This is a genomic window from Roseovarius sp. SCSIO 43702 (assembly GCF_019599045.1).
Lineage (GTDB): Bacteria > Pseudomonadota > Alphaproteobacteria > Rhodobacterales > Rhodobacteraceae > Roseovarius.
The window spans coordinates 1,095,680-1,317,682 of the sequence record NZ_CP080623.1; the positions used below are offsets into that span (position 1 = coordinate 1,095,680).

Genomic DNA, 222,003 nt, shown 5'->3' on the forward strand with positions numbered 1-222,003 from the left:
ACAAGCGCGAGGGCCTCGTTGGGCCCGGCGATCAGGCTGCGGTTGCCGATGGGTGGCCAGCTTCCGAGCGCGTAGACGCGATCCTCGATGATGGGCACGACCGCGAAATCGCGGACCTCTCCGACGCGGTTTTCCGACCGGAAGGCGGTGCGTCCGCGGCTGGCGAGCGTTTCGGGTTGCACGTCGGCGGGCAGGACGCTGCGGCGGTCGTCGTCGAAGCGCTCGGTGGCGAGCACCTTGCCGTTCACGTCGAATATGGCGAGGTCGGCCTTGGTGCGCGCATCGCGCAGCGTGTCGCTGGCCACCTGGAGCGGCACCGCGATCCAGATCGTGCCGATGCGGCGCCCGTCGGAGAAGACCGGCTGCATCACGCTGAGGTTCGAGAAGCTTCCGAAGAAGGTCTGGCCCAACACGGTGAGCGTGCGTGTGTCCGAGCCCAGTTCGGATGCGATCATGCCCTCCTGCGACAGGTCGCGGCGCTCGCCGGTGGAGGAGCAGGCGACTTGCAGGTCGGCGTCGACGAAGCCCGCGAAGGCGAAGCGCGGTTCGTTCTCGACGATCTGGGCGAAGACATCGTCGCAGGCGCCGCCCGCCGTGTCGAAGACCATGGCCGACGCGGTGAGCGTATCGGCGGTGCTGACGGCGGCGCCCACGAGTTCGCGGATCGGCGCCGCGGCAAGCTGCGTGCGTTCGAGCAGGGCGGCCTCGGACACGGCGCGCCGTTCGGCCATGACCGAGGACGTCTGGTAGACCGAGATGAGACCGAGGGGGAGGATCGCCACCGACAGGATCAATACGAGCTTGAGAGCGAGGCCCATGCGCGGAATCCGCGGGGCGGGCGGAACCCTGGGGGTCATGCCGCCGGGATGTTGGAGATCACTGCCATCGTTGCCGAATCCGTCATTTCCAGCTCTTCGTCGTCATCGAGTTGCATAAGCTGTGCGAGGCGCTTGCGGGCCCGGTTGGTACGGCTCTTGATGGTGCCCACGGCGCAGCCGCACATCTCGGCGGCGTCTTCATAGGAAAATCCCTCGGCGCCCACAAGGATGAGCACCTCGCGTTGCTCGTCGTTGAGCTGTGCGAAAGCCCTGCGGAACTCGCCCATCGCGAGATGGCCGTCATGGGCGGGTTTTTCCGACATCGAGCCGGCCATGATGCCTTCGGGGTCTTCGACCTCGCGCCGGCGCTTGCGGTATTGCGAATAATAGGTGTTGCGCAGGATGGTGAAGAGCCATGCGCGCATGTTGGTGCCCACCTGGAACTTGTCGAGGTTGTCCCATGCCTTGACGACGGTGTCCTGCACCAGGTCGTCGGCCGCGGCGGTGTTGCGCGAAAGCGACATGGCGAACGCGCGCAGGGCCTGAAGATGCTCTACGAGCTCTTCCTTCGGGTCGCGATGTTGGGTGGTCACTTCCGGTCCTCCGCGAGGGATTCGCCGGAACTTTCGCCTGCTTCCTTGTCGCGCAACTGGCGCAACAGATCCGTGAACCTGTCCGGAACAGGTTCTTCCGCCATCTCCGAATATACTCTCCGGAGATTTTCATCTATCTGCTTGTTCAACACGGTTTGCTGCCTGCGCTTTTGCGTCATTCCATTTGCCCACGCTCAACGGTTTGCTATTTTCCCCATCAAGCGGGAACCTAACATAAGCGATGGCGTTTGGTTCCAGCGAAACGAAAAAAAATCGAGGATGTCCGAAATGGATGCACCCAATCAAGGCGGCGATGTGACGAGCAAGGTGGCGCAGGAGCTTCCCTACCTGAGACGGTATGCAAGGGCGCTTACCGGCAGCCAGCAAAGCGGGGATCACTATGCCGCCGCGACGCTCGAGGCGATCTTGCAGGACATGAGCGCGGTCAAGGGAGCCTCGGGGGTCCGCGTGGGGCTTTTCAAGGCCTTCCACCAGATCTGGGTCACGTCCGGCGCGCCGATCGACGAGGCCGATGTCGGTGCCGCCACCGAGGCGCAGACGCAGAGGCGCCTTGCCTCGCTGACGCAGAACACGCGGGAAGCGCTGTTGCTGCACAGCATCGAGGGGTTCACCGCCGCCGAGGTGGGCGAGATCGTCGGCGTCGACGAATCCGAGGCCAACGACCTGATCGGCATCGCCCGCAACGAGATGGCGCAGGCGATGAAGGGCCGCATCATGATCATCGAGGACGAGGCGATCATCGCCATGGACATATCGGGGATCGTCGAGGGGATGGGCCATGACGTCACCGGCATCGCGCGCACGCGCGACCAAGCGGTGGAGCTTGCGCGGAAGGCGCCGCCGGAACTGATCCTCGCGGACATCCAGCTTGCCGACAAGTCGTCGGGCATCGACGCGGTGACGCATATCCTCGAAGAGATGGGCGAGGTGCCCGTGGTGTTCATCACCGCCTTCCCCGAGCGTCTTCTGACCGGCGAGAGGCCCGAACCCGCCTTCCTGATCACGAAGCCCTACACCGAGGACCAGGTGCAGTCGGCGGTGAGCCAGGCGATGTTCTTCGCCTCGACGGAGACGCTCAAGGCCGGGTGATCGGTCTTGTGAGCGCGACAGGAAAGACCCCGGAGCGGTGGACGCCCCGGGGTCTTTTCATGTTTGGTGTCGGTCGGGTGTTCCCGGTGCCTGTCAAGTCAGGGTGCGCGACCGCGCACGACCCGCATGATGACGGCCACGATGAACAGCACGAGGAAGATGAAGAAAAGAATCTGTGCGATCCCGGCCGAGGCCGATGCGATGCCGCCAAAGCCGAAGATACCCGCGACGATGGCGACGATGAGGAACAGAATTGCCCAATAAAGCATACTGATGTCTCCCGTTTGTCGGTTGCGTTTCCGATGTCGTCTGCGAAGGGCAACGCCGACCGGCACGGCGAAGTTCCCGACGCGCCTGCCGGTTGGGCGGGCGGATGCCGGCGGACCGGATGCGCGACAATTCGCGCGCGGGTGGTGATATTTTAACTTATTGGCGCCCGGGCCGGGAACCTGCATGGTTGCGGCACGTTGACCGGCAGGGAAATACGCAACCGAAAAGATGGAGAAATATCATGGCGCAAGCCAAAACCGCAGATCCCAGGAAGGACTTCGAAGAGCTTTCGGCGCAGATCGAGGTGCTGAGGAACGATTTGGGTGCGATCACCGAGACGCTGAAGAATGCCGGCGTGCATTCGGGTGAGGCCGCGCTGGCGCATGCGCGCCGGACCGCGTCGGAGCTTCAGGCGCGGGGCCAGGAGGGCCTGAAATACGCGCAGTCGAGCGCCGAGGAGATGGGCGCGCAGGCGGCGCAGGCGGTTCGCAACCAGCCCGCTGCCGCGGTCGGCCTGGCCGTCGGGGTGGGTTTCCTGCTCGGTTTCATGTCGGGCCGGAAGTAACGGATGTTCGGCATCATCGAAGACGCGAAGGACCGCGCGCGCCGGGCGGCGCGCGCGGCCGTCGTCGCGACCGTGGGCGGATTGCTGTGCCTCGTGGGGCTGGGGTTCCTGACGGCCGCGCTCTGGATCATCATCGAGATGGAGTATGGACCCCTCATGTCGGCACTGGTGATCGGCGGGCTCTACCTGGTGCTGGGCGGTGCGATGCTGGCTTTCGGGCGCAACTCGCAGAGCGAGGCATCGCCGGAGCCGCTCCACGAGGCGCAGGTGCCGCCACCCCCGCCGCCGCCGAGGGACCCGTTCTTCCAGATGGCCGAGGGATTCGCGATGGGGCTTCAGGCCGGACGTGAGGCGCGCAGGGGCCGGTGAGGAGCCGCGCGGCTCGGGCCTGCCATCAGTGCTCGGACAGGACGTCGAAGATCATCGCGTCGGTGAACGGACGGGTGAGCATGTGCCACCCGTTCGAGCGCGCGCGCTGCAACTCTCCCTCACCGACGGTAAAGACGGTGCGGCCGACCAGACGGTCGAGCGCCGCCCGGATCGGGTGTGCCTCGTAATCGCTGGGGCGCAGTTCCAGAAACGCGGTGTCGATATGGTCCACACCGACGAGCAGCTCCGAACATTGTGCCGAGGTCGAGGCGTGCAGCACGCGCGCGTCGAAACGCGAGGTGAGCGCCTCGGCCAGATCGGTCGCGATGAGCGGATCCGATTCAAGCACAAGGAACACGCGATGGATGTCGCTATGGGCAGCCATTGGATTCCTTGATTCAAAGGTGTGTTCATGTCTCATCAAGGTTTCATCATGGAACATAAGGAAAGATGGCGCATTTAAATATGACATAGTGGGAGGGTTGAGTGATGAGTACCAAATGCGCGAATTGCCCCCTGCGGAACCTGTCGATCTTCGTGCCCATGTCGCCCGACGAGGTGAAGTTCATGGAGAGTTTCAAGTCGGGCGAGATGCGCGTCGAGGCGGGCACCACGCTCATGCTCGAGGGGTCGAACAGTCCGCAGCTATATACCGCGCTCGACGGGATGGGCCTGAGATACAAGAGCCTCGAGAGCGGGGACCGGCAGGTGATCAACTTCGTCCTTCCCGGAGATTTCATCGGCCTGCAGGCGGGGGTGATGCGCAGCATGCAGCATTCGGTCGAGGCGAGCACGCCGATGACGCTTTGCGTCTTCGATCGCCGGTCGCTCTGGTCGCTGTTTCGGGATCACCCCGAACGGGCCTATGACCTGACCTGGGTCGCGGCCGTGGAAGAGCATATCCTGGGCGAGAGCCTCGCCATGGTGGGGCATCTCAACGGCATCGAGCGGATTTCGCGCGCCTTCGTGCGGTTGCATGACCGCGCGGCGGCCACCGGCATGATCGAGGAGGGTTCGATGCCGCTGCCCTACAAGCAGCAGGACCTCGCGGATGCGCTGGGGCTTTCGCTCGTTCACACCAACAAGACGCTGGCGAAGCTGCGGACCGAGGGGATCGTGACATGGAGCGGGGGGCGTCTCACGATCCACGATTACAACCGCATTTGCGACATAGCAGGGCTCGATCCGGGCGAGACTCCGGTCAGGAGACCGCTTATCTGATAGGCCAGGCTCGGGGACGCAGGGAAGGACCGACAGGATGCATCGTCATTTCGAAGACCCGGCAATCAGGGTTTCGCTTCTCCTGATCGCCACGGTCCTGACCCTTGGTGCGTTGAAGATCAGCGCCGATATCTTCGCGCCGGTGGTTCTGGCGGTGGTGACGGGCATTTTCCTGGCGCCGGTCACGGATTTTTTCGAGAAGATGGGAATACCCGCGCGGTTCGCGGCGGTGATCGTGTTGGTGATGGGCCTTGCGCTGTTGGGGTTCATCATGTTCCTGATCGAGCCGATGATCTGGACGATCGCGGAGGCGCTGCCGCAAATCAGGCTCGAGATCCGAGCGTGGATCTACGAGCTGAGGGGGCTGATCCGCGGCCTCGACGAGGTCAATCGCGAGGTCGAGGAGGCGCTGGGAGGCAATGGCACCAGCGCGGCGAACGGCGAGGAAGGCGCGAGCCCCATGCCCGACATGTCGACCGCGCTTTTCCTCGCGCCCGTGATCCTCATGCAGGCGCTGATCTTCGTGGGCACGCTCTTCTTCTTTCTCATGACGCGCAAGAACATCTATCGCTGGCTGTCCAGGTATATCGGAACCGAGGCGGATACCGAGATCATCCTGGGACGGTTCACCGCGGTCGAGCGGCTGGTGTCGCATTACTTCGTGACCATCTCGTCGATCAACGCGGGGCTTGGCGTGTCGCTGGGCGCGCTGCTGATGGCGATCGGGATGCCGGGTGCGCTCATCTGGGGCGTTGCGGCGTTCCTGCTGAACTTCATCCTCTATCTCGGGCCGGTGATCCTTGTCGGTGCGCTTCTCGTCTCGGGAATCGTGGTCTTTGACGGGATCATGAGCGTCGTGCCGGCCGCGATCTTCCTGTGCCTCAACATGATCGAGGGGCAGTTCCTGACCCCCGCGCTTGTCGGGCGCTTCATCTCGGTCAACCCGCTGCTGATCTTCGTTTCGCTCGTCTTCTGGCTGTGGCTCTGGGGGCCGATCGGCGGGATCATCGCGATCCCGCTTCTGGTGTTCATCCTCGTCATGCTCGACATATTCGACCCCGAGGAGGATCTTGCCGAGGTCGAGACGGAAACCTGAGCGCTCAGACCGATTCCTCGGGGATGCCGGGCAGGGGGGCGGCCATTTCGCGCGCCGCGTCGGAATCGTATCTCACGAGGAAGCCATGCCGATTTTCGGGCGGGGCGGCGCTGTTGTCGTTCACGAGGCGCAGCCATTTCTCGAAACCGCGTGTCACGTCGAGATACTCCTCGCGGTCCGGCACGTCTTTGGGCAGCCAGTTGAAGAGGATGCGGCGGCGGAAATGATCCACCTGATCGGGCCGCGTGAGCAGGAGCCCGGCCTCGGTGTCCCACCTCATGCTCCGGCCGTTGAGATTGGCCGACGAGACGATCGCGCTCGTGTCGTCGAAGATCGACACCTTGGAGTGAACGTAGATGAGCGGGGCGTCGCGCAGGGTGGCGCGGCCTTCATGCCTGTCCTCGTCGCGGCGCGGCTGCACGGGGGAGGCGACGAGAAGCCGGTCGCGCCCGAAGGCGCGACGCAGGATCTCGAGCGAGCGGACCTGAAGGTGCTCTCCGTAGCGTGCATCAAGGCCGTAATTGCCCGAGAAGGCGACCGTCTCGGGCGCGGCGGGCAGGACGATGAAGAGGCGCAGGTCGGGGCAATCCCGCGCGCGGCGCGCGAGGGCACGCGCGATGGGTAGATGGCGCAGGAACTGGGTTTCGAGGTAGATGAGCCGCTCGGCGCGTCCGATCTCGTCGAGATGTTGCTGGCGAAGCTCCTCGACCACGGTCTTGGGCGCGACCCACCAGAGATTGCGCAGGCGCACGCGCGAGATCGTGCGCAGGAAACCCTCGGCAGGCGGGGCCGCCGGCGCCTCTTTCGCGACGGTATCGAGGAAGGTCTCGATATGGCGGGCGGCGCTCTCGGCGATGGGGCCGCGGACGAAGACCTGGACATCCTGCCAGGTCCTTTCCGCCGACCGCTCGTGATCCTTGGTGTCGTAGCGGCGTTCGTTGAGGTCGAGCCCGCCGATGCTGAGATAGTTGCGGTCGAAAACGGCGATCTTCTGGTGATGGGTCGCGGGGATGAGCGTGACACGGGCCGGATGGGTTTCGAGCTGCCCGTCGCGCGTCGGCAGGATGATGTCGCGCAGGCGCGGCGTTTCCCGGCGGAAGCGGTCGCGCTGCGGGTCGGTCATGTCCTTCCACAACATGCGCAACTCGCGCAGTTTCTGGCGCACCAGCGGCCCGAAAAGGACGCGCGGGAAGGGACCGACGGCGGCGTCATGCAGGGCGGGGATGAAGACCAGCCCCGGTGCGTCGTCCCGCGACAGTTCGCGCACCGCCGCCACCTGCCGGCAGGTCCGCCAGGTGTTCTGGTGCATCTCGGGCGCCGCCACGGGATCGAAATCGCTGACCACGAGGCGGATCGAGACGCCGCGATCGAGCGTGTGAATCACGAGGTCGAACCATGTTTCGCCGATTTCGCGCGCCTCGTCGCTGCGCAGTTTCGTGCAGAAATCGAAGACCCGGAAGCTGCAGAGAATCTCGTCCTGTGCATTCAGGAAGGCGCGTTCGAGCTGCGGATAGGCTTCCTCGGCGGTGATGCAGACCTCGAGGTCGCGGATCGGGCCGGTTTCGCCCTCGGAAGGGGCGGGTGCCTTCGGGGTCTCGCCCGTCTCGTGTGAGTCGCTGTCGCGCGCGTTACGCATGGGGGCCTTTCCCTGTTGTGCCTGCGTTTGCCCGGTGCCGTCCCCGCCGGGTCGGGTTTGCGACGAGACAAAGGTGCCCCCGCCATGGGAGTGACGGGGGCAGGCATCCGAGGGACAGTCGGATGAAAGCGTGTGCGGTTGAATGGGATGGGACGCCGCACACACCGGGGAAGACGCAAATTCGAGACGTCTCATTTTCCGAACACCCGCCGGGGCGGTTGGTTCCCGTATGGGTCGCAAAAAATTTCATCCCGCCATCTCCGGGTTGGTGTTCGGGCGGGCCGGTCGCTCGTCGGGCGTTGCACCTGACTTATCATCATCCTCTTTCGCGGACGGCTGGGCGTCGAGGACATCCGTGGGATCGGCGAGTCGGACTTCGCCCGAGTCGTCGAGGATGTTGTCGGCCACATAGGCGCGGCGCTGCCCCGGTGGGCGCTGGGCGCCGACGGTCGTGTCCTCGGCGGTCTGGAGCTCGAGCTCGGCGTTGATCTGGGCGCCGATGAGCACGACGAAGGCGCTGATATAAAGCCAGAAGAGCAGCGCCACGAGGGCGCCGAGCGAGCCGTAGACCTCGTTGAAGGAGCCGAAATTGCGCAGATACATCGAGAAGGCCACCGACCCCGCGAGCCACGTCAGCAGCGCGAAGACCGCCCCCGGCGTGAGCCACGACACGACCGCGCCGCGACGGTTGGGACCGAACCGGTAGAGCAGGCCGATGCAGAAGAACATGACCGCCAACAGCACGATCCACTTGAGCCCGGTGACGAGAAGTTCGACCTTGAAGGGCAGGTTGAGAAGCGCCATCGCCACGGGCAGCGCGATGACGAGCCCCACGGCCACGATCGCCGCGAAGAGCATCAGCAGCGTCAGGCCGATCGAAGCCACGTAGCGCATCACCGTGTTCCGGCGATTGGTCTCGCGGTAGACCGAGTTGAGGCCCCGGATCATCGCCGCCGTCGCGTTCTTGGCCGACCAGACCGAGACCGCGATGGAGAGGATCGACGCCCATTGCAGCGTCGTGTTGTCCGCGATGATGAGTTGGTTCACCTGATCCTGGATCAGGAGAAGGGCCTCCTCGGGCAGGAACTGCCGGACCATGTCGAACTGTGCCAGAAGCACGTCGGGGTCGCCCGCGAAGCCCCAGATCGCCACGAGGGCGGCGATGGCGGGGAAGAGGGACAGGAGCGCATAGAAGGCCACCCCGGCCGCGATGAGGCCGAGGTTGCGATTGTCGATTTCGACCACGACCCGGACAAGGACGCGCCACCAGACGCGCGGTCCGAATTCGGTCGGGGTCACGACATACTTGCGGTCCATGCCTATGCTTTGGCTGACCTTGGTCCGGCGATGAGCCAGATGATGAAGCCCAGGAGCGGCAGCAGCACCACGAGAAGCACCCAGAGCACCTTCTTGCCGGTCGAGGCGCTCGAGCCGACGATGGACACGATGGCCCAGATGTCGAGCACGAGGAGGATGAAGCCGCCAATTCCGCTCACTTCGGTCATTTGATCTTCCTTTCCGTTTCTGCCGCGCGTGTCGCTGCGCGTTATGTCAAATGACGAACGTCGCGGCGGGCGATACGGTTCCGGCGCGCGGCGGCGGATTTCATGGCGCGGCCGCCACCGTGTCGGCCCAATGGGCCATGATCTCGGTTGCGCCGCTGTTGCGGCCCTCGTGACGCCCGACGACCGAGGGGCAGGCGAAGTGGAACGGGTAGGCCGCGCGCGGCGCCGGGGTGAGCGACGGCACCGCCCGAGCGAGTTCGGTGCGCAGCGTCTCGGGCAGCGCGGCGTCGGCGATGGTGGTGTCGGCGAGGCTCATGTCGATGCGGGGCGTATGCATGGCGTCATTCACGTCCATCCCGAAATCGAGCAGCCAGGCGGCGATCTGCGCCACGGCCGGCATGATCTTGCGCCCGCCCGCCGCGCCGAGCGCGAAGCGCGCGCCGTCGGCACGTTCGAGCAGCGTGGGGCACATGTTGGCGAGGCAGCGCTTGCCCGGGCCGATGGAGTTGGGCCGCCCCGGTTCGGGGTCGAACCACATGATCCCGTTGTTCATGAGCATCCCGGTGCCGGGAAGCGTCAGGCGCGAGCCGAAGATCGACAGGAGCGTCTGGGTGACGGCGACCATCGTGCCCTCGGCATCCACGACGTTGAAATGCGTGGTGCAGGTCATGCCGGTGCCGCCGTCGCGGTCGCCCATGGTCTCGAGCCGCTCGCCATTGGCGATCCGCACGGCGCGGTCGAGCGCGGCGTAGTCCGGTGCGGCGGGGGTGGGGCCGCCGGGGGACCACTCGGCGAGCATCTGGAACACGCGTTCGAGCGTGGGTCCCGCCGTCATCTCGGGTGTCCCGAGGATGCGATGACCGCGATAGGCCATGTCGGAGGCGGGCACGATGCGGGCGGTGTAATCGGCGAAATCGGCAGGCGTGTGACGGCCCCCGGCGTCCTGCAGGTCCGACACGATGCGTTCGGCCAGGGCGCCGGTATAGAAGGCGTCCGCGCCTTCATCGGCAAGCGTCGAGAGCGTATTTGCCAAGCCGTTCAGGTCGCAGCGCGTCTCGTCGAGGGCAGTCCAGGCGGAGGCCTTGGGAAAGCCCGCGTCGTCGAGGAAGATCGCGCGCGAGGTGGGAAAGCCCGCCAGCGCCCGCGCGGATCCCGCGATGATGAGCTGCGCATACCAGTCCACCAGAAGCCCGGCCCGCGCCTCGGCGATGGCGGGGGCAAGAAGATCGGCCCAGTCGAGCGAGCCGAAGGCGCGGTGCGCGGCGCCCATGCCCGCGACGAGGCCCGGAATGGCGACCGAGCGGGCGCCCATGAGGTTCGCGTCGTCCTTGACCTGCGGCCAGGCGAAGAGGTCGCCCGCCTTGCCGCCCACGACCGGGTAGTCCTCGATCCTGAGACCCGAGGGCGCGCGCATGCCGAAATCGACCACCTGCGCGCCGGCGTCGCCCGCGCGGCGGACGATCATGTAGCCGCCGCCGCCCGGTCCGCTCATCCACGGCTCGACCACGCCGAGCGCGAACGAGGTGGCGATGGCCGCGTCGACCGCGTTGCCGCCGCGCGTGAGGATGTCGGCGCCGATCTGCGCCGCGATGCGGTTCTGCGCCGTGACGAGGCCGCGCTCGGAGGTGACGGCGGGCTTGGTGATGGTCTGGGTCTGGCTGGCGGCGCGGGACATGGGGGCACCCTCTGCAACGGCATGATGGCCGGCAGAGTGTGGAGCCTTGGCGCGAAAGTCAATCGAACGCGGCGCCGGGCCTCAGGTGCTTCCCTGAAGCGGCAGGACGCCGAGATCGCCCTCGAGCCGTGCCTTCATCGCCTGCGCCGCGGCGTGGGAGCCGGCGGCGGTGGTGAAATAGGGCAACTTGTCATAAAGCGCGACCGAGCGGATCTCGCGGCTGTCCTCGACCGCCTGCGCGCCCTCGGTCGTGTTCATGACGAGCGCGATCTGTTCGTTCTTGAGCATGTCGACGATGTTGGGGCGGCCTTCATAGACCTTCTGGACCGTCTCGCAGGTGAGGCCGTTTTCCTCGAGGAAGGCCGCGGTGCCGCGCGTCGCGACGAGGGAGAACCCGAGGTCGACGAGGGTTTGCGCCGTTTCGATCATCTGCGGCGTCTTGTCGGCATCCTTGATCGAGACGAAGACGCGGCCCTCGGTGGGCAGGTTCACGCCGGCGCCGAGCTGTGCCTTGAGAAAGGCGCGGGCGAAGGAGACGTCCCAGCCCATGACCTCGCCGGTGGAGCGCATTTCCGGCCCCAGGATCGTGTCGACGCCGGGGAAGCGGGCGAAGGGCAGCACCGCCTCCTTGACCGAGAACCACGGCATCGCGGGATCGGCGAGCGTCAGCGGATCGGCCATCGGCAGAGTGCCGGGTTTCGCGTCCTCGGGATAGGAGCCGCGATGGGGGAAGTTCGAGAGCGGCTCACCGGCCATGAGGCGGGCGGCGATGGAGGCGATGGCGGAATCGGTGGCCTTGGCCACGAAGGGCACGGTGCGCGAGGCGCGGGGGTTGACCTCGATGAGGTAGATGTCGCCGTTCTTGACCGCGAATTGCACGTTCATGAGACCGACGACGCCCAGCTCGAGCGCGAGCGCGCGGGTCTGGCGCTCGATCTCCTCGATGGTCTCGCGCGAGAGCGTGTAGGGCGGGAGCGAACAGGCGCTGTCGCCGGAATGCACGCCCGCCTCCTCGATATGTTGCATGATGCCCGCGACATGCACGTCGGTCCCGTCGCAAAGCGCGTCCACGTCGCATTCGATGGCGCCCGAGAGATAGCCGTCGAGCAGGACCGGGCTCTTGCCCGAGACCACGACCGCCTCGGCGATGTAGCGCTCGAGATGGGCCATGTCGCGCACGATCTCCATCGCGCGGCCACCCAGGACGTAGGAGGGGCGGATCACCAGCGGGAAGCCGATCTCCTCGGCGATCGCCAGCGCCTGCGCGTCGGTCGAGGCGATGCCGTTCCGGGGCTGTTTCAGACCGAGCTTGTTGACGAGCGCCTGGAACCGCTCGCGGTCCTCGGCGAGGTCGATCGCGTCGGGCGAGGTGCCGAGGATCGGGATGCCCTCGGCCTCGAGCGCGTTGGCGAGCTTCAGCGGCGTCTGGCCGCCGAACTGGACGATGACGCCGTGCAAGGTGCCGTTCTCCTGCTCGACGCGCAGGATTTCCATGACGTGTTCGAAGGTGAGCGGCTCGAAATAGAGCCGGTCGGACGTGTCGTAATCGGTCGAGACGGTCTCGGGGTTGCAGTTGACCATGATCGTCTCGTAGCCCGCGTCCGAGAGCGCGAAACAGGCGTGACAGCAGCAATAGTCGAACTCGATCCCCTGGCCGATGCGGTTGGGGCCGCCGCCGAGGATCACGACCTTCTTCGCGTCCGACGGGCGCGCTTCGCATTCCACGTCGCCCATGACGGGGGTTTCGTAGGTGGAATACATGTAGGGTGTCTGGGCCTCGAACTCGGCGGCGCAGGTGTCGATGCGCTTGAAGACGGCGGTGACGCCCCGCGCGTGGCGCGCGGCGCGGACCTGTGCCTCGGTCATGCCGGTCAGCGTGGCGAGGCGGGCGTCGGTGAAGCCCATCATCTTGAGCCGCCTGAGCGCGGGCTCGTCTTCGGGCAGACCGTCCGCGCGCACGGCTTCCTCGGCCTCGACGATCTCGCGGATGCGGGCGAGGAACCACGGATCGAAGGAGGTGGCGTGGTGGATGTCGTCGTCCGACAGACCGTGGCGCATGGCCTGCGCGATGGTGCGGATGCGGTCCGGCGTCTGGGCGCTGAGCGCGCGGATGATGGCGGCGTGGTCGGGGGCGCCCTCGATCTCGATCTCGTCGAAACCCGAAAGCCCCGTCTCCATCGAGGCGAGCGCCTTTTGCAGCGATTCGTGGATCGTGCGGCCGATGGCCATGGCCTCGCCCACGGATTTCATCGCGGTGGTGAGGGTGGGCTTGCTGCCGGGGAACTTCTCGAAGGCGAAGCGCGGGATCTTGGTCACGACATAGTCGATCGTGGGCTCGAAGCTGGCCGGCGTGACCTTGGTGATGTCGTTGTCGAGCTCATCGAGCGTGTAGCCCACGGCGAGTTTCGCGGCGATCTTGGCGATGGGGAAGCCCGTGGCCTTGGACGCCAGCGCCGAGGAGCGCGACACGCGCGGGTTCATCTCGATCACCACCATCCGCCCGTCATCGGGATTGACGGCCCATTGCACGTTCGAGCCACCCGTCTCGACGCCGATCTCGCGCAGGACGGCGATGGAGTGGTTGCGCATCACCTGGTATTCCTTGTCGGTGAGCGTGAGCGCGGGGGCCACGGTGATCGAATCGCCGGTGTGGACGCCCATGGGATCGACGTTCTCGATGGCGCAGACGATGATGGCGTTGTCGGCGCGGTCGCGCACGACCTCCATCTCGTATTCCTTCCACCCCAGCAGCGACTCGTCGATGAGGATCTGGCTGACGGGCGAGGCGTCGAGGCCGGATTTGCAGTAGTATTCGTAATCGTCACGGTTATAGGCCACGCCGCCGCCGGTGCCGCCCAAGGTGAAGGCGGGGCGGATGATCGCGGGAAGGCCCACGTGGTCGATGGCGGCCATGGCCTCGTCGAGCGAGTTGGCGATGGTGGCCTTGGGGTTCTCGATCCCGAGCCGGTCCATCGCCTCGCGGAAGAGCTTGCGGTCCTCGGCCATCTCGATGGCCTCGCGGTTGGCGCCGATGAGCTCGACACCGAATTTCTCGAGCACGCCCATGTCGGCCGCGGCAAGCGCGGTGTTGAGGCCGGTCTGTCCGCCCATCGTGGGCAGAAGCGCGTCGGGGCGTTCCTTCTCGATGATCCTGGCGACGATCTCGGGGGTGATCGGCTCGATATAGGTGGCGTCGGCGAGCTCGGGGTCGGTCATGATGGTGGCGGGGTTCGAGTTCACCAGGATGACGCGATACCCTTCCTCGCGCAGCGCCTTGCAGGCCTGGGCGCCCGAATAGTCGAATTCGCAGGCCTGTCCGATGATGATGGGACCCGCGCCGATGATCATGATGGACTTGATATCGTCTCGTCTCGGCATGGCGGCCCCCGGTGATGCGCAAATTGCTGGGGTTATATCCATCGCGCGCGAGGGCGCAAGGGGCCGAGGCGCCTGCAAGGGCGTGCGCGGTGCGATTCCGGCGCGCGCGACACCGGAGCACGAACGAAAACGGCGCGAGGGCCCAAACCGTCGCGCCGCGCTCGCGGTCCGCAAGGAGCGCGATGTCAGAATCGCAGGGCGTAGCCGATGCGAATCTCGTTCGCCTCGAAATCATCCAGAGTGAGCGGGACGATCGTAGGAAACGTGTTCGGTCCGGTCGAGGTGGAGCCGTAATTGGTGTGGCGGAACTCCACTCTCATCATCGAGCGGTCGCTCCTGGATATGTCGAGTCCCAGCGCAGCCGTGTAGCCGTGCATGAACTTGTTTCTCGTCGGGTTGCCGCCCACGCCGGCGAACTGGGTCTGGACCAGGCCGGAGGCAAGCCCGACCGCGACATAGGGCAGGTATTGGCCCATGCCGTAGCCCAACCGCGCCCGCAGCGCGGCCCCGGCTTCGAGTTGCTGGTCGACGCTCTGCGTGGGCGCGGTGTTGACGGGGCCGGGATCATCGAGGCCCGCGGCGAAGACTTCGCCCTCGACCCCGCCGATCAGGTTCGAGGAAAGTTGCCAGTTATAGCCGACGAAAGCACCGCCCAGCAATCCTTCGGGAGACGAGTCGAAGCGGACGGCGGGGTTCGAGGTGACGAAACCGCCGGCATCGCCCGAGCCGTAGCCGAGTTGGACACCAGCATACATGCCGCTCCAGTCCTGTGCCTGCGTCGGTGCCGCGCCCACAGCCAGGACACCCCCGGCGACGAGAGTAAGCAAACGTTTCATGATGAATTCCCCAATGTATCGTAATGTCGCCGAATGGCTGCAATGGCCGAAACCATACGCGCACGCGCGATCGCATGCCTATATGTTTACGTTTGGGGACTCGGGTTGAGTTGCGAAATTGTCACGGCGCGCCGGATGGCGGCGGTCATGTGTTCCGCACGCCGCGCGCAGGGGAATTTTGGGGGTGTCGGAGCCTCTTGCGCACAGTAAACAGCGGCGCAGGAAAGCGACGGGGGCGATGACCAGGTGCGGATACGTTTCGATCATGGACCGGAGGGTCGTGCGGCGATCTTCGACGGTGCCGCCGGGCTGATCGTGGCGCATGGTCCGGGCGACGTGCCGGCCGCACTGGCCGCGCTCGATGCGGCGCGGGAGGCGGGGCTGTGGCTGGCCGGGTTCGCGAGCTACGAATTGGGGCTGGTCCTCGAGCCCAAGCTCGCGCCGCTGCTGCCCGGGGGACGACGCCTGCCGCTCCTGCAATTCGGCACCTACGAGCGCCCCGAGGACGCCGCGCCGCTGGTCGCGGGGGAGGTGGCGCTGGGCGGGTTCGCGCCGCGCTGGAGCGCCGGGGATCATGCGGCGGCTTTCGACAGGGTGCAGGCCTATATCGGGGCGGGCGATATCTATCAGGTGAACCTCACCTTTCCCATCGACCTCGAGGCGCGGGGACGGGCGGAGGCGATCTATGCCGCGCTCGACGCCGTGCAGCCGGTGCGCCACGGCGCGCTGATCGAGGCGGAGGGCCTGCCCGCCATCCTGTCCCGCTCGCCCGAGCTTTTCTTCCGCACCGACGGGCAGGGCGGGATCGAGACGCGGCCGATGAAGGGCACGCAGCCGCGCAGCGCGGATGCGGCGGAGGACGCGCGGCGGCGCTATTTCCTCCAATCGGACGAGAAGAACCGCGCCGAGAACCTGATGATCGTGGATCTTTTGCGCAACGATCTGAGTCGGGTCTGCGCGCCGGGCAGCGTGCGGGTGCCCGAGCTTTTCTCGGTCGAGAGCTACGAGACGGTGCACCAGATGACCTCGCTCGTCACGGGGCGGATGGTGCCGGAAACCGGGCTTGCCGACATTTTCGCGGCGTTGTTTCCCTGCGGGTCGATCACCGGGGCGCCGAAGGTGCGCGCGATGGAGATCATCGGCGAGCTGGAGCCGTGGCCGCGCGATGTCTATTGCGGCGCGATCGGCTGGGCCGCGCCCGACGGGCGGGCGGAGTTCAACGTGGCGATCCGCACCCTCCTGGTCGAGGCGGACGGGCGCGCGCGGCTCAACGTGGGCGGCGGCGTCGTCCATGACAGCACCGGCGCGGGGGAATACGAGGAGGCGCTCTGGAAGGCGCGGTTCGTCGATCGGCTGATCGGATGAGGCCGCGCGGATCGTCCACGGTCGGGGTTCGTCCGGCATGTCCCCGGCCGGTTACTCCGCCGCCTTGCGCGCCTGGGAGTGGCCGCCTTCGTAGATGTAGTCGCGGGTGAGCGGGACCGTGTGACGGTCGCGCGCGAGCTGGAACTGGAACACCACCTGTTCGGCGTGCCGGAAGGTCATCTCGCAAGCCACGAGGTAGAAGCGCCACATCCGGCAGAAGCGTTCGTCGTAAAGCGCGCGGGCCTTGTCCTCGTTCGCGACGAAGCGGTCGTGCCAGTGCTTGAGCGTCTCGGCGTAATGCAGGCGCCAGATTTCCACGTCGGTGGCAAAGATGCCCTGGTTTTCGATCGCGCGCATGGTTTCGGACATGGCGGGCACGTAGCCGCCGGGGAAGATGTACTTGGTGAGCCACGGGCTTGTCGTGCCGGGCGGGTCGGCGCGGCCGATCGTGTGGATGAGCGCCACACCCTCGGGGGTGAGCAGATCGCGGACCGTGCGGAAATACGTGTTGTAATGCGGCACGCCCACATGCTCGAACATGCCGACCGAGACGATGCGGTCGAAGCGCCCCTCGACCTCGCGGTAGTCCATCAGCTTGAAGCGCACGCGATCGGAGAGACCGGCGGCGCGGGCGCGGGAGTTGGCCATGGCGTGCTGTTCGGTCGAGAGGGTCACGCCCGTGACATCGGCACCGTAGTCGCCCGCGAGCGTCAGGCCCATCCCGCCCCAGCCGCACCCGATGTCGAGCACGCGCATGCCGGGTTCGATCATGAGCTTGCGGGCGATGTGATGTTTCTTGGCGGCCTGCGCCTCCTCGAGCGTCATGTCGGGGCGGGCGAAATAGGCACAGGAATACTGCCGGTCCTCGTCGAGAAAGAGATCGTAGAGCTCGCCCGAGAGGTCGTAGTGATGGGCCACGTTGGCGCGTGAGCGGCCGGCCGGGTTGAACTGTTGCAGGAAGCGGCCGGCCTGGCGGGCCCAGATCAGCGGCGTGCGGAACCACGGCTGCCCAGTCCGCGACATGTTGGACATGGCGAGCGCGAGGAAGCCGCGGAGGTCGTCGCCCTCGATGGTGAGGCGTTCGTCCATGTAGGCTTCGCCCACGGCGAGGTCGGGCTGGAACACGATCTTGCGCGGCAGGCTCTCGTCATGGAAGGCGATGGCGACCGAGGGCCCGAGCGAAGCATCGCCGTAGCGGCGCGTTTCGCCGTCGGGCAGGGTCACGATGAGTTCACCCCGCTTGATGAGCTGCGACAGAAAGGCATCGAGAACACGTGTCCACATGATTGCAACCCTCCGGCCGCTCCGGTGATCCTTTCATCGCGCGACGGCACCGGATCGCGGCTTTATTCAACCTACGGGCATATTTACCCAAAGCTCGAAGCGTGTAAACGCCGTTGAACGCGGGGCGCCTTGCGGTGGCGGAAAGGGGCGTGGGGCGCGCGGCCTTGACTTTGACCGCGAGGCGCGGTGTATCGGCGCGACCCTGCCAACCCGAACCGCGCGACGAGGATCACACCATGCATGCATATCGCAGCCACACCTGCGCCCAACTCGACAAGAGCAACGTGGGCGAGACCGTGCGTCTCTCGGGGTGGGTCCACCGGATCCGCGATCACGGTGGCGTGCTGTTCGTCGATCTGCGCGATCATTACGGCGTGACGCAGGTCTTGTGCGATTCCGACAGCCCCGTCTTCGCCGAGGTGGAGAAGCTCAGGAGCGAGTGGTGCATCCGCATCGACGGCGAGGTGAAGGCGCGCGACGAGAGCCTCGTGAACCCCAAGCTGCCGACGGGCGAGATCGAGGTCTACATCCGCGACATGGAGGTGCTGGGCGCGGCGAAGGAGCTTCCGCTGCTGGTCTTCGGCGACCAGGAATACCCCGAGGAGACGCGGCTGCGCTATCGCTATCTCGACCTGCGGCGCGAGGCGATGCAGCGCAACATGGCGTTGCGCTCGGACGTGATCGCGTCGATGCGCCAGCGGATGTGGAACAAGGGGTTCCGCGAATACCAGACGCCGATCATCACCGCGTCCTCGCCCGAAGGCGCGCGCGACTTCCTCGTGCCGTCGCGGCTTCACCCTGGCAAGTTCTATGCGCTGCCGCAGGCGCCGCAGCTTTTCAAGCAGCTCATCATGGTGTCGGGCTTCGACCGCTATTTCCAGATCGCGCCCTGTTTCCGCGACGAGGATCCGCGCGCCGACCGCTCGCCCACGGATTTCTACCAGCTCGACATGGAGATGAGTTTCGTCGAGCAGCAGGACGTGTTCGACACGATCCAGCCGGTGATCCAGGGCATTTTCGAGGAGTTCGGCGGCGGCCGGAAGGTCGACGAGGTCTGGCCGCAGATTTCCTATGCGGACGCGGCGCTCTGGTACGGCACCGACAAGCCCGACCTGCGCAACCCGATCAGGATGGAGCGCGTGTCCGAGCATTTCCGCGGCTCGGGCTTTGCCATCTTCGCCAAGATCCTCGAGCAGGAGGGCACCGAGATCCGCGCCATCCCCGCGCCGGGGGGCGGCTCGCGCAAGTTCTGCGACCGGATGAACGCGTTTGCGCAGAAAGAGGGACTGCCGGGGATGGGGTACATCTTCTGGCGGGAGGGCGAGAACGGCATGGAGGCCGCAGGTCCGCTGGCCAAGAATATCGGCCCCGAGCGCACCGAGGCCATTCGCCAGCAGCTTGGTCTCGGGCAGGGCGACGCGGCGTTCTTCCTCGGCGGCAAGCCCAAGACCTTCGAGGCCGTGGCGGGACGGGCGCGCACGGTGATCGGCGAGGAACTGGGCCTGACCGAGACCGACCGTTTCGCCTTTGCCTGGATCGTCGATTTCCCGATCTACGAGCGTGACGAGGAAACCGGCGAGATCGATTTCGAGCACAACCCGTTCTCGATGCCGCAAGGCGGAATGGAGGCGCTCGAGGGTGATCCCCTGAAGGTGAAGGGATACCAGTACGACCTTGCCTGCAACGGTTACGAGCTTGTCTCGGGGGCCATTCGGAACCACAGGCCCGAGGTCATGCTCAAGGCGTTCGAGATCGCGGGCTATGGCGAGGACGAGGTGAAGAAGCGCTTCGCGGGGCTCTATGGCGCGTTCCAGTACGGCGCGCCGCCGCACGGGGGCTGTGCCGCGGGGATCGACCGGATCGTCATGCTGCTGGCCGACACGGCTAATATCCGCGAGGTCATCATGTTCCCGATGAACCAGCGTGCCGAGGACCTGATGATGAACGCACCCTCGGAGCCCACGAGCGAACAGTTGATGGAACTGGGGCTCAGGGTGCTGCCGCGGGAGGAGTGAGCGCGGCGGGCGTTGCCACAGGAAAGGCCGGGTTTCGACCTGGCCTTTTCGTCAGATGTGGCGCGGCTCAATCCTCGAGGCTGTCCTCGCGCTTTTCGTCGATGAGGCCGAGTTCCTCTTCCTTGCGCTTGCGGAAGCGGTCGCCATAGCCCTTGATCTCGCTTTCGGGGATGACCTCGCGGGCGCGGGCGAAGACCTCGTCCTCCTCCTCGTCGATGTGATGGTGGTAGTCGTGGCTGAGCTTCTTGAACTTCTGGAGCCAGGCGCCCTCGGCCATGTCCATCCCGTTCAGCTCCTCGAGCAGATCGTCGATCTGCTGGTGTTCGTGGACCGAATGGCGCGCGCTGTCCTGGCCCCAAGTCTTGGAGATGAGCTTGGAATAGAAGGTCTCCTCCTCGGCGGCGCCGTGGGCCTTCACGTCCTCGTAGAACTCCTTCCACGCCTTGCGCCGGGTGTCGCTGTCGCCCGAGGTGTCCTCGATCGTGGCGATCAGGTCGCGGTGGCGGTCGTGGTCGGATTTGATGGCTGTGTAGATGTCTGACATGGCTGATCTCCGGTTTTCGTTCCACGGGGGAACGCCGCGTCGCGGCGCGAGGTTCCCCGGCGCGGGGGGATCAGAGGGCCGGGTCGTCGGCGGCGCGCACGAGGCGGGTGAGATCGGATAATGCCTCGCGCTGGTGGCTGGTATCGTCGAAATTCGAGGGATCGAGCCAGAGGCGGAACGCCTCGGAGAGGGCGGGCCATTCGCGGTCGATGACCGAGAACCAGGCGGTATCGCGGTTGCGGCCCTTGACGATCCGGTCCTGACGGAAGGTGCCTTCGTAGCTGAAGCCGAACCGCTGGGCGGCGCGGCGCGAGGGGATGTTGAGCGCATCGCATTTCCACTCGTACCGGCGATAACCCGCCTCGAACGCCCATTTCATCATGAGAAACATCGCCTCGGTCGCCGCGCGGGTGCGTTGCAGGCGGGGCGCCATGGCGATGAAGCCCACCTCGACCGTGCCCATGTCGGGGGTGATACGCAGGAAGGAGGCAAAGCCGCCCCACGCGTCGGCATCCTTGTCGTGGATGGCGAAGAAGACGGGGTCGCCGGCGCTCGTGGCATCCTTGACCCAGCGGTGAAACTGCGCGGAGGAGGCGAAGGGGCCGACCGGCAGGTAATCCCACACCCAGTCGTGCCCGTCGAAGGCCTGGTGGAGAAGCGCCGCGTGCGCGTCCGCGTCGAGCGCCTCGAGCCGGGCGTGCCGGCCCTCGAAGACGAGGTCGCGGGACGGTGACGGGGGCGGCTGCCAGTTCTCGACCACGGGGCCGACGGGGCGGTCCTGGCTCATGGGGGGTCCTCCGTCGGCGGTGTCGCGGTGACGGGAAGACTATGGGGCGGCGCCCGCGAGGAAAAGGGCAAACTGCCGGCGGGCTGCGGTCTCCGGCCCGCCCCGGCATGTCACATGGCAGCGCGACCCGCGATCCGCTCTTGCAGGAGACCCGCGATACGGGCCACGGGGCCGGTCGCCGCGTCGCCCCTGGCGCGAAGCTGCGCGAGGTTCTCGGCCGCGCGGACGAGCTGGCGGTCGCCCGCGGCACGCGCCACGCCCGACAGGAACTGTGCCACGTAATCGAGCATCGGCCCGTCCGCATCTTCGTCGAGAAGGCTTGCCACATGGCTCATGTCGTCGCGATAGGCGATCGGGTCGGCATGGATGATGTCGGTGCGCAACCGGCGCGGGCCGGTCGGTTGCCGCTCGGGCGGGAGGAGGGCGAGGATCGTCTCCTGGAAGCGGCCGAGATGGGTCACGGGCTTGGCAAGGAACGCGTCGGCACCCGCTGCCATGGCCAGGTCCTCGGCCCCGTCATCACCGCTTGTCCCGAGGATGACCGCGACGCGCGGCACGGCCTCGTGCAATTCGGTGATGAGGTCGGCACCGGACCCGTCGGGCAGCCCCAGGTCGACGATGACCGCCGAGGGGCGGTAGACCTGAAGGTGCCGGCGGGCCGAACGCAGGCAATCGGCACGGCGGATGCGCGCGCCGGAATGCAGGCACATGAGCCGCATCGCGTCGCAGGCGAAGAGGCTGTCCTCGACCACGAGGATCGTCATGCCGAGAAGCGGGCGGCCCGAGGTGGGCGTGTAGGGGGGGTGAAAGGTGCGGGCGTCGTCCATGCAGGGTCTCCTCCGGGTGGGCTGCGATTCGACGCTACCGCAAAGATGGTGAACGAGGGGTTAATCGCAGGGAACGCTCGCCGCGCAATCGCTCGACCCTGTCGTGCGGCGCTTCGTCCCTTGTCGCGGGGCGCGATGATCCCCATAACGGGACCACCGACCCGGCGCAGCAATGGAGGTCCCGCATGATCGGCCGTCTCAATCACGTCGCAATCGCGGTGCCCGACCTCGAGGCCGCCGCCGCGCAGTATCGCGACGCCCTCGGGGCCGATTTGGGTGCGCCGCAGGACGAGCCCGACCACGGCGTGACCGTCATCTTCATCGAGTTGCCGAACACCAAGATCGAGCTTCTGCATCCCCTGGGCGAGGACAGCCCGATCAAGGGCTTTCTCGAGAAGAACCCGGCGGGGGGCATTCATCACATCTGCTACGAGGTCGAGGACATCATCGCCGCGCGCGACCGGCTGACCGAGAGCGGCGCGCGTGTCCTCGGGACCGGGGAGCCCAAGATCGGCGCACATGGCAAGCCGGTTCTTTTCCTGCATCCCAAGGATTTCAACGGCTGTCTCGTCGAACTGGAGGAAGTCTGATGGGTCCGGTATCGGCCTTCGTGCTGTTCCTGGTGGTCTGGTTCATGACCTTCTTTGTCATCCTGCCCCTGCGCATCCAGACGCAGGGCGAGGCGGGCAAGATCGTGGAGGGCACGCATTCGGGCTCTCCCCATGTCCATCACCTGCGCAAGAAGATCCTCATCACCACCGGCATCGCGGTGGTGATCTGGGCGATCCTCGCCTTCGTGATCGTGAGCGGGATGCTCACGGTGCGCGATATCGACTGGTTCAACCGGATGGGCTGAGCCCCGCGTCGCGCGCGACCGCGTGGAAGATATGCGTGAAGGTCGCCGCGCCGAGGATCGGGATCACGAGGTTCAGAAGCGGCACGGAAAGCGGGATCGCCATGAGCGTGCCCGCCACCCAGATCGTGCCGAGATTGGCGCGTCGGAGTTCCTTTGCCCGTTTGCGGCCCACCCGGCGCATCGCGGCGAGCTGGAAATATTCGCGGCCCAGCAGGAACCCGTTCACCGCCCAGAAGATGAAGATCGCTGCCGGGGCGAAGAGCAGGTAGAGGACGATCGCCAAGAGGTTCACCACGATGAGCACGCCCAGAAACGCGAGCGTGTCGGTGACCGCGTCGGTCCATGACATGCGCGGCACCGGCGGCAGATGCGGGTGGTGCCGGTCCTCGACCGCCTGCGCCACGTCGTCGAGAAACATCGACGTGATGGCCGACGCCACCGGCACCATGAGGAAGACCGACAGGATCAGCATCAGCACCAGGCTGCCCCAGCTCAGCAGGTCGTCGAGCCACGTCACCTCGCCGATGAGCGGAAGTTCGGCCCCCTCGCCAAGCGCCCATTGCATCCACACCAGGAAAAGCGCGTAGACCGCCACCAGAAGCGCGAAGGCGAGGCCGATGCCGAGATAGAGCACACGGCGGAAGCGCGGGTCGCTCACCTGTGCGATGGCCTTGAAGAAGCTCGAGAAGATCATTCGGCGACCCAGGTCGTGATGGCGTCGATATCCGGTCGCGGCCGGTCGGGCGGGGTCTTCGTGCTCGTGCCGATGTGGATCACGCCCGCGACACGCTCGTGCGGGGCAAGGCCCAGCCCCTCTTCGACGAAGGTGCGGTCGGATACGGGCCAGCCGGTCAGCCAGTTCGCACCCCAACCGCTTGCCAGCGCGGCGTTGAGCAGCGACAGGCAAACGGCGCCGGTGGAGTAGGTCTGTTCGATTTGCGGGATCTTCTCGGAGGGTTTGGGCGATTCGACCACCACCACGGCGAGCGGGCTGTCGTCATAGGCCGAGCGCGCCTTGGCGATGTCCTCCTCGGGGCGGTCAAGCGCCGCGCCGCGCTCGGCCACCAGATCGCCCAGCCGGCGGCAGGCCGCGCGTTCGAGCACGATGAAGCGCCACGGCTCGAGCTTGCCGTGATCGGGGCTGCGGGCCGCCGCGGTGAGAATGGGCCGCAACGCCGTGCGATCCGGTGCGGGCGGCCCCAGCAGCTTGGCGGGGCGCGAGCGGCGGGAGAGCAGGAATTCCATGGCGGGGGTGATGTCGGACATGTCTGCGCGTGCTCCTCTTGGCGACCTTGGCAGCTATGTCGGACCTGGCGGAGGCGGGGTCAAGCCCTGCGCCCATGCCGCGCCTATTCGTTGCGGCCGCGCGCGCGCTGATACACGCCCTCCGGCAGATCGAGCGCCGCGGCCAGATCGTGAAGCTGCGTGAGCGAGAGCGTGATCGTCTGTGTGCGGTCGGTGCGCGGATCGTGCTGGGTGAGCGTGACGCATTCCTCGAACGCGTTGATGATCACGTCTTCCCCAAGCGGCGCGGGCCCCTCGTCGACGAGGGTGATGACCGTGGAATCGAATTCGTGCTCGATCGAGAACATGGCGCGAGCGTGACCCCGGCGGCGGAGGATTGCAAGGGGGCGCGGTGGGGGCTGGCGCTTGGAAAACCGCGTGATAGATTGGATCGGACGTCAGCCATTCAGAGAGTTCCATGCGTATCCTGTCCAGTTTCGTCCTGCTCGTTTTCCTGGCCGCGTGCGGCGCCCCCCCGCCGTCGCAGCCAACGTCGCAACCGACCGGTCAGACCCAGACCCGACCGCAGGCGCAACGCCCCACCACGCCGAGCGCGGCGCAGGTGGCGCGGTTCCGCAACGTGGTCGCCCGTGTCGAGCCGGTGGCCGAACGCCAGTGCCGCGCGCAGTCGCAGGGTCTGAACTGCGATTTCAAGGTGGTGATCGACGATCGCCCGCAAAAATCGCCCAATGCCTTCCAGACCGTCGACCGGAGCGGCCGGCCGATCATCGCGTTCAACCTGCCGCTGATCGCGGCGGTGCGGAACGAGGACGAGTTGGCCTTCGTCATGGGCCACGAGGCCGCGCATCACATCGAGCGCCATCTGGACCAGCAGCGCAACAACGCCATGGCCGGGGCGATCATCCTCGGCGGGCTGGCCGCGCTCACGGGTGCAAGCTCGACCGGGGTGGATGCCGCCGCCGACCTGGGCGCGAACGTAGGCGCGCGCAGCTATTCCAAGGCGCATGAGCTCGAGGCCGATGCGCTGGGCACGGTGATCACGCGGCGCGCGGGCTACAACCCGGTCCGGGGGGCGGAGTTCTTCACGCAGATCGCGGATCCCGGCGACCGTTTCCTCGGGACGCATCCGCCCAACAAGGACCGGATCGCGACGGTCAAGCGGGTCGACGCCTCGATCCGGTAATGAACCAGTTGATGAACGTGGTCAGCGACCGGGGCTCGAAATACGCCGTTTCGGGGGGCCCGGTCCGCAACCGCGACGAGGTGGACGCGTTTCTCAAGGAGTTGAAGCGCAACAAGAAATTCGCCAAGGCCACGCATAACAGCTGGGCGCTGCTCTTGCCGGACGGCACGCCGCTCAAGGGAGATGACGGAGAGGCCGGGGCGGGCGCCGTGATCCTGCGAATGCAGGAGCGCGAGGGGCTGGAGGCGCATCTGATCGTGGTGACGAGGTGGTATGGCGGCAAGCACCTGGGCGGCGACAGGTTCAGGCATGTCCAGGATTGCGTGCGCGCCTATCTCGACGCCTTCACCTGACGACCCGATCCGCGCTTGATCGAGATCAAGGCGGCGATTCGCTGAGGTTGCTACCCTGCCTCCCTGCAAAGACGGGGAGAATGACATGACCATGATCACCACGCGATACAAGGAGGCGGCCGACCTTGTCGATCGGATGGGCGCGCAACATGCGCTCGACCTCGAGACATTGGTTCAGAGTGGCCAGCTGGCGATGGACACGCTCGGCGATGCGGTCGTGCGCTGTGCCGGATGCACCGATCCCGCGGGGTGCGGCGCATGGCTCGACGCGCAGGCGGAGCCGGTCACGCAAGGGCCGACGATGTGCCGCAACCAGCCGCTTTTCGACCTGTTGCGCGAGGGCAAGTCCGCCTGATCGCCTCAGTGCGGAGCCGCGCCCAGCGCCGAGGCGATGCCGGTGAAGACACAGCCCGAGGCGAGCAGGATGAAGCCGTGCCAGATCGCCATCGAGAAGCGCAGGTTTTCCCAAACGTAGAACACTACGCCCGCCGTGTAGAGCAGCCCGCCGATGACGAGCGACCAGAAGCTCACCGGTGGCAGCACCTCCATGAGTGGAACGATAAGCGCCACAGCCACCCAGCCCAGGGCGACATAGGGTAGCCAGCCGGTGCTCATGCGCCCGCGTTTCGCGCGGAGCTTGGCCCACATCCCCGTCACGGCAAGAACCCAGACAAGCGCCAGAACCCCGTAGCCATATGCCGTGCCGAGCAGCACGGCGAGCGGCGTGAGGGTGCCGGCGATCTTCATGTAGATGGCCGCGTGATCGAGCCGCCGCAGATAGGGACGCGCGGCGGTATAGGCGGCGAGGTGATAGGCGGCCGACGCCCCCAACATGCACAGAAGCCCGCCCGCGTAGATGATCGCCGCCGTGAGCGTGCCGCCGGACAGATGCGCGCCGGTGAGCAGGAAGAGCGCCGTGACCGCGCAGACCGCGATGCCGACGCCGGCGACATGGATGGTGCCGTCCGCGATACGTTCGGCTCGGGAAAAATCGGGATAGGACATGTTCGGCGTCTCCTTCCGACGTGGGCAAGGCGCGTGGGGCCATGCAACCGACGTGCGGCAATGGTGTTTGGTTCCGCCCAGCGTGAGAAGTTCCCTCACACTCGGCCATTCGGAGAGGATTGCAAACCCGTCAGGCGACAGGATCCGGGAAAAAGGTGAGGATTGTGTTCATTCCGCACGCGGGATCTTCACGCAATTTTAAGGAAATGCGCTACAACCGGCCCCAGAGATCATACTCTCCGGCCTCGTCCACCGTGACGCTGACGATGTCCCCGACATGCAGGTTTTCCGTGCCTGCGTCGATGAAGAGACACCCGTCGATCTCGGGTGCGTCGGCCTTCGTCCGGCAGGTCGCGATGCCGTCCGCGTCGATATCGTCGACGATCACCTCTTGTCTTTTTCCGACCTTATCCTGCAACTTCTCCACGGAAATAGCCCTTGCTTTTTCCATGAAGCGACGCCAGCGCTCTTCCTTCACCGGTTCGGGCACATGGTTGGGAAGATCGTTCGAACGGGCGCCGGCGACGTTCTCGTACTTGAAGCAGCCGACCCGGTCGAGCCGTGCTTCGTCCAGCCAGTCGAGGAGGGTCTGGAATTCCGCCTCGGTCTCTCCGGGGTAGCCGACGATGAAGGTGGAGCGCAGAGTGATCTCGGGGCAGATCGCGCGCCATGCAGAGATTTCGTCGAGAGTGCGGGCCGCGGCGGCGGGACGGGCCATGCGCTTCAACGTGTCCGGGTGGGCGTGCTGAAACGGGATGTCGAGATAAGGCAGGATCAGCCCCTCGGCCATGAGCGGAATGAGTTGCCGCACATGGGGGTAGGGATAGACATAATGCAACCGGACCCATGCGCCGAGCCCGCCCAGATCACGGGCGAGATCGGTGATATGGGCGCGGTGACCACGCTCCTCGGCGTGGCGGATGTCGACGCCGTAGGCGGAGGTGTCCTGCGAGATCACGAGAAGTTCGCGCACGCCGCTGTCGACGAGCTTCTCGGCCTCGCGCACGACCGCGTGTGCCGGCCGCGAGGCGAGGCGCCCGCGCATGTCAGGGATGATACAGAACTTGCACTTGTGATTGCAGCCCTCTGATATCTTTAGATAACTGTAATGCCGCGGCGTAAGTCGAACGCTCGAAGCCGGCAGCAGGTCGACGAAGGGATCGGGCGAGGGCGGCACGGCCGCGTGCACCGCGTCGAGCACCTGTTCGTACTGGTGCGGGCCGGTCACGGCGAGAACGCGCGGATGCGCGCCGGTGATGTAGTCCGGCTCGGCGCCGAGACAGCCGGTGACGATCACGCGCCCGTTCTCGGCCAGCGCCTCTCCGATCGCCTCGAGGCTTTCGGCCTTGGCGCTGTCGAGAAAGCCGCAGGTGTTCACGATCACCGCGTCCGCACCGGTATAGTCGGGCGAGATGCCATAGCCCTCGGCCCGGAGCCGTGTGAGAATGCGTTCACTGTCGACAAGCGCCTTGGGACAGCCGAGCGAGACCATCCCGATACTGGGCTGGCCCGCCCGGCGTTCCCCGGTCAGGCGGGCGCGGGCGAGGTCGGGGCGGAGATCGGGTGGGTTCGTGGTCATGATCGGTGCCATATAGGGCGGCGGGCCCGTCGCGAAAAGCCTCAATTCGCTTGGCACCTTTCCCGACGGGGCCTAGACTCGGCGCAAAGCATTGATCTGAGCAGTCTGGAGGCGCCGATGCGCTGGATTATCCGCCTGGTGGTTCTCGTGGTCCTGGTGGCGGTCGTTGCGATCGTCTCGTTTCTGATGCTGCCGGGGGATCGCATCGCCAAGATCGCCGCCGATCAACTGGCCAAGGCCACGGGGCGGACGGTGAAGATGGAAGGCGATACCACGGTCAGCTTCTACCCCATCCTCGGCATCAGCACGGGCCGCACGACGGTTGCCAACGCGCCCTGGTCCGACAAGGGGCCGATGTTCGTGGCCGACAGTTTCAAGGTGGGCGTCGATCCGGTCGCGCTGATCCAGGGGTCGATCAAGATCACGGGGCTGGAGGCGGTCAATCCGAAGATCCTGCTCGAACGTGCCAAGGACGGGCGCGTGAACTGGGAAATCAACGTCGAAGGCGTGGCGCCGTCGGGGCAGGGCGACAGTGAGAAGAGCGCGTCTTCGAACAGGCTGGCGCTGACGCTCGACCGCGCGCTCATCTCGGGCGCTTCGCTGCGGTTCATCGACGCGAGGGCCGGATCGACCACGACGATAGAGGATATCGACCTCGACGCGCGCTGGCCGTCCTATACGGGCGAGGCGAGTTTCGACGTTTCGCTTCGTCCCGCCGATGAGCGTCTGAAGATATCGGGCACCATCGCGCGGCTCGATCGACTGATCGAGGGCGAGGTGTCGGAGATCGCCGTCAAGGCCGAGACGAAGGGCGGATCTGCCACGTTCGACGGGCGCGCCGGCACGGGGCCGAGCCTTGCTGGGGCGTTCCGCGCCGACCTGGGCGACACGCGGCAGTTCCTCGGCTCGCTGGGGCTGGCACAGGCCGAGATACCCCAGGGGCTGGGGCGGAAGGTCTCGGTCTCGGGGCAACTCACGCTTACCGATGGGCCGCGGATTTCGCTGAGGGAGATGACCGCGAAACTCGATCAGAACAGGCTCGTGGGAGGCGTTGACGTGACGCTCGGGGGGGCACGGCCCTTCGTGTCGGCCAATCTCGATGCCGGGGCACTCGACCTCACCGCGCTCGATCCCAAGAGCGAAGGGGAGAGCGGACAGGCGGATGTGGGCACCGCGGTCGAGACCGGATGGTCGACCGCGCCCATAGACGCGAGCGCGCTTGGCCTGGCGGACGCGAAGATACTGGTTTCCGCCGAAAGCCTCGACCTCGGCACGTTCGAGTTCGGACAGGCGGACGTTCTGATGACGGTGGATCGCGCGCGGGCGGTGTTCCAGCTTCATCGCCTCGAAGGCTACGGCGGCTCGGTCACGGGGCAATTCGTGGCGAACAATCGCAACGGCCTGTCGGTAGGCGGCGACATGAGGGCCAGCGATATCGACATGGAGGCGCTTCTGACCGATGCCGCCGGAATCACGCGGTTCGCCACCGATGGGACCGTGACGCTCGATTTCCTTGGGGTCGGGCAATCCGTCGATGCGATCATGAAGAGCCTCAGGGGCAACGTGGCGCTCTCGACGGGACGTGGCGTGATCTCGGGGATCGACCTCGATCGGCTGATGCGGTCGGGCGACGTGAGCGGCGGCACGACGGTATTCGACGAGATGTCGGCGAGTTTCGTCATCGCGGATGGCGACATGCAGGGCGACGATCTCAAGATGTCGATGCCGCTGGCCAGGGCCACGGGCAAAGGGCGGATCGGGCTGGGTGCGCGCGATCTGAACTACACGTTCACGCCCAGCTTGCTGGAAGGCGAAAGCCGCAAGGGCCTTGCCATTCCGGTCCGGATCAAGGGACCCTGGGCCGATCCCAAGATCTATCCCGATCTGGAGGCGGCCATCGACCTCAATTTCAAGGAAGAAAAGAAAGAGCTCGAGAAGAAGGCCCGCGAGGAGGTCGAGCGCGAGGTCGAGAAACTCGTCGAGAAGGAACTGGGCGTGACCGTGGAGGAGGGGCAATCGGTCGAGGATGCGATCATCAAGGAAGCCGAGGACGCCCTCGCCAAGGAGCTCTTCAAGCTCTTCGACTGAGGACGCGGTCGCGGGCTCTCACCTTGGGGGAGGGCCGTCGCTCACTCGGTCCCCGCGTCCTTGGTCACGCAGGTGGTGATGGCGCCCGGCTCGGTCAGGTCCGACAGCATCGCGCTTTCGGCCTTGGTCCACCACTCGTAGACACCCGCGACATAGCGCGCGCCAGAGGCCGAGAGCACGTTCACGAGCAGCCGGTCCTCGCCGTCGATGGGCACGATCGCGATCGACGAGGTCTCGCCGTTGAGATAGCGCGCCTTGATCGGTCCGCCTTCTCCGCAATCGTAGCGCATGGTCGTCGTCTCGACCTCGCCGCCCAGGAGATCCCCCAGAGCCGGCATGTCCTCGGCCAGGGCCGGTGTAGCCACGAGGGCGGCGACGAAGGTTGCGGATGTGTGGATACCGCGCATGGCTGTTACCTCCGACGGTCGCGGCGCGAGCTCATTGGCTGGAACGCCACGCCGACATGCGCTTCGCAATAAGGTTTGCCCGCCTGGGCGGGTAGACCACAGAACCAGAAATCCTCGGTCGCGGGGTCGCCCACGGGCCACTTGCAGGTGCGCGAGGTGAGCTCCATGAGCGAGATCTTCTTGGCCTTCTTCTCGATCTCCGACACCTTGGCGAGCGCCTTGGGGTCGATCTCGTTCGCCGATGGTTGCGGCGGCAACGGCTGGCCGGCCGGGATGATCGGCTTGATCCGGGTGGCAGGGGCGGGCGCGCTCGCGGCCTCTTCCTTGGCTTCGGGCGCGGGTTGCGCCGGCTTCTTGGGCTTGGCCGCGGGTTTCGCCGCGGGCTTGGCCGGCTTCGACTTGGCCTCGGCCGCTGGGGCCGCCGCCGCGCCGGACCCGCCGCCGCCATTGCGGTTGGACAGGCCGAGACGATGCACCTTGCCTATGACGGCGTTGCGCGTCACGCCGCCCAGTTCCTTGGCGATCTGGCTTGCGGACTGGCCTTCGCCCCACATCTTCTTGAGAATTTCGACGCGTTCATCGTTCCAGGACATATGCTTCCGCTCCTGTTGGGCCGCAGGGGTTGACCCTGCCGCCCAGTGTGAAAATCGTGTAGGGGCCTATTCTAATCACTGAAGCCCGAGTTACAAGGCGGGGCGGACGGATTCGGGCGGGAGGAGTGCGATGCCGATTCAGGAGATGGGAGAACGGCGGTTCGGACGTATCAACTGGCTTGGTCTTGCCACGCTGGCCGAGCGCGAGGTGATGCGTTTTCTCGCGGTGTGGACGCAGACGGTGCTTGCGCCGCTGGCCACCTCGGCCCTGTTCCTCGTGATCTTCACCATCGCCATCGGGCCGCGCCGGGGGGAGGTGATGGGCGTCGATTTCACGACCTTCATCGCGCCCGGCATCCTGATGATGACGGTCATCCAGAACGCCTTTGCCAACACCTCGTCCTCGATCGTGATCTCGAAGGTGCAGGGCAATATCGTCGACACGCTCATGCCCCCGCTCAGTGCCGCGGAACTGGTCCTGGGCTATCTCGCCGGCGCGATCGCGCGGGGCGTGATCGTCGCGGTGGCGATCGCGGCGGGGCTCTGGGCGGTGCTGGGCATCGTGCCCGCGCATCCGGCCTGGCTTCTGACTTTCGTGGTGCTGGGCGCGATTTTCGTGGGGGGCCTCGGGATCGTCGCGGGGATCTTCGCCAACAAGTTCGACCAGATGGCGGCGATCACCAATTTCATCGTGACCCCGCTGGCGTTCCTCTCGGGCACCTTCTACTCGGTCGACGCGCTGCCGCCACTGCTGAACGACATTACCCATGCGAACCCGATCTTCTACGTGATCGACGGGGCGCGGTTCGGGATGATCGGCGTGTCGGATGCCGATCCGTGGCTCGGCCTTGCCGTGGCGGTGGTGGCGTCGCTGGCGGTGATGGCGCTTGCCTGGCAGATGTTCCGGCGCGGCTACAGGCTGAAGTCCTGAGGATCGCCCGACCACCGGCGAGGCTTCGGGCGGCGTGCATTTTTCGCTTCCCCCAACGTCAGGGGCGAAGTAAACACGGGGCCATGACATTGCGACGCCGCCATACCACCGCCCGACGCCTGCGCGCCTGACGTCCCGTCGCCCTCCGCGCCCGTCCGCGGTTTTTCCCCTTCCCAGCTTCGCACGGCACATGCCTGACAGAAAAGGATTTTCCCGATGATCCCGTCCATTCTGCCCACCTATAACCGCGCGCCGCTCAGCTTCGTCAGGGGCGAGGGATCGTGGCTTGTCGAGGCGGATGGGCGGCGGTTTCTCGACCTTGGCGCGGGGATCGCGGTCAACGCGCTGGGCCATGCCCATCCGGCCCTCGTGAAGGCGCTCATCACGCAGGCGCAGGCGCTTTGGCATACGTCGAACCTCTATCATATCCCGGCGCAGGAGGCGCTTGCCGACGCGTTGGTCAAGACCACCTTCGCCGATACCGTCTTCTTCACGAACTCGGGCACCGAGGCGTGTGAGCTGGCGGTCAAGATGGCGCGCAAATACTGGCACGATACGGGCGACGCGGACCGCACCGAGATCGTGACCTTCGAGGGGGCCTTCCACGGCCGTTCGAGCGCGGGGATCGCCGCCGCGGGATCCGAGAAGATGACGAAAGGGTTCGGCCCGCTCCTGCCGGGTTTCCGGCATCTGCCGTGGGGCGATCACGACGCGCTGCGGAGCGCGGTAACGGACCGGACCGCGGCGATCCTGGTCGAGCCGGTGCAGGGCGAGGGCGGCATCCGGCCATTGCCCGAGCAATGTCTCAAGGGGCTTCGCGATCTCTGCGACGAGACCGGCGCGCTGCTCATACTGGACGAGGTGCAATGCGGGATGGGCCGCACGGGCCGGCTTTTCGCGCATGAGTGGGCCGGGGTCGCGCCCGATATCATGATGGTTGCCAAGGGCATCGGCGGCGGCTTCCCGCTGGGTGCGGTGCTGGCCAACGAACGCGCGGCCGGGGCCATGGGGCCGGGCACGCATGGCTCGACCTATGGCGGCAACCCGCTGGGCTGCGCGGTGGGGTCGGCGGTCATGGCCGAGATGATGGCGCCGGGGTTCATGGAGGAGGTGCGGCGCAAGTCGGACCTTCTGCGCCGGAAGCTCGACGGGCTGGTGGCCTCGCACCCGGAGGTGTTCGCGGAGGTGCGCGGGCTGGGCCTGATGCTGGGGCTGAAATGCGGGCCGGCGAGTGGCGACGTGGTTGCGGCGGGTTACGATGCGCTTCTCTGCCTCGTTCCGGCGGCAGACAACGTCGTGCGTCTCCTGCCGCCGCTCACGATCACCGACGAGGAGATCGAGGAGGCCGTCGCGCGCCTCGACAAGGTTGCGACGCGGGTCAAATCCTAGAGCTGATTCAATCCCTTAGAGATATATTCCATAACCCGAACGGTCAGACACAGGGGGCGCCGACATGGCACATTTTCTCGACATTCACAAAACCGCCCCGGAAGACCTCCGGTCGATCATCGACAGCGCGCAGGAGATGAAATCGGCGCGGGGCGGGGCCACGCGCGGCACGCCGGATGCGGAGCAGCCGCTTGCCAACCACATGGTCGCGCTCATCTTCGAGAAGCCCTCGACCCGCACGCGGGTGAGCTTCGACGTGGGCGTGCGCCAGATGGGCGGGCAGACCATGACGCTTTCGGGCGCCGAGCTGCAACTGGGGCATGGCGAGACCATCGCCGACACCGCGCGCGTCCTGAGCCGTTATGTCGATCTGATCATGATCCGCACCTTCGACGAGTCGGTTCTGCTTGAGTTGGCCGAGTATGCCGACGTGCCCGTTATCAACGGTTTGACCGACCGTACGCACCCCTGCCAGATCATGGCGGACGTCATGACCTTCGAAGAACATCGCGGGCCGATCAAGGGTCGGAAGGTGGTGTGGTCGGGTGACGGCAACAATGTCTGCGCGTCGTTCATCCACGCGGCCGGGCAGTTCGGTTTCGACTTCACCTTCACCGGGCCGCAGCAATTCGACCCCGAGGAGGAATTCGTGGGGATCGCGCGCCGCGCCGGATCGAAAGTGGTGATCGAGCGCGATGCCGCCACCGCCGTGAAGGACGCCGACCTCGTGGTGACGGACACCTGGGTCAGCATGCATGACAGCCAGTCCACCAAGGAGCGGCGGCACAACACGCTGCGTCCCTACCAGGTGAACGAGGCGCTGATGGCACAGGCCAAGCCCGACGCGCTTTTCATGCATTGCCTGCCCGCGCATCGCGAGGACGAGGTGACGAGCGCCGTGATGGATGGCCCGAACTCGGTCATCTGGGACGAGGCGGAGAACAGGCTGCACGCACAGAAAGCGATCATGCGGTGGTGCCTCGGCGTGTGATGCGCGCGGGCTATTCCGCGATCATGTAGATCTTGCGCAGCCTCTCGGTGATCTCCCACGTGAGCGGCGTGCCCTTGGCGATGAAGAACGTGTCGCCGGGGCCGAAGCTTTCCTTGCGGCCGTCGGCGTGGGTGAGGGTGAGCGCGCCCGACACCACGGTCATCATCTCGTGAACCGGGTAGCCATCGGGAAACTCCTCGCGGCAGGGCGCGCATTCCCAGGTGCCAGTGCTGATCTTGTCACCGTCGCTCGAGAAATGGGTGTGGTTGAGCTCGGTCGTGTCGTCGGTGGTGAAGGCGCTCTTGTCGGTCATGTCCGAGGGGGCGAGGCCCTGCGCGGGATCGGGTGAGATCAGGAAGGTCTGCTGTGCCATGGGGTGTCCTCGGGTGAGTGGATGATCGGCGGGCAGCAAAGCACACTCGGCGCCACTTGCAAATCCCGCAGCAGCGCATAGCCTGAACCGACCGGCGAACGGGGAGGTCGTATGGGCAAGGCGCAGATCGGTGTTTACGGGCTTGGCACGATGGGCAGCGCGCTGGCGCTCAACCTCGCCGAGAACGGCATCCGGGTCGCGGTGACCAATCGCGAGGCCGACTGGATCGCGGATTTCCTCCACGAGGCCGGGGAGTTGGCGGACAATCTTCAGGGTGTCGAGCCGCTCGGGGATTTCGTGGCGGCGCTGAGCACACCACGGGTGATCCTGTTCATGATCCCGTCGGGCGCGCCCATGGACGCGATGATCGAGGCGGTGGCGCCGCTTCTGGAGCCCGGCGACACGATCATCGACGGGGGCAACGCCGATTTCCATGCGACCCGGCGCCGGGCGGAGGCGCTGGCCGCGCGGGACCTGCACTTCGTCGGCATGGGCGTGTCGGGCGGCGAGGAGGGCGCGCGGTACGGGCCGTCGATGATGGTCGGTGGCAGCGCGCATAGCTGGGCGCAGTTGAAGCCGATGCTCGAGGCCATCGCCGCGCGATACGAGGGCGCGCCCTGCGTGGCGCGCCTGGGGCCGGACGGGGCGGGGCATTTCGTCAAGACCGTGCACAACGGGATCGAGTATGCCGACATGCAGATCATCGCCGAGATCTATGGCCTCATGCGCAACGGCAAGGCCTGCGCCCCGGCCGCGATCGGCGCGGTATTCGAGCACTGGAACGAAGGGCCGCTCAGGTCCTATCTCGTTGAGATCACGGGCAAAGCGCTGGCCTATGACGACCCGGTGACGGGGCATCCGATGGTCGATGTCATCAAGGATGCCGCGGGCCAGAAAGGCACCGGGCGCTGGACCGTGGTCGAGGCGGTCAGGATGGGACAGGCGGCAAGCACGATCGAGGCGGCGGTGGGCGCGCGGGCGTGGTCATCGGAGAAGGCGACGCGCATGGAGGCGGAGCGCATCCTGGGCGGAGCGCGGGGCGCCATCGCCTGCGACGAGACCACGCTGGAGGAGGCGTTCATCGCGGCGCGGATCCTCGGCCACGCGCAGGGGTTCCGGATACTTTCGGCGGCGTCGGGGGAGTATGACTGGTCGCTGGACCTGGCGCTGATCGCGCGTATCTGGCGGGCGGGCTGCATCATCCGCTCGGCGCTTCTGGACGATATTTCCGAAGCATTCCAAGGGGGTGCGCCCCGTGGCCAACTGATCCTCGCGCCGGGGATCGCCGCGATGCTGGCCCGCACGGTTCCCGCCTTGCGGCAGGTGGTGGCCGAGGCGGTGCATGGCGGGCACGCGGTTCCGGCGATGGCCGCCGCGCTGAGTTTCTACGACTCGATGCGACAGGGATACGGGACCGCGAACATCATCCAGGCGCAGCGGGATTTCTTCGGGCATCACGGGTTCGAGCGGCTGGGCGAGGAGGGGCGCCATCACGGCCCCTGGTGAGCGCCCGGCGAAAGGTTAACGGTCCGAACCCCACGTCGGTATTCACGTCGGTATCCATGTCGGTATCGCGTCGGTGAAAGGTGAGTCGCACCGATCGTGAACGCAGCGCGCGGTGGGCCGGGCCGCGCGGAGCCGGGTCGGGAAGGTGACGGGCACGCGCCGACCGGGGATCTCGATCGCGGCGCGTTGCGATCAGGCGGTGAGCGTGTCGAGCAGGTAGAAGATCACCGCCGACATCAGCGCCGCGGCGGGCACGGTGATGACCCAGGCCGCGACGATCGTCATGAAGTGGCTGCGCCGCACGAGCTTGCGCCGGGCGCGTTCCTCGGGGGGCATGCGGTCGACCTTGCCCTGGGCGGCGAGACCGTTGCGCAACCGCCGCTCCATGTACCATTCGCGGAAGAAGCCCACGCCGAAGACACCGCCCACCGCGATATGCGTGGACGACACCGGAAGGCCCAGCCAGCTTGCCACGATGACGGTGATCGCGGCCGAGAGCGCGACGCAGTAGGCGCGCATCGGGTCGAGCTTGGTGATCTGCGAGCCGACCATGCGGATGAGTTTCGGGCCGAAGAGGAACAGCCCGAAGGAAATGCCGAAGGCGCCGATCACCATGACCCAGGGCGGGATCGCCACCTCGCCCGCTGCCGCGTGGGTTTCGGAGGCATGGACGATGGCGGCGAGGGGGCCGACGGCGTTGGCCACGTCATTGGCGCCATGCGCGAAGCTCAGCAGCGCCGCCGAGAGGATGAGGGGCAGGCCGAAGAGCGTCTTGAGCGAGCGGTTGCGGTTTTCCATCCCCTCGGATTTGCGCCGGATGAGCGGCATCGTCAGGAGCCACGTTCCCAGCCCGAGGACCAGCCCGATCACGAGGGCGTGGGCCATGTCGATCTCGATCACGCGCTTGAGCCCCTTGAGCGAGAGATAGGCCGCGAAGGCGCCCGCCATGATGCCCACGAGGATCGGCACCCAGACGCGGGCCGCCGAGATCTTGTCGTCGCGGTAGATGATGCGCGTGTTGATGAGCGCGAGGAAGGCCGCCGCGATGGCCCCGCCCAGAACGGGCGAGATCACCCAGGAGGCCGCGATGGTGCCCATGGTGGGCCAGTTCACGGCGCCGAAGCCCGCCGCCGCGATGCCCGCGCCCATGACGCCGCCGACGACCGAATGGGTGGTCGAGACGGGTGCGCCGATGCGGGTGGCGAGGTTGACCCAGAGCGCCGCGGACAGCAGCGCCGCCATCATGGCCCAGATGAACGCGCTTTCGGTCGCCACGGAGGTGGGGTCGATGATGCCCTTGGAGATGGTCGAGACCACGTCGCCGCCCGCCAGAAGCGCGCCCGCGCTTTCGCAGATGGCCGCGATCACGATGGCGCCGCCCATCGAGAGCGCGTTGGCCCCCACGGCCGGCCCCATGTTGTTGGCGACGTCGTTGGCACCGATGTTGAGCGCCATGTAGGCGCCGAAGACCGCCGCCGCGATCACCACCGTGTTGTTGGGGAAGGAGCCGAAGAAGACCCCTGCCGCGAGCCCGGTGAGCACGATGAAGACGAGCGCGATGCCCATCCCGACGAGCGGGCGGGACACGAAGGCCGTGGCGTATTCGATCTGGGAAATGCGACCGAGATCGGTATCGAGCGTTTTCCACTGGTTCGTGTCGGGCGTCTCGCTCACGTGGGCCTCGCGTCCGGGTTCGCGTTGGCCGCAGCGCTAGAGGCTTTTGGGGCGCAGATCAACATCGGAGTCGGCAGGAGGTGGCAGTTTTCCGAGATGCGGGCGCGGCGGACGCCGCGTCAGAGCGCGCGCAGGATCGCGGCAAGCTCGGGCTCGTCCACGCGCTGCGCCGCCTTTTCGGGCGAAAGCCAGAGGCGGGCGCGCTCGCGTGCCTCGGGGTAGCTGTCGGCCAGTTCGGTGACGTCGATGCGGAAAAGCTCGACCCGGACGGGCACGGTGTAGCCCCCGTCGAGTCCCTTGTCGTAGTGGTAGTGGCCGATATGGACAGGCGCCTCGGCGGGCGGTTCGACCCCGGCCTCTTCCCAGGCTTCCTGGAGCGCGGATTGGGGCGCGTCCTTGTCCTCGACCAGCCAGCCCTTGGGCAGGATCCAGCGCCCGGTGTCGCGGCTGGTGATCATCAGCACCTCCTTGCCGCCATCGGCGCCGTCGCGCAGGCAGAGCGCGGCCACCTGCAATTCCGGCGGGCGGCGCAGGAGGGGGGCGACCATCTCGGTCAGGGCGCGTTTCAATCCATTGGGCATGGTTTATGTCTCAAATCTGCTCGGGAAATCGTGGTATCGCACCAATCTATTGGATTTCACACCGGATTTCAACGAATTGGCGCGAGTTTCGGAGGCGCCCCTCGCTCACGAGCGGGGTTTCGCGCGCAACGTGGGGTCGGCGCGGGTCGGGTCCTCCGGCCAGGGATGCCTGGGATAGCGGCCGCGCATGTCGCGGCGCACGTCGGCATAGGAGGAGGCCCAGAAGCCGGGAATGTCCATGGTGGTCTGAACCGGGCGGCCGGCGGGCGACAGGAGCGTGACGCGCAGCGGCGTGCCGCCCACGGTGGGGTGGGTCGTCTGGCCGAACATCTCCTGCAGGCGGAGCGAGATCTCGGGGGCCTCGCCCGAGTAGTCGATGGGGATCGCGCGCCCGAGCGGCGTCGTGAAGGAGGCGGGCACCGCGCGGTCGAGCGCCTGCATCGCGGGCCAGTCGAGCATGGCGCGGAGCGGTGGCAGAAGGTCGAAGCGTTTCCATTCCGCGGCGCTGCGGATGCCGGAGAGATGCGGCAGGAGCCAATCCTCGAGCCTGTCCATGAGCGCGGCCTCGTCCATGTCGGGCAGATCGGCCCCGTCCGCCCGCGCGAGCGCCACGCGGGCGGCGAAGCGGCGGGCGGCGTCGGACCAGGGCAGGCCAAGTTCGCGCACGCCCTCGAGCATGGCGCGGGCCACGGCGTCGGGGGGCGCATCCTTCCAGATGCGGTCGTCGAGGACGAGCGCGCCAAGCCGTTCCTGCCGGCGGGCCGTGACGCGGCGGGTGCGGCTGTCCCACGTGCAGAGGTCGTGCCACGCGATGCGATCGGCGTAGATCTCGCGCAGCTCGGCCTCGGAGATGGCGGTGGCCGCGCGGATGCGCGCCTCGCGCCGGTCGCCGTCGAGGTCGGTGGCGACGATGAGGCGGGTCGCGGCGAGCGGATCTTCCTCGGGCAGTGCCGCGCCCTTGCCGCCCGAGAGCACGTAGCGGGGCGCGTCGCCCGGCCGGCGCAGGCCGATGCGGTCGGGATAGGCGAGGGCGGCCATCTGCGCCGCGGTGTGGCCCGTGCTTGGCGACCTGGTGGCCTTGGCGAGGCGCCGTGCCTCGGTGCGGATGCGCGCGAGGGCCGCGCGGTTGGGCGCGTAGGGGTGGCGCGCGGCGAAGGTCCTGGGGTCGGTGAGCGCGGCGAGACGCAGCGTGAGATCGACGGGCGCGGCGCGGGGCAGCGGGTCGCGATCGGCCATGAGCGCGGCGAGCGGGGCGGCGTCGGGGCCGGCGGTCTCGAGCATGTGGGCGAGGCGCGGGTGGAGCGGCAGCGCGGCGAGGCGGCGGCCATGGTCGGTGATGAGGCCGCGCGCGTCGAGCGCGCCGAGATCCGTGAGCAGCGCGCGCGCCTCGGTGTGGCTGCGGGCGTTGGGCGGTGTGAGGAAGGGCAGGTCCTCTGGCGCGGCCCCCCAGAGCGCGAGGTCGAGCGCGAGGCCCGCGAGGTCGGCCACCTCGATCTCGGGCGGGGGGAAGGGGGCGAGCGCGCCTTCCTCGCCTCGGGTCCAGAGGCGGTAGGCGACGCCCGGCGCGACGCGCCCCGCGCGGCCGGCGCGCTGCGTCGCCTCGGCGCGGGTCACGCGCTCGGTGACAAGGCGGGACATGCCCGAGCCGGGCTCGAACCGCGCGCGGCGGGCGCGGCCCGCATCGACCACCACGCGGATGTCCTCGATGGTGAGCGATGTTTCGGCGATGGCGGTGGCGAGGACGATCTTGCGTCCGGACGGTTCGGGCGCGATGGCGGCGCGCTGCTCGGGGAAGGGCATGGCGCCGTAGAGCGGGCGGAGGTGGCACGCCTCGGGGAGGCGGTCCGAAAGGAGGGCGGCGGTGCGGCGGATCTCGCCCTCGCCGGGGAGGAAGACGAGCACGCCGCCCGTGGTGTCGGACAGCGCGGTGAGGACGAGATCGGCGGTCGCCTCGGGGAGGCGGGCGCGGGCAGGCAGGGGCCGGTCGAGCCATCGGGTCTCGACCGGGAAACTGCGCCCGGGGGACGTGATGACCGGCGCGTTGCCCATGAGCGCGGCCACCGGGGCGGCGTCGAGCGTGGCGGACATCGGCAGCAGGATCAGGTCGTCGCGCAGCGCGTCGGCGATCTCGAGGCAGAGGGCGAGGCCCAGATCGGCGTTGAGCGAGCGTTCGTGGAATTCGTCGAAGATCACCGCGCCCACGCCGGAAAGCCCGGGGTCGGACTGGATCATGCGGGTGAGGATACCCTCGGTCACGACCTCGATCCGGGTGGCGGGCGAGGTGACGCTTTCGCCGCGGATGCGGTAGCCGACGGTTCGGCCCGGTTCCTCGCCCAGCGTGTCCGCCATGCGCTCGGCCGCCGCGCGGGCGGCGAGGCGGCGGGGTTCGAGCATGAGGATGCGACCCTCGGTCAGTCCCGCGTCGAGAAGCGCGAGGGGCACCACGGTCGTCTTGCCCGCGCCGGGGGGCGCCTGGAGCACCGCGCGGCCACGGGTGCGCAGCGCGGTCACGAGGTCGGGCAAGCAGTCGTGGATGGGCAGGCGGGTCATGGCCGCGCTTATCGCCGGGTGAGCGTCACTTTGCCATAGCTCGAGCGCATTTCCATCGCGACGGCCTGCATCAGTTCGCCCGCTGGCGCATAGGTGACGGTGAAGGGAAAGACCGTCTGGCGCCTCATCGCGCTGGCCGAGAAGCCCGCGATGCGCCGATACTGTCCCGAGCAGGTGACGCGGCCCGCGGGGTCCATGGCCTTGCCCGTCATCGCGAAGCCCGAGCGGCGCGCGCCGTCGAAAATCACCATGCGGAGCGTGCAGAGACCCGCGCGGGGCTGCGTGCGCAGCGCCGCGAAGAGCGCGGTGAGCGGATCGACGGTGCCGCGCTGGGTCGTGGGGTCGAGCCGGTCCTCCTCGGCCGCGAGGGTGCCGCCGGTGACGCGGGGGGTGCCGCCTGCATAGGCGAGGCGGGCCGAGGACTGGCGGCGCCCGGTGTCGATGTCCTCGGCGTAGCGGCGTGGCGAGAGCCGGCCCTCGCGTGCCGTGCCGGAGACTTCCGCCGAGAAGCGCGCCCGCGCGAGCGCCCCCACCGCGCCGGTCGAGCGGTAGGAGGAGGCGGCCGCGTAGCTGCCCCCGCCGACGCGTCCGGCGATGCGCATCTCGCCCAGCTTGATCCCGAGAAGCCGCAGGTCGTAGGTGGCCCGCGTCTCCTGCGCCTGCGCGGCGAGAGGGAGGAGGCAGAGGAGGAGGGCGAGGCGAAGGCGGATCGGCATGGGCGTGTCCCTTTCGGCGAAGTCTGGACATCGGCGCGCGCGCCGGGGCATGGTCCGCCCCGAGTCACGGACGGGGCGCGGGGACCATGGACATTGCACAACTGAGCGAGCGGATTGTCAAAGGGGATCGGCGCGCGCTGGCCCGTGCGATCACCCTTGTCGAGAGCCGCCGCGACGATCACCGCGAGGCGGCGGTGGAGCTGATGGACCGGCTGAAGGACACCGGCCGGCAGGCGATGCGCGTGGGACTGTCGGGCACGCCCGGTGTCGGCAAGTCGACTTTCATCGAGGGATTCGGGATGTTCCTGACCGCGCAGGAAAAGAAGGTCGCGGTGCTGGCCGTCGATCCGTCGAGCGCGCGGTCGGGCGGGTCGATCCTGGGCGACAAGACGCGGATGGAGCGGCTGAGCCGCGATCCGCGCGCCTTCATCCGCCCCTCGCCCAGCCAGAGCCAGCTTGGCGGCGTGGCGCGGCGCACGCGCGAGGCGGTCAGCCTGTGCGAGGCGGCGGGCTTCGACGTGGTGCTGATCGAGACGGTTGGCGTGGGCCAGTCCGAGACGATGGTGGCCGAGATGGCCGATCTCTTCGTGCTGCTGATGGCGCCCGCGGGGGGTGACGAGTTGCAGGGGGTGAAGCGCGGGATCATGGAGATCGCCGACATGATCGTCGTCAACAAGGCCGATGGCGACCTGAAGGCGGCGGCGCAGCGGACGCGCACCGATTACGCGGGCGCGCTGCGCCTGTTGCGCAAGCGGCCGCAGGACCCGGAGGGGTTTCCCAAGGCGATGACGGTCTCGGCGCTCGAGGAGGAAGGGTTCGCCGAGGTCTGGGCGGAGATGGAGGCGCTTGTCGACTGGCGGCGGGAGAAGGGGTTTTTCGACGCGCGCCGCGCCGAACAGGCGCGCCACTGGTTCCGCGAGGAGGTGCGCCACGCGCTTCTGGCGCAGCTCGAGACCGGAGACGCGAAGGCGCGGATGGAGCGGCTGGCGGACGCGGTGGCGCGGGGCGACATGGCCATCGCCGCCGCCGCGCGCGAGATGGTGGCGGGGCTTGGGGACGCCTGAGCGCGATGCACCCGCGTGCCGGGGGTGACAGGACGGGCCTTTCGCGCTAAGCGTTGGAGGATACGCCGAAGGGGGATGCGTCATGTATAGAGGGATCTGGAACGGCTCAGGCTGACAGGCCGTCACGGTCCGGCCCCGCGAATGTCGAACGCGGGAAGGATCGGTTTCCCGTTTTCTCTCCTGCAAGGCGCTTTCCATGTCTCCGATCTATCGTTTCTTCGAACAGCTTATCGACCCGTTCGCGCGGTTCCGCGAGGCCACGCCGCCCGGCGAGCTATGGGCCTATCTGCGCACGCAATACGGGCCGTTCCGCAAGTGGATGGTGGCGCTGGCCGCCTCGGGCGTCTTCGTGGCGCTGGTCGAAACCGGGCTTATCTTCTACTCGGGTCGGGTCATCGACCTGATCGGGGAGACCGGGCCCGAGACCTTCTGGAGCCGGCACGGGCTGGAGCTTCTGCTGGCCGCGCTGTTCATCCTGTTGCTGCGGCCGCTCTTCATCGTGGTCAACCACCTGCTGCTCGAGCAGATGCTGGCCTCGAACATGCAGGAGCAGGTGCGCTGGCGGGCGCACAAGCACCTTCTGGGGCAGTCCTCGGGGTTCTTCCAGAACGAGTTCGCCGGCAGGCTCACCAACCGGGTGATGCAGGTGGGCGAGGCGGTGGAGGACGGCACCTACATGGCCTTCGAGGGGATCTGGTACGCGCTGACCTACGTGCTGAGCGCGGCGGTGATCCTGGGCGGGGTGGACCCGATCCTGGCGCTGCCGCTGCTGGCCTGGGTGGTCCTCTACTCGGGCTACGTGCGCTATATCGCGCGGCGAGTGGGGATCGCGTCGGAAAAGTGGTCCGACGCGCGGTCGATGGTCACGGCGCGGATCGTGGATGCCTATGCCAATATCGAGACGATCAAGCTTTTCGCCCGCGACGGGGCCGAGGAGCGGTACGTGCTGTCGGCGATGCGGCGGCTGCGGCTTCGGTTCCAGCGGTTCCTGCGGCTCATGACCGAGCTGACGCTGGGGCTGAACCTGATCAACGGCGTGCTGATCCTCGGCGTTCTGGGTCCGGCGCTCTGGCTCTGGTCGCGGGGGCAGGTCACGGTGGGCGAGGTGTCGGCGGCGGCGGCGCTCACGATCCGGCTCAACGGGATGAGCGGGTGGATCATGTGGGTCGTCATCCGGCTCTTCGAGCATTCGGGGGTCATCCGCGAGGCGCTGCGCTCGATCTCGGTGCCGCATGCGGTGACGGATGCCGACGGGGCGCGGCCGCTCGAGGTGAGCCGGGCGGCGATCGCCTTCGAGGGCGTGACGCATCATTACGGCAAGGGACATGGCGGGCTTGACGACGTGACGCTTCGGATCGCGCCGGGCGAGAAGGTGGGCCTTGTCGGGCGGTCGGGCGCGGGCAAGTCGAGCCTCGTCAACCTGCTGCTGCGGTTCCGCGACGCCGAGGAGGGGCGGATCGAGATCGACGGGCAGGAGGTGCGCGAGGTCACGCAGGCCTCGCTCAGGCAGGCGATCGGGATGGTGAGCCAGGACAGCTCGCTGCTGCATCGCTCGATCCGGGCGAATATCCTGATCGGGCGGCCCGATGCCACCGAGGAGCAGATGATCGCGGCGGCGCGGCGGGCGGAGGCGCATGAGTTCATCATGGGGCTGAGCGACGCGCAGGGCCGAACCGGCTATGGCGCGCATGTGGGCGAACGGGGCGTGAAGCTCTCGGGCGGACAGCGCCAGCGGATCGCGATCGCGCGGGTGATCCTGAAGGATGCGCCGATCCTGGTGCTGGACGAGGCGACGAGCGCGCTTGACAGCGAGGTGGAGGCGGCGATTCAGGACACGCTTTTCGGGCTGATGGAGGGCAAGACGGTGATCGCCATCGCGCATCGCCTCAGCACCATCGCGCAGATGGACCGGATCGTGGTGCTCGACCGCGGCCGGATCGTCGAGGAAGGCACGCATGATGCGCTCTTGGCGCGCGAGGGGCTCTATGCGGGGCTCTGGTCGCGGCAGTCGGGGGGCTTTCTCGGCTCGGAGGCGGAGTGAGCACGCGGGCGCCGGGTTGCGGGTCGCGAAAAGCCTCGGGCCGGGTCTTGACGCCTCGGGCGATTCCGCCTAATGACCGGCAACGGATTTCGGGGTGCTGCCTTTGGCGGTGCCCGTTTCATTTACCGGCAGGCCATGGCCTGCATGGACCAGATACGAGGATGACCCCATGTCGCGCCGCTGCGAACTGACCGGAAAAGGCCCGATGGTTGGCAACAATTCCAGCCACGCCAACAACAAGACGAAGCGCCGGTACCTGCCGAACCTGAACGACGTGACGCTTCAGTCCGAAACGCTGAAGCGCGGGATCAAGCTGCGGATTTCGGCGCATGCGCTGCGCTCGGTCGATCACCGTGGCGGTCTGGACGGCTACCTCGCCAAGGCGAAGGACACGGAGCTGTCGGCGAACGCGCTGAAGGTGAAGAAAGAGATCGCGAAGGCGCAGGCCGCCGAGGCGTAAGCCCCTTTCGCCTGCACGAGTTTCGAGGCCTCGCCCCATCGGGCGGGGCCTTTCGCATTGGACGGGTGAGATGATCGGCGGCAACGTCAAAGAATGGTCACATTGCCTTGGTTGGTTTGAGCGATTCAACCACTGGGGGTATCGTGATACGATTCGGAAAACTCCGCGCCATCTGCGCGGCGGCACTTGTCCTTGGCCTTCCGGTCGCGGACGCGTCGGCATCGCCGGACGGGTTGCGAGACCAGCCTGGGGACCAAGGTGCAGGGCATGATCGTGGATGATCGGAACCGGGCGCGCGGCCTTCGAGGGCAAGAACAGGGCGCCGGGGGCCGATTGGGCCCTGCGCAAGGAGGGGTTCGTCGGCGAGGGGGAGGACGGGCGCAAGATCCTCCACAAGCTGCCCCCCGAGGCACCCGAGGTGAGCTGGCCCATGGGCGCGGCGCATGATCCCGAGGGCGGGATGCTCTGGGGCATCACGCTGGGCGGAGAGGGGTATCTCTACCGATACGACATCGCGAAGAACGAATGGTCGGCGCGAAGCATGCAGGGCTACGATGCGGGCGGGCTGATCTTCGATGCAGGCAGCGGGGTCTTGATCGCCACACCGGGGCCGCATCGCAGCAACAGCTATCTGAGGCTTGACAGTTCCGGGCAGGTTCTCTCCCGGCTGGACGTCAATACGGCGGCGTATGCCGGTCTTCACACCGTATACGATCCGGGCAATGGCCCGAAACCTCGGGTCGTCCCGATCATGGTCGAGGGCGATCTGCTGCTGGTAGAACTGGAGCCGTGGCCGAAGTTCAACCTCGATACGCGCGCCCGGTGGATCTACCGCGTCGATCTGCAGTCGGGGAAGGTGCGGCTCGTGCGGTAGGATCTCGGTTGCCGGCGCGTCACGCAGGCCGCGCCGTTTGGTAGGGGTGGCGGACAGATGGCCGAGCCTAAGCGCCGAGCACGCGATCCACCCAGGCGGGCACCACTTCGCTGGCCGGACCGTAGTGATGTTCGGCGAAATCGCGGGCGCCGCGGGAGGGTTCGAGGTTCAGTTCGACCGTGTGCGCCCCGAGGCGGCGGCAGTGCTGGGCATAGGCGGCGGCCGGGTAGACCTCGCCCGAGGTGCCGATGGAGGCGAAGATGTCGGCGCCGGCCAGCGCCTCGTCGATGCGTGCGCCCCAGTGGGGGATTTCGCCGAACCAGACCACGTCGGGCCGCGTCGCCGCGGCGCCGCAGGCGGGACAGGTGTCGGAGGCATGCATCTCGGGCGGTGCGGTCCAACGGTGATCGCAGGCCGCGCAGAGCGCCTGCCGGAGCGAGCCGTGCATGTGGAGGACATGATGGCTCCCCGCGCGTTCGTGCAGGTCATCGACATTCTGGGTGATGATGAGGACGTGCCCCAGATGCCATGTCTCGAGCCGGGCCAGCGCCTCGTGCGCGGCGTTGGGGCGTGCCGCGGCGGCCTGGATGCGGCGGGTGTTGTAGAAGCGATGGACGAGGTCGGGGTCGCGCGCGAACCCCTCGGGCGTGGCCACGTCCTCGAGCGCGTGATTGGCCCAGAGACCGTCTTCGTCGCGGAAGGTGCCGAGACCGCTTTCGGCGGAGATGCCCGCCCCGGTGAGAATGACGATATTGCGTGCCATGGGCCGAGCGTAGCCGATCGCGCGGGGGGCGCAACCGGGGACCTGCGGGCGCAAGCTGTTCTTCCGAATTTTCCGGGTGCCGACGCGGGGCAGTCGCGGGCGGAACCGGCGGAATGAGGGACTGAAGAGGTGCGCGTTCGGTCGCCGGGCCGGGAAACGCGTGACAGCGGGCGCGCGGCCCGGCAATAGGGAAGGGGGCGCCGGAGCGCGCCCGATGCCGAAACCGACCCTGAGGAGCAACCGCGATGAACCTTGCCCGTTTTCCCCGTGTCCGCCTGGCCCATCTGCCCACCCCGCTCGAGCCGCTGCCGCGCCTGTCGGAGGCGCTGGGCGGGCCCGAGATATGGATCAAGCGCGACGATTGCACCGGCCTTTCCACCGGGGGCAACAAGACACGGAAGCTCGAGTTCCTGATGGCCGAGGCGCAGGCGCAGGGCGCCGACATGGTGATCACGCAGGGCGCGACCCAGTCGAACCACGCGCGCCAGACCGCTGCCGCCGCCGCGAAGCTGGGTATGAAGTGCCATCTGCTGCTGGAGGATCGGACCGGGTTCAACCACGAGAATTACAAGCACAATGGCAACGTGCTGCTCGATCATCTCCACGGCGCCACGATGGAGCATCGCGGCCCCGACCTCGACATGAATGCCGAGATGGAGGCCGTGGCCGAGACGAAGCGCGCCGACGGGGCGAATGTCTATACCATCCCCGGTGGCGGGTCGAACGCCACGGGGGCGCTGGGCTATGTCAATTGCGCGTTCGAGATGCTGCACCAGTTCGTCGAGATGGGTCTCGACGTGGATCACATCGTCCATGCGACCGGAAGTGCCGGGACGCAGGCGGGGCTGATCACGGGCCTCAAGGCGATGAACGCGCAGATCCCGCTCCTGGGGATCGGGGTGCGCGCGCCGCAAGAGAAGCAGGAGGCCAACGTCTTCGCCCTGGCCCGGAAGACCGCCGAGAAGCTCGGCTGCCCCGATGTGGTGGCGCGCGAGGACGTGGTTGCCAACACCGACTACGTCGGGCCGGGATATGGCATTCCCGCCGAGGACACGCTCGAGGCGATCGACATCTTTGCCCGGACCGAGGCGATCCTGCTCGACCCGGTCTATTCGGGCAAGGGCGCCGCGGGGCTGATCGACCTGGTCCGCAAGGGGCGGTTCACGAAAGGCGAGCGGGTCGTCTTTCTGCATACCGGGGGCGCGATCGGGCTCACGGGGTACACGCATTGCTTCGACGTGCCGAAATGAGGCCGGTGGGCATCCTCGGGGGGATGGGGCCCGAGGCCACGATCCTGCTCATGCAGAAGGTGCTGCGCGCCGTGGAGGCGCGCGACGACGCCGATCACCTGCCGCTGATCGTGCACCAGAACCCGCAGGTGCCGAGCCGGATCGCCGCGCTGATCGACGGCAGCGGCGCGGATCCGGCGCCGGTGCTGGCCGGGATGGCGCGCGACCTGGCGCGGGCGGGGGCCGAGGCGCTCGCCATGCCGTGCAACACCGCGCATCACTACGCGGGCGCGGTGCGGGAGGCGAGCGACCTGCCGTTCCTCGACATGCTGGCGCTGACCACGGCGGCGCTGAGTGCGAAGGGGGTGCAGAGGGTGGGGATGCTCGCCTCGCCGGCGCTGCGGAAGGTGGGCGTCTGCGCGCCCTATTTCGAGAGCGCGGGGCTCCTGCCGATATGGGGCCGGGACGAGGACGAGATGCTGGCCATCATCCGCGCGGTGAAGGCGGGTGTGGAGCCGGGGGCGCTGGAGGCGCGGTTGAATGTGCTGGCGGCCGACGTGAAGCGGGACGGGGCGGATCACCTGCTGGTCGCGTGCACCGAGTTGTCGCTGCTGACCGGGGGGCTGGGACCGCGCGAGGGGTGGACCGACAGCCTCGATTGCTTGGTGACGGGGATCGTGGTGTTCGCGCGGGGTGGGGAGGAGTCTCCGACCTGATCGGGCGAGGGACGGGCCGGAAAGGGCCGAAAGCGGGCCTCGGGCCATGGCCTTGCGCGGCGACCTTCGAACGGCGGCTTTGTCTCGCAAAACAGATCTGCTCACACATGCTGCCCGCCGTTCACCTCGATCTCGGTGCCGGACACGTAGGAGCTCGCATCGGAGCAGAGGAAGTAGATCACGTCGGCCACCTCGGAGGGTTGGCCCAGGCGGCGGAGGGGCAGGCCCTCGACGATCTTGTCGGTGCCTTCGGAGAGGATCGAGGTCTCGACCTCGCCCGGGGCGATGGCGTTGACGCGCACGCCCAGGGGGCCGAAATCATGCGCCATCTCGCGGGTGAGGGCGGCGAGCGCGGCCTTGGACGTGGCGTAGGCCGCGCCCGCAAAGGGATGCACGCGGGCGCCCGCGATCGAGGTCACGTTGACCACCGCGCCGCGCGCCGCCGCCAATTCGTCCTTCAGTCCCCGCGCGAGCACCACGGAGGCGAAGAAGTTGACGTGAAAGACATGACCCCAGGTCGAAAGATCGGTGTCGAGCGTGTTGAGGCGCCCGCCATCCGGGCCCTTGGGCGAGATGCCCGCATTGTTGACAAGCGCGTGAAGCGGCGTGCCGCCGAGCCGCGCGCGGATGTCGTCCACCGCGTCGATGGTCGCCTGCGGATCGCTCAGGTCGAGCTGGATGTGGTTCTCCTCACCGCCGGGCCACGGACATTCGGGCGAGAAGGGCTGCCGCGAGCAGGTGAGCACGCGCCAGCCTTCGGCGGCGAACCTGCGCACCGTGGCATGGCCGATGCCCCGGCTTGCCCCGGTGAGGAGCAGGGTCTTGCGCGCTGTGGGGTCGGTCATCGCCGGCCTCAGCGGGTCGGGACGGGTTCGTCGCCGCGATAGTCGTAGAAGCCGCGCCCCGACTTGCGCCCGAGCCAGCCGGCCTCGACATATTTCGTCAGAAGCGGGCAGGGGCGATACTTGGTGTCGGCGAGCCCGTCATGCAGGACGTTCATGATGGCGAGGCAGGTGTCGAGGCCGATGAAATCGGCCAGCTCCAGCGGACCCATCGGATGATTGGTGCCAAGCTTCATCGCCTTGTCGATCGATGCCACGTTGCCCACGCCCTCGTAGAGCGTGTAGACGGCCTCGTTGATCATCGGCATGAGGATGCGGTTGACGATGAAGCCGGGAAAATCCTCGGCCGAGGCCGCGGTCTTGCCCAGCTTGCGCACCACTTCGTGACAGGCCTCGAAGGTTTCCTTGTCGGTGGCGATGCCGCGGATGAGTTCCACGAGGCTCATGACCGGAACCGGGTTCATGAAGTGGAACCCCATGAATTTCTCGGGCCGGTCCGTGCGGCTGGCAAGCCGGGTGATCGAGATGGAGGAGGTGTTCGAGGTGAGCACCGTGTGCGGTTCGAGATGGGGCACGAGATCCTCGAAGATCGCCTGCTTGAGCGTTTCCTTCTCGGTCGCGGCCTCGATCACCAGATCGGTCTTGCCCAGGTCGGCGAGGGTGAGCGTGGTCGAGATCCGCGAGATGGCCGCGTCACGGTCCTCGTCGCTGACCTTTCCGCGGCTGACCTGGCGGTCCATGTTGCCGCGGATCGTCTCCATCGCGCGGTCGAGCGCCTCTTGGCTGATATCGGTCATGAGCACGTCATAGCCCGCAAGCGCCATGACGTGGGCGATGCCGTTGCCCATCTGGCCCGCGCCGACCACGCCGATTTTCCGGATCTCCATACTGCCGCGCTCCGTCCGTTGAGGTTCGGGTGCAGGATAGGCGCGTGGGGGGAGGGGCCGCAAGGGGCGGCGTTCGCGAAATATCGAGACGAATTCGCACATTAGCTTTTTCTCAAGGGAATCGCCCGATTCTCGGTGCCGGGTGAAAAAATGGTGGGTGATATGGCCTATGAACGCATTGGGGATGCGTCCCTTGATTACGTGCCGTGCCGTTATGGCGCGTCGAAACTCCTGTTCAGGGGCCCGCGCCGGTCGCTGAGCGGGGCCTATGCCGTCTTCCTGGGCGGGACCGAGACCTATGGCAAGTTCATCGCGCGGCCCTACCCGGCCCTGGTCGAGGCGCGCACGGGGTTGAAATGCGTGAATTTCGGCTGGCCCAATGCCGGCGTGGACGTGTTTCTCAACGATGCGGACGTGCTGGCGGCCGCAAGCGGCAGCGCGGTCACGGTGCTCCAGGTGCCGCCCGCACCGAACATGTCGAACCGGTTCTACCGCGTGCATCCGCGCCGCAACGACCGATTCCTCGAGGCGTCGGCCATGTTGCGCGCGATCTACGGCGAGGTCGATTTCACCGAGTTCCATTTCACGCGGCACATGCTGGGCCGCCTCCACGATCTCTCGCCCGAGCGTTTCGCGCTGGTCCGCGAGGAGTTGCAGGCGGCGTGGCGGGCGCGGATGCGGCTTCTGGTCGATCACATCGCCGCGCCGGTCGTCCTTCTGTGGATGTCGCGGCACCCGATGCGGGGTGCGGCGGACGTGCCCGACATCGCCGAGGATCCCGCGCTCGTCACGCGCGAGATGGTCGGGGAGATCGCGCCGCTGGTCCACGCGACCATCGACGCGACCACGAGCGCGGCGGCGCGGGAGGCCGGAACGGCGGGGATGGTGTTCTCGGAGTTCGAGGCGCCGGCTGCGGCGGAATTGCCAAACCCCGCTGCCCACGTGGAGGTGGCTGACAAGCTTGTCGCGCCGTTGACCGGGATCGTGGCGCCGGAATAAGCGGGGTGAGGCGGCGTCCGTCTCTTACGGGGCGAAACGCGGGTCGTTCATGCCCTGCACGCCGGGTTGCGGCATTCCGTGTTTCCTGTCCTTCTCGAAACGCGTTACCCGTGGGTCATGGCGCCCGTGCCGATGCGGCGATGGGGAGTCGGGCGAGGAGGGTATCATGGACGAATTTCAGACCTTCTTCATGCCGTATTGGGTCACGCTTTTGCGCGAGGACTGTGCCGGGGAGGGGGCGGAGACCGCCTGGCCGCCGCCGGCCGTCGAGGGTGTGCCCGCGTTCTTGGAAATGGAGACGATCCGGGCTGTCCGGTCGGTCAGCGCCGGGCTGGCCCTCGTCGCTCTCCTGCTGTGGCTGTGGAAGGTTCGCCCGCTGTTTTTCGCGCTCGCGCTCGGGATGCAGACGGTTCTCCTTGTCGGTGTTCTGGTCTGGGCCGTGTCGGTTTTCGCGGTCGATGGCGGTGTCGGATTCGCGGAGGGCATGACACCGGCCCTGCTCCTGTGGCTCATCGACTACGGCGCCTTCTTCGTCGGCGGCATCTTGTGCGCGCTCTTTTCGGGAGTGATCGCCCTTGCGAGCGACGAGCGGCGCCTGCACGGGTGGGCGTTGTCGTTCAACGCGGCGGTGAGCGCCGTGTTGACCGGGGGGTGGTGGGCGCTGGGCCACGCGATGGAACATTGCGCGTGGTAGGCAGAGCGCGCCGGTGAGGCGGCCTGAAAACATGAAAAAGCCCCGCGCGGAGGCGGGGCTTTCCAGAAGTGTTTCGGTGTCGACCGGTGTTCAGAGTTTCTCGGTCAGTTCCGGCACGGCGTCGAAGAGGTCGGCCACGAGGCCGTAATCGGCCACCTGGAAGATCGGTGCCTCCTCGTCCTTGTTGATCGCGACGATGACTTTCGAATCCTTCATCCCCGCGAGGTGCTGGATCGCGCCCGAGATGCCGACGGCGATGTAGAGGTCGGGTGCGACGACCTTGCCGGTCTGGCCCACCTGCCAGTCGTTCGGGGCGTAGCCCGAGTCGACCGCCGCACGCGAGGCACCCACGGCGGCGCCGAGCTTGTCCGCGAGCTTCTCGATCAGCTCGAAATTCTCCTCGGAGCCGACACCGCGCCCGCCTGAGACCACGACGCCCGCCGAGGTGAGGTCGGGGCGGTCGGATTCGGCGACCTTGTCCTCGACCCATTCGGAAAGGCCGGGGTTCTCGGCGGCCGAGATGGTCTCGACCGAGGCCGAACCGCCTTCGCCCGCCGCGTCGAAGGTCGACGTGCGGATCGAGACGACCTTCTTGGCGTCCGAGGACTTGACCGTCTGCACGGCGTTGCCGGCGTAGATCGGGCGCTCGAAGGTGGAGCCGTCGACGACGCCCGAGACATCGGAGATGACCATCGCGTCAAGCAGTGCCGCCACGCGGGGCAGGACGTTCTTGGCGTCGGTGGTGGCGGGCGCGACGATGTGCTCGTAATCGTCCGCGAGGCTCACGATGAGCGCGGCGGTGGGTTCCGCGAGGCGGTGGCCCAGCGAGGGATCCTCGGCCACGAGAACCTTGGCCACGCCGTCGATCCTGGCCGCGGATTCGCCCGCGGCGGCGGCCGAGGCCCCGGCGCAGAGCACGGTCACGTCGCCGAGCTTGGTGGCGGCGGTCACGGCCTTGGCGGTCGCGTCCATGTTGAGTTCACCATCGGTGACTTCGGCAAGAAGAAGAACAGCCATCAGACGACCCCTTTTTCCTTGAGTTTCGAGACAAGCTCATCGACGGAGCCCACGATCTCGCCGGCCTTGCGCGCCTCGGGCTCGTCGGTCTTGACGATCTCGAGCCGGGGGGAGACGTCGACGCCGTAATCCTCGGCGGTCTTCTCCTCGAGGGGTTTCTTCTTGGCCTTCATGATGTTGGGCAGCGAGGCATAGCGCGGCTCGTTGAGGCGCAAGTCGACGGTGATGATCGCGGGCATCTTGACGCTGATCGTCTGGAGACCGCCGTCCACTTCGCGCGTGACCTTGGCGGTGTCGCCGTCGATCTCGAGGCCCGAGGCGAAAGTGCCCTGGGACCAGCCGAGGAGCGCCGAGAGCATCTGGCCCGTGGCGTTCATGTCGTTGTCGATGGCCTGCTTGCCGGCGATGACGAGGCCGGGGCTTTCCTCCTCGACGATCTTGGCGAGGATCTTGGCCACGGCGAGGGGCTCGATATCGGTGTGCACGTCATCGGCGGCCACCACGAGGATCGCGCGGTCGGCGCCCATGGCGAGCGCGGTGCGCAGCGTTTCCTGGGCCTGCTTGACACCGATGGAAACCGCGATGACCTCCTCGGCCTTGCCGGCCTCCTTGAGGCGGATGGCCTCTTCGACGGCGATCTCGTCGAATGGGTTCATCGACATTTTCACGTTGGCGAGATCGACCCCCGATCCGTCCGCCTTGACGCGGACTTTCACGTTGTAGTCGATCACGCGTTTGACGGGCACGAGCACCTTCATTGGCATGATCTCCTCAATTTGCCGCCGCGTGTCCGTCGAGTCGGACGCGCGGCCTCCGGCGTGGTTCTACAGGGTCAGCCCCCAGCGCAACAGTGTAAAATCGTCACGTTTGCGGAGCCTGACGTCGTGTTGCGGCGCATATGGGAAACGCCGGCCCGGAAAATCGCGATTCCCGAGGTCGAGTCCCGCGAAATTCCGGCGCCCCGCGTTCAGAGATTGGCGCCGGGTTGCCAGAGCACGTCGGCGCGGCCATTGTCGTTGGCCACGCGCGAGGCCACGAAGAACCAGTCCGACAGGCGGTTGAGATAGCGGACCGCCGCCGGGTTCACCTCTTCCATCGTGGCGAGCTCGACTGCCATGCGCTCGGCCCGGCGCGAAACCGTGCGGCAGAGATGGAGCGCCGCCGCGAGGCGCGAGCCCCCCGGGAGGACGAAGCTGCGCAGCGGTTCGATATCCTTGTTCATCCTGTCGATCTCGGATTCGAGTCGCGCGACCTGTCCATCGCTCACCCGGAGCGGGGTATATTCGGCCTCGGCATCGCGGGCCATGTCGGGGCGGCAGAGATCGGCGCCGAGATCGAAGAGGTCGTTCTGGATGCGGCCCAGCGCCTCGTGCATGTCGTCCGTGGCCTCGAGCCTCGCGAGGCCCACGGTGGCGTTGGTTTCGTCGACCGTGCCGTAGGCGGTGACGCGCATCGAGTGCTTGGCCACACGCGCGCCGTTGCCGAGCGCGGTCTCGCCGGCGTCGCCGGTCTTGGTGTAGATCTTGTTCAGAACGACCATGTCAGTTTCCCCCCGAGCGAAGCCAGACGAATGCGATGATGAGGATGACGGCCACGAACTGCGCGCCGATGCGCCAGCGCATGATGCGGTTGGCATGCTTGCGGTTGAACTCGCCCCCGCGTCCGAACGTCCCGATGCCGAAGATCAGGATCCCGGCGACGCCGAGGCAGGCGATGGCCACCACCCAGAAGAGGGGATCATCGGCCATGGAGCGCTCCTTTCGTGGTCCGTGCGGTTGTCGTCGCTCATGTAGTCCGGGCGGGGCGAAAAGCGAAAGGGAAAAGTGCCCGCGCGCGCGGATCGCCGCGTCAGTCGCCGGCGAAGGCGCAGAGCGCATCGACCCGCAGGCCCATCCGTTCGAGCCGCGCGCGCCCGCCGAGATCGAGCAGGTCGATCACGAAGGAGCAGGCCGCAACCTCGCCGCCCAGCCGCTCGATGAGGCGCACGGCCGCCGCCGCGGTGCCGCCGGTGGCGAGAAGGTCGTCGACCACGAGGACGCGCGCGCCGGGCTCGATCGCGTCGTCGTGGAGTTCGAGCGCGGCCTCGCCGTATTCGAGCGTGTAGGGTTCCGAGATCGTGGCGCCGGGCAGCTTTCCCGCCTTGCGCGCCGTGACGAAGCCGGCGCCGAGCCGGTCGGCCAGCGCACCGCCCAGGATGAAGCCCCGCGCCTCGAGCCCCGCGACCGCGTCGATGGACAAGGGGCGTGCGGCGTCGGTCATGGCGTCGATCGTGCGCCGCAGCCCGTCCGCGTCGGCGAAGAGCGTGGTCACGTCGCGGAACATGATGCCGGGGCGTGGGAAGTCGGGGATCGTGCGGATGAGGAGCTTGATGTCGGACATGCTCAGGCCGCGCGCCGCATGGTCGCCGTGAGTGCGCCCATCACGACGAGGGCGCCTCCGCCCGCGCGGGTGAGCCATGTGATGACGCCGGGCCGGCGAATCGTCGCGCGCAGGCGATCGGCCAGAAGCGCGTAGGCCAGCGCGTTGAGCGCGGCGAGGCCCACGAAGGTGCCCGTGAGGATGGCGAATTGCGGCAGGAGGGGTGCCGCGGGGGTCACGAATTGCGGCACGAAGGCGATGAAGAAGGCGATGGATTTCGGGTTGAGCGCCGTCACCCCGGCCGCGTGCCAGAAAACGCCGCGCCCGGTGATTGCCCGCCCCGGTGCGGCCGTCAGACCGGGCGAGGGCGCGCTGCGAAGGAGCCGGATCCCGAGCCAGACCAGGTAGACCGCGCCCGCCCATTTCAGCACCGTGAAGAGCGTGGCGGAGGCCAGCACCAGCGCGCCGAGCCCCGCGAGCGAGGCCGACATGGCGACGAAATCGCCCAGCGCGACACCCGCCGCGCTGGCCAGCGCGACGCTGCGGCCCTTGGAGAGCGCGTAGCTCAGCACCAGCAGGACGGTGGGGCCGGGAATGAGCAGGAGCGCCGTGGTGGCGGCGCAGAAGGTGAGCCAGAGATCGAGGGGCATGACGACGCGTCCTGTATCGGGTGCGGTGGAATCCGGTGGCGGCAGGGTGGCGGGCGGGGTGGTCCGGTGTCAAGGAACTGGACCGCGGGTCGCGCTTCAGCCCAGCACGCGCCCGGCCACCGCATCGAGTTTCGCCACGAGGGCCGGATCGCGGGCGCCGGGTGCGGTGAGGATCGCGTGATCGAGCGCGCGGTCGCAACCGGCAGGGCAGGGCACGGGCCGCGCGCCCAGGTGGTCCGGCAGCGCGCGCAGCATCTCGCGCGCATGGGCGGAATTGGCGGTGAGCGTGGCGATGATCCGGGTCACGTCGACCTCGCCATGTTCGGGGTGCCAACTGTCGTAGTCGGTGACCATGGCGACGGTGGCATAGCAGAGCTCGGCCTCGCGCGCGAGCTTGGCCTCGGGCATGTTGGTCATCCCGATGACGTCGGCGCCCCAGCTTTCGCGATACATGCGGGATTCGGCCAGGGTCGAGAATTGCGGACCCTCCATGGCGAGGTAGGTGCCGCCCTCGTGGACGGTGACGCCGGTGCTGCGGGCGGCCCCGGCACAGGCGGCGGCGAGCCGGGGGCAGGCGGGGTTCGCCACGCTCACGTGGCCCACGCAGCCGGGGCCGAAGAAGGATTGCTCGCGCGCGATGGTGCGGTCGATGAACTGGTCCACGATCACGAAATCGCCCGGCGCCATCGTCTCGCGGAACGAGCCGCAGGCCGAGACCGAGATCACGTCCGTCACGCCCAGCCGTTTCAGCGCATCGATATTGGCGCGGTAGGGGATGGAGCCCGGCGTGTGGACATGGCCGCGCCCGTGGCGGGGCAGGAACACGAGCGCGAGATCGCCCAGCCGCCCGGTGAGCATCTCGTCGGAGGGTGGTCCCCACGGGGTCTCGACCGCCTGCCAGCGGGCGTCCTCGAGCCCGTCAATATCGTAGAGCCCCGAGCCGCCGATGATGGCGAGTTTGAACGTCATGTGTCCCGACCCTTTCGCTTTGCCGGTGACGGTGCCGGGGGCGGACCGGGAACGCAACCGTGAAAATCGCGGGAAGGGGTGTCGGAGTCTTGCAGGAAATCCGGCCCGGAAACCTGCAAATTTCGGCATCCCGCCGCGCCACGGTTGTCAAGCGGGTGCATGCAGGATAGGGGCGGGGCGCAACCACGACAGTCAATCCGAGGACATACCCCCGTGAAGAAAGCCCTTCTCGCGGCCTTTGCCGGCCGTATCGACATGCCCGACCTGAGCGTGATGCAGGATGAGCGGCTGAGCCTCACGCGGCTGCGCATCGAGCTTCTGTCGGGGCTGACCGTGGCGCTGGCGCTGGTGCCCGAGGCGGTGGCCTTCGCGTTCGTGGCGGATGTGCATCCGCTCGTCGGGCTTTACGCGGCCTTTCTCGTGGGCCTCGTCACGGCGCTGATCGGGGGACGGCCGGGCATGATCTCGGGGGCGACGGGCGCGCTGGCGGTGGTGATGGTCGCGCTGGTGGCACAGCACGGGGTCGAATACCTTTTCGCGACCGTCATTCTCATGGGCATCCTCCAGGTGATCGCGGGCGCGCTCCGATGGGGCAAGTTCATCCGGCTGGTCCCGCATCCGGTGATGCTGGGTTTCGTCAACGGGCTCGCCATCGTGATCTTCCTTGCGCAGATGGGCCAGTTCAAGGTGCCGGGCAGCATGGTCAACACGGGGCACGGCATGTCGGGCGGCGAGTGGTTGCCGCTCGGTGAGCTGGCGCTGATGCTCGGGCTCGTGGCGCTGACCATGGGGGTGATCTGGATCATGCCGCGCATCACGCGGGTCGTTCCCGCGCCGCTTGCCGGGATCGCCGTGGTGGCGGCGCTGGTGATCGGGCTGGGCCTCGATGTGCCCCGCGTGGGCGACCTCGCTTCGATCGAGGGGAAGTTTCCGTCCTTCCACCTGCCGTTCGGCGAGGGTACCGGGCTTTACGGGACGCCGCTTGCGCCCTTCACCCTCGAGACGCTCGAGATCATCCTGCCCTATGCGGTGATCCTCGCGGCGATCGGGCTGATCGAAAGCCTGCTGACGCTCAACCTCGTGGGCGAGATGACGGGGCGGCGCGGCGGCGCGAGCCAGGAGTGCATCGCGCAGGGCCTTGCCAACACGCTTACCGGGTTCATGCAGGGCATGGGCGGTTGCGCGATGATCGGCCAGTCGATGATCAACGTGAGATCGGGCGGGCGCACGCGGATCGCGGGCGTGGCGGCGGCGCTTTTCCTGCTGGTCTTCATCCTCTACGCGGCCCCGGCGATCGAGCAGATCCCGCTGGCTGCGCTGGTGGGGGTGATGTTCATGGTGGTGATCGGCACCTTCGCGTGGAACAGCTTGCGCATCCTGCGCAAGGTGCCGGTGACGGATGCCCTGGTGATCGTGCTGGTGACGGTGGTGACGGTGAAATACGACCTCGCCATCGCGGTTGTCGTCGGGGTCATCGTCTCGGCGCTGGCCTATTCGTGGAACAACGCCACCCGCATCCACGCCACGACGCGGGAGTCGCATACCGACAAGGGCGCGAAGGTCTACGAGATCCAGGGGCCCCTCTTCTTCGGGTCGAGCGACGGGTTCATGGAGCTTTTCACGGTGGAGGACGACCCCGATCTCGTCATCATCGACTTCGCCGAAAGCCGGGTGGTGGACCAGTCGGCGCTTCAGGCGATCGAGGCCATCGCGGGGCGTTACGAAGCGGCGGGCAAGCGCGTGAAACTGCGCCATCTGAGCCGCGATTGTCACCGGCTGCTGACCAAGGCGGGGCATCTCATGGTCGATAGCGACGACGATCCCGATTACGCGCTCGCGGTCGATTATGACGTGCGGACGGGGGTTCTCGGCGGGCACTAGGCCGCGTGCGCGACCCTGCGGCGGTCAGTCCGCGGATTTCACCGCCGCGGGGGAGAGCGTGATCCGGCAGGAAAACCCCTCATCGCCGAAACCGGTGTCGATCGAGCCGAGTTCGCCGAGAGCGGTGGACATGAGCGCGGTGCCGAAGCCCGATCGCCTGTCTGCGGGCGCGGGCGGGCCGCCTTCTTCGCACCAGTCGAGACGCGCACCGCCATCGGGCAACTGTCGAACCGAGAGGCGGATGGTGCCGTCCCCGACCGAGAAGGCGCCGTATTTCACCGCGTTGGTGAACAGTTCGTGCAACACGAGCGTGAGCCCGTCCGCCGCCTCGTCGGCGAGTGTCAGGACCCGCTTTGGTGGCGTGAGGTCGAAGCGATGGCCCGCGCCCAGGAAGGGGGCTGCCTGTGCCTCGATCCGTGCCGAGAGCGATGGCGGCGGCGTGTCCTCCGCGTGGCCCATCCGGCTGGTCCGGGCGAAGGCGGCGATGCGGTCGCGGATGGTGCGCGAGAGATCATCGACCGAGACCGCGTTGCGCGCCGACATGCTGACCATCGAGGAGATCATCGCAAGCGTGTTGGCCAGCCGGTGATCCATCTCGCGCAGGCGCAGGGCCGCGCGCTCGTCCGCCTCGCGCGCCTCGGTGATGTCATTCAGGGTCCCGACGAGGGCGCGGGGAGCCCCATCCTCGGCCTGCACGACGCGCCCCGAGACCTGCACCCAGCGGAGCGCCCCGTCGACACGCCGGATCCGCCAGTCGCGGGTCCAGCCCTTGCCGGTGCGGATGGCCGTCTGTTGGCATTCGAGGAACCGCGCGTGATCCTCCGGCTCGGGCAGGTGCGAGAAGGCCCGTTCCATCGTCCAGTCGGGGGCGCCGCGCGGGTAGCCGAAGATCCGGTCATGGGCGAGGTTGCGCCGCGCCGTGCCGGTCCGCAAATCGTGCTCCCACACGCCCAGCCCGGTGCGGTCGAGCGCGATCTCGAGCGTCTCATGCCCGGTCGCGATGAATTCGTCGCGGCTGTAATCCATCCCGGCACGCCTTTCCTGGGGCTGTTATCAAGCACGAGCGGTGGTGGAGAAAAACAACTTCCCGTTGATCCGGGACGCACGGATACATCCGCACATTATGTCGGAAAACGGGGTTCCTGGCAAGTTTCGGCGGCGGAGAGCCGCGTGGGCCCGGCTAGGTCCTGGGGCGGGCGAGGGCGAAGCGCTCGCGGATGGTGGCGTAGTCCATGTAGCCCAGCCGCGCCACGGGCTCGTAGGCCGCGGGGTCGATGAGACCGTCACGCAGGATGTCGTCGCGGATATGGATGCCCGTAACCTCGCCGAAGACGACGAGGTTCGCCTCGCCCGGCAAGGTCACGATCTGCGTCAGGCGACATTCGAGCGCGGCGGGGGCGTCCGCCACGCGCGGGCAGTCCACGGTTTCGCAGTCCGCGGTGCCGAGCCCGGCGCGCCCGAATTCGCTTTCGCCGCGGGCGAGCGGAGCGGAGCTTTCGTTCATCTGGTGAAGCATCGCGTGGCCGACGACATTGACGCAGAAGGCGCCCGTGTCGCGGATATTGGCGACGCTGTCCTTGGTGCCGTCCGCGTCCGGCTTGGCCCCGGTCGAGGCGAACATCACCTGCGGCGGCACGTAGGCCACGGCGTTGAAGAAGGAGTAGGGCGCAAGGTTGACGGTGCCATCCGCCCCGCGCGTGGAGATCCAGCCGATGGGACGGGGCGAGACGATCGCGTTGAACGGGTTGTGCGGCAGGCCGTGGCCGTCCTCCGGGCGATAGAACATGGGCATCCTCTCGGCTGCGATGGGGTTTGTGCAGGGCTTACGCGCGTGCTAACCGCTTGGCCAGACGGAAAAGAGCCGGGAAGAAGGCCGCGCGGGACGGAATGGAGCTGAGAGCCGAAGCCGAGGACGACTGGTGGGAGGTCGAGGCCCTTTACGACCTCTGTTTCGCGCCGGGGCGGGAGGCGCTGTCGTCCTACCGGCTCCGCGACGGGGTGCCGCCGGTCGAGGGGCTGAGCCTCGTGGCGCGCGATCCGGGCGGCATTCTCGGCGGTGCGATCCGGTTCTGGCCGGTGCTGATCGGACCGCGGCGCGCGCTGCTCCTGGGGCCGGTCGCGGTGCATCCGACGCGGCAGGGCGAGGGGCTTGGCGGCTGGCTCATCCGCGAAAGCCTCGGGCGCGCGGCGGACCAGGGCTGGTCGCGGGTGATGCTGGTGGGGGATGCGCCCTATTACGGACGGTTCGGGTTTCGCAAGCTCGACGGTGTCGAGATGCCCCCGCCCACGAACCCCGAGCGGGTGCTGGGCCTCGAGATCGTGCCGGGCGCCTGGGCGGGCCTTCGCGGCAAAGTCACGCGCGGCGCTTGAAATCGGCGGTCCCCGCGCTGATCTTGAAAGCCCATAGGGGAGAGAGACATGCAGCTTCTTGGACCGCCCATCGCCGACGAGGAGATCGAGCAGCGGATGGACGCGCTGGTCAGGCGGCACGCGCGGGCCGAAAACCTCGGGATGCAGCTTCTGAACGCCATCGGCGGTTCGGCGGCGGGGCTTCTCGACCGCCTTCCGCGCGAGATCCGCGGCCGGCTCGACGGTGCCACGGCCGAGGCGCTGCGCCTCGCGATGGAGGGCGCGCACCGCTCGCGCAGCGTGGTCGGAAGCCAGCCGGGCTGGCTCAACCGCGCGGTGACGACCGCGATGGGCGCGGCGGGGGGCTTCGGCGGGCTGCCGACGGCGATGGCGGAACTTCCGGTGACAACGGCGATCCTGTTGCGCACCATCCAGGACGTGGCCGAGGAACACGGGTTCGACCCGGAGGAGGAGAGCGTGCGGTTCGATTGCGTTCAGGTCTTTGCCGCGGCGGGGCCGCTCGACCGGGACGACGACACGGATTTCGCCTTTCTCGGGACGCGGATCGCGGTCTCGGGCGCGGCGGTGCATACGATCATCGCGCGGGTGGCGCCGCGGCTGGCCACGGTGCTGGGCCAGAAGCTCGCCGCGCAGACGATCCCGGTCCTTGGCGCGGCGGCCGGGGCGGCCACCAACTACGCCTTCACCGGGTATTACAGCCAGATGGCGCATGTGCATTTCGGCCTGCGCCAGCTTGCGATCGAGGCCGACCGCGATCACGAGGAGCTGGTGGCCGAGTTCCGCCGCCGGGTCGTGAAGCCGCCGGTGAAACGGGCCTAGGCCACCCCGTGTCGTGAGGAGTTGCCTCCGCTCGTTCAGAGTTTGCCGCGCAGGTAGTCCATGACGGCAGGCCGCACCGATTGCTCGCCCCGGTTTCGCGCCTCGCCGATGATCCCGGCCAACTCGCCCAGGTGGGTGCGGCGCAGGATGGACTTGACCGGGCCGACGGAGGCCGGCCGCATCGAGAGCGCGCGCAGTCCGATCGCCGCGAGGCACGCGGCCTCGACCGGGCGGCCCGCGTCCTCGCCGCAGAAGCTCAGCGGGGTGTCGGTGGCCCGGCAGCGCGCGACGATGGTTTCGAGAAAGCTCAGGAACGAGACGTTGAGCGTATCGTAGCGGCGTCGCACAAGCTCGTTCTCGCGGTCGGCGGCGAAGAAGAACTGCTTGAGATCATTGCCGCCGATCGAGAGGAAATCGACCTTCCGATAGAACGCGTCGGGCGCGTAGGCGAGCGAGGGCGTCTCGAGCATGGCGCCCACGCTCAGCGACGAGGGCAGCGGATGGCCCAGCCGCCGCTCGCGTTCGAGGGCCTTGTCCATCTCGGCGCGGGCGGCGTCGTATTCCTCCATCTGCGCGACGAAGGGGAACATGACCGAAAGCGGGCGGCCCGCGGCGGCGCGCACGAGCGCCTGGAGCTGCATCCGCATCACGCCGGGCCTGTCGAGGCCGATGCGGATGGCCCGCCAGCCGAGCGCCGGGTTGGGCTCGTCCACGGACTTCATGTAGGGCAGCACCTTGTCCGAGCCGATGTCGAGCGTGCGGAACACCACGTGCTTGCCGCCCGCCGCGTCCATGATGCGCGCGTAGAGTTCGGACAGTTCGGCGCGCTTGGGCATGTGGTTGCGGATGAGGAACTGAAGCTCGGTGCGGAAAAGGCCCACGCCCTCGGCGCCCGAGCCCTTGAGGCTGGGCAGGTCGGCCATGAGGCCCGCGTTCATCGTCAGCGTAAGCTGCGTTCCGTCGAGCGTCTCGGCCGGTTTGTCACGGATCGAGGCGTAGCGTTCCTGCGCCTTGGCCTGCATCGCCAGCTTGTCCACGAAGGCGGCCTTGATGTTGTCGTCGGGCCGCAGGTGGACGGTGCCCTGATCGCCGTCGATCAGGATGGGATCGCCGTTGAGCGCCTCGGTCGTGATGCGCGCGGCGTGGATGACGAGCGGGATGGCGAGCGCGCGGGCGACGATGGTGGCATGGCTGCCGACCGCGCCTTCCTCGAGCACGATGCCCTTGAGCGAACGGCCGTAGTCCAGAAGCTCGGCGGGGCCGATATTGCGCGCGACGAGGATCGGGTCGGAGGGCATTTCGGCCCCGGTCTCGGTGCCCTGGCCGGTGAGGATGCGCAGCAGGCGGTTCGACAGGTCGTCGAGGTCGTGGAGGCGGTCGCGCAGGTAGGGGTCGGTGACCTTTTCCATGCGGGCGCGGGCGGCCGATTGCTCCTTCTCGACCGCCGCCTCGGCCGACAGGCCGCGCTGGATGTCCTCCTCCATCCGGCGCATCCAGCCCTTGGAGTTGGCGAACATGCGGTAGGTCTCGAGCACCTCCAGCTGTTCGCTGTCGCCGAGGCGCGCGCCCGAGAGCATCCGGTCGACGCCCACGCGCAGTTCCTCGACCGCTTCGTTCAGGCGCTCGGTCTCGCGGACGGGGTCGTCGGCGATGGGGTTGGTGATGACGACGCGCGGCTCGTGCAGCCAGACATGGCCCTGGGCCACGCCCTCCTGCGCGGTATGGCCGCGAAAGAGCACGGCCTGCTGGTGGCGCGCCGACATGGCCGCGCCTTCGCCCACGAAGGCGCCGAGCTCCGCCATCTCGGCGATGACCATGGCGACGACCTCGACGGCGTAGATCTCTTCCTCGGAATAGGTGCGTCCGTCCTTGGATTGCACCACGAGCACGCCAAGCGTCTCGCCCAGACGCTGGATCGGGACGCCGAGGAAGGAGGCATATCCCTCTTCCCCGGTCTCCGGCATGAAGCGGAACCCGCGCGTGCCGGGGGCGTCCTCGGTGTTGATGAGCTTGCCGGTCCGCGCGACGCGGCCCACGAGCCCCTCGCCCAGTTTCATCCGCGTCTGGTGGACCGCCTCGGGATTGAGACCCTCCGTCGCGCAGAGCTCGAGCGTGTCCTCGTCGCGAAAGAGGTAGATCGAGCAGACCTCGGTGTGCATTTCCTCGGAGATGAGCGCGGTGATCGCATCGAGCCGGTCCTGGCCGCCCGCATCCGCCGACAGCGCCTCGCGCAGTCGGCCGAGCATCTGACGGCTGTCGGTGATTATGTCGCTCATCTGGCTGGCAGCCCCCCTGGATGCGTCGGATCGGGTCGCCGGCGCAATCCGCTTTCTATCATGAAGTGTCCCGATCGCAAGTTTGATCCGGGGGACGGGTATGGATGCGCGCGTCGCATCCATGTGGCGCGGGATGGCGCGTCAGGCCCGTCGATGGCCCCGGATCCCTTGTGATCAGGCGGTCTTGTCCAGTTCGAAGGCGTCATGGAGGGCCTGCACGGCGAGTTCCATGTACTTGCGGTCGATGAGCACCGAGATCTTGATCTCGGAGGTGGCGATCACCTTGATGTTGATACCCTCGTCAGAGAGCGTCTTGAACATCCGCGCCGCGACGCCGGACTGGCTGCGCATGCCGATGCCCACCGCCGAGACCTTGGAGACGTTGGTATCGGCCACGAGCTCGCGATAGTTGATGTCCCCCCGCGCCTTGGCTTCCTGCACCGCCTTCTCGGCGCGCGCCACCTGGTCGGTGGGGCAGGAGAAGGTCATGTCGGTGCGCCCTTCCTCGGAGATGTTCTGGATGATCATGTCCACGTTCACGCCCGCCTCGGAGAGGGGCCCGAAGATGGCCGCCGCGATGCCGGGGCGGTCGGCGACGGAGATGAGTGTCATCTTGGCTTCGTCCCGGCTGTATGCGATGCCGCTCACCACGTTTGATTCCATGATTTCCTCCTCGGCGCAGACGAGGGTTCCGGCCTCGTCCGACTGTTCCTCGAAACTGCTCAGCACGCGCAGTTTCACATTGTAGCGCATGGCCAGTTCGACCGAGCGGGTCTGAAGCACCTTGGCCCCGAGCGAGGCCAGTTCGAGCATTTCCTCGAAGGCGATGCGGTCGAGCTTGCGCGCCTTCGACGTGATGCGCGGGTCCGTGGTGTAGACGCCATCGACATCGGTGTAGATGTCGCACCGCTCGGCCTCGAAGGCGGCGGCGAAGGCCACGGCGGTCGTGTCGGAGCCGCCGCGTCCGAGCGTGGTGATGCGACCCTCGGGGCTGATCCCCTGGAAACCCGCGACCACCGCCACGCGCATGCCTTCGGCGAATTTGGCCCGGATGTTGTCGGGCGGGATTTCCTCGATCCGGGCCTGGCTGTGGGCCGAGTTGGTCTTGAGCGGCACCTGCCAGCCCTGCCAGCTTCGGGCGGGAATGTCCATTTCCTGCAAGGTGAGCGCCATGAGCCCGGCGGTCACGTTCTCGCCCGAGCTGACCACCGCGTCGTACTCGCGCGCGTCGTAGAGCGGCGAGGTTTCGTTGACCCAGCCCACGAGTTCGTTCGTCTTGCCCGACATGGCCGAGACGATGACGATCACGTCGTAGCCCTTGGCCACCTCGACGCCGACGCGCTTGGCGACACGGCGGATGCGGTCGAGATTGGCAACGGAGGTGCCGCCGAATTTCATCACGAGAACGGGCATGGGCATGTCCTTGGCCGCTTGGTCGCGCGCGGTGTAGCGGCGGGGCGGGCGAAGGGCAAGCGGCGGCGGTGGGGCGGAGGCGCGAAAGTTGCGATTTCGAGTGGATCGGGTGCGTTTCGGCGCGGGATGAGGCGGCAGATGGACGGGATTTGACCGTTTTGCTCGGCGCCAAAGGCGGGTAGAGATCCGAAAATCAAACGGGAGTGCGCCCATGTCGAGAGTTGCGGTTCTGCCCTACGGGATGAAGCTGGGTGCGCGGCCCGGACGGCTGCCGCTCGCGGCGCTGCAATGGCCGCTGGGCCTGCCCGAGGACGCGGCCGGCGCGACGCTGGGCGATCTGGGGCCGGACGATCATCTGCTCGTCTTTCCGCGCGGGTCGCATTTCTGGCGACCGGGCTTCGGCACGCGGGCGCGGGTGTCCCTTCTGGTGTGCGAGCCGCAGGCGATCCAGGGGCGCATCATGGCGCGGCTCAAGCGAGCACATGGGCGATTTCACCGGGTGCTGAGCGCGAACGAGGCGCTGCTGGAGGCGATCCCGAACGGCATCTTCTGGCCCTTCGGGAGCACCTGGGTACCGGAATGGCGTGACCTCGACCTCGAAAAACGCGCGCTGTGTTCGCTCATCGCGTCGGCCAAGCGGTCGCAGGAGGGGCACAGGCTTCGCCACGAGATCGTGGATCGGGCGCGCGAGGCGGATTTCGACCTGACGGCGATGGGGGGCGGTTATGCGCCGTTCCGGGCCAAGGCCGAGGGGTTGGCGCCCTTCCGTTATTCGGTGGTGATCGAAAACGTGCGGGAGCGGAACTATTTCACCGAGAAGATCGTCGATGCGGTGCTCTGCGAGACGGTGCCGATCTACTGGGGCTGTCCGAATATCGCGGAGTTCTTCGATACGGACGGCTGGATCGTCTGCGACACCGCCGAGGATATCATGGCGGCGCTGGCGGGCATGTCCGAGGCGGATTCCGAGGCGCGGCGCCCGGCGATTGCCGCGCAGAAGGAGCGGGCGGCGCATTGGGGAGACTTCACCGCCCGCGCCGCGCGGGCGGTGTTGGAAACGTAAAATTCCGTTCGGACCCGGGGCTCCCCCGGGCTTCGCCCGTTCGCCGGGCCTTCGGCCCGGACAGGTCCTCACCCCGCGATAAGCCCCATCTGTTCGAGCTTCAGGATCACCTGGTGGGCGCAGTTGTCGACCTCGACATTCTCGGTCTCGACGCGCAGCTCTGGGTTTTCCGGCACGTCATAGGGGTCGGAAATCCCGGTGAATTCCTTGATCTTGCCTTCGCGCGCGAGCTTGTAGAGCCCCTTGCGGTCGCGGCGTTCGCATTCCTCGATGGAGGTGGCGACATGGACCTCGACGAAGGCGCCGAATTGCTCGATCTCCTCGCGGACCGCGCGGCGGGTGGTGGCATAAGGAGCAATCGGCGCGCAGATGGCGATGCCGCCGTTCTTGGTGATCTCGCTGGCGACATAGCCGATGCGGCGGATGTTGAGGTCGCGGTGTTCCTTGGAGAAGCCGAGTTCGGAGCTGAGGTTCTTGCGGACGATATCGCCGTCGAGCAGCGTCACGGGGCGGCCGCCCATCTCCATCAGCTTGACCATGAGGGCGTTGGCGATGGTCGATTTGCCCGAACCGGAAAAGCCGGTGAAGAACACCGTGAAGCCCTGCTTGGAGCGCGGCGGGCGGGTGCGGCGGAGTTCCTCGACCACCTCGGGGAAGGAGAACCAGTCGGGGATCTCGAGCCCCTCCTGCAGGCGGCGGCGCAGTTCGGTGCCGGAGATGTTGAGGATGGTCACGTTGTCGCGGTCCTCGATCTCGTCGATGGCCTCGTACTGGGCGCGTTCCTGCACGTAGACCATGTGTTTGAAATCGACCATCTCGATGCCGATCTCGTCCTGGTGCTGGCGCACCAGATCCTGCGCGTCGTAGGGGCCGTAGAAATCCTCGCCCTTCGAGTTCTTGCCGGGGCCGGCATGGTCGCGCCCGACGATGAAATGCGTGCAACCGTGGTTGCGCCGGATCAGCGCGTGCCAGAGCGCCTCGCGCGGGCCGGCCATGCGCATCGCGAGGTTCAGGAGCGACATCGTGGTCGTGGAGCCGGGATACTTGTCGAGCACCGCCTCGTAGCAGCGCACGCGGGTGAAGTGATCGACGTCGCCCGGCTTGGTCATGCCGACCACGGGATGAATGAGCAGGTTCGCCTGGGCCTCCTTGGCGGCGCGGAAGGTCAGTTCCTGATGCGCGCGGTGGAGGGGGTTGCGGGTCTGGAAGGCCACGATCTTGCGCCAGCCGAGCTTGCGGAAATAGGCGCGCAACTCGTTGGGCGTGTCGCGGCGGCCGCGAAAATCGTAGTGGGTGGGCGGCTGGATACCCGTCACCGGCCCGCCGAGATAGACCGAACCGGCGGTGTTGTGCAGGTAGTTGACCGCCGGGTGCGCGTCATCGTCGGCGCCGAACACCTTTTCGGCCTCGCGCGCCTTGTCGGGGGTCCAGCGATCGGTGACGGTCATCGTGGCGAGGATCACGCCCTCCTGGTCGCGCAGCGCGATGTCCTGGCCGAGCTCGAGCTTGTCGGCGAAGTCGGGCGAGACGTCTAGCGTGATGGGCATGGGCCAGAGCGTGCCGTCGGCGAGGCGCATGTTCTCGACCACGCCGTCGTAATCCTCCTCCGAGAGGAAGCCCTTCAGCGGGTTGAAGCCGCCGTTCATCAGAAGCTCGAGATCGCAGATCTGGCGCGGGGTCAGGTCGTGGCTCACGAGGTCGGTGGCCTCGTGCTTCATCTTCTGCGCGCTCTCGTAGGAGACGTAGAGCTCGGGGATGGGGGTGAGGTTCTTCAGCATCGTCATGGCGTGTCTTTCTTTGATCTGCCCGGCGCGCCGGTGCGCGTTCGGGCGCGGGATAGACCGGGAGCGTGGCGGCAATCAAGCAGGGGCGCGGAGAATTCGCGCAAATGGGACAAGAATACCGCGCCCGCAGCGGGACGCGGTCAGATTTCCCGCACGCCGCACCATTCGGCGACGAAAAGCGCCATGGCGGCGGTGGTGCGTCGGAGCGACGCGAGGCTCACGCGCTCTTCGAAGCCATGGATGTTCTCGGCCAGCGCGCCGTAGCAGAGGGCGGGAACACGGTCGTAGAGCGCGTGCACGCGGCAATCGAGATAGGCGGTGGAGGGCATCGCTTCAAGCGGCCCGCCGAGTGCCGCCTCGTGGGCGCGGGCGAGCGTGGCCTCCGCGTCGGAGCCCTCCTCGAGCGCGTAGCCTTCGGCGAAGAAGCCGTTGAAGGTGACGGTGGGGGGCGCTTCGGACAGGTAGGGATCCGTGCGGGCGAATTCGGCGATGCGGGCCTCGACCTCGCGCGCCATGTCGGCGGCCTTCTGGCCGGGATAGATCGAGATGCGGCAATCGAGGCGGCACCACGCGGGCACCGAGGACGCCCAGTCGCCGCCCTCGATGCGCCCCAGGTTGAGGTTGATCGGATGGGGCAGGTCGGCGAAATGCGGGTGATCGGCACGGGCGGCGTTCCAGTCCTCCTCGAGGTCCCGCAGGGCGTTGGCGATGCGGTAGGTGGCGTCGATGGCGTTCGCGCCTGTGCCCATCTGGGCCACGTGAACCGGCACGCCGCGCACTTCGATGCGGAACCACAACACGCCCACCGTCGCCCGCACGAGCGCCTCGCCCATCGGTTCGGGAATGAGCACCGCGTCGGCGCGGTAGCCGCGCAGGTGTGTGGCGAGCGCGCCGTTGCCGGTGGATTCCTCCTCGACCACCGACTCGACATGGATGCGCCCCGCGGGCGCGAGGCCCGCGCGTTTCAGCGCGTCGAGCGCAAAGATGTTCGACGCCGCTCCGCCTTTCATGTCCCCCGCGCCGCGGCCGTAGAGCCAGTCGCCCTCGACATGCGGCTTGAAGGGCCCGTGGGTCCACATCGCCGCGGGACCGGCGGGGACCACGTCGACATGCGCCTGGAGGATGAGCGAGCGGCCCTGTTCGGCCTCGGGATGGTAGGTGCCGACGACGATGGGGGCGTCGGAATGCTCGTCCGAGAAACGTCCGCCGCCCTCATGCGCCTCGAGCGCGGCGCGGTCCATCTCGAAGCGGTCCATCTCGAGCCCGCGCGCGGCGTAGGCGTCGTGGATGAAGGCCTGGACCTCGTGCTCGTTGCCGCGCGTGGAGGGGTGGCGGACGAGATCGCGGGTGAAGGCCAGTTGATCGTCGAAGCCCGCGTCCACGGCGTCGGTGATGCGGGTGACGAGATCGGAGGGAAGGGACATGCGATGGCTCCTTTCGGCCCCGGGGGGCTTTGCGCTGTTCGGGCCGACGCTAGACCGCTTGGCGCGGTCAGGGAAGGGCGTGCGGTCCGATACGGAGGGAGACGCGGTCCGAGACCGGGAGATCGAGCGTGCCGTCCTCGAGACGCGGAGGGGCCGCGGTGAGCAGGGCCAGCCGGTCGTGCAGCGCGGTGAGGTCCGAAACGGCGAGTTCCGGCGGCGATGCATGCGCCGGATCGGATGCGTCGCCGTGGGCGCCGAAGATGCGGGTGGAGCGCGGGAGCAGGGCCAGGAGCCTGTCGGCGCTTGCCGCGTAATCCCGGACCGAGGCGCCGGGAAGATGCGCGTAGAGCGGGCCGGGATAGAGGAAATCTGCCGCAAGCAGGATCCCCGCCTCGGGCCACCAGAGCGAGACGCTGTCGGGCGAGTGGCCGGGCGTGTGCAGAAGGTGCAGCGCGACTCCGCCCAGGTCGAGCACGTCGCCGATGGGGCGCCAGCGCGCGACGGGAAAGGTGGGCGCGCTGCGGTTTTCATGCGCGCCGAGGAAGAGCGGTTCGGTGGGCGTGACGTGCCCCGCCACTTCGCAGGCGCGCAGGACGGGCAGGTCGGGCAGGTGGACGCGGTCGAAACGGTGGACGTTGCCCAGGTGGTCGTAATGCATGTGCGAGGGCAGCACCGTGAGCGGCCGGTCGGTCAGCGCCGCCACGGTCGGGACGATATCGGCCATGAAGGAGCCGGTGTCGAAAAGCAGCGCCGCGTCGCGGCCCTCGACCAGGTAGGACCAGTTCTGCTGCTCGTAGCGCGGCTCGCCGATGGCGTGGAGGGCGGGGCCGATCGCGTGGGTGACATACCAGTCGCCGCCCATCGCGGTCAGTCCCCGTCGAGCGCGATGGCCCAGCCATCGGGACGGAAGCCGAAATCGCGGGCATGGGCGATGGCGACGGACTCGCCGATCCAGATGGCCGTGGCGCTCAGGATCTGGTCGGGAAGGGTGGCGACCAACATGGGGGCATCCTCGCCCTCGGGCACCCATTCGCAGGCGAACCCGTCGGCCGCCAGCGCGTCGGCCAGCGGCTCCCAGTCGTCTGCGTTCCCGGCGGGCAGGAGAAAATAGCTCACGTCGCCAATGTCGGGCAGGTCGTGCCCGGCCCGAAGTTCGGCGAAGGCGGCGCGCGTTTCGGCCTCCTGAGCGGCGAGGTCGTCGGCAGTGCCGGACATCACTCGGCCGCGTCGACGGGGGCGCCGTAACCCAGCGGTTCGGTGGTGTCCTTCTTCTCGGCGGGGGCCTCGCCCTGTTCGGCAAGCCAGCGCTCGGCCTCGAGCGCGGCCATGCAGCCCATGCCGGCGGAGGTCACGGCCTGGCGATACTTGTGGTCGGTGAGATCGCCCGCGGCGAAGACGCCGGGGATCGAGGTTTCGGTGCTGTCGGGCTTGGTGACGACATAGCCGCCCATGTGGGTTTCGAGCGTGTCCTTGACCAACTCGTTCGCCGGCGCGTGGCCAATGGCGATGAAGACGCCCTTGCACGGGATGTCGGTGATTTCGCCCGTCTCCACGTGCCGGACCTTCACACCCTCGACGCCAAGGGGGTTCTCGGAGCCGTAGACCTCTTCGAGCTGGTGGAACCAGAGCGGTTCGATCTTGGGATTCTTCTTCAGCCGGTCCTGAAGGATCATCTCGGCGCGCAGTTCGTCGCGGCGGTGGATGAGCGTGACCTTGGAGGCGAAGTTCGTGAGGAACAGCGCCTCTTCCACGGCGGTGTTGCCGCCGCCCACGACGACGATTTCCTGCCCGCGGTAGAAGAAACCGTCGCAGGTGGCGCAGGCCGACACGCCGAAGCCCTTGAACTTCTCCTCGCTGGGCAGACCCAGCCACTTGGCCCGCGCGCCGGTGGCGAGGATCACGGCGTCGGCGGTGTAGATGGTGCCGCTGTCGCCGGTTGCGCGGAAGGGACGCTCCGAGAGGTCGAGATCGGTGATGATGTCGCCCACGATCTCGCAGCCCATCGCCTTGGCATGGGCTTCCATCCGCAGCATGAGATCGGGGCCCTGCACCTCGGTGTCGCCCGGCCAGTTCTCGACCTCGGTGGTGGTGGTGAGCTGGCCGCCCGGTTCGATTCCCTGCACCAGAAGCGGCGAGAGCATGGCGCGCGAGGCGTAGATGCCCGCGGTATAGCCCGCGGGGCCGGAGCCGATGATGAGAACTCGGGTGTGACGGGGTTCGGACATGGGCGCAGCTCCTCGGCCGGTGGATTCGGATGGGTAGGGATATAGTGGTCGGGCGAAGGCCGCGAAACCCCCGAAGACGCAGGGGCAGCTGCGCGGGGAAGCGGGCGAGACGCAACGATCTTGCGCAGTTTGGAAAGATTATTGCGTGTCCCTGCGGGGTTGATATAACAATCGTCAAGTTTCCGAGGGAAGACGATGGCGACGACGCGACTGGATCCGATCGACCGCAAGATATTGGCCGAGTTGCAGGCCGATGGGCGCATGACCAACGTGGAGCTTGCCAAGCGCGTGGGCATTTCCGCGCCACCCTGCCTGCGGCGTGTGCGCACGTTGGAGGAAGCGGGCTATATCCGCGGCTATCATGCGGAGGTCGACGCGAGCGAACTTGGCTTCGAGGTCCAGGTCTTCGCGAGCGTCGGTCTCGTGAGCCAGGCGGAGGCCGATCTCAGCGCGTTCGAGGCGCGGTGCCGCGACTGGCCGCTCGTGCGGGAGTGCCACATGCTGAACGGCGAGGTGGATTTCATCCTCAAATGCGTGGCCCCCGATCTCAGCACCTTCCAGCGGTTCCTCACCGGCGAGTTGACCGCCGCCGAGAACGTGGCGAGCGTCAAGACGTCGCTCGTGATCCGGTGCGCCAAGGACGAGCCGGGCGTGCCTTTCGAAGTGCTCGAGGAGCGGCTCGCGCGGGAGGCGTGAGGCGGGGCCGCGGCGCTTGTCAGGCGTGCGCGGCGTCGCGGGTCTGTCGCGGGTGGACGAGACTTCCGAAATCGGCGGGCCGCCGCAGGTGCGGAAAGAGCGCCATGAATTGCGCGCGCATCTCGTAGCTGAGCGTCGCTTCGAAGCCGGGGCCGGGATGGAAGGTCTCGGCGATGAGACCGCCCACGTTGATCGTCGCGTGGCGGTGCAGCAGGACGTGATAGAGGCGCACCGGGCTTGGTGGGCGCAGGGCGATCACGCTCGTGCCGTCACGGAAGGATTGCACGGGGCGCAGCAGGTTCTCGGTCGCGCCCGAAAGCCGCTGCATCAGGCGCGCGCCGGGTCCGGCAAGCAGATCGGGCATGGGCCGGCCGATGCCGAAAGCGTCGGCCATGATGCGGGTGAGCGGGGCGTCGTCCCGCGTCTCGTCGGGCAGGAGCGTCATGGAGCCCACCCAGAGAAGCGGAGAGGGCCCGCGCTCCTCGGTCAGGAGGCGCATTCCGGGCGTCAGGTCCTCGACCGCGACGGGTCCGGATGACGTGGCGATGAGCGTGCCGCGCGCGAAGGCCGAGAAGGCGGATTGGAAAAGCGGCAGGTTCGGCGCGGACTGCCGCGCGGTTTCGACCGCGCCGTCGCGGCGCAGCCACGACATTTCGTAGACGCGCCGGCCAAGGCCCATGCGAACGGCGTTCCTGGGCGTGAGCGGTGCGGGATCGGCAAAACCGCCGCCCGAGCGAGCTACCCGGTCAAGGCCGGTCGCGGAGGGGGTATAGACCATCGGTGCGTTCCCTTTGCTGGAACGTCGCAACCGTGTCGGCCCCCACCGACGACGACAGAAGGACATGCCTTTCGTTAAATCAGACGGCGAAAATTTGCCGAAACTGGCCGATTTCGTCAAATTTCGGGAAGGATTGAAGCCGGTCTGTCGGCAATCGCATCCACCTGGAGGGTTTGTTTTTCGGGTGGCGACAAACCTGCCACATTTCGATTCGGGGAAGCCAGTGACCCGGCCATGTTGCCGACACGCAAAAGGCCCCTCCGCAGGGAAGGGGCCTTTCGGTAATCGGTAAAATCGGAGGCACTCGTTACGCGACAGGCGACGGAGGGCCGGGGCGGATCAGGCGGTGCGGGGCAGGGCCAGGCGCATCCGTGCCGAACGCACGGGCTTCACCCGGCGATAGCCGCGCTGAAAGGGAAGGATGGTTTTCTCGGTCTTGCTGGTCTCGATCACCGATGCCATCCAGCGGGGTTGCTTCTTCATGTCTCTCTTCCTCTCTCTCGCGGCCCGGTGTCGCGGGGCCCGGCAATGTCTTCGGTCGGGATGACTATCGCCGGGCAATGGGGCCGGGATTTGGCCGATCGCTAACATTTGCAGAAAATCTTCGGGTCTTTGCGGGAGTGAAATGTGGCGTGCGGCGCGTGGGGTGAAATCCAGAAAAACAAAGGGTGCGCGGTGCCGTGGCCATGAAGGAGGTGGCCCGGAATGGGGCGAAATGTGGCGGCGGCCTGCCCCGATCGCGCCGCAATCAGAGCCGGATGACCGACAGGAGCCTGCCGTAATCGGCCTCGCCCGCATGGGTGGCGCGGCGGTAGGAGAAGAATCGCTCGGGGTCCGAATAGGTGCAGTGGCCCGTCCACTCCGCATGGCCCACGCCGGCCACGCGCAGCCGCGCGAGGCCGAAGCCCGGCAGGTCGAACTGCACGCGGTCGCCCTCGCCACCGGCGAAGAAGCGGTGATTGTCGGGATCCTCGGCAAGGAAGTCGTCCATGAAATCCAGTCCCACCTCGTAGGCGCGCTGGCTGATCGAGGGGCCGATCACGGCGATGATGCGGTCGCGGTCTGCGCCGAGGGCCTCCATCGCCTCGACCGTCGCCTCGAGCACACCGGCCAGCGTGCCCTTCCAGCCCGCATGGGCCGCGCCGACGACGGCCGCCTCGGGATCGGCGAAGAGCACCGGCTGACAATCCGCCGTGAGGATGCCGAGACCGAGACCCGGCGTCGCCGTCACCATCGCGTCGGCGCGGGGCTTTTCCGAGAAGGGTTCCGAGAGCGTCGCCACGTCGGGAGAATGCACCTGGTGGACCGATAGCAGGTGGTCGGGGTCGAGCCCCATCGCGTCGGCGGCACGGGTGCGGTTGATCGTCACGATCTCGGCCTGATCCGACGAGCCGTGGCCGCAGTTGAGACCCTGGAAGATGCCCGAGGACGCCCCGCCGCGACGGGTGAAGAAACCGTGGCGCAGGGGCGCGAGGCAATCGGCCGTGATGATCTCGAGCGTCATCGGAGCCCTTTCACGGGTCGAGACCCGGCGGCGGCGCGGCACCTTCCGGATGGAGGGCCATCACCTTGAACAGCGTCCCCATTTCGTCCGGATGCGTCAAGCGGCGATGTGCGGCGACGTGGTTCGCGAGCGCATCTCCGTCGAGCGCGCGGGCGAGTGTCTGCGCGCGGGCCGTGATGCCGAGGCGTTCGAGGAAGACGCCTTGCGGCGTCGGGGCGCTGTGGGCGCAGGGTGCGGCGCGGGCGATCGTCTCGAAGTCCACATGCGCGGTGAGATCGGCGGTGCCGGGCGCCTCGAGCGGATCGGCGCGGGTGTGGCCGCGCACCGCCTGGAACGTGTCGCCCGTGACGCGCCAGTCGCCGTAGTCGATGACGAGCGCCGCGCCGCCATGGGCCGCGATCCGGTGCCCCAGCGTTTCGGCGATGGTGGCGGCGGCGGGCGACAGCTGCACCATGTCGCCGGTCGCGGTGTCGCCCAGGCGATGCGCAAGACCGGCGAGCGGGAGCGGCGACGACAGCCCGAAGGCGAGCCGGTCGTCGGTGAGGCCGACCACCCGTTCGCGCCATTGCTCCCCGTCGCGGAGCATCTGCCGGACCGGCAGCGCGTCGAAGAACTCGTTCGCCACGAGAAAGAGCGGCCCCTCGGGGAGGGTCTCGGCGGTGTCGTGATGGGTGACGCCCGGCACCGCCCGCGCCTGCGCGGTGCGAAGGGTGGGAGAGGCCTCGACCATGTGGAGCCTCGCGGCGTCGTGGAAACCCGGAACGCCCCGCGTGGCGCGCAGCATGTCGGCCATGAGCGTGCCGCGGCCCGGTCCGAGTTCGGCGAGCGCGAAAGATGCCGGCGCGCCCTGGTCGCGCCAGCATTGCGCGAGGGCGAGGCCCAGGAGCTCGCCGAACATCTGGCTGATCTCGGGGGCCGTGACGAAATCGCCCGCCGCGCCCAGGGGGTCGCGGGTGGTGTAATAGCCATGCTCGGGATGGAGCAGGCAGAGCGTCATGTAGTCCGCGATCGTGAGGGGGCCGGTCGCGGCGATCTGCCGTGCGATGATCGAGCGAAGCGCCGTCATGCCCGCCCGGCGCGGCGCGCGCGCAAGACGAGGAAGAGGCCGAGCGCGATCATCGGGATCGACAGGATCTGTCCCATGGTCAGCCCGTAGCCCGAGACATGCCAGGCAAGCCCCAGCGGATTGCCGGGCGAGACGAACTGTGCGTCGGGTTGACGGACGAATTCCACCGCGAAGCGCGCAAGGCCGTAGCCCATGATGAAAAGCCCGGTGATGAGACCCGGATACTTGAACGCGCCGCGGCGCCAGGCAAGCCACATGAGCAGTGCCAGCAGGAGCGCGCCCTCGAGCAGCGCCTCGTAGAGCTGCGAGGGGTGGCGCGCGCAGAGGCCGGTGACGAGGGGGCAGTCCTGCGCCGCCGCGCCGGGGAAGATCACGCCCCAGGGCAGGTCGGTCGGACGGCCCCAGAGCTCGGCATTCACGAAATTCGCGAGCCGGCCCAGCAGCATCCCCACGGGCGTCACCGCCGCGAGCGCGTCGGCGCCGGTGAGAACGGGGATGTCGTGGCGGCGCCAGTAGATCACGCAGGCCAGCATCACGCCGAGAAAGCCGCCGTGAAAGGACATGCCGCCCTCCCATACCATGAGGATCTCGGCCGGGTGCGCGAGGTAGTAGGCGGGCTGATAGAACAGCACGTAGCCCAGCCTGCCGCCCAGGATCACCCCCACGATCACCCAGGTCAGCAGGTCGTCGGCCTGGCCACGGGTCATGGGCGGGGTGTCGTCGGGCCAGAGCTCGGGATGCCGGAGCGATTTCACCACCAGCCACCAGCCGAGCGCAAGGCTGACGACATAGGCCATCGCGTACCAGCGGAGCGCGAACTCCGTGCCGAAGAGGGAAAACGAGACGATCTCGGAGGAGATGTCGGGGAAGGGGATCGCGGCCATAATCATGCGGCCCAATGGCCCGGGGGCGCGGGGGAAGTCAAGCTTGTGACGGCGCGCGGGAGACCCCATATTGACCCAGACCCGCAAACCCGGAGGCGCATATGCAGACCCGCAACAAGGTACTGGACGATATCTCGCAACTCATGACCAACGCGATGGGCGTGGCGCAGGGCGCCAAGACCGAGGCGGAGACGGCGATGAAGTCGATGATCGACCGCTGGCTCGCCGATCGCGATTTCGTCACGCGCGAGGAATTCGAGGCGGTGCGCGCGATGGCGCAGAAGGCGCGCGAGGAGAACGCGGCGCTCATGGCCCGGATCGAGGCGCTGGAAAAGGGCGCGGGCGCGACGAAATGACGCCCGCGGGTGTCAGCCCGACCGCGGCGTGAGCGCCCCGTGCCAGACGACCTGCCCCAGAAGGCGCAGGTTGTCGAGCTCGGCCCCCGAGAGCATCCGGGGCGAGGCCGACGGGCCCGGCCCGGAGATCACCATCACGCCGGGCTGAGGCTGGCTCATGAAGTCGAGCGCGACGCGCCCGCCGTCGATATGCGCCCAGAGCGCCTGTCGGCCGACGCGCCGCGACGACGTGTCCACGAGGCAGAGCGCATCCTGCGGCAGAAGCGGCGAGTGCCGCGCGTCGGGTGCGCGCACGAAGGCCATGCGTTCGGGATCGAACCCGTTCTCGGCAAGCCATTCACGGGAAAAGGCGATGGGGGCGTGCGATGCGAAATCGCCGCAGGCCGGGTGGAACGGCATCGGCAGGAAACCCATGCGCAGGGCCTCGGGCCCGGCGGTCTTGGCGTCGGTGCCTTCGCGCGCCTCGGCAAAGCCGCGCGCGGCCCTGTCGGCGCTTTCGGGCATGATCATCCGCACGCCGATCTGCATCGCGTCGAGGATGCGCAGGATACGCGACACCTGCATGTCGCGCCCGTCGCGAAGGCTGCGCAACGTGCCCAGATCCAGCCCCAGCTTGCGCGCGTAACCGCGCAGGCCGTGGCGGGCGATGCCCTCCTCCGCGAGGGCGCGGACAGTATCGAGATCGAAGCGGGTCACGGGTGCGGTTTTGCATGAAAAAACCGTGTTGACTAGACGGTTAAAGTTTCGCACGATGTGCAATGTATTACACATTGCAAGAACTTAAGCCTTTTAGTCGAAGTAGTTGCGAGGAGCTCTCGGAGTGGTTGTCACGGGAAATTCAGGCATTGCATCCCCGGTGCGCCGGCATGTCCATGAGCCATATGTCATCTGACAGCACCGATCCCTTCGGCGATGTTCGCGCACTCATTCTCAAGGCGCGGCTTTTGCGCAACGTGATCCGGCACGGCAACCAACAGGCTGGACGCGACAACGCGATCCGTGAATATACCCACGCGCTCGACGCGCTTCTCGACCGGCTGGGCGAGATGCACGATCAGGGTCAACTCGACCCGACGACGCCGGACGAGTCGCGCGACTGAATCCACCGGGACTGCTGACCCCAACGCGTTGGTGCGCAATTCGCGTCATCCACAACTTATTGCGGTTATCCACAACAAATCGCTTTACAGGGCCTCTGACCTGCCTCACCATATCTGGTAAGGGCAGGCGGATCAGCCCCTGTCCGTAGAGCAGGCACCTAGCGCTTGGGGCGCGGCCTTACCCCGGCGCTAACAACGATAACGAGGTGGCGCCATGGCATTATCCGAGCAGTTCCTGACCGAAGATCTTCACCCCATCGACCTCGTCGAGCATATCGCGGCGCATCACGACTGGGATTTCGACCGCATCGGCGACGACCAGATCGCCATGGCCGTGGAAGGCCAGTGGCGGACCTATTCGATCACGCTGGCCTGGTCGGGATATGACGAGACGCTGCGCCTTGTGTGCACGTTCGAGATGGATCCCCCGGAAGAAAAGCTCGGTGATCTCTACCATACGCTCAACGAGGTTAACGATCAGTGTTGGGCCGGCGCGTTCACCTATTGGGCCGACCAGAAGCTGATGGTCTATCGCTATGGCCTGCTGATGACCGGCGGACAGGAGGTGGGGGCCGAGCAGCTTGACACCCTGATCCGGGCCGCCGTGCTGAGTGCCGAGCGTTTCTACCCGGCCTTCCAGCTTGTCGTCTGGGGCGGGCGCACGCCGGAAGAGGCGATGCAGGTGGCCATCGCGGAAGCCTACGGGCGGGCGTGAGCCGAACACGTCCGTTCTCGACGCCGCACCGCGTCACCATCGTCCGCCATATCCTGTCCAGCTTTCACGGCTGGCGGATCGCGGAGCCGAGTTCGCAAACGGATTGTCCTCATGGTCTTGAGATCGTAGCACTTGGGACGGGATGCGAAGAGGACCGGAGGTGCATATGAAAGATCTGGCTGAGCGCGGGCTCGTCCTGCTGGGCTGTGGCAAGATGGGGTCGGCGATGCTCGAGGGATGGCTGGCCGACGGGTTGCCGGCGCGCGCGGTTTGGGTGATCGACCCGAATCCCTCGGACTGGTTGAAGGGCACCGGCGTCACGATCAACGGCGACCTGCCCGGGGAGCCTGCCATCGTGCTCATTGCGGTGAAGCCGCAGATGATGGGCGATGCGCTTCCGTCGATCGCGGCCATGGGAAACGGCAAGACGCTTTTCGTCTCGGTCGCCGCCGGGACGCCGATCGCCGCCTACGAGGCCGCGCTGGGCGAAGCGAGCCCGATCATCCGCGCGATGCCCAACACGCCCGCCGCCGTGGGGCGGGGGATCACCGCGATCATCGGCAACGAGAAGGCCACGCCGGCGCATCTCGACCTGGCCGAGGACCTGCTGAGCGCGGTGGGGCAGGTGGTGCGCCTCGAGGACGAGAGCCAGATGGATGCGGTCACGGGGGTGAGCGGATCGGGGCCGGCCTACGTGTTCCACATGATCGAGTGCCTGGCGAAGGCGGGCGAGGCGCAGGGGTTGGCCCCCGAACTGGCCATGCAGCTTGCGCAGGCGACCGTGGCGGGGGCGGGGGCCTTGGCCGAAGGGTCGGACGAGACGCCCGAGCAGCTTCGGATCAACGTGACCAGCCCCAACGGCACCACGCAGGCGGGGCTCGAGGTGCTGATGGACGAGAAGCGGGGTCTTCCCGACCTCATGCGGCGCACGGTGGCGGCGGCGGCGGAGCGGTCGCGGGAGCTTTCCGATGGCTGAGCGCGCGCCCGAGATCGGGATCGAGGATTTCCTGAAGGTCGATATCCGGGTCGGAACCGTCACGCGGGCCGAGCCTTTTCCCGAGGCACGCAAGCCCGCGATCAAGCTCCGGGTCGATTTCGGACCGGATCTTGGCGAGAAGAAGACCTCGGCCCAGATCACCGAGCGTTATCGCCCCGACGACCTTGTCGGGCGGCAGGTGATCGCCGTCGTCAACTTCCCGCCGCGCCAGATCGGGCCGTTCATGTCGGAGGTGCTGGTGCTGGGCCTTTCGGACGAGGCGGGGGCGATCGTGCTTCTGGGTCCGGACCGGCCGGTGCCGGACGGGGAGCGGATGCATTGACGCGGGTCCTGATCACGCGCGCGCTTCCCGAGACGGTGTTGCGCGAGGCGGAAAAGCATTTCGAGATCGAGGTCCGCGACGATCCCGCGCCGCTCAAGCTGGGCCAGATGCGCGGCGCGCTGGCGCTCTACGATGGCATCCTGCCGACGCTGGGCGACATGTTCAGCGGCGAGGTCTTTGCCGATGCGGGCAGCACGCGGTGCCGCATCCTGGCCAATTTCGGGGTGGGCTACAATCACATCGACACGGGCGCGGCGCGCAAGGCGGGCATTGCCGTCACGAACACGCCGGGCGCCGTCACGGAGGCGACGGCGGATATCGCGCTCACGCTCATGCTGATGAGCGCGCGGCGCGCGGGCGAGGGAGAACGGATGGTGCGGCGGGGTGCGTGGACGGGCTGGCATCCGACGCAGATGCTGGGCCTGCACATGAGCGGCAAGACGGTGGGCATCTATGGCATGGGCCGCATCGGCCAGGCCGTCGCGCGGCGCTGTCACTTCGGGTTCGGGATGGAGGTGATATATGCCAACCGGTCGTCGAAGGACCTCGACTTTCCGGCCGAGCAGCTGGCCCCCGAGGCGATGGCCGCGCGTGCCGATATCGTGGTAGTCGCGGTGCCGGGCGGCGCCACGACGCGGCACCTGATCGGCGAGGATTTCCTTGGCGCGATGCAGTCGCATGCCCACCTGGTCAACGTGGCGCGGGGCGACGTGGTGGAGGAGGCCGCGCTCATCGCCGCGCTGGCCGAGGGGCGTATCGCCGGTGCGGGGCTTGACGTCTACGAGCACGAGCCCGAGGTGCCGGACGCGCTGATCGCCATGGAGAACGTGGTGCTTCTGCCGCATCTGGGGACCGCCGCGCTCGAGGTGCGGGAGGCGATGGGATACATGGCCGTCGAGAACCTGCGCGTGTTCTTCGCGGGCGAGACGCCGCCGAACCTGGTGAACTGAGCGGACGGGATGCGGGATCCCCGAAAGCAACCGGGCCGGAAAGTCGCGATTTTCCGCCGCGTTCGGCCGGGCACGCGCCTTGACCCCGGACTGGGCGTCGGGTTTTGTGGCGGAATCCAGAGGAGAGCGCGCTCATGACCACACCCGCCATCACCGGCACAGGCGTCTTCACCCCGCGCGAGACGATCACCAACGATGAGCTGGTCGCGGCGTTCAATGCCTATGCCGACCGTTTCAACGAGCAGAATGCCGAGGCCATTGCCGCCGGCGAGGTGGAGGCGAAGGCGCCGTCCTCGTCGGAGTTCATCGTCAGCGCCTCGGGGATCGAGCAGCGCTACGTGATGGACAAGTCGGGGGTTCTGGACCCCGAGATCATGCACCCGGTCCTGCGCGCGCGCAGCGATGACGAGCCGGGACTGATGGCGGAAATGGCGCTCGACGCGGCGCGACAGGCGCTCGAAAAGGCCGGGCGCGCGGCGTCGGAGGTGGATCTCGTCATCTGCGCGGCGTCGAACCACGAACGGGCCTATCCGGCGATCGCGATCGAGATACAGGAGCTTCTGGGCGCCGGCGGGTTCGCGTTCGACATGAACGTGGCCTGTTCATCGGCGACCTTCGGCCTTCAGGCTGCCGCCGACATGATCCGCGGCGGGTCGGCCAGATGCGCGCTGATCGTCAATCCCGAGATCTGCTCGGCGCACCTGGAGTGGCGCGATCGGGATTGCCACTTCATCTTCGGCGATGTCTGCACGGCGGTCGTGGTAGAGCCCGAGGAGCGGGCCAAGGGGGCGCATTTCCGCGTCCTCTCGACGCGCTGCGCGACGCAGTTCTCGAACAACATCCGCAACAACAACGGCTTCCTGCGCCGGACGCGGCCGGGGCAGATGGAGGATCGTCGCGACATGCAGTTCATGCAGGAGGGGCGAAAGGTCTTCAAGGAAGTGCTGCCGCTTGTCTCGAAGCATATAGCGGACCACATGGCCGAGGAGGGCGTGGCGGCGGACGATCTGAAGCGGCTGTGGCTCCACCAGGCGAACAAGTCGATGAACGATTTCATCGGGCGCAAGGTGCTGGGCCGGGTGCCCGACCCGGAGGAGCAGCCGAACATCCTCCAGGATTATGCCAATACCTCGTCGGCGGGTTCCATGATCGCGTTCTCGCAATATTCCGACGATCTGAACCCCGGCGACCGTGGCCTCATCTGTTCCTTCGGCGCCGGCTACTCGGTGGGATCGGTCCTGGTCGAGAGGGCGTGACGGGACGGGTCGCCGAGGGATCGCGCGGTGGGGTAACACGCCGTTAAAGCCTACATCGTGCGCTGCCGCAGTTCCGTGGGGGTCGTGCCGAAGCGTCCCCGCACCGCGCGAGACAGCGCGGCGGGCGAATCGTAGCCGCAGCGTAGGGCGATCTCGGCCACCCCCAGACCCGTCCCCTCGAGCATCTTGCGTGCCGCCGAGAGGCGCAGGTGACGATAGACGGTGCCGGGCGGAGCGCCCAGGCCGCGGCGGAAATGCCGGTCGAGCGTGCGGGGCTGGCAGGAAAGGCGCCGCGACAGCTCGGCCAGTGGCAGGGGGGCCTCGACATGCTCGCGCATCAGGTCGAGCGCGCGGCCCACGAGCGGATCGCCGACGCCGGGCAGGCCGCCCCGGGGCGTGTCCTTGATGAACTGATCCTCGACGTCGAGCCGCGCGGCCTGGCCCAGATGCGCGCTGACGAGGGCCAGCACGAGATCGAGCGCCGAGAGCGCGCCCGCGCAGGTGATGACCGGCCCGTCGCGCAGGTAGCGCGCGCGCGTCACGTCGATGTCGAGAAAGCGTTCGGAAAAGGCGGTGAGCAGATCCCAGTGGATCGTCGCGCGCCGTCCCGCCAGCAGCCCGGCCGATGCCATGAGCCAGGGCCCCGCATCGAGCCCGACCGTCGTGACCGCCTTCGACGCCGCGGCCCGAAGGGTGCGCCGGGTGGCCGCGGTGTCGTGCGTGATGTGGCCATAGCTCGCGTGGACGAAGAGGTAATCGCAGGAGGTGAGCGAGGATAGCGCCCCGTCCGGCACGATGCCTATGCCCGAAGAGGTCTGCACCGGTGCCCCGTCAAGGGTCAGGATGCGCCAGTCGAAGACATGGCGATGCGTCACCGCGTTGGCGGCGCGCAGGGGCTCGAGACAGTTCGCCATGCAGAGGTTCGAGAAGTCCTCGAACACGAGGAAGGCGATGCGCACCTGCGCGGGATCGGTGTTTGTCCATTTCTGCATCATGATTGACTAATACTGCAAAATTCGCGGATGCGCCACCGCTAGGCTATGCGCAACCAGACATTGGAGGATTCGATGCCGCTTACCATGAACCGCGACGTTTTCATCACCTGTGCCGTCACCGGGTCGGGCGGGACGCAGGACCGGAGCCCCCATGTGCCACGGAGTCCTGAACAAATCGCCGAGAGCGCGATCGCAGCCGCCAAGGCGGGCGCGGCCATCGTGCATTGCCACGTGCGCGACCCCGAGACCGGCGCGCCGAGCCGTGACGTGGGTCTTTTCCGCGAACTGACCGAGCGTATCCGCGCGTCGGACACGGATGTCGTGCTGAACCTCACCGCGGGGATGGGTGGAGACATCACCTTCGGCGACCCCGAAAACCCGCTTCCGGTCAACGAGATGGGCACCGACATGGCCGGCGCGACCGAGCGCGTGGCGCATGTGGCCGAGTGCCGCCCCGAGATCTGCACGCTCGACTGTGGCACGATGAACTTCGCCGAGGCCGATTACGTCATGACGAACACGCCGGGTATGCTCACCGAGATGGGGCGCATGATGACCGAGCTGGGCGTCAAGCCCGAGATCGAGGCGTTCGACACCGGGCACCTTTGGTATGCCAAGCAACTGGTGAAGGACGGCGTGCTGGACAGCCCCGCGCTTGTCCAGCTTTGCATGGGGGTGCCGTGGGGCGCGCCCAATGACCTCAACACCTTCATGGCGATGGTCAACAACGTCCCCGACGACTGGGCCTGGTCGGCGTTTTCGCTGGGCCGTGACCAGATGCCCTATGTCGCCGCGAGCGTGCTGGCAGGCGGGAACGTGCGCGTGGGTCTCGAGGACAACCTGATGCTGGACAAGGGCGTCCTGGCCGAGAACTGGCAACTGGTTGAACGCGCAAGAGAAATCATCGAGCGGCTGGGCGCCAAGGTCATGGGACCGGAGGCCGTGCGCGAGACGCTGGGCCTGACGAAGAGGGCGCCGGTTTGAAGGGGTTAACGCACCGAACGGAACGTCGGTATCCATGTCGGTATCCACGTCGGTATCATGTCGGTGCGCTTTTCGCCGCTCTCGCGTTCGTTAACGCGGCGGGCGCGGAGGCGGCGGACTGGCAGGGTGTCTGGACCTATGACCTCGACTGGTGCATGCCGGCCGAGAAGATCGGCACCACGATCCCCGCGCCGGTGCTCTACACGGACGAGAAGGTGACCGGCTACGAGAATTTCTGCGAGGTGACGCAGACCGAGACGCTGGACGAGGGTGTCACGCGGCTCGCGCTTCGCTGCGACGCGGAGGGCGAGATCTACGAGGAACGGAAATTCCTGATGGTGCAGGGCGACACGATGTGGGCCTGGTCGCTGGTCGAGGGGTTCGACCCGACGATGACGGAGTTCCAGCGGTGTCCGGGCTAGGCCGCAGGGTTCTTGTCACCGGCGGCGGTGCGGGGATCGGGCGGAGCTTCGCCCGCCGCTTCGTCGAGGCGGGCGACCGGGTGGCGATCTGCGACGCGGAGGCGGGCGCCGTGGCCGAGGTCGCGGCCGCGCATCCCGGCCTGATCGCGCGCAGGGTCGACGTGCGCGACGAGGCGGGCATGGATGCCTTCCTGTCCGAGGTCGAGAAGGCCTGGGGCGGCGTGGACGTGGTCTGTGCCAATGCGGGCACCGGCGGCCCGGTGGGGCGGATCGAGGAGCTGGACTACGGGGCGTGGCAGGAGTGCGTGGCGGTGAACCTGCATGGCGCGTTCCTCACCTGCCGCTGGGCCGCGCGGGTGATGCGGGCGCAGGGGGCGGGCCTCATCGTGCTGACCTCGTCGACGTCCGGGCAATGGGGCGTGCCGTACCGCTCGCCCTACGTGGCGGCGAAGTGGGGGATCGTGGGGCTGACCAAGACGCTCGCCATGGAGCTTGGGCCGGCGGGCGTGCGCGTCAACGCGATCTGCCCCGGCGCGGTCGAGGGCGCGCGGATGGAGCGCGTGCTCGAGGGTGAGGCGCGCGCGGGCGGCAAGACGGTGGACGAGGTGCGGCGGTTCTACGCGGAAGGCACCAGCCTTCGGGCATGGGTGACCGAGGACGAACTGGCCGACACGGTGCTGTTCCTCGCCTCGGACGCGGCGCGCAAGATTTCGGGGCAGATCATTGCCATCGACGGACATACGGAGCGAATGACATGACGAAAAAGGCGGCGATCATCGGTGGTGGCGTCATCGGCGGCGGCTGGGCCGCGCGGTTCCTGCTGAACGGGTGGGACGTGCGCGTCTTCGACCCCGACCCGGAGGCCGAGCGCAAGATCGGCGAGGTCATGGCGGGCGCGCGGCGCGCGTTGCCGATGCTCTACGATCATGCGCTGCCCGAGGAGGGCGCTATGACGTTTCACGGCTCGATCGCCGAGGCGGTCGAGGGGGCCGATTGGGTGCAGGAAAGCGTGAGCGAGCGGCTGGACCTCAAGCACAAGGTCATGGCCGAGATACAGGCCGCCAACCCGGGCGTCCCGATCGGGTCATCGACGAGCGGCTACAAGCCTTCGCAGCTTCAGGAAGGTGCAGCCGATCCGGGACGGATCATGGTCGCGCACCCGTTCAACCCCGTCTACCTCCTGCCGCTGATCGAGGTGGTGCCGTCGCCTGCAACCGACGAGGCCGCGGTCGAGGAGGCCGAGACGATCCTGCGCGAGGTCGGGCTTTATCCGCTGCGGGTGCGCCAGGAGATCGACGCGCATATCGCCGACCGTTTCCTCGAGGCCGTCTGGCGCGAGGCGCTGTGGCTGGTCAAGGACGGGGTGGCCACGACCGAGGAGATCGACAACGCGATCCGCTACGGTTTCGGCCTGCGCTGGGCGCAGATGGGCCTGTTCGAGACCTACCGCGTGGCGGGCGGCGAGGCGGGGATGCGGCATTTCATGGCGCAGTTCGGCCCCGCGCTGAAATGGCCGTGGACCAAGCTCATGGACGTGCCCGAGTTCGATGACGAGCTGGTCGAGCTGATCGCCGGGCAATCGGACGCGCAGTCGGGCCACATGTCCATCCGCGAGCTGGAGCGCCAGCGCGACGGCAATCTCGTGGCGATGATGCGCGCGCTCAAGCAGCAGGGCACGGCGGCGGGCGCGCTGATCACCGAGCATCAGAAAACCCTGCGCCCCACGCTCGAGGAGGCGGCGCCGATGCGCACGGTGCGCCGCGTGGTGCCCGTGGACTGGACCGACATGAACGGGCACATGAACGAAGGCCGTTACGGCCAGATCTTCTCGGACGCGGCCGAGGCGGTGATGGCGCATGTAGGGGCCGATGACGACTATGTCGCCGCGGGGATGAGCTACTTCACGGTCGAGACCACGGTGAAATACCTGGCGGAGACCCATGCGGGCGAGATGGTCGAGGTCTGGACCCGCGTGACCGAGGGCGAGGGCAAGAAGCTGCGCTGCCTTCACGAGATGCGGCGCGCGGCGGATGGCGAGGTACTGGCCACCTGCGACCAGTTGATGCTCCACGTGAGCCTCGAGACGCGGCGGACCTGTCTGCCCACGGATCACGTGCGCGAGAATGTCGAACGGCTGGCCGCGCTGCACGCAGGGGGCGCGTGACATGTCGCGGCCGGGCAGCCTTCGGGAGACGAACGCGCAGCGCGCGATGCCTGCGCATTTCTATATCGACGAGGGTGTGCTGGCCCGCGAGCGCGACATGCTGTTCGATCACTGGCAACTGGTCGGTCACGAGAAACAACTGGCCGAGCCGGGCGCCTTCCTGACGGTCACGCTTCATGACCAGGATTACTTCCTGTTGCGGGGACAGGATGACGTGATCCGCGGCTTCGCCAATGTCTGTCCGCACCGGGGGCATCGCCTGGTGGACGGGCAGGGCTTCAAGGCGCGCATCACCTGCCCCTATCACGCCTGGACCTTCACCCATACCGGCGCGCTCATGGGCCTTCAGCGGACCCGGACGACCCAGGCGCCCGACCGCGCGGATATCGGGCTGACCGAGGTGAAGGTGGACAGCCTGGCGGGGTTCCTCTTCATGAATCCCAACGGCAATGCGGCGCCGCTTGACGACTACGCGCCCGGCCTTGCCGAGCAGATCGCGCGGCACTGCCCGGACCTTCCGCGCTACGCGATCGAGGAGGGGCCGGCGCTGGGCCACAGCTACACCTGCGATGCCAACTGGAAGGTGCTGATCGACAATTACCTCGAATGCCACCATTGCGGCACGGCGCATGACACGTTCAACGACATGATGGACATCGCGGCCTCGACCTTCGAACTGTTCGAGACCTACACGTTCCAGACCGCGCCCACCGCCCGCAAGCCCGACAATCGCGCCTTCCCGCTCGACCTCGCGCATGACGTGACGGTGGGGCATTTCTGGTATCTCTTTCCCAACACGGTCCTGGGGCAGTTTCCGGGCGCGCATGGCTTCTATGCCTCGCGCTTCGATGCGCTCACGCCGCACCGGACCGAGCGGCGCACCTTCTCGCTGATCGCCGATCCGCCGACCGATCCCGGCATGGCCGAACGCAACCGCCTGCGCAGCGAATGGTCGTCCAGCGTCGTGAGCCAGGAGGACCGCAGGCTGTGCGAGAACGTCCAGCGCGGCATGCGTCAGCGGGCGTTCACGCAGGGGTGGTATGTCACCGACCCGGAGGCGCACGGCATTTCGGAACACGCGATGCGCCACTTTCACCAGATCTATCAGTCAGCATTGGAGACGACATGAATTTCGGACTGACAGAGGAACAGGAGATGATCGTCTCGACGGTGCGCAGCTTCGTCGAGAAGGAGATCTATCCCCATGAGGCGGAAGTCGAGCGCACCGGCGAGGTGCCGAAGGAGGTGGCCGAGGAGATCAAGCGCAAGACGCTGGAGCTCGGATTCTACGCCTGCAACTTCCCCGAGGAGGTGGGCGGCGCGGGGCTGAGCCATCTCGAATTCGCGCTGGTCGAGCGCGAGCTTGGGCGCGGGTCGATGGCGCTCACGCATTTCTTCGGGCGGCCGCAGAACATCCTGATGGCCAGCGAAGGCGAGCAGCGCGAGCGCTACCTGCTGCCCGCGGTGCGCGGTGAGCGGATGGATGCGCTGGCGATGACCGAGCCCGACGCCGGATCGGACGTGCGCGGCATGAAATGCACCGCGCGGCGCGAGGGCGGCGACTGGGTGGTCAACGGGACCAAGCACTTCATCTCGGGCGCCGACCACGCCGATTTCATCATCGTCTTCATCGCCACGGGCGAGGACCAGACCGACAAAGGTCCGAAGAAGCGCATCACCGCCTTCCTCGTCGATCGCGGCACGCCGGGGTTCACCATCCGCGACGGCTACAAGTCGGTAAGCCACCGGGGCTACAAGAACATGGTGCTCGAGTTCGACGATTGCCGGCTGCCCGATGCCCAGGTGCTGGGCGAGGTGGATGGCGGGTTCGCGGTGATGAACGAATGGCTCTACGCCACGCGGATCACGGTCGCCACGATGAGCGTGGGCCGCGCGCGGCGGGTCTTCGACTACGCGCTGAACTACGCCGCCGAGCGCAAGCAGTTCGGCCAGCAGATCGGCAAGTTCCAGGGCGTGAGCTTCCAGATCGCCGACATGATCACCGAGATCGACGCGGCGGACTGGCTCACGCTCGCCTCGGCCTGGCGGCTCGACGAGGGGCTGCCCGCGAACCGCGAGATCGCGAGCGCGAAACTATACGCGTCCGAGATGCTGGCGCGGGTGACGGATGCGACGCTCCAGATATTCGGGGGAATGGGCCTCATGGACGACTATCCCGTAGAGCGGTTCTGGCGCGATGCGCGGGTCGAGCGCATCTGGGACGGCACGAGCGAGATCCAGCGCCACATCATCAGCCGCGAGTTGTTGCGGCCGCTCGGAGCATAAGAGTCTTCATGCCTGCGGCGCGGATATTTGGAGCAAGAAGAAGGGGGAGGACCAGGCCCTCCCCCGGTGAAAGGCTGAACGCCCTTCTCCTTGCACGGTCATCGGCGTCCCCGCCTGTACCGTGACCCGAGGATGGGGGCGCGTGGTTAACATTCGGTGAGCGCGCCTTCTTCTTGCATCAAGTATCCCCGCCGGAGGCAAAACAATCATGTCGGAGCAGCAGCCCCATGCGTGACCTCACCCGCCTTTTCCAACCGAAATCCATCGCCGTGATCGGCGGCGGCTTCTGGTGTGCCAACGTGATCGAACAATGCCGCAAGATGGGGTTCGATGGCCCGGTCTGGCCGGTCCACCCGAGCCGCGAGACAGTGGGCGGCGTGGCCGCGCACCCCTCGCTCGACGCGCTGCCGGGCGTGCCGGATGCCGTTTTCGTGGGCGTGAACCGCGCGCTGACCGTCGAGATGGTGGCGGAACTCGCCCGGATGGGCGCGGGCGGCGCGGTCTGTTTCGCCAGCGGCTTCCGCGAGGCGCAGGCCGAGACGGGCGACGGCGAGAGCTTGCAGGCGGCCCTCCTGGAGGCGGCGGGCGACATGCCCATCGTGGGGCCGAACTGCTACGGTTTCATCAACTACCTCGATGGGGCGCTTCTCTGGCCGGACCAGCATGGCGGGGTGCGGCAGGAACGCGGGGTGGCGATCCTGACGCAAAGCTCGAACATGGCGATCAACATGACCATGCAGGCGCGCGGGCTGCCGCTTGCCTACGTCGCGACGGCCGGGAACCAGGCGCAGACCGGGCTGTCCGAGATCGGCGCGGCGCTGCTCGAGGACAGCCGCGTCACGGCGCTGGGCCTGCATATCGAGGGGGTGGGCGACCTGCGCGCCTTCGAGGCGTTGGCGGCGCGCGCGCGGAGCCTCGGCAAGCCGATCGTGGCGCTCAAGGTCGGCAAGTCGCAACAGGCCCAGAGCGCCGCGGTGTCGCATACCGCCTCGGTCGCCGGGTCGGACGCGGGCGCGCGCGCGCTGCTCGAGCGGCTCGGGATCGCGCGGGTCGAGAGCCTGCCCGCGCTTCTCGAGACGCTGAAACTTCTGCATTTCGCGGGGCCGTTGCCGACGAACCGGATCGTGTCGCTTTCCTGTTCGGGTGGCGAGGCGAGCCTCATGGCCGACAGCGCGCTGGGGCGGGGCATCGCCTTTCCGCCGTTGAGCGAGACGCAGAGCGAGGGGCTGCGCGCGGCGCTGGGGCCGAAGGTGGCGCTGGCCAATCCGCTCGATTACCACACCTATATCTGGGACGATGTCGATGCCATGACACGCACCTTCACCGCCGCGCTGCGGGGCGACGTGGCGATGGGTGTCGTGATCGCGGATTTCCCGCGCACCGACCGATGCAGCGATCACCAGTGGGATTGCGTGATCGCCGCGACGGGCGCGGCATCGCGCCAGGCCGGGCGGCCCGTCGCGGTGGTCGCGAGCCTGCCCGAGGGCCTGTCGGAGGAAGTCGCGGCGAAGCTGGTGGCGGAGGGCGTCGTGCCCATGCAGGGGCTCGACGATGCGATCACCGCCATCGCCTGTGCCGCGCGGCTGGGCGAGGCAAGGGAAGCGGCGCCGCCCGTGCTGTTGCCGGGAGAGCCGGAGGAGCCGGTGACGCTGAGTGAGGCCGAGGCCAAGGCGGCGCTGGCGCGGCACGGGGTGACGGTGGCGCGGGCCGAGGAGGCCACGGGGGCGCACGCGGCTGCCGAGGCTGCGGCGCGGATCGGCGGGCGGGTCGTGCTGAAGGGCGCGGGCGTCGCGCACAAGACCGAGGCGGGGCTCGTCGCGCTCGATCTCGGCCCCGATGAGGTCGAAGCCGCGGCGCGCGCCATGGGCTGCGAACGCTTCCTCGTCGAGGAAATGGTGACCGGGGCCGTGGCCGAGCTTCTGGTCGGCGTGGTGCGCGATCCGGCGCATGGTTTCGTACTCACGCTCGGGGCGGGCGGCACGCTCACCGAGATCCTGCGTGACAGCGTGTCGCTCCTGCTGCCGGTGACGGAGACGGAGCTACGCACGGCGCTCGACCGGCTTCGTATCGCGCCGGTTCTTTCGGGGTATCGCGGAAAGCCGGGTGCGGACATGGCCGCGATCGTCGATGAGGTTCTGGCGGTTCAATCCTATGTCGAGGCCCATCGCGAGATGCTGGAAGAGGTGGAGATCAACCCGCTCATGGTCACGCCTGACAAGGCGGTGGCGGCGGATGCGTTGATCCGCGTGGGCCGGTGACGGCGCGCCGCAAGCTCGGGGCGCTGCTCTTTCCCGGGTTCGAGATGCTCGATCTCTACGGGCCGCTCGAGATGTTCGCGATGCGTCCCGATGCGTTCGAGATCGCGACGGTGGCCGAGCGCGCGGGGCCGGTTCCGGCGGCGAATGGTCCGGCGACCGTGGCCGAGGCGGGATTTGCCGATCTGGCCTATGTGGATATCCTGCTCGTGCCCGGGGGGCCGGGCACGCGGGGGGAAGTCGAGAACGAGGTGCTGCTCGCGTGGTTGCGGGATACCGGGGCGCGGGCCGAGATCCTCGCCTCGGTTTGCACCGGTGCGGTGCTGCTGGCGGCGGCGGGGCACCTGGACGGACGCGCCGCCACCACGAACAAGCGCGCCTTCGCCTGGGTCGCGGGGACGCGGTCGGCGGTCGATTGGCGACCCGCGGCGCGCTGGATCGAGACGGACAAGGTCTTCACCGCCTCGGGGGTGAGTGCGGGGATGGACATGGCGCTGGCCCTGATGGCACGGCTGCTTGGTCGCGAGGCCGCGCGACAGGCCGCGCACGAGGCGGAATATATCTGGAACGACGATCCCGGTGCGGATCCCTTTGCAACCGACTGGAAGGAGAGACGAGATGAGCGATAACCCGATCAGGACAGACCGGCGGGGCCACGTGCTCGAGGTGACGCTCGACCGGCCCAAGGCCAACGCGATCGACCTGAAGACCAGCCGCATGATGGGCGAGGTGTTCCGCGACTTCCGCGACGATGACGATCTGCGCGTCGCGGTGATCACCGGGGCGGGCGAGAAGTTCTTCTGCCCCGGCTGGGACCTGAAGGCCGCCGCAGATGGCGACGAGGTCGATGGCGACTATGGCGTGGGCGGCTTCGGCGGCATCCAGGAGTTGCGCGCGATGAACAAGCCGATCATCGCCGCGGTGAACGGTATCTGCTGCGGCGGGGGCCTGGAATGGGCGCTGTCGGCGGACATCATCCTTGCGGCCGATCACGCGAGCTTCGCGCTGCCGGAGATCAGGTCGGGCACGGTGGCGGATGCGGCGTCGATCAAGCTGCCCAAGCGCATTCCCTTTCACATCGCGATGGAGATGCTGCTCACCGGGCGCTGGATCGACGCGGAGGAGGCCGCGCGCTGGGGCATGATCAACCGCATCGTGCCGGCGGACGAGCTGATGGACGAGGCGCGAAAGCTGGCCGATCACCTCGCTTCGGGCCCGCCGCTTGTCTATGCCGCGATCAAGGAGATCGTGCGCGAGGCCGAGGCGATGACCTTCCAGGACGCGATGAACCGTATCAACGGGCGGCAGTTCGAGACGGTCGACGTGCTTTATTCCTCGGAGGATCAGAAGGAGGGCGCGCGCGCCTTCGCCGAGAAGCGCGATCCGGTCTGGAAGGGGCGTTAGACGAAAACTGGTGCGACGGGATTAGGCGATGCAGGAGGAAGCGCCGCGCCGTGGGTGCGGGGCGGCGCACGGGGATGTGATCGGGGCGGGGTTGCCCGCGCCCCGGGCTTCGGTCATCTCTTCGCACGATGTCGAAAGTCGCGCATATCGTCACGCTGGCCGTCATCCTGGCCCTACTGTCGCTGGTCACGGCGCCGGGACGCGTCGGGACCGCCAAGGCGGAACCGCAGGCATCGGTCCTGATCGGTCCCTCGGCGAAGGCCGGTGCGGCGTGCAAGGGCGCGCTGCGGGCCGGGGCGGTCTGCGGCGTCGATCACGCGCTTCTCTTCGCAGGAACCGGATCCCCGACGGTGCGAGCGTCCTCGGGACGGCTTCGTCCGCCGCAATGGGTCGCGCGGCGCGATCTTCCGCGCGCGCCTCCGCCGGAGCCGCCGCGCGGGGTCTGACCGTCACGCGACGCGATGCGTCGCATCCCGGACAGACCTTGCGAAGGATTACAGACCATGTTGACGAGAAGACGCTTTGTCGCCCTCGGGGCGGCGGCGGGCCTTGGCGCCTGCACCAGGCCATCCGTGGCCACGGAACCCCGCCAAATCCTTACGACGCCGCGCTACCCGCCCAGCCCGCACTTCTATGGCGCGATCACCGACGAGCCCTACCCGGTGCCCGCCGTGCCGGACGGAACGCTTGCGCCCGAGCATTGGCGTAGAGAGGTCGCGAACCCCTGGCCCGATCGCGCGCCGGGCACGATCATCGTCGATCCGAGCTCCGGCGAGCTCCATTTCCTCGACGATGCCGAGACGGCCACGCGCTATGCCGTGAGCGTTGGGGCGGCGGGGCGCGACTGGGAAGGCACGGCGCGGCTTCAGTTCTGCCGCCGCTGGCCGCGCTGGAAGGTGCCCGAGCAGATGATCGCCCGCCAGCCCGAGCTTGCGCCCTATTCGGTCGCGAATGGCGGGATGGACCCCGGCCCGGGCAACCCGATGGGTGCGCGGGCGCTCTACCTGTTCGAGAACGGCGTCGATACGCTCTATCGCATCCACGGAAGCGCATCGCCGCGCGAGTTGGGGCGGGCGGTGTCCTCGGGCTGTATCCGGATGCTGGACCAGGACGTGATCCACCTGCACGCGAAGGCGGTGCATGGCGCGGACGTGACGGTTCTGCCGTCGATGCGGCCCGAGCGGTTCGAGACGATCTACTGACCGGCTGGCACGGGGCGGGCGCGCGGCGCGTGCTCGCCCTCGGGCAGGCGCTTGGTCCCTCAGTTCCCGATGCAGTAGGTCGTGCCTCGGTATAGCGTCGGTGCATGGGGCGGGCAGGGGCCGGTCCGTTTGACCACAAGCCTGACCGGCACGGTGGCGCGTCCGAGCAGCCTGTCGGCGCAGGAATTGATCCACGCGGCCTCGGCCGCGCTGACCCGGCGGGTGGGGAGGGCGCGCATGACCGTGGGGCCGCCCCAGGGCGTCGCGACATAGACGGCCTTGATCTTCGGCCAGCCGGCCTTGCCCAGGCGGGCGTGGCAGTCGACGATGGCGCGGTGCTGTTCCGGGGCCGGGACGCCGTCGGCGGCGAGCGGTGCCGCGAAAAGCGGGACCAGGCAGATTGCCGACAGGACTTGTCGTGCAAGAGACATGAGTATTTCCTCCTGACGTGAGAAAATTATCCGATTACAGGTATTGCTCGAAACCGGTTCGTCAAATGCCTGGACGAGAGAAGGCCTGCATCCCGAACCGCCTGCGGGCCTTCCCGGTGGTGGCGGAGGCGGACCCGCGGGGGGTTGGCGAATCCGGTGCAGCGTTTATGGTCGGAGCCAAAGCCAGATAATAAACAGGGAGAGAAAGAAATGCGCATCATGTTGAAAAGCGCCGCCGTAGCGGCATTGGCGGTCGGGTTCGCGGGCGAAGCGCTGGCGACGGAGTGGAACGTGTCTCTCTGGGGGAAGCGCCGGGCTTTCACCGAGCATGTCGAAAAGCTGGCGGAACTGGTGAGCGAGAAGACCAATGGCGACTTCACGCTCAACATCAGCTACGGCGGTCTCAGCAAGAACAAGGAGAACCTCGACGGGATTTCCATCGGCGCCTTCGAGATGGCGCAGTTCTGCGCGGGCTATCACCGGGACAAGAACCCGACGATCACCGTTCTGGAACTTCCGTTTCTCGGGGTCGAGACGCTCGAGCAGGAGCGCGAGTTGAGCCAGGCGCTTTATGAGCACGAGGCGGTCAAGGAAGACCTGGCGCGGTGGAACGCGACGCTTCTGATGCCCTCGCCCATGCCGCAATACAACCTCGTGGGCCTTGGCGATGCGCCGCAGAGCCTCGACGATTTCGAAGGTCTGAGCGTGCGCGCCACCGGCGGGATCGGCAGCGCGATGGAAGCGGTCGGCGCGGTGCCCACGTCGATGAGCGCCACGGAAGTGCGCCAGTCGCTCGACAGCGGGGTCATCAAGGCCGCGGCCTTCGCGCCGCATGCGCATATGTCCTTCGGCACGATCGAGAACGCGAACTGGTGGACCACGAACCTCAACCCGGGCACGGTGAATTGCCCGGTCGTCGTCAACACCGATGCGCTCAACGACCTGAGCGAGGAGCATCGCGAGGCGCTCCTGGGTTCGGTGGACGAGGCGCTCGACTATTATGTCGAGAATTACCTCAACAACACGATGGAGAAGTGGGGCCCGGCACTTGAGGAGCGGGGGATCGAGAAGATCAGCTTCTCGGAGGAAGAGCTTGCCAAGTTCGAAGAGTCGGTCGCGGGACCGGCGGCACAGGCCTGGATCGAGGACATGAACGCCCGCGGGCTGCCGGGGCAGGAGCTCTACGATTTCGCGACGAGCAAGCTCGAGGAACTGAAGAGCCAGTGAGGCGTGGCTGGCCCCGGATGGGTCCGGGGGCCGGTTTCCTGGGAAAGCCGAGGTCCCGGGTCGAGCCCGGGACGGGTGATGCGAGGTCACCGCGCCACGGCCCTGATCCGGGGCCTTCCCCATCCACATGAGCAGCCAGACAGGGAGAGACGATGGCCGGTGGTGCCGCGATCCATGCAGATGACGGCATCCTGAGCCGTCTGGACCGCGCGCTGGTGCGGCTCGAACGGCTGCTGGCGCTTCTGAGCGGGATCGCGGTCTTTGCGCTCATGCTGCTCGCGGTCGTGTCGGTGGCGGGGCGGAATTTCTTCAACCAGCCCTTGCCGGGCTATGTCGACTGGATCGAGCAGGCAATGCCGCTCATCGCCTTCATGGGCATTTCGTGGGTGCAGCGCGAGGGCGGGCATATCCGCATGGACCTTCTGGTGGGCAAGCTGAGCGGTCGGGCGCTGTGGCTCGTGGAGCTTCTCACGACGCTTGTCATCCTGGGCCTGATGGTGCTGCTGGTCTGGGGAAGCTGGGCGCATTTCGAGCGGTCCTTCGACTGGAACGCGCCGTTGTGGAGCCGGGACAGCAGCATGGACATCGCGCTTCCGCTCTGGCCCGCGAAGCTCCTCGCGCCGGTGGCGTTCGGGGTGCTTTGCGTGCGGCTGGTCCTGCAGGCGGTGACCTATGCGACAGCGCTTGTCACCGGGGCCGAGCGACCGGCCGGTGTGCCGATGGTCGTGGATGCCGCGACGCAGGCTGCCGAGGAAGCGCGGCACGTCTCGGGACGGGACGAATGACGAGGGGCGGCGCGCATGGAGCCGATTGACATCGGGCTGATCGTCACGGGCGGCCTTCTGGTCATGGTCATCCTGGGAATGCGCGTGGCCTTTGCCGCCGCCGCTTGCGGGCTGATCGGGCTTGTCTGGATCTTCTGGTCGAAGAAGGGCTATGCCGGTGACGAGTTCGGCTGGGCGCTGACCGTGGCGGTGAAGACCGCGGGGCAGGTGCCGCATTCGAAGGTGAGCGCGCAGGCGCTGAGCCTCATTCCGACCTTCATCCTGATCGGATACCTCGCCTATTTCGCGGGCCTGACGCGCGCGCTTTTCGACGCGGCGAAGAAGTGGATCGCCTGGGTGCCCGGCGGGCTTGCCGTCTCGACGGTGTTCGCGACCGCCGGTTTCGCCGCCGTTTCGGGGGCGAGCGTGGCCACGTCGGCCGTTTTCGCGCGGATCGCCATCCCCGAGATGCTCAAGATCGGGTATGACAAGCGGTTCGCGGCGGGTGTGGTGGCGGCGGGCGGAACCTTGGCCTCGCTCATCCCGCCTTCAGCGATCCTTGTCATCTACGCGATCATCGTCGAGCAGGACGTGGGCAAGCTCCTGCTCGCGGGATTCATCCCCGGTGCCTTCTCGGCCATCATCTACGGGCTTCTGATCATCGGGCTCGCGCTGACCATCAAGGGGTTCGGCCCGCCGGTGAGCGGCTTCACCTGGCGCGAGCGGTTCGTGGCCCTGCCGCCCGCGCTGCCGATCCTGTTCGTGGTCGTGACGATCATCTTCTTCGTCTACAACCCCTTCGGCGGCGATGCCTGGGGCACGCCGACCGAAGGCGGGGCGATCGGGGCCTTTGTCGTCTTTCTGATGGCACTGTGGCGCGGCATGCGCTGGGCCGAGCTGAAGGACGCGCTTCTGGAGACCGCGAAGCTTTCGGTCATGATCTTCACGATCATCTGGGGCGTGCTGATCTACGTGCGGTTCCTCGGCTTCGCGGACCTGCCGGGGGCTTTCGCGGACTGGATCACGTCGCTGACGGTCTCGCCGATGCTGATCCTCGTGTGCATCCTCCTGGCATATGCGATCCTCGGCATGTTCATGGACGCGATCGGGATGCTGCTGCTGACACTGCCGGTGGTGTACCCGGCGGTCATGGCGCTCAACGGGGGCGAGTTCGTGAGCGCGGCGGACAGCACCTTCGGCATGTCGGGCCCAATGTGCGCGATCTGGTTCGGGATCCTCGTGGTCAAGATGGCCGAGTTCTGCCTCATCACGCCGCCCATCGGGCTCAACTGTTTCGTGGTGGCGGGAGTGCGGCCGGACCTGAGCGTGCAGGACGTGTTCCGGGGTGTCATGCCCTTCTTCATCGCCGATGCGATCACCATCGGGCTGCTGGTGGCATTTCCCTATATCGTGCTGTGGCTGCCCTCGCTCACCTGCGCGGATGTGAGCCAATGCATTTTGTGACGCGCGGGCATGGGCCCGGCGGCTCGCCCGTCTGGGTTGCGTCGGGTTGACACGCGGCGGGTTTGCTCGTCGGTATGACCGCAGGAGAGCGGGCCGAAGATTGCCACGAATCGATTTGCTCTTTACCGTTTGGTCAAATTCGAAGATCAATCAACCAACTGGGACGGGATGACAGCCATGACAGACAGAAAGCCATTGACCGCGCGCATGACGCGCCGGACCGTTTTGCTGAGCGGGGCCGCTGCCGCGGCCTTTGCCGCGCTGGGTGCGATGCCCTCGCGCCTCGTGGCGCAGGAGCCGATCACCGTTGCCGCGATCTACACCGTGCCGGTCGAGCAGCAATGGGTGAGCCGCATCCACCAGGCCGCGCTGGCCGCCGAGGAAGCGGGGCAGATTTCCTATGACTACAGCGAGAGCGTTTCGAACACCGACTACGCCCGCGTGATGCGCGAATATGCCGAGAGCGGCGTCGACATGATCATCGGCGAGATGTTCGCGGTGGAGCAGGAAGCGCGCGAGGTGATCGCGGAATATCCCGACACGGCCTTCCTGATGGGATCCTCATTTCCGGCGGACGAGAGTTATCCCAACCTCGGCGTGTTCGACAACTACATCCAGGACGCCTCCTACCTGACCGGGATCATCGCGGGCGCGATGAGCGAGAGCGGCAATATCGGGATGGTCGGCGGCTTCCCCATTCCCGAGGTGAACCGCCTGATGCATGCCTTCATGGCCGGTGTCCGCGAGGTGAAGCCCGACGCGGTCTTCCAGGTGAGCTTCATCGGGTCGTGGTTCGATCCGCCCAAGGCCAAGGAAACGGCGTTTGCCATGATCGAGAACGGCGCGGACGTGCTTTATGCCGAGCGGTTCGGTGTTTCGGATGCCGCGCAGGAGAAGGGCATCCTGGCCATCGGCAACGTGATCGACACGCAGTCGGAATATCCCGATACGGTCGTCGCCTCGGCCATCTGGCACTTCGAGCCGACGCTTCAGGCGGCGCTCGAGAAATACCGCGCGGGCGAGTTCAAGGCCGAGAATTACGGCGTCTATTCCTTCATGAAGGAAGGCGGCGCGTCGCTGGCCCCGCTGGGCACGTTCGAGGGCAAGGTTCCCGAGGACGCGATGGCCCTCGTGCGCGAGCGCGAGGCAGCCATCAAGGCCGGTGAGTTCACCGTGGAGATCAACGACGAAGAGCCGACATCGACGCGATGACAGACCAACCCGAGGCGCAGGACACCGTCCTGCGCCTGTCCGGCATCACCAAGCGGTTCGGCACGCTCACGGCGAATGACGCGATCAGCTTCGATCTGAACCGCGGTGAGGTGATCGCCCTATTGGGCGAGAACGGGGCCGGCAAGACGACCCTCATGAACATCCTCTTCGGCCACTACACTGCCGACGAGGGCACGGTCGAGGTCTTCGGCCGGACGCTGCCACCCGGGGCGCCGGGGGCGGCGCTGGAGGCGGGTGTGGGCATGGTGCACCAGCATTTCACGCTGGCCGACAACATGAGCGTGCTCGACAACATTCTTTTGGGAACCGAGCCGTTGTGGCGGCTGGGGCTGGGCCGGGGGGCCGCGCGGCGCAAGGTCGAGCGGCTTGCCGAGGATTTCGGGCTGAGGGTCGACCCGGATGCCAAGGTGGCGACGCTTTCGGTGGGCGAAAGGCAGAGGGTGGAGATCCTCAAGGCGCTTTACCGTGATGCGCGCATCCTCATCCTCGACGAACCGACCGCCGTTCTCACTCCGCAGGAGACGGACGCGCTTTTCGAGACGCTGCGCACGGCGGTGGCGCAGGGGCTTTCGATCATCTTCATTTCGCACAAGCTGCACGAGGTGATGGCGATTTCGAGCCGGGTGCTGGTGCTGAGGCACGGCAAGCTGGTCGGCGAGGTGGAGACCGGCAGGACGGATCGTCACAAGCTGGCCGAGATGATGGTCGGCGCCGAGATCAAGAAGATCGAGCCGCGCGCCGCGACGCCGGGGGAGGTGCTTCTGAGCCTCGAGCGGGTGAGCACGGCGCCGCAGGGCAACAGGCCCGGCCTGAAGGCGGTCGATCTCGACCTGCGGCGGGGGCAGATCACCGGGCTGGCGGGCGTGAGCGGCAATGGGCAGGGGGCGCTGGCCGATCTGCTGTCGGGGCTTGACGTGCCGACCGACGGCGAGATGCGCCTTGGGGGCGAGGCGGTGCGCGACTGGTCCCCGCGCGCGGCGGTGGCGCGCGGCATCGGGCGCATCCCCGAGGACCGGCACCGGACGGGCACGATCGCGGATTTCTCGCTGACCGAGAACGCGGTGCTGGAGGGCTACGCGAAACCGCCCTTCTCGCGGCGCGGCTGGATGGACTGGCGCCGGGCGCGGGATCTGACCGAGGAGATGATCGGGAAATACGACGTGCGCTGTCCGGGGCCGGACACACGAATCCGCCTGCTCTCGGGGGGCAATATGCAGAAGCTGATCCTTGGCCGCGTCTTCGAGGCGGGACCGGAGATCATCCTTGCCAACCAGCCGGTGCGTGGTCTCGATATCGGCGCGGTGACATATGTGCAGGAGCAACTGATCGCCGCGCGGGATGCCGGTGCGGCGGTGCTTCTCATCTCGGAGGATCTTGACGAAGTGCTGGCCTTATCGGACGTGATCCACGTCATGTCGGAAGGGCGGCTTTCGCCGGAATTCGCACGCGGGACGATGACGCCCGCGGAACTGGGAGGCTGGATGGCGGGACAGGGGTTCGAACATGCGGCTTGAGCCGGTGGCCAATCCGACGCTGGCGCGGTCGCTGGGGTTTCCCGCCGGCGCGCTGGCACTGACGGTGGTGATCGCGTCGGGGCTGGCGCTTCTCGCGGGGGCCAACCCGTTCGAGACGCTGGGTCTCATCCTCAAGGGGGCGGCGGGATCGAAATTCGCGCTGCTCGAGACGCTCAATCGCGCGACGCCGCTCATCTTCACCGGGCTCGCCGTCGCGGTCGCGTTCCGCGCGAAGCTGTGGAATATCGGGGCGGAGGCGCAATTCTATGCAGGCGCGCTTGTGGCTGTCCTGCTGGGCACGGGCGCGCTCGGTTTCCTGCCCTGGTACCTGCTGATCCCGCTGATGGCGCTTGCCGCGATGCTGGCGGGTGCGCTGCTGCTTCTGGGCCCGGTCATGCTCAAGGTTCGGCTCGGGGTGGACGAGGTGGTGACGACGCTCCTTCTCAACTTCATCATGCTGCTTTTCGTCTCGATGTTGCTCGAGGGGCCACTCAAGGATCCGATGGGCATGGGCTGGCCCAAGTCGGAGCCGCTCGATCCTGCGGCGCGGCTGCCGCGACTCGTGGACGGGTTGCGCTTGCACTGGGGGTTCGGCGTCGCGCTCATCTCGGCGGCGGTCATCTGGGTCATCCAGGCGCGCACGACATTGGGCTACGAGATCCGCGCGGTCGGTCTCAACCCCCAGGCGGCGCGGTTCGCGGGCATCCCGGTGGGCGCCGTCCTCGTCAAGACGGCGCTTCTTTCGGGCGGGCTCGCGGCGCTCGCGGGGTGGTCCGAAGTGGCGGGACTCAAGGGCAACCTGACGCTCGATATCAGTCCGGGCTTCGGCTACACGGGCATCATCGTGGCGATGCTGGCGCTCCTGCATCCGGGCGCTGTGGTCATCTCGGCCATTTTCGTCGCGGGCATCTTCGTGGGCGCCGACAGCATGAGCCGCGCGGCGGCGGTGCCCACCTATATCGCGGACATCCTGCTTGCGACCGCGCTCCTGCTGATGGTGCTGGCGATCCTGCTCACGCGGTTCCGCGTGGTGAGGGGGTAGGCATGGACCAGATCATCGACATTCTCCTTTCGGCGAGCTTTTGGGCCGCGGCGGTGCGCATCGCCTCGCCGCTCATCTTCGCGACCCTGGGCGAGTTGATCTGCGAGCGGGCGGGCATCCTGAACCTCGGAATCGAAGGGATCATGGTGCTGGGCGCCTTCGCGGGGTGGATGGCGGTCTATTCCGGGGCGGGGCTCTGGACCGGGGTGGCGGTGGCGATGGGGGCGGGGATGCTTTTCGGCCTGCTGCACGCGACGCTGACGGTGCCCTTCGGCCTATCGCAGCACGTGGTGGGTCTTGGCATCACCCTGCTGGCGACATCGGTGACGTATTTCGCCTATCGTCTCGCGCTGCCCGAGGTGACGAGCCCGCCGCGGATCGAGCCGTTCCAGCCGCTCGAGATCCCGTTGCTGTCGGAGATCCCGCTGATCGGTCCGGCGCTTTTCGCGCAGACGCCGCTGACCTATCTCGCGTTCATCCTCGCGGCGGTGGTCTGGATCGTGCTCTATCGCTCGCCGCTCGGCCTCGCGCTGCGGGCGGTGGGCGAGAACCCCGGCGCGGTCGAGGCGCAGGGGCTTTCGGTGACGGCGCTCAGGATGGGGGCAGTGATCGTCGGGTCGGGCCTGATGGCGGTGGGTGGCGCGTTCCTGACGATGTCGGCCTTTTCGAGCTTCTTCTTCGAGATGGTGAACGGGCGCGGCTGGATCTGCATCGCGCTGGTGGTCTTCGGCGCGTGGAAGCCGGGGAAGGCGGTGCTGGGTGCACTCCTTTTCGCCGCGTTCGACGCGTTGCAGGTCAGGTTGCAGCAGACCGGGCTGGGCGCGGAAATTCCCTACCAGGTGTTCCTGATGATCCCCTACGTGTTGTCGATCCTGGCGCTGGTCCTGATGTCACGGCGGGCCGAGGTGCCGGCGGCGCTCATGACGCCCTACAATCGCGGAGACCGGTGATGGCGGAGTTCGACCTTCTGGTGACGGGCGGCACGCTGCCCGATGGGCGGGTGACGGATATCGGCGTGTCGGGAAACCGGATCGCGGCGCTGGGAGATCTGGCCGGTGCAGAGGCCGGACGCCGGATCGACGCGGAGGGCGACCTGGTCTCGCCCCCCTTCGTGGACCCGCATTTCCACCTCGACGCGACGCTGAGCTATGGCCTGCCGCGTGTCAATGCGAGCGGGACGCTCCTTGAAGGGATCGCGCTCTGGGGCGAGTTGAAGGAGGTCACGACGCAGGACGAGATGGTCGCGCGTGCGCTCGATTACTGCGACTGGGCGGTGAGCATGGGCCTTCTGGCCATTCGCAGCCATGTCGACACCTGCGACGACAGCCTCAAGGGCGTGGAGGCGATGCTGCATGTGCGCGAGGTGGTGAAACCCTATCTCGACCTGCAACTGGTGGCTTTTCCGCAGGATGGTTTCCTGCGCGATCCGACCGCGCGCGAGAACACGATCCGTGCGCTCGACATGGGGGTGGACGTGGTGGGCGGCATCCCGCATTTCGAGCGCACGATGGCCGATGGTGCGGCATCGGTGCGCGAGTTGTGCAAGATCGCGGCGGAGCGGGGTCTCATGGTCGACATGCATTGCGATGAGAGCGACGACCCGATGAGCCGCCATATCGAGACCCTGACCGCCGAGACTCAGCGCTTGGGGCTTCACGGCCGGGTCAATGGTTCGCACCTCACCTCGATGCATTCGATGGACAATTATTACGTCTCGAAGCTCTTGCCGCTGATGGCGGAGGCAGAGGTTTCGGCGGTGCCCAACCCGCTCATCAACATCATGATCCAGGGGCGGCACGACACGTTCCCGAAGCGTCGGGGCATGACCCGTGTGAGGGAGATGCAGGCGCATGGAATCCGCGTGGGCTGGGGCCAGGATTGCGTGCGCGATCCGTGGTATCCGCTCGGCACCGCCGACATGCTCGACGTGGCCTTCATGGGGCTGCATGTGGCACAGATGTCGTCGCCCGAGGAGATGCGGCGGTGTTTCGACATGGTGACGATCGAGAATGCCGCGATCCTGCATCTGGAGGATTACGGGTTGCACGAGGGCGCGCAGGCCTCGTTCGTGGTGCTCGACGCGGGCGATCCGATAGAGGCGCTTCGGCTCAGGCCGGACAGGCTGTGCGTCGTGTCGAAGGGCAAGGTCGTCTCGGAGAAGGCTCGAAACGACGCGCGGCTCAGCATTGCGGGGCGGCCCGGGCGCGTGAGGCGGCGGCACGCGGTCTGACCCGGCGCGCGGATCGCGCCGGGACGCGCGGCGGCCGGCCTACCTCGACCGCCAAGTGTCGCGCCAGCGTTTGAAGCGCGAGCGCCGGTCGACATAGGCGTCCCCCGCCGCATCCCAGCGGGCGTCGATATCATCGAGCATGGGGTCGATCCGACGTGCGCGGAAGCGGCGCCAGCGCGCCCAGATCGCCCAGACGAATGCGAAGAAGAGCGTCAGGATGATCGTGTTGACCCAGGGAAACCGCCAGTAATCGGGGCCGGGGACGGGCTTGATCGAGATGGCATTGGGAAAGATCGTCAAGAACTCGTTGCGCCAGCCGTAATGCTTGATCGAGACCCATTCGGGATCGGCCTTGGTCGAAATGGCATCGTTGGCATCGGTATAGAGATTGGCGGTGTCGAACTTGAAGTAGGGCGGCCAGTTCCAGCCCGTATCCTCGTTGCGGTAGACGATGGGCTTGCCGTTGGGACGCACGGCCTGGATGAACTGCACGTAGCGGCTGTCACGGACGCCCGAGGAGTCGTCGGGTTCGGACCAGAAGATGCGCGTCCAGTCGTCGAGGTTGATGTTTTCCTCGTAGGTGTTGACGATGCGCACCGTGTCGCGTTGCGGCAGCGTATAGTGGAAGAAGGCGGCGACGATGACCCAGAAGGTGATCCAGAACGCCCATTTCACATAGACCATGACGACCCTTTCAGTGGAAATTGGTCAGATAGATGATGATCCCGACAAGGCAGATGGGGATGATGTAGACCCCGAGGATCAGCTTGCGACGCACCGAGCCGTCGTATTCCTTGAGCCCCTTCTCGATGAACGCGTCGTAATCCCCTTCGTGGCCGCCTTCCTCCCATTCTCGCTTGAGCTTGCCACGGCGCACGGAGCGGGACCAGAGCGACAGGATCACGTAGATGATCGTGAGCACCACGAAACCGATGACAACGAGCCGGGCCAGTGCGAACATTCCTCTACCTCCTCACCGGGCCCCAAGGGCCCACGCGCGCGATGGTCGCCTCGGAGACGGGCGGCGGCGGGGCGGGGTCCTCCATCGGTGCGTCATGGCCGAAAAGGGCCTTGCGCGTGCCGAGCTTGTCCACCTGATACTCGTTCACGAGGAAATCGACCACATATTCCTTCTTGGTTTCCGACCACGTGCGGTAGCGGTCGTAGAAGGCCTGCTTGTGACAGATGAAGAGCTGCCGGATATCCTTGGGGGCAAGCTCGGCCAGCAGCATGTTGACGAGGTCGGCATCGGGCGTGTCGGCGGCGCGGAGCGTGTGGAAATAGGCCGGATGCTCGGAGGTGATGGCGGGCCATGGGCCGTCGTTCTCGGCCCAGTTGACGAGGGCGGCGAGCGCGTGGAACTCCTGCGGCAGGCGCTCGGCGTTCTGGCGCGCGAGGCGGCGCATGTCGATGCGGGTGAGCCCGGCGAGGTCGAGGCCGCTGTCGGCCAGCGCGTCGACCACGATGAAATCCATCTTCTGCCGCAGGATCGCGCCCGCGTCGATGCCTCGCGCCTTGACGATGGGCTCGGCCAGCGCGTTGTCTTCGAGGAAGCGCGCGATGCGGTTGCGGTCGTCGAAGCCGAGCACCTGCGCGATGGGCGCACCGTCGAAGGTGGCGGGGTCGCCGGGGGTGACGAGGGCGGGGTGCGGCACGGCCTGGAATATGTAGGCGCCGCCGAAATGGGCGGTCCAGAAATTGCGCTGTTCGAAGCTCATCTCGGCCAGCGTCACGGGATTGCGCACGATGTCGCCCGTTTCCTGGGCGAGGCCGATCATCTCGGCGATGAGCACGTCATCGAACCAGGCATCCTGCTCGTTGAGGAAGCGGTCGATCTTCTTCTCGAGCGCGCGAGCCTGACGGAGGGCGCCGCCGGTGGTGTCGGCCTCCACCGTCACGCGGCGGATGTCGAAAAGGCGGGCGGGGGTGGCCATGTCATAGACCGAGTTGGCCAGCTCGCCCGCCACCGCGTCGCGGGTGGTGAGGGCAAAGAGCGCCGCTTCGTTCGCCTCGATGAACTGCCGCAGGACGCCGCGCGAGGTGGAGAACTTGGCATTGAGCAGCGGGGCGGTCTTCTGCTGGGTGGTGAGCAGGATGAACTGCCGGTTGACGCCCGCGTGGTTGAGGTAGTCGTGATCGCCGAACTCGTGACCCACCTCGGGGGAGTAGCCGGAAATGTCGATGTAGAAATCGGTGAGGGCGGTGGTGCGGCCGGTCAGGTGCTCGAGCGCGCGGTTGTAGCGCTCCACGAGGGCGGGGGAGGCCACGTGGATGAGGTTGCCGAACATGAGGCCGGTGCGGATGAGGCGGTTCATTTAATCTTCGCGCTCCACCAGAAGGTCGCACTTCTTTTCTCGATAGGCTTCTTCAGCCGTTATCATCTGCAACTCTCTGAGCTCTTCGTAGGGAGCTTGTAGGTCAGAATCGAAAGTTTTCTCTTCTGCTTCTGCGAGAAACTGTGCCCACATGTAACCCAGCGAAAAATCAACAGTTGGACCCCGGATCAATCGTAAGCTGATTCCAATAGGCACTTCGTCAGTGTCTTCTTCGGTGAGTTTGCCTTCATTCCAAGCGGTAACGAAACCCGTTAGTTTTTGGTGTCCACTCTCAAAAAGGTACAGGCCTATTTTTTGATATTTTTCGGTTTTGGCGGCCAATGCTGCACATTCCCATTGGGCGTACGCTAACTTACCCATCTTGTTGTAATCCCCGTCTGCGTCCTGCGCTTCCGACGGCATCGCGAATGAGGCGAGCGCGAAAATAGATAGGGCAACTTTCAACTTGTGGTTCTGAAACAGTGGTAATGATCTCGTTGAGATATCATGCAAACCACTCGCCCGGCCCCCGGCCGGGCCGCGCCCTCCCTCCCCCAGGAGGGCGCGTTGGCGACGTCGTGCCTCGCTCGTGCGGCGTGTGAGCTTTGGGATGTGCGCTCTGAATATCCGTTCCGCACGCGCCCACCAGGGAGGGCACGGCCCGACCGGGGACCTTACAAGATGCACGCCCCGGGCTTGACCCGGGGCCTCCTTCAGCGATCGCAGAGGCCCCGGGTCAAGCCCGGGGCGGGCGGGGATAGGATCAGGTAGGTCCCGGGTCAGGCCCGGGACGGGTGGCACGGGGGTCATTTCTTCCCCTCCAGATACCGTTTCTTAGCCTCTTCCGTTCGCCCATACTCCCGCACCATGGCCTCGATGGCGGCTTCGTCGGACTTGTCGGCATAGCGGAATTCGCTGTCGGCGTAGCGGTTGATCTCCTGGATGACCATCTCGACTGTGATCGGCTGGCGCAGCTCCTCGATCATGGCTTTCTTCTCGTCGTAGCTCTTGAAGAGGAACAGGTCGGGCTCTTCCATCCACTCGTCCGGCAGTTCGAAATCCATCGCGCGGACCTTCACCGCGTCGGTGATGTTCTTGATCGCGCGGCCGGTGAAGCGGGGGTCGGCCTCCTGGATGGCCTTGAGATAGGTGCCGAGCTTGGCGATCGTGTCGAGTTGCCCGAGATCGTCCGCCACGCGCTCGTAGACGCGCAGGAGCCTGTCCTCGTGGGGCCTCATGTGGCTCTCGAAGCTCTTGGCGACGGCCTTCTTGATCTCCTGCGCGGCATAGACCTCGTGATCGCCCAGCGGGATGTCGTGGTTGCGGCCCATGAGCAGGTGGAGGATGTCGATGTAATCCTCGCGCGTCTGCGGCCCGTCGACGAGGAAGCGCGCGCCGGCGCGTTGGCGGAGCGCGTCGTCCACGTTCTCGGGGTAGTTGGAGAACATGCCGAAGGTGCAGTTGCCGCGCACCACCGTGTTGGCGCCCGCGAAGCTCTCCATCAGCACGGCGGTGATCTCGAGCTGGCCCGCCGAGGACTGGCGGTCGCCGCGCTTCCCCGCAAGCTGGTCGATGTCGTCGATGGTGCCGAAGCCGATTACGCCGGGATCGAGGACGTTGTTGATGAACGCCTTGGCGTTCTGCGCCGACTTGCCCTGGTAGCTGTCGATGCTCTCGGTCGAGAGGTTCTGGTAGCGGAAGGGATAGCCCGCGGTGTCGCAATAGCCCTTGATGAGCCCCGCCATCATCTGAATGAGCGTGGTCTTGCCCGTGCCCGGCATCCCGTCGCCCATGAAGGTGAAGATGAAGCCGCCCAGTTCGGCGAACGGGTTGAGGCGGCGGTCGAAATCGTAGGCCATCAACATCTTGGAAAGCTTCAGCGCCTGGTATTTCGCGATGTGGTTGCCCACGACCTCGTGCGGTTTCTTGAAGGTCATGGTGAGGGTCGAGGATTTTCCCTTGGACGAGGGGGTGAAGCCGCGAATGGTGAAATCATCCGCCTCGACGCGCCAGGAGGCGCCGGTGAAGGGGGCCGTGCGCTGCGCGGTCTGGGCGCGCTGGGCGGCCTTCTCCATGAGCGCCTCGGAATAGGCGAGCGCGGTGGCAACGAGATGGGCGTCGTCGGGGGCGTGGCGCGCGATCTTCTGGTCAAGCTCCCACAGTGCGCCGTGAAGGGCCATCTGGGCGTTGTCGGTCAGAAGTTCCTCGGCCTCGCCCACCTCGACCGTGGTTTCGGAGCCGTGAGGCGCAAGCAGGAATGCCGTGGCATTGCCGAAGACATGCGCCACTATGAGTGCCTCGGCGGTCATGAGGTCGGTGAACTCGGTCTTGCGGTCGGCGGGAAGGGAGCCTGCCAGGTTCTTGCGGCGCAGGTCCGAAAGGCCCGTGGTCTCGGCGTAGGTTTCTCCCATCGCCATCGCGATGGAAAGCGCGCGGCGGAGCGCGTGCAGGAGCGTGGCCTGCAAGGGCGAGGTGAGCGGATCGTCGTCATCGGCGGAGGTGATCCGCCCGGCGAGGTGGACGCCCTCGGGGCGCGCGGTCTGGCGGGTGACGAGCCCCGGCGTGGTGGAGCGGAAGCGGCGGCGCGTGCCGATCCCGGAGGAGCGTTCGGAGGTATCGGTGGCCGCGGGTTTGCCGACCCGGGGCGCATGGTCGAAGCCCCCGAGCATCGCGTTGGCGGCCTCGTAGTGCTTGGTGATGTCGGCCTCGCGAAGCTCCATCGTGTCGGCGGTAAGGGTCATGTCGTGTCTCTCTCAGGTGACCGGCCGAGGCCCGGCGGAGGTTTCAGTATCTCAGGACGCTGCCCGTGGGGCCGACCACGTATTTCGTCACGCTGGCGAAGCCCGCCGGGTTCTTCTCGGCCAGGATCTGGTAGGGGCGTTCGGGAAGGATGATCGCACGTTCCTGTCGCGTGGCGCCGGTATCGACGCCGCGGCCCGAGAAGGGGTCGAGCGCGAAGATCTCGCGTTCGACCGTGCCGAACCAGCCGGATTTCTCCTCCTCGACGCGTTCGCTTTCGAGCACTTCGTCGGTCCAGGCCAGCGCCCAATCCTGGTCGGACGCCGCGCTGGCTTCGGCCAGAACCTCGCGGAGGGGACCGGACTGCTGGGTGTATTCATGCGAATACATCGGCCCGATGTGCAGCCGGCGCAGGCGTTTGGGGTGCAGGTCGTCGAAGTCGCGATCGAAGGCGCGGGCGATGGTGACGAGCTTCAGCCCGCCCAGAGCCTGGCCCATGAGATGCGCCTGCACTTCGGGCCAGCGCGTCGTGTCGCGGCCCAGCGCGGTGCCGCCGGTGTCCTCGACCTCCATGAGATAGATCGTGGGCAGGTTGACCTGGCTGTCGTAGACGGCCCAGTGCAGCAGGTAGCGCAGGCGTCCGGGCGTCGCGTCGAGCACCTTGCCGCGCGGGTCGTTGCGCGCCCAGAAGAGTTCCCCGCGGGCGAGTTCCTCGTAGTAGAGACGCTGGGACATGGCGAATTGCAGGCGCGTCGGGATCTCGCGCCGGCCGACGATCTCCTCGATCATGCGCCGCTTGAGCGCGTCGCTGTCGGGCATGTTTTCGAGATGCTGCGCGGCCTGGTGCGCGTCGTTGGCCATGATCATCAACTCGTTGAAGACGGGAAAGCCGCTTTCGACCACGTCCATCGAGAGGGGGGCGACGGGCCGCCCCGTGTCGCGCCCGACGAGGAGGTATTTCATCGAGAGCGCGCGGAAGGTGTAGCCCAGTTGCTGAACGTAGGTGGTGAGCACCTCGATCTCGTGCGGGTCCAGATCGCCGCGCGCCTGCATGAGCGCGGCAACTCGCGGCAAATGGCCCATGATCCGCTCGAACCGCGTGAAATAGCGGCGCGAGGCGTGCAGGTCGCGCAAGGGGAAGTGATCGGAAGTGACGTCGGTCATCTTGGTCGAACTGGCCCCGTCGCTCGCGATGATTGAACCTCCTCAGCCTCCATAAAGGTTGCTGTCGTGCTTCTCGACGATCTCCTGGAAGCGGCGGGCGAAGCGTTCGTCGGCCTTGGCCTTCTGCTCGAGCACGTCGCGGGCGAAGACCATGTGGTCCTCGTGCGCCTCGAGCATGTCCGCCATCTTCTGATTGGTGGCGGCCCCTATGCCGGCCATGGCCGTTTGCGCCTCCTGGTCGGTCTGCACGCCGATCTCGTTGATGCGGTGGGCCACGTCCTGCTGCTGCGCGGTCTTGAGCGATTTCGACAGCGCGTCATAGAGCACCACGCGCTGCTTGGTGTCGGTTTGCAACTTGTTGATGAGCACCATCTGGGTCGCCGCCTGGTTCTGGAGACTGTCGACCCAGGTCTTGCCCTTCTCGATATAGCGCTCCAGCGTCTGCGACTTGGCAAGCTTGACCTGCTCATCCTGCACCATGGCGTTGTAACGGGTGTTGAGGTCGGCCAGTTCGGTCTCGAGCTTGGTGCGCTTGGCCGCGTCGGTCTCGCTCGCGATGGCGTTCTCGAGGCGGATGATCTCGGGGTCCATCGCCTTGATCTCCTCGCGCACGCTTTCCAACTCGCCCACGGTGAATTCGCGTTCGTCGAGGGTCTCGGTGAGGTTCGTCTCGACCTTTGCCTTCTGATCCTCGAGCACGGCGAGCTGGCTTTCCAGGAGCCTGGTGATGACGTCGGACTTGGCGATGAGATCCTGCAACTTGTCGTCTATATTGGCGGTGCGCATCCGGTCCTGACGCATGCTGTCTGCCTTGGCCTTGGAGAAGATGCCCACGAAGCTTTCCCAGCCGGTCTTGTTGCGCATCTCGTCGAAATCGCGCGAGAAGGCGGCGGTCACGTCGTCGAGGCCCATGATCAACTCGGCGATGTTGGCGTTCATGATCTCGGTATGCGCATGCACGTCCTCGAGGGTGGCGTTCTCGATGTCGAGGGTGGCATCCTCGCCAGACTCGATCTTGGCGCGGGCGGCCTCGATGCGACTGGTGATCTCGGCGATCTTGGTCTGTGCCTCGGCGACCTGCGCCTGGCTTTCCTTCACCTGAGTTTCGAGATTGGCCATCTGTCCCCCTGGGGCTGGGCGCGACGAGGCCGCGCGTGTTTGGTGATTGGCGGCAATATATGGTCATCGCGTGCGGGTTGAAACGATTTGATGGGGGCACGGCACAGAAAAGCGCCGAAAGGAGGCATGGCGATGCTCCCGAAAGCAAAGGAACCATGCAAGCGCGCCGCACGCGGCGAGGGCGCGGGCAGCACCGATCAGGAGACCGTGACGCTGCGGCCCGTCCCGGCCCGCCTTTCCTGCCTTGCAAATAGGGGCGCGCGCCCATAGGTTCGCGCCAAATTTCGCGGGCGGGATCGCCCCCATCGGACAAGGAGCATTCCCATGGAAGGCGGCGCACTGGCCCAGTTTCTACCCCTCATCCTGATCTTCGCGATCATGTATTTCCTGCTGATCCGCCCGCAGCAGAAGAAACTCAAGGAACATCGCGCGATGGTCGAGGCGCTGCGCAAGGGCGACCGGGTGGTCACACAGGGCGGCCTGATCGGGAAGGTGACGCGCGTGCAGGACAACGAACTCGAGATCGAGATCGCCACCGGCGTGAAGGTCCGCGTGGTGCGGCATACGATTGCCGAGGTGCGCTCGAAGACGGAGCCGGCGGAGAGCTGAACCGCGAAGCGGCGCGCATCGTCGCGCCACGTCTGATCCTGTCCCAAACCCGAAAGTCCCCGCGACATGCTGAAGATCGAGCTTTGGAAACGCGTTCTCATCTGGGGCACCGTGCTCCTCGGGCTTCTGCTTGCGACGCCGAATGCGTTCTATCCCCGCGTCGAGGCACATAACGACGCGGAGGCCGCGATCGAGCGGGGGGAGGATCCTGCGCAATATGCCGAGGCGCTCGAGGCATGGCCCGACTGGTTGCCCTCGGGGCTCGTCAACCTGGGGCTTGATCTGCGGGGTGGCGCGCATCTGCTGGTCGAGGTCAAGGTCGAGGAAGTCTACGAGGCGCGGCTCGAGGGAATGTGGCCCGAGGTGCGCGACGTCCTGCGCGAGAACCGCGACGAGGTGGGGCCGATCCGCCTTCAACAGGAAACCGGCGACAGGCTCGTGGTGCGGCTCGTGGAAAAGCCCGAAGCGGTGGGACAGGCGGCGCAGCTTGTCCGGGGCCTTGCGCGGCCCGTCACGTCGCTGACCGGGGCGGGGGCCAATGACATCGAGGTCACGACCGAGGGCGACAGCGTCATCGTGCGCCTGAGCGAAGCCGAACAGCGCGCCACCGACGAACGCACGGTGCGCCAGGCGCTCGAGATCATCCGCCGCCGGATCGACGAGGTGGGCACGCGCGAACCCACGATCCAGCGGCAGGGCGCCGATCGCATCCTGATCCAGGTGCCGGGTATCGGCAGCGCCGCGGAGTTGAAGGACATCATCGGCACAACCGCGCAACTCACCTTCCAGCCGGTCGTCGGAGCCACGACGAATCCCGATGAGCGGCCCGGTTCGGGCAACGAGATCCTGCCGTCGCTCGACGAGGAGGGGCAGTACTACATCCTCGAGCGCGCGCCGGTCGTCACCGGCGAGGAACTGGTCGATGCGCAACCCGATTTCGACCAGAACGGACGCCCCGCCGTGTCCTTCCGCTTCAACCCCACGGGCGCGCGGAAATTCGGTGACTACACCGCCGAGAATATCGGCAACCCCTTCGCCATCGTCCTCGACGACGAAGTCATCAGCGCCCCCGTCATCCAGAGCCACATTCCCGGCGGATCGGGGATCATCACCGGGCGTTTCACGGTCGAGGAATCGACCAATCTCGCCGTTCTCCTGCGCGCCGGTGCGCTGCCTGCGGGGCTCGACTTCCTCGAGGAGCGGACGATCGGGCCGGAACTCGGGGCCGACAGCATCGAGGCGGGGCAGATCGCCTGTATCGTGGCTTTCGTGCTGGTGCTGGCTTTCATGTGGGCGAGCTATGGCACCTTCGGGTTGTTCGCGAATATCGCGCTCATCATCAACGTGGGGCTGATCTTCGGGCTGCTCAGCCTTATCGGGGCGACGCTGACACTGCCGGGGATCGCGGGGATCGTGCTGACCATCGGGATGGCGGTCGACGCGAACGTGCTGGTCTTCGAGCGGATCCGCGAAGAGATGAAATCGGCCAAGGGGCCGGCGCGGGCCATCGAACTGGGCTACGAGAAGGCGCTGAGCGCCATCGTCGATGCCAACATTACCACGCTCATCACTGCCGTGATCCTCTTTGCCATGGGCTCGGGACCGGTGCGCGGCTTCGCGATCACGCTGGGTCTCGGGATCATCACTTCGGTCTTCACGGCCATCTTCGTGACGCGCCTCCTCGTGATCATGTGGTTCGAGCGCAAGCGGCCGAAATCGGTGCTTCAGGGCAAGTACCTGAAGCTCGTGCCGAGCGAGACCGCCATCGACTTCTTCCGTCTGTGGAAGATCTGGCTTGGCATCGCGGCGACGCTGATCGTGGTGGCCTTCGGATCGTTCATGCTGCAAGGCCTGAATTACGGCATCGACTTCAAGGGCGGCACCACGATCCGCACGCAGAGTGCCGAGCCGGTGGACGTGGGCCAATACCGCGACGCGGTGAACACTCTGGAGCTTGGCGACGTGTCGATCTCGGAGATCTTCGACCCGACCTTCGGGCCTGACCAGAATGTCGCGATGGTTCGTATCCAGGCGCAGGACGACACGGAGAGCGTGAGCCCGGAGTTGATCCTCGCGGTCGAGGAGGCGCTGAAGGCGAGCGTGCCGGATATCGAGTTCACCTCGGTCGAGAGCGTGGGACCGAAGGTGTCGGGCGAGTTGATCCAGACCGCCGCCATCGCCGTCATGCTCGCCATAGGGGCGGTGCTTGTCTATATCTGGCTGAGGTTCGAATGGCAGTTCGCGCTGGGTGCGGTGATCGCGCTGGTCCATGACGTGATCCTGACCATCGGCATCTTCTCGGAGCTTCAGATCCAGTTCGACCTTGCCATCATCGCCGCGCTTCTGACCATCGTCGGCTATTCGTTGAACGATACGGTCGTGGTTTTCGACCGGGTGCGCGAGAACTTGCGGAAATACAAGAAAAAGCCCTTGGCCGAGGTGCTGAACCTGTCGATCAACGAAACGCTGAGCCGGACGATGATGACCTCGGTGACGACCCTTCTTGCGCTGGGCGCGCTCTTCGCGCTGGGCGGGGACGTGATCCGCGGCTTCGTCTTCGCGATGATCTGGGGCGTGATCGTCGGCACCTATTCGTCGGTTTTCGTGGCGTCGACGGTGCTTCTCTGGCTCGGGGTGAAGCGCGACTGGTCGAAGCCGGACGCGAGCGCGGGCACGAACTATGCCAACGTGGATGCCTGACGGTCTGCTCCAGACCTTTCAGACCAACGGCATCTGGTGGCTGATCCTGACCATGTCCGTCGCGGGGATCGTGCGCGGCTTCACCGGGTTCGGCACCGCGCTCATCTTCGTTCCGGTGGCGGGGCTGTTTCTCGGTCCGGCGCAGGTGGTGGGGACGATCACCATGACCGGAATCGCGAGCACGATCGCACTATTGCCCAAGGCGTGGCGGCATTCGGACCGGGGCGAAGTGGGCCTTCTGCTGCTCGCGGCGCTGCCGATGGTGCCGGCGGGCCTTTGGCTCATGCAGGCGATGGAGGCGACCGCGGTGCGCTGGGTGGTCTCTGTGATCGCCGGCGGAACGCTGCTCGCGCTTGTCTCGGGCTGGCGCTATACGATGAAGGTCGGCCTGCTCGGGGCGGTTGCGATCGGGGCGGCGGCGGGCCTCATAGGTGGCATGACGGGGCTGACCGGCCCTGTGGTGATCCTGTTCTACCTTGCCGGTCAGTCGATGGTGCAATCGGTTCGGGCGAACACGATCCTCTTTCTCGCGGGGCTCGACATCGTGATCGTCGCCAACCTGTTTCTCACGGGCGGAGTCGAGACGCGGATCGTCTGGCTCGCCCTCGTGCTGGCCGTGCCCTATTTCATCACCACGATGATCGGGCAGGCGCTGTTTGATCCCGCGCGCGAGAAGAGCTATCGCTTGCTCGCGTTCACGCTGATCGGGCTGGCGGTGTTGGGCGGATTGCCGATCTGGCAGGGATGACGCGGAGGAGAGTATCGTGCAACTCAACGAGATGGAATTCCAGAGCGCCACGCCCATCGACGGCTATGGTCCCGGCTTCTTTCGCGTGGGGGGGCAGGTGCTCGAGGGGCCGATCGTCGTCACCGAAACCGGCGCGAAAAGCTGGGGCGGGCTGATGGACGAGGCGATGCTCGTCGAACTGACGGATGTCGTCGACGTCATCTTCATCGGAACGGGCGCCCAGATCGCGCCCCTGCCCGAGGGGCTGCGCGAGACGCTCGAGGGTCACGGGCTCGGCGTCGAGATCATGGCCTCGGGCGCGGCGTGCCGGACCTACAACGTGCTTCTCTCGGAAGGGCGCCGCGTGGCCGCGGCCCTCATCCCGGTCTGAGCGCTCATGCCGGTCGAGCCCCTTCTGTCGGCACGGTCCCTGCGCGTGGCGCGTGGTGGCGTCGATGTGCTGGAGGGGGTGGACCTGAATGTCGCGCCGGGCGAGGCAGTCATCCTGCGTGGACCGAACGGGGTGGGCAAGACGACGTTGCTTCGGGTGCTCGCGGGCATACAGCCGCCACGGGCGGGAGCGATCGTCCGCGCGCCGGATTGCGCGGTGTTGGCGGGACACAAGGACGGGGTGAAACCGACGCTGAGCGTGGCCGAGAACCTGGGCTTCTGGGCGCAGGTATTCGGCGGACGTGACATTTCGCGCGCGCTCGGCGCCTTCGACCTTGCCGCGCTGCGGGACCGCCTGGCAGGGACGCTATCGGCCGGCCAGACGCGGCGGCTGGGCCTTGCGCGGCTGCTGGTGGCGGGGCGCAAGCTCTGGCTTCTGGACGAGCCGACCGTCTCGCTCGACACGCGGGCGGTGGCGATGTTCGCCGACGCCGTGCGCGCGCATCTCGCCGGTGGAGGCGCGGCGGTGATCGCCACCCATATCGAGCTGGGTCTTGCCGAGGCGCGCGAGATGGAACTCGAGCCGTTTCGTGCGAGGATCCCGGTCCCGGATGACCCGGACGAGGCATTCCTGTGAGGGCGATCCTCGTCCGTGACCTGCGCCTTGCGGTGCGCGCGGGTGGTGGCTTTGGCCTCGGCCTCGCCTTCTTTCTCATCGTCGTGATGCTGGTTCCCTTCGGCGTGGGGCCGCGCGCCGATCTGCATGGGGTGATCGCGCCGGGGATCCTGTGGCTGGGCGCGCTTCTGGCCTGTCTTCTGTCGCTCGACCGGATCTTCGCGCTCGACTGGGAGGATGGAACGCTCGACCTGCTGGCGACGTCGCCCCTGCCGCTGGAAATGCTGGCGAGCGCCAAGGCGTTGGCGCATTGGATCACCACGGGCCTACCGCTTGTCCTTGCAGCGCCGGTGCTGGGGCTGCTGCTCAACCTCGCCCCCGGCGCGTATGGCGCGCTTCTCCTGTCGCTTCTCATCGGCTCGCCCGCCTTGTCGGTCATCGGCACTTTCGGCGCGGCGCTGACCGTGGGTCTGCGGCGCGGTGGGCTGCTTCTGAGCCTGCTGGTGCTGCCGCTCTACGTGCCGACGCTCATCTTCGGCACGGAGCTGGTGCGCCGTGCCGGCGAGGGGGGCGACATCGTGACGCCGCTTCTGATGCTGGGCGGGATCACCTGCGGCGCAATCGCTCTTTTACCCTTCGCCTCGGCTGCGGTATTACGGGCCAACCTGAAATGAGGACCGCATGACCCTGACGTCGCTCTGGGAATACGCCAATCCGCGGAAGTTCATCGCGACCTCCGAGCGTGTCCTGCCCTACGTGGCGGGAGGGGCGGCGCTGTGCCTGGTCGTGGGGCTGGTCTGGGGTTATTTCTTCACGCCCGACGCCCAGCGGTTCGGCGCGACGGTCAAGATCATCTATCTCCACGTGCCCTCGGCGATGATGGCGATCAGCGCGTGGTTCATGATGCTGGCGGCGTCGCTCATCTGGATCGTGCGGCGCCATCACGTGAGCGCGCTGGCCGCCCGCGCCGCCGCCCCGGTAGGTGCGGTGATGACGGTGATCGGCCTCATCACCGGCGCCATCTGGGGGCAGCCCATGTGGGGCACCTGGTGGGCATGGGATCCGCGGCTGACCTCGTTCCTGATCCTGTTCCTGTTCTACCTTGGCTATATCGCGCTTTGGGAGGCGATCGAGGATGACGACACGGCCGCCGACCTCACGAGCATCCTGTGTCTCGTCGGGTCGGTTTTTGCGGTGCTGAGCCGATACGCGGTCAACTTCTGGAACCAAGGACTGCACCAGGGCGCGTCGCTCAGCCTCGACAAGAAGGAGAACGTGGCGGATGTGTTCTACCTGCCGCTTCTCGTCGCGATCGCGGGGTTCGTCCTTCTTTTCGTGGCGCTGGTGCTCTTGCGGACGGCGACCGAGATCAGGCTGCGCCGTGCCAAGGTTCTGCTGGCGCGGGAGCGGATGAGATGATGCCGGATCTCGGGAAATACGCGGTCGAGGTCATGGCGTCCTATGCCGTGTCGCTGGCCCTGATCGCGGGCTTGGTGTGGCTGAGCCTGCACCGGGCCCGGAAGGCGCGTCGGGCACTTGAGGAAATCGAGACGCGGAGGCGCGAAGATGTCTAGGATTTCACCGCTGATGATCGCGCCGCCGCTCATCTTCGTGGCGATCGCGGTGCTTTTCTATCTCGGCATGCAGCGCGAGGATCCCAATTCGTTCGAGTCGGTGATCGTGGGACGGAAGGCGCCGCCGTTGCCCGAGGACGGGCTGCCCGGCCGCCCCGTGCTGACGGCCGACGATCTGCGCGGAAACGACCTGACGGTGGTGAACTTCTGGGCGAGCTGGTGCCCGCCATGCCGGGCCGAGCATCCGACGTTGGAGGCGCTGAGCGAGGAGGGATTCCGGGTGGCCGGTGTCAACTTCAAGGACACGCTGGACCAGGCGGACCAGTATCTCGAGGGAGAGGGCGACCCGTTCTTCGCGCATGGGTTCGACCCCAAGGGGCGTGCGGCGCTTGACTGGGGGGTGACGGCGCCACCCGAGACGTTCATCGTCGATGCGGAGGGCACGGTGCTTTTCCGTTTCGCGGGACCGCTGGTCGGCAGTGACTACGAGCAGAGGTTCCGCCCCGCTCTGGAGGAGGCGCTTGGCGCGCAATAGGAGCGCCTTCTGCAAGCGTTTCGCGAGCGTTGTCCGGTCAGACGTCGCAGAACTCTGTGCTCGCCACCTCGGCGCCGGGGCAGTTCGCCTTGGTCTCGCCATCGCCATGGGCACCCATCACGGCGAGTAGAACGAGCAATCCTGCCTGTATCGCAATCAGAAGTCCGCGCATGACCCTGTCCTTTTTTCTTGTTCGTTCATTGTGAAATGAACGAAAGCACGCGGTCTGAAAAGTGGGGAAAACCGCACCACGGGCGCGGCAGGGCGCGATCGGCGAAATCCCGGCATGCGGACGGTCGCGAATTGGCGGGCTTTCGCCCAAGCCGGCCCCACCCCGTCGGGGTGGAGCACAATCTCGTGAGGATCAGAGGAAGGTCAGGCCCACCGCGATGATGAGGCCCGAGAGGATCAGGTGCATCATGCAGAACCCCATGATGTCCTTCGCCCGAAGCCCCGCGATCCCGAGAATCGGAAGCGCCCAGAAGGGTTGCACCATGTTGGTCCAGGCATCGCCCCAGGCCACCGCCATCGACACGCGCGCAAGATCGGTGCCGAGCGCCTCGGCCGCGGGCAGGATCACGGGGGCCTGAACGGCCCATTGACCACCGCCCGACGGCACGAAGAAGTTGACGATACCCGCCGATATGAACGTCCAGAACGGCAGGGTCGCATCGGAGGCGATGCCCACGAGCGCCTCGGAAATGCTGGCGGCGAGGCCGGATTGCACCATGATCGCCATGATCCCGGCGTAGAACGGGAACTGGATCACGATGCCCGCGCCGCCCTTGACCGCCTCGGTCAGCGCGTTGAGCAGGTTTCGCGGGGTGCCGTGCAGCAGGATCGCGAGCGTGAGGAACAGGAAGTTGATGACGTTGAGCGAAAGACCGTTGCCGGCCGCGAAATACTGGATGAGCCACGCCACGCCCGCAGCGCCGATGAGCATGGAGAGCACGGGGCTTCGTTCGATCCGTTCGGCCGGGGTGGAGGCGGCCCCGATGCCCTCGGCGCTTTCGTCGAGGAGCGCGGGATCGACATAGACGCTATCCTCGTCCTTCGGCATCATCGCGCGATTGATGAGCGGCACGGCGATGAAGAGCGCGACCACGATGATGATGTTGTAGCTCGCGAAGATCGTCTCGGAGGTGGGGATCACGCCCATGATATCGGAAAAGGGATGATCCGCCGTGGCGATCGAGAGCGGGACCGACCCGGCGAGGCCGCCGTGCCAGACGATGAAGCCCGAATAGGCCGAGGCGACGAGCAGGCGGTAGTCCACCCTGATCGTGCGGGCGAGTTCCTTGGCGAAGAGCGCGCCCACGACGAGCCCGAAACCCCAGTTGATCCAGGACGCGGCCAGAGACACCACGCTGACCAGAAGAATCGCGCCGCCCGCGCTTCCGGCGAGGGAGGCGAGCGCCGAAAGACCGCGCCGGACGAGCGGGGTCGAGGCCATCATGTAGCCCGTGACCAGCACGAGAAGCATCTGCATCGAGAAGGACAGGAGCGACCAGAACCCGTCACCCCACATGGTGACGACCTCGAGCGGGCCGGTGCCCTGCCCGAAGACGGCTGCGAGACCGGCGATGAGCGTGAGAATGACGACGAAAACGAAGGGGTCGGGCAGGTAGCGGTCGACGACGCGCACCATCGGCCGTGAGATTGCAGCGAGCATGACACATATCCCTTTCAGGTTGAAACCGGGTAAAGACGCGACCGGCATAGCATGACGCTGCGGAAGGTGGAACGGTTCGTTACCCGCTGCGGCGCAATGAAAAAGCGGCCCGGGAGGGCCGCTTTTCCGATCCGGTCAGGACAGTTCCGTCAGGCCGATTTGGCCAGGTCGCGCAGCACGTAATGCAGCACGCCGCCATGCTCCACATATTCCTTCTCGATGGCGGTATCGATCCGGCACTTGAGCGTGATCTCCTTCTCGGAGCCGTCGGCCATCCTGATGGTGCAGGGCACTTCCTGCTGGGGTTTCACGTCGGCGAGACCCTTGATCGTGACCTCTTCGTCGCCGGTGAGGCCCAGCGACTTGCGGGTGTCGCCGCCGGTGAACTCGAAGGGAATGACGCCCATGCCGACGAGGTTCGAGCGGTGGATACGTTCGAAATCCTCGGCGATGACCGCGCGGACGCCCAGAAGGGCGGTGCCCTTCGCGGCCCAGTCGCGGCTCGATCCGGCGCCATATTGCTCGCCGGCGAAGATCACGAGCGGCGTGCCCTGTTCCTTGTAGGCCATGGCGGCATCGTAGATCGACGTCTCTTCTCCATCCGGGCCCTTGGTATAGCCGCCCTCGACGCCATCGAGCATCTCGTTCTTGATGCGGATGTTGGCGAAGGTGCCGCGCATCATGACCTCGTGGTTGCCGCGGCGCGAGCCGTAGGAGTTGAACTCCCGCACCGGCACGCCGTGCTCGCGGAGATACTGACCGGCCGGGGTGCTTTCCTTGAACGAGCCCGCGGGCGAGATGTGGTCGGTCGTGACCATGTCGCCCAGGATGGCAAGGACGCGCGCGCCCTCGATATCCTCGATGGCGCCGGGATCCTTCGACATGCCCTGGAAATAGGGCGGGTTCTGAACATAGGTCGATTCCGGGGGCCAGTCATAGGTTTCGCCCTCCGAGGTCTCGACCGCGCGCCACTTCTCGTCGCCCTTGAAGACGTCGGCATACTTCTCCTGGAACGCCTCGCGGGTCACGGTCTTCTCGACAAGGTCCGCGATCTCCTTGGTGTCGGGCCACAGATCCTTGAGGAAGACATCGTTGCCGTCCTTGTCCTGCCCGAGCGGATCGCGGGTGATGTCGACATTCATGTCGCCCACCAGCGCATAGGCCACCACGAGCGGCGGGGAGGCCAGATAGTTCGCGCGCACGTCCGGGCTGATCCGGCCCTCGAAGTTGCGGTTGCCCGAGAGGACCGACACGCCGATGAGATCGTAGTCGTTGATGCATTTGGAGATTTCCGGCGCAAGCGGCCCCGAGTTCCCGATGCAGGTGGTGCAGCCGTAGCCGACGAGGTTGAAGCCGATGGCGTCGAGATCGTCCTGAAGGCCCGCGGCCTCGAGATACTGGCTCACGACCTGGCTTCCGGGGGCGAGCGATGTCTTGACCCACGGTTTGCGGTCGAGGCCCAGTTCGCGTGCCTTGCGGGCGACGAGACCCGCGCCGATCATCACGTAGGGGTTCGACGTGTTGGTGCAGGAGGTGATCGAGGCGATTACGATCGAGCCGTCATGCAACTGGTAATTGCCGTCCTCCGTGGGGACGTAGCCGCGCTGATGATGGCCCTCGTCGCCCGGTATCGCGCGCGGTTCGGGTTGGCCGCCTTCGCCTTCCCACCGGATCTCGGAGGTGGGGGTCGCGTCGCGCCCTTCGCGGAAGCCCTTGACGTAGTCCTTGAAGGCTTCGGCCGCGTTGTCGAGCGGGATGTGGTCCTGCGGACGCTTGGGGCCGGAAATGGCCGGAACCACCGTTCCCATGTCGAGGCTGAGCGTGTCGGAATAGATCGGCGCGTAGCCTTCGTCGCGCCACATGCCGTTTTCGCGCGCATAGGCTTCGACAAGGGCGATGCGGTCCTTGTCGCGGCCCGTCAGTTCGAGATAGCGCAGGGTCTCCTGGTCGATGGGGAAAAAGCCGCAGGTGGCGCCATATTCGGGTGCCATGTTGCCGATGGTGGCACGATCGGCCAGCGGCAGGTTGTCGAGCCCGTCGCCGTAGAACTCCACGAACTTGCCCACGACACCCTTCTCGCGCAGCATCTCGACCACGCGCAACACGAGGTCCGTCGCGGTGGTGCCCTCGACCATCTTGCCGGTCAGTTCGAAGCCGACGACCTCGGGGATGAGCATCGAGATGGGCTGACCCAGCATCGCGGCCTCGGCCTCGATCCCGCCCACGCCCCAGCCGAGAACGGCCGCGCCGTTGACCATTGTGGTGTGGCTGTCGGTGCCGACGAGCGTGTCGGGATAGGCCACTTCCTCGCCATTCTGGTCGGTGTCGGTCCAGACGGTCTGGGCGAGATATTCGAGGTTGACCTGGTGGCAGATGCCGGTGCCGGGCGGCACGACGCGGAAATTGTTGAAGGCGCCCTGGCCCCACTTGAGGAACTGGTAGCGTTCGATGTTGCGCTCATACTCGCGGTCGACGTTCATCTGGAAGGCGCGCGGATTGCCGAATTCGTCGATCATGACCGAGTGGTCGATGACCAGATCGACGGGATTGAGCGGGTTGATCTGCTGGGCGTTGCCGCCGAGCTCGAGAATGCCGTCGCGCATCGCCGCGAGGTCGACGACCGCGGGCACACCGGTGAAATCCTGCATGAGCACGCGCGCCGGACGATAGGCGATCTCGCGCGGATTCCTGCCACCCTTTTCGGCCCATTCCGAGAAGGCCTTGATGTCGTCGGTGGTGACGGTCTTGCCATCTTCGAAACGCAGCATGTTCTCGAGCACCACCTTGAGCACGGCGGGCAGGCGCGAGAAATCACCGAGGCCGGCCTCTTCGGCGGCCTTGATGGAATAGTAGGAAACGGTCTGATCGCCGACGCCGAGGCTCTTGCGGGCCTTCGCGGTATCCTGGCCAACTGTAATGGGCATGACAGTCTTGTCCTCCGGGGCTGGGAATTCATCTGGCTTGTTATTTCACGATATGAAGCACACGATCAACAGGGCAAGCCGCGCGTATGTATACAACGGTATGCAGAGACGTGCAATCGGTCAGTTGGTTACACTCCATCGCGCAAGAGTGATTGGTGCGGGCGGGGGCGGGCAACTAGGTTTGCGAGGCGCCGGGGCCGTCCCGAACGGAGGAGATCACATGTTTCGCAAGATGTTCGCGCCTCTTCTGGCCCTTTGCCTTTTCGGAGGGACCGCGCAGGCCGAAGAACAGCCTGTGCTGGTGGAACTTTTCACGTCGCAAGGCTGTTCCTCCTGTCCGCCTGCCGACGCGTTTCTGCACGATCTGGCGGCGCGGGAAGATGTGATCGCGCTCGCGCTGCATGTCGATATCTGGGATTACATCGGTTGGAAGGACAGGTTCGCCAGCCCGCGCTACAGCGCGCGACAGCGCGGATACGCGGACGCCTGGAACCAGCGGATGGTCTATACTCCGCAAATGGTGATCGACGGCGCGGCGGGTGTCGTGGGCAACAAGCCCCGCGACGTCGAGGCGATGATCGCGCGCGAGCGCGCGAAGGCCGATCGTGTCGATCTCCGGTTGTCGCGCGATGCGGGGGTCCTGACCATCGAGGCAACGCCGTTGACCGAAACGGAGGGCGATCTCGACATCATGGTCGCGCGGTTCGATCCCGAGCGCACGATCGAGATCACGCGGGGCGAAAATGCCGGGCACCGTTTCAGCTATGCCAACGTCGTCACCGACCTGCGCGACGTGGGCGACTGGTCAGCCGATGCGCCCATCCGAATGAACCTTCCGCTCGAGGGAGACGAGCCCGTCGCGGTCTTCGTTCAACAGAAGGGGATGGGCCGGGTCGAGGCCGCCGCCGCGCTGCGCTGAGCCCGGACCCTCTGGCACACCCTTTCGCCTTGCGCTACACGGAGCCCCGCACGGCACCCGCGAAGGCACGGAACATCCATGGCACGGCATCTCATCACCTCCGCGATCCCCTATATCAACGGGATCAAGCACTTGGGCAATCTTGTCGGAAGCCAGCTTCCGGCCGATCTTTTCGCGCGGTATCTGCGCGGGCGGGGGCACGAGGTGCTGTTCCTGTGCGCGACCGATGAACACGGCACCCCGGCCGAGCTGGCGGCCAAGAAGGCGGGCAAGCCCGTCGATCAATACTGCGCCGAGATGCACGCCATCCAGGCCGAGATCGCCAAGGGCTTCGCGCTCAGCTTCGATCATTTCGGCCGTTCGTCGAGCCCGCAGAACCACAAGCTGACCCAGCACTTCGCGGGGCGTCTGGCCGATGCGGGTCTGATCGAGGAGGTTTCCGAGAAACAGGTCTATTCCAACGCCGATGGCCGCTTCCTGCCTGACCGCTATATCGAAGGCACCTGTCCCAACTGCGGCTATGACAAGGCGCGCGGCGATCAGTGCGAGAACTGCACCAAGCAGCTCGACCCGACGGACCTGATCGAACCACGTAGCGCGATTTCGGGTTCGACCGACCTGGAGGTGCGCGAAACGCGGCATCTCTACCTCAAGCAGAGCCTGATGCGCGACGAGTTGAACGCGTGGATCGACAGCAAGACGAACTGGCCCATTCTCACCACCTCGATCGCTAAGAAATGGCTGAATGACGGCGATGGGCTTCAGGATCGCGGCATTACCCGGGATCTCGACTGGGGCGTGCCGGTGAAACGCGGCGAAGAGGACTGGCCCGGCATGGAGGGCAAGGTCTTCTACGTCTGGTTCGACGCGCCCATCGAGTATATCGCCTCGGCGCAGGAATGGGTGGATGCGGGCAAGGGCGACAACTGGGAGCGCTGGTGGCGCACCGACAAGGGCGCGGATGACGTCACCTACACGCAGTTCATGGGCAAGGACAACGTTCCCTTCCACACGCTCAGCTTCCCGGCCACCATCCTGGGAAGCGGCGAGCCGTGGAAACTGGTCGATTACATCAAGTCGTTCAACTACCTCAATTATGACGGAGGGCAGTTCAGCACGAGCCAGGGACGCGGGGTCTTCATGGATCAGGCGCTCGACATCCTGCCGGCGGATTACTGGCGCTGGTGGCTGTTGAGCCATGCGCCGGAAAGCTCGGATTCCGAGTTCACGTGGGAGAACTTCCAGGCGTCGGTGAACAAGGACCTTGCCGATGTGCTGGGTAACTTCGTCAGCCGCGTGACAAAGTTCTGCCGCTCGAAATTCGGCGAAGAGGTTCCGGCAGGTGGCGAGCGTGGTGCGCGCGAGGCCGCCTTGATCGAGGAGTTGACCACCCGCATCCGTGCCTATGAGCGTCACATGGAGGCGATCGAGATCCGCAAGTCCGCCAGCGAACTTCGCGCGATCTGGGTCGCGGGCAACGAGTATCTGCAATCCGCCGCGCCCTGGGCCACGTTCAAGGAGGATCCCGACGCGGCCGCGATGCAGATTCGCTTGGCGCTCAACCTCATCCGCCTTTACGCGGTGCTGAGCGCGCCCTTCATCCCGAACGCATCGGCGAAGATGCTCGAGGCGATGCGGACCGGGGATACCGACTGGCCCGAAGATGTGCCGGCGGCGCTTGAACTGCTCGGCCCCGGCCACGCCTTCAACGTGCCCGATGTGCTTTTTGCCAAGATCAGCGACGAGGCGCGGGAGGGATGGCAGGAGCGGTTCTCGGGAACACGGGACTGAACCGTGCTGGGCCACATGGCGCGAGGCGGCGCGAGCTGCGCCTTGGCGCCGTGCTCATCTTCTACCCGGCGTCATCGGTGGGTTTGACGGTAAATCGTTGCATCGGAGTTAGTGGGCCGCCTGTTTTGGACACCTGACGACGATCATCGTAGATGCACTCGATCCGGTAGTTCTTGCGCGCCCCCGATACGCGCCACCGGATTCGGAAACGAGGCCAGTGGTCGAAGTCATAGGTCACATGATACAAGTCCGGGTCGCACCAATGTTCGGTGCTACCGCCATCCGGCGGAACCTTGTGAAAGAAACGGCCGTCCTCGAAATAGACGGACAGGTCGTCTCGCCAGAAACAGGAACGACGTGCGCTGATCGGTGCGGCATCCCCCAGCTTCAAGTAGCCGGATTCCGCGTACCTCATCCCGTCATCGTGCGTTCGCCAGACCGCCGAGCCGCGAAACTCGCCATCGGGCGCGCCCTCCTGCGTTATGTATTTGCGCAGCGACCAGACCCCTTCGAAATCGCGCAATACACGGCCTTTTCGCTCCACCTGACGGCTCCCGCCTTGTCCCGCGCCCTGCCGGGGTCTAAACCCCGCTCAAGCTCACAACTCCCGAGGACGCCGTTACCATGATTCCCCGCTATTCGCGCCCCGAAATGGTCGCCATCTGGTCGCCCGAGACGAAATTCCGCATCTGGTACGAGATCGAGGCGCATGCCTGCGACGCGATGGCCGATCTCGGCGTGATCCCGCGCGAAAACGCCGAAGCCGTCTGGAAGGCCAGGGACGTGGAGTTCGACGTGGCCCGTATCGACGAGATCGAGGCCGTGACCAAGCATGACGTGATCGCCTTCCTGACTCACCTGGCAGAGCATGTGGGCAGCGACGAGGCGCGGTTCGTGCACCAGGGGATGACAAGTTCGGACGTCCTCGACACCTGCTTCAACGTGCAACTCGTGCGCGCGTCGGACATCCTGATCGAGGACATGAAGGCGCTTCTTGCCGCGCTCAAGCGGCGCGCATTTGAGCACAAGGACACCGTGCGCATCGGGCGCAGCCACGGCATCCACGCGGAACCGACGACGATGGGCCTCACCTTCGCGCGCTTCTACGCCGAGATGGACCGCAACCTGAACCGGCTGGAAAAGGCGCGATACGAGATCGCCACCGGCGCCATTTCCGGCGCGGTGGGCACCTTCGCCAATATCGACCCGCGGGTCGAGGAGCATGTCTGCAAGCAATTGGGCCTCGAGCCCGAGCCGATCAGCACACAGGTCATCCCGCGCGACCGGCACGCGGCGTTCTTCGCCGCCCTCGGCGTGGTGGCCAGCAGCATCGAGAACATCGCCATCGAGATCCGGCACATGCAGCGCACCGAGGTGCTGGAGGCCGAGGAGTTCTTCTCCAAGGGTCAAAAGGGCAGTTCGGCCATGCCGCACAAGCGCAACCCGGTGCTGACGGAGAACTTGACCGGCCTCGCGCGCCTCGTGCGCATGGCCGTGATCCCGGCTATGGAGAACGTGGCGCTCTGGCATGAGCGCGACATCTCGCACAGCTCGGTCGAGCGCAACATCGGCCCCGATACGACGGTCACCCTTGATTTCGCGCTGGCGCGGCTCACGCAGGTCGTGGACAAGCTGGTCGTCTATCCCGACAACATGCTGGCCAACATGCACAAGTTTCGCGGTCTCGTGATGAGCCAGCGAGTGCTTCTGGCCCTGACCCAGGCGGGCGTGAGCCGCGAGGACGCCTACAAGCTCGTCCAGCGCAACGCGATGAAGGTCTGGGAGGAGGGCAAGGACTTCAAGACCGAGCTTCTGGCGGACGACGACGTGCTGAAGGCACTGACACCGGAGCAGATCGAGGAGAAGTTCGACTTGGGCTATCACACCAAGCATGTCGACACGATCTTCCAGCGGGTGTTCGGGGAATAGTCGCGTCACTCGCGAGCGTGCCGATTTGGTGAAACTCGGAGGATGTGGTAGACTTGCCCCTATCCAATCAGGAGTTCCGTCATGTTCAGGCTTATCGCAACGGCGGTGATCGCCGCAGGTCTTGCTACCCCGGCGCTTGCCGGGCCGGGATGCAGCGGCAGTCACGAGAAGCAGGTGATGACCTGCACCGAAGGCAGCACCTGGGACAGCGAAACCGGCACCTGCACCGCCCTTCCCACGGGCTGAGGCGGCAGAGGCCGTAAATTCTGTCCGCGCCCCGCCGGATTTTCGCGGCGGGCCTTAGAACTTGTTTACGTCTCGTCGGGTATGGTCCTCGCGACCACGTCCGGGGAGAGGCATGAGCAGCACGAGCATCGCACGTATCACGCCAGTTCAGGCGACGCGTCCCGCGTCGGCCGCGGCCGCGCGCCTGACGCGCAGGCAAAAGGCCGCGATCATCGTGCGTTTCCTGCTGAATGAAGGGGCCGACATCCGGCTGACCGACCTGCCCGAGGATTTGCAGGAGGCATTGACCGCCCAGATGGGCGCCATGCGTTACGTGGATCGTGACACGCTGGTCGAGGTGGTGGCCGAATTCGCCGGCGAACTCGAGGCGATGGGCCTCACCTTCCCACATGGAATGGCGGGCGCGCTTTCGGCACTCGACGGGCGGATCAGCGCCCAGACCGCTGCGCGCCTGCGCAAGGAGGCGGGCGTGCGCCAGATCGGCGATCCCTGGGAGCAGGTGCGCGCGGCGCCGCTCGACGACCTGTTGCCGATCGTCGAGGCCGAGAGCGCCGAGGTCGCCGCCGTGATGTTGTCGAAGCTCGACGTCGCGCATGCGGCCGAGCTTCTTTCGCGGCTACCGGGGCAGGTGGCCCGCCGGATCACCTACGCCGTCTCGCAGACCGAAGCCGTCACACCGGTTGCGGTCGACCGGATCGGCCTTGCCCTTGCCACGCAACTCTCGGAAAAGCCGCCCGTGGCCTTCGACCATGGCCCTGTGGAACGGGTGGGCGCGATCCTCAATTCCTCGCCCTCGGCCACGCGCGACGATGTGCTTTCGGGCCTCGAGGAGGAGGACCGTGACTTCGCCGCGCGCGTGCGCCGCGCGATCTTCACCTTCGTCCATATCCCACAACGCCTCGCCCCGAGCGACGTGCCCCGCGTCATGCGGGAGGTCGATCAGACGCGCCTCGTCTCCGCGCTGGCGGCGGCGGGTCCGGCGGGGCTGGGCGAGGCGGCGGAGTTCATTCTCGAGAATCTCTCGAAGCGCATGGCCGGCACGCTGCGTGAAGAGATGGAGGAGGCGGGATCCGTCAAGCCGAAGACCGGAGAGGAGGCGATGACCGAGATCGTGAACGCGATCAGGCGGCTGGAGGCGGCGGGGGAGATCACGCTGATCATGCCGGACGAGGGGGAGGGGGGATGACGTGACGGCGAGCGACGGGATGTCCGGTCGGGGCGTTCCTTATCGAGGGCCGCGCGATTTCACGCCTTGTCAGACATGTGGGCGGCCCCGATCATGCGAGGCCGGACGTCATTGGCCCGGCGGACGCGATGGGGGGAGCGCGAACGGAACCCGCTTGTTCCTGCATCGCCCGTTGCCTATGACCAAGGGCGACGCACAACGCCGGATACGACCCGATGAGCCGCCCGAAGGATCCGTTTCTTCCCCGACTGTCCGAATATCTCGTGAACCTTCTGCTGCGCGGGCTCATCGGGCTCGCGCTTCTGTTGCCTTATCGCTTTCGCGTGCCCACCATGGGCTGGCTTACATCGCATGTCGTGGCGCCGCTGGCCGGATATACCCGCCGGGTGCGCGAAAACCTCGATCACGTCCTGCCCGACCTGTCCGAGGAAGAACGCCGGCGCCTGGGGCGTGCGGTACCCGACAATGCAGGTCGCAACATGGCCGAGCTCTATTCGCCCCGCGCCTTCGCCGAACGGGCGCGGAAAGCGCGCGTATCGGGACCCGGCCTGCCCGCGATCCGTGCCGCGCGGGCCGAGAACCGTCCCGTCATCTTCGTCACCGGTCATTTCGGAAATTTCAACGCGGCGCGGATCGCCATGATCGAACAGGGGTTCGACATGGGTGTCTTCTATCGGCCGCTGAAGAACCGGTATTTCAACCGGCATTACATCGCCTCGATGGCCGCGCTGAGCGAGCCGATGTTCGAGCAGGGCAAGCGTGGGATGGTGCAGATGGTGAAGCATGTGCGCGGCGGCGGCGTTCTGGCGATTCTCGCCGATCTCAACGCGCATGACGGCTACCCGCTCGACTTCTTCGGCAAACCCGCGCTCACTTCGCTTACGACCGGTGAACTCGCCCTCAAGTTCGATGCGCCGCTGGTGCCCGTCTGGGGCCTGCGGGCCGACAACGGGATCGACTTCGATGTGATCGTGGAGGAGCCCATAGCGCCCGGCGATCCCAAGGTGATGTTGCAGGAGTTCAACGATCGTCTGGAGGCGCGGGTTCGCCAGAACATGGATCAGTGGCTATGGATCCATCGCCGTTGGAAGGATGGCGAGGGCCCGCTGGCCGACGCGCGGCTCGCCCGCGAGGAGGCGCGAGCGGCGGCGAATGGAGAGGGCGCCGAAGCCCGGTGAAAGTGCTGGCGAGCGATGTCGCTGTGTCACCGGCGGGCTATGCAAGTGACTCTGCCCATGGCCGCGCCATGCCCGAGGAAAGCGCGCACTACCGCGTGGACTTGTCCCGACTCTGACGCGTGAGGCGGCCGATGATGAAGCTCGTGCGTGGCGACCAGACATAGCGCGTCCGGTCGGTGCGCGTGGGCCGGACACGGGCGCGGACGATCCCGAAGATGATGAGCGCGAGGTGGCCCACCGCGATCATGTAGAACATCGCCTGTGGTCCATACCCGTCTATCAACGCCGCGGCGAAGTAGGGTGCCGCAATGGCACCCAGAGCGTAGAAGAACATCAGCGCGGCCGAAAGCTCGACCCGCTCGGCGCTGCTTGCGAAGTCGTTGGCATGGGCTGCCGAGATCGAGAAGATGGGGAAGGACGTGAGCCCGAAAAGAAAGGCGGTGAGCATCACGCCCGATGTGTCGAGGCCGGTGACGAGCGCTGTGCCGAGGCAGCTGAGGATCGCGGCGACCGAGAAGCCGATCAGCACCGCCCGGCGGTCGAACTTGTCCGCGAGCCAGCCGGCCGGGTATTGCGCCACCGCCCCGCCCAGCACGAAGCTCGCGAGGAACCACGCGATCTGGTCGACGGCGAGGCCCACCTGTTCACCGTAGAGCGGGCCCACCATGCGGAAGGTCGCGCTCGACAGGGCCGCCACGACCACGCCCGCGGCGGCAAGCGGCGAGCAGCGGATCGCAAGCATGGGGCGCAAGCGCGGCGCGGTCGGTGTTTCGGGTTGCCGGCGGCGGGTGAGGGTGAGCGGGAGAAGCGACGCGCAACAGAGAATGGCGAGCAGGTTGTAGGAGACGTAGGAGGCCGGCTCGAGCACCGAGATGAGCATCTGCGCCATCAGCGACGCGCCCATGTCGGCGACGCGATAGGTGCCCATCGCGCGGCCGCGCGTCTCGTTCGTGAGCGTGGCCTGGAGCCAGGCCTCGATGATCGTGTAGCACCCCGCAACGCAAAGCCCGGTGGCCATGCGCATCAGCAGCCACGCGGTCGGATCCACGATGATCATGTGGGACATGAGCCCGATCGCCCCTGTCGCGGTGAACGCCGCGAAGGCGCGCGAGTGGCCGATGCTGCCCATAAGGCGCGGCGCCCACCAGCACCCGACGAAGAACCCGAGAAAATGCGCCGAGCCCAGAAGGCCGATCTCTTCGGTGGTGAAATCGAGCGCCAGGCCCGAAAGCGCGTCAAGCGGTCCCACGCCACCCGAGGAGAGCTGAAGAAGGATGACCGAAAGAAAGAGGGCGGCGAAGGAAATGATCATGCGCATGATGGCCGCACCATGTCAGAGCGGGTGGGGAATACCCGTGAGAAATCGACAAAATGCGGTCGCAAATGCGTCGTCCGACATGGGGTCTTCCATCCGCCGCGCATCCGGGTAGGGTCTGCCGCGAACGGGGAGCGGAGAAAAGGTGAACGACGATGAAACGGAACGAACTGGGCCGCACGGGCATCGAGGTGAGCGCGCTCTGCCTCGGGACCATGACCTACGGGACGCAGACCGATCCGGCGGATGCCCATGCCCAGATCGACCGCGCGCTCGATGCGGGGATCGACTTCCTCGACACCGCCGAGATGTACCCCGTGAACCCGACCCGCCCCGAGACGACGGGCCGCTCGGAAGAGATCATCGGCGACTGGATCAGGGCGAGCGGGCGACGTGACGAGGTGGTGATCGCCACGAAACACTCGGGCGAGGGGTTCAAGGGCGCGCGCGACGGGGCGCCCATTTCGTCGGCCACGATCCCCGACGCGATCGAGGGATCGCTCCGGCGCCTGGCGACCGACCGGATCGACCTCTACCAGTTCCACTGGCCCAATCGCGGCAGCTACATGTTTCGCAAGAACTGGAGGTTCCGCCCTTGGGAGCAGGACCGCGAGGCCACGCGGCAGCACATGGAGGATGCGTTGGGCGCGCTTGCCAGGGAGGTGGACCGCGGGACGATACGGGCCTTCGGTCTTTCGAACGAGAGCGCGTGGGGCACGTCGGAATGGCTGCGCCTTGCCGAGGCGGGGCATGGGCCGCGGGTGGCGACGGTGCAGAACGAGTACTCGCTGATGTGCCGGCTCTACGATACGGACATGGCCGAGTTGAGCGTCAACGAGGATGTCGGGCTCTTGCCGTTCTCACCCCTTGCGGCGGGATTGCTGACGGGGAAATACCAGGACGGGAAGGTGCCCGAAGGCTCGCGGATGACCTTCGTGGACAATCTCGGCGGCCGCAAGACGGCGCGGGCCTTCGAGGCGGTCGATGCCTATCTGGGCGTGGCGCGCGAGGCGGGGCTCGACCCGGTTCACATGGCGCTGGCCTGGACGATGCAGCGGCCTTTCGTTGCGTCGTCGATCTTCGGCGCGACGACGAACGCGCAGCTCGAGCACGTGATCGCGGGCAAGGACCTGGTGCTGAGCGAGGACGTGATGGAGGAACTGGACCGCGTTCACGAAGCGCATCCGATGCCCTATTGAAGCGAAAGTCAAGGCTGCGCGCGGTGCGGTGGCCCCCTTGCTTCGCGGCGTCGCCAGTGGCCGCTTAACGGGAGGTAAGGACGCGGAACGGGACGTCGGTATCTACGTCGGTATCCACGTCGGTATCGCGTCGGTGCGATTCAGGAGGTTCCGGTCCAGATGGCGCGCAGATGGTCGGCAAAGCCACGCGCCGTGACATGGGCCTCGCGCACCAGGTGGTCGAAATGGTCGGTGAGGGCGCGCACACGCTCGGTATCGCGAAAGACGATGTAGGATTGTCCCATGTAGATCGCGCCCAGAAGCGGGCCGAAGATCGTGACCGGCGCCGAGTAGAGCCGGCGCGCGTCGAAGAGCGTGATGCGCAGACGCGGATAGAGCTGTTCCGTCTCGGTTATGAACTGCTGCACCTGCGCGTCGCGCAGATCGCGCGAGAGGCCGGTGTAGTATCCTTCGCCGCGCACGAAGGAATGAATCTCGTAAAGGGGCATGGCGATCTCGTAATCGGATTGCGTGCGCCTGATCCAGCCCATGCGATCCTGTGACGCGCCGACGGCCTGATCGATGGAGCGGCCGAGGTGGGGAGCGTATTCCCATTCCAGCACCTCGCGCGTCTTGAGCATGTCGGGCAGACCCGCCGGAACGTGGCGGATCTTGTAGCCCTCGGCCTCCTGGTGCCAGCGGAAGATCTGTTCGTCCGCCGCCGCGCGGCGGGCGCGGGTAAGAGTCAGGGAATGGGCGAGGATATCGGCGGCGGTCTCGGGCCGGTCGGTAAGACCGAGGAGCCAGTCGGCGGAAATCCCGAGGGCCGCGGCGCATTCTCCGACCACCTAGGCATTGGGGAGCCGTGCGCCGTCGCCTCCGAGAAGTTGCGACACGGTGGAGCGGTCGACGCCGATCTGTCGCGCGAGCGCGCTCTGGGACATGCTTCGTTCGGCCATCGCCTCGCGGAGCCGGGACCGGAAGAGCCGCGCGCGGGCACGTTTGTCCATTTTCTCATTCATATGATGATTAATATCACCATGGTGGTCAGAAGTTAACTGCTTTCGCAGCTCGCGAGACGCGGCGACAGCACGTCCTGACATGCAAAACGGCCAAATTCACCCGGCGGGTTCAATGGGTCCAGCGCATTGGAGAGATGAATTAAAGCAGCAGAAGATTATAAAAATCAACAAACGAGGGTAATGTTAACCACATTCTGACTGCTCGGGACATGTCGCGTGACGTAGGCTTCTTCGCGGGGAAGAACGGGAACATCATGACACATCCAACCGATGCGCCGTGTGACGGCGCGATGAAGAATGGAACCGCGGCGATGACGGAAGCGGTCGAGCAATCCGCCTTCTCGGGGCTCGAGCATATCCTGCGCGACGCGCGCGAGATGGAGCGCGCGGTCGAGTGGCCGACCGTGGCGCTTCTGGCCGGGGTCTATGGCGCCTTCGTGCTGACAACGCTTTCGCTCAGCACGATCTCGCTTGCGCTGGCGACGCTGCTCCTGGTGCCGCTGGTGGCGCTGCATTCGTCGCTGACCCACGAGGCGGTCCATGGCCATCCCACGCGCAGCGCGCGCCTCAACGCGGCCTTGCTTTTTCCCTGTCTCATCATCGCGATCCCCTACCTGCGGTTCAAGGATCAGCACCTTGCGCATCACGTGGACAGCGTCCTGACCGACCCTTACGACGACCCGGAATCGAACTTTCACGATCCGGCGGTCTGGGCGCGGTTGCCGCGCTGGTTCAGGGCGGTGCTGAGTTTCAACAACACGCTCCTGGGCCGGTTGATCGTGGGGCCGGCGGTGGCGCTGGCGAGTTTCCTGCGCGATGACTGGCGCGCCATCCGCAGCGGCGACGCAGGGGTGTTGCGCGGTTGGCTCTGGCATGGTCCGGCGGCGGGTCTCGTGCTGGCGTGGGTCGCGTGGACGCCGATGCCGATATGGGCTTATCTCGTGGCGTGTTACGGGGCGATGTCGGTCCTCAAGATCCGCACGTTCCTCGAACATCGTGCGCATGAGCGCGCCAGCGGCCGGACCGTGGTGATCGAGGACCGGGGGATTCTGGCCTTCCTCTTTCTGAACAACAACCTGCACGTCGTTCATCACATGCATCCGCGCGTCGCGTGGTATCGGCTTTGGGACGTCTACGAGGCCGATCCCGAGAAGTATCTGCGCCGAAATGACGGGTATCGCTACGGCTCCTACGGCGAGATTTTCCGCAAGTACTTCCTGCGCGCCAAGGATCCGGTGCCGCATCCGCTCTGGGAGAAGCGGTAGGCCGGATGGCGCCGCGCGGTCAGTCCGCCGCGCCGGGGGCGTGGCCGCGCAAACGCAGGAAGAGGCTTTCCTCGTCATCGTTGCGGAAAAAGGGCACGGAAGCGGGCGGCGCGGGGTTTCGCGCGTAGTCGGCCAGTTCGGCCAGCACGACCTCGGTGATGAAGGGCAGGTCGATCTCGCGCACGCGGGAGAGCGGCACCCATTGCAGGTGGCTGAGCTCGTCGCTGGCGGCCGAGAAATCGTCGAGGTCGCCGGTGATCTCGGACGCGTCCACCACGAAGAAGCGCGCGTCGAAGCGGCGGGGCCGGCCCGGCGGCGTGATGGCGCGGAAGAAGAAGCGCAGCGCGTGCGCGCTGGGAAGGTGGCCGCGGCGGGCATAGTCGCGCCAGTCGGGGGCGGGTGTGCCGGGCCACGTGCCGGGCGTGCCGAGGATGAGGCCGGTCTCCTCCCAAAGTTCGCGGATGGCCGTGACCGGGAGCACGCGGGAGAGATCGCGCGCGCAGTCCTCGCGCAGGCGTTCCGCGCAGAGATCGGGGAGCGGCCGGGCGAGGGGGACATCGGCATCCTCGGCGTCGACGGCGCCACCCGGGAAGACGAACTTGCTGGGCATGAAGGCCGCCGCCGAGCCGCGCTGGCCCATCAGCACGCGCGGCTCGGTCGCGGCATCGCGCAGGACGATGACGGTGGCCGCATCGCGCAGCGCGGTCTTGTCGACGGGGGGCGTGGGGGCTGTCATCGCGTCCTCGGGTTTCGTGGGCGGGCGCGCTGTGCCGTCAGTCGCCGTCGCGTCCGAACCCGTGCATGCGTCGGGCCCACTGGAACGCGACGACCGCGCCCTTCAATCGTGGCAGAAGGTAGAGCGAAAGGCCGACGCAGCCAATGGTGAAGGTCGTGGCGAGGACGAGCGGATCGGGGCGGAACTGCACGAACATGACGTGCAGGAGGGGTGCCATGATGTGCCCCACGAGGAGGATCGTGAGATAGGCCGGCCCGTCATCGGCGCGCTGCGGGGTGAGGTCCTGCCGGCAGACGGGGCAGGCGTCGCGCACCTTGAGATAGCTTCGGAACATCGGTCCCGAGCCGCAATTGGGGCATTTGCGCCGGAAGCCGCACCAGAGCGCCGCGCCGAGCGGACGGTCCTCTTCGGGGGCGGCGGGAGCGGTCGTGACGGCGATCGTGTCGTCTGCCATGGAATCCTCGTTGCGATTTCGGCGCAATGTGGTCGAAACGGGCGAAAATAGGAAGGCTCGAGGGCCCTCTTGCGGCGGGATGTCGCGCGGTGAGGGATTTTCCGCGCGGGTGGCGACGGAAACCGGGGCCGGGTGCGTGTAAGGAGGGACATCGGACAAGAGGCCGGTGTTTCAACCCGAATGCAAAAGACGGAGACTTGAGACATGACGAGCAATGCAACGAAGTCCAATATCGGCCGGATGATCCTTCTGGCGACCGCGGTGAGCCTGGGATATGCCGGGACGGCACAGGCGGGACCGGGCGGCGAGCGGCCGACCTTCGAGGCGCTGGACGCCGATGGCGATGGCAAGATCACCCGCGCCGAGATGCAGGCGCATCGCGATGCGCGCTTTGCCGAGGTCGACAGCGACGGCGACGGCAAGCTGAGTGCGGCCGAGCTCGAAGCCCGGATGAAGGCCCGTGCCGAGCGCCGCGCCGCGCGCATGCTGGAGCGGCTGGACACGGATGGCGATGGTGCGGTGAGCAAGGCCGAGATGGAGGCGCGCCGGGGGGGCGATCACATGATGCGCGCCGACGGCGATGGCGACGGTGCGATCTCGAAGGCGGAGTTCGACGCGATGAAGGCGCAGATGAAGAAGCGGCACGGCAAGAAGGCCGACAAGTCGCAAGGCGAGTGACGCGGGAAGGCGGCGCGGCGGCGGGGAGCATGGTCTCCCCGCTCCGTGGCCGCCTTGCCGGCAGGATGGAAACGGGCCGCGAGAGCATGGTGACGGGTGCGAGCGACGAACCGGGCGGAACGGATGACGACGCGTTGCTCGCGGCCTTCGCCGCCGGGGACGTGGCCGCCGCGCGGCTGCTGACCGACCGTCATCTGCCGCGCGTTCTGGCGCATGCGGCCCGTCTGCTGGGGCAAAGGGCCGAGGCGGAGGACGTGGCGCAAGAGGCGATGCTGCGGCTTTGGCGCAAGGCGCCGGAGTGGGAGCCGGGCGGCGCCCGCGTGTCGACCTGGCTCTACCGCGTGGTGGCCAATCTCTGCGCGGACAGGACGCGGCGGGCGCGCGAGGTGGCGCTGGAGGCCGCGCCCGAACCGCGGGACGGCGCACCCACGGTCGTGGCGCGTATGGAGGCGGAGGATCGCGCGGCCGCCCTGCAAGCCGCGCTGATGCGATTGCCGGAGCGACAGCGCGAGGCCGTGGTGCTGCGGCATATCGAGGGTTTGGGCAATGGCGAGATCGCGCGCATCATGGAGACGAGCATCGAGGCGATAGAAAGCCTGATCGCGCGGGGCAAGCGTGCGCTGGCTGCGGATCTGACGGATAAACGCGAGGCATTGGGGTTGGACGATGAGTGAACATGACACGGAAAAGCGGCACGAGGCGGCCGGGTTGGACCCCTTCTTCGCCGCGGCACGGGAGAGGTCTGAACGGCCCGATGCGGCTCTGCGGGGCCGGGTGATGGCCGACGCCATGCGCGAAATGGAGACGCGGCGACCGCTGTCGCGGCGCGCGTGGGAGCGGCTGCGGGCCATTGCGGCGGCCATGGGCGGCGCACCGGCCTTCGCGACGCTGACCCTGGCCGCGATCGCGGGCGTGTGGGTGGGGCTGGCACAGCCCGGCGGAGCGGACGCGGTGGCCGCGCTTCTGGGGTACGGGGATACCGACGGCCTCACGCTCGAAATCGGCGCGGGCGACGCGTTCGCGAACCTGGAAGGAGCGTTCTGATGACGAAGACGGCAGGGAATGGCCGGACGAAACGCTGGCTGGGGGTGCTTCTGACCGCGTCGCTCGCGCTCAACCTCGCGGTGGCCGGGGCGATCGGTGGCGCGCTCTGGATGCGGGGCGGTGCCGGGGGCGGGCATGGTGGCAAGGCGGTGGCCGGCGGGCCGCTGACCCGCGCGCTGGAACCCGAGGACCGGCGCGAGATCGCGCGCGCGTTGAGGGCGGAGCGACGCGCGGCGGGCGCCACGCGCGCCGCACGGACGGAGTCGTTCGACGCGGTGATGGCGGCGGTGAGACAGGTGCCGTTCGACGCGGACGCGCTGAGCCGCGCGATGGAGGCGCATCGCGCCTTCTTCGAGCGAGACCTCGCGGTCGGACAGCGTCTCCTGATCGAGCGCCTTTCGCAGATGAGCGACGCCGAGCGCGCAGCGTTCGCGGAGAGGGTGGAGGCACATCACGCAGGCCGCGGCAGAAACGGGCACTGACCGCGCCGTTTGATCAGGCGGCGGGTCGCGTGCTTTGGAAGGTGACGGTGTTGCGCCCCTGCGCCTTGGAGGCGTAGAGCGCGCGATCTGCCTGGGCCAGCAGGGCCTCGGCCCCGCCGGCGGCGCCGGTCCGGGCGCCGCCCATGACGACACCCACCGAAATCGTCACGGGAACCGATTGAGGCTCACCGGTCACGCGCATCGGTATCTCGGCCACGCGGCGGCACAGACGGTCGGCCGCCATGCGGGCGGCGGAAGCCTCGAGACCGGGACAGATGACGAGGAATTCCTCACCGCCGATGCGTGCGACGACATCCTCGTGCCGGAGGCTGCCGAGCAGCAGATCGGAGACCTGCGCGAGAACCTCGTCGCCGGCCGCGTGCCCGTAGCGGTCGTTGATACGCTTGAAATGGTCGAGATCGGCCAGCATGACCGCGAAGGGAGGGCCGCCGCGATCGTCCGTTCGCCCTTCGCAGAGACGTTGGAGGAAGGGCAGCGCGAAGCGCCGGTTGTAGAGCCCGGTCAGCGGATCGGTGATCGAGGCGCGCAGCCCGTCGCGCAGCCGCGTGCGCAGAACATGTGCGGTCTGCGCCTGCCGCACGAGCCGGTCGAGACGCAGGGCGATGTGGTCGGGCGCGACCGGCCCCAGCATCACGTCGTCGAGCCCCGCGTCGAGCAGCTGCGCCGCCGTCTCCTCGTCCTCGGTGTCGAGAAGGGCGAGGACAGCGGCCTGCCGCGTGTCGGGTGCCGCCCGAAGCTCGGCCAGGAGGCGCAGGGCGTCACCGTGCGGCAGGTCGGCCAGGTGCAGCAGAAGCGCGTCGGGACGCGGCGCGCGCGAGAGGGCGGGAAAGGGGCGGGTGGCATCGACGAGGCGCAGCCGGTGGGACAGCCGGCCCTCGAGCCCACGCATCAGGATCGAGCCGGGGGCGCCTTCGGGTGCGACGAGAGCGATGTGGCCGGGCCGGTCGAGCGCCGCCGGCTCCTCGGCGAAGCCCGCGGTGCCGGTGGTGGCCTGTTGCCGCAAGTCGCGCAGGCTGTTGCGGCGGAAAAGCAGGCCGCGCAACCGCGCAAGCAGGAGTGCATCGTGGAAGGGCCGGGTGATCACCGCGTCGGCACGCGCCAAGAGACGTGCGCGCAGGTCCGCGTCCGCCGCCGCGTCGGCGCCCCCGTCGAGCAGGACCGCGATGGGAATGTCGGGCAGGTCGGGCCGCGCGCGCAGCGCGTCGATCAGCCCCGCCGCGTCGCGGTCGGGCAGCGCGTTGCTGATCAAAATGAGATCGGGCGAGATGTCGCGCGCAAGGCGCATCGTATCGGCCGCCGTGCCCGCCTGGGACACGTCGAAATGCCCCGCCGAGAGCTTCACCTTCAGGATGATCCTGTTGGTGGCCACCGGATCGGCGATGAGAATCTTCCCTGGCATCGACGGCTCGCCTTTCTGACTTGCCCTTTTGTTTGTCTCGACTATCCATGCGAGGGGTTAAGAAATCCTTTCCAAGGTCTTTACGATGCGATCAGATGAGCCGAAATCCGCCGACACCCTGGGGCTCGAAGCGCTGGCATGGCTGGTGGGCAATGATGAGCTTCTGCCGGTCTTCCTGGGATCGACCGGCGCCTCCGAGGATGACCTGCGCGCGGGTGCCACGGATCCCTCGTTCCTCGCGGCGGTGCTCGATTTCGTGATGCTGGACGACGCGTGGGTTCTCGGATTCGCGCGGGATACCGGCCATGCGCCCGAGGCGGTGCTTCGGGCGCGCCGCGCCCTGCCGGGGGGTGCGCATGTCGAGTGGACCTGAGGACCGCGCCGCCACCCCGATAGAGGCGGTCGTCTTCGACAAGGACGGCACGCTCTTCGACTTCCACGCGACGTGGAGCACCTGGGCGGGAGAGATCATCCGGGACCTGGCCGGAGGGGTGCCCGCGCGCGAGGCGGCGCTGGCGCGGGAGATGGCGTTCGACCTCGAGGCGGGAAGGTTCCGCGCCGAAAGCCCCATCGTCGCCTGCACCCACCGGGAGGCCACGCGGATCGTCGCGAAGGGCCTGGGCCGGGAAGCGACGGAGGATCTCGAGACCTATCTCGCGATGACGGCGTCGAGGATCCCGCAGGTCGAGGCGGTGCCGCTCGGCGCGCTTCTCGATGGGCTGAAGGCGCGCGGGCTGCGCCTTGGCGTCATGACGAATGACACCGAAGAGGGCGCCTGGGCGCATCTGGGCGGGGCGGACGTCGCGGACAGGTTCGATTTCGTCGCCGGGTTCGACAGCGGGCACGGGGCCAAGCCCGATCCCGACCCGCTGCTGGCCTTTGCGCGCGCCGTGGGCGTCGCGCCCGCGCGGGTGGCCATGGTGGGCGACAGCCTCCATGACCTGCATTCGGGCCGCGCGGCGGGGATGCGCACGGTGGGGGTGCTGACCGGGACCGCCACGCGAGGCGAGCTGGCGCCCCATGCGGACGTGGTGTTGCCGGATATCGGCCATCTGCCGGCATGGCTCGACCGGTGAGCGCGGGGTCGCGCCTCGGGCTGTGGATGGCGCTTGTCGGGACGCTGATCCTGACGCCCGACGCGATGCTGATGCGCCTGTCGGGGATGGACGGGTTGCAGATGGTCGCGTGGCGCGGGCTTTGCATGGGGTCGGTGATGGTGGCCGGGTGGGCGATCCTGTCGCGCGGCCGGGCGGCCGATGCCCGCGCGCTGGCCAGCCGGGCGGGCGCGGGCGTGATGGCCTGCCAGTTCCTAAACTCGCTTCTGTTCTGCACCGGCATCGCGATCGCACCGGCGGCGGTGGTGCTTCTGGGCATCGCGACGGTCCCGGTCTGCGCGGCGGTGCTGGGCTGGCTCATCATGGGCGAGCGGACGCGGGCCGCGACGTGGCTGGCCATCGCGGCGGTGATGGCGGGCATCGTCTATGCCGTGTCCGAGCAGGCGGGGGGCGCGGGCGTGACGCTCGACACCACTTCGGCGCTTGGCGCGCTGCTGGGGGTGGGGGTGGCGATGGTGCTCGCGCTCAATTTCGTCATCCTGCGCGCGAATCCCGGGATACCGATCCCGCTTGCCATCGGGGGCGGGGCACTGACGGCGGGGGTGGTCTTCACGCTCGTCACCGGGCCGGAGCAGATGATGCAGGGCGAGCCCTGGGCGATGATGACGACGGGGCTCGTGGTCCTGCCGGTGTCCTTCACGCTCCTGTCCTTTGCATCGCGGCACACGGCGGCGGCGAATGTGAGCCTCCTGATGCTGCTCGAGACGGTGCTTGGCCCGCTTTGGGTATGGGTGGGGGTCGGCGAGGCACCGACCGCGCGGATGCTGATCGGGGGGGCGTTCGTGGTGATGGTGCTGGCCGTCTACATCGGCACGCAGTCGCGCCGGCGTAGACGCGCGCCGCGGATCGGCGGGCCATAGCCGGATCAGCGCCGCCCGCGCGCCAAGGTGAAAACACGACATATCCTGTCGCAAAACCGCGCTACGGCGGCGGTGAGCTGGTGTTCTCTGGACTCGCAACGCGGTGAGGAGAGCGGAGATGGTCCAGAGTGGCGCACGCAGGAAACGGGGCGGAGGGCACGCTGGCAACGCCGAGCGGCGCGGGACGGCGACGATCGAGCAGATGCCATGGAATCCGCCGCTCAACATCGACCGCCCGACCGAGCCGCTCGATCCCGAGGGCGTCGAAGCCATACATCAGGGCGCCATGCGTATCCTAGAGGAGATCGGCATCGAGATCCTGAATCCCGAGGCGCTCGAGATTTTCCGGAACTCCACGGGGTGCATCATCGACGGCGAGAACCTGAGGATGGAGCGCGATTTCGTGATGGAGCAGATCAAGCTTGCCCCGAGCGAGTGGACGATCACGCCACGCAACCCCGATCGCGCCATCACGATCGGCGGCCGGCATCTCAACTTCGGCAACGTGTCTTCGCCGCCGAGCTACTGGGACATGAGCCTTGGCAAGAAGGTGACGGGCACGCGCGAGATGTGCGCGAACCTCCTGAAGCTGAGCCAGTATTTCAACTGCATCCATTTCACCGGCGGCTATCCGGTGGAGCCGCAGGACATCCACCCCGGCATCCGGCATCTCGATGTGCTCTACGACAAGCTAACGCTGACCGACAAGGTGACTCACGCCTATTGCCTGGGCCGCGAGCGCGTCGAGGACGTGATGGAGATGGTGCGCATCGCCGGCGGTCACAGCCACGAGGAGTTCGAGGAAGGTCCGAAGCTTTTCGCCAACATCAATTCGACCTCGCCGCTCAAGCACGACCTGCCGATGCTGGACGGCTGGATGCGGATGGCGCGACGCAACCAGGCGCTGATCGTGACGCCCTTCACGCTGGCCGGGGCGATGGCCCCCGTGACCATGGCGGGCGCGGTTGCGCAAAGCATCGCCGAGGCGCTGGTCGCGGTGGTGCTGGCCCAACTGGTGCGGCCGGGCGCCCCGGTGGCGATCGGCACTTTCACCTCGAACGTGGACATGAAATCGGGGGCCCCCGCCTTCGGCACGCCGGAATACATGCGCGCCACGCAGATGACAGGGCAACTCGCGCGGTTCTACGGCCTGCCGATGCGGGCAAGCGGCGTCTGCGCGGCAAATGTCCCGGACGCTCAGGCGACGTGGGAGACCTCCAACAGCCTCTGGTCGGCGGTGCAGGCCGGCGCGCACATGGTCTATCACGCCGCCGGCTGGCTCGAGGGCGGACTGATCGCGAGCCCGGAGAAACTCGTCATGGATTGCGAGATATTGCAGCATATCCAACGCTACATGGACCCGGCGCTGACCGCGACCGGGCCCGACGAAATCGCCATCGACGCGATCCGCGAAGTGGGCGACAAGGGGCATTTCTTCGGCATTCAGCACACGCAGGATCGCTATACCACCGCGTTCTACCAACCGTTCCTGAGCGATTGGCGGAACTTCGAGGCGTGGGAGGCCGCGGGCGGTGTCTGGACCGCGCAGCGCGCGCACCAGATGTTCCGCGACATCATCGCGAGCTTCGAGGCGCCGCCGATGGACGAGGCACGCCACGAGGAGCTTCTGGCCTTCGTTGCCCGGCGCAAGGCCGAGGGCGGCGCGCCGACCGATTTCTGAGGGCGTTCGAGATGGGCGGCAAGCGCGGAAGCTGTCTTTGCGGACAGGTCACATACCGGGTGGATGGGCCGTTGCGGGAGGTCGTGGCGTGCCACTGCACCCAGTGCCGGAAGACGAGCGGGCACTACGTCGCCGCCACCTCCGCCGCGGCGGATGACCTGGCGATCTCGGGGGAGGTGACGTGGTACCGCGCCTCCACCACCGCGCGGCGGGGTTTCTGCGCGACATGCGGCAGCAGCCTTTTCTGGGCCCCGGATGGTGAAGCGCGCTTTTCGATATTCGCAGGCACGCTCGACGGGGCGACCGGTCTTCGGATGACGTCGCAGATCTGCACCCGGAACAAGGGCGACTATTACGACCTGCCGGACGTGCCGGTCGGGGACGACTGAGGTCTGCCTGCGCACGGGGCGGTGAGCCGCCGGCCGGGCGGTTCGGGGAGGTGCCGCAGGGTGTCGTTGCGCCTCGCCCCATCGCGGCCTAGATTGCCCGGCACATGAAGCGGAGGGATGGCCCATGAGCACGCGGCCCGAAGAAAATGTCGCCGATCGCCTCTCGCTTGCCGTGGTGGGTGCCGTCGCGGGCGTCGCGCTCTACCTGCTGTTCGATCTCGTGCCGGAGATGGTATCGAACCGTCGGCTCGTGCTGCTGCTGGCCACGGTGGGAGCGAGCTTCTTTGCGGTGCTTCTGGCGCTTCTGGGACCGCAGCCGCTGAGGCGCGCGGCGAGCGCCGCCGGTGCGCTGGCCCTGCCGGCGACGGCGCTTTTCGTCTGGGCGAGCTTTCGCTTCGACGAGCCGGAACGCTACCTGGAAAGCGGACATGCAGTCGGGGCGCTGGGCTTGCTTCTGGCCATCGCGGCGCCGTTCCTTGCTTCCGCGCTCGAGGTCGAGGGGGGATGGCGGCGCTATCCGCTTCTTTTCGACACCGCCTGGAGCATCGTCGTGCGATATTCGGCGGCGGGCCTCTTCGTGGGTGTCGTGTGGGCCGTGCTGCTGCTCTCCGATGCGCTTCTGAGCCTTGTCGGCGTGACGGTGATCGAGGACCTGATCGAGCTCGATCCGGTGCCGTGGCTCATCAGCGGGATCGCGCTGGGCCTCGGCCTTGCCATCGTCCACGAGCTTCGGGATTACATCTCGGCCTTTCTCTTCATCCAGCTTCTCCGCGTCCTCCTGCCGCTGCTGCTGATCGTTCTGGTGGTGTTCATCCTCGCCCTGCCGATCCAGGGGCTTTCGGGGCTTTTCGGCACTCTTTCGCCCGCGGCGACGCTCGCGGGTGTGACCCTCGCCGCCGTGACGCTGATCAGCGCAGTGTTGCACCGGGACGCGGGCGCCGAGGCGGAAGGGCGCATCCTGCGTCGGTCGGCGCAGGTGCTTTCGGTGCTGATCGTGGTGCCGGCCTCGCTCGCCGTCTATGCCGTGGCGGTGCGGATCGGGCAATACGGTCTCACCCCGGACCGGATCGCCGCGATGACCGTCGCGCTCGTCATCCTTGCCTATGCGCTGGGCTACGCCGGGTCGGTGGTGCTGCGCGCGGGGTGGATGGCGCGGATGCGGCGGGTCAATCTGGGGCTGGCGCTGGTGACGATCGCGGTCGCGGCGCTCTGGCTGACGCCCGTGCTGAACCCCGAACGGATGAGCGCGGCGAGCCAGCTTGCCCGCGCGGAGCGTGGGGCGGCGCCTGAATCCCTTCCCATATGGGAGTTCACGCATGAGTGGGGTCGCCCCGGAAAGCGCGCGCTCGCGCAGCTTCGCGCCATGGAGGCGCACCCGCAGCATGAGCGGATCCTCGCGCTTATCGGGCACGCGCGGAATGTCGAGTATCGCTACCAGTTCGAGCTCGAGGCGGACGGGGACACGGCTCCGGGCCTTGACGGGCTGATCCCGGTGCAACCCGCGGGCGCGACGCTTCCCGAAGGCGCGCTTGACGGACTCTCGGCCCCGCAGCGGCGCAGTCTGAGAGAGGCCTGTGCGCGGCGGCTGCCCGGCGGGGGGGCGGGCTGCGTGATGGTGGTGGCGGATTTCGACAGCCGCGTCGAAGGGCGGCAGGCGATACTCTTCCTGTTGCACGCGGGCGGGTTCGTCCAGGTGTCCTCGTATCATTTCCGCGACGACGGTGCGCCCTGGATACGCGGGGTCAACGGGCTCGAGAGCCGTATCGCGCCCGAGACGATGGAGCGTATCCAGGCGGGCGAGTTCTCGCTCGAGCCGAGCGAGGGCCGGGTCCTGTCGATCGGGGAACACCGGCTTTACCCCGATTAGTGCAGCTGTTGAGCGCCTGTTAAGGTTTTGCGGCGATACTCTGCGCCATAAAGGACGGAGACGCGGCATGCATGGGATGATCAATCGCGCGGTGGAGCGCTTCGTGCGCGATACCTACGGGCGCAGTGCCTGGGGCAGGGTCACGCAGCGGGCGGCGCTGGGGTTTTCCGAGTTCGAGGCGATGCTGAGCTATGACGACGCGCTGACGGACCGGGTGATCGCGGCTGCCTCGGCCGTGCTCGGCAAGCCCCGAGACGAGATGCTCGAGGATATCGGCACCTATCTCGTCTCGCATCCGAACGTCGAGGCGCTCAGGCGCCTCCTGCGCTTCGGGGGCGTGGATTTTCCGGAGTTCCTGCATTCGCTCGACGAGCTTCCGGGCCGCGCGCGGCTGGCGGTGCCGGACCTCGTGATCCCCGATCTCGACCTGCGCGAACATGGCGCGCAGTTCTACACCCTGCGCGTCCGGCACGAGATGCCGGGTTTCGGTCACGTGATCGTGGGGCTGCTGCGGGCGATGGCGGATGACTACGGCGCGCTCGTGATGCTCGACCACAAGGGGCGGCGCGAAGGCTGCGAGGTGGTGGAGATACGTCTCCTGTCGGTGACCCATGCCGAGGGGCGCAGTTTCGCGCTGAGCGCGGGGGCCATGTGAATGGACGATGCGCGATTGCCCCTGGCAGAAGCGCTCGAGGTGATCTGCCCCATGCATCTGCTGGTCGATGCCACGGGGCACGTGGCCCATGCCGGGCCCACGATGCGCAAGCTCTGCGGCGGGAGCGACCCGCGCGGAAGCAGGTTTCTCGAACTATTCGAACTGCGGCGGCCGAAACCCGGTGCCACCATGGCCGAGCTGCGGGCGGTTGCGGGGCGCAAGCTGCACCTGCGGATGCGGGCGGCGCCACGAACCGACGTGAAGGGCGTGCTGTGGGCCATTCCCGAAACGGGGGCGATGGAGCCGCGCGGCGGGCTGTTGGTGAACCTGTCCTTCGGGATCTCGGTGGTGGAGGCGATCCGGGACTTCTCGCTCACCAGCGGGGATTTCGCCGCGACCGACCTCACGATCGAGATGCTCTACCTGATCGAGGCGAAGGCGGCGGCGATGGAGGCGTCGCGGCTGCTCAACCTGCGGCTTCAGGGCGCGAAGATCGCGGCGGAGGAGCAAGCGTTCACGGATCGACTCACGGGTCTTCGCAATCGCCGCGCGCTCGATCACGTGCTGGGCCAGCTGGCGGGGGCCGAGCAGGATTTCGCGATGGTGCATCTCGACCTCGATCACTTCAAGGCGGTGAACGATACCTACGGTCACGCGGCAGGCGATCACGTCCTGCGCGAGGTTGCGCGGATCATGCGCCAGCAGACGCGCGCGGACGATACGTTGGTGCGCACGGGCGGTGACGAATTCGTGCTGATCCTCGCGCGGCTGACCGAGGCCGAGCGTGTGCACGATATCGCGAGCAGGATCATCGCCCGGCTCGAAGAGCCCATCGCGTTCGGCGGCCGAACCTGTCGGATCTCGGCCAGCGCGGGATCGGCGCTTTCATGCGACTACGCGCGGCCCGAGCGGGACGTGGCGCGCATGATGGCGGATGCCGACGCGGCGCTCTACGCCGCGAAGGCGGCGGGTCGGGGGAGACACGTCTCCTTCACGGAGGGCTTGCGGCAGACGGGCGCCGACAGGGCCTGGCCACCATGACGAGAAGGGTGCGAGACCTCCCTTAACCCGTCCCGGGTCATGGGAGCAACGCCAATCGCCGTCGCGAAAGCTGCGGGGGCTTTCACGGGTCTCCCGAATATCTATCGCAGTAAGAGGCGCATGGGCTGGACTCGGATGGATAGTTTTCTCTTTCCGGATAGTCGGTCACCTCGGAGAGCCAATCCGCCTCGTGGCCCGTTGGTCGACGGCTTGCGCCCCACGGTCTCGGTGGCGAAGAGGATGAACCATCGGGGAGCTGTCTCCAATGGCCGTGAACGACGATGGATCCACGCGCCTGCGGGGAACGGGTTCGCGCAACTGGATGCGGAGCCGGCGCATCCAGCACCGTGCGGAGGCGACGATCACGGCGGCGAGGTCGGTGCGTGCAGAGTCTTCGTAGCGGGTCACGATCTAGTTGGGATGCGCGAGGGTCGGAGGACTTTTCCATAAGATTGCGCCGGCGGTGGATCGTGGGATCGGCGGCATGTCGCAGCTTGCGGTCGCGCTGGCTTGGGATGTGGCCCGCCCGCCACGCGCGGTGACAAGTCGAGGACGGCTCGGGTGCCGTAGCCGCGGTTCACCGCCACATCGCCCGGCATCGGATGTGCAGCGGGCGGTTCCGCCGCCGCCTCATCCTGGCCTTGCCGGACGAGAGAGGGATCGCGCGACGCAGGCCCCTGTGGTCCGCCGCCACGTCGACGGCGAGTTGGACGCGCTTACGAGCACGGGTGTGATCCGCGCCCCCCTTGTTCGTGCCGCCTGCTGGTGCGTGCGGATGATGGAACTCTCGATGACTTGAAGTCCGGTGATTTGTCTCAGGCGGTCAGATGCCTGCACCGAGCCCCCGCCGTGACCCGGCGATGACCCGGAACCGTCACGTGAGGGCATGGCGATTGGTCAGATCGTGCGAAAGTGCACCATCGGTCATCCATCCGGGGCAACGTGTTCGGGAGAAGCGCCTGTTACTCCCTTTTCAGAACCGTTCAGCCGGAGATCCGCCATGCAAATTCATATCGCTGCCGGCGGTGCTCCGAGATCGGCGGTCCCAAGGCACCCCGTTCAGGAGGACGGTTCCGGGCGAGCGGAGCCGATGACCTCTCGGGCGCCCGGTGATTGAGCCAGGCGAGACCTGCGCATAGGCTGGTCACAGCGACGCAGGGTATGAGAGGTCGGGGCGGATGATGCGGAAACCCTTCAGCGAGGATCAGGCCCATGGCATGCTTGTCGGGCTGGCGGTGGGCGAAGGGATCGCGGCCCGTGCTTCGGGCCGGAGCGGTCCCCCGGATGGCACGATGCCCCTCGCCCCCGCGCCGTGGGCGTCGGTCACCTCCCAGACCTTCTGCATTGCGCAGATGTTGCGATCGGCCAACGGGTGGGACGCCGAGGACGCCATGAAACGCCTGATCAACTGGCGCGACTTCGGATACCTTGCCGGCGCGGCCGGCCGCGCGACCCCGGACTCCGAAACCGGCGCGGCGCTCGCGGCATTCGAGGCGACGGGAAATCCCTACGGCGCCGGTGACAGCGCGGGACGCCACGCGGCGCTGGCGGTGGCGCGGGTGGCTCCGGTCGTTCTGGCCTATGGCGCGATGCGCGAAAGCGCCATGGCCGTGGCGCAGCTGCAGGCGCGGCTCACGCATCCAGACCGGCCGTCGCAGGCTGCGGCGGCCAACCTGGCCGAGGTCCTGGCCAGCGGGGATCGTGGCCTGATGCCGCGGCCCGACGCGCCGTCCGAGCCGGTTTCGGAGGAGCTCAGAAGCACGTTGCATGCCGCGTTCTGGGCGCTCGCACAGGCCGATACATTCCCGGACGCGATGGAGGCCATCGCCCGGCTGGACGGCGAGACGCGGGCGGCGGGTGCGATCGTGGGCCAGGTCGCGGGACGGCTCTGGGGCTACGCCGGTATTCCCGAATCCTGGCGCGAGGCGTTGCACGATCATGACAAGATCCTTGTCACCGCCGACGATCTTCATGCTATGCGGCCCATAGATGTCTGATTGAAAGGAAATGCCATGAGCGTGTTCGACGAGGATCTGTTCAGGAAAGGGCTCGAGCAGCGCAAGGCGACGCTCGGGGCCGAGTATGTCGAGGCCAACCTCGCCAAGGCGGATGATTTCACCCGGCCGTTCCAGGAGGCGATGACCGCGTGGTGCTGGGGCTTCGGCTGGGGTGACGAGGTGATTGCGCCCAAGACCCGCTCGATGATGAACCTCGCGATGCTGGGCGCGTTGGGCAAGCTCCACGAGTGGGAGACGCATTGCCGCGGCGCCCTCACAAACGGGGTGAGCGTCGAGGAAATCCGCGCGATCTGTCACGTGATCGCGATCTATTGCGGTGTGCCGCAGGGGCTTGAGTGTTTCCGGGTGGCCCGGAAAGTCCTCGAAGCGGAGGGGCGCATATAAAGCGCGGCGGATCCGCGCGAGCGGTCAGGGGATCGGCGCCATCAGCGCGTCGGTCATCCGGCAGTCGATGATCGCGTCGCGCCCGCAGGGGACGGGACCGAGATCGCGCGAAAGGCAGATGCGCACCTCCTGGATGCGGTCCGCGCGGCAGGTCACGGTGATCATGTCGCGTGTGAGACCGGGATTGGCCTTGAGAAACGCTTCTTCGACCACGCGCGCAGGCAGTCGGACGGGATCGGTCAGCTTGCGGAAGACGGGCGGGCGGGCGATGCGGTCGTAGGCATCGCGCGAAAGGGCGTAATAGGCGGACGCCGAAAGGCCCGAGCAGGTGCCGTGTTTCTTCCATTGATACCAGGCGAGACCGGAGGTGCCCATGATGTCGGCCATCGCGTCCGTCATGGCACGGGAGGGGGGACGCTCGGCCGTCGGGCAATGCGAGGGCCAGCCGCGATGGTATTGCGGCCAGAGCCCGTGCAGGACCCAGCCGTGATCCGCCCCGGCCCGGCATTGTGGCGAGCCGCGCGCATCCCCTTCGAGGGCGCACCAGGTGGGCGACCAGCTGAGCGAGAGAATGTAGTAGTCGAATTCCCCCGCACGATCCCCGTCCGCGAAGGCGGCGGTCGCGCAGAGACACCAGAGCAGCGCGGCGCGGATCATTTTCACTTTCATTTCCTCCCGGTCCTGACTATATAGCGCGCGAGTTCCCCGACAACGGAAACCGTCCCGGCCCCCGGGACAGCCATTTCAGGCGACGGGACAGATTTGCGCGAAGGAGGCGCGAGACATGGCAAAACCGCTCATGGCGAAGGCCACGGCCGTCTGGCTGGTGGACAACACGACGATCAGCTTCAAGCAGATTGCCGATTTCACCGGCATGCACGAGCTCGAGATTCAGGGCATCGCGGATGGTGACGTGGCGCAGGGCGTGAAAGGGTTCGACCCGATCGCGAACAACCAGCTCACGCAGGAAGAGATCGAGGCGGCCGAGAAGGATCCGCAGCACAAGCTGAAGCTCAAGCACAATCCCGCCGCCGAGGGCGAGGAGAAGCGCCGCGGCCCGCGCTACACGCCCCTCTCGAAGCGGCAGGATCGCCCCGCGTCGATCCTGTGGCTGGTGAAGTTCCACCCGGAGCTGGCCGATAGCCAGATCGCCAAGCTCGTCGGCACCACCAAGCCCACGATCCAGGCAATCCGCGAGCGCACGCACTGGAACATCGCCAACATCCAGCCGATCGACCCCGTGGCGCTTGGCCTGTGCAAGCAGTCCGAGCTGGATGCCGCGGTCCAGAAGGCCGCTGCCAAAAAGGCCAAGGAAGGCGCCTCGATGAGCGATGACGAGCGTCGCAAGCTCCTGTCGACCGAGCAGAGCCTTGCGATGGAGGACGAGCCGAAGATCCCGACCGCGATCGAAGGGCTCGAGACCTTCACGCTGAGCGAGACCAGCGCGAAGGATGACAGTGACGAGAAGGACGACGTGCCGGACGCCGAGAGCTTCTTCAACCTGCCCGAGGGTGACGACGAGGACGAGGACGACGACAAGTCCTGAGACCTCGGGCGAGCCGCCATGTTGCACCGAAACCCCGGCGGTCCGATCGCCGGGGTTTTTTCGTGGCCCTTGCAAGATTCCATCTTGCGTATTTCCGGCGGCAGTATAAATGCGCGCCTGAAGACGCCAACGCACGCGCCTCTGGCCGGTCCGGCAAGGACCTCGGACCCGCGTTTACGTAGCGACGGTAACGTCTCTGACTGATGATCCCCCCCGATGAGCCGGGGGGTTCCTTTTGGAGATGACCATGACCGCTATGATCCCCGGCGCGCTTTGCGCCGACCATCCCGTTCAATCCGACGATGTCGCCGATTTCATCGCGGCCTCGAGCTTCGAGCGACCCACGCTTGTGGTGAGCCGCGCCAAGGTGGCCGCGCAATACGACGCCCTGGCGCGGGGCCTGGGACGCGCGCGCATCCACTACGCGGTCAAGGCGAACCCGGCGCCCGAGATCATCCGTACCCTCGTCCAGAAGGGCGCGCGCTTCGACGCGGCAAGCCGGGGCGAGATCGAGCTTTGCCTGAGCCAGGGCGCGCGCGGTCGCGACATTTCCTTCGGGAACACCGTGAAGCGGCCGTCGGACATCGCCTTTGCCCATGACGCGGGCGTCACGCTTTTCGCGGTGGACAGCGAGGCCGAGATCGACAAGATCCGCGATCACGCGCCCGGCGCCGAGGTTTATATTCGCGTGATCGTCGAGAATTCGGCCGCCGACTGGCCGCTCAGCCGCAAGTTCGGCTGTGCGCATGGCGCGGTGCCGGCGCTGATGGAACATGCGCGCGCCGAGGGCGTGCAGGTTGCGGGCCTGTCTTTCCACGTGGGCAGCCAGACGCGTCTGGCGGAGTACTGGGGGCCGGTGCTCGACCAGGTGGCCACACTTTGGCACGCCGCGCGCGCCGCCGGGCACGACCTGCGGGTTCTGAACCTCGGCGGCGGGTTTCCAGCGAGTTATGAAAGCGCGGTGGAAGGGGCCGAATCCTATGCCGCGAAGGTGATGGCGCAGGTGGACGAGCGGTTCGGCGAGGTGCCCTACGTGATGGCCGAGCCGGGACGGGGCCTTGTGGCCGAGGCGGGACATATCGTGGCCGAGGTGCTGCTTGTCTCGCGCAAGTCAGCGGACGACCTGCATCGTTGGGTTTATCTCGACATTGGCATGTTCTCGGGGCTGGCGGAGACGATGGGTGAGGCCATACGCTACCGTATTGACACGCCGGGCCGCGGCGGCGAGATGGGAGCGTGTATCCTGGCCGGTCCTTCCTGCGACAGTGCCGATATTCTCTACGAGCAGCGTCCGGTGATGCTTCCGCTGGACCTGCGGGCCGGCGACCGCGTCGTGATCCGCCATTGCGGCGCCTACACGAGCAGCTATTCCTCGGTGGGATTCAACGGGTTTCCGCCACTGGACGTGGTGGTGCTCTGACCGCGAGGCCGGACTGCAAAGGGTTCGTGCATTTTCTTCCGCGTCAAGCGCCGCGCGTGTGGCCCTGCAGCCAGGGGATGAGGGCAAAGGCGACCTGACCGGCAAGGCCCAGCAGTCCCGGCGTCGTGGTGAGGCTCGACAGGAGGGCGCTGAGGGACTGTTCGAAGGCGAGAATTGCCAGCGCGGTCTCTGCACAGAGGAGCAGGGCGAGCGCCGCTGCGCCCATCGCAAAACGCGCCGAGGCTGAGGAGAGGCGAAAGCGCGAGCGCGCGATGCGCTCCGCCACCATCCACGAGAGCGCCAGCATGATCGGCAGTTCCAGTGCCACCGCGGCCAAGGGCCAAGCGCGGGCTCCAGCATGAGGACGCGGACCGTGCCCAACCCGAAGCCCGCGATGAAGATGGTGGCGAAATAGATTGCGGCCGCGGCGAGGATGCGCCCTGTCATACCCTGCCTCAGAATGTCTTGCGTGCGGAGAGGGCGGCGGTGATCGTGCCGTCGTCGAGATAATCCAGTTCGCCGCCGATGGGCACGCCCTTGGCAAGCGAGGTGAGCGTCACGCGGTCCTCGACCTGGTCGGCGATATAGTGGGCCGTCGTCTGGCCATCGACCGTGGCATTGAGCGCGAGGATGATCTCGGTGATGTTCTCCTCGGGGATGCGCGCGACCAGCGAGGGAATGCGCAGCTCGTCCGGGCCGACCTGATCAAGGGCCGAGAGCGTGCCGCCCAGCACGTGGTAGCGCCCCTTGAACGCACCCGCGCGCTCCATCGCCCATAGGTCCGCCACGTCCTCCACCACGCAGAGCTGACCGTTGGCGCGTTTCTCGGAGGCGCAGATGTCGCAGATCTCGGTCGTGCCGACATTGCCGCAGCGGGCGCATTCGCGGGCCGTGGCGGCGACGATCTGCATGAGGTCGGCCAGCGGCGTCAGTTTCAGTTCGCGCTTGGCGATGAGATGCAGGACCGCGCGCCGTGCGGACCGCGGGCCGAGGCCGGGAAGCTTGGCCATCATGTCGATGAGGGCGTCGATGTCGCGGGTGGAAGTCATTCGGGTGCCCCGGCTTCGGCGGCGGGAGTGGGGGCCAGCCCCCACGCCCCCGGGATATTTTTCGCAAGAAGAAGTGACGCGGGATTTGGTCAGAAGGGAAGTTTCATGTCCTTGGGCAGGCCCATCCCCTCGGTCAGCTTGCCGACCTCCTCCTGCGCCTTGTCGGAGGCCTTGCCCTGTGCATCCTTGATGGCGGCGAGGATCAGGTCCTCGACGACCTCCTTCTCGTCGGCGTTGAAGATCGACGGGTCGATGTCGAGCGCTTTCAACTCGCCCTTGTAGGTGGCCGTCGCCTTGACCAGCCCCGCGCCGCTTTCGCCGGTGACCGTCAGGTTATGCATCTCCTCCTGGAGATCGGCCATCTTCTGCTGCATTTCCTGGGCGGCCTTCATCATCTTGGCCATGTCGCCCATCTGCCCCAGTCCCTTGAACATGTCTGCTCTCCCGTTGTTCGGTGTCACGACCTAGATACGGGTGCGGAAGGCGCGGGACAAGGGTGCTCAGGTCATTGCCGGGGGCGTGGCGGGCGCGGAGACGAGCCCGAGTTCACCGGCGATGATGGCGCGGCGCGCCTTGGCGTCGCGTTCGACGAGACCGGGGATGCGGAAGGCATCGACAAGAAGCCAGATCATCACGGGAATGAGAAGCAGCAGGCCAAGACCGTAGACGACAAGGAGCAGGAAGCCGAAGACCGTCATCAGCAGCATGGCGATCGCGCTTCCGGTGAGGCCCATGTAGAAGCGGTGCACCCCGAGGCCGCCGAAGAAGAACCACAGGAGGTAGGCGACGCCCACGGATTTCTTCTCGTTGGAGAGGCGCTGCTCGACGAGCATCTGCTGTTCGGTGGTCAAACTCATGTCCCGTGGTCCCTTGGAAGGTTTCTCATTGCCCTCAGATTGCGTGGGTCAACCGGTGGTGGCAAGAAAAATCTGGACCGGGGGGATCAGCCGTCCTCGAACGGGTCCCATTCGTCCTCGACCTCGGGGAGGGCTTCGGCCCGGGCCTCCTGCGCCATGTCGTCAGGGGTCCGGATCTGGATGATCTTCGCGTCGGGAAAACTCTGAAGCACCGCCTGGACGAGCTCGTGCCGGCCCGCCTCTTCGCGCAGCGCGCGTTCGGCGGCATCTCGGCGCTCGGCGATGGTCTCGCCCCCGCCGGAATTCACGACCGTGACCGCCCAGCGGTTGCCGGTCCAGCGTTGCAGCGCGGAGCCGAGCCGCTGTGCCAGGTCGCGCGGGGCCGCGTCGGTGGGGACGAATTCGATGCGGCCCGGGCGATAGGCGGCGAGGCGCAGGGTCGTCTCGATCTCGATCAGGAGCTTGGCATCGCGGTTGGCGCGCACGAGTTCGACCACGTGCTCGAAGGTCGGGTAACGCGCGAGGGCCTGTTCGGCGGCCTGGGCCGGGGCGGGTGCTGCGGAGGCGCTGGGCGCGCCGGTCGGCTCGCTCGTCCGCGGCGGCGGTGGCGCCGATCTGGCATCGGTCGAGCCGTTGTGCGAGGCCGGGGGTGCGCCGCCGCCGGAGGGCGGCGAAGCGGGTGCGGGCGCGGGGGCGGGCGTGTCGCGCAGCTTGCGCAGAAGATCCTCGGGGCTGGGCAGGTCGGCCACGTGGGTGAGGCGGATGATCGCCATCTCGGCCGCCATCATCGCGTTCGGGGCCTGCGAGACCTCGTCGAGCGCCTTGAGGAGCATCTGCCACATACGGGTCAGGACGCGCATCGGAAGCGCCTCGGCCATGGCCTGGCCGCGCGCGCGCTCGTCGGGGCCGATGGTCGGATCGTCGGCGGCGTCGGGCGTGATCTGCACGACCGAGACCCAGTGCGTCACCTCGGCGAGGTCGCGCAACACGGCCAGCGGGTCGGCACCGTCGGCGTATTGCGTGCCGATCTCGGTCAGCGCACCCGCGGCGTCGCCCTTGAGGATCAGGTCGAAAAGGTCGAGCACGCGGCCACGGTCCGCAAGGCCCAGCATGGCGCGCACCTGCTCGGCCGTTGTTTCGCCCGCGCCATGCGAGATGGCCTGGTCGAGGAGCGAGGTGGCGTCGCGCGCGGAGCCCTCGGCGGCGCGGGTGATGAGTGCGAGCGCGTCCTCGGCGATCTGGGCACCCTCGGCATCGGCGATGCGGCGCAGGAGACCGATCATCACCTCGGGCTCGATCCGGCGCAGGTCGAAGCGCTGGCAACGCGAGAGCACGGTCACCGGCACCTTGCGGATCTCGGTCGTCGCGAAGATGAATTTCACATGCGCCGGCGGCTCCTCGAGCGTCTTGAGGAGCGCGTTGAAGGCCGAGGTGCTGAGCATGTGCACCTCGTCGATGATGTAGATCTTGTAGCGGGCCGAGGCCGCGCGATAGGCCACGGAGTCGATGATCTCGCGGATGTCGCCAACGCCGGTGCGCGAGGCGGCGTCAATCTCGAGCACGTCGACGTGACGGCCCTCCATGATGGCCACGCAATGCTCGCACTGCCCGCAGGGTTCGGTCGTCGGGCCGCCGTTGCCATCGGGGCCGATGCAATTCATCCCCTTGGCGATGATGCGTGCCGTCGTTGTCTTTCCTGTGCCGCGGATGCCGGTCATGATGAAGGCCTGCGCGATGCGGTCGGCCTGAAACGCGTTCTTGAGCGTGCGCACCATCGCGTCCTGACCGACGAGGTCGGCGAAGGTCTCGGGCCGGTATTTTCGGGCGAGAACCTGGTAGGCGCCCGTGTCGCTGTCTTGCATCCTGGGGTCCGCTTCGGGGATTCGATCTGGCGCGAGGTTACGCGCTGGTGTCGCCGGGGTCCATGGGGGCCGGCCGGTCAGAGCATCCAGAGCACGGCGCCTGTCGCCAGCGTGGCCACGCCCATCACCAGGGTAATGAGCGAGAAGTTCTTGGTGGGCATGGGTTCGCTGTCATACCCGTTGAGACGGTCGAGCGTCTTGAGCGCCTGACTCCGCGCGAACCAGAAGATGAGAAGGGCGGTGAGTAAGAAGGTGCTTGCCACGAGCTTGGCCGCCCAGGTGGGGTCGAAATCGCCGAAGACCGCCTTGAGACCGATGGCCACGCCCACGGCCCCGAGGCCCGTGCCCATCCACGAGTTGAAGGTCCGCTCGTTGGCCATGATGGTCCGGTCCTCGGCCCAGTCGGTGCGTTTCTCGGCCTTCTCGGTGCGTTCTTCGGCCTTCTCGGTGCGCTGCTGCGCCTGGTCGGTCTTGTTGTCGCTCATCATTCGCTCCGGTCGGGTGGGGTGATCTTACGGGTTTGTGGCTCGGCAGCCAGAGAATTTCGCGGCTCCGTCCGCCACCGGCAGCAGCGCGGTTTGTCATTGTCGATTGCGGTCGTATAGTGCGGATTGTGGGTGCGGCCTGCGGTCGGGGGAAATGACATGCGGTTGAGACGGGTCCGGGGAAGCCGGAACATCGAGGACCGGCGCGGACGCGGGCGGGGCGCGAAAGCAGGTCTCGGCGGTGTCGGCCTATTGGTCGTGCTCGCCATCGGATATTTCGCGGGGATCGATGTCACGCCGCTCCTGCAGGATCAGGTTGCGCCGCGCGAGGCGAGCGCGCCGCGCGAGCTTTCGCCAGCCGAGAAGCGGGCGGGCGAGTTCACCTCGCGGGTGCTGGCCACGACGGAGGATGTCTGGGCCGATATTTTCGACCGCCAGCTCGGGCGCGACTACCGCGCGCCGGTCCTCGTCCTGTTCGCGGGCGTGACCCAAAGCCCCTGCGGCGGGGCGTCGGGTGCGACGGGGCCGTTCTATTGTCCGGCGGATCGCAAGGCGTATCTCGACACGGCGTTCTTCGCCACGCTTGCCGAGAGGCTGGGCGCCGGGGGCGATTTCGCCGCCGCCTACGTGATCGCGCACGAGGTGGCGCATCACGTGCAGAACGAACTCGGCATCCTGCCCGAGGTCAACCGGCTGCGGCAGGGCGCGGGCGAACGGGAGGCCAACGCGCTCACCGTGCGTCTCGAACTTCAGGCCGATTGCCTCAGCGGGGTGTGGGCGGCGTCGGTCGAGGGCCTGCTGGAGCCGGGCGACATCGAGGAGGCGCTGAACGCCGCGCGCCGGATCGGCGACGACTATCTCCAGCGCCGGGCCGGGCAGGTGCCGCAGCCGCATACCTTCACCCATGGCACATCGCAACAGCGCGCGGGCTGGTTCCGGCGTGGATACGAAAGCGGCGACGTGACGCAATGCGACACGTTCGGCGCCGACAGGCTGTAAGGGGCGCCTGTCGTGTCGTTCGTGATCCACGCGGTTCCGGTGGCCGGCGGGATCGTCGCGCTGGCGCCGTTTCCCGGCCGCGGCGCACAGAGCTTCGAGGACGACATGGCGCATGTCCGCGACTGGAAGCCCGCGATCGTGATGACGCTCACCACCGATCCCGAGATGGTGAGCCTCGGGCATCCCGACCTGGGCCATCGATTCGTGGGGATGGGCGCGCGCTGGATCCACTTGCCGATCGAGGATTACGGGGTACCAGAGGGCGCGGTGCTGAAGGCCTGGCCCGGCGCGGCGCGCGCCGCGCTCAAGGCGCTGGGCGGCGGCGGCCGGGTGCTCGTGCATTGCAAGGGCGGATGCGGGCGGTCGGGCATGATCGTCCTCAAGCTCATGATCGCGGCGGGCGAGGCCCCGATAAGTGCGCTCGAACGGTTGAGAGCGGTGAAGCCGGAGGCTGTCGAGACTTCGGGACAGATGAACTGGGCGACCGCGAAGTGAGCGGTGCTTAACCCTTCCTCAAGACTGGCTGTGCAGGGTGGGGCGACCCGAGGATGGAGAGCCGCGATGCGTGTCGATGCAAGTATATTCTGTCTCCTGATCGTGCTTTCATTGCCGCTTGTCGCCTTGGGCGGTGCGCTGCCCTGAGGTGGCGAGACCGGCTCTTTGCCGGGACGGGAAAGGATTCGGGCAATTGCCCCCTCGCGCGGATGCGTTCGCTGGCCTATAACGCCCCCGAATACCCAAGGGGGAGTCGCTTTGATGTCCGGAGAACTGTCGCCCATCGACAAGGCGAAATTCGTCGCCGCCAAGAAGGCGGTGGACTATGTCGAGGACGGCATGAAGGTCGGGCTTGGCACCGGCAGCACCGCGGCCTGGATGGTGCGGTGCCTGGGTGAGCTGGTTCGCGAGGACGGGCTGCGGATCAAGGGGGTGCCCACGTCCACGCGCACGGCGGACCTTGCCCGCGAGGTGGGCATCGAGGTCATCAGCCTCGACGAGGCGAAGTGGCTCGACGTCACGATCGACGGGGCGGACGAGTTCGATGGCGAGCTCAACCTGATCAAGGGCGGCGGTGGGGCGCTCTTGCAGGAGAAGATCGTGGCGACGGCCAGCGACCAGATGATCGTGATCGCCGACGTCGGCAAGGAGGTCGAGACGCTGGGCGCCTTTCCCCTGCCGATCGAGGTCATCCCCTTCGGCTGGCAGACCACCCGTGCGCTTGTCGAGGAGATGCTGGTCTCGATGGACGTTCTGGGCCGCGACGTGAGCCTCAGGATGTCGGGCGATCATCCTTACGTCACGGACGAGGGCAACCATATCCTCGACCTGCACCTTGGCCGGATCGGCAACCCGCGGCAGTTGTCCATGGTGCTCAACCAGGTGCCGGGCGTGGTGGAGAACGGGCTTTTCATCGACATCTGCGACGTGGTGTCCATCGGCTACGGCGACGGCCGGGTCGAGCTTCGCGACATCAACGAGGGCACGGTCGAGACCGACCGGCTCGATTTCGTCGAGAGCGAGAACCTCTTTCGCGATCTGGCGGACTGACCATGATTCTGCGGCGGTCGCGAAAACAAGTGATGGCTAGCCTGGCGGTGCTGGTGACCGTCGCCGGCGTGGCCGTCTGGAGCCTGCGCGACGCGCGGGTCGAAGAATCGGTCGGACTGTTGGTATGGGGCGTGGTCTGTGCGATATGGGCGATGTTCATAGCGCTGGCGCAGATCCGCCGCTCGCCGCTGGGCGAGATCGACGAGCAGGGGATCACGCTGAACTACATCTTCAGCCGGATGCGCATCGGCTGGAACGATATTACATGGTTCTCGGCCCCGCCCGAAAAGCGCGCCGCGATCATCGCGGTTCGCAAGCCGGGTGATGCGAAGGAGCACTATGCGGTGGTGTCACGTAGTGTTTTCGGTGACGCGCAGGTGGCGGCGATCCGCGACGCCATCGCGGCAAAGAGGCCGGGCCTTCCGGACCAACCCAACGACGCACAGGTTTTCTCATGACTTTCGATTATGACCTCTTTGTCATCGGTGGCGGATCGGGCGGCGTGCGGGCCGCGCGGGTCGCGGCGCAGGCCGGGGCGAAGGTGGCCCTTGCCGAGGAAGACCGCTACGGCGGAACCTGCGTGATCCGGGGCTGCGTGCCCAAGAAGCTCATGGTCTATGCCAGCAGCTATCCGCAGATGATGCGCGAGGCGCAGGAATACGGCTGGACCGTGCACGCGGGCGGCTTCGACTGGACGGCTTTCCGCGGGAAGCTGCATGCGGAGCTCGACCGGCTCGAGGGCATCTATCGCAATATCCTGAGCAGCAACGGGGTCGAGACCTTCGATACACGGGCCACCGTCAAGGACGCGCACACGGTGCGCCTTGCGTCGGGCGGGGAGAAAACGGCGAAACATATCCTGATCGCTGTCGGCGGCCACCCGGTCAAGCCGGACCTGCCGGGGGCGGAGCATGGGTTGACCAGCAACGACATCTTCCATCTCGAGACCCTGCCGCGCACGATGCTGATCATCGGGGGCGGCTATATCGCCTGCGAATTCGCCTGCATTCTCAATGGCCTGGGTGTTCATGTGACGCAGTATTACCATCGCGAGACGCAGGTCCTGCGGGGCTTCGACGACGAGGCGCGCAACCTCGTCGCGGAGGGTATGAGGGCCTCGGGGGTCAATCTCGAGCTTGGTGCAGATATCTCGGAAATGACGCCCATCGAGGGCGGATATCGCGTGACCTGCAGAGATGGCGAGACACGAGAGTTCGAGCAAGTCCTCTTCGCGACGGGGCGCAAGCCCAACACCGGTGCCCTTGGGCTCGAGGATACCGGGGTCGAGCTTGGGGACAGGGGCGAGATCGTGGTGGATGATTACAGCCAGACGGCGGTTCCGTCGATCTATGCCATCGGCGACGTGACGGACCGGGTGAACCTCACCCCCGTCGCGATCCGCGAGGGAATGGCATTTGTCGAGACCGTCTTCAACGGCCGTCCGACACCCGTCGATCACAAACTCATCCCCACCGCGATCTTCACGCAGCCCGAGATGGGCACCATCGGCCTGACCGAGGAGGAGGCGCGCGAAGCGGGCGAGATCGAGGTGTATGCCACATCCTTCAAGCCGATGCGCCAGAGCTTCGCCGGGCAGGACGAGAAGGTGCTGATGAAGCTTGTCGTTTCGAAGAAGACGCGCAGGATCGTCGGATGCCACATTGTCGCACCGGAGGCGGGCGAAATGATCCAGCTTGTCGGGATTGCGATCAAGAACGGCGCGACGAAAGAGGAATTCGACCGCACATGCGCGGTGCATCCGACGATGACCGAAGAGCTTGTCACGATGCGCGAACCGAGACAGGACGCTTGAAATCTGGGCATTCGCCTACAGGTATGACACTAAGCTGGGGATGGGACCCGGTAAGACGGACAAGAGGAAAATAAGCGATGGCTGGACACTCAGGCGGCCCTTGGGGCGGCGGCGGTTCGGGCGGTGGCGGCGGTGGAGACCGCGGCAACGGCAACGGACCGGGCAATAACGGCGGCAACCGGGGAGGACGCCGACCCCCCGAGGGCGGATTGCCCGAGATCGACGAACTGATGCGCAAGGGGCAGGATCAGCTTCGCGTGCTCATGGGCGGCAAGGGTGGAAACGGCAGCGGCCGTGGAACCGGCGGCTCCGGTGGGCCGGGTGTCACACGCGGGACGGTCATCCTGGGGCTGCTCATCATCCTTGGCCTGTGGCTTTTCGCGAGCGTCTACACCGTGAAGCCCGAAGAGCGCGGCGTCGAACTTTTCCTCGGCGAATACAGCCAGACGACAGGGCCCGGGCTCAACTTCGCGCCTTGGCCGCTCATCACGGCGGAGGTGATCACCGTCTCGCGAGAGCAGAACGAGGATATCGGTGTTGGCGGCCGTGGCAGCGAAGCGGGCCTCATGCTGACCGGCGACGAGAACATCGTCGACATCGACTTCCAGGTCGTCTGGAACATCAACGATCCTGCGAAATACCTGTTCAACCTGCGTGATCCGCGCTCGACGATCCGCGCGGTGAGCGAATCGGCCATGCGCGAGATCATCGCTCAATCCGAGCTTTCGCCCATTCTGAACCGGGATCGTGGCCCGATCGCCGACCGGCTGGAGGACCTGATCCAGAACACGCTCGACAGCTATGACAGCGGCGTCAACATCGTGCGGGTGAACTTCGACAAGGCCGACCCGCCGCAGCAGGTGATCGACGCCTTCCGTGACGTGCAGGCTGCCGAGCAGCAGCGTGACCGTCTCGAGAAGGAGGCCGATGCCTATGCCGCGCGCGTCCTGGCCGAGGCACGGGGCGAGGCCGCCCAGACGCTCGAGGAGGCCGAGGGGTATCGTGCGCAGGTGGTGAACGAGGCCGAGGGTGAGGCAAGCCGCTTTACCGCCGTCCTGAGCGAGTATCAGAAAGCGCCGCGGGTGACGCGCAAGCGTCTTTACCTGGAGGCCATGGAAGATGTCCTGGGCGATCTCGACAAGATCATCCTCGATGAACAGACGGGCGGGGAGGGCGGTGTCGTGCCCTATCTTCCGCTGAACGAATTGCGCCGGACGGGAGAGCAGTGAGATGAAAAAGACAACGATACTGATCGCCGTCGTCTTCGTCGCCATCGTGGGGCTTCTGTCGTCGATCTTCATCGTGGATGAGCGGGAGAATGCCCTTGTCCTGCAATTCGGCAAGGTCGTCGGCGTGAAGGAAGAGCCGGGACTTGGTTTCAAGATCCCGATCGTTCAGAACGTGGTGCGCTATGACGACCGGATCCTGAGCCGGGATATCGACCCGCTCGAGGTCACGCCGCTGGATGACCGGCGGCTGGTGGTCGACGCCTTCGCGCGCTACCGCATCGTCGATGTCGAGCAGTTCCGCCAGGCGGTCGGTGCGGGCGGTATCCCCGTCGCCGAAAGCCGGCTCGATTCCATCCTGCGCTCGCAGACGCGGGAGGTTCTGGGGTCCGTCAGTTCGAACGACATCCTGAGCACCGATCGCGCGACGCTCATGCTGCGCATTCGCAACGCGGCCATCGAGGAGGCCGAGGAGCTTGGTGTCGAGATCATCGACGTGCGGCTGAAGAAGACCGACCTGCCACGCGAGAACCTCGATGCCACCTTTGCCAGGATGCGTGCCGAGCGTGAGCGCGAGGCGGCTGACGAGGTGGCGCGCGGTAACGAGGCGGCACAGCGCGTGCGCGCGCAGGCCGACCGGACACAGGTGGAAATCGTGTCGGATGCGCGCCGCCAGGCCGAGATCATCCGAGGCGAGGCCGATGCGCGGCGCAACTCCGTCTTTGCCGAGGCTTTCGGTGCGGACGAGGAGTTCTTCGAGTTCTACCGCTCGCTCAACGCCTATCGCAAGGCGCTGAGGGGCGAGAATTCGAGCATGGTCATGTCGCCGGACAGCGAGTTCTTCGACTACCTGCGCAATCCCGACCCGACCGGCGCGAGCGGTTCCGCCGCGGCGGAGGCGATCCCCACCGCGCCCGCGGCCGAATCGACCGCCGTGACCACCGAGGCGGAGGAACAGGCGATCGAGGAGGTGCAGGAACCCGAGACGGAGGCCGAAACCACCGGCGATACCGCCGCGACGGAGGATGCCGGCGCGGAGGATGAAACGGCGCAATGATCGAGACGACACTTCTGGCCCTCGGGCTGGTCTTGGTGGTGGAGGGGCTGGTCTATGCGCTGGCCCCTTCGCTTGTGGAACAACTGCTCGTGGCGCTGAGGCAGATGCCGGTCGAGACACGGCGCATCGTTGGGGTCGTGGCGATGGCGCTTGGTCTCGTCCTCGTGTGGATGGCCAAGACGCTCGGGATGTGACCGGCGTCGGTGACACAGGCTTCACACACGCGTGACCGGGCGTTGCATCCTTTGCGTCTGCGCGATCCGACCCTACATTGTCGTCAGACGCAGGAGGCGTGCCGGATGTTTCGCGCCGCTGCAGCGACATCTAAACCCGAGAGGAGAGACGCGTGAGAGCAATTGCCTTACCCGCACAACAAGAGGCCACGAACCCGCTCAGGGCATTGTGGCTGGGCCTTGTGGCGCTGGCCCTCGTGATGGCGCAGGCCATCGCGGCGCAAGCCCGCCCCGAGAGTTTCGCCGATCTGGCCGAGCAGGTCAGCCCGGCGGTGGTCAACATCACGACCTCGACAGTCGTCGCCGCCAACAGTGACACGATGCCGATGGTACCCGAAGGGTCGCCCTTCGAGGATTTCTTCCGCGAGTTTCGTGACCGGGGCGGCAACCAGGACCGTCCGCGCCGCACTTCGGCGCTGGGCTCGGGCTTCGTGATCAGCGAAGATGGCTACATCGTCACCAACAATCACGTGATCGAACGCGCAGACGAGATCATCATCGAATTCTACGAGGGCGGTGAGCTCGAGGCGGAAGTCATCGGCACCGACCCCAAGACCGACATCGCCCTTCTCAAGGTCGAGCCGGATGAGCCGCTGCCCTTCGTCAGCTTCGGTGACAGCGACGGTGCCCGCGTGGGCGACTGGGTCATGGCGATGGGCAACCCGCTGGGCCAGGGCTTCTCGGCGAGCGCCGGTATCGTGTCGGCGCGGAACCGCGCGCTGAGTGGCACCTATGACGACTACATCCAGACGGACGCGGCGATCAACCGGGGCAACTCCGGCGGTCCGCTCTTCAACATGGATGGCGAGGTCGTGGGCGTGAACACCGCGATCCTGTCGCCCAACGGCGGCTCGATCGGCATCGGCTTCTCGATGGCGTCGAACGTGGTCACCCGCGTCGTGAACCAGCTCAAGGAATACGGCGAGACGCGGCGCGGCTGGCTCGGCGTCCACATTCAGGACGTGTCGGACGACGTGGCCGAGGCGATCGGCCTCGACGAGGCGCGCGGTGCGCTGGTGACCGACGTGCCCGAAGGCCCGGCGCGTGAAGCCGGCATGGAAGCGGGCGACGTGATCCTGTCCTTCGACGGCGAAGATGTCGCCGACACGCGCGAGCTTGTGCGCCGCGTGGGCAACGCCGAGGTTGGCAAGACCGTGCGGATCGTGGTGTTCCGCAATGACGGGACCGAGACGCTCAAGGTGACGCTTGGCCGCCGCGAGGAAGCCGAAGGTGCCGTGCCCGCGGCGCAGCCCGGCGGTGGTGTCGATGGCGAAGCCGTGGAGGGCGAGGTGCTGGGAATGACCCTCAGCCCCGTCACCGACGAGCTGCGCGAGCAGCTTGAGCTTGATGATGACGCCACGGGCCTCGTCGTGAAGGATGTCGATCCGTTGGCCGAGGCCCACGAGAAGGGCATGCGCGCGGGCGATCTCGTGACTGAGGCCGGGCAGCAGAAGCTCATGTCGCTCAGCGATCTGGAAACGCGGATCGAGGAGGCGAGAGAGGCCGGTCGCAAGTCGCTCCTCCTGTTGGTGCGCCGGGCAGGCGAACCGCGGTTCGTGGCGCTTTCCCTCGATGCCGACGAGTAAGCCGCATCATCCCTGAAAATCCCGAAAGGCGCCGCGAATGCGGCGCCTTTTTTCATGCGTTTCGCCGGGTGCGCGGGGCCGTTTCGCAGCGCAGGATCCGGAACGGATCGGAACAGATCGGTTGAAACCGACAGGGAAATGTCGCAAACGGCGCGTTTCCGGACGGGGTTGGCGTGCTTTCGGTGAATTCCGTGCTAGTTTGCCAAGTGCCAAGCCATGCGATCCGTTCGGTGGTGACCAAAACAGATCGCTCCTGTTCGGACGAAAGAGCGATCACAAGAAGGAGGGATCAGGTGTTCAAGAAAATCATGGTGCCGGTGGACCTGGCGCATAAGGAAGACCTGGGCAAGGCGCTGAACTGTGCCCGGGACCTCGCGCGCCACTATGGCGCCGAGATCGTCTACGTGGGCGTGACCACGACCACGCCGAGCCAGACGGCGCATAACCCGAAGGAATACCAGTCGAAGCTCGACGCCTTCGCGCAAGAGCAAGCGCGGGACGGCGATATCACGGCAAGTGCGAAGATGCTGCTGAGCCACGATCCACGCTCCGATGTCGACGACGTACTTCTCAAGGCGGTCGGGGATACCGGGGCTGACCTGGTCGTCATGGCGAGCCACATGCCCAACATCCTCGATTACGTCTGGCCATCCAACGGCGGCAAGATCGCGGAGCACGCGAAATGCTCGGTGATGGTCGTCAGGGGGCAAGTGTGATCGCCGCGAGCGCGATCCGCATTCACAGGGACATGGACAAAAAGGAGGCCGAACATGGCCGATGAAACCACAAACCAAGGGATACCGGAGCCGGAAGGCGCCTCGGATGTCATCGATACGGATTACGAGGTCGGGCAGGACAACGTCTCGCCCTTCGGGCTCGATATTCACAACCCGGTCTTCTTCATCTCGGGATTGTCGATCGTTCTCTTCGTCTTCTACGCGCTCGCTCTGCCAGAGCAGGCCGAATCGGTCTTCAAATGGCTTTTCGATGCCGTGACCAAGGGGTTCGACTGGTTTTTCCTGAGCGCAGCGAATGTCTTCGTGCTGTTCTGCCTCTTCCTGATCGTCAGCCCGTTCGGCTCGATCCGGTTGGGCGGGGCGGAGGCCACACCCGACTACAGCTATATCGGATGGTTCGCGATGCTCTTCGCGGCCGGGATGGGGATCGGCCTGATGTTCTTCGGCGTGTCCGAACCGATGAGCCATTTCTCAAGCTCGCTCGGCGGAACGTCGATCGAGGACGGTGTGCGCACGGATTGGGCGCCGCTTGGTGCGGCCGCCGGTGACGAGGCGGCGGCGACGCGGCTCGGCATGGCGGCGACGATCTTTCACTGGGGTCTGCATCCGTGGGCGATCTATGCCGTGGTGGCCTTGGCGCTGGCGCTTTTCAGCTACAACAAGGGGCTGCCTCTGACGCTGCGCAGCGCCTTCTATCCGATCTTCGGCGATGCCGTCTGGGGCTGGGTCGGGCATGTCATCGACACGCTGGCCGTTTTCGCCACGCTTTTCGGTCTGGCCACCTCGCTGGGGTTCGGCGCGGAGCAGGCGGCATCGGGTCTCACGTTCCTCTTCGGCTCGGGCGATGCGACGGAGGGGACGCGGACGCTTCTCGGGATCGCCTATAACAATACCGAGGAGTCGGGGGTCGAGGATTCCAGCACGCTCCTGGTGCTCCTTATCTCGGGGATCACCGCCATCGCGCTGATCTCGGTCGTACGGGGCCTCGACGGCGGCGTGAAAGTCCTGTCGGAGATCAACATGGGGCTTGCCGCGCTGCTGCTTCTCTTCACGCTCTTCGTGGGCGGGCCGATCTTCCTGCTGACCTTCTTTGCCGACAGCCTCTGGGCCTATCTGCAGAACCTCATACCGCTCAGCAATCCGTTCGGGCGCGAGGACACGAACTTCATGCAGGGCTGGACGGCGTTCTACTGGGCGTGGTGGATCAGCTGGTCGCCCTTCGTGGGCATGTTCATCGCCCGCGTGAGCCGGGGCCGCAGCGTGCGTGAATTCCTGATCTGCGTGCTGCTGATCCCCAGCCTCGTCTGCGTGCTCTGGATGAGCGTCTTCGGCGGTACCGCGATCAATCAGGTGGTGGCCGACGGTTACACCGCGGCCAAGGATGCGGCGCTGGAGCTCAAGCTGTTCTACATGCTCGAACAGCTTCCGCTTGCCACGATCACCTCGACCATCGGGATCATTCTCGTCGTGGTGTTCTTCGTCACGTCTTCGGACTCGGGCAGTCTTGTGATCGACACGATCACGGCGGGCGGCAAGGTCGACGCGCCGGTGGCGCAGCGGGTCTTCTGGTGCGTGTTCGAGGGCGCGGTTGCCATCGTGCTTCTGGTGGGAGGAGGCCTGGCCTCGCTCCAGTCGGCGGTGATCTCGACAGGGTTGCCGTTCACGGTGGTGCTGCTCGTCATGTGTTGGGCCATCTTCCGCGGGCTCCAGTCGGAGCGAAACAAGATCAGCTAGGCGCGTCACATCGCGACGATCGAGACCCCCGGTGCTTGCGTGCCGGGGGTCTTTCATGTCTTGTGCCGACGAATGCAGAAGGGGAGATCTCATGAACCGCACACTCGATGTCGATTTCGTCCGCGCGCAGTTTCCTGCCTTCGCGGAGCCGTCGTTGCAGGGGCAGGCATTCTTCGAGAATGCGGGCGGGTCGTTCACCTGCGCCCCGGTCATCGACCGGCTGACGCGGTTCTATCGCGAGCGAAAAGTGCAGCCCTACGCGCCCTACGAGGCGAGCCGCCTTGCGGGGGAGGAGATGGACGAGGCGCGCACGCGGCTCTCGGCGATGCTGGGCATGGAGGAGGACGAGCTGAGCTTCGGGCCATCGACCACGGCCAATACCTACGTTCTGGCGCGCGCCTTCGCGCAGTGGATGGAGCCCGGCGACGCGATCATCGTCACCAACCAGGACCACGAGGCCAATAGCGGGCCGTGGCGGCGCCTGGCGGACGAGGGGTTCGAGTTGCGCGAGTGGAAGATCGACCCCGAGACGGGACATCTCGACACCGACGACCTGGAGAAGCTCCTCGACGAGAAGGTGCGGCTTGTCTGCTTTCCGCATTGCTCGAACGTGGTGGGCGAGGTCAATCCGGTCGTGGAGATCACCGCGTTGGCCCATGCGGCGGGTGCGTTCGTCTGTGTCGACGGGGTGAGCTATGCGCCACACGGTTTCTGCAACGTGGGCGAGATGGGGCCGGATATCTACCTCTTCTCCGCCTACAAGACTTTCGGGCCGCACCAGGGGCTCATGGTGATCCGCCGCGAACTCGCTAGGGCGTTGCCGAACCAGGGGCATTTCTTCAACGAAGGCTCGCTATACAAGAAGTTCACGCCCGCGGGGCCCGATCACGCGCAGGTGGCGGCCTGTGCGGGAATGGCCGATTACATCGATCTGCTGGCCGATCATCACGGGATCGGGGGCGATCCGGCCGCGCGCTGTGCCGGGGTTCACGACATGATGCGCGCGCATGAAGGCACGCTCTTGCAGCCGTTGCTCGACCACCTGGGTGAGCGCAATTCGGTTCGCCTGCTGGGGCCGCGACGCGCCGAGGGGCGCGCGCCGACGGTCGCTGTCGAGGCCGAGGTGCCGGGGGCCGAGGCCGCGCGCAAGCTTGCCGCGCATGCGGTCATGGCCGGGGGCGGCGATTTCTACGCGGTTCGCGCGCTCGAGGCGATGGGCGTCGAGCCCGATCACGGGGTGCTGAGGCTCAGCTTCACGCATTACACGACGCGCGAGGAAGTGGATCAGCTCATGAACGCGCTGGATGACATTCTTTGATCCAATGGGCGGGTGCGCTACGTAATCCTGCCGAAGACCCGGATGAGAGGATGCATGAGCAAGCCGACGCCCACGATACTCTGGCTGCGGCGTGATTTGCGACTGAGCGATCACGACGCATTGCGCGCCGCCGTGCGGCGCGGCGGGCCTGTCATTCCCGTCTACGTGCGCGACGCGGCGCTTGATGATCTCGGGGCTGCGCCGAAATGGCGGATGGGTCTCGGAATCGAGGCGATGGCCGAGGCTCTGGAACGCAAAGGCAGCGGCCTGATCCTTCGGTCGGGACGGGCGCTCGAGGTGCTGCGCGATCTTGTCAAGGAGACGGGAGCGGGCGCGGTCTTTTGGTCGCGGCTCTATGATCCGGCGGCGATCGAGCGGGACAAGGCGGTCAAGGCGGGGCTGAAGGAGGACGGCATCGAGGCCGAGAGCTTTGCCGGGCACCTTCTCTTCGAGCCGTGGACCGTCGAGACCAAGGATGGCGGCTACTACAAGGTCTATTCGCCCATGTGGCGTAACGTGAAGGATCGCGAGGTGCCCCCGGCAGAGCCCGCGCCCTCGCATATCCCCGCACCGGAAAGCTGGCCCGAAAGCGAAACGCTCGAAGACTGGCATCTCGGCGCCGCGATGAATCGCGGGGCCGATGTCTGCCGCCCCTATCAGCGGGTGGGTGAGGAGGCCGCGCATGGCCGTCTCGGTTGGTTTATCGGACATTCGATAGAGGATTATCGCGAGGCGCGCGACAAGCCGGCAGTGGACGGCACTTCGGGGATGTCCGAGAACCTGACCTATGGCGAGATTTCCCCGCGTCAGTGCTGGCACGCGGGGATGCGCGCGCGGCACGAGGGGCACAAGGGGGCGGAGCATTGGTTGAAAGAGCTGGTCTGGCGCGAGTTCGCGTATCACCTTCTCTACCACACGCCGCGGATCGCGACGCGCAACTGGCGCGAGGAATGGGATGACTTCCCCTGGAAGGATGACGAGCGCGCGGCCGAGATCAAGGCGTGGAAGCAGGGCCGCACGGGTGTGCCCTTCGTCGATGCCGCCATGCGCGAGATGTACGTGACGGGCAAGATGCATAACCGATCGCGCATGGTGGTGGCGTCCTACCTTACCAAGCATCTGATGACGCATTGGAAGGTGGGGATGCACTGGTTCGACGACTGCCTCACCGACTGGGACCCGGCCTCGAACGCGATGGGCTGGCAATGGGTGGCGGGGAGCGGGCCGGATGCCGCGCCCTATTTCCGGGTGTTCAACCCGGAGACGCAACTCGACAAGTTCGACCCCGGTCACGACTATCCGAAACGCTGGATCGCGGAGGGACAGGACGAGCCGGGGCAAGACGCGCTTGCCTATTTCGACGCGATCCCAAGGTCGTGGTCGATGTCACCCGACGACACCTATCCCGAAACGCCGGTCGTGGGTCTGAAGAAGGGCCGCGAACGGGCGCTTGGCGCATACGAGGACCGCAAGGGGTAGGGCGGCGCGGCGTGATTTACCGAAACATATGTCAATGAGTGCGCCGGGACCCTAGCGTGAGCGCCGGTGGGAGGAGATGGATGGTCATGGTTCTGACAGATACGGGCGGAGAAGCCGGATTGCCACGCTATTTCAAGCCGGTTTTCGAGACATTGAAGAAAGCCCGTTCCGGTCGGATCGACGTGCGCCTGCCCGATGGGCGCGTGTTTCGCGCGGAAGGCGCCGAGCCGGGCCCGGTCGCGGAGGTGCATGTGCACGAGTCCGACAGCTTCGCCCGGCTTGTCCGCGAGGGAGATATGGGATTTTCCGACGCCTATCTCGAAGGGTGGTGGAGCACGCCCGACCTTCAGGCGCTCATGGATTTCTTCACCATGGAGAACGAGGCGATCTACGAAGGGTTTCCGGGTATGTCCATCCTGCGGGCCTACGAGCGGCTGCGCCATTGGCTGCGGCGCAATTCGAAACGGCAGGCGCGGCGAAACATCAGCTATCACTACGATCTGGGCAACGAGTTCTATCGCCTCTGGCTTGACGATACGATGACATATTCGAGCGCCTATTTCGAAAACGGACAGGAAAGCCTCGAGAAAGCGCAGGTTCAGAAATATGCGAGGATGGTCGACCAGATGGGCGTGAAACCCGGCGATCACGTGCTCGAGATCGGCTGTGGGTGGGGCGGGTTCGCCGAGTATGCCGCAGCGGAACGCGGCCTGAAGGTTACGGGCCTGACCATCAGTCGCGAACAACTGGCCTATGCCGAGGACCGGATCGCCAAGGCGGGGCTGAGCGACCAGGTGACGTTCAAGTTGCAGGACTACCGCGACGAGCGGGGGGCGTATGACGGCATTGCGAGCATCGAGATGTTCGAGGCCGTGGGCGAAAGATACTGGCCCACCTACTTCGAAACGGTGCGCGAGCGCCTTCGTCCGGGTGCGAGCGCCACGCTTCAGATCATCACCATCGCGGATGCCCGGTGGGAGGCGTATCGCAACGGCGTCGACTTCATCCAGAAGCACATCTTCCCGGGTGGCATGTTGCCCAGCCCCTCGGCCCTTCGCCGCGAGATCGAGCGGGCGGGCCTGAGCGTGAGGTCGTCGATCGAATTCGGGGAAAGCTATAGCGACACGCTGCGCCGGTGGCACGAGACGTTCAACGCCAAGTGGGACGAGGTCGCGCGGCTGGGATTCGATGATCGTTTCCGGCGGATGTGGAATTTTTACCTTACCTCTTGCGCGGGATCGTTCAAAGCGGGACATTGCGACGTGACCCAGATCACCATCGCGAGGCCCGGCTGATACATGCGCCCTTCTGACAAGATGCCGACCGCGGCGCGCCTCGTCGCGGCGCTCTGCCTTGCCGCGATCGGATGGATCGGCTCGGACCTTATCCGTCCGCTGATGCCGCCCGAGACCAACTTCGGATGGTTCAACTACGTCAACGCGGGGCTCGGCCTTGTCTGTGGCTGGTGGATTATCGGAAACCGGCTCGGGACGGGATATACCGATGCGATCAGCACGGGATTGACCGGCGTGGGAGGACTCGTCTTCTGGGCGCTTTTCGCGCAAAGCTTCTACCTGATGATCATGCAGGCGCTCGACCGGAAATACAAAGGGCCGGTCGAGGGGATCATGGGCATGATCGACAACGCGCTCGATTATGGTCAGTACCTGCTCAACTGGCCGCTCGCGATCCTGCTGGTCGGCGGAGGGATCGTCACGGGCCTTCTGGCGGAGTGGTTTCACAGGCGCTGGAGCTGATCGGCATGTCCGATGTCATCCTCGGCGGGCCGCTGCGGGATAGCCGCCTGCGCCGGGTCGTTCTGGGGCGCGATGTTTCAGGGAAGCGCCTGACGGATCCGCGTGAGGAAGATCTCGCGCGATTGGACCACTACGCGACTGCCGCGGGCTTGAGCTTCGTATCGGGAGAACGGTACGGGACCGATCCGGATGGCGGGGCCGCCGCGCTCGACCTGGTGATGGCCGAGGTCATCATGGGCGCGTTCGGCCACGTGTCGGCGGGTACGCTCGCGGAGCGACGCGGGATGATCCGCGCGCGGGCCGCGTCACGTCTTGCCGCGTCCGAGGGTGTGCCGGCCGACGTGCGCAGCGCCACGACCGCGGACACCATCGACGTCAGATCGCGGGAGGTGCTTCACGAGGGTTTCTACGCGATGCGCGGGTTCGATTTGCGCCATCCCACCTTCGGCGGGGGCATGAGTGACCGGGTCCGGCGCGAGGTCTTCATCGCGACCGACGCGGCGCTGGTGCTGCCCTACGATCCGGTGCGCGACCGCGTGCTCCTTGTCGAGCAGTTCCGCATGGGCCCGTTCGGTCGCGGCGATCCCCGGCCGTGGATGCTCGAACCCGTGGCGGGGCGTGTCGATCCGGGCGAGACGCCGGAACACGCCGCGCGACGCGAGGCGCGGGAGGAAGCCAACCTCGATCTGCGATATGTCGAGCCGATGTCATCGCATTACTGCTCTCCCGGTTGTTCGACCGAGTATTTTCACCTTTTCATCGGACTGTGCGACCTGCCCGACGAGGCCGAGGGCCGCGGCGGACTGGAAACCGAGCACGAGGATATCCGCACGCATGTGCTCGACTTCGAAGGCGCGATGAGGCTTCTCGACACGGGCGAGGCGGATAACGGACCCCTGATCCTGTCGCTCCTGTGGCTGGCGCGGAACCGCGACAGGCTGCGCGCAATCTGTTGAGTTTCCGCGCGGCCCGGCCTACATCGGGGGCACGTCAAAAGGGGAGCTTCATCATGCGCATCGCGAAGGACCTGGCCGAGGCCGTTGGCAACACACCCCTGATCCGGCTGCGCCGGGCAAGCGAGGAAACGGGTTGCACGATACTGGGGAAGGCGGAATTCCTGAACCCCGGTCAGTCGGTCAAGGATCGGGCGGCGCTCTACATCATCCGGGACGCGGTGAAGCGCGGAGAGCTGAAACCCGGCGGCACCATCGTCGAGGGCACTGCTGGCAATACGGGCATCGGCCTCGCCCTCGTCGGCGCCTCGATGGGCTTCAAGACCGTGATCGTCATCCCCGAGACGCAGAGTGAAGAGAAAAAGGACATGCTGCGCCTCGCCGGGGCGGAGCTTGTGCAGGTGCCGGCGGCGCCCTATTCGAACCCCAACAACTTCGTGCGGTATTCCGAGCGTTTGGCCAAGAAACTCGCCGAGGATGCGCCGAATGGCGTGATCTGGGCCAACCAGTTCGACAATACCGCGAACCGCCAGGCGCATATCGAAACCACGGGTCCCGAGATATGGGAGCAGACGGACGGCAAGGTGGACGGGTTCGCCTGTGCCTGCGGCTCGGGCGGCACGCTCGCAGGCGTCGGCATGGCGCTTCAGCCCAAGGGCGTGAAGATCGGCCTTGTCGATCCCATGGGGGCAAAGCTTTATTCCTATTACACCACCGGTGAGCTCGAGAGCGAAGGAAGCTCGATCGCGGAAGGGATCGGGCAGGTGCGCATCACCCGCAATCTCGAGGGGTTCACGCCCGACTTCGCCTGCCAGGTGACGGACGAGGAGGCGCTGCCCATCGTCTTCGATCTGCTCGAGCACGAGGGGCTTTGCATGGGCGCCTCGACCGGGATCAACGTGGCGGGCGCGATGAAGATGGCGCGGGAGATGGGGCCGGGGCACACGATCGTTACCGTGCTTTGCGATTACGGAACGCGCTATCAGTCCAAGTTGTTCAATCCGGAATTCCTCAAGGAGAAGGGTCTTCCGGTGCCCGGTTGGCTCGACGAAGCGCCGCGGTCGATCCCCGGGGTTTTCGAGGAATGAGACGCCTGATCCGGTGCCTCCTGCTGCTTCTTTATGTGACGCTCGGGGCGGCGCCGGCGCTCCTCGGGTCGAGCTTTGAAGGAGGCGCCGCGTGGGCGCAGCAACGTGCGCAGGGCCCGGATTACGAGAGGTGGGAACTCATCGCGTCGCGCGCGGAGGATGCCATCGACGCGTCCCGCGCCTCGACGGCCGCGCTCGAAGAGATGCGCGACCAGCTGGCCGATTGGCGTGACATCTTCTTCTCGGCGCAGAATCTCAACGCAGACGCGATCGCAACGGCCCGTGCGCAGCTTCAGGCGCTGGGGCCGCCGCCCGAGGACGGAACTTCCGAGGATTCCGAGATCGCCGAGCAGCGCGAGCGGCTCAACGAGGAGCTTGCGCGGCTGCGAGCGCCCCGCCAGAGGGCGGAGATTGCCTATGGCCGTGCTGACGGGATGATCCAGGCGATCGACCGGATCATTCGCGAACGTCAGACGGAGGAATTCCTGGAACTCGGTCCGTCGCCGCTCAATCCCGAACACTGGCCGGACGGAATAAGTGCGCTTGTCACAGCCTTCGAAGGCGTGCGCCAGGAGGTGGCGAGGTCCCTCGCCAGCGAAACGCAATACACGGAAACGCGCCAGAAGCTTCCGATCACGGTCCTGCTCGCGATCATCGGTGTGATCCTGATGGTCCGCGGACGTTACTGGGTCGAACTCCTGGTGCGGATGATCATGGCCCGCGACACGCTGTCGGTCCGGTGGATCGTGACGCTCGCCGTTTCGGCCGGCGAGATCATCGTGCCTTTCATCGGCTTCATCGCGTTCAGCGAGGCACTCTACATATCCGGCCTCGTAGGGCTGAAGGGCGACCTGATTCTCAAGGCTCTTACGCCTTCGGTGCTCATCTTTCTCGTCGCGCGGTGGTTGGCGCTTCGCTGCTTTCCACGCAGCGACAAGCTGCGACTACCGCTCATACTCGATGCGCCGGATCGCAAGGCCGGCCGGCTCTACGGCGGAGCGCTCGGGTTTGTCATCGCGGTCTTCTATTTCATCAAGCGCGCGGCCGAATTCGACAACTGGAGTGTCGAGGCGTCGAACGTCATCCTGTTCCCGGTCATCGTCCTGGCGGGTCTGCTTCTGGCCCGGCTCGCGCGGATCCTGGTCAAGCACAGCGACGCGGCGGCACAGAGCGAAGATTACGACACCTATCGCAATCGCCTGACGCGGCTTCTGGCACGGGTGCTCTACATCCTCGCCATCGTCTCGCCGCTCCTCGCCGCCATCGGCTATTTCAAGGCGGCGGTCTCGATGATGTTGCCGTCGCTCCTGTCGCTTCTGCTGCTCGCCGCCCTTCTGGTCATCCAGCGCATCATCGCCGAAATCTACGTCCTTCTGACACGGCACCGCGGTGGCACCTCTGACGAGCTTGCACCCGTGCTGATGGGGTTCGGCATCGTGATCCTCTCGGTGCCGCTTTTCGCGCTGATCTGGGGCGCGCGGGTGGCGGACCTTTCGGAGATGTGGAGCAAGTTCACGCGCGGCTTCACGATCGGTGATTTCACGCTGTCACCGACGATCTTTCTCACGCTCGGCATCGTCTTCACGATGGGCTACGTCCTCACGCGGCTCTTGCAGGGCACGTTGCGCAACACGGTTCTGCCCAAGACGAAGATGGATCCGGGTGGCGCCAATGCGCTCGTGTCGGGCATCGGCTATGTCGGAATATTCCTCGCGGCGATCATCGCGATCACCGCCGCCGGAATCGATCTCAGCAGCCTGGCGATCGTTGCCGGTGCGCTGTCGGTCGGGATCGGTTTCGGGCTTCAGAACATCGTTTCGAATTTCGTGAGCGGGATCATCCTGCTGATCGAACGTCCCATCAGCCAGGGCGACTGGATCGAGGTCGGCGGTCTGCACGGCACGGTGAAGGAGATCTCGGTCCGCTCGACCCGGATCGAGACCTTCGACCGGTCCGACCTCATCATTCCGAACGCCGATTTCGTGAGCGGCACGGTCACGAACTACACGCGCGGCAACACGGTGGGCCGGGTGATCGTGCCGGTCGGCGTGGCCTATGGAACCGATACGCGAAAGGTCGAGAAGATCCTGCTCGAGGTTGGCGAAGGTCATCCGATGGTTCTCGCCAACCCCGCGCCCTACGTGGTTTTCCGCCGTTTCGGCGCGGATTCGCTCGATTTCGAGATCAGGGCGATCCTGCGCGACGTGAACTGGATCTTGCGCGTGCAATCCGAGATGAACCACGAGATCGCCCGCCGCTTTGCCGAGGAGGGCATCGAGATCCCGTTCGCGCAGCGCGACATCTGGCTGCGCAATCCCGAAGCGCTCACCCAGGGGAGAGGCGAGCCGCGCGGCGATGAGATATCCGAGCGGGCGCCGGACGAGGCCGCAAGCGACCGCACCGCCCCGGCCCAACTGACCGACGAGGATGCAGCAGATGGGAGCATGGCCCCGGGAGATGGCGAAGGTGACAGCCGGTAGCGGCATGCGACGAGACGCGGCGGCAAGGGGCGTGGTTTCCGCTCGGAATGCCCTTGAGCCGCCCAGTCTCTGACGCTAGAAGCACGGTCAACGGAGCGGTGGCCGAGTGGTCGAAGGCGCACGCCTGGAAAGTGTGTAGGCGGGAAACCGTCTCCAGGGTTCGAATCCCTGTCGCTCCGCCAGATTATCTTTTGCGGTCTCTTCACCCCGTAACACTTTGAAGGGAAAGGTGGTTTCCGGTGTTCTAAGTCCTGATTTATGGCAGTACCTGAGCCTTTCAGAGAACACGACTTTCAGGACCGCAATCCTCCACTCATAGCTCTCTTTTTTCCATATATCACAGGGGGTTGAGATTACTTTCAAAGTGTGTTCAAACATCTCATCAAAGCTGCCGATACTCTTGCCAAGATCTGAGAGCTTCTCTTTGCAGATCACCTGTTTCTTCTGACATTGTGCTATGCGCTTCTCGTATGCTGAGGCGACCGAGTCGTTTTCGGTTTCGACGATCCGATCGAGGAGCTTTTCCTGCTCTTGTTGAAGAAGCTTGATTTGCTTCTCCAAGTCGCGGCGCCGATCCAAGGTAGCGGCTTGATTATGCTCCCAGAGGTCACGCAACATCCTTTTCATAACTTTGGCCACGGTTTCATGCGGTTGTAACTCGGATAGGAGACTGACAAGATTCGCCTCAAGTTTGTCGCCGTTGATTGATTTGCCCTGCCTGTCGCAACGCTTGTTGAAGCACCGGTAATAGGGGTACATTTTGCCGCTCTTGCTCCGGCTCCAGCCTGCGGTTAGCGGTCGGCCACAATCATCGCACAGCACGAAGCCGCGCAAAGGAAAATCTTCGCTTGTCTCCTTCCCAGAATGTACGCGCGAATTTCCGTCGAGCCGCTCTTGGATGAGCTGAAAAGTCGGGTAGCTGATCAAGGGCTTGTGCTTGCCTTTTCGAAGGGAAATCGACCATTTTGGATAGTCGATGTATCCAGCGTAGAGTGGATTGCGCAGCATCCCTTCCATTCTTCCGTTCCCGAGTACGGGGCTCTTTCGGGTCGCTATGAACTCCGGTTGAGCTTCAACAAACCGCTTTGCCGATGCAGCGGTCTCGAAGCGACCGCTGGCGAAGCCTTCGAGTGCCTCGCGGACAATGCCAGAGAGGCCATCGGGTTCTATGGGTTTGCCTTTTCCGGCTGACCGATAGCCGATCGGGGCCGCCAGGCACCAGTAGCCGTCAGACAGTCGTGCCTTCTGGCAACGTTTAACACGCGCAGCATTGTCTTCTCGCTCAAATTGGCCCATCCCAACATGGATCGTCTCCATGAAGCGGCCAGCAGGAGAATCTTCGAATGTAAATGTGGGTGACCTAAAAATCGCTCCATGGTCAGTCGCATATCTTTTGATATTTTGATAGATCGCGACATCACGAGCCACACGTGAGATAGCGTCGACGACAATTACAATACTGTCTTTCCTATTTTTCTTGATCCAGTTTTTCAGATCTTTCAAACCCTCTCGATTGTCTGACCCGCCGGTGCTATCGTCAGTGAATGTCTCAACGACCTCAAAGTCATTCTGACGACAATACTCTCGGCAGGAGCTAATTTGAGAATTGAGACCGTTGCCCTGTTGTACTTGTCGCTTTGTGGAAACACGGGCGTAGATGGCTGCCTTTGAACCCGTCCTCATCGCTTACCTCCTTAGATTTGCTTATACTATTGAGAATTTTGGGCCATTTTCTTAGCGAGATGTTGCACAGCACTCCATCTACGCGTCCTGATCAACGCCGTCTTCCAAGTCCACAGCTTTTGTAGTGTAGCCCGCGCCCCATAGGAAGATGAGGATGGACCAGAGTGCCGAGACAAATTCTTCTTTCCGCGCCTCGCTGAGATTTGAATCGTCTAATTGCCTTGCATAGATTTCCCAGTCTATTTCAATTACTTTTGGACTGGACTCCCTTGAGGGAATTTGAGAATCTATATTGTCACGTGAAGTATCTGAGTAATCCACGAGTTGGACCTCCAAAAGCAAATATTCCAGATCAGCACGGAGACATCTCCTTGCCGAGATGAGGCGCTCATAACCTCTTCAAGCTTCATGCGGACGATCTGACATAATGGAGCGAACGGCAGCCACGCAGAGTCAAGGGAAATTCACGTCGAAGCATATGGTTTCCCCTCAATTACTACCTCGAGTAGCATGATCATGAGATAGTTTTTTCCGAGGCACCGGGTTTCACCCTGTCAGTCATGTGTTCGACAGGCGATTCGAAGTTTTTTCCGCAAGCATCCCGGGGGGCAATTTCCAGAAGATCGTCATAGGATGTTCCTTCGAGCGTGATGCGCCTTGAGCAAAGGGCTGGTCTTTCAGGCCGGTCGAGTTGGACATTGGCCGTCTTCTCGACTGACGAAGAAGAAAATTTCGCCAACTCCTGATTTTCTCGCAACGGGGTCGTTCGTCGAAGATGATGACGCTTTGATGTTGAAATGCCTGTCCGGATGGGTGACCTCGGATGACGGAAAAAACTGAAGGTGATTGGCTTGGAGGTCGGTCATCAGTGCTTTGGCAAATTGATGTGGCAGGACGAAATAACTGTAGCCAGGTCAAGAACCCCACACCGACCGCGCTGGCCGTAGTAGCCTCCGTAGTTGCAGCATGGCATGCCTGTCGCGTTCGGCCCATTTGCATGTGCCGGCTGCTGTTCGAAATCGAGAAAGCGGCGCGGCATCGGAAATCGCTCATATGTATCCGGCCTGTTGATCGGTTCGCGGGCCCTGGCCTTGATGGGGTTGCGCCCACACCTTGGTCTCATTAGCGGCAAGGTCGGTGATGCCTGATGGGCCGTCAGACTCTGGAGGCAATGGATACAAGGATCTCGCAGCGGCGCGCGGCGTGGAGCACTTTGTCGTGGGCAGCGATCCAGGCACCCGCGTCGCGGCAGGCTGCTACCACATTCACAACGTCAACTCGCTGCGCACACGTTACGACAGGTTCGTCAAGCCGTTCTGCGGGCCGGCGTCGAAGAACACCCCCAAGAAAATTTGCGGCGGCGACCAAGATGCACGGCCTCGAGCCGAGGCGGACCATCGGCTCGCCGATGAACGAAATCCTTGTAGAGCCCGACCTCGGGTACTTGCCTATTGGGGATAGGGTCGTGGCCAAGTTTCCGAACGCCAAGACCTCGGTCCGCAGCGTGGCCAGCGTCGCGGCCGTAGTGCGCAAAAACGGCGTGGACGTCCCTATGAGCAAGAAGGCAAAATTAGCTGGCCACAAGCTCTTGAACACAACTTATCCGTTGTGCAGTTGCACGCAACAGATAAGTTGGGTACATTGAGGGATGGCAATGAACGGAATCACTCTGAACGAGAAGGAAGCGCGGGAAACACGCGCCCGTATTTCTCGTCTAACCGAGGCACTGAGTTCGGAACACGCGATGGAGCCGGTTGTTGCCGGGCTGCCGCCCGAGGTGATTTCTCAAGTCTCGCGCATGATGAAGGCCGAGCGCGAGCGCCTGACCCAATCAGTCGAGGCATACGAAGAGGCCAAGGACACCCAACGCCCCACCGCCCTTAAAGCACTGGTAAATCGCGACCTTGGGCTGATGCTCATTGTGGCGAGGATCGCCAACGGTTTTTCTCAGAAGGACTTGGCGTGGCGCCTCGGCGTGAAGGAGCAACAGGTCCAGCGGTGGGAAGCTGAGCGATATGCTCAGATCAGCCTCAAGAATTACCATCGCGTGGCGGCGCTGCTCGGCGTGCGCCCGTGGGCAGACATGTCCGACCAACCGGAACTCCGCGGGCTGGACAAGGTCATCGATGGGGTGTCGAAAGCCGAAATCAAGAAGATCCTCAAGCATGGGCGCGAGAACGGCTGGTTTGCCGAGGACTTCACCGAGGCAGAACTTCGTCGCTACATCGCGGAGAACCGGATCGACTTTGGAAGCCCCGGGCTTCTCCGCACTGGCCTCAACGTTGTGGATCACACCGAAGACGTCATGCTCCACGCTTGGCGCGCCAGGGTCACAGCAAGGGCGCGCGAGGTATTCGCGGGCGTCGGAGACGTTCACGAGCCGCTTGAACTCAAGTGGATTCCCGACCTGGTCCGCCTGAGCAAAGAACCTGACGGGCCGCTCCAGGCAGTTGAAGTACTCGCCAGCCACGGCATCGTCTTGATTGTGGAGCCACAGGTTCCCGGTCTCAAGATCGACGGCGCGGCGTTCATTGTGGATGGGAGACCGGTCATCGGAATGACCGTCAGAACCGACACGGTAGACAACTTCTGGTTCACGTTGATGCACGAACTTGCCCACGTGACGCTTCACTTCTCAACCGGCCTGGCCGTAGGCTTCTACGATCAAACGGACCAAGAGGCATCGGTCGATGAACAGGAGGAGGAGGCCAACCGCTTCGCCTCTAACTTGCTTATACCAGAAGAACGCTGGCGGCGCTCTACCGCCCGCATCGCGAAGTCGGCTGCGGTCATCGAGCGCTTCGCCAACGAGTTAGATATCCATCCGGCGATTGTGTTCGGGCGGATACGCAAAGAACGGGGCGAGTGGTCCCTGTTCGCAAACAAGATCGGGAGGAACACCGTGAGGAAACTGTTTTTGGGCGAAGCCCAGAAAGGAAAGAGTGATGCTCCCATACTACCCCGCCCTCAGGGCTAAACCCGGCGAGTTCGCTGCCTGCGGTAGGCTGGCCGCCCGTTATCAGGGGCACGTTTGCCCTCGTTTCGTGGTGCCGCCTCCCACCGAGCCAGACCCCGAAAAGGGGCGCATACCAACGCTGGATGAGATCGCCTACATGATGGGTGAGCGCCTCGGAAAGAGCTGGCCCCACCAGCGTGCGTTTCTCGACCCGCAACTCGCCGCGGCCGCCCTCGGCGACGAGGGGGTAGCGACGCTCTTCCGCATCGCCACGTCCGTAAATTCCCGCCTGCTTCCGGTCCTGACGATCGCCGATCTGACCAACCCGGCCCGCCAGGCGCTCGTTCAGGACGGGAACGTCAGGGCGGGCATCTACATGGACTTCGAGGAAGTTGATCCCACCGCTTTGGTCGAGGCGGTGGAGAAAATGGGCGTCCGGTCGGAACACTGTGTCCTATTCGTGGATTTCACCGGGGCTCCCCTGGGTGCCGACTTCGCGCCTGCTATCGGCGAAATCTTCGATCAACTGGACGGCGCGGCGCGGTGGAGCAAAATCGTCTACCAAGCGTCGGCGTACCCGGACACGCTGCCGGTCGGTGCCAACGAGCGCACGTTGATCCCCAGAGCGGAGTGGACCACCTTCCAGGCGGCCCTTAAAGAGACTGGCGTCCAACCGGATCGACTGGCGTACGGTGACTTTGGCGCGGATTGCGGGCGGATGGTGTTTCCGAAGGGCAAGGGAGGCGGAAGGCCGAGGCCGCACCTGCGCTACACCGGAAAAACCCACACGTTGGTGGTGAGGGGCAGCGACTCGGGAGCTTTCACGCCGACGATGCGCGACGTCTGCAAGGAGATCATCGAGAGCAATGAGTACAGCGGCAGGGGCTTCTCACCTGCGGACGACCGTATCTGGCGAAACGCGAAGGGGCTGACCGAAACTTGCGGCGACGCGACTGGCTGGCGGGAACTGAACACGGCGCACCACTTGGTCAGGATCGTTAGGGACTTGGGCGCCATGTCGGGCATCGAGTTCGACGAAGATTTGGTGGCAGAATATTCGGAACAAGGCGTACTTCTATAGAAAATAGCAACAGCCGAAAAATGGGGGCCTGTTGGATCATTGAATGTGACAATAGGCGGTGTAGCCTGCGCCCCAAAAAGTGGTCCTCCCTGAGGTAGGCTTTCGAGACCGATAGAGGACATAAGCCTGTGCTCAAGGGCCAGCAAGCGGCCCTCTCCGGTCATTCGCCAGACTGGCCACAGGTGCGTCGCAACTTCCCCGAACCGGTCTTTCGCAGCACTCGCGTCACCGCTGTCGCGGCCCGTGATGTTTTCTCGTCTAAGGGAGCGTCTGAACTACCGCCTCGGCTTCGCCGATTTCTGGGCAGGCGTGGTCTGAGTGAGGCGTCTCGGACGGTTGCGCGGGCCATTTCGGCGGATTTCTCGGCCGGAACGGCCGAAATCGGCATTTGGAGGCGGACTCCGCCTCATGCCATCAGCCTCCGTCGGACGAGAAACAGGTTGCCAAGGGCGAACAGCGTGAAGAGCTGTGCCCTGTTCTTGGCGAGGCCGCGGTAGCGGGTCTTGAGATAGCCGAACTGGCGCTTGAGCACGCGGAAGGGGTGTTCGACCCGCGCCCGGACCATCGCGATGATCCGGTTGATGTCCTCGTCGATGGGGTGCAGCGCGCCGCCTTTCGGCGCCTTCCTCATGATGCCCCAGAACTTGCCGGGGCCGGCGAACGCGGCCTCCCGCGTGGCGCTGACATAGCCCTTGTCGGCCCAGACCGACGTCTCCGCGCCGTGTAGAAGCTCGTCCCAGACCTTGCTGTCGTGGACCTTTGCCGTCGTGGTCTCCAGGCTGTGCACGATCCCGCTGTCGGCATCGACGCCGACATGCGCCTTCATACCGAAGAACCAGTCGTTGCCCTTCTTCGTGGACGACATCTCGGGGTCGCGGGCCCGGGCCTCGTTTTTGGTCGACGACGGCGCGTCAATGATGGTCGCAACTACGAGCGTCCCCGAGCGCAGCGTGACCCCCTGATCGGCCAAATGGCCGTTCACCTCAGCGAACAGCTGTTCCGTCAGCGCGTTCTTCTCCAGCAGATGGCCGGTATGCGGTCGTCACCCAACTCGATCCCCGCGAACCGGCGCATGGCGTCACTATCGTAGAGCATCTCCTCGGCCATCGGGTCGCTCAGGGCATACCACTGCTGGAGGAAATACACCCGAAGCATCGTCTCCAGCGGCATCGGCGGACGTCCGCCCTTCGGGCCGGCCTTCGGGTAGTGCGGTGCGATCAGCGCGAGGAGCCGGGTCCAAGGCACCACCGCCTCCATCTCGGCGAGGAATTTCTCCCGCCGCGTCTGCTTCTTCTTCATCGCGTGGCGGAGGCCGGGAAAGGCGGGCTGCTTGGGCATCGGCGAGCGTCCTTCGTGGTCCCGCCAAGTCTACCCCAAACCGCTGAGAGGGCGAGGTTTTTCAGACGCTCCTAAGCTTCGTGCCAGTCTCGGATGGAGCGGCATAGGTCGCTCATGGCCATACCGGTCCGCATGCCACTACTCAGAACGGGAACATTTTCGGTGAATATCGGCTCACTTTCCCCGTCTGCAAAAAAGTGAAGCACACCAGTTTCGTTGTCTTCATCCTTGATAAATGTCCAAACGCCGAGATACTCACCATCGTGCGTCAGTACGTCACCGCGCTCGATACCGTTCTCAAAACCAACGAGATTGATAGGGTATGTGAGTTCCATGATCGCAAGATACAGTGCCACAACGAACATGCAACGCCTCTGCGACTTACCTGGGCGAACACACGTTTACTTGCGGCCCACTCCTGCCGTCTAACTGTGCGGGAGATGCTGCGATGCAGCTCAACATTGCGGTCATTAAGCGTGGGCCTTACACTTTGCGTTCAGGCATCAGGTAGAGAAGTGGTATGGCATATCCAACCACAGGGGCTTCGAGTTTCACTTGGGCAACGGAGCCTATGATGCATGCAATTGCACGCTCCGTTGGAAGGCAAACGGTGCCGGTAGACACAAGATGAGACTGGCCGCCTAAGCTACAGGTTGTGACAGCCATTGATCATCCCCGCTTCGTTTGTTCTGATGAAAACAATAGGTCTGCGCTTAGACCGCTCTCGGCTTTGAGCTTAGTAACGGGCATGCATCTTTGATTCTGACAGACAACGAAACAAAAGTAGATCTCCTCAACAACGAGGCGATCGCCAAAACGATTATCGAACTTCTTAGAAAGCGGCCTGACGAGGCTGTGACGATCGGTGTGCACGGCGATTGGGGCGCAGGCAAATCAAGCGTGTTGGAGATGATAGATGACGCATTGAGCGGTAGCGATGATGTCCTTTGTATCAAATTCAACGGCTGGCGTTTCCAAGGTTTCGAGGACGCGAAGATCGCCCTTATAGAAGGAATCGTGACGGAGCTGATCGAGCAACGTTCGTTGGCGACTGAAGCCGGGGAGGCAGTCAAAAATATTTTTAGACGGATCGACTGGCTCAAGGTCGCGCGGCATGGCGGCGGCCTTGCCTTCACGGCTTTGTCCGGGACACCTAATCCCGATCAAATACGCGCAGCTATTGGCAGCGTGAAAGGCTTACTCGACGATCCGACCGAACTCGCTACCAAGGAGAAATACGAAGCCGCGCTGGATGGCGTGCAAGGCTTGCTGAAGCCGGATGAGTCAAAACGCTTACCGGAGGAGATCGGTGCATTTCGGAAAGCCTTCGACGAGTTGCTCGACAAGGCAGGCGTTGAACAGCTGGTCGTGCTGATCGACGATCTCGATCGGTGTCTGCCCGATATCGCGATCGAGACATTGGAAGCGGTCCGCTTGTTCGTTTTCACGAATAGCACTGCGTTTATCGTGGCGGCGGACGAAGCGATGATCGAATATTCCGTCCGCAAGCACTTCCCCGAATTACCCGATACGACGGGTCCGCGCGATTATGCGCGGAACTATCTCGAAAAGCTGATCCAAGTGCCGTTCCGAATACCGGCCTTGGGCGAGACCGAGACCCGCATCTACGTGACGCTCTTATTGATCGGTGCGGAACTCGGCGAAGGCGATGAAGACTATGCGAAACTGATCGCGGTCGCGCGCGAACAGCTCAAGAAGCCGTGGGAAGCCGGCGGTCTCGATGCGGCCACGGTGAAGAAGACCCTGGGCAACCTCGACACCGGGGTGTCCAACGCACTCACGCTCAGTGACCAGATCGGTCCCATTCTCGCCAGCGGGACGCAGGGCAATCCGCGGCAGATCAAGCGGTTCCTGAACACTCTGCTCCTGCGAAGCCAGACCGCCCAAGCCAGAGGGTTCGGTCGCGATGTCCGATTGCCGGTGTTGGCGAAGCTAATGCTCGCAGAACGGTTCATGTCGCGATTGTTCGACCAGATCGCAACGGTCGCGGCGAAAGATGAAGATGGGCGCTGCGAGGATCTCGCGCGCTTAGAGGCCGATGACCCTCCCGTCGAGAAACCGAAGAAGAAGGCCGCTAAGGGGTCCAAAATCGCGTCCTGGGAAGATGGGCAGAAGAAACCCGAACCAGACTTCGACAGCGCGATGCTTTCCGAATGGAAAGGGTCGGAGGTCATCCGGTCTTGGGCGAGGCTGTCGCCCAAGATCGGGGAAGAGGATCTACGGCCCTATCTTTTCGTCGCGAAAGATCGAAAGGATTACTTTGGGGCCGCCTCCGTGCTTGGTCGGTTGAGCGCGGTGGTCGAGAAGCTGATGGGCTCTAAGCTGGCGGTCCAAGCATACGAGGGTGAGTTGCGCCAATTAGCGCCTGCCGAAGCGGGACAGGTGTTCGAGGAATTGCGGGGCCGGATCATGGGCGGGGATTCGTTCGAGACGCAACCAGCCGGTGTGGCTGGGATGACGGTGCTCGTACGGGCACACGATATCCTGCAGGCAAACCTCCTCGACATGCTTGAGAGTTTGCCGGCTGATCGATGCGGTCCTTGGGCCGCTTCGGGCTGGGCTGGGGTGATCAGGGGGAGCGATTTCGTCACCCGTCTCGACGGCCTGCTCGCTGGCTGGGCGGAGACAGGGTCCAAGACCCTCAGGGCGGCTGCGAGCGCTGCGACGCGCACGGGCAAAAGGGGGAGCTGATGGGGACTTCGAACGCATTCGGGGGGGCTTCTGGCGGCACACCGTTGGTCCCGAGCTGGCTGGACGGAGACGGCGACGGTGAGGCGGGTGGAGACGCGCCTGACGGAGATGGCGCACCGGCCGATGGCGGTGATGACGACGCGCCGGACGTTACGCCCTCAGGGCCGCCTGCCGCGCCCGCAGACCGCCCGCCGGTGGTTCTGGCCCCGACCAACGATCGGTTTCGTTCGGCACGAAGCAATTTCACGCGGTTCGCCGGGTCGGGTGGTAGCGACCGGCGGAGCCTCGGTAGGGCGGTGTCGCAATATGTGTCGCGTTCGGCAGGCGGAGCCGGGTCGGCCGCGCGCCGGATGGGATCTTCCCGCAACACCGCTTCGGGCTTGCTCGGTTTCTTGGGAAATGCCCGGGCGAATGGCGCGCAAGAGGCCCTGCGGTCGCTCAACCTCGAAAGTCTCGCAGGTCGCCCGGTGGAGGAAATCTTCGCCGGGTTGGCGGACTACGTCTGTCCCGACGGTGGATCGATCGACGAGGGTATTGCCCGTGACGCATTCATCGAGACTATCGCCGATCTTGCGGACGCAGGTATAACCGATATCGACGGGCTGACATCGGGGCAAATCCAGACCGTCTTCGAACTCTACGCGTCACACACCATCGAGGCGCGGATTTGCAACGATATCGGCACGCGTGTCGTGACGATGCCGGCCGATGCCCGGACGGTCGAGAGTATCGAGTCGCAATTGTCTGAATTTATACAGCGCGGCGTGAGCGACGCGGTCAATGCGTCCGGGGTCGATATCGGTGCACTTTCGCAGGATCAGGTCTCGAGTTTCGTGGACAGCGTGTACGAGGCGGCGTTCGAGATGCTCGAGGCGCTCGGAGAAAGCGAGGCCGAGCCATGAGACGGCATCTCTTGATCGGACGGTTCGGGTCAGGGGACAACGTCGGCGTCCCGGCGGCGACCGATGAGGTCGTGTCTGAGCTCGATCTCTTGGTCGGCAACCGTCTCGGACACGGGATCGGCTACGCCCTCTCCGACATGGCCGACTTGAATCTCGGACCCGACGAGGTCGCGGTCGATCTGATGGTGCTGGCCGCTCATATTCATGCTGCCGACACGCGGCTCGCGCGCAGCACAGAGTCACAGGACGGCTGGTCTCGAGAGATCAGGCTTGTCGTGCCGGTGAGCGATCCGACGCTCTGGACAGGGGCGGCGGCCATCATTAAGCGTGCCCTCGACTTCCTGACGGGCGATCGATGGCAGGTCGGCTTCAGGGCGCGCCCCGAAGCCAGGGAGTTGCTCGCGAAGCCGCGACCGCAACCTTTGCTGCCGGTGCCGTTCAACGCGATCAATTTGTTCTCCGGCGGCCTCGACAGCTTGGTCGGCGCGATCGATACTCTCGAAGCCGGCGACATACCCTTGCTCGTGAGCCATGCCGGTGAAGGTGCGGTCAGCAAATCACAAGAAAACTGTTACGAGGTCCTGAAAGACACGTATCCCGACGCTGCATTCGACCGGCTGCGCATCTGGATGACGTTCGGAGGCGGCCTCGTCGAAGGTGTCGAGTCCGAGAGCACCACACGCGGGCGATCCTTCTTGTTCTTCTCCCTTGGTGTGGCGGCGGGTGCCGGTCTCGGCAAGAAGTTCGTTTTGCGGGTGCCCGAGAACGGCCTCATCGCCTTGAACGTGCCTCTCGACCGGCTACGGTTGGGCGCGTTGAGCACGCGCACGACGCATCCCTTTTACATGGCTCGTTGGAACGAACTCCTGGCCGCACTCGGGATCGATGGCGTACTCGTGAACCCTTATTGGGATAAGACTAAGCGTGAGATGGTGAACGAATGCGCTAATCGCGATGTCCTGAATGAAGCCGTCGAGCATTCGCTGTCCTGTTCGTCTCCCGCGAAAGCGCGATGGAAAGGTGAGCCGCAAGGGCATTGTGGATATTGCCTTCCCTGCCTGATCCGGCGGGCCTCACTGGCTGAAGGCGACCCAACGGAGTACGGGATCCCGGATCTACTGGCGCATACGTTAGACACGCGCCAAGCCGAAGGACAGCAGGTGCGGTCCTTTCAATTGGCGATCCAACGATTAGCGCGCCGTCCCGAACTTGCGCGTCTGCTGATCCACAAACCTGGCCCACTGTCCGACCATCCCGACAGGATCAATGCCTATGCGGACGTTTATCGCCGGGGATTGGAAGAGGTTAGGGAGATATTGGACGGTGTGAAGACGGCGCCCTCATGACCGATCGCAGAACCACACGATTGATCGATTTCCATTGCCATCTGGACTTGTACCCTGATCATGCAGCAGCGGTCGCGCAGCGCGAGCGGGAACGCGTGTTTACGCTGACGGTGACGACGACTCCGAAAGCTTTCCCGCGCAACAAGGAATTGGCGGATCGCACGAAGTATGTGAGGGCGGCACTCGGGCTTCATCCGCAACTCGTGGCCGATCGAGCGGAAGAATTGTCGGTCTGGAAAGAATACCTTCCCACGACACGATATGTCGGTGAAGTGGGTCTGGACGCCGGCCGAAGGTTTTACGGATCGTTCGATCGGCAGAAAGCTGTCTTCGCGGAGATCTTGAGCGCGTGTGCCACCGCTGGTGACAAAATACTCTCGGTGCATAGCGTCCGCTGCGCGAAAGTCGTGCTCGACATGATCGAGGCGAGATTGCCAATTGGAACGGGTAGGGTCGTGCTTCATTGGTTCACCGGATCCGCCGCCGAGGCCCGGCGAGCCGCAGAGATGGGATGCTATTTTTCAATAAATGCTGCGATGATGGCAAACGATCGATCCGTTAAGATCGTAGGGTCACTTCCAAAGGATCGAATTCTGACGGAGACAGACGGCCCTTTCACCCATCAAGAACTAACCGACCGCGCGTCAGCCGACGTAATGCCAGCGAGAGACAGCCTTGCCAATCTATTTGGAATGGAGCGTGAGGGCATGGATTCCCTGCTCATCGACAATCTAAAGGCGCTTCTCAGCTGACACTCGGCAGCCGCCCACTTCCGGGAAACTTGCGCAGATTAGAATTTGGCTCTGAAGTCGCACCATTCATCCAATCGCGTCGCATCACAAAACTATGAGAAGGTGACAGCCGGATAGCTAAGATCGGCCCATTGCCGACCTTGGGGCCGCGAGACAACGCCGCGGCGCAGCTTCACCGAAGCAGTCGTTCGCGCGTCGCGCAGCATTTTCCAAGGTCCAAGGTCCGCTGAGCGGGACAAAGGGTGCATTCGCTGCGGATGCGCAGATGGCTGCTTCAGGTTTGGCGCACCGATAGGACATTGCAGCAGGTCGCGCCGGTTAGTCCGTATAGCTTTGGCAGGCATCAACTCCGTTGGCTGTCGAGGCAAGTAGCTGATCTGCATCACGGATGAGATCGGCGACCCGCCTGTCCGCCAGACGATACCGAACGAAGCGGCCTTCGCTGCGGCGACTGACCAGCCCGCATTCCAGCAGACAGCGCAGATGGTTCGAGACGTTGGGCTGACCCAAACCCGTATGCCCGACGATTTCCTGCACGTTGCGTTCGTCCGACACCAGCGCATCGAGGATCGTCAGACGGCTGGGATCGCTTAGGCCCCGGAAGAGCTTTGCCCGCAGTTCCAGTGTATCGGGTGCCGAAAGATCGTCTTGAATGTTTTGCGCTGTCATATCATTATCCACTGATACGTTAGCAGCGTACCTTTTCGCCCGCCACCACAAAAAGGATCGCACATGAGCCAGCCCGATAACAGCAAGTTGGCGACAGCCTCCTCCCCGATCCGAATGCGGGTGCAAGGCATGGACTGCGCGAAAGATGCCGCCGAGATCGAGCGCGCGGCCCGGTCTGCGGGCGTGGCCGAAGGCGACGTGAAAGTGTCCGCCGCCACCCACATCATGACATTGCGGATCGCGGACGGCGATCTGCCGAAAGTGCGGCCCGCGCTCGACGCGACCGGCTACGGTTTCGAGAAGATCGAGGACGGCGATACATCGTCCGATCCGGCCTACAAGGACCCGAGCTATCGCCGCGCGCTCTGGATCGTGGTCGCGCTCAATCTCGGATACGGCGTGGTCGAAATGTTCGGCGGGTTCTTGTCCGGTTCGCAGGCGCTGAAGGCAGACGCGCTCGATTTTCTGGGCGATGGTGCGATCACGTTTCTGGGCCTGCTCGCCATCGGCTGGAGCCTGACATGGCGGGCGCGGTCGGCGATGATCCAAGGCGTGTTTCTGGGCTTTCTGGGCCTTGGCGTTGTCGGCAGCACGCTCTGGCGTGTCCTCAACCAGACCACGCCAGAAGCCGGGTTGATGGGAGCCTTCGCGGTAGGTGCGCTGATCGTAAACATCCTCGCGGTGCTGCCGCTGCTAAAGCACCGCAAGGGTGATGCCAATATGCGAGCCGTCTGGCTGTTCTCTCGCAACGACGCCATCGGCAACCTCGCCGTGGTCATCGCCGCCGGGCTGGTCGCGTGGCTTGGCAGTGCATGGCCCGACCTGATCGTTGCGTTCGCGATCGCGGGGCTTTTCCTGCATTCGTCGTGGATGATCATCCGCGATGCCCGGAGTGACTTGGTGGAAGCTGACTAACTCCATCATGGTGCGACGCGCCGGACGAAAGCCGACATTCGCGCGCCCCGCAGCATCGGTGAGTCTGGGCTCGAAGCCGACCTTCGCCGCAGATCGATGGTATAGTTGGGCGTCGGCGAAGTTCCGAGGACGTGGTGGGGCCGGTGGAGTGGAGGAACCGCCATGTCTACCGCCAACCTACCAGCAATCCGTGCCTGCCGGCCCGCTTGGAACAAAGGGCGCATCGTCGGCCAGAAGCGTCCGCTGCAGCCGAAGGATGTTTGGGCTATCAGGGTCCGGCTGGAGATCGCCCATCGGACCCGAGAACTGGCGCTATTTAATCTCGCCATCGACAGCAAATTGCGTGGCTGCGACTTGGTACGGCTCAAGGTCGCCGACGTCTACGCGGCGGGGCAGGTAAAGCACCGCGCTGCGATAGTTCAGAGCAAGACAAGCAGGCCCGTCAGTTTCGAGATTACCGATGGGACCCGCAAGGCAATCGAAGCTTGGCTCGAATCCCCGTTAATGGTCGGGTCGGAGCATCTCTGGCCGGGAAGGTTTCACGAACGGCTTCACATTTCGACGCGGCAGTATGCTCGCCTCGTCCGGGACTGGGTGACAGCTATCGGTCTCGAGCCGAGCGCCTACGGCACCCATTCCATGCGCCGCACCAAGGTTGCGCAGATTTATCGGAAGACTGGCAATCTTAGAGCAGTGCAGCTCTTGCTTGGCCACACAAAAATGGACAGCACCGTGCGCTACCTCGGCGTCGAGCTTGAGGATGCGCTTGCGATCGCAGAGTCGGTAGAGATCTGAGCGCCAGGGGCCGGTCCGTCGCGGCCGGCCCTGAGCTGCCGCTCGAGGGCCGGCCCATCGCTGCCGCGCAGCTACCCCGAACCAGTCATTCGCGGCCAAGTGCAGCATGTTCTGGCAGCCCAAGGTCAGCAGTGCGGACTTTCCGGTCGTTCGGCGACTTACCGATGCAACTGCAGCTTGACGATGGAGTCGCTCGCAACCGCAGCACGCAGGGTTCTGCGCCGCGGCGCAGATCACGGAAGCGGTCGTTGAAGGCTGCGCCGGACCAAGGAACCTAATCCCACCTTTCGCTGCGCCTCGTCGCAGCGCCGCCCATACGGGCAAAGCGAGCTTTCTCCGCAATTGAACGAACGGACGCTCTTAGATTTCGGCCTCGCAAGCGATGTCTCCGCCTCACGCGGGATCAGCAGACGGCTTAACATCCCAGGGGAGCAGTGAGCCAATCCTGCTCGCCGGGTGGTCAGCAGAGATGGCTTCGAGGCAGACCTACAGGTAGGCGTCGGGGTCGACGCGGCCGTCATCGATGAATGTCTGCTGACCGCCCCACTGGCGATGGATGTAGGTCAGCTTCTCGCCGAGGCGTGACTTGGCCGAAATTCGGAGACGTTGTGCCTGCAGCCAGGCTCCGAACTCAGCGACGAAGAGTCCGCTACGGGCGTCACGAGCGGACAGTCGTTGGTAGGCACCCATGCCACGGATCTCCGTCTCAATGCGGTAAGGCTCGGCAATCCGGTGCAGTCTCTTGGCGGCGAACTCCGGTTCGTCGCGGTCGAAGACCGCTAAAGATCCAATTACGACTGAAGTTCAGTGTTACAAATCCGTTGTTCCAAGTAACGTTACAGGGCCCCTTCTTGTCCTTGAAACCGGACGAGAAGGATACCGGATGCGGCCTCCGTTTCGTGCCCCCTCATCCGGAGCGCGAGACTTCCAACTGATAGGTGCGCTCGCGCTCCGGCCATGTGCTCTTGATGTAGTCGAGCACGGCACGGATCTCCGCATCGCTCAGTACGTCTGCGAAGCCGGGCATGTCGCTCTCGTATCCGCCACCGACCACGGCGGCGGTGCCTTCCTTAACGATCCGGAACAGGACCTCGTCGGGATGGTGCCATGTGTGGCCGCTCTCGTCGTGCGGCGGTGCGGGCAACCGGCCGGATGCGAGCGGCGTACGCCAGTCGGGCTGGCCCTCCAGGTCCGCGCCGTGGCAGGCGGCGCACTGATCCGCATAGATCTGGCGTCCTTGCGCGATGATGTCCGCCGACGCCACGGCGGTGGATGCGGTACCGGCATAACGCCAGCCAGCAAAGACCGCGAAGATCACACCTCCGACGACCAGACCGATCCCGACAGTATTTCGGAGAGCTTTTTCAAGACGTCTGTCCCCGATCACTGCGGAATAACATTCGCGTTTGGTCGAGACCACGTTGTGCCAGCGGCGAGGCGCCTGTCACAATGGACATTCTCGTGAGCAATGCCTATCTTTGCAGCATGATCGCACGTGTCATCACCATGCTTGCCATACTCGCGATCACCGTGGTGACGACGGTGACCTCCGCGCATGCGACACGCATGAGCATGAATTCCGGTGTGGATCACGCGATGCATGTCGCCGACATGATGCACTCGCCGGTCATTTCGGGCCTCGGCTGTGAAGCTGGAGAGCACTCTGGGTCGGCCGATGCCGAGATGTGCGAGTTCGTCTGCGCAGGCCTCTCGGCCTTCCTGACTTCGGCAGGCGGGGAAGCCGGGCAAGCTCACGGCGCCGCCAGTCATGACGTCCCGTCCGCGGCAATCCACGTCAGCCGTGCGCCGGGACTGAACGAACGCCCTCCGAAACTCCGTCTCCTCTGAGCGCGCCCGGGCCGACGCCCGCGGCGTCCCATCGGTATTGATGAACGGGACATAAGTCCCGAGGAGACGACAATGAACACGCTTTCACGCCGCGGCTTTCTTGCCGCAAGCGCCGCCGCCCTTGGCGCGGCACAGATGCCCCACATCGCCTTCGCGCAAGGGATGGCGCCGATCAGCCTCTCCGCCGCGACCCGGACCCTCGATATCGACGGGCGCGCGGCAACGGTCTTTGGCCTTGCCGGCCTCGGCGGTCAGGGACTGATCCTCAACCCCGGCCAGAGGTTCCGGATCGATCTGACCAACGATCTCGATGTCGGCACCATCATCCACTGGCACGGCCAGATCCCGCCGAATGCGCAGGACGGCGTGCCGGACATGCCGATGCCCCTTCTCGCACCGGGTGAAACCCGATCCTATGACTTCGAGGCACGGCCGGGCACCCACTGGATGCACAGCCATGTGCCCACCCAGGAGATGCAGCTGCTCGCCGCGCCGCTAATCGTGCGCTCGGCCGAGGACGTTGCTGCCGACCGGCAGGACGTCGTGATGTTCCTGCATGACTTCTCGTTCAAGGCTCCCGAGGAGGTTCTCGCCGAAATCGGCGCGGGCCATGGCGGCGGGCACGGCGCTGGCCACGGTGCAGGTGTGCAACCCGATCAAGGCGCTCCCATGGGAGGCATGGGGGCGATGCAGGGCATGGATCATGGCGCGATGGGCCATGGCGGCATGGGCAACATGGGTGGGATGATGGGCATGGGCGGCCAGATGGGCGGCATGGCCATGGACCTGAACGATTACGACTGGGACGCCTATCTCGCCAATGACCGGACCCTGTCGGACCCCGAGGTGGTGCAGGTCGAGCGTGGCGGGCGCATCCGGCTCCGGGTCATCAACGCCGCCGCAGCGACCGTGTTCTGGATCGACACCGGCGGTGCCGAGGCACGCCTGGTTGCGGCGGACGGGCACGCTGTCCAGCCTCTATCGGGCACGCGGTTCGGGCTGGCGATGGGCCAGCGGCTCGACATCGAGATCGACCTGCCGAACGAAGGCGGCGCCTGGCCGATCCTTGCACTGCGCGAAGGCGCGCGGGAGCGCACCGGCCTTATCCTCGCCACGCAGGGTGCCGAGGTTCGGCGCCTCGATGACATGGCGGAGACCGCGGCTCCCGCGTTCGACACCGATCTTGCGCAGGAGGCGCGCCTCATCGCGCTGGACGCCCTGCCGGATCGACCCGTGGACCGCAGCCAGATGCTGATGCTGGGCGGTTCGATGCAGCCGTACGTCTGGACGATAAACGGGGCAGTCTGGGGCCAACACCAGCCAGTCGCCGCGCGCAGGGGCGAGCGGGTCGTGCTGTCGTTCCACAACATGTCGATGATGGCCCACCCGATGCATCTGCACGGGCATGTGTTCCAGGTCGTCGGCCTGAACGGACGGCGTGTCGCCGGTGCGCTGCGCGACACGGTTCACGTGCCGCCGATGTCGATGGTCGACGTGGCGCTCGACGCGGGCGAAGCCGCGCGCTGGATGCTGCATTGCCATCACATGCCGCACCTTGCGACGGGGATGATGACCGAGTTCGCGGTCACGGCGTCGGTCTGATCCGGGCGGGGCGTCCAGACAGGGCGCCCCGACGTCCCGACACCGATCCTGTGCTGTCCTGCCCCATGTTGTCGTGAGGGCCGGTCAAAAGGCGCACCTTGCGGGTGAAAATCAGGAGGATGAGATGATGACCTGGAACGACATGGGCTCTGGAATGGGTTTCGGAATAGGGTTTGGCTGGCTCTTCGGCCTGCTGATCCTCGTGCTGGTGGTTTTGGCCATAGCGGCACTGATCAAATACCTTCGGAAGTGAGAAAAAGGACTTGGAAATGACCTACACGATCAATCGAATGATCGCCGACGCGGGTATCGACGACATCGACGCTCGCACACGAAAGGCGCTGGCGGATCATGGCTTTGGTGTCCTGACAAAGATCGACGTCAAGGCGACCATGAAAAAGAAGCTCGATGTCGAGATGCCAGCCTATCGCATCCTCGGCGCCTGCAACCCCAAGATGGCGCATCAGGCCATCGGGATCGAGCCGCGCGTCGGTGCGATGTTGCCATGCAACGTCATCCTGCGCGAGGTCGACGGTGGCGTGGAAGTCAGCGCCATCGATCCTGTGGCATCGATGCAGGCGATCGAGAACGCCGAACTGACGGCCGTGGCGGGCGAGGTGCGCGCCCTCCTGGCGAAAGCCATCGAGGCGATCTGAGATGAGCCTGCGCGCCGCCATCCTCACGGGCCTTGCGATCCTCGGGATCGGACTGCTCGGCATCTGGTTGGTCGCGCCCTCGGTGTTCGCCGAGGCTCGCGGACTTCTGGACGGCGAACGTCTGGAAACGCTGGTGGCGCGTGCGGGTCTCTGGGGGCCGGTCCTGATCGTCACGCTTATGACCATCGCGGTCGTGGCCAGCCCCATCCCGAGCGCGCCGATCGCACTGGCGGCCGGAGCGGCCTACGGACATCTCTGGGGAACCGTGCAGGTTGTCATCGGCGCCGAGCTCGGGGCACTGATCGCCTTTGGGCTGGCGCGGGTTCTGGGGCATGACGCTCTGCGGCGGGTGTTCGGCGCCCGCGTCGATGCCGGGCTGCTCGGCTCGCAGAACGCTCTAACGGCGACGGTCTTTGCCAGCCGCCTGATGCCCTTCGTGTCTTTCGACATGATCAGCTACGCGGCCGGACTGAGCCGATTGCACGCCTGGCGTTTCGCCGTCGCAACACTGGCGGGGATCATACCGGCAAGCTTCCTGCTGGCGCATTTCGGCGGTGAGGCGGTTAGCGGAGACCTCGGGCGCGCGACATGGGCGGTGCTCGGACTCGGGTTTCTGACGGGGTTGCCGCTGCTCTGGCTGGCGCTGCGGCAAGAGCCTGAAAAGGGAAACCCATGAAGAAAAGCGACTACGAGAAGAACAGCATCACCCTTCCTGGTGCGGTAGCCATGGGCACCGGCGTGATGATCGGCGCGGGCATCTTCGCGCTGACCGGCCAGATCGCCGAACTCGCCGGGCCTCTCTTCCCGCTCTCGTTCGTCGTCGGCGCCATCGTGACCGCCTTCAGCGCCTACACTTATATCAAGATGTCGAACGTATACCCTTCTGCGGGCGGCATCGGGATGATCCTGAAGAAAGCCTACGGACCGACGACGGTCGCGGCGGGCGCAGCCCTTCTGATGGCGCTGTCGATGGTCATCAACGAAAGCCTCGTCGCTCGCACTTTCGGAACCTACACCCTGCGAGCCTTCGGCGGCGATCCGGACAGCATTCTCGTGCCGGTCCTCGGCGTGGGGCTGATCGTCTTCGCCTATCTCGTGAACGTCTCTGGCAACCGGTCGGTCGGGCTGCTGTCCATTATCATGGCCATTCTCAAGGTGGGCGGCATTGCGCTGTTCGGGGCGGCCGGTCTGTGGGCCAGCGGCATCTCGTTCGAAGCGTCGGGCGGAGATTTTCGTGCGGGTGGGTTCGTAGCGTCGGTCGCGCTGTCCATTCTCGCCTTCAAGGGGTTCACGACCATCACCAACAGCGGCGCCGAGGTGACCAATCCGCATCGGAACGTGGGCCGGGCCATAGTCCTGTCCATCGCCATCTGCGTCGTCGTCTACCTGCTGGTCGCATTCGCGGTCGGCTCCAGCCTGCCGCTCGATCGCCTCGTGGCGGCGAAGGACTACGCGCTGGCTGAAGCGGCCCAACCAGCCCTCGGGCAAACCGGCTTCTACCTGACGGTGGCGCTGGCGCTGGTGGCAACTGCCTCGGGCCTGATCGCCAGCGTGTTTGCCGTCTCGCGGATGCTGGCGATGCTGACGGACATGAAGATGATCCCGCACAGCCATTTCGGGATGCCAGGCACGATCAAGGACCACACGCTCGTTTACACCGTCGTGATCGCAGGCTTCCTGACGGTCTTCTTCGACCTCAGCCGCATCGCCTCGCTCGGGGCCTTCTTCTATCTGGTGATGGACATGATCATCCACTTCGGCGTGTTCCGGCATCTGCGCGAAGAAATCGGCGCTCGGGGCTGGGTGTTGCTGACGGCAATCGCACTTGATGCCGTGGTGCTGGCCGCCTTCGCCGCGATGAAATGGCAGTCCGACCCCTTGATCGTCGTCCTGGGTGCGATCGGCATGGCGCTGGTGTTCCTGTTCGTCGGGATCTTCCTCGCACGCAATCCCGCCCCGGAAGGCGCTCACGACCACCATTGAAAAGGGCTTGAGCTTCCAACGGCTGGAGGCCGCAAGCTGAAACGAGATACCGAAAGGCTGGCAGACCATGGAGCACGATCATCATCACGCGGCGCCCGACATTCCGGCGGGGACCGAGACGGCGAAGGATCCGGTCTGCGGGATGACGGTCGCGGTCAAACCGGACGGGCGTCACGCCGCGTTCCAGGGCGAGACCTTTCATTTCTGCTCAGAGAAGTGCCAGACGAAGTTCAAGGCGGATCCGTGGTTCTACGCTTCGGGCCGGGCCGCCCGGCAGAAGAAGGCTGCTCCGGCCAACGTCCAGTACACCTGTCCGATGCATCCGGAGATCGTTCGCGATGCGCCAGGGTCCTGCCCGATCTGCGGCATGGCGCTGGAGCCGATGGTCCCATCGGACGAACCCAGCGAGGAGTTGACCGACTTCACGCGTCGGATGTGGATTTCGGCGGCGGCGGCGGTGCCGCTCATCATCCTGACGATGGGTGAACTGGTCGCGCTGCCAGTGCGCGACTGGATCGGGCATCAGACCGCAAGTTATCTCGAGTTCGTGCTGGCAACGCCGATCATCCTCTGGGCCGCCTTGCCTTTCTTCCGGCGCGGCTGGGACTCCATTGTGAACCGCAGCCCAAACATGTGGACGCTGATCAGCATCGGCGTGGCGGCGGCCTACCTTTACTCGCTCGTCGCGACGTTCCTGCCGGGGGTGTTTCCGGAACAGTACCGGATGGGCCACGGCGTCGGCACCTATTTCGAGGCGGCGGTGGTGATCGTCGCGTTGGTCTTCGTGGGCCAGGTGCTGGAATTGCGCGCCCGCGAACGCACCGGCGATGCGATCCGCGCGCTTCTGGATCTGGCGCCGAAGACCGCGCGGCGGATCCTGCCGGACGGCACTGAATACGATGCGCCGCTGGAGAACATCATGGAGGGCGACCGGCTGCGCGTCCGTCCCGGCGACGCTGTTCCGGTCGACGGCACGGTGATCGAGGGCCGCTCGTCGCTGGACGAAAGCATGCTGACCGGCGAGTCGATGCCCGTAGAAAAGGGCCCGGGCGATGCGGTGACCGGCGCCACGATCAACAAGAACGGTTCCCTCGTGATGGAGGCGGCCAAGGTCGGGTCCGACACCGTGCTGGCGCAGATCGTCGCCATGGTGTCGAACGCGCGACGCTCGCGCGCGCCGATCCAGGGGCTGGCCGACCAGGTGTCGGCGGTGTTCGTGCCGACCGTGGTCGCCATCGCCATCATCGCCTTCATCGTCTGGATGATCTTCGGTCCGGAACCCGCGCTGGTCTTCGCCATCGCCTCTGCAGTGTCCGTCCTCATCATCGCGTGCCCCTGCGCGCTTGGCCTTGCGACGCCGATTTCCATCACCACGGCCGCGGGGCGCGGCGCACAGGCGGGCGTGCTGATCAAGGACGCCGAGGCGCTGGAGCGTATGGCGGGTGTCGATACGCTCATCGTCGACAAGACCGGCACGCTGACCATGGGCAAGCCGAAGCTGACGGAGGTTGTGGCGCTTGGCGACATCACCGAGACGGAACTGCTGTCGCTGGCTGCGGCGCTCGAGCGCGGCTCGGAACACCCGCTGGCCGAGGCCATCGTCGAGGGAGCCGAGACACGGGGCGCCGCGCGCCAAGAGGCCACGGACTTCGAAGCCGTCACCGGCAAGGGCGTGCAGGGCCGCGTCGGCGCGCGCGCGGTGGCGCTCGGCAACGCGGCGATGATGCAGGAGATGGGGCTTAATACTGCGCAGGCCGAGGCAAACGCCGACACCCTGCGCACCGAGGGCAAGACGGCAATGTTCGTCGCTCTTGACGGCGCGCTCGTTGGCATCGTGGCGGTCGCCGACCCGATCAAGGACACCACCGCGCAAGCCATCAGGGAACTTCATACCCAAGGTCTGCGGGTCATCATGGCGACCGGCGACAACGAGCGCACGGCACAGGCGGTGGCGGGCAAGCTTGGCATCGACGAAGTGCGCGCGGGCATCCTGCCCGAGGCGAAGAAGGAGCTGATCGACCAATTGCGCCGAGAGGGCCACAAGATCGCGATGGCCGGCGACGGGGTGAACGACGCACCGGCACTGGCCGCCGCCGATGTCGGCATCGCCATGGGCACGGGCGCGGATGTGGCGATGGAAAGCGCCGGCATTACCCTGCTGGGCGGCGACCTGATGGGCATAGTCCGGGCGCGCAAGCTGGCCCGCGCCAGCCTGCGCAACATCAAGCAGAACCTGTTCTTCGCCTTCGCCTACAACGCCCTTGGCGTCCCCATTGCTGCCGGGTTGCTCTACCCCGTGACCGGCCTGCTGCTCTCGCCGATGATCGCGGCGGCGGCGATGAGCCTGTCGTCGGTCTCAGTGATCACCAACGCCCTGCGGCTGCGCCGGATCGATCTTTGACCCGACAGCACACCAGCTGACTTCGGATTCGTTTTTCGTTGCGTAGACGCGTTCCCAATGATCGTTCGGCTCATCGGTCATTATGGCCTCCAGAGTTCTGCGCGAACCTATCATCTTGTGCAGCTGCCACGCCGCGTGAATGTCCGAAGTGTTCGCTGCTGCGACGCAGCAAGGATTTGGCAATTCTGCAATGGGGTCGAAGCGGTCATGCGGCGGGGCGGCAACCAATTCCGACTGTCTTGGCCAAGTCCGCTGTCGCTTCCGGCCCCGACCTGCCGCTCATGGACAGCGCGGCGAATGACCGCTCCCCAACCAAGGCTGAATCGAGATTATGTGAGGCAACCGGAACCAACAACATTCGTCATGCCGGTGCCGAACGCCAGCTTCCGGTGCAAACACATGAGCTGAAAAGATCATTCCGACGATTGCAGTCCAACGACTGATGCATGAGCATCATGTCTTAACGATGGATTGTGGAGAATGATCAGACCGTGTAACTTCAGCCGACTAAAATGAGGGTAAGCACATTGCGGATATCGAGAATCGAGATCAAGAACTGGCGGAATTTTCGAGGTGCGAGAGTATCGAACGTTTCCGATATTGTATACCTTCTGGGGCCCAATGCAGCCGGCAAGTCCAATTTTCTTGATGTAATGCGATTTCTTCGTGATCTCGCAAAGTCAAAGGGTGGGGGGCTTCAAGAGGCAGTTGAGAGCCGAGGTGGCATCTCAAAAATACGTTGCTTACACGCGCGAAAAGATACTGAAGTATTGATCGATATTGATGTTACCGAAGGTGATGGGTTGGCCGGGTGGAATTATATAATAGGCTTTAATATTCCAAGCGCTGGATTTGAGAAGAGCCGCCGGCCCATTATAACGAGAGAGATTGTTAACCGGATCGGCATCGATGGCGAAAAAACGAACCTCCTGAATCGCCCCAATGCTGAGGACGACGCCGACGATGCGCAACGTCAGCAAACTTATCTCGAGCAAGTCAATACAAACAAAAAATTCCGCGAACTGGCAGATTTTTTTGGATCAATAACCTATTACCATCTGGTTCCTCAGTTGCTCAAATTTGGTGATGAAATAAGTGGGCGAATTTTGGATGATGATCCGTTTGGACAGGGGTTCTTACTTCGAGTTTCTTCAACCCCTGAGCGCCAACGTAACTCCCGTCTGAGGAAAATTGAGAAGGCGCTGCAATCAATAGTTCCACAGCTGGAAGATCTGAAATTCATCCAAGATGAGATTACTGGACGGCCCCACTTGGAAATAAGATTCAAGCACCATCGCCCACAAGGGGCAAAACAGAGAGAAGACCAGTTTTCCGATGGAACTCTTAGGTTGATTGCGCTTTTTTGGCTGTTGCAAGAAGCAGGAGATGCGCCGTTACTCCTTGAGGAGCCCGAGCTATCGTTGAATGAAGAAGTAGTTCGACAATTGTCGTATTTAATAGAGACTGTGCGACGTCGGAAGTCGAGTAGCTCAGGCCGTCAGGTGCTTATTTCTACCCATAGCTATGCTCTTCTGTCGAATCCAGGCATTGATGCTGACGGAATAATCGTAATTGAACCGTCAGACAATGGATCTACGACCCGAAAGGTAAACAAGTCTGAACAAGCCGCTCTATCTGCTGGCCTTTCGCCAGCGGAGGTTGTGCTGCCGCATGCACGTAGTTTGGGAATTGGTATGCAACTGAAGCTTGATCTATGATCGCTTATTACTGTGTTGAGGACCCATTAAGCCGAGCGGTGCTCGTGCGTTTGTTGCAAAGTCTTCTTGGCGAGGTTTACCTGACGGAACTGCAAGGAGATCAAGGCGGATATGGCTGGATCAAAAAGAAGCTCAACAACTACTGCACACTCGCGCGACATCAGCAAGTCTTTATCCTAACTGACCTTGATCGCGCCGTGTGTCCGCCGAGCCTTCGCAGAGATTGGCTTGGCAGCGCTCAGCTGACCGAACCGCTTCCAGCGAAAATGAGCTTTAATATCGCGGTAACCGAGGTCGAAGCGTGGCTTTTGGCAGATCACAACAACCTAAGCAGCTACCTCGGTGTATCTACCAACTTGTTTCCAGAAGATGCGGAGATTGACGACCCAAAGGAATTCCTACTCCACTGCGTTCAGCAGCACGGAAATCGGCAATCAAGAGCTGAGCTACTACCGATTGGGAACTCCAAGGTCGGCTTGGGATACAATAGTTTCCTTAGTCGGTTTGCGATGAAATATTGGGATTTCCTTGAGGCATCCGAACGTAGTGTCAGCCTACATCGTGCAATCGAAAGGATTATCGCAATTAGGTCATTGGGGCAATAAAATAATGCGTCGACGAAATACTTCCTCTATACGCGCCTGATGTCGCTGGATGTTGTAGAGCTCCGGATGGCGATTCTGTTTTCTTGAAATTGCCGAAAAATAGATCAACGCTTTAGAACTTTGCTGCGCCCAGTTTCTGAATATACCCGACATTCGAGAGGAACGCAGCGAACGCCCGCTCCCCGCCCATTTTGGCGATGTGAGCGAGGGCGCAGGTACGATCCATAGCCCTGTCGAACGGTGGATGGGACTCGCGCACCTGACCGGCACAGTCTGTGGAGGTTCCGAGAAAAAAGGGGCGGCACATGCCGCCCTTTGCTTCTTGTGTCCGTGCTCGTTTACCGCGCTCGCCAGCTACGCAGTGCCGCTTCGATGCGCCCATAGGCCTGCAGCATCTCGTGGTGCGAGTGCCTTCTGTCGCAGCATTGGTGGGCGTAGGTATCCGCGCCGGTATGTCTTATCTCATAGCTGAGTGCGAGGAACGCTTCGCGTGCCGCCGGGCTTGGCGGATCAGGATGTCTTGGGGACGTCATCACCGTGATGCCTGCGATCTCACGGCCGCATTGGACGTAGTGCCGGTCGATCCAGACGAGGGCCGACGGTAAGCGGTACTTCTGGACCAGCCAAAGCGTGACATCGCAGATGTCCTGCTCGAGACCGAATTCCTTCGGATAGACACTCAGGCGGCGCTGTCTCGCGATCTGCAGGGCACATCGCGGTGCGGGCTTACCCGGCATGGCGGAACCTCGCGAGCAGTTCGCTGACGCGCGCGCCGTGCCATCGTGTCATGTCAGATGCCGGCAGGCTGCGCTCATGGCTGATCCGATCGAGCGCGGAGGGTGCTTGCTCCGACAGAATGCGACGGATGTCGCGCAGCGCCTGTTCGACGGCATCGGCATCCGGGAACCTTTCGGAGATCGCACCGTGCAGATCGCAGAGAGCGTCGAACCCGCTCCGGTCGTCGAGCGCATCCAGGAGGTCGCAGAGACCAGCGCCGTGTCGGCGCAGGTGATCCTCTGTCGCTGCCACTGCGTTGAAGCGAGCCTGGCTGGCGTCGAGTTTGGTGGAGTTGAGCATGATTTTCTCCCTTTCATGCATGAAGAACGGTACTGGTTGTGCCTGATTCATCGGCGTCATGGTCCGTGCGTCGCGGGGGAGAGATGGGTCGGGCTGGCTCCTTTCGGTTGGTGACTTGTCCTGATGACGAGGACATTGGCCATTCTCCGGGAGCACGAAGGAAAAAGTGGTAGGCTGGCCGATTTTTCTTGTTGAGCGGCTGCGTCACGCCGGCCGCCGCGCTGGACGCGTGACGGCCGGGGCGAGCATCAGAGGATCCGGCTAACTTCGCGTGGAGTGATCCCCGCGCCGCGCAGCACATCATCGAGACCGTCAGCGAGCAGGCAAAGTTCGGGCACGATCGGGTCCTCGGGCTCGAGAAGGCCGAAGCATCCTTCATTGCCCCACTCATCTTCACCGGCCTCATCGAGGAAAAGGATCGCGCGCAGCTGGAGAAGCAGGCGCCGGAGACGGTGGGTGATCGACCCGGGCTGTTCCAGGCCGTCGCGGATCGCGTTGAGGAGCCGCGCGCCGCGCCGGTCTGCGAGCAGAACGGCTGCATTGCCGAGCGCCTCGTCGTGCTGGGAGAAAAACTCCCTCAGTGCCAGCTCGCCGGCCGACATCGAGCGGGCTTCGATGCTGGTGGTTGCTCTCGAATGAAACATGGAGACCTCCTTGTGTTTGTTTCGTCCGGGCTTCGTCCCGGGTCAGGAAGGAGGGGAGGTCCTTTGTGCTGTCCGTCGCTGTGTCTCCCGCCGCGGCTGGAGGGCGCCAAATCAGCGAGCTGTCGAATGTTGGATGGTCACTGCTTCGGGAGACCTCGCTTGTTTCGTCTGTCACAAGCGAGATTGGCCGGATGCTCTGGAGGCGAAGCATTTTTCCGGGTAGTCAGGAAAAAATGCTTCGTTCTCGCGGCGTCATCTTTGTCGCGCGCAGCAATGAAAATCTCTAATTCCGGGTGTAAATTGCCGCCCCGATTAGCACTGGAACGACACTATCGTGCACCAGGTATTTAAGGCCAACACCTTAGGCACGATGGTTCAAAAGCCGAACAGCGTAGGTTTGCAGGGTTGAGCGGCTCGCCCCCTGCGCCGTGACCGTAAAGCAAACAAACGGCAACCTCGGAGTGTCAGCAAGCGCGCTTAGACGGGACGGCAAGATTTATTGGCCAAGTTATCAAAGGCGTCATCATGCCAATAGCGGCAAGGTCCAGCAGACTCCCCTTGCATGGGCATAGGTGCTGGCGGGTCGGCCGGTTTCCGGAGGAAGCTGAAATTTCCGAGCTGCATTGGCAGCGTAACATTGATCGCGCATGGTCCCTCAGGTGACCTCTTAGCGCGCGGGCGTTCGCGAACGATGCACGCGACCGATCAGAGCACAGGATTATCTTGAGTTGCATGTGACAACCCGCTTCGCCACAGCGCCAGGCTGTCTTGCAGCGCCATGGAGAGAGCAGGTAGGCCCACCGCGGAAAATGCCCGCTCAACGGTCAAAACAACCAGCCCTGTACTTCATGTCACTCAGTGGGGATAGGACTAAGCCGCTCCATGGCAGCGGCGTCCTTGGGTATCGTTGGTCCGTCAATTCAGTTATTCTATGTGGCCGGGCTTTTTGGGCTGACAGTCGTGCTCTTCCCACCGCCAGCCAAGAGTTCCCATGGGTTCAGGATGGTCAGACCGGTGAAGCGCCTCGCTGACACGGCGCCAGAGTGAGTGAGCTCGTTGCCGGCATTCCAAGAGAATACTGGAAATATCGGCAGGCTGCGCCCGCGAAGTGAGAGCAGCCTGTCCGATCATTGCCCGCGCGGATTGTGGGGAGGGCCTGACTTCCAACCGCGGTACGCGAAGAACATGCCGCTGCTACCGCCGCGTGCCGCCAGAGATCATCCTACGAGCCTTTTCCTGCCATGATCCCGGCGGCAAGAACCTTCAGTTCATCAAAAAATGTGTTCAAACTTTCTCCCGTCCGCTCCGCCACTTGCCCCCGCGAAAGCGTTCTCTCCGTCCGGCTGCGGCTGGATTTTTCCGTTATATTCAAGGGTTATGCGGGAGGGGCTCTTAACCGGCAGAGCCCAAGAGCGCCGGGTCTGGCGTCTCTATTTTCCCGGTTTCTCCCGACCTCTTAACCGCGCCCCGGCGGTTAAGAGCCCCAAGCATCTGATTTTGCGGCGTATTCCCGCAGCCGCGGGATCGGCTGGTTCGAATGGGCCGTCTCTCTGCGTTCGCGACCGACAACGAACCCGTGGGCTCATCCCGTGGGCTCATACGGTGTAGTCATCCGCGACGGCACTCTCGTATAGCGCCTTGACGGACGTCGCGCTTTCCACGGCGGCTCGCACCGCCTCTTCCTTAAGATCCAGAACGCGAAAACTCTCGCCCACCTTCGCGACCGCATCTATCCGGCGGAAGGTTTCGCCGTATGTCGCAGCGTACTTCGCAAGCCCCTTCAGCTTCGGGATCGAGTCACCGAACTGTGTCCCGTGCGGGTCGACGATGTCGGCGGCAATGGACCCATCTGCCAGCTCCGCGAAGAAGATAAAGTCCGGCCGCACGATCTTGACGTCTCCGCCGTCCTCGTAAGTCACGCCGAGGGAGTCCTGGCTGGACCGAGACGGATTCCGATACCAGGCGATTGTTCCCGCGCGCTTCAGCTCTGCGGACACAACGTCTCCTTCCCACGAGTTAAAATCCTCCGGGAACATGCCGTCTGCGGCGCACAAAAGGTGCCGTTCGAAGCGTGGCAGCGGGGTCTCCGAGCCATCCGCTTCTCGCACGGTAGTGGGCTGCATCCACGAAGTTGGTTTGGCCAGATCGACATCCAGAGGATGAGCGCTCATCTCACGGATCTGGCGATAGACCTCCTGGCGCTCGTCCGAGAGGCTCTTGATCTCGATCCGTTGCTTCGTGAGCCACTTGTTTGCGAGGCTCTCTGCCTCTAACTCTAGGTACTCCTTCACTTCCGGTACCAACCCGAGCGCCGCTACCGTGACGCGCGCCTCGATCAACGCGGCTTCAAGGTCGTCATCGTGGCCCTCTGCCTTCGCGAGAGCTTCACTGTAGGACGTTGCAAGATCCGGACTAATTGTGCGCCCTGCACGGCGGTATGCATCATCGATCACCGCGAAATCCGCAGCCTCGAGGAAGTCGTCGAACGACATCTCTCGTGTCTCCAGATCGGTCTTGAGGCTCTTGCCTTCGACCGTCAGGACCGTCTTGCGCGCCTTCGCGATCTCCGACTTGTATCGCTCTCGCGCGGCGTTCAGCACCTTGTGCATCTCGGCGTGGGCCTTCTTGCCGGCTCCCGGCAGGAGCCCGTCAGCAGCGAGTTCGTGGGCCAGCGAGGTCAGGCGTTTCACGGGCTTGGCCTGGCGCTTCGGCAGCGACTGCGACGGGAGAGAGAGCAGCTTGCCCCAGACCGCCTCCGGAATGGCCGGATTCGGCTTCATTTCGTCGGGATTTACTAGCACGCGCCGGCCGGGAAGCTCTTCGCCCCCGTCGCCGCCGGACATCAGCGCCTTGGCTACATCCTTCACCGATTGCGCGTCGAAGAACGGCAAGAGGCAGTCAACGGCGTTGAGCCGCTCGTTACCAGGGATCCTCCTCGCAAGCGGCGTACGGACCATCCGGCCGAGAAGCTGCGTGATGTGCGTTCTGTCCTTCGCGGGACGGAACGACACCATCACCTCAGCCCTCGGGCAGTCCCAGCCGGTGCTGATTGCGTCCTTGGCGATCAGAACGCGCACCCAGGTCGACTCCTGAACGCGCTCCGGCGAGATGTAGGGAATCGAGTGGCTGCCGAAGGTCTGGGTCGTGTGGTCCCCGAAAACATGGGCCACCGCGTCGTCGCCGAGCTCGGGCCAGCGCTCGTAGATCGTATCGAGAGCGCGCCCAATGTCATCGGGGTCTGGCGAGTTCGGCACCTGCAGGACCATGAGCGGCGCCACGGTGTCCGCGTCATCCTGCTGCTTTGCGTACTCCTCCCAGGCGGCCGTGATCTCTTTCAGCTTGTCGGTGCCGCGCCGGACCAGCACGGTATCGAACTGGCCGACCTCATTGGGCACGTCGAGGATGATCGTGTCCTTCAGCAGGCCCGAGGCCTGCACCTTGCCGGAATCGACCACCACGTTGGGAAGAGTGGCCCGGCTTTGCATGTCGGCCATGGCGGCGTTGAAGCGTTCGACCGTCGCCGAGATGCCGAGGACGATCGGGATACCGGGCACCGAGCCGGACCCGTTGATCAGTCGCTTCACGATGGTTGGCTTCTCGCCGCCGCCATTCCCGCCCGAGGCCTTCATCCCGCGGTGTGCCTCGTCGAGGACGAGGTAGAGGGTCAGATCGGGATCCTCGATCGTGTTCTGGATCGTGTCCCAGATCGTGAAGGCGCGCATGTCGGGCATGACGGTCTGGCGGCCGTCCGTCTCGACGCCCGGGTCGTCAGGGTCGTGGCCGCGCACCAGCAGGCTCGACTTGCTCAGCTTTTGCGTGTTCAGGAAATAGACCTTCCCAGCCTCAAGCTTCTCGCGGTTGAAGGTGTTCTGCACGATCACAAGATCCGACAGCGTCAGACGGTCGGATGCCTCACGCAGACGGAAATGCGACTGGGCGTTCAGCGCAGGGTCGTCGCTGAACCAGATCACGACCGCGCCGGGATCGGGCTCGAAGTCGAAGTTGTCATCGCCGTGGAACAGTGCCTCGAACACGGCCGCGGCCATGACGGTCTTGCCGGCGCCGGTAGTCGCGGTGAGCGAGAAGGCGTGCCGATCCCCATCCTCGTGCCAGCGCTTAGCGGCCTTGCGGAGGTTGGTGAGCACGTCCTTGACGGCATCTTCCTGGTAATCTTTGAGCGTGAACTTCATGGGTTAGCGGCCCATCGAAAAGCGGAAATTGGAAAGGTACGACTCGTAGAGCCGGATCGGCTCGACCGAGTCGGGCAGCCTGCGCGCGACGGATTGAAAGCGTCGGTCGTCGTCTGTGACGATATAGGCGATGCGCAGCCCGTCGCAGGCATCGACTGCGTCGCAGAACTCCGCCGAGCGGTCCAGGTCGACCAACAGCCCATACGTGTCGGCGACGGCCCAGCCCTCCTCCGGCAGTGCATCGATCCGGCGTCCCTCGGCGCCCGCGCGTATCCAGAGGAGCGGCGCGATGCGCTGGAAGGCGAGGTTGTGATGCACCGCGACCGGCGTCTCGTAGGTCAGCGTGAAGAACTCGGCGTTCTCTTCGAAGCCCTTGGCCATCGGGAACTCGTCCGTGAACTTGTAGTCGCCGTCGATGTCGTCGCCTTCGGGCGTCTTGCCTGTGATCGCGGCTCTGATCCGGGGCTTCGTGATGTAGTCGCAGATGCCCCACTTCTCCCAATCGGGATCGCCGGGACGAAGGCCTGACTTCCGGAGCGCGGCCTGCTCGTCAGCTGCGACCTCGTTGTTGGTGACCGAGATGCACTGGCGTCTGCCGCCGTCTTGTCGATTGAGGCGCATGACGGCGTGAGCGGTTGTTCCAGAGCCAGCGAAAAAATCGAGAATAACGGAGTCAGGCTTCGACTTAATGAAGAATCGAAGCACATCCTCGATTGCATAAAGACTCTTTGGGAACGGGAATTTTCGACGCGGAATGAGCTTGATCAGAAGACGGCTACCGTATTGCGTCGCATCATGAGATGGAATGCGCCACTGGGTCGATGGTATAGCAAGAACCTCTCCATCCATCGTTTCATTCTCAGCAAGCTGAATGGAGCCATCTTGACCAATTCCAAGGGTCTCATATTCGCCGCTCTGCACCTTCTTCCATTCGCCGGGCTTCAAATAATAAACAGTAAAGCCTTTTTCTTCGCTGCCACCAATTCTTACGCGCCCCTCAGCTAAGTAAGACTTTAGAGTTGCTGGGGAAACCTGCCAGCGCCCCTCCGTCTCATCTTTCCGAATTGGCAATATGGCAACCGAACTGGGCGGCCCCTCGGGAGCATCGGACACACCTTCCGGGAGTGGATCACCTATCTGAGTGATCCGGTTCGTCGCCACATCCACGTAAATCGGATAAAAGCCGCCTGGTGAGTCTTTGCGTTGGGCCGCTGTTCCAGAACGGCGCAGCAAGTCCCATCGCGCCTTACCAGTGTGGGTGCGCCCCTTTGCGCTCACCCAATCCCGACCAAGTGGAAGGCGCTCTGGAGCCGCATCACCGATCATGACAACAAATACGTACTCGTCAATCCGAGCGAAAGAACCAGTTCTTGCCTGTGCCGCCGGATTGATCGAGCTCGAGATCATCTGTATTCGCGCCTCTGGAAAAAGCTGCTCAAGTAGCATTCCAAGTCGCAGGCACTCTTTTTCGTCAATGGTAACAAGTAGGACTGAGCTGTCTGGACTGAGAAGCGCGCCAGCAACTCGAAGGCGGCGCTCCATAAATGCCAACCACTTCGAGTGGCGATATAGATCTTCGCCTTCAACATAATCGTTGTTGTATTTCCAGTCTCGAGCACCCGTGTTGTAGGGCGGATCGATGTAAATCGCGTCGACCTTCCCGCGGTGCGTATAGGTCAGCGCCTCCAGAACATGGAAGTTCTCGCCGTTGATCACGGTGTGATACGGCTTGTCTCCACCGCGCTCGACCTTCCCTGTGCTGACCAGCCCCGGATAGATGTAGTCGCGGAACTCCGCGACGACGACGAGGTCGTCGGTCGCGACATCGGCCGTCTCGGGCTCGGCGGCGTCGATCAGCGAGACATGCGCCATGCGCTTGCCGTTGGCTTCGTCGATGCGGAGCACCTTCCAAAGCCGCGGGTCGCCCTTGGCCGTGGACCCGCGCGGCGGCAGGATGCGCACCTTGTCCCCCCGGCGGATCGGCCGCCCTGGCAGCTCCACGCTCTCGGGCCGGTGACGCTCGAAGTTGAGACCGAAGGCACGCCGTGACGCCAGCGCTTTGAATTCACGCTCCAGCTCGTCTCCGAGAGCTCGATCCTTCGCCTTCGCCCGTGCGATCAGATCCGTCAGTCGCGACACGCTGAAACCTCTTCTATCTCAATACTTGCTGACCAGGATGCCCGCCTTGCGCCCGGACGCCAACCGGTCCGTCGCGTCGAGCCGCGCGGAGACGCTTGGGCTGGTTGGCCCAAGATCGGACGAGGCTGGAGGGGTCGCGCGCATGGCGGTCATCGTGGTCGCTCTCACTTCACAGCAGGCGGCGGCATTGCCGGACGCCCCGGATTTGAGCTGACATTCCCGCCGTTTACGCCTGCAGACTAAGCCGCGCCGGCCTCCTTCCGCAAGTCGAATGGCCAGACGAAGCCGCTCCGGAACCGATGACGTCGCGCATTTCATCCTCGCTCGGCGTCTCACGGCTACAGGGGAAGCGCGTCCTGGCCCGTGTCGTCCACCCGCAGAACCCCCAGCAGCTGCCAGGTCTTTGGGTGTTTGGCCTTGTTCCCGACGCAGAAGAGCATGCCCTTCTTTGGGTATTCATCGTTGAAAGTCGTGCTCATCCACTCAAGCGCCGCGCGCTCTGACCCCTCGCGACGTTTTCCAAAGAAGAACATGGCATGGGCTTCCCAATCGCCGTTCGCGTAATCGTGCGGCCCAGTGCCGTCCTCGAAACTGAACCGGAACTCGTAGGGGCTTGGCTCCAGCGCCTTTAGTTCTTCGTCGAAAAAATCGCCCTGGCTTGCGGCCTGCCGATAAGTCTCGCGCTCCGCCTCAATCTGTTCGGGCGATTTCGCCTTATAGTAGAAGCGTGTGTTTCTTGGTCGGATCAACGCCAAGGACCTACCGGCTTCCGCAGCTTCCGCCACGGACTTCGAGACAAGCGGGTTAAGGAAGGCGGCTCGATCTTTGCGCGGCATGCGCCCATCCCGCTTGATCGACTCTTCGGCGACATGACAGCTTTCGCCACGATTGTCTCGTGTCGGTCTGCGGTACTTGAAATCCACCCAATCCCAACGCTTGAAGGCGGACTCATCGGAAAGGTGGCGGAATCGCACAGGATAAAGCCGCTTGAACGCGCCTCGGGCAGTCACCCCGGCGCAGCAGACCGTTTCCCCGTGAGCGGTACTACGCTGCGGTAGCGCCTTCACCAGAATGGAAACGCGGCAGTTTTGCAGCGTTACGGACATAGCGATCAGGATCGTCAGCGAACAGATTGAAAATGTCGAATCCAACCTCTTCCGAGATCTCGCGTGCGACAATCGTCCTGTGGCACGTTTCGGGATCTCGCTCGAAGCAAAGGAGGCAGGTCGGTGCCGCCTGCACCGTGTCGGTGAGGTCGCGCAAAGCGTCCTGCGCTGGCTCGGTCTGCATGTGGGTACCATAGATCGACCGGAACAGATCGAACTCCCCGGCACGCGCTGCATCCCGACCTGGTTTGGGGTCTCCGAGGGAAACGAAATGGAAATACTCGATGCCCTCTTCGGCTAGGCGCGCCGCCAGCTTCTTCTTCGAGAACCCCGCCTTGCGGGAGACGGGTACCGCACGAACATCAGCCAACTGCCGTACACCGGCCGCCTTCAGCGTTCTGACGAACCGATCAATATCGGTGCCCTCGTAGCCAACTGTGAAGAGTACGCTCATGCCTGCCTCGTTTTTCCTACCGTAACACGGGGACTCCGGCTCGTGAATCCCTTGATTCACTTGGGATTGTCGCAGTGGCCATCGGATGACAACACCTCCCTCTGCTCTGACCAGCCGGTCGGCAATGGCTTGCGCAGCATCTCGAGCGACAGGTTGCTGGGCTGACGCCCATCAAGGATCGCCTCCACCAGATCCGGGGCGAGAAACGCCAGCCGCAGTGTACGGGTCAGGTACGGCGCAGCGATGCGCTCATGTTCAGCGAGATCGGCGATGGTTGCGAAGTCGCCCGAGTCCAGCATGCGCTTCCAGCGGAACGCCCGCGCCAGCGCCTTGACCAGCGTGTTGTCGGTCCGCCGCGATGGCGTGGCGCCCTCCGGCATCTGCATCTCCTTCTTCCCGCCGCGCTTCACGATGCGGAACGGGACATGGAGCGTCACAGTCTCCGGGATCGGCGTCGCGCGGCTCATGCAGCAGCGCCCATGTCACCGGCCAGCATCTCGCGTGCGAGGCCCGCGAGGCCGTCCACGCGCAGCCGGACGTTCAGTCCATCCGTGCCGATGTCGACGCGCTCGACCAGCAGCGTCACGATACGCGCCTGCTCGGCAGGGAAGAGTTCGTCCCACAGCGGATCGAGCCGCTGCAGGGCCGTGCGCGCATCGGCCTCGGTGATATCGTCGGCATGGGCGCGTGCCGCCTTCCACGTCCCCGCGACGACTTCGGGCTGGCGGAAGACGGCACGCAGCTGGTCGATCACGGCGCCCTCGATCTCGCCCGCAGGCACGCGGCCGACCGGACACGACCCGGCGCCATGCTTCAGCACGGTCTGGCTGACGTAGTAGCGGTAGAGCTTGTCGCCCTTTCGGGTGTGGGTCGGCGAGAAGGCGGCGCCATCGGGACCGAACAGCAGTCCCTTCAGCAGCGCGGGTGTCTCGGCGCGGGTGTGCGCGGCGCGCTTGCGGGGGCTTTCCTGCAGGATGGCGTGAACGCGGTCCCAAGTCTCGCGGTCGATGATGGCGTCGTGCTCGCCGGGGTAGCACTCGCCCTTGTGGACTGCCTCGCCGATATAGGCGCGGTTGTTGAGCATCCGGTACAGATACTTCTTGTCGATCCGGTTGCCGCGCGGCGTGCGGATGCCGCGCTTCGCGACCTCGCGTGCCAGTTCTGTCCCGGATCCGATCTCGAGGAAGCGGGCGAAGATCCAGCGGACATGAGCGGCGTTGCCTTCGTCGACCACCAGCTTCCGGTTCTCGACCCGGTAGCCGTAGGGCGGCACCCCGCCCATCCACATGCCCTTCCTGCGGCTGGCGGCGACCTTGTCGCGGATGCGCTCGGCGGTCACCTCGCGCTCGAACTGGGCGAAGGACAGCAGGATGTTCAGCGTCAGCCGGCCCATCGACGTGGTCGTGTTGAAGCTCTGCGTCACCGAGACGAAGGTCACGCCGTTCCGGTCGAACACCTCGACCAGCTTGGCGAAGTCGGCGAGCGAGCGGCTGAGGCGGTCGATCTTGTAGACCACCACCACATCGACCAGCCCGTCCTCGATGTCCTCCAGCAGCCGTTGCAGGCCGGGCCGGTCGAGCGTGCCGCCCGAGATGCCGCCGTCGTCGTACTGATCGCGGACGAGCACCCAGCCCTCGGAGCGCTGGCTGGCGATGTAGGCCCCGCAGGCCTCCCGCTGGGCGTGGAGCGAGTTGAACTCCTGCTCAAGCCCTTCCTCGGAAGACTTGCGCGTGTAGATCGCGCAGCGCTGCTTGCGTACGATGGGCTTGGTCATGTCCGCGCCCTCCGGTTCTTCAGCCCGAAGAACACCCAGCCATTCCAGCGTGTGCCGGTGATGGCGCGGGCGATGGCCGAGAGCGACTTGTAAGGCCGCCCCTGCCACTCGAAGCCGTCCGCGGTGACGGTGACGACGTGCTCGACGCCGTGCCACTCGCGGATCAGCCGAGTGCCGGCGATGGGCATTGTGTCGGCGCGGAGGCGGCTGTTCTTGCGATCGCCGCCGTCGAGTTCCTCGCCCAGCCGTTCCAGCCGCCGGATCGTCTCCGGCTTCAGCCCGCCATAGGCCAGTTCCTGGATGCGGTACGCCAGCCGGGATTCGAGGTAGCGTCGGTTGAACGGGGGCGGCTCGCTGTCGAACAGGTCGCGCCACTGCTGTTTCAGGTCGGGCGTCGGCGTGGTCTTCAGCGCGGCGAGGCGCGCGGGGATGGGATCGTGATTGGTCATGCGGTTCTCCGGTGAGTTGGAGTTGCATGACGGCATTGGTCGGCCGGAGAGTGTAGGCGAATTTCTCCAGTACCGTCAGAAGGTTCACCCCGTTCCCGCAGCCGTAACCGGACCAGCCCGAGCGCCAGAAGACCGCACAGTTCGGCGCGGCGTTCGGCGGGGGTCATCTGGTCGGGCGGCAGGGGATTCGGGCGTTTCATGAAGGGCTAGTCCGTGAGGTCTCGCCCTTCTCCTACTCACCGCATTCGCGAACCGTCCCACGGGGCCCGGACAGGCACGGGCGGAGCTGCCATGGACTCGACTCCCGGTTGTCTGGTCGGGTAGAACATAATCGGAACACACGTCGCGTTCGCGCGATGAATCGGTAGCATCGCTTCGGCCGATTTCGGCAGCGCATCATTTCGCGCAAAATGAAGCGGGTAGCCGGAACGCGGTCGGGTTTTCGCCTGTCCGCGAGAGTTTCAGGGCCGAAAGGAGATCATATGCCGAAGAGGATCAGAAATTTCGTCGATCGCGCTTTTTCGAGAACCGTGGATATCGAATTGCTCCACCGTCTGCTGAGTCCCTATCTCGGGCAGATCGATTTCGATTGGGATGACCTTCCCGAAGATGACAAGAAACGGCGCGAGGCGATCTTCAATCTCTTCGCGAGAGCGGACACGCGGTTTCCGGCCAAGTTGCAGTTCGCCCTCTACAACATCTCCACACTGTCAACGGACGCCGGCGCCAGGATCATCCAGGAGATCGCCACGGAGGCCGGCGTCGACGTCCTTGCGCCCCATCGTGTCGAAGGCGGCGACGACGACCTGCGGTTCACCCCTCGCTTCATTGCGCTGGTTACTTGGCTGGATCACGGGGCCATCTTCGACCGGGCGCTCAGCGCCGCGGCGTTCCTCGCGCATTCCTCCAAGCTCGAGCGCGATGCCGACCGTGAGGATGTGGAGCCGCGGCATCACGAGGCCGGTGTCCAGAGCGACTTCACAGAGGCGGTGCGGCGGCATTTCGCGAGCCGCTATAACGGCCACTATTGCGACGTGCGGTGGTTCGAGGAGGAAGATCTGCTGCGCGTCCTGATCCTGCACGGCTCCAAACCGGAGACGAAGAACGTCGACCAGGAGGGAACCGAGGACACGCTGAAGTTCCGCGAAATCGTCCAGTCTACCATCGAGTATGATCCCCGACAGGGCTCCATCGCCGTCGGCTCGAAATCGGCCGCCGATGCCAAGAAGCTGGTCAAGCTGTTCGGAGAGCACGTCCTGGGAGACAAGGACATCTTCGAGGCTTCGGCGAAGGAGCAACTCTACACGCTCGAACCGCTGCAGAAGCTGGGCGCAGCGTTCAAGTTTCATTTCGACCCCGATGGCGACATCACGCATGTCGCCTTGCGCGAGGTGCGCGTCGACGAAGCCCAGATCACGACGACAGGGCGTCTGCGCCGCTCTCCGTGGTTCCTGACGCTTGGCGATTCCCAGAACGCCCTCAAGCGTTTGAGGGACGTCGCATCGGACCTCGACATCGCCGACCTGCGGATCGTGCATGCCAAGATCGATGTCACCATCGAGATGGACGACGCGGAGGTGGTGGTTCCTGTCACCATCCGGCCACCGCGCACCGTAAGCATGCGTGACCATTCCCACGAACGGCTCATTCTCGAGATGCTGGAAGACAATGACATTCGCAAACGCCGCAGAACTGGTCAGGCTGCTGCTGCAGCAGAGTGATCGTCATCCGATCGGTGCCATCGGCGCTGCCGACCTGAAGCTCTACGAGCCCGGTTTCGTCCGTTCGCTTCGCAACCGCGGGATCCTCGTGGAGCGGGAGGACCTGCGCGACGACGGCGCTGCGATCTTCCAGGTCGTCGACGATAGACTGCTCGTCGTCGATCCGGAGACAGGCGAATGCGAGCGCTACGAAGATGCGCTGGATGTCCAGACCTTGGACATCGACATCGCCGCGCTCTGCCGCGCGATCCGCGAGCAGTCGGGGCTCGGCGGGCCCGGCCCCACGGCGCTCTCGATACGGGTCTGGCGACTCGGCAGGCACGAGGGCCACAATCGCGCTGCAGAGGTCTGCCTCGTGCGGCGGCTGCGGGAGGACACTGCGCAGGAGATCGTGGATCACGTGCGCGGCGCCATCGAAAGTGAAGCCTCCGTCGCCCTCATCAGTCTCGGCAGTTGCGATCTGCCCACGGCAGTCGCCCGTCAGCTCGAGCCTCTGCGCATGACGGTGGCCCGTGCCGAGGACCTGCTTCGCGACGAACCAGATATTCCCTTCGCGCTCGATCTCGGGCGGATACGCGTGCCCACGGGACAGCACGCGCCGGACGCCCGTCTCCAGATCGATCGTATCGGTCGCCGTGTGGTCTTCGAGGGCATCGAGCTCGACGTCGAACCGCGGGACTTCGATGCGTTCGTCTTGCTCGCGGAGGAGGCCGTGGCTGCTGGCGGCTGGGTGCCAAAGGACAGCCTCGCGGCCACACTGCAGGCCAGCACGGGACGAGAGAGCAATCCCGAACAGGTCGACCGCTGCATGAACCGGCTACGCGATGCCTTCCGAAGGAACACGCGTCTGACCGCGGTTCCGGACAACGGGTTCATCGAGCGGAAGTCCAAGGTCGGCGCTCGTCTCACCCTCGCGCCGTCAGAGATCGCGTTCATAGCGTAGACCCGTTCTCCGGCACCGGGAGGTTTTCGGGAGGTTTTCAGGAGAAGTCCGAGAGATAAACGATTTCAGCATGTTGCACGGTCGGGTCGTGAACGGAAACGACCAGGATCGAACGACATGCACCCACCGATTTCCCCCTCCGACCTTGCCACGCTGATCGACGAGACAGACGTCGCGGCGCGGCGTCTGCACCGCAAGCTGGCGCTCCCCGTCGCCGATCTCGACGATCTCCGCCAGGACCTCCTGATCGATCTGATCTGCCGGCTGTCGGGCTTCGACAAGCGCCGCGGCACCATCGGCGCCTTCGCCAACATCGTGCTGCGCAACCAGTGCTCGCGCATCGCGATCCGGCACCACCGGCAGCGCCGGGCGCAGGGCGGCACGATGCTCTCCCTCGACGCCCCGGCGGCTGGCTCGGTCGAATCGCTGGGCTGCCTGCTGACGGAATCGGACGGGCTGGCCGCTTGGCACGGCCAGGACCGCAACACTCAGGCGGACATCCAGACCCGCGAAGCCGTGCAGTCCGCACTGGCGCGGTTGCCCGAGGCCGACCGCCGGTTCTGCTGCGCGCTGGCCCATCGGTCAGTGACGGCGCTGGCCGCCGAGGGCTTTGGCAGCCGCTCGGCGCTCTACCGGCGCCTCGCCGATCTCCGTCACGTCCTCACCGCCTACGGGCTCGGTCCCTCCTGGGACGATCTCGCTGCGGCGTGAGTAGAGGCGAAAGGAGGAGATCATGTTCATGGGCAACACCCCCTTCATCACCGTCCGCGCCAGCCGCGCGCTGACCGAGATCGAGTTCTGCGCGTGGGTGGCGCAGGCCGCGCCCGGCGACCGGCTCGAATACCATCGCGGTTTTCTCGTGCTCGACATCTTCCCGATGCTCGGCCGCCTCGCGGACCGCGAGCGGGAGGAGTTGTCGCGGCTCGGGTCGCGCGCCTTCTGGGCCGCCGAGCAGGGCCTCGTCCACCTCGTTCAGGAGCGCGTGGGCCCCGACCGCTTCGCCTACATCGCCGTCGCGCGCCCGAAGCCCAAGCACGCCGCCGCCTCGCTGTCGGCGCTGCTGCTCAAGGAGCAGGCGGCGTGACTTCCCGCATCCAGACCCCATTCGCCGATCACGGAGACCCGTTCATGCCCTGGCCGAACAACAGCCCCACGCCCGACGATCTGCCGGGCATCCATGATGCCGAACTCGCGCAGTTTCCCGTTGAACTGCTCGCCATCCTTCAGCGCGAGACCGAGGAGACGCTGAAGCGCGCCAAGGCGGCCAAGGCCCGGCTCGATGCCGCGCTGACCGTCCGCTACGCCACCCGCGCCGCGGAGGAACGGCAGGCTCGGTCCAAGGATACCGGCACGGTCCGCTTCGACGACGGCGATTTCACCGTGGTGGCCGATCTGCCGAAGCGGGTGGATTGGGACCAGCAGTGCCTCGGCGAGATCGTCGAGCGCATCCGCAGCTCCGGCGACGACCCTGCGCAGTATGTCGACATCGCCATCAAGGTGCCGGAGCGCAAATACGCCGCCTGGCCCGACAACATCCGGGCGGTGTTCGAGCCCGCGCGCACCGTGCGCACCGGCGCGCTGAAGGTGGAGCTTCTGCCGCAGGGAGGCGCGGCATGAGCCTCCGGATCGTCACCGCCGACGAGCGGCTGCGCGAGGCGCAGGGCAAGACCACCATGGCGCTGTTCGGCCCGAGCGGCGCCGGCAAGACCACGCTCCTGAAGACGCTGCCGGCCGAGGAAACCGTCTGCCTCGATCTCGAGGCCGGGCTGAAGTCGGTGCAGGACTGGCGCGGCGACAGCCTGCCGATCCGTCGCTTCGCCGACGCCGTGGACATCGCCTGCCTGATCGGCGGCGCGAACCCGGCGGCCCAGCCCGACGAGCATTTCTCGGAGGCGCACCACGCGCATCTGCGCGGACAGCACCCGGAACTCGCCGCGCGGCTCGACGCCAAGCGTATCGTGTTCGTCGACAGCATCACCGACCTGACGCGGCAGGCCATGGCTTGGGCCAAGACCCGGCCGGAGGCGATGTCGGAGCGCACCGGCAAGCCGGACACCCGCGGCGCCTACGGGCTGCTCGCTCGCGAGGTGATCGGGCTCCTGAAGCACCTCCAGCACGCGCCGGGCCGCACGGTGATCTTCGTCGGCATCCTCGAGCGGATCACCGACGAGATGAACCGGACGATCTGGCAGCCGCAGATGGAGGGCGGCAAGGCCGCGCGCGAGCTGCCCGGCATCGTCGATCAGGTGATGACCCTCGGCCTCTTCAGCCCCGAGACCGGCCCCGATGGCGCGGCCGCCTGGCGGCACGACCCCGAGAAGGGCGAGACACGCCGCCTCGTCTGCCGCTCCGGCAATCCCTGGGGCCTGCCCGCGAAGGATCGCTCCGGGCGCCTCGACCTGACCGAGCCGGCCGATCTCGGCGCTCTCCTCTCCAAGATCAACCACGCATCGAAAGGATGAACGAGATGACCTTCGACATGAACGATGTGGCGCCGCAGCAGTCCGGCGACCTGATCCCCGACGGCACCTTCGCCAAGGTGACGATGTCCATCCGCAAGGGCGGCACGGACGGGGCGAGCGAGGTGGATCGCGGGCTCCTGAAGCCCTCGAACCAGCCCGGCAGCGACGTGCTGATGCTCGACGCCGAGTTCACCGTGGCCGAGGGGGCCCATGCCCGGCGCAAGTTCTGGCAGAACTTCACCGTACAGGGCGGCAAGCTCGACGAACAGGGCCAGTCGATCGGCTGGAAGATCTCGAAGTCGACCTTCCGCGCGATGATCGACAGCGCGCTGGGGCTCAATCCCGAGGACATGAGCGAGGCGGCCAAGGCCAAGCGCGTGCTGCGCGGGCTCGCCGATCTCGACGGCATCACCTTCGTCGCGAAGATCCAGATCGAGCCGAACCGCAACCCCGCCTACAAGGACGCCAACAAGCTCGACCATGTCGTGCTGCCCACCGCGCCCGAGTGGCAGAAGGTGATGGCCGGCGAAACGGTGCCGGCGCAGCCCTCGAACAAGCCCCGACCGGCCGCCGCGCCCGCGCAGTCCGCAGCCCCCGTCTGGGGCCAGTCGCAGCCCGCCGCGGCGCCGGCCGCGCCCGCGTGGTCGTCGCCGGCCTCCCAGCCCGCCGCCCAACCTGCCGCCGAGCCCGCCGCGCCCAAGGCCGCGGGCGGTCCGGCCTGGCTCAACCCGTGAGCCCGGACGAATGGCAGGCGCATGTCACCACGGAAGCGGCCCTCGCGATGGGGCGCTGGCTCGAGGCGCGGGGGCGGCTCGACCGCCCCATCGCCAGCCTCACCCGGCGCGATCTGGAATGCATGGCCTCCAACGCCATCAGCCGCTTCATCGTGCTGGCCTCCGAGCGCCGAACCGCCGCGCCGGACGCGGAGGAGCGAAGCGCGCTCGACCT

General features: G+C 65.7%; 223 protein-coding genes, 1 tRNA gene and 4 pseudogenes (2 of these 228 only partly in view). 134 read left to right on the top strand and 94 right to left on the bottom strand.

Annotated features, from left to right (window positions below):
• The 3 genes in view from K1T73_RS05200 to K1T73_RS05210 are tightly spaced (at most 35 nt apart) and all read right to left on the bottom strand, a layout consistent with a single transcriptional unit that may run on beyond the window.
• Positions 1-818: the beginning of a sensor histidine kinase gene (locus K1T73_RS05200; RefSeq protein ID WP_259400453.1), read on the bottom strand. It extends 937 nt beyond the left edge of the window; the window shows 818 of its 1,755 coding nt (coding positions 1-818); it begins with the start codon at positions 816-818; its stop codon lies beyond the left edge, outside the window.
• 35 nt (positions 819-853) lie between these two features.
• Positions 854-1,411: an RNA polymerase sigma factor gene (locus K1T73_RS05205; protein WP_220602910.1), complete on the bottom strand. Its 558-nt coding sequence runs from the start codon at positions 1,409-1,411 to the stop codon at positions 854-856.
• Complete coding sequence (locus K1T73_RS05210) at positions 1,408-1,590, bottom strand: NepR family anti-sigma factor (protein ID WP_220602911.1); 183 nt, start codon at positions 1,588-1,590, stop codon at positions 1,408-1,410. Before K1T73_RS05210 ends, K1T73_RS05205 begins: the two co-directional genes overlap by 4 nt.
• A gap of 109 nt (positions 1,591-1,699) precedes the next feature.
• Here K1T73_RS05210 and K1T73_RS05215 point away from each other — a divergent pair, with 109 nt between their 5' ends.
• Positions 1,700-2,521 carry a response regulator gene (locus K1T73_RS05215; protein WP_220602912.1) on the top strand — a complete coding sequence of 274 codons (822 nt, stop codon included), beginning with the start codon at positions 1,700-1,702 and terminating at the stop codon, positions 2,519-2,521.
• Positions 2,522-2,619: 98 nt separating this feature from the next.
• Here K1T73_RS05215 and K1T73_RS05220 read toward each other — a convergent pair whose 3' ends face one another.
• Positions 2,620-2,790: a DUF1328 domain-containing protein gene (locus tag K1T73_RS05220; protein WP_220602913.1), complete on the bottom strand. Its 171-nt coding sequence runs from the start codon at positions 2,788-2,790 to the stop codon at positions 2,620-2,622.
• Between the two features lie 242 nt (positions 2,791-3,032).
• Between K1T73_RS05220 and K1T73_RS05225 the strand changes: the two genes are divergently transcribed.
• Complete coding sequence (locus K1T73_RS05225) at positions 3,033-3,356, top strand: YqjD family protein (protein ID WP_220602914.1); 324 nt, start codon at positions 3,033-3,035, stop codon at positions 3,354-3,356.
• 3 nt (positions 3,357-3,359) lie between these two features.
• Entirely contained in the window at positions 3,360-3,725 is a 366-nt protein-coding gene (locus K1T73_RS05230; RefSeq protein ID WP_220602915.1) for a phage holin family protein, read from the top strand.
• A 25-nt stretch (positions 3,726-3,750) separates the two neighbouring features.
• On the opposite strand, the gene K1T73_RS05235 is transcribed toward K1T73_RS05230, so the two are convergent.
• Positions 3,751-4,110, bottom strand: a complete 360-nt coding sequence (locus tag K1T73_RS05235) for a hypothetical protein (protein ID WP_220602916.1) — start codon at positions 4,108-4,110, stop codon at positions 3,751-3,753.
• A gap of 104 nt (positions 4,111-4,214) precedes the next feature.
• Between K1T73_RS05235 and K1T73_RS05240 the strand changes: the two genes are divergently transcribed.
• Together K1T73_RS05240 and K1T73_RS05245 are read left to right on the top strand one after the other, a co-directional pair.
• A complete protein-coding gene (locus K1T73_RS05240; protein WP_220602917.1) occupies positions 4,215-4,946 on the top strand; it encodes a Crp/Fnr family transcriptional regulator in 732 nt (243 codons plus the stop codon).
• A 37-nt stretch (positions 4,947-4,983) separates the two neighbouring features.
• Positions 4,984-6,042: an AI-2E family transporter gene (locus K1T73_RS05245; protein ID WP_220602918.1), complete on the top strand. Its 1,059-nt coding sequence runs from the start codon at positions 4,984-4,986 to the stop codon at positions 6,040-6,042.
• Between the two features lie 4 nt (positions 6,043-6,046).
• On the opposite strand, the gene K1T73_RS05250 is transcribed toward K1T73_RS05245, so the two are convergent.
• The 6 genes from K1T73_RS05250 to K1T73_RS05275 all read right to left on the bottom strand — a co-directional run bounded on the left by K1T73_RS05250 (position 6,047) and on the right by K1T73_RS05275 (position 15,072).
• A complete protein-coding gene (locus K1T73_RS05250; protein WP_220602919.1) occupies positions 6,047-7,678 on the bottom strand; it encodes a phospholipase D family protein in 1,632 nt (543 codons plus the stop codon).
• Between the two features lie 246 nt (positions 7,679-7,924).
• A complete protein-coding gene (locus tag K1T73_RS05255) occupies positions 7,925-8,995 on the bottom strand; it encodes a YihY/virulence factor BrkB family protein (RefSeq protein WP_220602920.1) in 1,071 nt (356 codons plus the stop codon).
• Positions 8,996-8,997: 2 nt separating this feature from the next.
• Positions 8,998-9,183 carry a PLDc N-terminal domain-containing protein gene (locus K1T73_RS05260; RefSeq protein ID WP_220602921.1) on the bottom strand — a complete coding sequence of 62 codons (186 nt, stop codon included), beginning with the start codon at positions 9,181-9,183 and terminating at the stop codon, positions 8,998-9,000.
• Positions 9,184-9,283: 100 nt separating this feature from the next.
• The gene (locus K1T73_RS05265; protein ID WP_220602922.1) at positions 9,284-10,858 is read right to left on the bottom strand and encodes a gamma-glutamyltransferase family protein; all 1,575 of its coding nucleotides are present in this window, start codon (positions 10,856-10,858) and stop codon (positions 9,284-9,286) included.
• An 81-nt stretch (positions 10,859-10,939) separates the two neighbouring features.
• Positions 10,940-14,236: a carbamoyl-phosphate synthase large subunit gene (carB, locus tag K1T73_RS05270; protein ID WP_220602923.1), complete on the bottom strand. Its 3,297-nt coding sequence runs from the start codon at positions 14,234-14,236 to the stop codon at positions 10,940-10,942.
• A gap of 185 nt (positions 14,237-14,421) precedes the next feature.
• The gene (locus K1T73_RS05275) at positions 14,422-15,072 is read right to left on the bottom strand and encodes an outer membrane protein (RefSeq protein ID WP_220602924.1); all 651 of its coding nucleotides are present in this window, start codon (positions 15,070-15,072) and stop codon (positions 14,422-14,424) included.
• Positions 15,073-15,318: 246 nt separating this feature from the next.
• Here K1T73_RS05275 and K1T73_RS05280 point away from each other — a divergent pair, with 246 nt between their 5' ends.
• A complete protein-coding gene (locus K1T73_RS05280; RefSeq protein WP_220602925.1) occupies positions 15,319-16,437 on the top strand; it encodes an aminodeoxychorismate synthase component I in 1,119 nt (372 codons plus the stop codon).
• Positions 16,438-16,488: 51 nt separating this feature from the next.
• Here the strand turns inward: K1T73_RS05280 and K1T73_RS05285 are convergent, their stop codons facing one another.
• Positions 16,489-17,721: a cyclopropane-fatty-acyl-phospholipid synthase family protein gene (locus K1T73_RS05285; protein WP_220602926.1), complete on the bottom strand. Its 1,233-nt coding sequence runs from the start codon at positions 17,719-17,721 to the stop codon at positions 16,489-16,491.
• A gap of 236 nt (positions 17,722-17,957) precedes the next feature.
• Between K1T73_RS05285 and aspS the strand changes: the two genes are divergently transcribed.
• Positions 17,958-19,736 carry an aspartate--tRNA ligase gene (gene aspS / locus K1T73_RS05290; protein ID WP_220602927.1) on the top strand — a complete coding sequence of 593 codons (1,779 nt, stop codon included), beginning with the start codon at positions 17,958-17,960 and terminating at the stop codon, positions 19,734-19,736.
• 67 nt (positions 19,737-19,803) lie between these two features.
• Here aspS and K1T73_RS05295 read toward each other — a convergent pair whose 3' ends face one another.
• The 3 genes from K1T73_RS05295 to K1T73_RS05305 form a co-directional block, all read right to left on the bottom strand.
• Positions 19,804-20,280 carry a hemerythrin domain-containing protein gene (locus tag K1T73_RS05295; protein WP_220602928.1) on the bottom strand — a complete coding sequence of 159 codons (477 nt, stop codon included), beginning with the start codon at positions 20,278-20,280 and terminating at the stop codon, positions 19,804-19,806.
• A gap of 70 nt (positions 20,281-20,350) precedes the next feature.
• Positions 20,351-21,067: a GNAT family N-acetyltransferase gene (locus K1T73_RS05300; protein WP_220602929.1), complete on the bottom strand. Its 717-nt coding sequence runs from the start codon at positions 21,065-21,067 to the stop codon at positions 20,351-20,353.
• 110 nt (positions 21,068-21,177) lie between these two features.
• Positions 21,178-21,894 (bottom strand): response regulator, encoded by a 717-nt coding sequence (locus tag K1T73_RS05305; protein ID WP_220602930.1) that lies wholly within the window; start codon positions 21,892-21,894, stop codon positions 21,178-21,180.
• A gap of 185 nt (positions 21,895-22,079) precedes the next feature.
• Here K1T73_RS05305 and mce point away from each other — a divergent pair, with 185 nt between their 5' ends.
• Both mce and K1T73_RS05315 read left to right on the top strand, forming a co-directional pair.
• Positions 22,080-22,484: a methylmalonyl-CoA epimerase gene (mce, locus tag K1T73_RS05310; protein WP_220602931.1), complete on the top strand. Its 405-nt coding sequence runs from the start codon at positions 22,080-22,082 to the stop codon at positions 22,482-22,484.
• Positions 22,484-22,750, top strand: coding sequence for a DUF1467 family protein (locus K1T73_RS05315; protein ID WP_220602932.1), 267 nt, complete (start codon positions 22,484-22,486; stop codon positions 22,748-22,750). The genes mce and K1T73_RS05315 overlap by 1 nt, the downstream gene beginning before the upstream one ends.
• Here K1T73_RS05315 and K1T73_RS05320 read toward each other — a convergent pair.
• The 3 genes from K1T73_RS05320 to K1T73_RS05330 form a co-directional block, all read right to left on the bottom strand.
• Positions 22,734-23,444, bottom strand: coding sequence for an EI24 domain-containing protein (locus tag K1T73_RS05320; protein WP_220602933.1), 711 nt, complete (start codon positions 23,442-23,444; stop codon positions 22,734-22,736). The genes K1T73_RS05315 and K1T73_RS05320 overlap by 17 nt on opposite strands.
• Entirely contained in the window at positions 23,441-24,016 is a 576-nt protein-coding gene (locus K1T73_RS05325; protein ID WP_220602934.1) for a nitroreductase, read from the bottom strand. The genes K1T73_RS05320 and K1T73_RS05325 overlap by 4 nt, the downstream gene beginning before the upstream one ends.
• 83 nt (positions 24,017-24,099) lie before the next feature.
• On the bottom strand, positions 24,100-24,342 hold the full coding sequence (locus K1T73_RS05330; RefSeq protein WP_220602935.1) for a hypothetical protein: 243 nt from the start codon (positions 24,340-24,342) through the stop codon (positions 24,100-24,102).
• A 110-nt stretch (positions 24,343-24,452) separates the two neighbouring features.
• Between K1T73_RS05330 and K1T73_RS05335 the strand changes: the two genes are divergently transcribed.
• The 3 genes from K1T73_RS05335 to K1T73_RS05345 all read left to right on the top strand — a co-directional run bounded on the left by K1T73_RS05335 (position 24,453) and on the right by K1T73_RS05345 (position 25,886).
• Positions 24,453-25,178, top strand: coding sequence for a M48 family metallopeptidase (locus K1T73_RS05335; protein WP_220602936.1), 726 nt, complete (start codon positions 24,453-24,455; stop codon positions 25,176-25,178).
• Positions 25,178-25,531, top strand: coding sequence for a YigZ family protein (locus tag K1T73_RS05340; RefSeq protein ID WP_220602937.1), 354 nt, complete (start codon positions 25,178-25,180; stop codon positions 25,529-25,531). Before K1T73_RS05335 ends, K1T73_RS05340 begins: the two co-directional genes overlap by 1 nt.
• Before the next feature lie 85 nt (positions 25,532-25,616).
• Positions 25,617-25,886: a DUF6455 family protein gene (locus K1T73_RS05345; RefSeq protein WP_220602938.1), complete on the top strand. Its 270-nt coding sequence runs from the start codon at positions 25,617-25,619 to the stop codon at positions 25,884-25,886.
• Between the two features lie 5 nt (positions 25,887-25,891).
• On the opposite strand, the gene trhA is transcribed toward K1T73_RS05345, so the two are convergent.
• Both trhA and rimO read right to left on the bottom strand, forming a co-directional pair.
• Positions 25,892-26,536: a PAQR family membrane homeostasis protein TrhA gene (trhA, locus tag K1T73_RS05350; protein ID WP_220602939.1), complete on the bottom strand. Its 645-nt coding sequence runs from the start codon at positions 26,534-26,536 to the stop codon at positions 25,892-25,894.
• A gap of 211 nt (positions 26,537-26,747) precedes the next feature.
• Entirely contained in the window at positions 26,748-28,115 is a 1,368-nt protein-coding gene (gene rimO, locus K1T73_RS05355) for a 30S ribosomal protein S12 methylthiotransferase RimO (protein WP_220602940.1), read from the bottom strand.
• Between the two features lie 117 nt (positions 28,116-28,232).
• On the opposite strand from rimO, the gene K1T73_RS05360 reads away from it, so the two are divergent.
• On the top strand, positions 28,233-30,203 hold the full coding sequence (locus tag K1T73_RS05360) for an AsmA family protein (RefSeq protein ID WP_220602941.1): 1,971 nt from the start codon (positions 28,233-28,235) through the stop codon (positions 30,201-30,203).
• 41 nt (positions 30,204-30,244) lie between these two features.
• Here the strand turns inward: K1T73_RS05360 and K1T73_RS05365 are convergent, their stop codons facing one another.
• Together K1T73_RS05365 and K1T73_RS05370 are read right to left on the bottom strand one after the other, a co-directional pair.
• Positions 30,245-30,610 (bottom strand): MliC family protein, encoded by a 366-nt coding sequence (locus K1T73_RS05365; protein WP_220602942.1) that lies wholly within the window; start codon positions 30,608-30,610, stop codon positions 30,245-30,247.
• 5 nt (positions 30,611-30,615) lie between these two features.
• On the bottom strand, positions 30,616-31,203 hold the full coding sequence (locus K1T73_RS05370; RefSeq protein ID WP_220602943.1) for a GcrA family cell cycle regulator: 588 nt from the start codon (positions 31,201-31,203) through the stop codon (positions 30,616-30,618).
• Positions 31,204-31,333: 130 nt separating this feature from the next.
• Between K1T73_RS05370 and K1T73_RS05375 the strand changes: the two genes are divergently transcribed.
• The 3 genes from K1T73_RS05375 (at position 31,334) to argF (ending at position 34,514) form a co-directional block, all read left to right on the top strand.
• Entirely contained in the window at positions 31,334-32,134 is an 801-nt protein-coding gene (locus K1T73_RS05375; RefSeq protein WP_259400454.1) for an ABC transporter permease, read from the top strand.
• Positions 32,135-32,350: 216 nt separating this feature from the next.
• Positions 32,351-33,523, top strand: a complete 1,173-nt coding sequence (locus K1T73_RS05380) for an aspartate aminotransferase family protein (protein ID WP_220602944.1) — start codon at positions 32,351-32,353, stop codon at positions 33,521-33,523.
• 64 nt (positions 33,524-33,587) lie between these two features.
• On the top strand, positions 33,588-34,514 hold the full coding sequence (gene argF, locus K1T73_RS05385; protein WP_220602945.1) for an ornithine carbamoyltransferase: 927 nt from the start codon (positions 33,588-33,590) through the stop codon (positions 34,512-34,514).
• 10 nt (positions 34,515-34,524) lie between these two features.
• Here argF and K1T73_RS05390 read toward each other — a convergent pair whose 3' ends face one another.
• The gene (locus K1T73_RS05390) at positions 34,525-34,887 is read right to left on the bottom strand and encodes a cupin domain-containing protein (protein ID WP_220602946.1); all 363 of its coding nucleotides are present in this window, start codon (positions 34,885-34,887) and stop codon (positions 34,525-34,527) included.
• 111 nt (positions 34,888-34,998) lie between these two features.
• Here K1T73_RS05390 and gndA point away from each other — a divergent pair, with 111 nt between their 5' ends.
• Positions 34,999-36,393, top strand: coding sequence for an NADP-dependent phosphogluconate dehydrogenase (gndA, locus tag K1T73_RS05395; protein WP_220602947.1), 1,395 nt, complete (start codon positions 34,999-35,001; stop codon positions 36,391-36,393).
• A 192-nt stretch (positions 36,394-36,585) separates the two neighbouring features.
• Here the strand turns inward: gndA and K1T73_RS05400 are convergent, their stop codons facing one another.
• The 4 genes from K1T73_RS05400 to K1T73_RS05415 form a co-directional block, all read right to left on the bottom strand.
• Positions 36,586-38,067, bottom strand: coding sequence for an inorganic phosphate transporter (locus K1T73_RS05400; protein ID WP_220602948.1), 1,482 nt, complete (start codon positions 38,065-38,067; stop codon positions 36,586-36,588).
• Positions 38,068-38,186: 119 nt separating this feature from the next.
• Positions 38,187-38,648: an NUDIX hydrolase gene (locus tag K1T73_RS05405; protein WP_220602949.1), complete on the bottom strand. Its 462-nt coding sequence runs from the start codon at positions 38,646-38,648 to the stop codon at positions 38,187-38,189.
• A gap of 105 nt (positions 38,649-38,753) precedes the next feature.
• Positions 38,754-41,198, bottom strand: coding sequence for an ATP-dependent helicase HrpB (gene hrpB / locus K1T73_RS05410; protein ID WP_220602950.1), 2,445 nt, complete (start codon positions 41,196-41,198; stop codon positions 38,754-38,756).
• A gap of 8 nt (positions 41,199-41,206) precedes the next feature.
• Positions 41,207-41,914 (bottom strand): DUF3108 domain-containing protein, encoded by a 708-nt coding sequence (locus K1T73_RS05415; protein WP_220602951.1) that lies wholly within the window; start codon positions 41,912-41,914, stop codon positions 41,207-41,209.
• A gap of 86 nt (positions 41,915-42,000) precedes the next feature.
• Between K1T73_RS05415 and meaB the strand changes: the two genes are divergently transcribed.
• From meaB to K1T73_RS05435, 4 genes are all read left to right on the top strand, one after another.
• Complete coding sequence (gene meaB / locus K1T73_RS05420; RefSeq protein ID WP_220602952.1) at positions 42,001-42,978, top strand: methylmalonyl Co-A mutase-associated GTPase MeaB; 978 nt, start codon at positions 42,001-42,003, stop codon at positions 42,976-42,978.
• Between the two features lie 196 nt (positions 42,979-43,174).
• A complete protein-coding gene (locus tag K1T73_RS05425) occupies positions 43,175-45,019 on the top strand; it encodes an ABC transporter ATP-binding protein (protein ID WP_409077729.1) in 1,845 nt (614 codons plus the stop codon).
• Positions 45,020-45,188: 169 nt separating this feature from the next.
• Positions 45,189-45,479, top strand: coding sequence for a 50S ribosomal protein L28 (gene rpmB / locus K1T73_RS05430; protein WP_220602953.1), 291 nt, complete (start codon positions 45,189-45,191; stop codon positions 45,477-45,479).
• Positions 45,480-45,756: 277 nt separating this feature from the next.
• Positions 45,757-46,353, top strand: a complete 597-nt coding sequence (locus K1T73_RS05435) for a hypothetical protein (RefSeq protein WP_220602954.1) — start codon at positions 45,757-45,759, stop codon at positions 46,351-46,353.
• 67 nt (positions 46,354-46,420) lie between these two features.
• Here K1T73_RS05435 and K1T73_RS05440 read toward each other — a convergent pair whose 3' ends face one another.
• Positions 46,421-47,116 (bottom strand): NAD-dependent deacylase, encoded by a 696-nt coding sequence (locus K1T73_RS05440; protein ID WP_220602955.1) that lies wholly within the window; start codon positions 47,114-47,116, stop codon positions 46,421-46,423.
• A 245-nt stretch (positions 47,117-47,361) separates the two neighbouring features.
• Here K1T73_RS05440 and K1T73_RS05445 point away from each other — a divergent pair, with 245 nt between their 5' ends.
• Positions 47,362-48,366, top strand: coding sequence for a D-cysteine desulfhydrase (locus K1T73_RS05445; protein ID WP_220602956.1), 1,005 nt, complete (start codon positions 47,362-47,364; stop codon positions 48,364-48,366).
• Positions 48,363-49,061 carry an aspartate/glutamate racemase family protein gene (locus tag K1T73_RS05450; protein ID WP_220602957.1) on the top strand — a complete coding sequence of 233 codons (699 nt, stop codon included), beginning with the start codon at positions 48,363-48,365 and terminating at the stop codon, positions 49,059-49,061. The genes K1T73_RS05445 and K1T73_RS05450 overlap by 4 nt, the downstream gene beginning before the upstream one ends.
• A gap of 101 nt (positions 49,062-49,162) precedes the next feature.
• Here K1T73_RS05450 and K1T73_RS05455 read toward each other — a convergent pair whose 3' ends face one another.
• Together K1T73_RS05455 and K1T73_RS05460 are read right to left on the bottom strand one after the other, a co-directional pair.
• A complete protein-coding gene (locus K1T73_RS05455) occupies positions 49,163-49,906 on the bottom strand; it encodes an SDR family NAD(P)-dependent oxidoreductase (protein ID WP_220602958.1) in 744 nt (247 codons plus the stop codon).
• Positions 49,907-49,914: 8 nt separating this feature from the next.
• Positions 49,915-50,790 carry a 3-hydroxybutyryl-CoA dehydrogenase gene (locus tag K1T73_RS05460; protein ID WP_220602959.1) on the bottom strand — a complete coding sequence of 292 codons (876 nt, stop codon included), beginning with the start codon at positions 50,788-50,790 and terminating at the stop codon, positions 49,915-49,917.
• Between the two features lie 162 nt (positions 50,791-50,952).
• Between K1T73_RS05460 and K1T73_RS05465 the strand changes: the two genes are divergently transcribed.
• Together K1T73_RS05465 and K1T73_RS05470 are read left to right on the top strand one after the other, a co-directional pair.
• Positions 50,953-51,789: a DUF6473 family protein gene (locus K1T73_RS05465; RefSeq protein WP_220602960.1), complete on the top strand. Its 837-nt coding sequence runs from the start codon at positions 50,953-50,955 to the stop codon at positions 51,787-51,789.
• A gap of 166 nt (positions 51,790-51,955) precedes the next feature.
• Positions 51,956-52,483, top strand: a complete 528-nt coding sequence (locus K1T73_RS05470; RefSeq protein WP_220602961.1) for a hypothetical protein — start codon at positions 51,956-51,958, stop codon at positions 52,481-52,483.
• Between the two features lie 90 nt (positions 52,484-52,573).
• Here K1T73_RS05470 and K1T73_RS05475 read toward each other — a convergent pair whose 3' ends face one another.
• From K1T73_RS05475 to K1T73_RS05505, 7 genes are all read right to left on the bottom strand, one after another.
• Entirely contained in the window at positions 52,574-53,500 is a 927-nt protein-coding gene (locus tag K1T73_RS05475) for an electron transfer flavoprotein subunit alpha/FixB family protein (protein ID WP_220602962.1), read from the bottom strand.
• Positions 53,500-54,258, bottom strand: coding sequence for an electron transfer flavoprotein subunit beta/FixA family protein (locus tag K1T73_RS05480; RefSeq protein WP_220602963.1), 759 nt, complete (start codon positions 54,256-54,258; stop codon positions 53,500-53,502). Before K1T73_RS05480 ends, K1T73_RS05475 begins: the two co-directional genes overlap by 1 nt.
• 209 nt (positions 54,259-54,467) lie before the next feature.
• Positions 54,468-55,040: a cob(I)yrinic acid a,c-diamide adenosyltransferase gene (locus tag K1T73_RS05485; protein ID WP_220602964.1), complete on the bottom strand. Its 573-nt coding sequence runs from the start codon at positions 55,038-55,040 to the stop codon at positions 54,468-54,470.
• 1 nt (position 55,041) lies between these two features.
• On the bottom strand, positions 55,042-55,248 hold the full coding sequence (locus tag K1T73_RS05490; protein ID WP_220602965.1) for a twin transmembrane helix small protein: 207 nt from the start codon (positions 55,246-55,248) through the stop codon (positions 55,042-55,044).
• 100 nt (positions 55,249-55,348) lie between these two features.
• Positions 55,349-55,879 carry an adenine phosphoribosyltransferase gene (locus tag K1T73_RS05495; protein ID WP_220602966.1) on the bottom strand — a complete coding sequence of 177 codons (531 nt, stop codon included), beginning with the start codon at positions 55,877-55,879 and terminating at the stop codon, positions 55,349-55,351.
• Positions 55,880-55,881: 2 nt separating this feature from the next.
• Positions 55,882-56,508: a LysE family translocator gene (locus K1T73_RS05500; RefSeq protein WP_220602967.1), complete on the bottom strand. Its 627-nt coding sequence runs from the start codon at positions 56,506-56,508 to the stop codon at positions 55,882-55,884.
• Positions 56,509-56,604: 96 nt separating this feature from the next.
• Positions 56,605-57,477 (bottom strand): S-methyl-5'-thioadenosine phosphorylase, encoded by an 873-nt coding sequence (locus K1T73_RS05505; RefSeq protein ID WP_220602968.1) that lies wholly within the window; start codon positions 57,475-57,477, stop codon positions 56,605-56,607.
• 255 nt (positions 57,478-57,732) lie between these two features.
• Between K1T73_RS05505 and K1T73_RS05510 the strand changes: the two genes are divergently transcribed.
• Entirely contained in the window at positions 57,733-59,358 is a 1,626-nt protein-coding gene (locus K1T73_RS05510; RefSeq protein ID WP_409077745.1) for a SulP family inorganic anion transporter, read from the top strand.
• Between the two features lie 24 nt (positions 59,359-59,382).
• On the opposite strand, the gene K1T73_RS05515 is transcribed toward K1T73_RS05510, so the two are convergent.
• Entirely contained in the window at positions 59,383-60,384 is a 1,002-nt protein-coding gene (locus K1T73_RS05515) for a sensor histidine kinase (protein ID WP_220602970.1), read from the bottom strand.
• A 154-nt stretch (positions 60,385-60,538) separates the two neighbouring features.
• The gene (locus tag K1T73_RS05520) at positions 60,539-61,144 is read right to left on the bottom strand and encodes a flavin reductase family protein (protein ID WP_220602971.1); all 606 of its coding nucleotides are present in this window, start codon (positions 61,142-61,144) and stop codon (positions 60,539-60,541) included.
• 101 nt (positions 61,145-61,245) lie between these two features.
• Between K1T73_RS05520 and K1T73_RS05525 the strand changes: the two genes are divergently transcribed.
• Together K1T73_RS05525 and K1T73_RS05530 are read left to right on the top strand one after the other, a co-directional pair.
• Positions 61,246-61,728, top strand: a complete 483-nt coding sequence (locus K1T73_RS05525) for a GNAT family N-acetyltransferase (protein ID WP_220602972.1) — start codon at positions 61,246-61,248, stop codon at positions 61,726-61,728.
• A 48-nt stretch (positions 61,729-61,776) separates the two neighbouring features.
• Positions 61,777-62,547, top strand: a complete 771-nt coding sequence (locus tag K1T73_RS05530) for an EcsC family protein (RefSeq protein WP_220602973.1) — start codon at positions 61,777-61,779, stop codon at positions 62,545-62,547.
• Positions 62,548-62,582: 35 nt separating this feature from the next.
• On the opposite strand, the gene ptsP is transcribed toward K1T73_RS05530, so the two are convergent.
• Positions 62,583-64,823 carry a phosphoenolpyruvate--protein phosphotransferase gene (gene ptsP, locus K1T73_RS05535; RefSeq protein ID WP_220602974.1) on the bottom strand — a complete coding sequence of 747 codons (2,241 nt, stop codon included), beginning with the start codon at positions 64,821-64,823 and terminating at the stop codon, positions 62,583-62,585.
• Between the two features lie 174 nt (positions 64,824-64,997).
• Positions 64,998-66,236 carry an aspartate kinase gene (locus tag K1T73_RS05540; RefSeq protein WP_220602975.1) on the bottom strand — a complete coding sequence of 413 codons (1,239 nt, stop codon included), beginning with the start codon at positions 66,234-66,236 and terminating at the stop codon, positions 64,998-65,000.
• Between the two features lie 211 nt (positions 66,237-66,447).
• On the opposite strand from K1T73_RS05540, the gene K1T73_RS05545 reads away from it, so the two are divergent.
• Positions 66,448-67,299 carry a hypothetical protein gene (locus K1T73_RS05545; RefSeq protein WP_220602976.1) on the top strand — a complete coding sequence of 284 codons (852 nt, stop codon included), beginning with the start codon at positions 66,448-66,450 and terminating at the stop codon, positions 67,297-67,299.
• Positions 67,300-67,367: 68 nt separating this feature from the next.
• Here K1T73_RS05545 and K1T73_RS05550 read toward each other — a convergent pair whose 3' ends face one another.
• From K1T73_RS05550 to trxB, 5 genes are all read right to left on the bottom strand, one after another.
• Positions 67,368-69,083, bottom strand: a complete 1,716-nt coding sequence (locus K1T73_RS05550) for a bifunctional sulfate adenylyltransferase/adenylylsulfate kinase (protein WP_220602977.1) — start codon at positions 69,081-69,083, stop codon at positions 67,368-67,370.
• Positions 69,084-69,223: 140 nt separating this feature from the next.
• Complete coding sequence (locus K1T73_RS05555) at positions 69,224-70,507, bottom strand: ArgE/DapE family deacylase (protein ID WP_220602978.1); 1,284 nt, start codon at positions 70,505-70,507, stop codon at positions 69,224-69,226.
• 67 nt (positions 70,508-70,574) lie between these two features.
• Complete coding sequence (locus K1T73_RS05560) at positions 70,575-71,369, bottom strand: MBL fold metallo-hydrolase (RefSeq protein ID WP_220602979.1); 795 nt, start codon at positions 71,367-71,369, stop codon at positions 70,575-70,577.
• Between the two features lie 5 nt (positions 71,370-71,374).
• A complete protein-coding gene (locus K1T73_RS05565; protein WP_220602980.1) occupies positions 71,375-71,722 on the bottom strand; it encodes a ribonuclease E inhibitor RraB in 348 nt (115 codons plus the stop codon).
• Positions 71,722-72,732 (bottom strand): thioredoxin-disulfide reductase, encoded by a 1,011-nt coding sequence (trxB, locus tag K1T73_RS05570; protein WP_220602981.1) that lies wholly within the window; start codon positions 72,730-72,732, stop codon positions 71,722-71,724. The genes K1T73_RS05565 and trxB overlap by 1 nt, the downstream gene beginning before the upstream one ends.
• Before the next feature lie 195 nt (positions 72,733-72,927).
• Here trxB and K1T73_RS05575 point away from each other — a divergent pair, with 195 nt between their 5' ends.
• Positions 72,928-73,428, top strand: a complete 501-nt coding sequence (locus K1T73_RS05575) for an Lrp/AsnC family transcriptional regulator (RefSeq protein WP_220602982.1) — start codon at positions 72,928-72,930, stop codon at positions 73,426-73,428.
• Positions 73,429-73,447: 19 nt separating this feature from the next.
• Here K1T73_RS05575 and K1T73_RS05580 read toward each other — a convergent pair whose 3' ends face one another.
• The 5 genes from K1T73_RS05580 to lgt all read right to left on the bottom strand — a co-directional run bounded on the left by K1T73_RS05580 (position 73,448) and on the right by lgt (position 77,663).
• Complete coding sequence (locus K1T73_RS05580) at positions 73,448-74,206, bottom strand: Hint domain-containing protein (RefSeq protein ID WP_220602983.1); 759 nt, start codon at positions 74,204-74,206, stop codon at positions 73,448-73,450.
• A gap of 339 nt (positions 74,207-74,545) precedes the next feature.
• On the bottom strand, positions 74,546-74,689 hold the full coding sequence (locus tag K1T73_RS05585; protein ID WP_220602984.1) for a hypothetical protein: 144 nt from the start codon (positions 74,687-74,689) through the stop codon (positions 74,546-74,548).
• 265 nt (positions 74,690-74,954) lie between these two features.
• Entirely contained in the window at positions 74,955-75,710 is a 756-nt protein-coding gene (pgeF, locus tag K1T73_RS05590; RefSeq protein WP_220602985.1) for a peptidoglycan editing factor PgeF, read from the bottom strand.
• Between the two features lie 10 nt (positions 75,711-75,720).
• Positions 75,721-76,776, bottom strand: a complete 1,056-nt coding sequence (locus K1T73_RS05595; RefSeq protein WP_220602986.1) for a class I SAM-dependent methyltransferase — start codon at positions 76,774-76,776, stop codon at positions 75,721-75,723.
• Complete coding sequence (gene lgt, locus K1T73_RS05600; RefSeq protein ID WP_220603627.1) at positions 76,773-77,663, bottom strand: prolipoprotein diacylglyceryl transferase; 891 nt, start codon at positions 77,661-77,663, stop codon at positions 76,773-76,775. The genes K1T73_RS05595 and lgt overlap by 4 nt, the downstream gene beginning before the upstream one ends.
• Positions 77,664-77,761: 98 nt before the next feature.
• Between lgt and K1T73_RS05605 the strand changes: the two genes are divergently transcribed.
• Positions 77,762-78,016, top strand: a complete 255-nt coding sequence (locus K1T73_RS05605; protein WP_220602987.1) for an accessory factor UbiK family protein — start codon at positions 77,762-77,764, stop codon at positions 78,014-78,016.
• Between the two features lie 12 nt (positions 78,017-78,028).
• Here the strand turns inward: K1T73_RS05605 and K1T73_RS05610 are convergent, their stop codons facing one another.
• Positions 78,029-78,712 (bottom strand): hypothetical protein, encoded by a 684-nt coding sequence (locus K1T73_RS05610; protein WP_220602988.1) that lies wholly within the window; start codon positions 78,710-78,712, stop codon positions 78,029-78,031.
• A 170-nt stretch (positions 78,713-78,882) separates the two neighbouring features.
• On the opposite strand from K1T73_RS05610, the gene K1T73_RS05615 reads away from it, so the two are divergent.
• From K1T73_RS05615 to K1T73_RS05640, 6 genes are all read left to right on the top strand, one after another.
• Complete coding sequence (locus tag K1T73_RS05615; RefSeq protein WP_220602989.1) at positions 78,883-79,116, top strand: hypothetical protein; 234 nt, start codon at positions 78,883-78,885, stop codon at positions 79,114-79,116.
• Between the two features lie 214 nt (positions 79,117-79,330).
• A complete protein-coding gene (locus K1T73_RS05620; protein ID WP_220602990.1) occupies positions 79,331-79,831 on the top strand; it encodes a YbjN domain-containing protein in 501 nt (166 codons plus the stop codon).
• 166 nt (positions 79,832-79,997) lie between these two features.
• A complete protein-coding gene (gene proC, locus K1T73_RS05625; RefSeq protein ID WP_220602991.1) occupies positions 79,998-80,807 on the top strand; it encodes a pyrroline-5-carboxylate reductase in 810 nt (269 codons plus the stop codon).
• Positions 80,800-81,150 (top strand): tRNA-binding protein, encoded by a 351-nt coding sequence (locus tag K1T73_RS05630; protein WP_220602992.1) that lies wholly within the window; start codon positions 80,800-80,802, stop codon positions 81,148-81,150. The genes proC and K1T73_RS05630 overlap by 8 nt, the downstream gene beginning before the upstream one ends.
• Positions 81,147-82,100, top strand: a complete 954-nt coding sequence (locus K1T73_RS05635; protein ID WP_220602993.1) for a D-glycerate dehydrogenase — start codon at positions 81,147-81,149, stop codon at positions 82,098-82,100. Before K1T73_RS05630 ends, K1T73_RS05635 begins: the two co-directional genes overlap by 4 nt.
• 134 nt (positions 82,101-82,234) lie before the next feature.
• On the top strand, positions 82,235-83,356 hold the full coding sequence (locus tag K1T73_RS05640; RefSeq protein ID WP_220602994.1) for a beta-ketoacyl-ACP synthase III: 1,122 nt from the start codon (positions 82,235-82,237) through the stop codon (positions 83,354-83,356).
• Between the two features lie 50 nt (positions 83,357-83,406).
• On the opposite strand, the gene K1T73_RS05645 is transcribed toward K1T73_RS05640, so the two are convergent.
• Positions 83,407-84,351 (bottom strand): GlxA family transcriptional regulator, encoded by a 945-nt coding sequence (locus tag K1T73_RS05645; RefSeq protein ID WP_259400455.1) that lies wholly within the window; start codon positions 84,349-84,351, stop codon positions 83,407-83,409.
• A gap of 72 nt (positions 84,352-84,423) precedes the next feature.
• Here K1T73_RS05645 and K1T73_RS05650 point away from each other — a divergent pair, with 72 nt between their 5' ends.
• From K1T73_RS05650 to K1T73_RS05700, 11 genes are all read left to right on the top strand, one after another.
• Entirely contained in the window at positions 84,424-85,335 is a 912-nt protein-coding gene (locus tag K1T73_RS05650) for a 3-keto-5-aminohexanoate cleavage protein (RefSeq protein WP_220602995.1), read from the top strand.
• Positions 85,336-85,490: 155 nt separating this feature from the next.
• The gene (locus K1T73_RS05655) at positions 85,491-85,757 is read left to right on the top strand and encodes a hypothetical protein (protein ID WP_220602996.1); all 267 of its coding nucleotides are present in this window, start codon (positions 85,491-85,493) and stop codon (positions 85,755-85,757) included.
• Positions 85,745-86,515 (top strand): SDR family oxidoreductase, encoded by a 771-nt coding sequence (locus K1T73_RS05660; RefSeq protein WP_220602997.1) that lies wholly within the window; start codon positions 85,745-85,747, stop codon positions 86,513-86,515. The genes K1T73_RS05655 and K1T73_RS05660 overlap by 13 nt, the downstream gene beginning before the upstream one ends.
• Positions 86,512-87,921 carry a carnitine 3-dehydrogenase gene (locus K1T73_RS05665; protein WP_220602998.1) on the top strand — a complete coding sequence of 470 codons (1,410 nt, stop codon included), beginning with the start codon at positions 86,512-86,514 and terminating at the stop codon, positions 87,919-87,921. The genes K1T73_RS05660 and K1T73_RS05665 overlap by 4 nt, the downstream gene beginning before the upstream one ends.
• Position 87,922: 1 nt before the next feature.
• The gene (locus K1T73_RS05670) at positions 87,923-89,050 is read left to right on the top strand and encodes an aromatic ring-hydroxylating dioxygenase subunit alpha (protein WP_220602999.1); all 1,128 of its coding nucleotides are present in this window, start codon (positions 87,923-87,925) and stop codon (positions 89,048-89,050) included.
• Positions 89,047-90,207, top strand: a complete 1,161-nt coding sequence (locus tag K1T73_RS05675; RefSeq protein ID WP_220603000.1) for an acyl-CoA dehydrogenase family protein — start codon at positions 89,047-89,049, stop codon at positions 90,205-90,207. The genes K1T73_RS05670 and K1T73_RS05675 overlap by 4 nt, the downstream gene beginning before the upstream one ends.
• Before the next feature lie 227 nt (positions 90,208-90,434).
• On the top strand, positions 90,435-92,465 hold the full coding sequence (locus tag K1T73_RS05680; protein WP_220603001.1) for an acetate--CoA ligase family protein: 2,031 nt from the start codon (positions 90,435-90,437) through the stop codon (positions 92,463-92,465).
• Positions 92,462-93,091: a DJ-1/PfpI family protein gene (locus K1T73_RS05685; RefSeq protein WP_259400456.1), complete on the top strand. Its 630-nt coding sequence runs from the start codon at positions 92,462-92,464 to the stop codon at positions 93,089-93,091. The genes K1T73_RS05680 and K1T73_RS05685 overlap by 4 nt, the downstream gene beginning before the upstream one ends.
• Positions 93,081-93,866 (top strand): carnitinyl-CoA dehydratase, encoded by a 786-nt coding sequence (locus tag K1T73_RS05690; RefSeq protein WP_220603002.1) that lies wholly within the window; start codon positions 93,081-93,083, stop codon positions 93,864-93,866. Before K1T73_RS05685 ends, K1T73_RS05690 begins: the two co-directional genes overlap by 11 nt.
• Positions 93,867-93,994: 128 nt before the next feature.
• Positions 93,995-94,312: a hypothetical protein gene (locus tag K1T73_RS05695; RefSeq protein WP_220603003.1), complete on the top strand. Its 318-nt coding sequence runs from the start codon at positions 93,995-93,997 to the stop codon at positions 94,310-94,312.
• A 57-nt stretch (positions 94,313-94,369) separates the two neighbouring features.
• On the top strand, positions 94,370-95,068 hold the full coding sequence (locus K1T73_RS05700) for a L,D-transpeptidase (RefSeq protein ID WP_220603004.1): 699 nt from the start codon (positions 94,370-94,372) through the stop codon (positions 95,066-95,068).
• Between the two features lie 59 nt (positions 95,069-95,127).
• Here K1T73_RS05700 and K1T73_RS05705 read toward each other — a convergent pair whose 3' ends face one another.
• On the bottom strand, positions 95,128-95,499 hold the full coding sequence (locus tag K1T73_RS05705) for a hypothetical protein (protein WP_220603005.1): 372 nt from the start codon (positions 95,497-95,499) through the stop codon (positions 95,128-95,130).
• A 210-nt stretch (positions 95,500-95,709) separates the two neighbouring features.
• Here K1T73_RS05705 and K1T73_RS05710 point away from each other — a divergent pair, with 210 nt between their 5' ends.
• The 8 genes from K1T73_RS05710 (at position 95,710) to K1T73_RS05745 (ending at position 104,973) form a co-directional block, all read left to right on the top strand.
• Complete coding sequence (locus K1T73_RS05710; protein ID WP_220603006.1) at positions 95,710-96,726, top strand: C4-dicarboxylate TRAP transporter substrate-binding protein; 1,017 nt, start codon at positions 95,710-95,712, stop codon at positions 96,724-96,726.
• A gap of 152 nt (positions 96,727-96,878) precedes the next feature.
• Positions 96,879-97,511, top strand: coding sequence for a TRAP transporter small permease subunit (locus tag K1T73_RS05715; protein ID WP_220603007.1), 633 nt, complete (start codon positions 96,879-96,881; stop codon positions 97,509-97,511).
• A gap of 15 nt (positions 97,512-97,526) precedes the next feature.
• Positions 97,527-98,954: a TRAP transporter large permease gene (locus K1T73_RS05720; RefSeq protein WP_220603008.1), complete on the top strand. Its 1,428-nt coding sequence runs from the start codon at positions 97,527-97,529 to the stop codon at positions 98,952-98,954.
• Positions 98,955-99,131: 177 nt separating this feature from the next.
• Positions 99,132-100,166 carry a BMP family protein gene (locus tag K1T73_RS05725; protein ID WP_220603009.1) on the top strand — a complete coding sequence of 345 codons (1,035 nt, stop codon included), beginning with the start codon at positions 99,132-99,134 and terminating at the stop codon, positions 100,164-100,166.
• Positions 100,163-101,701: an ABC transporter ATP-binding protein gene (locus K1T73_RS05730; RefSeq protein ID WP_220603010.1), complete on the top strand. Its 1,539-nt coding sequence runs from the start codon at positions 100,163-100,165 to the stop codon at positions 101,699-101,701. Before K1T73_RS05725 ends, K1T73_RS05730 begins: the two co-directional genes overlap by 4 nt.
• Positions 101,691-102,743 carry an ABC transporter permease gene (locus K1T73_RS05735; RefSeq protein WP_220603011.1) on the top strand — a complete coding sequence of 351 codons (1,053 nt, stop codon included), beginning with the start codon at positions 101,691-101,693 and terminating at the stop codon, positions 102,741-102,743. Before K1T73_RS05730 ends, K1T73_RS05735 begins: the two co-directional genes overlap by 11 nt.
• A 2-nt stretch (positions 102,744-102,745) precedes the next feature.
• Positions 102,746-103,693: an ABC transporter permease gene (locus K1T73_RS05740; RefSeq protein WP_220603012.1), complete on the top strand. Its 948-nt coding sequence runs from the start codon at positions 102,746-102,748 to the stop codon at positions 103,691-103,693.
• Entirely contained in the window at positions 103,693-104,973 is a 1,281-nt protein-coding gene (locus K1T73_RS05745; RefSeq protein WP_220603013.1) for an amidohydrolase family protein, read from the top strand. The genes K1T73_RS05740 and K1T73_RS05745 overlap by 1 nt, the downstream gene beginning before the upstream one ends.
• A gap of 39 nt (positions 104,974-105,012) precedes the next feature.
• Here the strand turns inward: K1T73_RS05745 and K1T73_RS05750 are convergent, their stop codons facing one another.
• From K1T73_RS05750 to K1T73_RS05780, 7 genes are all read right to left on the bottom strand, one after another.
• On the bottom strand, positions 105,013-105,657 hold the full coding sequence (locus K1T73_RS05750) for a DUF1523 family protein (RefSeq protein ID WP_220603014.1): 645 nt from the start codon (positions 105,655-105,657) through the stop codon (positions 105,013-105,015).
• Between the two features lie 10 nt (positions 105,658-105,667).
• Positions 105,668-105,934, bottom strand: coding sequence for a hypothetical protein (locus K1T73_RS05755; protein ID WP_220603015.1), 267 nt, complete (start codon positions 105,932-105,934; stop codon positions 105,668-105,670).
• Positions 105,935-105,938: 4 nt separating this feature from the next.
• Positions 105,939-107,288: a DUF6638 family protein gene (locus K1T73_RS05760; RefSeq protein ID WP_220603016.1), complete on the bottom strand. Its 1,350-nt coding sequence runs from the start codon at positions 107,286-107,288 to the stop codon at positions 105,939-105,941.
• Entirely contained in the window at positions 107,289-107,753 is a 465-nt protein-coding gene (locus K1T73_RS05765) for a hypothetical protein (protein WP_220603017.1), read from the bottom strand. It abuts the gene before it with no gap.
• Positions 107,754-108,094: 341 nt separating this feature from the next.
• On the bottom strand, positions 108,095-110,029 hold the full coding sequence (locus tag K1T73_RS05770) for an AAA family ATPase (protein WP_220603018.1): 1,935 nt from the start codon (positions 110,027-110,029) through the stop codon (positions 108,095-108,097).
• Between the two features lie 43 nt (positions 110,030-110,072).
• On the bottom strand, positions 110,073-111,191 hold the full coding sequence (locus tag K1T73_RS05775) for a hypothetical protein (RefSeq protein WP_220603019.1): 1,119 nt from the start codon (positions 111,189-111,191) through the stop codon (positions 110,073-110,075).
• A gap of 42 nt (positions 111,192-111,233) precedes the next feature.
• Positions 111,234-112,310, bottom strand: coding sequence for a hypothetical protein (locus K1T73_RS05780; protein ID WP_220603020.1), 1,077 nt, complete (start codon positions 112,308-112,310; stop codon positions 111,234-111,236).
• 324 nt (positions 112,311-112,634) lie between these two features.
• Here K1T73_RS05780 and yajC point away from each other — a divergent pair, with 324 nt between their 5' ends.
• The 9 genes from yajC to K1T73_RS05825 all read left to right on the top strand — a co-directional run bounded on the left by yajC (position 112,635) and on the right by K1T73_RS05825 (position 119,461).
• Positions 112,635-112,919, top strand: coding sequence for a preprotein translocase subunit YajC (gene yajC, locus K1T73_RS05785; protein ID WP_220603021.1), 285 nt, complete (start codon positions 112,635-112,637; stop codon positions 112,917-112,919).
• A 66-nt stretch (positions 112,920-112,985) separates the two neighbouring features.
• On the top strand, positions 112,986-115,619 hold the full coding sequence (gene secD, locus K1T73_RS05790) for a protein translocase subunit SecD (protein WP_220603022.1): 2,634 nt from the start codon (positions 112,986-112,988) through the stop codon (positions 115,617-115,619).
• The gene (locus tag K1T73_RS05795) at positions 115,612-116,367 is read left to right on the top strand and encodes a sulfite exporter TauE/SafE family protein (protein WP_220603023.1); all 756 of its coding nucleotides are present in this window, start codon (positions 115,612-115,614) and stop codon (positions 116,365-116,367) included. Before secD ends, K1T73_RS05795 begins: the two co-directional genes overlap by 8 nt.
• A gap of 16 nt (positions 116,368-116,383) precedes the next feature.
• Positions 116,384-116,737 (top strand): Mth938-like domain-containing protein, encoded by a 354-nt coding sequence (locus K1T73_RS05800; protein ID WP_220603024.1) that lies wholly within the window; start codon positions 116,384-116,386, stop codon positions 116,735-116,737.
• Between the two features lie 6 nt (positions 116,738-116,743).
• On the top strand, positions 116,744-117,373 hold the full coding sequence (gene ccmA, locus K1T73_RS05805) for a heme ABC exporter ATP-binding protein CcmA (RefSeq protein WP_220603025.1): 630 nt from the start codon (positions 116,744-116,746) through the stop codon (positions 117,371-117,373).
• On the top strand, positions 117,370-118,026 hold the full coding sequence (gene ccmB / locus K1T73_RS05810; protein ID WP_220603026.1) for a heme exporter protein CcmB: 657 nt from the start codon (positions 117,370-117,372) through the stop codon (positions 118,024-118,026). The genes ccmA and ccmB overlap by 4 nt, the downstream gene beginning before the upstream one ends.
• Positions 118,027-118,033: 7 nt before the next feature.
• The gene (locus tag K1T73_RS05815) at positions 118,034-118,771 is read left to right on the top strand and encodes a heme ABC transporter permease (RefSeq protein WP_220603027.1); all 738 of its coding nucleotides are present in this window, start codon (positions 118,034-118,036) and stop codon (positions 118,769-118,771) included.
• Positions 118,768-118,926, top strand: a complete 159-nt coding sequence (ccmD, locus tag K1T73_RS05820) for a heme exporter protein CcmD (protein ID WP_220603028.1) — start codon at positions 118,768-118,770, stop codon at positions 118,924-118,926. The genes K1T73_RS05815 and ccmD overlap by 4 nt, the downstream gene beginning before the upstream one ends.
• Entirely contained in the window at positions 118,919-119,461 is a 543-nt protein-coding gene (locus tag K1T73_RS05825; protein ID WP_220603029.1) for a DsbE family thiol:disulfide interchange protein, read from the top strand. The genes ccmD and K1T73_RS05825 overlap by 8 nt, the downstream gene beginning before the upstream one ends.
• 37 nt (positions 119,462-119,498) lie before the next feature.
• On the opposite strand, the gene K1T73_RS17820 is transcribed toward K1T73_RS05825, so the two are convergent.
• The 3 genes from K1T73_RS17820 to acnA form a co-directional block, all read right to left on the bottom strand.
• Positions 119,499-119,633: a hypothetical protein gene (locus K1T73_RS17820; protein WP_259400457.1), complete on the bottom strand. Its 135-nt coding sequence runs from the start codon at positions 119,631-119,633 to the stop codon at positions 119,499-119,501.
• A gap of 192 nt (positions 119,634-119,825) precedes the next feature.
• On the bottom strand, positions 119,826-121,133 hold the full coding sequence (locus K1T73_RS05830) for a short-chain fatty acid transporter (protein WP_220603030.1): 1,308 nt from the start codon (positions 121,131-121,133) through the stop codon (positions 119,826-119,828).
• A gap of 149 nt (positions 121,134-121,282) precedes the next feature.
• A complete protein-coding gene (gene acnA / locus K1T73_RS05835; protein ID WP_220603031.1) occupies positions 121,283-124,057 on the bottom strand; it encodes an aconitate hydratase AcnA in 2,775 nt (924 codons plus the stop codon).
• A gap of 220 nt (positions 124,058-124,277) precedes the next feature.
• On the opposite strand from acnA, the gene K1T73_RS05840 reads away from it, so the two are divergent.
• Both K1T73_RS05840 and metG read left to right on the top strand, forming a co-directional pair.
• The gene (locus K1T73_RS05840) at positions 124,278-124,976 is read left to right on the top strand and encodes a thioredoxin family protein (protein WP_259400458.1); all 699 of its coding nucleotides are present in this window, start codon (positions 124,278-124,280) and stop codon (positions 124,974-124,976) included.
• A gap of 78 nt (positions 124,977-125,054) precedes the next feature.
• The gene (gene metG / locus K1T73_RS05845; RefSeq protein WP_220603032.1) at positions 125,055-126,767 is read left to right on the top strand and encodes a methionine--tRNA ligase; all 1,713 of its coding nucleotides are present in this window, start codon (positions 125,055-125,057) and stop codon (positions 126,765-126,767) included.
• A 61-nt stretch (positions 126,768-126,828) separates the two neighbouring features.
• Here the strand turns inward: metG and K1T73_RS05850 are convergent, their stop codons facing one another.
• The gene (locus K1T73_RS05850) at positions 126,829-127,290 is read right to left on the bottom strand and encodes a DUF6314 family protein (RefSeq protein ID WP_220603033.1); all 462 of its coding nucleotides are present in this window, start codon (positions 127,288-127,290) and stop codon (positions 126,829-126,831) included.
• Between the two features lie 101 nt (positions 127,291-127,391).
• Between K1T73_RS05850 and purB the strand changes: the two genes are divergently transcribed.
• The 4 genes from purB to K1T73_RS05870 all read left to right on the top strand — a co-directional run bounded on the left by purB (position 127,392) and on the right by K1T73_RS05870 (position 131,306).
• Positions 127,392-128,696, top strand: coding sequence for an adenylosuccinate lyase (gene purB / locus K1T73_RS05855; RefSeq protein WP_220603034.1), 1,305 nt, complete (start codon positions 127,392-127,394; stop codon positions 128,694-128,696).
• 81 nt (positions 128,697-128,777) lie between these two features.
• Entirely contained in the window at positions 128,778-128,942 is a 165-nt protein-coding gene (locus K1T73_RS05860) for a hypothetical protein (protein WP_220603035.1), read from the top strand.
• Between the two features lie 112 nt (positions 128,943-129,054).
• The gene (locus tag K1T73_RS05865) at positions 129,055-130,128 is read left to right on the top strand and encodes a flagellar motor switch protein FliG (RefSeq protein WP_220603036.1); all 1,074 of its coding nucleotides are present in this window, start codon (positions 129,055-129,057) and stop codon (positions 130,126-130,128) included.
• A gap of 215 nt (positions 130,129-130,343) precedes the next feature.
• Positions 130,344-131,306, top strand: a complete 963-nt coding sequence (locus K1T73_RS05870) for a lysophospholipid acyltransferase family protein (RefSeq protein WP_220603037.1) — start codon at positions 130,344-130,346, stop codon at positions 131,304-131,306.
• An 88-nt stretch (positions 131,307-131,394) separates the two neighbouring features.
• Here K1T73_RS05870 and K1T73_RS05875 read toward each other — a convergent pair whose 3' ends face one another.
• Positions 131,395-132,624: an MFS transporter gene (locus tag K1T73_RS05875; protein WP_220603038.1), complete on the bottom strand. Its 1,230-nt coding sequence runs from the start codon at positions 132,622-132,624 to the stop codon at positions 131,395-131,397.
• 152 nt (positions 132,625-132,776) lie between these two features.
• Between K1T73_RS05875 and K1T73_RS05880 the strand changes: the two genes are divergently transcribed.
• A complete protein-coding gene (locus K1T73_RS05880; protein ID WP_220603039.1) occupies positions 132,777-133,820 on the top strand; it encodes an aldo/keto reductase in 1,044 nt (347 codons plus the stop codon).
• A gap of 140 nt (positions 133,821-133,960) precedes the next feature.
• Here the strand turns inward: K1T73_RS05880 and K1T73_RS05885 are convergent.
• Positions 133,961-134,821: pseudogene (locus K1T73_RS05885) on the bottom strand (helix-turn-helix domain-containing protein).
• Between the two features lie 377 nt (positions 134,822-135,198).
• Here K1T73_RS05885 and K1T73_RS05890 point away from each other — a divergent pair.
• Positions 135,199-136,086: a fatty acid desaturase gene (locus K1T73_RS05890; RefSeq protein WP_220603631.1), complete on the top strand. Its 888-nt coding sequence runs from the start codon at positions 135,199-135,201 to the stop codon at positions 136,084-136,086.
• A gap of 19 nt (positions 136,087-136,105) precedes the next feature.
• Here K1T73_RS05890 and K1T73_RS05895 read toward each other — a convergent pair whose 3' ends face one another.
• Together K1T73_RS05895 and K1T73_RS05900 are read right to left on the bottom strand one after the other, a co-directional pair.
• Positions 136,106-136,822: an NUDIX hydrolase gene (locus K1T73_RS05895; RefSeq protein ID WP_220603040.1), complete on the bottom strand. Its 717-nt coding sequence runs from the start codon at positions 136,820-136,822 to the stop codon at positions 136,106-136,108.
• Between the two features lie 37 nt (positions 136,823-136,859).
• Entirely contained in the window at positions 136,860-137,276 is a 417-nt protein-coding gene (locus K1T73_RS05900) for a DUF983 domain-containing protein (protein WP_220603041.1), read from the bottom strand.
• A gap of 204 nt (positions 137,277-137,480) precedes the next feature.
• On the opposite strand from K1T73_RS05900, the gene K1T73_RS05905 reads away from it, so the two are divergent.
• The 4 genes from K1T73_RS05905 to K1T73_RS05920 all read left to right on the top strand — a co-directional run bounded on the left by K1T73_RS05905 (position 137,481) and on the right by K1T73_RS05920 (position 139,480).
• A complete protein-coding gene (locus tag K1T73_RS05905) occupies positions 137,481-137,954 on the top strand; it encodes an EF-hand domain-containing protein (protein ID WP_220603042.1) in 474 nt (157 codons plus the stop codon).
• 86 nt (positions 137,955-138,040) lie between these two features.
• Positions 138,041-138,628: an RNA polymerase sigma factor gene (locus K1T73_RS05910; RefSeq protein WP_220603632.1), complete on the top strand. Its 588-nt coding sequence runs from the start codon at positions 138,041-138,043 to the stop codon at positions 138,626-138,628.
• Positions 138,621-138,998, top strand: a complete 378-nt coding sequence (locus K1T73_RS05915; RefSeq protein ID WP_220603043.1) for a dihydroorotate dehydrogenase — start codon at positions 138,621-138,623, stop codon at positions 138,996-138,998. The genes K1T73_RS05910 and K1T73_RS05915 overlap by 8 nt, the downstream gene beginning before the upstream one ends.
• Positions 138,998-139,480: a periplasmic heavy metal sensor gene (locus K1T73_RS05920; RefSeq protein ID WP_220603044.1), complete on the top strand. Its 483-nt coding sequence runs from the start codon at positions 138,998-139,000 to the stop codon at positions 139,478-139,480. Before K1T73_RS05915 ends, K1T73_RS05920 begins: the two co-directional genes overlap by 1 nt.
• 13 nt (positions 139,481-139,493) lie before the next feature.
• Here K1T73_RS05920 and K1T73_RS05925 read toward each other — a convergent pair whose 3' ends face one another.
• Complete coding sequence (locus tag K1T73_RS05925) at positions 139,494-140,900, bottom strand: diguanylate cyclase (protein WP_220603045.1); 1,407 nt, start codon at positions 140,898-140,900, stop codon at positions 139,494-139,496.
• Positions 140,901-140,985: 85 nt separating this feature from the next.
• On the opposite strand from K1T73_RS05925, the gene K1T73_RS05930 reads away from it, so the two are divergent.
• The 10 genes from K1T73_RS05930 (at position 140,986) to K1T73_RS05975 (ending at position 150,910) form a co-directional block, all read left to right on the top strand.
• Entirely contained in the window at positions 140,986-141,273 is a 288-nt protein-coding gene (locus K1T73_RS05930) for a DUF3572 domain-containing protein (RefSeq protein ID WP_220603046.1), read from the top strand.
• Entirely contained in the window at positions 141,257-141,976 is a 720-nt protein-coding gene (locus K1T73_RS05935; protein WP_220603047.1) for an HAD family hydrolase, read from the top strand. The genes K1T73_RS05930 and K1T73_RS05935 overlap by 17 nt, the downstream gene beginning before the upstream one ends.
• Positions 141,973-142,875 (top strand): DMT family transporter, encoded by a 903-nt coding sequence (locus K1T73_RS05940; RefSeq protein WP_259400459.1) that lies wholly within the window; start codon positions 141,973-141,975, stop codon positions 142,873-142,875. Before K1T73_RS05935 ends, K1T73_RS05940 begins: the two co-directional genes overlap by 4 nt.
• 118 nt (positions 142,876-142,993) lie before the next feature.
• Complete coding sequence (locus K1T73_RS05945; protein ID WP_220603049.1) at positions 142,994-144,556, top strand: trimethylamine methyltransferase family protein; 1,563 nt, start codon at positions 142,994-142,996, stop codon at positions 144,554-144,556.
• 11 nt (positions 144,557-144,567) lie between these two features.
• Positions 144,568-144,945, top strand: a complete 378-nt coding sequence (locus tag K1T73_RS05950) for a GFA family protein (protein WP_220603050.1) — start codon at positions 144,568-144,570, stop codon at positions 144,943-144,945.
• Positions 144,946-145,069: 124 nt separating this feature from the next.
• Positions 145,070-146,812: a DUF4153 domain-containing protein gene (locus tag K1T73_RS05955; protein ID WP_220603051.1), complete on the top strand. Its 1,743-nt coding sequence runs from the start codon at positions 145,070-145,072 to the stop codon at positions 146,810-146,812.
• Positions 146,813-146,879: 67 nt separating this feature from the next.
• Complete coding sequence (locus tag K1T73_RS05960) at positions 146,880-147,467, top strand: heme NO-binding domain-containing protein (protein WP_220603052.1); 588 nt, start codon at positions 146,880-146,882, stop codon at positions 147,465-147,467.
• A complete protein-coding gene (locus tag K1T73_RS05965) occupies positions 147,468-148,508 on the top strand; it encodes a GGDEF domain-containing protein (RefSeq protein ID WP_220603053.1) in 1,041 nt (346 codons plus the stop codon).
• A 1,178-nt stretch (positions 148,509-149,686) separates the two neighbouring features.
• Complete coding sequence (locus K1T73_RS05970; RefSeq protein ID WP_220603054.1) at positions 149,687-150,505, top strand: ADP-ribosylglycohydrolase family protein; 819 nt, start codon at positions 149,687-149,689, stop codon at positions 150,503-150,505.
• Between the two features lie 15 nt (positions 150,506-150,520).
• Positions 150,521-150,910, top strand: coding sequence for a carboxymuconolactone decarboxylase family protein (locus K1T73_RS05975; protein ID WP_220603055.1), 390 nt, complete (start codon positions 150,521-150,523; stop codon positions 150,908-150,910).
• Between the two features lie 24 nt (positions 150,911-150,934).
• On the opposite strand, the gene K1T73_RS05980 is transcribed toward K1T73_RS05975, so the two are convergent.
• Positions 150,935-151,579, bottom strand: a complete 645-nt coding sequence (locus K1T73_RS05980) for a ribonuclease T2 family protein (RefSeq protein ID WP_220603056.1) — start codon at positions 151,577-151,579, stop codon at positions 150,935-150,937.
• A gap of 115 nt (positions 151,580-151,694) precedes the next feature.
• Between K1T73_RS05980 and K1T73_RS05985 the strand changes: the two genes are divergently transcribed.
• Both K1T73_RS05985 and K1T73_RS05990 read left to right on the top strand, forming a co-directional pair.
• A complete protein-coding gene (locus K1T73_RS05985; RefSeq protein WP_220603057.1) occupies positions 151,695-152,456 on the top strand; it encodes a DUF1013 domain-containing protein in 762 nt (253 codons plus the stop codon).
• A gap of 241 nt (positions 152,457-152,697) precedes the next feature.
• Positions 152,698-153,876: a type III PLP-dependent enzyme gene (locus K1T73_RS05990; RefSeq protein ID WP_220603058.1), complete on the top strand. Its 1,179-nt coding sequence runs from the start codon at positions 152,698-152,700 to the stop codon at positions 153,874-153,876.
• A 43-nt stretch (positions 153,877-153,919) separates the two neighbouring features.
• On the opposite strand, the gene K1T73_RS05995 is transcribed toward K1T73_RS05990, so the two are convergent.
• From K1T73_RS05995 to K1T73_RS06020, 6 genes are all read right to left on the bottom strand, one after another.
• Positions 153,920-154,183 carry a hypothetical protein gene (locus tag K1T73_RS05995; RefSeq protein WP_220603059.1) on the bottom strand — a complete coding sequence of 88 codons (264 nt, stop codon included), beginning with the start codon at positions 154,181-154,183 and terminating at the stop codon, positions 153,920-153,922.
• Between the two features lie 148 nt (positions 154,184-154,331).
• Complete coding sequence (gene recR, locus K1T73_RS06000; RefSeq protein WP_220603060.1) at positions 154,332-154,925, bottom strand: recombination mediator RecR; 594 nt, start codon at positions 154,923-154,925, stop codon at positions 154,332-154,334.
• Between the two features lie 89 nt (positions 154,926-155,014).
• Positions 155,015-155,359: a YbaB/EbfC family nucleoid-associated protein gene (locus tag K1T73_RS06005; protein ID WP_220603061.1), complete on the bottom strand. Its 345-nt coding sequence runs from the start codon at positions 155,357-155,359 to the stop codon at positions 155,015-155,017.
• 66 nt (positions 155,360-155,425) lie between these two features.
• Positions 155,426-155,782: a TM2 domain-containing protein gene (locus tag K1T73_RS06010; protein ID WP_259400460.1), complete on the bottom strand. Its 357-nt coding sequence runs from the start codon at positions 155,780-155,782 to the stop codon at positions 155,426-155,428.
• Between the two features lie 86 nt (positions 155,783-155,868).
• Positions 155,869-157,644, bottom strand: a complete 1,776-nt coding sequence (locus tag K1T73_RS06015; RefSeq protein WP_220603062.1) for a DNA polymerase III subunit gamma/tau — start codon at positions 157,642-157,644, stop codon at positions 155,869-155,871.
• A 77-nt stretch (positions 157,645-157,721) separates the two neighbouring features.
• On the bottom strand, positions 157,722-158,129 hold the full coding sequence (locus K1T73_RS06020) for a YidH family protein (protein WP_220603063.1): 408 nt from the start codon (positions 158,127-158,129) through the stop codon (positions 157,722-157,724).
• A gap of 159 nt (positions 158,130-158,288) precedes the next feature.
• Here K1T73_RS06020 and K1T73_RS06025 point away from each other — a divergent pair, with 159 nt between their 5' ends.
• The 19 genes from K1T73_RS06025 to K1T73_RS06115 all read left to right on the top strand — a co-directional run bounded on the left by K1T73_RS06025 (position 158,289) and on the right by K1T73_RS06115 (position 178,316).
• Entirely contained in the window at positions 158,289-159,128 is an 840-nt protein-coding gene (locus K1T73_RS06025; RefSeq protein ID WP_220603064.1) for a neutral zinc metallopeptidase, read from the top strand.
• Positions 159,129-159,140: 12 nt separating this feature from the next.
• Positions 159,141-159,623, top strand: a complete 483-nt coding sequence (locus K1T73_RS06030) for a protein phosphatase (RefSeq protein WP_220603065.1) — start codon at positions 159,141-159,143, stop codon at positions 159,621-159,623.
• Between the two features lie 261 nt (positions 159,624-159,884).
• Positions 159,885-160,673: a ribose-5-phosphate isomerase RpiA gene (gene rpiA / locus K1T73_RS06035; protein ID WP_220603066.1), complete on the top strand. Its 789-nt coding sequence runs from the start codon at positions 159,885-159,887 to the stop codon at positions 160,671-160,673.
• 32 nt (positions 160,674-160,705) lie between these two features.
• Positions 160,706-161,131 carry a PH domain-containing protein gene (locus tag K1T73_RS06040; protein ID WP_220603067.1) on the top strand — a complete coding sequence of 142 codons (426 nt, stop codon included), beginning with the start codon at positions 160,706-160,708 and terminating at the stop codon, positions 161,129-161,131.
• Positions 161,128-162,486 carry a glutathione-disulfide reductase gene (gene gor, locus K1T73_RS06045; protein WP_220603068.1) on the top strand — a complete coding sequence of 453 codons (1,359 nt, stop codon included), beginning with the start codon at positions 161,128-161,130 and terminating at the stop codon, positions 162,484-162,486. Before K1T73_RS06040 ends, gor begins: the two co-directional genes overlap by 4 nt.
• 77 nt (positions 162,487-162,563) lie before the next feature.
• Entirely contained in the window at positions 162,564-163,715 is a 1,152-nt protein-coding gene (gene hflK / locus K1T73_RS06050) for an FtsH protease activity modulator HflK (protein ID WP_220603069.1), read from the top strand.
• 1 nt (position 163,716) lies between these two features.
• Complete coding sequence (gene hflC / locus K1T73_RS06055; RefSeq protein WP_220603070.1) at positions 163,717-164,769, top strand: protease modulator HflC; 1,053 nt, start codon at positions 163,717-163,719, stop codon at positions 164,767-164,769.
• Positions 164,766-164,963 carry a DUF2065 domain-containing protein gene (locus K1T73_RS06060; RefSeq protein WP_220603071.1) on the top strand — a complete coding sequence of 66 codons (198 nt, stop codon included), beginning with the start codon at positions 164,766-164,768 and terminating at the stop codon, positions 164,961-164,963. The genes hflC and K1T73_RS06060 overlap by 4 nt, the downstream gene beginning before the upstream one ends.
• Before the next feature lie 239 nt (positions 164,964-165,202).
• A complete protein-coding gene (locus K1T73_RS06065) occupies positions 165,203-166,588 on the top strand; it encodes a Do family serine endopeptidase (protein ID WP_220603634.1) in 1,386 nt (461 codons plus the stop codon).
• A gap of 293 nt (positions 166,589-166,881) precedes the next feature.
• The gene (locus K1T73_RS06070) at positions 166,882-167,304 is read left to right on the top strand and encodes a universal stress protein (protein ID WP_220603072.1); all 423 of its coding nucleotides are present in this window, start codon (positions 166,882-166,884) and stop codon (positions 167,302-167,304) included.
• A gap of 54 nt (positions 167,305-167,358) precedes the next feature.
• Complete coding sequence (locus tag K1T73_RS06075) at positions 167,359-169,059, top strand: BCCT family transporter (protein ID WP_220603073.1); 1,701 nt, start codon at positions 167,359-167,361, stop codon at positions 169,057-169,059.
• Positions 169,060-169,150: 91 nt separating this feature from the next.
• Positions 169,151-170,377 carry an aminotransferase class V-fold PLP-dependent enzyme gene (locus tag K1T73_RS06080; protein ID WP_220603074.1) on the top strand — a complete coding sequence of 409 codons (1,227 nt, stop codon included), beginning with the start codon at positions 169,151-169,153 and terminating at the stop codon, positions 170,375-170,377.
• 54 nt (positions 170,378-170,431) lie between these two features.
• Positions 170,432-171,856: a deoxyribodipyrimidine photo-lyase gene (locus tag K1T73_RS06085; protein ID WP_220603075.1), complete on the top strand. Its 1,425-nt coding sequence runs from the start codon at positions 170,432-170,434 to the stop codon at positions 171,854-171,856.
• 86 nt (positions 171,857-171,942) lie between these two features.
• A complete protein-coding gene (locus K1T73_RS06090) occupies positions 171,943-173,151 on the top strand; it encodes a cyclopropane-fatty-acyl-phospholipid synthase family protein (RefSeq protein WP_220603076.1) in 1,209 nt (402 codons plus the stop codon).
• Positions 173,152-173,154: 3 nt separating this feature from the next.
• A complete protein-coding gene (locus tag K1T73_RS06095; RefSeq protein WP_220603077.1) occupies positions 173,155-173,613 on the top strand; it encodes a TrgA family protein in 459 nt (152 codons plus the stop codon).
• A gap of 5 nt (positions 173,614-173,618) precedes the next feature.
• On the top strand, positions 173,619-174,569 hold the full coding sequence (locus tag K1T73_RS06100) for an NUDIX domain-containing protein (protein WP_220603078.1): 951 nt from the start codon (positions 173,619-173,621) through the stop codon (positions 174,567-174,569).
• Between the two features lie 53 nt (positions 174,570-174,622).
• On the top strand, positions 174,623-175,654 hold the full coding sequence (locus tag K1T73_RS06105; protein ID WP_220603079.1) for a cysteine synthase A: 1,032 nt from the start codon (positions 174,623-174,625) through the stop codon (positions 175,652-175,654).
• The gene (locus K1T73_RS06110) at positions 175,651-178,134 is read left to right on the top strand and encodes a DUF3772 domain-containing protein (protein ID WP_220603080.1); all 2,484 of its coding nucleotides are present in this window, start codon (positions 175,651-175,653) and stop codon (positions 178,132-178,134) included. The genes K1T73_RS06105 and K1T73_RS06110 overlap by 4 nt, the downstream gene beginning before the upstream one ends.
• 92 nt (positions 178,135-178,226) lie before the next feature.
• Positions 178,227-178,316 (top strand) — tRNA-Ser (locus K1T73_RS06115).
• 502 nt (positions 178,317-178,818) lie between these two features.
• Here the strand turns inward: K1T73_RS06115 and K1T73_RS18035 are convergent.
• A pseudogene (locus K1T73_RS18035) lies at positions 178,819-179,142 on the bottom strand (recombinase zinc beta ribbon domain-containing protein); the annotation flags it as partial.
• Here K1T73_RS18035 and K1T73_RS06120 point away from each other — a divergent pair.
• Positions 179,029-179,325 carry a hypothetical protein gene (locus tag K1T73_RS06120; protein ID WP_220603081.1) on the top strand — a complete coding sequence of 99 codons (297 nt, stop codon included), beginning with the start codon at positions 179,029-179,031 and terminating at the stop codon, positions 179,323-179,325. The pseudogene K1T73_RS18035 and the gene K1T73_RS06120 sit on opposite strands and share 114 nt — an antisense overlap.
• Before the next feature lie 48 nt (positions 179,326-179,373).
• Here K1T73_RS06120 and K1T73_RS18040 read toward each other — a convergent pair.
• Positions 179,374-179,817: pseudogene (locus K1T73_RS18040) on the bottom strand (recombinase family protein); the annotation flags it as partial.
• A gap of 1,654 nt (positions 179,818-181,471) precedes the next feature.
• Here K1T73_RS18040 and K1T73_RS06130 point away from each other — a divergent pair.
• Positions 181,472-182,794: an XRE family transcriptional regulator gene (locus K1T73_RS06130; RefSeq protein WP_220603082.1), complete on the top strand. Its 1,323-nt coding sequence runs from the start codon at positions 181,472-181,474 to the stop codon at positions 182,792-182,794.
• Positions 182,763-183,854, top strand: coding sequence for a beta family protein (locus K1T73_RS06135; protein ID WP_220603083.1), 1,092 nt, complete (start codon positions 182,763-182,765; stop codon positions 183,852-183,854). Before K1T73_RS06130 ends, K1T73_RS06135 begins: the two co-directional genes overlap by 32 nt.
• Positions 183,855-184,260: 406 nt before the next feature.
• On the opposite strand, the pseudogene K1T73_RS06140 reads toward K1T73_RS06135, so the two are convergent.
• Together K1T73_RS06140 and K1T73_RS06145 are read right to left on the bottom strand one after the other, a co-directional pair.
• Positions 184,261-185,192 (bottom strand): annotated as a pseudogene (locus tag K1T73_RS06140) (IS5 family transposase).
• A 71-nt stretch (positions 185,193-185,263) separates the two neighbouring features.
• Positions 185,264-185,557 carry a hypothetical protein gene (locus K1T73_RS06145; RefSeq protein ID WP_220603084.1) on the bottom strand — a complete coding sequence of 98 codons (294 nt, stop codon included), beginning with the start codon at positions 185,555-185,557 and terminating at the stop codon, positions 185,264-185,266.
• Positions 185,558-185,948: 391 nt separating this feature from the next.
• Between K1T73_RS06145 and qatA the strand changes: the two genes are divergently transcribed.
• From qatA to qatD, 4 genes are read left to right on the top strand one after another with little or no spacing between them, the layout of a single operon-like run.
• Positions 185,949-187,904, top strand: a complete 1,956-nt coding sequence (qatA, locus tag K1T73_RS06150) for a Qat anti-phage system ATPase QatA (RefSeq protein ID WP_220603085.1) — start codon at positions 185,949-185,951, stop codon at positions 187,902-187,904.
• Positions 187,904-188,806: a Qat anti-phage system associated protein QatB gene (gene qatB / locus K1T73_RS17985; protein ID WP_310794410.1), complete on the top strand. Its 903-nt coding sequence runs from the start codon at positions 187,904-187,906 to the stop codon at positions 188,804-188,806. Before qatA ends, qatB begins: the two co-directional genes overlap by 1 nt.
• Positions 188,803-190,152, top strand: coding sequence for a Qat anti-phage system QueC-like protein QatC (gene qatC / locus K1T73_RS06160; RefSeq protein ID WP_220603087.1), 1,350 nt, complete (start codon positions 188,803-188,805; stop codon positions 190,150-190,152). Before qatB ends, qatC begins: the two co-directional genes overlap by 4 nt.
• On the top strand, positions 190,149-190,904 hold the full coding sequence (gene qatD / locus K1T73_RS06165; RefSeq protein ID WP_220603088.1) for a Qat anti-phage system TatD family nuclease QatD: 756 nt from the start codon (positions 190,149-190,151) through the stop codon (positions 190,902-190,904). The genes qatC and qatD overlap by 4 nt, the downstream gene beginning before the upstream one ends.
• Before the next feature lie 318 nt (positions 190,905-191,222).
• On the opposite strand, the gene K1T73_RS06170 is transcribed toward qatD, so the two are convergent.
• A complete protein-coding gene (locus K1T73_RS06170; RefSeq protein WP_220603089.1) occupies positions 191,223-191,573 on the bottom strand; it encodes a helix-turn-helix transcriptional regulator in 351 nt (116 codons plus the stop codon).
• Between the two features lie 63 nt (positions 191,574-191,636).
• Between K1T73_RS06170 and K1T73_RS06175 the strand changes: the two genes are divergently transcribed.
• Together K1T73_RS06175 and K1T73_RS06180 are read left to right on the top strand one after the other, a co-directional pair.
• Entirely contained in the window at positions 191,637-192,488 is an 852-nt protein-coding gene (locus K1T73_RS06175) for a cation diffusion facilitator family transporter (RefSeq protein ID WP_220603090.1), read from the top strand.
• 162 nt (positions 192,489-192,650) lie between these two features.
• Positions 192,651-193,283, top strand: a complete 633-nt coding sequence (locus tag K1T73_RS06180; protein ID WP_220603091.1) for a tyrosine-type recombinase/integrase — start codon at positions 192,651-192,653, stop codon at positions 193,281-193,283.
• A gap of 486 nt (positions 193,284-193,769) precedes the next feature.
• Here K1T73_RS06180 and K1T73_RS06185 read toward each other — a convergent pair whose 3' ends face one another.
• Both K1T73_RS06185 and K1T73_RS06190 read right to left on the bottom strand, forming a co-directional pair.
• Entirely contained in the window at positions 193,770-194,075 is a 306-nt protein-coding gene (locus tag K1T73_RS06185; RefSeq protein WP_220603635.1) for a transposase, read from the bottom strand.
• Positions 194,076-194,190: 115 nt separating this feature from the next.
• Positions 194,191-194,598: a c-type cytochrome gene (locus K1T73_RS06190; protein WP_051491831.1), complete on the bottom strand. Its 408-nt coding sequence runs from the start codon at positions 194,596-194,598 to the stop codon at positions 194,191-194,193.
• 134 nt (positions 194,599-194,732) lie between these two features.
• On the opposite strand from K1T73_RS06190, the gene K1T73_RS06195 reads away from it, so the two are divergent.
• From K1T73_RS06195 to K1T73_RS06230, 9 genes are all read left to right on the top strand, one after another.
• Positions 194,733-195,131, top strand: coding sequence for a hypothetical protein (locus tag K1T73_RS06195; RefSeq protein ID WP_220603092.1), 399 nt, complete (start codon positions 194,733-194,735; stop codon positions 195,129-195,131).
• Between the two features lie 72 nt (positions 195,132-195,203).
• Positions 195,204-196,733 (top strand): multicopper oxidase family protein, encoded by a 1,530-nt coding sequence (locus K1T73_RS06200; RefSeq protein ID WP_043768002.1) that lies wholly within the window; start codon positions 195,204-195,206, stop codon positions 196,731-196,733.
• A 124-nt stretch (positions 196,734-196,857) separates the two neighbouring features.
• Positions 196,858-196,986 (top strand): hypothetical protein, encoded by a 129-nt coding sequence (locus K1T73_RS17825; RefSeq protein WP_259400461.1) that lies wholly within the window; start codon positions 196,858-196,860, stop codon positions 196,984-196,986.
• Positions 196,987-197,002: 16 nt separating this feature from the next.
• On the top strand, positions 197,003-197,389 hold the full coding sequence (locus tag K1T73_RS06205) for a DUF302 domain-containing protein (protein WP_220603093.1): 387 nt from the start codon (positions 197,003-197,005) through the stop codon (positions 197,387-197,389).
• Between the two features lies 1 nt (position 197,390).
• A complete protein-coding gene (locus tag K1T73_RS06210; RefSeq protein WP_043767996.1) occupies positions 197,391-198,065 on the top strand; it encodes a TVP38/TMEM64 family protein in 675 nt (224 codons plus the stop codon).
• Positions 198,062-199,372 (top strand): APC family permease, encoded by a 1,311-nt coding sequence (locus tag K1T73_RS06215; RefSeq protein WP_220603094.1) that lies wholly within the window; start codon positions 198,062-198,064, stop codon positions 199,370-199,372. Before K1T73_RS06210 ends, K1T73_RS06215 begins: the two co-directional genes overlap by 4 nt.
• A gap of 67 nt (positions 199,373-199,439) precedes the next feature.
• Positions 199,440-201,773, top strand: a complete 2,334-nt coding sequence (locus K1T73_RS06220; RefSeq protein ID WP_220603095.1) for a heavy metal translocating P-type ATPase — start codon at positions 199,440-199,442, stop codon at positions 201,771-201,773.
• Positions 201,774-202,285: 512 nt separating this feature from the next.
• A complete protein-coding gene (locus K1T73_RS06225; RefSeq protein WP_220603096.1) occupies positions 202,286-203,491 on the top strand; it encodes an AAA family ATPase in 1,206 nt (401 codons plus the stop codon).
• The gene (locus tag K1T73_RS06230) at positions 203,488-204,096 is read left to right on the top strand and encodes a DUF4276 family protein (protein WP_220603097.1); all 609 of its coding nucleotides are present in this window, start codon (positions 203,488-203,490) and stop codon (positions 204,094-204,096) included. Before K1T73_RS06225 ends, K1T73_RS06230 begins: the two co-directional genes overlap by 4 nt.
• Before the next feature lie 338 nt (positions 204,097-204,434).
• On the opposite strand, the gene K1T73_RS06235 is transcribed toward K1T73_RS06230, so the two are convergent.
• The 10 genes from K1T73_RS06235 to K1T73_RS06280 form a co-directional block, all read right to left on the bottom strand.
• A complete protein-coding gene (locus K1T73_RS06235; RefSeq protein WP_156943934.1) occupies positions 204,435-204,833 on the bottom strand; it encodes a hypothetical protein in 399 nt (132 codons plus the stop codon).
• A complete protein-coding gene (locus K1T73_RS06240) occupies positions 204,823-205,173 on the bottom strand; it encodes a hypothetical protein (RefSeq protein WP_043774813.1) in 351 nt (116 codons plus the stop codon). The genes K1T73_RS06235 and K1T73_RS06240 overlap by 11 nt, the downstream gene beginning before the upstream one ends.
• A gap of 248 nt (positions 205,174-205,421) precedes the next feature.
• Complete coding sequence (locus K1T73_RS06245) at positions 205,422-205,817, bottom strand: hypothetical protein (protein WP_220603098.1); 396 nt, start codon at positions 205,815-205,817, stop codon at positions 205,422-205,424.
• Positions 205,818-207,412: 1,595 nt separating this feature from the next.
• Complete coding sequence (locus K1T73_RS06250) at positions 207,413-210,007, bottom strand: DEAD/DEAH box helicase (protein WP_220603099.1); 2,595 nt, start codon at positions 210,005-210,007, stop codon at positions 207,413-207,415.
• Positions 210,008-210,010: 3 nt separating this feature from the next.
• Complete coding sequence (locus K1T73_RS06255) at positions 210,011-212,146, bottom strand: site-specific DNA-methyltransferase (RefSeq protein WP_220603100.1); 2,136 nt, start codon at positions 212,144-212,146, stop codon at positions 210,011-210,013.
• A 338-nt stretch (positions 212,147-212,484) separates the two neighbouring features.
• On the bottom strand, positions 212,485-213,252 hold the full coding sequence (locus tag K1T73_RS06260) for a hypothetical protein (RefSeq protein ID WP_259400462.1): 768 nt from the start codon (positions 213,250-213,252) through the stop codon (positions 212,485-212,487).
• Positions 213,191-213,706 (bottom strand): DUF488 family protein, encoded by a 516-nt coding sequence (locus K1T73_RS06265; protein WP_113290778.1) that lies wholly within the window; start codon positions 213,704-213,706, stop codon positions 213,191-213,193. The genes K1T73_RS06260 and K1T73_RS06265 overlap by 62 nt, the downstream gene beginning before the upstream one ends.
• 56 nt (positions 213,707-213,762) lie before the next feature.
• Positions 213,763-214,173, bottom strand: a complete 411-nt coding sequence (locus tag K1T73_RS06270; protein ID WP_220603101.1) for a hypothetical protein — start codon at positions 214,171-214,173, stop codon at positions 213,763-213,765.
• A complete protein-coding gene (locus tag K1T73_RS06275; protein ID WP_220603102.1) occupies positions 214,170-215,480 on the bottom strand; it encodes a recombinase family protein in 1,311 nt (436 codons plus the stop codon). Before K1T73_RS06275 ends, K1T73_RS06270 begins: the two co-directional genes overlap by 4 nt.
• Positions 215,477-215,929, bottom strand: coding sequence for a DUF2924 domain-containing protein (locus K1T73_RS06280; protein WP_220603103.1), 453 nt, complete (start codon positions 215,927-215,929; stop codon positions 215,477-215,479). The genes K1T73_RS06275 and K1T73_RS06280 overlap by 4 nt, the downstream gene beginning before the upstream one ends.
• Before the next feature lie 482 nt (positions 215,930-216,411).
• Here K1T73_RS06280 and K1T73_RS06285 point away from each other — a divergent pair, with 482 nt between their 5' ends.
• From K1T73_RS06285 to K1T73_RS06320, 8 genes are all read left to right on the top strand, one after another.
• Complete coding sequence (locus tag K1T73_RS06285; protein ID WP_220603104.1) at positions 216,412-217,650, top strand: hypothetical protein; 1,239 nt, start codon at positions 216,412-216,414, stop codon at positions 217,648-217,650.
• Complete coding sequence (locus K1T73_RS06290; protein ID WP_220603105.1) at positions 217,598-218,593, top strand: hypothetical protein; 996 nt, start codon at positions 217,598-217,600, stop codon at positions 218,591-218,593. Before K1T73_RS06285 ends, K1T73_RS06290 begins: the two co-directional genes overlap by 53 nt.
• Before the next feature lie 117 nt (positions 218,594-218,710).
• On the top strand, positions 218,711-219,304 hold the full coding sequence (locus K1T73_RS06295) for a hypothetical protein (protein ID WP_220603106.1): 594 nt from the start codon (positions 218,711-218,713) through the stop codon (positions 219,302-219,304).
• A gap of 22 nt (positions 219,305-219,326) precedes the next feature.
• Positions 219,327-219,677, top strand: coding sequence for a hypothetical protein (locus K1T73_RS06300; RefSeq protein WP_220603107.1), 351 nt, complete (start codon positions 219,327-219,329; stop codon positions 219,675-219,677).
• Complete coding sequence (locus tag K1T73_RS06305; RefSeq protein WP_259400463.1) at positions 219,674-220,210, top strand: hypothetical protein; 537 nt, start codon at positions 219,674-219,676, stop codon at positions 220,208-220,210. Before K1T73_RS06300 ends, K1T73_RS06305 begins: the two co-directional genes overlap by 4 nt.
• Complete coding sequence (locus K1T73_RS06310) at positions 220,207-221,055, top strand: ATP-binding protein (protein WP_220603108.1); 849 nt, start codon at positions 220,207-220,209, stop codon at positions 221,053-221,055. Before K1T73_RS06305 ends, K1T73_RS06310 begins: the two co-directional genes overlap by 4 nt.
• A gap of 5 nt (positions 221,056-221,060) precedes the next feature.
• Positions 221,061-221,789: a hypothetical protein gene (locus tag K1T73_RS06315; protein ID WP_220603109.1), complete on the top strand. Its 729-nt coding sequence runs from the start codon at positions 221,061-221,063 to the stop codon at positions 221,787-221,789.
• A protein-coding gene (locus K1T73_RS06320) for a hypothetical protein (RefSeq protein WP_220603110.1) crosses the window boundary here: on the top strand, positions 221,786-222,003 show its 5' portion. It continues 16 nt past the right edge of the window; the window shows 218 of its 234 coding nt (coding positions 1-218); it begins with the start codon at positions 221,786-221,788; the stop codon falls past the right edge of the window. Before K1T73_RS06315 ends, K1T73_RS06320 begins: the two co-directional genes overlap by 4 nt.

Bases quoted from the DNA above. Each gene is read 5' to 3' on its own strand.
- K1T73_RS05920 (WP_220603044.1), top strand. From the start codon at position 138,998: ATGACGAAGACGGCAGGGAATGGCCGGACGAAACGCTGGCTGGGGGTG.
- K1T73_RS06240 (WP_043774813.1), bottom strand. From the start codon at position 205,173: ATGCTCAACTCCACCAAACTCGACGCCAGCCAGGCTCGCTTCAACGCA.
- K1T73_RS05730 (WP_220603010.1), top strand. From the start codon at position 100,163: ATGACAGACCAACCCGAGGCGCAGGACACCGTCCTGCGCCTGTCCGGC.
- K1T73_RS06130 (WP_220603082.1), top strand. From the start codon at position 181,472: ATGAACGGAATCACTCTGAACGAGAAGGAAGCGCGGGAAACACGCGCC.
- K1T73_RS05460 (WP_220602959.1), bottom strand. From the start codon at position 50,790: ATGGAGATCCGGAAAATCGGCGTGGTCGGCGCGGGCCAGATGGGCAAC.
- K1T73_RS05745 (WP_220603013.1), top strand. From the start codon at position 103,693: ATGGCGGAGTTCGACCTTCTGGTGACGGGCGGCACGCTGCCCGATGGG.
- hflK (WP_220603069.1), top strand. From the start codon at position 162,564: ATGGCTGGACACTCAGGCGGCCCTTGGGGCGGCGGCGGTTCGGGCGGT.
- K1T73_RS06060 (WP_220603071.1), top strand. From the start codon at position 164,766: ATGATCGAGACGACACTTCTGGCCCTCGGGCTGGTCTTGGTGGTGGAG.
- K1T73_RS06135 (WP_220603083.1), top strand. From the start codon at position 182,763: ATGCTCCCATACTACCCCGCCCTCAGGGCTAAACCCGGCGAGTTCGCT.
- K1T73_RS05815 (WP_220603027.1), top strand. From the start codon at position 118,034: ATGACCCTGACGTCGCTCTGGGAATACGCCAATCCGCGGAAGTTCATC.
- K1T73_RS05620 (WP_220602990.1), top strand. From the start codon at position 79,331: ATGGCATTATCCGAGCAGTTCCTGACCGAAGATCTTCACCCCATCGAC.
- K1T73_RS05615 (WP_220602989.1), top strand. From the start codon at position 78,883: ATGTCCATGAGCCATATGTCATCTGACAGCACCGATCCCTTCGGCGAT.
- K1T73_RS05335 (WP_220602936.1), top strand. From the start codon at position 24,453: ATGCGTATCCTGTCCAGTTTCGTCCTGCTCGTTTTCCTGGCCGCGTGC.
- argF (WP_220602945.1), top strand. From the start codon at position 33,588: ATGGCACATTTTCTCGACATTCACAAAACCGCCCCGGAAGACCTCCGG.
- K1T73_RS06315 (WP_220603109.1), top strand. From the start codon at position 221,061: ATGACCTTCGACATGAACGATGTGGCGCCGCAGCAGTCCGGCGACCTG.
- K1T73_RS05970 (WP_220603054.1), top strand. From the start codon at position 149,687: ATGATGCGGAAACCCTTCAGCGAGGATCAGGCCCATGGCATGCTTGTC.
- K1T73_RS05595 (WP_220602986.1), bottom strand. From the start codon at position 76,776: ATGACGGCGCTTCGCTCGATCATCGCACGGCAGATCGCCGCGACCGGC.
- K1T73_RS05265 (WP_220602922.1), bottom strand. From the start codon at position 10,858: ATGTCCCGCGCCGCCAGCCAGACCCAGACCATCACCAAGCCCGCCGTC.
- K1T73_RS05245 (WP_220602918.1), top strand. From the start codon at position 4,984: ATGCATCGTCATTTCGAAGACCCGGCAATCAGGGTTTCGCTTCTCCTG.
- K1T73_RS05505 (WP_220602968.1), bottom strand. From the start codon at position 57,477: ATGACGTTCAAACTCGCCATCATCGGCGGCTCGGGGCTCTACGATATT.
- rpmB (WP_220602953.1), top strand. From the start codon at position 45,189: ATGTCGCGCCGCTGCGAACTGACCGGAAAAGGCCCGATGGTTGGCAAC.
- K1T73_RS05475 (WP_220602962.1), bottom strand. From the start codon at position 53,500: ATGGCTGTTCTTCTTCTTGCCGAAGTCACCGATGGTGAACTCAACATG.
- K1T73_RS06265 (WP_113290778.1), bottom strand. From the start codon at position 213,706: ATGAGCGTACTCTTCACAGTTGGCTACGAGGGCACCGATATTGATCGG.
- K1T73_RS06230 (WP_220603097.1), top strand. From the start codon at position 203,488: ATGATCGCTTATTACTGTGTTGAGGACCCATTAAGCCGAGCGGTGCTC.
- K1T73_RS06110 (WP_220603080.1), top strand. From the start codon at position 175,651: ATGAGACGCCTGATCCGGTGCCTCCTGCTGCTTCTTTATGTGACGCTC.
- metG (WP_220603032.1), top strand. From the start codon at position 125,055: ATGGCACGGCATCTCATCACCTCCGCGATCCCCTATATCAACGGGATC.
- K1T73_RS05760 (WP_220603016.1), bottom strand. From the start codon at position 107,288: ATGAACCGCCTCATCCGCACCGGCCTCATGTTCGGCAACCTCATCCAC.
- K1T73_RS05985 (WP_220603057.1), top strand. From the start codon at position 151,695: ATGGCAAAACCGCTCATGGCGAAGGCCACGGCCGTCTGGCTGGTGGAC.
- K1T73_RS05880 (WP_220603039.1), top strand. From the start codon at position 132,777: ATGAAACGGAACGAACTGGGCCGCACGGGCATCGAGGTGAGCGCGCTC.
- rpiA (WP_220603066.1), top strand. From the start codon at position 159,885: ATGTCCGGAGAACTGTCGCCCATCGACAAGGCGAAATTCGTCGCCGCC.
- K1T73_RS06285 (WP_220603104.1), top strand. From the start codon at position 216,412: ATGCCGAAGAGGATCAGAAATTTCGTCGATCGCGCTTTTTCGAGAACC.
- pgeF (WP_220602985.1), bottom strand. From the start codon at position 75,710: ATGACGCTCGAGATCATCACGGCCGATTGCCTCGCGCCCCTGCGCCAC.
- K1T73_RS05425 (WP_409077729.1), top strand. From the start codon at position 43,175: ATGTCTCCGATCTATCGTTTCTTCGAACAGCTTATCGACCCGTTCGCG.
- gor (WP_220603068.1), top strand. From the start codon at position 161,128: ATGACTTTCGATTATGACCTCTTTGTCATCGGTGGCGGATCGGGCGGC.
- K1T73_RS05990 (WP_220603058.1), top strand. From the start codon at position 152,698: ATGACCATGACCGCTATGATCCCCGGCGCGCTTTGCGCCGACCATCCC.
- meaB (WP_220602952.1), top strand. From the start codon at position 42,001: ATGGACATTGCACAACTGAGCGAGCGGATTGTCAAAGGGGATCGGCGC.
- K1T73_RS05360 (WP_220602941.1), top strand. From the start codon at position 28,233: ATGCGCTGGATTATCCGCCTGGTGGTTCTCGTGGTCCTGGTGGCGGTC.
- K1T73_RS05260 (WP_220602921.1), bottom strand. From the start codon at position 9,183: ATGACCGAAGTGAGCGGAATTGGCGGCTTCATCCTCCTCGTGCTCGAC.
- K1T73_RS05715 (WP_220603007.1), top strand. From the start codon at position 96,879: ATGGCCGGTGGTGCCGCGATCCATGCAGATGACGGCATCCTGAGCCGT.
- trhA (WP_220602939.1), bottom strand. From the start codon at position 26,536: ATGTCCTATCCCGATTTTTCCCGAGCCGAACGTATCGCGGACGGCACC.
- K1T73_RS05910 (WP_220603632.1), top strand. From the start codon at position 138,041: ATGGTGACGGGTGCGAGCGACGAACCGGGCGGAACGGATGACGACGCG.
- K1T73_RS05740 (WP_220603012.1), top strand. From the start codon at position 102,746: ATGGACCAGATCATCGACATTCTCCTTTCGGCGAGCTTTTGGGCCGCG.
- K1T73_RS05655 (WP_220602996.1), top strand. From the start codon at position 85,491: ATGCCGGCCGAGAAGATCGGCACCACGATCCCCGCGCCGGTGCTCTAC.
- K1T73_RS06180 (WP_220603091.1), top strand. From the start codon at position 192,651: ATGTCTACCGCCAACCTACCAGCAATCCGTGCCTGCCGGCCCGCTTGG.
- K1T73_RS05555 (WP_220602978.1), bottom strand. From the start codon at position 70,507: ATGTCCCTTCCCTCCGATCTCGTCACCCGCATCACCGACGCCGTGGAC.
- K1T73_RS05950 (WP_220603050.1), top strand. From the start codon at position 144,568: ATGGGCGGCAAGCGCGGAAGCTGTCTTTGCGGACAGGTCACATACCGG.
- K1T73_RS05455 (WP_220602958.1), bottom strand. From the start codon at position 49,906: ATGACCGACCCCACAGCGCGCAAGACCCTGCTCCTCACCGGGGCAAGC.
- K1T73_RS06145 (WP_220603084.1), bottom strand. From the start codon at position 185,557: ATGTTCGTTGTGGCACTGTATCTTGCGATCATGGAACTCACATACCCT.
- K1T73_RS06250 (WP_220603099.1), bottom strand. From the start codon at position 210,007: ATGAAGTTCACGCTCAAAGATTACCAGGAAGATGCCGTCAAGGACGTG.
- K1T73_RS05975 (WP_220603055.1), top strand. From the start codon at position 150,521: ATGAGCGTGTTCGACGAGGATCTGTTCAGGAAAGGGCTCGAGCAGCGC.
- K1T73_RS05645 (WP_259400455.1), bottom strand. From the start codon at position 84,351: ATGATGCAGAAATGGACAAACACCGATCCCGCGCAGGTGCGCATCGCC.
- K1T73_RS06270 (WP_220603101.1), bottom strand. From the start codon at position 214,173: ATGAGCCGCGCGACGCCGATCCCGGAGACTGTGACGCTCCATGTCCCG.
- K1T73_RS05930 (WP_220603046.1), top strand. From the start codon at position 140,986: ATGCGATCAGATGAGCCGAAATCCGCCGACACCCTGGGGCTCGAAGCG.
- K1T73_RS06090 (WP_220603076.1), top strand. From the start codon at position 171,943: ATGGTTCTGACAGATACGGGCGGAGAAGCCGGATTGCCACGCTATTTC.
- K1T73_RS06010 (WP_259400460.1), bottom strand. From the start codon at position 155,782: ATGAGTTTGACCACCGAACAGCAGATGCTCGTCGAGCAGCGCCTCTCC.
- K1T73_RS05575 (WP_220602982.1), top strand. From the start codon at position 72,928: ATGGCGACGACGCGACTGGATCCGATCGACCGCAAGATATTGGCCGAG.
- K1T73_RS06215 (WP_220603094.1), top strand. From the start codon at position 198,062: ATGAAGAAAAGCGACTACGAGAAGAACAGCATCACCCTTCCTGGTGCG.
- K1T73_RS05465 (WP_220602960.1), top strand. From the start codon at position 50,953: ATGGCCTATGAACGCATTGGGGATGCGTCCCTTGATTACGTGCCGTGC.
- K1T73_RS05510 (WP_409077745.1), top strand. From the start codon at position 57,733: ATGCCCGACCTGAGCGTGATGCAGGATGAGCGGCTGAGCCTCACGCGG.
- K1T73_RS05955 (WP_220603051.1), top strand. From the start codon at position 145,070: ATGAGCACGCGGCCCGAAGAAAATGTCGCCGATCGCCTCTCGCTTGCC.
- hrpB (WP_220602950.1), bottom strand. From the start codon at position 41,198: ATGACCCGCCTGCCCATCCACGACTGCTTGCCCGACCTCGTGACCGCG.
- K1T73_RS05995 (WP_220603059.1), bottom strand. From the start codon at position 154,183: ATGCTGGCGCTCTCGTGGATGGTGGCGGAGCGCATCGCGCGCTCGCGC.
- K1T73_RS05500 (WP_220602967.1), bottom strand. From the start codon at position 56,508: ATGCCCCTCGATCTCTGGCTCACCTTCTGCGCCGCCACCACGGCGCTC.
- K1T73_RS06220 (WP_220603095.1), top strand. From the start codon at position 199,440: ATGGAGCACGATCATCATCACGCGGCGCCCGACATTCCGGCGGGGACC.
- K1T73_RS05720 (WP_220603008.1), top strand. From the start codon at position 97,527: ATGGAGCCGATTGACATCGGGCTGATCGTCACGGGCGGCCTTCTGGTC.
- K1T73_RS06100 (WP_220603078.1), top strand. From the start codon at position 173,619: ATGTCCGATGTCATCCTCGGCGGGCCGCTGCGGGATAGCCGCCTGCGC.
- K1T73_RS05725 (WP_220603009.1), top strand. From the start codon at position 99,132: ATGACAGACAGAAAGCCATTGACCGCGCGCATGACGCGCCGGACCGTT.
- qatB (WP_310794410.1), top strand. From the start codon at position 187,904: ATGGGGACTTCGAACGCATTCGGGGGGGCTTCTGGCGGCACACCGTTG.
- K1T73_RS06245 (WP_220603098.1), bottom strand. From the start codon at position 205,817: ATGTTTCATTCGAGAGCAACCACCAGCATCGAAGCCCGCTCGATGTCG.
- K1T73_RS05700 (WP_220603004.1), top strand. From the start codon at position 94,370: ATGTTGACGAGAAGACGCTTTGTCGCCCTCGGGGCGGCGGCGGGCCTT.
- K1T73_RS05515 (WP_220602970.1), bottom strand. From the start codon at position 60,384: ATGGATTACAGCCGCGACGAATTCATCGCGACCGGGCATGAGACGCTC.
- K1T73_RS06260 (WP_259400462.1), bottom strand. From the start codon at position 213,252: ATGTCCGTAACGCTGCAAAACTGCCGCGTTTCCATTCTGGTGAAGGCG.
- K1T73_RS06295 (WP_220603106.1), top strand. From the start codon at position 218,711: ATGCACCCACCGATTTCCCCCTCCGACCTTGCCACGCTGATCGACGAG.
- K1T73_RS06085 (WP_220603075.1), top strand. From the start codon at position 170,432: ATGAGCAAGCCGACGCCCACGATACTCTGGCTGCGGCGTGATTTGCGA.
- K1T73_RS06225 (WP_220603096.1), top strand. From the start codon at position 202,286: ATGAGGGTAAGCACATTGCGGATATCGAGAATCGAGATCAAGAACTGG.
- K1T73_RS05435 (WP_220602954.1), top strand. From the start codon at position 45,757: ATGATCGGAACCGGGCGCGCGGCCTTCGAGGGCAAGAACAGGGCGCCG.
- K1T73_RS06005 (WP_220603061.1), bottom strand. From the start codon at position 155,359: ATGTTCAAGGGACTGGGGCAGATGGGCGACATGGCCAAGATGATGAAG.
- K1T73_RS05525 (WP_220602972.1), top strand. From the start codon at position 61,246: ATGGAGCTGAGAGCCGAAGCCGAGGACGACTGGTGGGAGGTCGAGGCC.
- K1T73_RS05415 (WP_220602951.1), bottom strand. From the start codon at position 41,914: ATGCCGATCCGCCTTCGCCTCGCCCTCCTCCTCTGCCTCCTCCCTCTC.
- K1T73_RS05320 (WP_220602933.1), bottom strand. From the start codon at position 23,444: ATGATCTTCTCGAGCTTCTTCAAGGCCATCGCACAGGTGAGCGACCCG.
- K1T73_RS06025 (WP_220603064.1), top strand. From the start codon at position 158,289: ATGCGGTTGAGACGGGTCCGGGGAAGCCGGAACATCGAGGACCGGCGC.
- K1T73_RS06065 (WP_220603634.1), top strand. From the start codon at position 165,203: ATGGCGCAGGCCATCGCGGCGCAAGCCCGCCCCGAGAGTTTCGCCGAT.
- K1T73_RS05960 (WP_220603052.1), top strand. From the start codon at position 146,880: ATGCATGGGATGATCAATCGCGCGGTGGAGCGCTTCGTGCGCGATACC.
- K1T73_RS06200 (WP_043768002.1), top strand. From the start codon at position 195,204: ATGAACACGCTTTCACGCCGCGGCTTTCTTGCCGCAAGCGCCGCCGCC.
- K1T73_RS06205 (WP_220603093.1), top strand. From the start codon at position 197,003: ATGACCTACACGATCAATCGAATGATCGCCGACGCGGGTATCGACGAC.
- K1T73_RS05840 (WP_259400458.1), top strand. From the start codon at position 124,278: ATGTTTCGCAAGATGTTCGCGCCTCTTCTGGCCCTTTGCCTTTTCGGA.
- K1T73_RS05520 (WP_220602971.1), bottom strand. From the start codon at position 61,144: ATGTTCTATCGCCCGGAGGACGGCCACGGCCTGCCGCACAACCCGTTC.
- K1T73_RS17825 (WP_259400461.1), top strand. From the start codon at position 196,858: ATGATGACCTGGAACGACATGGGCTCTGGAATGGGTTTCGGAATAGGG.
- K1T73_RS05370 (WP_220602943.1), bottom strand. From the start codon at position 31,203: ATGTCCTGGAACGATGAACGCGTCGAAATTCTCAAGAAGATGTGGGGC.
- K1T73_RS05285 (WP_220602926.1), bottom strand. From the start codon at position 17,721: ATGTGGACACGTGTTCTCGATGCCTTTCTGTCGCAGCTCATCAAGCGG.
- K1T73_RS06235 (WP_156943934.1), bottom strand. From the start codon at position 204,833: ATGCCGGGTAAGCCCGCACCGCGATGTGCCCTGCAGATCGCGAGACAG.
- K1T73_RS05710 (WP_220603006.1), top strand. From the start codon at position 95,710: ATGCGCATCATGTTGAAAAGCGCCGCCGTAGCGGCATTGGCGGTCGGG.
- rimO (WP_220602940.1), bottom strand. From the start codon at position 28,115: ATGACCACGAACCCACCCGATCTCCGCCCCGACCTCGCCCGCGCCCGC.
- K1T73_RS05305 (WP_220602930.1), bottom strand. From the start codon at position 21,894: ATGGACGACGCCCGCACCTTTCACCCCCCCTACACGCCCACCTCGGGC.
- K1T73_RS05705 (WP_220603005.1), bottom strand. From the start codon at position 95,499: ATGTCTCTTGCACGACAAGTCCTGTCGGCAATCTGCCTGGTCCCGCTT.
- K1T73_RS06175 (WP_220603090.1), top strand. From the start codon at position 191,637: ATGAGCCAGCCCGATAACAGCAAGTTGGCGACAGCCTCCTCCCCGATC.
- K1T73_RS05405 (WP_220602949.1), bottom strand. From the start codon at position 38,648: ATGCCCAATGGATTGAAACGCGCCCTGACCGAGATGGTCGCCCCCCTC.
- K1T73_RS05650 (WP_220602995.1), top strand. From the start codon at position 84,424: ATGCCGCTTACCATGAACCGCGACGTTTTCATCACCTGTGCCGTCACC.
- K1T73_RS05830 (WP_220603030.1), bottom strand. From the start codon at position 121,133: ATGCTCGCTGCAATCTCACGGCCGATGGTGCGCGTCGTCGACCGCTAC.
- K1T73_RS17820 (WP_259400457.1), bottom strand. From the start codon at position 119,633: ATGCGCGGACTTCTGATTGCGATACAGGCAGGATTGCTCGTTCTACTC.
- K1T73_RS05235 (WP_220602916.1), bottom strand. From the start codon at position 4,110: ATGGCTGCCCATAGCGACATCCATCGCGTGTTCCTTGTGCTTGAATCG.
- K1T73_RS05470 (WP_220602961.1), top strand. From the start codon at position 51,956: ATGGACGAATTTCAGACCTTCTTCATGCCGTATTGGGTCACGCTTTTG.
- K1T73_RS05315 (WP_220602932.1), top strand. From the start codon at position 22,484: ATGGGTCCGGTATCGGCCTTCGTGCTGTTCCTGGTGGTCTGGTTCATG.
- purB (WP_220603034.1), top strand. From the start codon at position 127,392: ATGATTCCCCGCTATTCGCGCCCCGAAATGGTCGCCATCTGGTCGCCC.
- K1T73_RS05900 (WP_220603041.1), bottom strand. From the start codon at position 137,276: ATGGCAGACGACACGATCGCCGTCACGACCGCTCCCGCCGCCCCCGAA.
- K1T73_RS05295 (WP_220602928.1), bottom strand. From the start codon at position 20,280: ATGTCAGACATCTACACAGCCATCAAATCCGACCACGACCGCCACCGC.
- K1T73_RS05925 (WP_220603045.1), bottom strand. From the start codon at position 140,900: ATGCCAGGGAAGATTCTCATCGCCGATCCGGTGGCCACCAACAGGATC.
- K1T73_RS05240 (WP_220602917.1), top strand. From the start codon at position 4,215: ATGAGTACCAAATGCGCGAATTGCCCCCTGCGGAACCTGTCGATCTTC.
- K1T73_RS05945 (WP_220603049.1), top strand. From the start codon at position 142,994: ATGGTCCAGAGTGGCGCACGCAGGAAACGGGGCGGAGGGCACGCTGGC.
- ccmD (WP_220603028.1), top strand. From the start codon at position 118,768: ATGATGCCGGATCTCGGGAAATACGCGGTCGAGGTCATGGCGTCCTAT.
- K1T73_RS05215 (WP_220602912.1), top strand. From the start codon at position 1,700: ATGGATGCACCCAATCAAGGCGGCGATGTGACGAGCAAGGTGGCGCAG.
- K1T73_RS05530 (WP_220602973.1), top strand. From the start codon at position 61,777: ATGCAGCTTCTTGGACCGCCCATCGCCGACGAGGAGATCGAGCAGCGG.
- K1T73_RS06195 (WP_220603092.1), top strand. From the start codon at position 194,733: ATGGACATTCTCGTGAGCAATGCCTATCTTTGCAGCATGATCGCACGT.
- K1T73_RS05325 (WP_220602934.1), bottom strand. From the start codon at position 24,016: ATGTCCGACATCACCCCCGCCATGGAATTCCTGCTCTCCCGCCGCTCG.
- K1T73_RS06275 (WP_220603102.1), bottom strand. From the start codon at position 215,480: ATGACCAAGCCCATCGTACGCAAGCAGCGCTGCGCGATCTACACGCGC.
- K1T73_RS05915 (WP_220603043.1), top strand. From the start codon at position 138,621: ATGAGTGAACATGACACGGAAAAGCGGCACGAGGCGGCCGGGTTGGAC.
- K1T73_RS06095 (WP_220603077.1), top strand. From the start codon at position 173,155: ATGCGCCCTTCTGACAAGATGCCGACCGCGGCGCGCCTCGTCGCGGCG.
- K1T73_RS05965 (WP_220603053.1), top strand. From the start codon at position 147,468: ATGGACGATGCGCGATTGCCCCTGGCAGAAGCGCTCGAGGTGATCTGC.
- K1T73_RS05330 (WP_220602935.1), bottom strand. From the start codon at position 24,342: ATGTTCTCGATCGAGCACGAATTCGATTCCACGGTCATCACCCTCGTC.
- K1T73_RS05490 (WP_220602965.1), bottom strand. From the start codon at position 55,248: ATGGCCGATGATCCCCTCTTCTGGGTGGTGGCCATCGCCTGCCTCGGC.
- carB (WP_220602923.1), bottom strand. From the start codon at position 14,236: ATGCCGAGACGAGACGATATCAAGTCCATCATGATCATCGGCGCGGGT.
- K1T73_RS05560 (WP_220602979.1), bottom strand. From the start codon at position 71,369: ATGGGCGGCGACTGGTATGTCACCCACGCGATCGGCCCCGCCCTCCAC.
- K1T73_RS05890 (WP_220603631.1), top strand. From the start codon at position 135,199: ATGGAGCGCGCGGTCGAGTGGCCGACCGTGGCGCTTCTGGCCGGGGTC.
- secD (WP_220603022.1), top strand. From the start codon at position 112,986: ATGCTGAAGATCGAGCTTTGGAAACGCGTTCTCATCTGGGGCACCGTG.
- K1T73_RS05480 (WP_220602963.1), bottom strand. From the start codon at position 54,258: ATGAAGGTGCTCGTGCCCGTCAAACGCGTGATCGACTACAACGTGAAA.
- K1T73_RS05750 (WP_220603014.1), bottom strand. From the start codon at position 105,657: ATGGTCTATGTGAAATGGGCGTTCTGGATCACCTTCTGGGTCATCGTC.
- K1T73_RS06040 (WP_220603067.1), top strand. From the start codon at position 160,706: ATGGCTAGCCTGGCGGTGCTGGTGACCGTCGCCGGCGTGGCCGTCTGG.
- K1T73_RS05485 (WP_220602964.1), bottom strand. From the start codon at position 55,040: ATGGTCGTTCTGAACAAGATCTACACCAAGACCGGCGACGCCGGCGAG.
- yajC (WP_220603021.1), top strand. From the start codon at position 112,635: ATGGAAGGCGGCGCACTGGCCCAGTTTCTACCCCTCATCCTGATCTTC.
- K1T73_RS06075 (WP_220603073.1), top strand. From the start codon at position 167,359: ATGGCCGATGAAACCACAAACCAAGGGATACCGGAGCCGGAAGGCGCC.
- qatC (WP_220603087.1), top strand. From the start codon at position 188,803: ATGAGACGGCATCTCTTGATCGGACGGTTCGGGTCAGGGGACAACGTC.
- K1T73_RS05565 (WP_220602980.1), bottom strand. From the start codon at position 71,722: ATGTCCGGCACTGCCGACGACCTCGCCGCTCAGGAGGCCGAAACGCGC.
- recR (WP_220603060.1), bottom strand. From the start codon at position 154,925: ATGACTTCCACCCGCGACATCGACGCCCTCATCGACATGATGGCCAAG.
- K1T73_RS05690 (WP_220603002.1), top strand. From the start codon at position 93,081: ATGAGCGATAACCCGATCAGGACAGACCGGCGGGGCCACGTGCTCGAG.
- K1T73_RS05695 (WP_220603003.1), top strand. From the start codon at position 93,995: ATGTCGAAAGTCGCGCATATCGTCACGCTGGCCGTCATCCTGGCCCTA.
- K1T73_RS05860 (WP_220603035.1), top strand. From the start codon at position 128,778: ATGTTCAGGCTTATCGCAACGGCGGTGATCGCCGCAGGTCTTGCTACC.
- K1T73_RS06310 (WP_220603108.1), top strand. From the start codon at position 220,207: ATGAGCCTCCGGATCGTCACCGCCGACGAGCGGCTGCGCGAGGCGCAG.
- K1T73_RS05550 (WP_220602977.1), bottom strand. From the start codon at position 69,083: ATGACGATGCTGAAGAACCTCACCCCCATCCCCGAGCTCTACGTCTCC.
- K1T73_RS05670 (WP_220602999.1), top strand. From the start codon at position 87,923: ATGTCGCGGCCGGGCAGCCTTCGGGAGACGAACGCGCAGCGCGCGATG.
- K1T73_RS05380 (WP_220602944.1), top strand. From the start codon at position 32,351: ATGATCCCGTCCATTCTGCCCACCTATAACCGCGCGCCGCTCAGCTTC.
- K1T73_RS05365 (WP_220602942.1), bottom strand. From the start codon at position 30,610: ATGCGCGGTATCCACACATCCGCAACCTTCGTCGCCGCCCTCGTGGCT.
- K1T73_RS06015 (WP_220603062.1), bottom strand. From the start codon at position 157,644: ATGCAAGACAGCGACACGGGCGCCTACCAGGTTCTCGCCCGAAAATAC.
- K1T73_RS05905 (WP_220603042.1), top strand. From the start codon at position 137,481: ATGACGAGCAATGCAACGAAGTCCAATATCGGCCGGATGATCCTTCTG.
- K1T73_RS05770 (WP_220603018.1), bottom strand. From the start codon at position 110,029: ATGACCCTTACCGCCGACACGATGGAGCTTCGCGAGGCCGACATCACC.
- ptsP (WP_220602974.1), bottom strand. From the start codon at position 64,823: ATGAGCGACATAATCACCGACAGCCGTCAGATGCTCGGCCGACTGCGC.
- K1T73_RS05665 (WP_220602998.1), top strand. From the start codon at position 86,512: ATGACGAAAAAGGCGGCGATCATCGGTGGTGGCGTCATCGGCGGCGGC.
- K1T73_RS06020 (WP_220603063.1), bottom strand. From the start codon at position 158,129: ATGAGCGACAACAAGACCGACCAGGCGCAGCAGCGCACCGAGAAGGCC.
- K1T73_RS06170 (WP_220603089.1), bottom strand. From the start codon at position 191,573: ATGACAGCGCAAAACATTCAAGACGATCTTTCGGCACCCGATACACTG.
- K1T73_RS05495 (WP_220602966.1), bottom strand. From the start codon at position 55,879: ATGTCCGACATCAAGCTCCTCATCCGCACGATCCCCGACTTCCCACGC.
- K1T73_RS05875 (WP_220603038.1), bottom strand. From the start codon at position 132,624: ATGCGCATGATCATTTCCTTCGCCGCCCTCTTTCTTTCGGTCATCCTT.
- hflC (WP_220603070.1), top strand. From the start codon at position 163,717: ATGAAAAAGACAACGATACTGATCGCCGTCGTCTTCGTCGCCATCGTG.
- K1T73_RS05870 (WP_220603037.1), top strand. From the start codon at position 130,344: ATGAGCCGCCCGAAGGATCCGTTTCTTCCCCGACTGTCCGAATATCTC.
- K1T73_RS05580 (WP_220602983.1), bottom strand. From the start codon at position 74,206: ATGGTCTATACCCCCTCCGCGACCGGCCTTGACCGGGTAGCTCGCTCG.
- mce (WP_220602931.1), top strand. From the start codon at position 22,080: ATGATCGGCCGTCTCAATCACGTCGCAATCGCGGTGCCCGACCTCGAG.
- K1T73_RS05250 (WP_220602919.1), bottom strand. From the start codon at position 7,678: ATGCGTAACGCGCGCGACAGCGACTCACACGAGACGGGCGAGACCCCG.
- K1T73_RS05630 (WP_220602992.1), top strand. From the start codon at position 80,800: ATGGCTGAGCGCGCGCCCGAGATCGGGATCGAGGATTTCCTGAAGGTC.
- K1T73_RS06290 (WP_220603105.1), top strand. From the start codon at position 217,598: ATGACATTCGCAAACGCCGCAGAACTGGTCAGGCTGCTGCTGCAGCAG.
- acnA (WP_220603031.1), bottom strand. From the start codon at position 124,057: ATGCCCATTACAGTTGGCCAGGATACCGCGAAGGCCCGCAAGAGCCTC.
- K1T73_RS05230 (WP_220602915.1), top strand. From the start codon at position 3,360: ATGTTCGGCATCATCGAAGACGCGAAGGACCGCGCGCGCCGGGCGGCG.
- K1T73_RS05895 (WP_220603040.1), bottom strand. From the start codon at position 136,822: ATGACAGCCCCCACGCCCCCCGTCGACAAGACCGCGCTGCGCGATGCG.
- K1T73_RS05675 (WP_220603000.1), top strand. From the start codon at position 89,047: ATGAATTTCGGACTGACAGAGGAACAGGAGATGATCGTCTCGACGGTG.
- K1T73_RS05865 (WP_220603036.1), top strand. From the start codon at position 129,055: ATGAGCAGCACGAGCATCGCACGTATCACGCCAGTTCAGGCGACGCGT.
- K1T73_RS05755 (WP_220603015.1), bottom strand. From the start codon at position 105,934: ATGTTCGCACTGGCCCGGCTCGTTGTCATCGGTTTCGTGGTGCTCACG.
- gndA (WP_220602947.1), top strand. From the start codon at position 34,999: ATGGGCAAGGCGCAGATCGGTGTTTACGGGCTTGGCACGATGGGCAGC.
- K1T73_RS05445 (WP_220602956.1), top strand. From the start codon at position 47,362: ATGAACCTTGCCCGTTTTCCCCGTGTCCGCCTGGCCCATCTGCCCACC.
- K1T73_RS05375 (WP_259400454.1), top strand. From the start codon at position 31,334: ATGCCGATTCAGGAGATGGGAGAACGGCGGTTCGGACGTATCAACTGG.
- proC (WP_220602991.1), top strand. From the start codon at position 79,998: ATGAAAGATCTGGCTGAGCGCGGGCTCGTCCTGCTGGGCTGTGGCAAG.
- K1T73_RS05775 (WP_220603019.1), bottom strand. From the start codon at position 111,191: ATGACCGACGTCACTTCCGATCACTTCCCCTTGCGCGACCTGCACGCC.
- K1T73_RS06280 (WP_220603103.1), bottom strand. From the start codon at position 215,929: ATGACCAATCACGATCCCATCCCCGCGCGCCTCGCCGCGCTGAAGACC.
- K1T73_RS05780 (WP_220603020.1), bottom strand. From the start codon at position 112,310: ATGGCCAATCTCGAAACTCAGGTGAAGGAAAGCCAGGCGCAGGTCGCC.
- K1T73_RS05545 (WP_220602976.1), top strand. From the start codon at position 66,448: ATGTCGAGAGTTGCGGTTCTGCCCTACGGGATGAAGCTGGGTGCGCGG.
- trxB (WP_220602981.1), bottom strand. From the start codon at position 72,732: ATGTCCGAACCCCGTCACACCCGAGTTCTCATCATCGGCTCCGGCCCC.
- K1T73_RS05825 (WP_220603029.1), top strand. From the start codon at position 118,919: ATGTCTAGGATTTCACCGCTGATGATCGCGCCGCCGCTCATCTTCGTG.
- K1T73_RS05795 (WP_220603023.1), top strand. From the start codon at position 115,612: ATGCCTGACGGTCTGCTCCAGACCTTTCAGACCAACGGCATCTGGTGG.
- K1T73_RS05680 (WP_220603001.1), top strand. From the start codon at position 90,435: ATGCGTGACCTCACCCGCCTTTTCCAACCGAAATCCATCGCCGTGATC.
- K1T73_RS05220 (WP_220602913.1), bottom strand. From the start codon at position 2,790: ATGCTTTATTGGGCAATTCTGTTCCTCATCGTCGCCATCGTCGCGGGT.
- K1T73_RS05540 (WP_220602975.1), bottom strand. From the start codon at position 66,236: ATGCCCGTTCTCGTGATGAAATTCGGCGGCACCTCCGTTGCCAATCTC.
- K1T73_RS05390 (WP_220602946.1), bottom strand. From the start codon at position 34,887: ATGGCACAGCAGACCTTCCTGATCTCACCCGATCCCGCGCAGGGCCTC.
- aspS (WP_220602927.1), top strand. From the start codon at position 17,958: ATGCATGCATATCGCAGCCACACCTGCGCCCAACTCGACAAGAGCAAC.
- K1T73_RS05300 (WP_220602929.1), bottom strand. From the start codon at position 21,067: ATGAGCCAGGACCGCCCCGTCGGCCCCGTGGTCGAGAACTGGCAGCCG.
- K1T73_RS05640 (WP_220602994.1), top strand. From the start codon at position 82,235: ATGACCACACCCGCCATCACCGGCACAGGCGTCTTCACCCCGCGCGAG.
- K1T73_RS05275 (WP_220602924.1), bottom strand. From the start codon at position 15,072: ATGAAACGTTTGCTTACTCTCGTCGCCGGGGGTGTCCTGGCTGTGGGC.
- K1T73_RS06080 (WP_220603074.1), top strand. From the start codon at position 169,151: ATGAACCGCACACTCGATGTCGATTTCGTCCGCGCGCAGTTTCCTGCC.
- K1T73_RS05735 (WP_220603011.1), top strand. From the start codon at position 101,691: ATGCGGCTTGAGCCGGTGGCCAATCCGACGCTGGCGCGGTCGCTGGGG.
- K1T73_RS05980 (WP_220603056.1), bottom strand. From the start codon at position 151,579: ATGAAAGTGAAAATGATCCGCGCCGCGCTGCTCTGGTGTCTCTGCGCG.
- qatD (WP_220603088.1), top strand. From the start codon at position 190,149: ATGACCGATCGCAGAACCACACGATTGATCGATTTCCATTGCCATCTG.
- K1T73_RS05210 (WP_220602911.1), bottom strand. From the start codon at position 1,590: ATGACGCAAAAGCGCAGGCAGCAAACCGTGTTGAACAAGCAGATAGAT.
- K1T73_RS05450 (WP_220602957.1), top strand. From the start codon at position 48,363: ATGAGGCCGGTGGGCATCCTCGGGGGGATGGGGCCCGAGGCCACGATC.
- K1T73_RS05340 (WP_220602937.1), top strand. From the start codon at position 25,178: ATGAACCAGTTGATGAACGTGGTCAGCGACCGGGGCTCGAAATACGCC.
- K1T73_RS05585 (WP_220602984.1), bottom strand. From the start codon at position 74,689: ATGAAGAAGCAACCCCGCTGGATGGCATCGGTGATCGAGACCAGCAAG.
- K1T73_RS06210 (WP_043767996.1), top strand. From the start codon at position 197,391: ATGAGCCTGCGCGCCGCCATCCTCACGGGCCTTGCGATCCTCGGGATC.
- K1T73_RS05225 (WP_220602914.1), top strand. From the start codon at position 3,033: ATGGCGCAAGCCAAAACCGCAGATCCCAGGAAGGACTTCGAAGAGCTT.
- K1T73_RS05605 (WP_220602987.1), top strand. From the start codon at position 77,762: ATGCAGACCCGCAACAAGGTACTGGACGATATCTCGCAACTCATGACC.
- K1T73_RS05255 (WP_220602920.1), bottom strand. From the start codon at position 8,995: ATGGACCGCAAGTATGTCGTGACCCCGACCGAATTCGGACCGCGCGTC.
- ccmA (WP_220603025.1), top strand. From the start codon at position 116,744: ATGCCGGTCGAGCCCCTTCTGTCGGCACGGTCCCTGCGCGTGGCGCGT.
- K1T73_RS05440 (WP_220602955.1), bottom strand. From the start codon at position 47,116: ATGGCACGCAATATCGTCATTCTCACCGGGGCGGGCATCTCCGCCGAA.
- K1T73_RS06105 (WP_220603079.1), top strand. From the start codon at position 174,623: ATGCGCATCGCGAAGGACCTGGCCGAGGCCGTTGGCAACACACCCCTG.
- K1T73_RS06300 (WP_220603107.1), top strand. From the start codon at position 219,327: ATGTTCATGGGCAACACCCCCTTCATCACCGTCCGCGCCAGCCGCGCG.
- K1T73_RS05935 (WP_220603047.1), top strand. From the start codon at position 141,257: ATGTCGAGTGGACCTGAGGACCGCGCCGCCACCCCGATAGAGGCGGTC.
- K1T73_RS05345 (WP_220602938.1), top strand. From the start codon at position 25,617: ATGACCATGATCACCACGCGATACAAGGAGGCGGCCGACCTTGTCGAT.